Raw genomic sequence first — 228,935 nt, 5'->3', positions numbered from 1 at the left:
ACCCACCCGTTTTGGCATATTCAGGATGTGAGGCGACGATGTTCTCGAAAATACTGATCGCCAACAGGGGCGAAATCGCCTGCCGCATCATCCGCACCGCCAACCGCATGGGCATCCGCACCGTGGCGGTCTATTCGGATGCCGACCGAAACGCCATGCATGTGGCGCTGGCCGATGAGGCCATCGGCATCGGCCCCGCACCGGCGCGCGCCTCCTATCTCGATGCGGAAAAAATCATCGCGGCTGCAAAAACAACCGGCGCGGAGGCGATCCATCCGGGTTACGGCTTTCTCTCCGAAAATGCCGCGTTCGCCGAAGCCTGTGCCGCCGCCGACCTCATTTTCATCGGCCCACCGCCGCAGGCAATCCGCGCCATGGGCGGAAAAAGCGAGGCGAAGGCGCTGATGACGGAGGCGGGTGTTCCCGTCGTTCCAGGTTATCACGGTGACGAACAGTCCGAAAAACGGCTGGCAAGCGAGGCGGAGAAGATCGGTTATCCGGTGCTGCTCAAGGCCTCGGCCGGTGGCGGCGGCAAGGGCATGCGCGTTGTCAGGCAAAAGCGCGACTTCGCCGCGGAGCTTGCCGGCGCGAAACGCGAAGCGCTTGCCGCTTTCGGCAATGACCGCATGCTGATCGAAAAATACCTGGAACGGCCACGGCATGTTGAAGTGCAGGTCTTTGCCGATAGCCATGGCAAATGTGTTTCGCTGTTCGAACGTGACTGCTCGATCCAGCGCCGGCACCAGAAGGTCATAGAGGAAGCCCCCGCCCCCGGCCTACCCGATGCCTTGCGGCAACGCATGTATGATGCGGCAACCGCCGCCGCCCGCGCCATCGATTATCGCGGTGCGGGAACCGTGGAGTTTCTGCTCGACCCCTCCGGCGACTTCTATTTCATGGAAATGAACACCAGGCTTCAGGTCGAGCATCCGGTGACGGAATATATTACCGGCCTCGATCTGGTCGAATGGCAAATCCGCGTCGCCAACGGCGAGCCCCTACCGGAAAGGTGGGCCGGCCTTGGCATCAACGGCCATGCCATCGAGGCGCGGATTTATGCCGAAGACCCGGCGCATGATTTTCTGCCGTCGATTGGCACGGTCAGCCATCTCATTTTTCCCGATGAGGGCCCGCATCTCAGGATCGACAGCGGCATCCGCACCGGCGACGCCATCACCGTGCATTACGATCCGATGATCGCCAAGCTGATCGTCTGGGATCATGATCGCCCTTCTGCCGTGCGGCGGCTGCGGCTGGCGCTGGAAAAACTGGCGATCTGTGGCGTCACCAGCAATGTCGCCTTTCTGGCGCGGCTTGCGAGGCTCGAGAGTTTCGCGGCGGCCGATCTCGATACCGGCTTCATCGCCCGCAACGAGGCGGCACTATTCACCCCCGCAGCCATCGGCGGGAACGAGATCGCCGTCGCCGCGCTCGGCCTGCTTCTTTCACGACAGAAAATGGCCAAGACGAGTTCTCTGTCATCGGCCGACCCCCATAGCCCATGGAACAGCACCAGCGCTTTCCGCCTGAATGCACCGACGCGGGAAACCCTGAATTTCACTCTCGACCATCAGCCGCGCACAGTTGCCGTTACCCATGAGGAGGACGGGTTTTCAATGGAGATTGACGGCGGGACGATCCGCATCGGCGGCAATCTCGCGGAGAATGGCAAGCTGCGTGCGGTCATCGATGGCAGGAAGAAGCAGGACTATTTTTTCGCCGAAGACCGCGGCCATACGCTTTTTCTGGACGGCGAGCATTATCGCATCAGCCAACCGGACCCCGTCGATATAGCCGACGCCACCATCCACACCGGTGGTCTGGAGGCGCCCATGCCGGGCGTTATCCGTGCTTTGCTCAGCAAGAAAGGTGCGCTCGTCGAAGCCGGCGAGGCACTGGTTGTGATGGAGGCGATGAAAATGGAGCACACGATCCGTGCCCCGGCGAAAGGTATCGTCGCCGCCATCAACTGCGCCGAAGGCGATATGGTGGCAGCCGGTGCGGTGCTGGTGGATTTCGAGCCGGAGGGCGCGTGACATGAGCTGGCCTGAAACCGTCAAAATCGTCGAGGTGGGCGCGCGTGACGGCCTGCAGAACGAAAGCACCGAAGTTCCCGTCGCCATCAAGATCGAACTGATCGAGCGGCTCGCCGCAGCAGGCCTGCCGGCGGTCGAGGCTGGCGCTTTCGTTTCACCCAAGAGAGTTCCGCAGATGGCGGGTTCGACGGCGGTGTTTCAGGGTCTAAGACAGCGGCACGGCACAGCCTATCCGGCGCTCGTTCCAAATATGAAAGGGTTCGAGGCGGCCATTGAAGCCGGCGTGACGGAAATCGCCGTTTTCGTCTCCGCGTCCGAAGGCTTCAGCCAGCACAATATTGGCTGTTCGCGTTCGGAAAGCCTTGAGCGACTACACGATGTCGCGCAGGTAGCGACCAGCCAGAATATCCGCATGCGCGGTTACGTTTCCTGCATTGCCGGCTGCCCCTATGACGGCGCGGTTGCGCCCGATGAGGTGGTGGCGATGGCCGATGCGCTTGTCGCCATGGGGTGTTACGAAATTTCGCTCGGCGATACGATCGGCGTCGGCACAGCTGGCCAAATCCGCAACCTCATCGAACATGTATCGGCCCGCATCCCGCGTGAAAAAATCGCCATGCATTTCCATGACACCTATGGGCAGGGCGTGGCCAATGTGCTGGCCTCGCTTGAGGAAGGCATCGCCGTTTTCGACAGTTCAGTCGCCGGGCTGGGTGGCTGCCCCTTTGCGCCGGGGGCGAGCGGCAACGTCGCCACCGAAGATGTCGTTTATCTTCTGCAGGGACTTGGCATCAAAACCGGCATCGACCTGATGGCGGTGGCGAAGACCGGTGACTGGATCAGCCGGCATCTCGGCAGGCCTAACGCGGCCCGCGCCGGAAAAGCGCTGCTTGCCGCAAAACAGGAGGGTGACCTGCATGGCGGATGAGTTGTTACGCGAAACACGCAAGGATGTTCTGTGGCTGACGCTCAACCGGCCCGGGGTGCACAACGCCCTCAATGCCGCCATGACCGATGCGCTCACGGATGCCATCCGCGCTGCATCCGCTGACCGCAATCTGCGCGCCGTGGTGATAACGGCAGCGGGAGATCGCAGTTTCTGTTCCGGAGCAGATCTCAAGGAAAGCGCCGGTGGCATGTTCCTTTCGCGCGATGGAACAAACCCCATTGCCGATGTGATGCGCGCCATCGAGCGATGCGAAAAACCCGTCATTGCCCGCATCAACGGCCGGGTCCTGGCTGGCGGGCTAGGCCTCGTTGCCGCCTGCGATCTTGCCTATGCCGCCGATCATGCGGAATTTGGTCTGCCGGAAGTGCGGATCGGACTTTTCCCGGCCATGGTGGCGGCAAAGCTTCTGGCGAAAATGCCTTTGGGCGGGCTTCAGGAAATGGCTTATCTCGGCCAGCCGGTCAGCGCTGCGGAGGCAACACGCCTAGGCCTCGTCAATCGCACCGCGCCTGCGGCTGAACTCGATCGCTTGATCGAGGATGTTCTTGCAAAGCTGCGACAGAATGCGCCAGGCGCCATCGCAGCCGGAAAGGCAGCCTTGCTGGCGATGCGCGACATGCCGTCCGATCAGCGGCTGGCCTTTGCCGAAAGTACCATCGCCACCCTCAGCGGCAGCGATGAGGCGCGCGATGGGCGGCAGGCTTTTGCGGAAAAGCGGCCGCCTATATGGGCGGGAACATCCTGAACCGCAGCACTTTCACTGTAGTCGTCACCTCTTGAGGCGTTAATCGATATAATGCCCGCAGCCGCGTTGACCCCGTTCAGCAAATCGCGTTCTATCCAGCACCTTTCGCCGGATGGTGATCGGGCAGCCGGAGGAGACCCCATGCGCCTTGTAAAAACCGTCGCAGAATTGCGGGATGCGATTGCCGCCTTTCGCCGCGAGGGCAAGACTGTCGGCTTTGTGCCGACCATGGGTTTTCTCCATATCGGCCACCTCACCCTCGTTGCGCAAGCCAAGGCAGAAAACGACGTGACGGTGGTTTCCATCTTCGTCAACCCGCTGCAATTTGGTGCGAATGAGGATCTGGCGCGTTACCCGCGTGACCTCGCCCGCGACAGCGCGCTGCTGGAAGAGGCGGGCATCGATATTCTTTTCGCACCCGATGTAACGGAGATGTATCCGCGCCCGATGTCGACCGTCGTGGATGTGCCGGAACTGGGCAGCCAGCTGGAAGGCGCGGTGCGGCCGGGGCATTTTGCCGGCGTCACCACCGTCGTGACCAAGCTCTTTAACCTCGTCCAGCCGGATGCCGCCTATTTCGGCGAAAAGGACTATCAGCAGGTAACGCTGATCCGCCGCATGGTGGAAGACCTCGCCCAACCGGTGCGGGTCGTGCCGGTCGCGACTGTACGTGAAGCGGATGGTCTCGCCTGCTCCTCACGCAATGTCTATCTGACCCCCGAGCAACGCGCTGCCGCCGTGATCGTGCCGCGTGCGCTTGAAGAAGCTAACCGGCTTTATGACCAAGGCCTAGACGATCCGGCCGCCCTGGAAGCGGCGATAGAAAAATTTATCGCCTCTGAGCCACTGGCTTTGCCGGAGGTTGTTGCGGTGCGCGATCCCGATACGCTGGCGCCAGTTACCTCCGTGCAGGCGGGACCCGTGCTGGTGGCGCTGTTCGTGCGCTTCGGCAGCACGCGCCTCCTCGACAACCGCGTCATCGGCCGCGACAGAACTGAAAAAAGAGAGGCTGCCCAATGAGCACCCATGGAAAACTGAAGCGGCTGACGACAGCCTCCATCCGGCAGATGAAAGGCGAGGCGCGCATCGTCTGCCTCACCGCCTATACGACGCCGATTGCCCGCCTGCTCGATCCGCATTGCGACCTGCTGCTGGTCGGCGATTCACTCGGCATGGTGCTTTACGGCATGGACACGACGGTTGGCGTGACGCTGGATATGATGATCGCACACGGCCGCGCCGTCATGCGCGGCGTCAACCGAGCCTGCGTCATCGTCGATCTTCCCTTCGGCACCTATCAGGAATCGAAGGAACAGGCCTTCCGCAACGCCGTGCGGCTGATGCAGGAAACCGGCTGCGACGGCGTGAAGCTGGAAGGCGGCGAAGAAATGGCCGAGACAATCGCCTTTCTGGTGGCCCGCGGCATTCCTGTCTTTGGCCATGTCGGCCTGATGCCGCAGCTTGTCCACACCGCCGGTGGCTTCCGCTCGCTCGGCCATTCGGATGCGGAAACGCAAAAGATCTGGCGTGATGCGATTGCGGTCGATCAGGCGGGCGCCTTCGCCATCGTCGTGGAAGGCACAGTCGAGCCGCTTGCCCGCGAGCTGACCGAGAAACTTTCAGTCCCTACCATCGGCATCGGCGCATCACCGGCCTGCGACGGACAGGTGCTCGTCTCCGACGACATGCTTGGCCTGTTTTCCGATTTCAAACCGAAATTCGTCAAACGTTTTGCTGATCTTGGTGCGGCGGTTTCGGAAGCAACCGCTGCTTATGCCGACGAAGTTCGCTCGGGGGCATTTCCGGGGCCGGAGCATACGTTTCAGGTGCGCAAGCAACCCGTTAAGGGGGAGTAAGAAGCTTAGCCAGTATGCTGATGGCAAGCCTTGCCCTAAAACTCAACGTCATCCTCGGGCTTGACCCGAGGATCCATAACCTGACGCACCATGGATCCTCGGGTCAAGCCCGAGGATGACAGCGGAGAGGTGAGGCAATGCTGTTTGCTGTTAACCGCCTGCTCAGCCTGATCGCAGTCTTTGCGCATCCAGCAAATCGAACGACTACACAATACCACCGCTGCCACCAACCGAAGCCGGCCGTTCCGCCGCCACCCGCTTGCGATAACCGCTCGCCCGATAGGTCGCGATGGGGTCGATTGCACCCCCAGCCAATTGCCGGGCCTGCGCGAGAATGGGCTCTACATCGGTGCGATAAGCCCGTTTCAGCGTATCAGAAGCCAGCAGGGCATCATTTTCCTGCTGATAGCCGTCGAGAGCCACACGATCCACCAGCAATGCCTGAGCATAGGCGCGGCGGATTTCATTGGCGCTGGAGATCAGGCTTTCAATCGGGTCCGTCACATTATGCGACTGATCGATCATGTGGGCCGGATGGAAACCTTTCACGCCGCGATATTCCGCGTCCACCAGCTCGTTGAACACGAGGAACAGGCGATAAGGTTCTATTGAACCGGCATCCAGATCGTCATCGCCATATTTGCTGTCGTTGAAATGGAAACCGCCGAGCTTGCCGAACTGGATGAGCCGGGCGACGATCATTTCGATATTGGTGTTCGGCGCATGGTGGCCGAGGTCGACGAGGCAGAAGGCCTTTTCGCCGAGCGTATTGGCGATGAGGTAATTGGTACCCCAGTCCTGCACGACGGTGGAATAGAAGGCCGGCTCATACATCTTGTGTTCGGAAAAAATGCGCCAGTCTTCCGGCAGCGCCTTGTAGATATCGGCCATGCCGGCAAGATACCGCTCGAAACTTCTGGTGAAATTGCTCTGGCCGGGGAAATTGGAGCCGTCGCCCACCCACACCGTCAGCGCCTTGGAGCCGATGGCGTTGCCGATCTCAATGCACTCTATGTTGTGCTCGACGGCCTGCCGGCGAGTGGCGGCGTCCGTGTGGCTGAGGGAGCCGTATTTGTAGGAATGGCTCTGACCGGGCGCATCCGAAAACGTGTTGGAATTCATGGCGTCGAAGCCGAGACCCAGCGCATCGGCATGGGCCTTCAGCCGCTTCGGGTCTTCCTTGTCCCACGGAATATGCAGGGAGACGTTTGGTGTAGCCCGCGTCAGCTGGTTGATGACGGCGCAATCATCCAGCTTGTCGAAAATGCCGCGCGGCTCGCCCGTGCCGGGAAAACGGGCAAAGCGCGTGCCGCCCGTGCCAACGCCCCAGGAGGGCACGGCGACGAAAAACTCTGCCACCTTGGCCGTAACGGCATCGATATCGATGTTACGGCGCGCAAGCTGGTTGCCCAGCGCCTGATAGTCGTCTTTCTGTGCGCCGGCGCGCTTTTCGTTTTCAACCGCGATCACATCGGCGGCGATTTTCGTCTCGGTCATCTTTTCCTCCCGGGAATCGGTCCAGTGCATGCTTAGCTTATCGACCTCATCGCCGTCATACCGGCCTTGAGCCGGTCTCCAGTCAACGCGCGTCTGCGCGGCGGGATAAGTTCCTTCAGCCCAAGGACTTGGGCTGGCTGGATTCCGGCTCAAGGCCGGAATGACGGAAATAAGAACGCGCCAAACGCCTTATCGCGTAAAACTCTGCGCATTGCCGGCATCAACATTGATGATGTTGCCGGTGGACTTGGCGGAAGCGTCGGACGCCAGGAAATAGATCGCCTCAGCGATGTCTTCCGGGAAGACGTTGAGCTTCAGCATCGAGCGTTTGCGGTAATGTTCCTCCAGATCGGTCACCTCGATCTTGGATGAAGCCGCACGCTGCTCACGCCATTCACCATTCCAGATTTTCGAACCACGCAACACGGCATCGGGATTAACGGTGTTGACACGAATGCCCGCTTCCGCGCCTTCGAGCGCAAGGCAACGGGCGAGATGAATTTCCGCGGCCTTCGCCGTGCAATAGGCCGATGCGTTAGGTGAAGAGGCAAGGCCATTCTTGGAGGCGACGAACACGACGTTGCCGCCGAGATTCTGACGCCGCAGCAGCCGGAATGCTTCTCGCGAGACGAGGAAATAACCCGTGGCGAGAATGTCGATATTCTTGTTCCACATGGCTAGCGTCGTATCTTCCACGGGTGCGGAAGAGGCAATGCCGGCATTGGAAACGAGAATATCCACGCCGCCGAATTCCACGCTCGCTTGCGCAAAGGCCGAAATGACCGCGTCTTCCTGCGTCACATCTAGCTTGACGGTACGCACCGCGTCGGCGCTGTAACGCTTGACGAAATCGCCTTTGGCGGCTTCCAGCGCCGTCTCGTCAATATCGGCCAGAACCACGCAGGCACCCTCGCCCGCCAGCCGTTCCGCCGTTGCCCGGCCAATGCCGCCGGCGCCGCCGGTGACGAAGGCCACGCGTCCGGCAAGGCTTTTCGGCTTCGGCATGCGCTGCAGCTTTGCTTCTTCCAGCAGCCAATATTCGATATCAAAGGCTTCCTGCTCGGGAAGACCCTGATATTCTGACACGGTGGACGCGCCGCGCATGACATTGATGGCGTTGACATAAAATTCGCCGGCGATGCGGGCCGTGGCCTTGTCCTTGGCGAAGGACAACATGCCGACGCCAGGAATGAGGAAGATCACCGGGTTCGGATCGCGCATCTTGGGCGAATTGTCGTGGCGGCAAGCCTCGTAATAACGGCTGTAATCGGCGCGGTAAGCCTCAAGCGCTTTGTCCAGAGCCGCCGTCAGCGCATCTACATCTGGGTTCGCGGTATCGAGCTCAAGGATCAGCGGGCGGATTTTGGTGCGCAGGAAGTGATCAGGGCAGGATGTGCCGAGATTTCCGAGTGGCTTCAATTCCCTGGAGTTGACGAATTCGAGAACTGCATCCTGATCGTCAAAATGGCCAAGCTTGCGCTCCTCGCGGCCAATGCGGCCACGGATTTCCGGCATCAGCCGCGCGGCGATGGCGCGGCGTTCGGCAACCGGCAGGCTCTTGGCCACGGCACCGCCGAAGATCACCTTGCCTTCGGTCTTTCCCGCAAACCACTCGATCGCCTTGTTGATGATGGCGAGCGTCAGCTTATAGCAAGCCTTGGCGTCATTATCCCAGGTGAACAGACCGTGGCTTTCCAGCACCACGCCCTTGGCCTTGGGATTTGCCTTGACGAAAGCTTCGAGATCAAGCCCGAGCTGGAAACCCGGACGACGCCAGGGCAGCCATCCGATGTCATCGCCGAAGATCTGCTGCGTCAGCTCCTTCGAATTCTTCGAAGCGGCAATCGCGATGATCGCATCTGGATGCATGTGATCGACATGATCGTAAGGCACAAAACCGTGCAGCGGCGTATCGATGGAGGCGGCGCGCGGGTTGAGGTTGAAGGTGCAATGCGGCAGGAATCCGACCATGCGGTCCTCGTCTGTAACACCCTTATAAATGCCCTTCAGCGCTTCCAGCTTGTCGAGATAAAGCGTCGCAAAACCATCGAGCTTGATGGTGCCGACATCACCGCCGGAACCTTTGACCCACATGACGCGGACCTTTTCACCGGTCAGCGGATCGATTTCCAACACCTTCGCGGAGGTATTGCCGCCGCCGTAATTGGTGATGCGCTTGTCCGCACCCAGCAGATTGGAGCGATAAAGCAGCTTGCCGGGCTCATCGAGCGTCCTGGCGTAAGCATCGTCCCAACGGCTTTCGAGAAGGCGGGATGTTCCCGTCATGTCTTCCTCCCAATATCTGTCTGCATTCGCGGAGCCGATATCGGCCCGCCTCCTTTGATGGCAGGTATCGCGCATCCAAAAGCACAATGTCAATCAAAAACGATCATAAATTTTCATGTTGCAGCGCGATATTGATTAATTTGATCGTTTTTGATTGACAACGTAAAGAGATTGCGAATAATCACGGTCAGGAGGACCCCATGCACGAACGCGAACGCCATCGCATCATCTTGAGCGCCACACAGGAAAAAGCTGTCGTGACGGTGCAGGATATTGCTGAACTCACGGATGCATCGGAAGCGACGATCCGCCGGGATATCGCATCTTTGCACGTTCAGGGCAAGTTGCGGCGCGTGCGCGGCGGAGCGGAAGCGGTGCATCCGCCGCAGCTCGGCAATCTTGCCGCACGCCCTTTCCGTGTTTCCGAATCGGTCAATATTGACAAGAAACGCGCAATTGCGCGCAAGGCGGTCGACCTCTGCAATGATGGCGACGCGATCATCCTGAATGGCGGCACGACGACATTCCAGATGGTGCATTACATGGCGGCACGCCGCCTGCAGGTGATGACCAATTCCTTCGCGATTGCCGAGCATCTGGTCAAGCATTCCAAATGCAGTGTCAGCGTGCCGGGCGGCGCGATCTATCGCGACCAGAGCCTTATCCTGTCGCCTTTCGAGAACGACGCGATCCGCAATTTTTATGCGCGACGGATTTTTCTCGGCGCGCAGGGCGTGGGCGCGCTCGGCATCATGGAGTCCGACGCGCTGGTCATCCAGAGCGAACAGAAACTGATGCGGCAGGCGGAAGAACTGATCGTGATGGTCGATTCCTCGAAATTCAGAAAACGATCCAGCCTGATTTTATGCCCGCTCGAAAATGTCACGACCATCATCACCGATGACGGGATTTCGGACGAAGCGGCAAGGATGGTGGAAGATGCCGGCGTCGAATTGCTGATCGCCGGTGCGGTGGCAGCGGGAAAAACCGCCGGTCCGCCGGATGAGGAGAATTCTTCTTCAGTCGCTTGAGGAGCGCTGGAGGAAAAACAAGGTTCAAAACGGGAGGAAAAGGGACATGAAACTTACACGCAGAACATTGACCAGCGTTCTGGCACTCAGCGCGGCGCTCTCCGTCGCGGGGCTTGGCAGCGTTGCCCAAGCAGCAGACGTCAAGATCGCACTGGTGGTCAAGTCACTCGGCAACGGCTTTTTCGAAGCCGCCAACAAGGGCGCGCAGGAAGCCGCAAAGGATCTCGGCGGCGTCGAGATCATCTATACCGGTCCGACCAGCACCACGGCGGAAGGCCAGATCGAAGTCATCAATTCGCTGATCGCGCAGGGCGTCGATGCCATCGCCATTTCCGCCAACGACCCCGACGCCGTTGTTCCGGCGCTGAAAAAGGCGGCACAGCGCGGCATCAAGGTCATTTCCTGGGATTCCGGCGTGGCGCCCGAGGGCCGCATTCTTCAGCTTAATCCTTCTTCCAACGCGCTGATCGGCAAGATGTGCCTGCAGCTCGCCGCATCGCATCTGGAAGGTGGCAAGGGCGACTTCGCCATTCTTTCGGCCACCACCACCTCCACGAACCAGAATATCTGGATCGATGAGATGAAGAAACAGCTGAAGGATTTCCCCGGCCTCAACCTCGTCACGACGGTTTACGGTGACGACCTTGCCGACAAGAGCTACCGCGAAGCGCAGGGCCTGCTCTCCTCGCAGCCGAATGTGAAGGTCATCGTAGCGCCGACGACCGTTGGCGTTCTCGCTGCCTCTCAGGCCGTGAAGGATGCCGGCAAGATCGGTCAGGTCTTCGTGACCGGCCTTGGCCTGCCGTCGGAAATGGCCGGCGCGATCAAATCGGGCGCCACCAAGGAATTCGCCATCTGGAACCCGATCGACCTCGGTTACTCCGCCACCCAGATCGCCTATCGCCTTGTGAAGGGCGAAGCCGATGGCAAGCCGGGCTCGGAAATCGAAGCCGGCCGCATGGGCAAGATCAAGGTTGGCGAAAACAGCGAAGCGGCGATGGCTGATCCGTTCATCTATGACGCGAAGAATATCGATCAGTTCTCGAAGATTTTCTGATCTGAGAAGTGACGGCAGTGCGTGGAGGGCACCCCCCTCTGCCCTGCCGGACATCTCCCCCTCAAGGGGGGAGATCGATATGCGGCGGCCTCTCGGCCATCTCCAACGTTGCGAGTGAGCGAGCGTTTTCTTCTGGCCGATCTCCCTCCTTGTGGGGGAGATGCCCGGCAGGGCAGAGGGGGGTGGCCCCGATCACTTCACTCAAAACCGACCGGTAAGACCTGATAATGCGTGCTGAAACCCAAACCATCAACATGACAGAGGCTTCGAGCGCCACGCCCATTCTGGAAATGCGCGGCATCAGCCAGATATTCCCCGGCGTGAAAGCGCTGGATGGCGTCGATATTGCGCTTTATCCCGGCAAGGTCACCGCGCTGATCGGCGAGAATGGCGCGGGCAAATCCACGCTCGTCAAAATCCTCACCGGCATCTACCGCCCGAACGAAGGCGAAATCCTGCTGGATGGCAAGGCTGTGACCTTTCACGGTGCGCAAGATGCCATTGATGCCGGCGTCACCGCCATTCATCAGGAAACCGTGCTCTTCGACGAGCTCTCGGTCGGCGAAAATATCTTCCTCGGTCATGCGCCCAAAGGCCGTTTCGGCCTGATCGACTGGAAGACCATCAATGAGCGAGCCAGGGTTCTGCTGGAGCAACTGGAAAGCACCATCGATCCTACCATCCGGTTGAAAGATCTTTCGATCGCCCAGCGCCATCTGGTGGCCATCGCCCGTGCGTTGTCGGTCGAGGCGCGCATCGTGATCATGGACGAACCGACGGCTGCGCTTTCCCGCAAGGAGATCGATGATCTCTTCCGCATCGTCGAGAACCTCAAGCGGCAGGGCAAGGCGATCCTCTTCATCAGCCACAAGTTCGATGAAGTCTATGAAATCGCCGAGAATTACGCTGTGTTCCGCGACGGGAAAATGGTCGGAGCCGGCACACTCGCCACCACGCCGCAGGATGAGATCGTGCGCCTGATGGTCGGTCGCGACGTGACGAACGCCTTCCCCAAGCAGGCCGTCACGCTGGGACCAACGGTGTTGTCGGTTCGCGATTACTCGCACCAGACAGAATTCCGCGATATTTCGCTCGAGCTGCGCAAAGGCGAAATTCTCGGCCTTTACGGGCTGATCGGCGCGGGGCGCTCCGAACTCTGCCAGTCGCTGTTCGGCATCACCCGGCCGGCTTCGGGAGAGATAAAGCTGAACGGCCAGCCGCTCACCATTCGTTCGCCGGAAGACGCGATCCGCGCCGGCATCGTTTATGTACCGGAAGAGCGCGGCCGCCATGGGCTGGCGCTGGACATGCCAATCTACCAGAACATGTCGCTGCCCTCTCTCACGCGCACATCGCGCAAAGGGTTTCTCGCCGCCGCCAATGAATTCGCGCTGGCGCGCAAATATGCCGCGCGGCTGGACCTTCGCGCCGCCGCACTCTCCGTGCCTGTTGGCACGCTTTCGGGCGGCAACCAGCAGAAGGTGGTGATCGGCAAGTGGCTCGCCACCCAGCCCAAGGTCATCATTCTCGACGAGCCGACCAAGGGCATCGATATCGGCTCCAAGGCCGCCGTGCATGGCTTCATCAGCGAGCTTGCGGCGGAAGGGCTTTCCATCATCATGATTTCATCCGAACTTCCCGAAATCCTCGGCATGTCCGACCGTGCCATCGTCATGCGCGAAGGCCTGATGGCGGGCCAGTTCGAACGCGCCGATTTTTCTCCGGAAAAGCTGGTGCGCGCCGCCACCGGCAATGCCTGAGAGGGGCAACCACATGCAACGTCTACTCAAAAATCGCGAATGGCTGCTGGCGGGCATCATCATCGTCATGATCGCCGGTTTTGCGCTGCGCGCGCCCGGTTTCAGCCGGCCCGGCAATCTCGTCAATATCTTCAACGACACGTCCATCCTCATCATTCTGGCGCTTGGCCAGATGGCGGTCATTCTCACCAAATCCATCGATCTTTCGGTCGCCGCAAACCTCGCCTTTACCGGCATGGCCGTGGCGATGACCAATGCCGCCTTTCCGGGTATTCCCCTGCCGCTTCTCATCGCCATGGCGGTCGGCATCGGTGCGTTTCTCGGCTCGCTCAACGGCGTACTGGTCTGGTGGCTCGGCATTCCGCCCATCGTCGTCACGCTCGGTACGCTCACCATCTATCGCGGCATGGCCTTCGTGCTGTCGGGCGGCGGCTGGGTGAATGCGCACCAGCTTTCGCCGACCTTCCTCAATGTACCGCGCACCGTAATCCTCGGCATGCCGGTTCTTTCATGGGTGGCGATCCTCATCATCGCCGGGGCCTGGCTGGTGCTCAGCCGCACCTCCTTCGGCCGTTCGGCCTATGCATCGGGCGGTAATCCGAGTGCAGCCGTGTATGCGGGCATCGATGTCGGCCGCACGCGCTTCTTCGCCTTCGTGCTGTCAGGCGCTCTGGCCGGTCTCGCCAGCTATCTCTGGGTCTCGCGTTATGCCGTTGCCTATGTCGATATCGCCGCCGGTTTCGAACTGGACAGTGTAGCGGCCAATGTGATTGGCGGCATCTCGATTGCCGGTGGCATAGGCTCAGTGGCGGGCGCCGTGCTTGGCGCGCTGTTCCTCGGCGTCATCAAGAACGCGCTCCCGGTCATTGGCATCTCGCCCTTCGCGCAGATGGCGATATCAGGCGTGGTGATCGTGCTTGCCGTCGTCTTCAACGCCCGCGCCGAAGCTCGAAAAGGCCGCATCATCCTGCGCGACCGGGCGGCAGCCGATCAGGCCAAGGAGGCCGCAGCATGACCTCGCAACCGACACAGACACCGCGCATCATCCCCGACAAGCTCGGTACGCCGCTGCGCCGTGTCATGGCCAGCTGGGAAGTGCTGCTGCTTGGCGTTGCGATCCTGATCTTCATCGCCAATTCGCTCGCCTCACCCTATTTCCTCAATGCCTGGAACCTCTCCGACGCAACCTTCAACTTCACCGAAAAGGCGATCATCGCCTTTGCCATGGCGCTGCTGATCATTGCCGGTGAAATCGATCTATCCGTCGCCGCCATCATTGCGCTTGCCTCCACCGCCATGGGCGCGGCGGTGCAGATGGGCGTCGGCACGCCCGGCCTCGTCGCCATCGGCATCGGCACCGGGCTTTTGTGCGGGGCTTTCAACGGCTTTCTGGTCGCCGGGCTGAAGCTGCCGTCCATCGTCGTCACCATCGGCACGATGAGCCTGTTTCGCGGCATCTCCTATATGGTGCTGGGCGATCAGGCCTATGGCAAATATCCTGAAGATTTCGCCTATTTCGGCCAGGGTTACGTGATCTCCGTCATATCCTTCGAATTCGTGCTGTTCATCGTCATGGCCGTCCTCTTCGCCATTCTGCTGCACGCCACCAATTTCGGCCGGCAGGTCTATGTCATCGGCACCAATCCCTTCGCGGCCCGCTTCTCCGGCATTCCCGTCGAGCGGGTGAAGTTCATCCTCTTCCTGCTCACCGGCCTGATGAGCGGCATCGCCGCCGTCTGCCTCACCTCCCGTCTCGGCTCCACCCGCCCGTCGATCGCTCAGGGCTGGGAGCTTGAAGTGGTGACCATGGTGGTGCTGGGCGGCGTTTCCATTCTCGGCGGCTCGGGCACCATTGCCGGCGTCGTCATCGCCGCCTTCGTCATGGGCCTTGTCACCTTTGGTCTTGGCCTGCTGAATGTGCCTGGTATCGTCATGTCGATCTTCGTCGGCCTGTTGCTGATCGTCACCATCGCCATCCCCATCGTCGTTCGTCGCCTTAGAGCCATGAGAGGCTGAGCCATGCCGGAATTCGAAAAACACGCCTTCAAGATGAAGCTCCATGCTGGCAAGCAGGCCGAATACAAAAAACGCCATGACGAAATATGGCCGGAACTGGTGACGCTGCTGCATGAAGCCGGCGTGAGCGATTACTCCATCCATCTCGACCCGGAAACGAACATCCTGTTCGGCGTTCTCACGCGTCCCAAAAACCACGGCATGGCGGCATTGCCCGAGCATGCCGTGATGAAGAAATGGTGGGCGCATATGGCCGATATCATGGAGAGCAATCCCGATAATTCGCCTGTGGCGAAAGACCTGCTGACAGTATTCCATCTGCCATGAGCGATCCAATCATACCCGGCCGCATCGCGGTCATCGATATCGGCAAGACCAATGCCAAGGTCGTCATTATCGACACCAGCAGCGGCGAAGAGATTGCCAGCGACCGACGGACAAACCCTGTCCTTCGCGATGGCATTTATCCACATTACGATGTGGAAATGCTCTGGAGCTTCATTCTTGCCTCGCTTCGCCGATTTGGCCATGAGCCGGGTTTCGACGCGATTTCCATCACCACCCATGGTGCGGCAGCGGCCCTTCTCGATGAGAACGGCGATCTTGCCATGCCGGTGCTGGATTATGAGCACAGCTATCCCGCCGCTGTTCAGGAAGCCTATCTTGGCCTGAGGCCCGATTTTTCAGAAACCGGCTCGCCGCAGCTTCCCGTCGGGCTGAACCTTGGCGCACAAATCCATTTTCAGAAAACCGCGTTTCCGCAGGAGTTCGCCAGGGTACGCAGCATCGTCACCTATGCGCAATATTGGGCGGGGCGGCTGACCGGCGTTCACGCAACCGAAACGACGTCCCTCGGTTGCCACACTGACCTCTGGAACCCTCGGCGGAAAACCTTCTCCTCGCTGGTCGATCGTCTCGGCATCGGGCAATTAATGGCGCCGGTGCGTTCCGCTTTCGATGTGCTAGGGCCGGTTCGCAAGTCACTGGCACAGGAAAACGGTCTGTCTGCAGATGTGCCCGTCTATTGCGGTATCCACGATTCCAACGCATCGCTCCTGCCGCATCTGTTGCGCCGGCAGGGCGATTTTTCGGTCGTCTCGACCGGCACATGGGTGGTGAACTTCGCCATCGGCGGCACAGTGGATGCGCTGGACCCCGCCCGTGACACGCTGTTGAATGTCGATGCTCTCGGACGCCCCGTTCCGTCCTCCCGTTTTATGGGCGGCAGGGAATATGAAATGTTGACGCAGCAATTCGGGCCTGCGCCGGACGGCGAGATCGAGGCCATGCTTGGTGGTGTGCTGGCCAAGGGCATGATGCTGTTGCCCAGCGTCGTCGGTGGTTCCGGCCCCTTCCCCGGCAAAACGGCGCGCTGGATCAATGACGACAATGCCACGGTCGCGGAGCGGCACGCGGCGGCATCCCTTTATCTTGCGCTTATGACGGAGTTCAGTCTTTCGCTGATCGGGCGAAAAGGCCCGGTGCTGGTTGAAGGCCCATTTGCCAGCAATGCGCTTTATCTCAAGGCGCTGGCGGGTTTTGCCAATACGGAGGTGATCGCCGTCGGCGGCTCCACGGGCACCAGCGCGGGCGCCGCGCTCCTCACCGGCATCAGGCCGCTTGCCGGCCGGGAGCGTCATTTCGCTCCTGATAGCATTGCCGGGCTTGGTCCATATCGTAGCGACTGGCTCGCGCGTCTGGATTGACGCAAAATACGAAATGCGGCCTCGAATGAAGCTGCATTTCGTTTCGTCTTAAGATCAGCCCTTGATGAAGGCCAGAAGATCGGCGTTGAGCACATCGGCGTTGATGGTCAGCATGCCGTGCGAGAAGCCGGGATAGGTCTTCAACGTACCGTTTTTCAAGAGCTTTACCGATTTCAGCGCGGAGTCGGCAATCGGGACGATCTGGTCGTCTTCGCCGTGCAGCACCAGTGTCGGTACGCTGATCGCCTTCAGGTCTTCCGTCTGGTCGGTTTCCGAAAAAGCTTTGATGCCATCGTAATGGGCCTTTGCGCCACCCATCATGCCCTGCCGCCACCAGTTCTGGATCACGCCTTCCTGTGCGGTTGCACCATCACGGTTAAAACCGTAGAACGGGCCGGACGGCACATCGCGGAAGAACTGCGCGCGATTTGCGGCAAGCGCCGAGCGGAAGCCGTCAAAAACCTCCATCGGCAGGCCTTCGGGGTTTTCCGCGGTCTTGAGCATCAGAGGTGGCACGGCGGAAACGAGCACGGCCTTGGCAACGCGGCCGGCGGGTTCGCCATGTTTGGCAACATAACGGGCAACTTCGCCGCCGCCGGTGGAGTGGCCGATATGGACGGCATTCTTCAGATCGAGCGCCTCGGCGACGGCAAAGGCGTCGGCGGCGTAATGATCCATGTCGTGACCTTCGGCAACCTGGGCAGACCGGCCATGGCCACGGCGATCATGGGCGACGACGCGAAAACCCTTGGAAAGGAAGAACAGCATCTGCGCATCCCAGTCATCGGAAGAGAGCGGCCAGCCGTGATGAAACATGATGGGCTGGGCATCCTTCGGGCCCCAGTCCTTGTAGAAGATTTCGGTTCCGTCTGTCGTCTTTACAAAGCCCATGATCATTCTCCTTCGGTTGCGTTGGCATCTTCCGGTGCGGTGTCAGTTGTGCGCCGGTTTGATGGAGGGATGATGACGCAGGACAACGGTTGCGACAATTGCACCAATAATTGGCAATGAATTGCTATTTATGAAATTATCTTTTCGATCCGCCTGGCTGCACACGCATCGAACCGCTCCGCGCCCTCACTCTGCAGTGAGAACGAGAGGATAGGCAGACGGTTCCGTGAATTCAATCACCTACTGGGGCGACCCTCGTCTTCAATCCACCTCGGGATCGTATTCCCTCGGGCTGTCATCCCTGGAAAACAACACACAAGGCCCGCGGGAACCGCGCGGATCATAGGCATAGCCCTTGGCCGTCAGCGCCTGCATGATATCGCGAACCCCGGCGAGGCCATAAAGATGGTCATGCAGCTCGACGAATATCCTCTCCACGCCGGCAAGATCGGCCCTGCCAAGCAGGTCACGTTCAGCGCCTTCAATATCCATCACGAGGGCGGTAATGCCGTGGCCGGCAATAAATTCATCGATATTTTCGGAAGAGATTTCGATGCGCTGTTCATAAGGCCCCTGATTTTCGTCCATGGATGACATCCAGAGATCCTTGCGGACGTAGAAAGGATAGGTGCTCGGCGCATCGGCGGTGAGAAGCCCCTGCGAAAACACGACATTGCCGCGGCAATTGGCCTTGAGCACCCGCTCTGCCAGCGCCGCCGTCGAAGGATTGGCCTCGAAAGCCCACACCGAAACATCGTCAATGCCGGCAATGATGGAGGTGATGATGCCGATGCCGGACCCCAGTTCCAGCACGCGGTCGCCGGGCTTGATGGCTTTCAGGACGCTGCGGGCCTCTTTCGCCTCATAGCTGCCGTCGGTCAGCGCCTGCCAGATGACGGGCGATACCTCATCGGAAGAAAGAGGCAGGGCAACTCCATGCACGTCCAGTATTTCCATGTCTCAAGCCTTTTCGCAAAATCCGGTCGTTTCACCAGAACGATCTCGTATCGACCGGAATGCTCTACAGCATCGGTGCAGCAACCGGTATCGGTTTTAGCAGGAACCGATACATCCGGTTAAAATTTCGATACGCTTGCGGTGATGCGAAAAGGGGATTTCAGACGGAACTCCAGAACACCAGTTCCTTGGCTGGCAACGGCCTGCTGATCAGATAACCCTGTACCTGATCGCAACCCAGACGTCTGACGCACTCATATTGCTCTTCCGTCTCGATGCCTTCGGCAATCGTCGTCATCCGCAGACTACGGCCCACCCCGACCACAAATTCGACGATCGCCAGCGCATCACGGTCGCTGGTGATATCGCGCAGGAAGGACCGGTCGATCTTGATCTTGTCGAAGGGTACGCCACGCAAATTCGCAAGCGAGGAATAGCCTGTGCCAAAATCATCCATGGCGATCTTGATGCCGACATCCTTCAGCCGGGTCAGCGTATTGATCGTCTGGTCGCTCTTGTTCAGTAGAATCGATTCGGTGATCTCAAGCTCAAGCCGGCTCGGCTCCAGCCCGCTTTTTTCAAGGGCACCCATGACGTTCTGGATGAGGTTGGTGCTGTGAAACTGAACCGGTGACAGGTTTACCGCCACTTTCATGTCCTCGTCCCAGCCCATCGCCTCGCGGCAGGCGGTCTCCATCACCCATTTTCCGAGCGAATGGATAAGGCCGGTTCGTTCCGCAACGGGAATGAACACGCTGGGCGGCACATCCCCCCGCACGGGATGCTTCCAGCGCAGAAGTGCCTCGAAGCCGCAGAGCTTGCGTGTCTGCGTCGCCACCTGCGGCTGGTAATAGACTTCCATCTCATCGTTCTGCAGCGCCGTCTGCAGATCGGCCTCGAAGGATTTCTTTTCGGTCAGCTGCTTCTGCATACGGACCTTGAAAACACTCGCCCGGCCCGGACCGATGGCTTTCGCCTCATAAAGCGCCAGATCGGCGCGCTTGAACAATTCATCCGCATCGACTGTACCATGCGATATGGCGATGCCGATGCAGGTGCCGATTTTGACCTCCTGCACGCCAAGCTGGTAAGTGCGGCTGATCTGGTCGATGAGCTTGGAGGCAAGGCGGCGGGCCGTGTCCTCGTTAAGGTCATCGGAGACCACGGCAAATTCGTCGCCGCCCAGCCGGCATACCATGTCGTAATCGCCGCTGATGGCCGAAAGCCGCTGCGCCACGGCCTGAAGCAGCGCATCACCCGCATCGTGGCCGAGCGTATCGTTGACGTCCTTGAACCCGTCGAGATCAAGCAGAAGGATCGCCGTCGTTCCGGTACCGCCGAAGGATCGGCGCAATCTCTCGATCAATTCCTGGCGGAACAGGGACCGGTTGGGCAGTCCGGTCAGCGCGTCGTGATAGGCGTCATGTTCCAGCCGCACGTTTTTCGCCTGCAGCTCCAGCGTTGCGGCGCGCAGATCGTCCGTCAGGCCGCGCATGCTTTTCTGTGCACGATTCAGAAGGTCGTTCTGACGAAGCAGCAATATGACGAGCGCGATACCGCAGAGGATGAGGCCACCCGCCAACGCGGTATAGACGATGTGCAGCTTGCGCACATCCTCATGGGCCGTATCGATGAGATTGACGTCATAGGCCACTGATGACGAGGCCAGTGTCGTCATCGGCGCATCAAGCGCGCTCATCGCCGAAAGTAGATCCGGAACATCCGCCGGTTCCAGACTGTTAATCTGCTGTTCCAGGCGCGCCAGAACGGCATCAAGCTGGGTTACCAGATCTCGCCACTGCTGCTTTTCATGGATGAAGGCCCCCAGATTGCCCTGTTTCAAAAGCTCCAGGCGGCTGAGCATGATGTCCAGACGCAACTGCAATTCGTCCCGGTCAAGCTTGCCGGGGCTTAGCGCGAATACGGCAAGCTTGTTCTGAAGGCGAAGATATTCCGCCACGGTCTGGCTGACGGCCCACGAATCATTATAGCGGGCGAACTTCTGCAAAGCGGTTTGCCGCTCGGCAATGACGAAAGCGATATAGCCCGTTGCCAGGACGAAGCAACAGATGATCACCGCCACAAGTTTTCGCAAACGGCACCTTTATTCCACTATCAATTTGGCGACTTGCCACGCGGACCGCGAATAATAGGTCTGCTTCTGTAATTCCGGGTCGCTGTCATAGGGGTAAATGACGAACAACGGACCCTTTTCTCGAACTGTCATGTAGTTGCCATCCAGTTTGATCGCCAGAATAACGTTAAATTTCTTAAAATCCTCAACCGGTATCGTGCTGACATAATCATTGAGAGCGACCGCCGTGATGCTGGTGCCCGTCGCACCGACGACCTCCATCAATTTTTCCAGCGAAACACCATCGAAACGGACGCGACCATCGTGCCATGGCGTCGTCGTCTCCACCGTCACCATGCCAAGCGCCTCCAGCATGTCGCGATCGAACTGCGCAGCACCATCAGCATTCGTATTGGTGATCTTGCCGGATATGGTTAATATCGGCTTTCCTTGCGGTTTGGCAATTGTCCCCGCTTGGGCACAGGAAAGCCACACAAGCGACAAGAACGCGCTGAGAAGTACCCGGGCGAAACTCATACTTTTTCTCCATCGATAACGTTCAGGTCGAAGGTTTTCGCCAACCGCTGATGGTCAAGGGAACCGACGTCCGCAATATATATCAGGAAAGTATGTTATATCCTCACTGAGATTTTATCCGTATTTTCTCTAGGTTTTGAGTAAACCCTTTGGATAATTTTTCCGTCTTATTTGTACTTTTTTACGTTCCGCGCACTGTTATGACGCAGGCGAACCCCCACTCATGCCGCCACACCAAATTCCTCCGGCGGAACGAAGGCCAAATCGTGACGGGGGCTTTCCTGGCCACATACCGAAACATGTGATTCGCGCGAACCGGAGGTTGCGACCGGAAACCCGGCATCGACTTGCATGCTAAACATAAATGACAAAAGACAAGTTCCACGTCACAGAAAAATCATCGTCTTTGCCAGAGCCGACGGTTGAAACATACCGCGCGGAACTTAATATAAAGGCTGTCGTTTCCGTTTCCGGCAACTCCAGAATCCCCGCCGGAAATGTCCAGACACACGTTCCGCGCAGCGAAAGCCGCGATGCCGGATATCGTCCGGCCAGGAAAATTCTGTTCACGTCTCCGGGCCGGACGGCATCCGCCGTATTGGCCGCATCATGAAGGTAGCCCCTATGCACACCTATCCCGACATCAAACTTCTCATTGATGGCGAATGGCGAGACGCCGTTTCCGGCAAGACGATCGCCGTGTCCGATCCGGCAACCGACGAGATCATCGGCGCGATCGCCCATGCAGAGAAGGAAGACCTCGATCTGGCACTTGCCGCCGCTGACCGCGGATTCAAGGTGTGGCGCGACACCTCGCCCTTCGAGCGTTCGAAAATCATGCGCAAGGCCGCGGATATCCTGCGCGAGCGCAAGGACAAGATCGCCTATATGATGACGCGCGAGCAGGGCAAGCCGCTGGCGCAATCCGGTACCGAAATCATGGGCGCCGCCGATACCATCGACTGGTTCGCCGAAGAAGCACGCCGCACCTATGGCCAGGTCATTCCCGCGCGTGCGGCCGGCGTTTCGCAGCTTGCCATCAAGCTGCCGGTCGGTCCCGTTGCAGCGTTTACGCCGTGGAACTTCCCGATCAACCAGATCGTCCGCAAGCTTTCCGCAGCGCTCGCCACCGGCTGCTCCATCATCGTCAAGGCGCCGGAGGAAACCCCGGCATCGCCGGCGGAACTCATCCGCGCTTTCGTGGATGCCGGCGTACCGGCGGGCGTTATCGGTCTCGTTTACGGCGTCCCATCAGAGATTTCGGAATATCTGATCCCGCATCCGATCATCCGCAAGATTTCCTTCACCGGCTCCACTCCGATCGGCAAGCACCTCGCGGCGCTGGCCGGCAAGCACATGAAGCGCGCCACGATGGAACTCGGCGGCCATGCGCCGGTGATGATCTTCAACGACGCCGATATCGAAAAAGCGATTGAGGTGACTTCGCTTTCGAAGTTCCGCAATGCCGGACAGGTCTGCGTGGCCCCCACCCGCTTCCTCGTGCAGGACGGCGTTGCGGACCGTTTCCTTGAAGGTTTCGTGGAAGCCGCCAAGGCGGTCAAGGTCGGCAATGGTCTGGAAGACGGCGTCATCATGGGTCCGCTCGCCAATGAGCGGCGTATTCCGGCGCTGGAAGGCCTCATCAGCGACGCGGTTTCCCATGGCGGCGAATTGAAGACCGGCGGCCGCCGCATCGGTAACAAGGGCAATTTCTTCGAACCGACGGTTCTCGCCAACGTGCCGACCAGCGCCAAGATCATGAATGACGAGCCCTTCGGCCCGGTCGCAATCATCAACCGCTTCTCGAGCTTCGACGATGCAGTTGCCGAAGCCAACCGTCTGCCCTTTGGTCTTGCATCTTATGCCTTCACCGGTTCGGTCAAGACCGCACATGCGCTCGGCCACCAAGTTGAAGCCGGCATGCTGACCATCAACCATAATGGCTTGGCGCTTCCCGAAGTCCCCTTCGGCGGCATCAAGGATTCCGGTTACGGTACCGAAGGCGGCTCGGAAGCCGTTCAGGCCTATCTGGAAACCCGCTTCATCAGCCAGATGAGCTGATTTGCGCAAAAATCTCTTCTCCCCGCCGGGGAGAAGATGGCCTGAAGGGTCAGATGAGGGGGCAAGCTCTCCGCATATCTTTGCCGTTGTCCCCTCATCCCGCTGCCGCGACCTTCTCCCCCCGGGGAGAAGGCGAAAGTCGCGGTCGCTCGATAGATTCTCACCTCCGAGAGTTGCCATAGCTTGCCTCCAGCCTCATCCTGCCCTAAAAGAACAAAAAGTGAACTTTGAGGGCGATATGAGCGACACGGCGGCACCAGCGTTGAAGGAAATCTTCAACCGCGAAAAATTGCGGCATATTGCCGATCAGACCAAGGCCGTGCATCCGCCGTTTGATGTTTCCGCCTTCATGGCACTCGCAACGACAAATCTCGACGCGCTCGGCATCATGCAGCGCATGCGGCAGGTGGCGACCAGCCTGCATGCCACGCTGCCGGGCGACTATGCCCGCAACATCGAAATCCTGACCGCTGCTGCCCCCGGCATCGGCAATGGCTTTGCATCCATTTCGCTGCCGGAATATGTGGCGCTTTATGGTCTCGGCGATTTCGATCTTTCCATGCAGGCGCTGCAATATTTCACCCGCTTCGGCTCCTCGGAATTCGCCATCCGCCATTTTTTGCAAAAGGATATCGCCCGTACCCTTGCCGTGATGGAAACATGGTCGCGGCACGAGAACGAGCATGTACGGCGTCTGGCAAGCGAAGGCTGCAGGCCGCGCCTGCCCTGGTCGTTCCAGCTCAAGCCGCTGATCGACGACCCGTCGCCGGTAACCGCAATCCTGGATACAATGAAAGCCGATGAAGCGCTTTACGTACGCAAATCCGTTGCCAATCACCTGAACGACATCACCAAGGACAATCCCGCCTTCGTGCTGGCGCTGATCGACACATGGCCGAAAGACAATCCGCATACGCGCTGGATCACCCGGCAAGCCTTGCGTACGCTGATCAAGAAGGGCGATGCCGCCGCACTCTCCCATCTCGGCGCGCATGAGGAAGCGAAGATCGCGCTTGCAGCGTTTCAGGTCTCACCGGAAAAGATCGTCCTCGGCAATCACGTGCGGATTTCGGCCTCCTTCACCTCCACGGCAAAGAGCCCGCAGAAACTGGTGATCGATTACGCCGTGCATTACGTCAAGAAGAGCGGCGACGCCTCGGCGAAGGTCTTCAAGTGGAAGGAGATCGAACTTCAGCCGGGCGAGACATGCGCACTGTCAATCAGCCGCGCCATGCGCGACTTTACCACCCGCAAGCACTATGCCGGTGTCCACAAGGTCGATCTCATGGTCAATGGCAGGCTGGCAGCCGAGGCCTCTTTCGAGCTTCTGATCTAAGGCTGCCGAGGGTCACTCACGCCGCCGGGAAAATCTTTGCCCGGCGGATGATGATGGAGCCACGATCACCGGCGGCGACATCATTTTCCGGCGGCACGTCGAATTCCAGGAGATCACCGCCATCGGTGCTGGCGATCACCCGGCGCTCTCCCGCCCGGTCGAGAACGCGCGCCACCGAAGCCGGAATGCCCTCATGCAGGTCCTCCCATTCGAGATCGCCGGGACGGGCATAGATATCGACGGCACCATCTCCCTGTCCATAGGAGAAGGGCAGTTCATTGTCGCCGACATAGACCTTGCCGCCACGCGCCACGCCGGAAACCCGGTTGGCATCACCGAGAAAACGCATGACGAACGAACTATTTGGCTGGCGGCACACTTCTTTCGGCGTTCCCTGCTGCACGATCTCTCCCTGGTTGAGAATGACGACACGGTCAGCCAGATCGAGTGCCTCTTCCTGATCATGCGTCACGAAAATCGTGGTGATACCGAGCGCATCATGGATTTCGCGCAGCCAGCGGCGCAGATCACGGCGCACATTGGCGTCGAGCGCGCCGAATGGCTCATCCAGCAGAAGAACTTTCGGATCAACCGAAAGGGCGCGCGCCAATGCCACGCGTTGCCGCTGCCCGCCGGATATCTGCGCCGGAAAACGGTCACCCAGACCGTAGAGTTTGACGAGGTTCAAAAGTTCCGCGACACGGGCGTCAATCGCCGCCTTGTCACGCTTGACCTTTGATACCTTCATACCGAAGGCGATGTTCTCATGCAGCGTCATATGCGGGAAAAGCGCATAATGCTGGAACACGAAACCGACGCCGCGATCGCGCACCGGAATATTGGTGGCGTCCTCGTCCCCAAACAGGATGCGGCCGCCATCGCTATATTCGAGACCGGCAACCATGCGCAAAATCGTCGTCTTGCCGGAGCCGGAAGGCCCGAGCAGCGCCAGAAGCTCGCCGCTTTCGATATCGAGTGAGACATCACGCACGGCGCGGAAAGTATCGAAGGTCTTCACCACATTTTCGAGGCGGATTTTCATGGGAATCAGGTCTCCGTGGCGATGGCGGCATCGCCGTTGGTCTTTTTGCGCCCACGCCCGGCACCGCGCCGCTCCAGCGCCACTTTGGCAATGATGGTGACGACGGCAAGCAAAGCAAGGATCGACGCCGAGGCAAAGGCGCCGGCCGTCTGGTAATCGTGGTAGAGCAGCTCGATATGCAGCGGCAGCGTGTTGGTCTGGCCGCGAATATTGCCTGACACGACCGATACCGCGCCAAACTCACCCATCACGCGGGCGTTGCACAGAACAACACCATAAAGTAGCGCCCATTTGATATTCGGCAGCGTCACCGAAAAGAAGGTGCGCCAGCCGGATGCGCCAAGCGAAGTTGCCGCCTCTTCCAGATCACGGCCCTGCGCCTGCATCAGCGGGATCAGCTCGCGCGCTACGAAAGGTGCCGTGACGAACATCGAGGCGATGACGATGCCGGGCAGCGCGAACAGTATCTTGACGTCGTGCGCATCGAGGAACGGCCCGAACAGCCCCTGCAACCCGTAAACGAACAGATAGGCGACACCGGCGACGATCGGCGAGATGGAGAAGGGTATTTCGATCAGCACCAGCAGGAAACGCCGGCCGGGAAAATCGAACTTGGTGATCGCCCAGGCCGCCGCAACGCCAAAGGCCGTGTTGATGGGCACGGCGATCAACGCCGTCAGCACCGTCAGCATAATGGCGTGGCGGGTGTCGGGATGAGTGATGGTGGCGGAATAGACCTTCCAGCCCTGCGAAAACGCCTCGACGCCGATGATGATCAGCGGGGCGACAACCAGCAGAGCGCCGATGACCAGCACGAAGGCGATCAGGCTGCGGCGAACCCAGTTTGCATCTCCGACGCGTGGCGGCTTGCGGTGTTGGGAAAAGGCGCTCATGTCCTAGCTCCTTACCGTGTAACGCAATGCGCGCGTCTGCAGGTAATTGGTCACGGCCAGCATGACGAAAGCGGTGATGAGCAGTACGGAAGCGATGGCGGCTGCGGCCTGATAATCATATTCTTCCAACCGGATGAAGATCAGCAGAGCGGTGATTTCAGTCGAAAATGGCTGGTTGCCGGCAATGAAGATGATCGCTCCGAATTCGCCGAGGCTGCGGGCGAAGGAAAGCGACAGACCGGCCAGAAGAGCGGGCGTCAAAAGCGGCAGGATGACCTTGCGGAAGATTTCGAGATCCGAACCACCGAGCGACTGCGCCGCTTCTTCCAGCGCCGGATCGAGGTCTTCCAGCACCGGCTGCACGGTGCGGACGATGAAGGGCAGGCTGGTAAAGGCCATCGCCACCATGATGCCAACAGGCGTATAGGCCACCTTGATGCCGAGCGGTGCCAGCAGCGAACCGAACCAGCCATTGCCTGCAAACAGCGTCGTCAGCGCAATGCCGGCGACGGCGGTGGGCAGTGCAAAGGGCAGATCGACGATGGCATCAACGAAACGCCAGCCCGGAAAGCGGTAACGCGTCAGCACCCAGGCGAGCGCCAGCCCGAAAATGACATTGAACAGCGTGGCGGCCAGCGCGCAGAGCACGGTGACGCGATAACTGGCAACGGCACGCGGCGAAGAAATGATTGCCCAATATTCGGCCGGCCCAAGGCTTGCCGCCTTGAACACCAGTGCCGAGAGCGGCAGGAGCACGATGATCGCGACGTAAGTCAGGGTAACGCCAAGGGACAATCTCAGCCCCGGCAGAACATTCCGCTTCAAACCCCCGCCCCCATTTCATCATGAAGCGACCCGGCAGTTTCCCGCCGGGTCGTTTTCAAGTTCCGTTTCGTTGTGATTAGCGGCTGCCGTAAAGCGTATCAAGCGTCGCGCCGGATGCAAAATGCTCTTTCTGGATTTTATCCCAGCCGCCGAACACGTCATTGACGTTGACGAGGCGAATGGCCGGAAAGTCACCCTTGAATTCGCCGATGACTTTTTCATCATGCACGCGGTGGCCGAACTGCGCCGCAATGCGCTGGCCTTCTTCCGTATAGAGGAAATCAAGGTAGCTCTTGGCCAGTTCACGCGAACCGCGCTTGTCGACCACCTTGTCCACAACCGCCACCGGGAATTCGGCCAGCAGGCTGACGGAAGGCACGACGCCTTCAACCTTGTCCTTGCCATATTGCTTGGCAATGCCACGGGTCTCGGCTTCGAAGGTGATCAGTACGTCGCCGATTTCACGCTCCACGAAAGTGGTGGTCGCAGCACGGCCCCCGGTGTCGAAAACCGGCGTGTTGTCGAAGATTTTCTTGACGAATTCCTGAACCTTCTTCTCGTCGCCGTTGAACTTCTCCTTGGCGTAAGCCGTGGCGGCGAGATAGGTATAACGGGCGTTACCCGAGGTTTTCGGATTGGGGAAAACGACCTTCACGTCGTCGCGGGCAAGGTCGTCCCAATCCTTGATGCCCTTGGGATTGCCGGCCCGCACGAGGAAGGACGGGAAGGAATAGAACGGCGAAGCGTCGTTCGGGAAATCCTTCTGCCAGTCGGCGGAGACAAAACCCTGCTTCACCAGAAAGTCGACATCGGTCACCTGGTTGAAAGTGACGACATCAGCTTCCAGACCCTCAACGATGGCACGCGCCTGCTTGGAGGTGCCGGCATGCGACTGATCGACAGTGACGCCCGGATGCTGCTTGATGAAAGCCTCGTTCTCGGCTGCAAAAACCTCGCGAGCGACATCGTAAGATGCATTGAGAATGGTGGTCGGAGACTGCGCCTGCGCCGCACCTGCAAAAAGGGCGGCAATGGCAGTGCCGATAATGAGAAGACGTTTCATGAATACCCCCGGAAAATCGAATGGTGCTCAACATAGAGGGCGGAGGCAACTGCGGCGAGAAACAGTCGTGCTTTACCGGATCATGAACTGGAAATTTCACCCAAAGAACAAAATTTCCATAGGCGATAATTTCATATATGGCGACAAGGCGGATTTCTTTTGCGTCGAACTAAAGACGGTGCTCGGGAAACAGGTTGCCTGAATGATCAACAAGGTAGCGTGAAATATCCTCCTCGCGCACCTCCTCCAGCCGCGCCGGTCGCCAGCGCGGATTGCGGTTCTTGTCGACCAAGGCGGCACGCACGCCTTCGTAAAAATCATGCTGGCGCAATATCTCGGTGCCGGCGGCAAACTCCCGTTCCAGACACTCGATCAGGCTCGCACTTTCGCGGCCAAGGCGCAGAAGCTTCAGTGTCAATTTTAGGCTGGTGGGAGAACGTTTTTGCAGAACTTCAAGCGTTTCTCGCGAAAAGGCATCATCGCGCATCGAAAGCGCTGCGAAAATCTCCTCGACGGTATCGAAACGGAATGTCGCATCGATGACCTCCCGGTTTTTAGCCAGCACGCTTTCACCCGCTTCGATGGCATAGGCCGCTATCGCCGCCTCCACGCCTTCGACATCCGTCGTTTGCGACAGATCCTGCATCAGAGCTTCGAGACGGTCCGAAGGGAGGAAATAATCGGCAAACCCGGCATAGATCGCGTCGGCAGCGTTAACGGCGTTGCCGGTTAGCCCGAGCCACGTGCCGCATTCGCCTCGCGCCTTCGGCAAAAGCCAGGAGCCGCCAACATCCGGGAAATAACCGATACCCGTTTCCGGCATGGCAAGCCTTGTCCGCTCGGTGACGATGCGGTGGCTGCCATGAGCGGAAATACCGACACCACCTCCCATGACGATGCCATCCATCAACGCCACATAGGGTTTGCCAAAACGGGCGATCCGATAGTTGAGCGGGAATTCTTCGCGCCAGAAATCAAGCACCTGCGGGTCACCCGCCTTGCCGAGATCGTGAATGATGCGGACATCACCCCCGGCACAGAGCCCTTTTTCGCCCTCCCCCCTCAGCACGACGCAGGATATGCCGGGGTCGTCCTCGAAACGCTGCAGCGCCTGAAACAGGGCACGCACCATCGGCAATGTCAGGCTATTGATGGCTTTCGGACGGTTAAGGCTGATGATGCCGGCCCCGTGCCGTTTCTCGACGATGACCTGCACCTCCGCTTCGGTTCCCAGTTCCAATCTCGCCTCCTCCGCTGCCAGTTATCCACCCATCTTGGCGGCCCTCGCGCAATCACGCAACGTTGATCTTCTCGTATGGGAACGTCTTTCGCTTAAACCGCTTTCCCAAGCGTAAAATGCCTGAAATCCGCTTTCGCAATGCAGCATGTTTGCTTGACGCCCGGAAGATCATGGCATGTAATGGGTCCTGGAAATGCCGGCATTGGTTCCTGTCGAGCGTGTGCCGGACCAAGCGGAATGTCGCCTTCTCAAAGGCGCTGTAAACAGCAACGGGAGACGAGCATGCAGGTTTCGGAAAACGAGTGGATCAGCAAACGTGCCTATACACTCTGGGAAAAGGAAGGCCACCCCCACGGCCGCGATGCGGCACATTGGGAACAGGCAAAACATGAATTTTCACTTCTGAAGACATCGGAAGCAACAAAACCGGCGCAGCGCAAGAAGGCAGCTCCCAAAGCCGTCTCCGCTGAGGCCGCAGCACCGGATGCAGAAGCCCCGGCGAAACCCAAAGCCCGCGCTCGCAAGGCCGCCGCCGCGAAATAAAGACCTCCCACATAGTCATCTGAAGCAGCAAATGAAAAAGCCCGACGAAATCTCGCCGGGCTTTGTCTGTTTAGCGTGCGTCGCAGCCCGGATCGCCAATCCGGCAACCGCCCTGGAAGTTTTCCGAGCCAGGCGCGCGGCGCTGCTCGTCCCATTGGCGGCGTTCGGGGCGGCGCTGGCCCTCATCCTGATTTGCCTGACGGTCGCGGTTGCGGTCCCGGTTATCGTCTTCGGCGCGGGGGCGATTGTCCTCGCGGCGCGGTCTGTCGCCCTGATTTCTGTCACCCTGATTACGATCGCCCTGGTTCCAGTCGCCATAACGGCGCTCCCAGCGGCCATCATTCGGTCCGCCACCCTGGCGCGGATCACGTGATTCATCGCGGCGACCGTCGCGCCAGTCATCCCGGCGACCGTCACGCCAGTCGTCCCGGCGGCCATCACGCCACTCGTCGCGCGGACGCGGACGATCCCAGTCTGCGCGCGGCGGAGGTGCGACATTCCAGTAACCGCCGGAAGGACGACGCCAGCGATCACGCTCGCGGTAAAAATCGCGGTCGCGATAATAGCGGTCCCAGTACCGGCCGGCTTCGAAGGTGATGATCGGCACGCCGAGATCGCGGTAGTAGCGCGGCTCGACATAGACCCGGTTCTGCCGGTAGGTGGTTTGAATATAACGCCCGGCAACCCAGCCGCGACCGGCTACAAAGGAAACATCGCACCAGGGCGTATCGGACAGGCAGCCATGCACCGTGAGCGGTGCGCCGTTCGGGATCACGACGACGGCCGGGTAAGCCGTGCTCGGGCCGGAGCGCATATTCACGTTCGCTGTGGCAAAGCCGCGCGTCGCGGCTTCGGCAAGTGCCGGCGCAGCGAGCATGGCCACCAGCGCAATTGCGCCAAACAATTTTCTCTTCACTTCTTTCTCCTCAAGCAAAGGCCCGCTTTGCCCTTGTCGGCATCCATCTTTTTCGATGGACGAGTATGCGTTCCGCATACTGCCACGATCGGAAAATACGCGTCTCTCCATGAACGCAGCATGAAACAAATGAGGCGCCGTATCAGTTCCACCTGCGGCATTGCGCCCCCGACAAATTGCCAGCGGAATTGCCCGTCGGTCTTGACTTCGGGGGGCAATCATCCGACTTCAGTGCAACAGCAATATGGAGCAGAACCATGAGCGAAACCGCACAGACGACCGTCGACCAGAGCGAAGTGGATCGTTTCTCCGCGATGGCTGCCGAATGGTGGAGCCCGACGGGCAAGTTCCGCCCGCTGCACAAGTTCAATCCCGTGCGGCTGGAATATATCCGCAACCGCGTCTGCGAGAATTTCGGCCGCGACCCGAAGGCGCATCGCCCGCTGGAGGGGCTGCGCGTGCTGGATATCGGCTGCGGCGGCGGCCTGCTTTCCGAACCCGTAGCGCGCATGGGCGCCACCGTGGTGGGCGCAGATCCCTCGGAGAAGAATATCGGAATCGCCTCCACCCATGCGCGTGAAAGCGGCGTCACCGTCGATTACCGCGCCGTAACCGCCGAACAATTGCAGGAAGCGGGCGAAACCTTCGACGTCATCCTCAACATGGAGGTTGTGGAGCATGTGGCCAATGTCGATTTCTTCGTCACCACCTGCGCCAAAATGGTGCGCCCCGGCGGGCTGATGTTTGCCGCCACCATCAACCGCACGCTGAAGGCCCGGGCACTCGCCATCTTCGCCGCCGAAAACGTGCTGCGCTGGCTGCCGCGCGGCACCCACCAATATGAGAAGCTGGTTCGCCCGGAAGAGCTTGAGCGGCCGATGGTTGCAAGTGGCATGGATATCATCCACCGCACCGGCGTCTTCTACAACGTGCTGCAGGATCGCTGGAATCTCTCGCCGGATATGGACGTCAACTACATGATGCTGGCGAAACGGCCGGCATAAATCGGCATTCACACTGGGATAGCCTGCACCGCAGACAGCAGTTCCTTTTGCCCGGCAGCATTTCTTGCAGCGATCTTCCGGACCTCGGCCCGGTCGATTTCAATCGGAGTTCCGTTCGCCGCGAAAGGCCGCTTGAAATTGAACGCCTGTAGCGACGGGCCATGGTCGTGCAGATGTTCGAACCTTCTGACGGCATCTGTCCAGAGGGGATTATCTGCCGCATCCACCCACCATAGAACAAGCGGCGGCCATTTCTGCGGAGTATTCCAGTTGCGTCCATGCTTCAGGGCCTCCGCATGCACGCCGGAGTAGGAATACGCCATCAGCGATTCAAGATCGCGCCAGAGCGAAAAGGACGAAACACCGCTTGTCGCGCCGTTTTCCTGCAGGAAACGCGGGAAGACCTGCACGCCCCAGCTCGCGGGTCCGGGTTCGCCTTCGTAGCCGGACCGATCGATGAAACCTTCCGCGCGTTCGGCGGCCACGAAATTCAAAGGTTCGCGCCGGGCAAATCCGGCAACAGCAGGATCATCATAGGCGGCAATCTGTATTCCGAAATTATAGATTGCGACCCGCATAGAAAAACTCAGTTTATGTCGTCAGGTAACGACGGCAGCGGCGCGATTTCGATGCCCTCGTCCAGCAGGGCCTTGGCTTCCTGCACGGAGGCATTGCCGATGATGCCGCGCTCATCCGCCTCACCATAATGGATTTTGCGGGCCTCTTCAGGGAATTTATCGCCGACATCCTCCGCATTGGCGCGAATATTGGCTACGGCCTCGCGGATTTTCGCAATCGCTTCCTTTTTCGCCGTGTCCATGGCGAGTGTCTGGCGTTCATCCTTCTTGCGAGCGGTGGAGACCGACGGCGCCATCAGAAGTTTGGAGACCTGCACGGAATTACAGACCGGACAGGTCAGCAAGCCGCGCTGCAACTGATTATCGAAATCGTCGCTACCGGCAAACCAGCCTTCAAACTCATGGCCTTTCTCGCAGGCCAGCGCATAACGGATCACGCCGCCTCACCTCCGGCAGGTTTCAGGGGAATAACCGTATCCAGCCCGAACTCGCGGGCATTGCGCAGATTGGGAATTTTTCCGCGTGCGGCCGCCACCAGCGCCGTATCGATCTCGGCGAAGATGATCTCCTCCCCGCCGCCGCCGGCAATGGCCAGAACCTTGCCCCAGGGGTCGATGATGATGGAATGGCCGAAAGTCTCACGTCCATCCTCATGCACCCCGGCCTGTGCGGCGGCGATGACGAAAGCGCCGTTTTCAATGGCGCGGGCGCGCAGCAGAACTTCCCAGTGGGCTTCCCCCGTCTGGCGGGTGAAGGCGGCGGGCACCGTCAGAACTTCGGCACCGGCCAGCGCTTCCGCCCGGAAAAGCTGCGGGAAACGGACGTCATAGCAGATGGCGAAGCCGAATTTTGCCAAGGGGAGTTCGGCGACACGCGCCACTTCGCCGGGCTCGTAGGCAGCGCTTTCGCGCCAGCTTTCGCCATTGTCGAGATCGACATCGAACATGTGGATCTTGTCATAGCTGCAGACGCGCGAGCCATCCGGCGCGAAGAGAAACCCGCGATTGGCAATCTTGCCATCTGGCCTGGCAATCGCCGTCGAGCCAATATGGACATGGATACCGAGTTCGCGTGCCAGCCGTGCGGCAGTCGCAACGATGATATCGCCATCGTCATCGCGCAGCTGGGCGCGGAGCGCCTGCCTGTCTTTCTGGATCGCGCCGGTCATTTCCGGGGTCTGGACATAAACAGCGCCTTCCGCCGCAGCGGCACGCAGCAGCCGTTCCATATCGGCGGCGTTTTTCGCCGGATCAACGCCCGAGCGCATCTGGATGGCGGCAGCCTTGAAACTCATCACATCCTCCGTCGATCGGGCCGATCAGGCGGCCAGCATCGCGTCCAGTTTGCCAGCACGCTCCAGGGCGTGCAGATCATCGCAACCGCCCACAAGCTCGCCATTGATGAAGATTTGCGGAAAGGTCGTTCCGCCGGATTTCTCGATCATTTCCTGCCGGTATTCCGGGGTTGTGGTCGCGTTATATTCCGCATAGTCAACGCCCTTGCTGTCAAGCAGCGCCTTGGCGCGCGCGCAATAACCACAAAAATCCCGCGTATAGATCGTTACCGGTGCCATGTCTTTCAAAGCCTCGCAAACGTGCGATCAAACGCACGGTTTCCTCACGTTATCAAGGCTTCATATAGGCCCGGAAATGGCCATTGCAAAGGTCAAAACTGTCACATCCGCGGCACCTGCCTTGCGCAGGGCGCGGCTTGCCGCACCCACCGTCGCTCCGGTCGTATAGACGTCGTCCACCAGCACCACGCGCTTGCCATGAACATCGTTTTCCCGACCGGGCGCAAACGAGAAAGCGCCGCGCACATTATCCCGCCGGGCAAGAGCGGAGAGCCCTACCTGGCGCTCTGTCGGCTTCACGCGCAACAGCGTGCCGGCGAGCAGAGGTTTGCCGGCGACCCCCGCCAGATGCCGCGCCAGCTCGGCGGATTGATTAAAACGACGGCGCAGGAAACGGTGACGATGCAAGGGCACGGGCACAACACAATCGCAGGCATCCACCGTTCCGTCGCTTGCCCGCAGCATCCACAGCGCCATCAACCGGGCGAGATCGGTGCGGTCCTGATATTTCAGGCGATGCACCAGCTTTCGGGCAGTGCCTTCATGGCTGGCGACGGCGCGCAGGCGATCAAAGGGTGGCGGATCGGCAATGGCCTGCGCACTGACAACGCCTTCGCCGTGATCACGCGAAAAGGGGATACCCAAAACCTGGCAGAAAGGCCGTTCGATGAAGGCAACCTCCCGCCAGCAATCGGGACACAACGCCCCCTCGCCGCCCGTCATGCGATTGCAGCCAGCGCAGGTGGGCGGATAAACCATGCGGAAGGCCGCGCGCAACAGACCACGGGCAGCGGCCGGCACGGTGGCGGACTTCGACAGCAATCCCGAAAACAGATCGTCACCAGCACCCATGAGGTTGACTTTAGCGCCGAACGGGTGCCTTTGCGAGAGCGATATGGTCCGGCCAGATACCGGAAAACGATGCCCCAAGGGGCATGACAGCAAAGATACGGCCCGCCGATCCCGAAGGCGCTATTGGCCGAGCAGGCAAGACGATGGATATTCTCTTTGACCAGGCCCTGATCGAACAAAACCGCCGCCGGGCATGGAACCGGCGTGACGACAAGGCCCTGTTTCTTCTCGATATGGCAGCTGAAGAACTCGCCGACAGGCTGGCCATCGTCGAGCGCCAATTCGAGACCGCGATCGAACTGCATGGGGGAACCGGCATCACCGCGCAGCGCCTGGCTGAAACGGGCAAGGTGGAGGCAATCCGCCGTATCGAGACCGAGAGCTGTTTTGCGACGGATGGGAATATTCCGCAGGCAGCCTCAATGGAGCATCTGCCGCTTGAGGAAGCTTCCGCCAACCTCGTCGTTTCACCGCTTGCCCTGCATCTGACCAACGATACGCCCGGCGCGCTGATCCAGATCCGGCGAGCATTGAAGCCGGATGGCCTTTTTCTCGGCGCCATTCCCGGCAGCGGCACCTTGCATGAACTGCGCGACGTGCTGTTGACGGCGGAGGCGGAACTGACCGGTGGTGCCAGCCCGCGCGTCATTCCCTTCGCCGATGTCCGTGATGTCGGGGCGCTATTGCAACGCGCCGGTTTTGCGCTTCCGGTCACCGACTCGGAAACCTATACGGTGCGGTACGATTCGATTTTCCCGCTGATGCGCGACCTGCGCGCCATGGGCATGGCCAATCCCCTGGCAAGCCGCAGCCGGAAACCGCTCAACCGCGCGTTTTTCCTGCGGGCAGCGGAGCTTTACGCCGAACGTTATTCCGATCCGGACGGACGGATAAGGGCGACTTTTTCCATTATCTATGTTTCGGGCTGGGCGCCGCATGAGAGCCAGCAGAAACCGCTGAAGCCCGGCTCCGCCAAGGTGCGTCTGGCCGATGCGCTGAAGACAACCGAGGTGAAACTGTCCTGAGCGCTTGCCCCAGCACTTTCAACTGTTGGCGAAAGTATCGGCGATAAACTTGAAAACCGTGTTGATGTTGCTGCCGATGGTGCCGGCGCCAGCGATGAGTGCCGCGGAAATCACCCCGACGATCAGACCGTATTCGACTGCGGTAGCCCCGTCTTCGTTTTTGCAGAAATCGATAAAAGAACGCAGCACAGGATATTCCCCATCCGCCATCCGGTTTATCCCCCCGGCCGGCACTATGCTTTATTGAAATCGAATATATCTTAAGACGACCAGTGTGAGGAATCGGTTACCGATGATGGTAAACGATCAGCAACCGCTATCGTTGTTATAACCGGTCACGACGCAGGGCATTTCCGGCATCGGCTGGGTTATGCTGCGGCGGATGGAATAGGTCTTGCCCGTATCCGTCTTCTTGATCGAGCCGGTGCTGATCATGTCATAATTGTCGGGAAACTGTGCCACGCGGGTGGATGATTTTCCGGCAAGCATGGGGGTGATGATCAGGGAAAGCGCGATAACGGCCGTGCCGAAAAGCAGCGCTACATTTAGAACGCCGGTGCGACGGGATTTATCGGAATAAGAGTGACGACCTTCCACCGTCTTCCAGAAATCCTCGTTCATGACCAACCTCGTCTCGCGCAGTTTACCGCTTCTTTAGATTAACAATCTGCCAGAGGGTGCTGAACGATCTCTTAACGCAGCCCCGTTTTGGCACGGCAAAGCGGGCTTGCAAGGGCATTTTCACGAAGCTGTGACGGCATAGGGGGCAGGCGCCGCCTTAAAGCAGATCCTGCAGGAAAGGGATCAGCGGCTCATCGGCCGGCGGCATGGGGTAATCGCGCAGGGCCTGCGGCTTCACCCATTTGAGCGACTGCCCTTCCCGCCCGTGCGGGATGCCTTCATAACGACGGCACACATAGAGCGGCATCAGCAGGTGAAAGGTCTCATAAGTATGGCTGGCGAAGGTCAGCGGTGCAAGGCAGGCGACCTTGGTCTTGATACCCAACTCTTCGTCCAATTCGCGGACAAGTGTCTCTTCCGGCGTCTCGCCGTGCTCCACCTTGCCGCCTGGAAATTCCCACAGGCCGGCAAGAGACTTACCTTCCGGCCGCTGCGCCAGAAGGATGCGACCGTCCTGATCGAGAAGCGCGCAAGCAGCGACCAGCAGGATTTTTTTGCCCGCCTCACTCATTCTTCAGCACCCTTGTCCTCAGCACCCTTGTGCCAATAGCGGTAACGATAAGCCTCGGTGAAACCGAATTTTTCATAGAGCGCAATCGCGGCCGCGTTGGTGGAAACCACCTGCAACCATGCACTTTTTGCGCCGCTGATTCTCGCCCAGCGCAACGCCGAGGCTAAAATCTGCGTGCCGAGACCCTTTTGTCGTTGCGACTTGTCAACATCGAGGGAGATGATGCCGGCAAGATCGTTATCCTGAACGCAGATAACAGTGGCAAGCGGGCTGCCCTCAACTTCTTCGTTGATGAACAGGCCGAGTGTCGGCTTGATGGAACTGACGATCTCGGCAATCGCCGGACGCAGGGACGCATCGCCATCGCTGACCTTGAGGCTGGCTTCCACAAAACGGCCGATATCGTGGCTCGGCAGGCTGACTAGCGTCTCCGGAAGCTCCATTCCGGAAAGATCGGCCGTCATCACCTTGACTTCCTCGAACACGGACCAGCCGTCCTTGACCAGAAAGTCCTTCAGTTGCGGCGGCATCAGCGTCGTTTCGCGCACCACCAGCGGGCGGCCGAAATCCTCAAAACGCTTGCGCGCCTTCTCCAGCCGCACCGCGCTGTTGCCATAATCCGACGGATCGAGCGGCACCACGCAGTTGATACGCTTGGATGGATGTGAACCCGTCAGGCGGATTTGCCAGCTGCCGTCATAAATCACCGACGAGGCAGGCCATGCCCGGAAGCTGACGGCTTCCAGACGGCGAACCAGCGGCAGATTGACGGCCTTGTTGTCCTGCATTTTCTTCGGCTCCAACGGTCAGCTCCGGTAGTCGCCGTTGATCGCAACATATTCCTTGGTCAGATCGCAGGTCCAGACCGTGGCCGTACCCTCACCGAGACCGATATCCACCTTCACCGGAATGTCTTCCAGCCGCATCACGGCGGTGGTCTCCGCTTCCGAATAATCCGGGTCGCGCTCACCATTCACGGCCACGCGCACGCCGCCGAACCAGATGGCGAGGCGGTCACGATCAGCCATTTCGCCGGACTTGCCGACGGCCATGACGACACGGCCCCAATTGGCGTCTTCGCCGGCAACGGCGGTCTTCACCAGCGGCGAATTAGCGATGGAAAGGGCTATCTTCTTGGCAGCGGCATCGTTTTCCGCACCCGTGACGGTGACTTCCACCATCTTGCGCGCGCCTTCGCCATCGCGAACAACCTGCAACGCCAGATCCTTCAGGAGATCGTTCAGTGCGGCGCGGAAGGAGGACAGGCGCTCGTCATCGGCGCTCGTTACCTTCACCTGGCCGTCTTCGGCCGCCGCACCCGTGGCAAACAGCATCAGCGTGTCTGACGTGGATGTGTCGCTATCAACAGTCACGGAATTGAAGGTTGGGCCGACACCGGCGGAAAGCAGGGATTGCAGGACGGCAGGCTCAATATCGGCATCCGTCACCACAAAAGAGAGCATCGTCGCCATATCGGGGGCAATCATGCCCGCCCCCTTGGAAATACCATTGATCGTCACGATCACGCCGCCGATTTCGGCGGTGCGGGTCGCGACCTTGGGGTAGGTGTCGGTGGTCATGATCGCCTTGGCAGCTTCCTGCCAGAAATCGGCTTCCGCCCTGACATTCATGTCGCCGAGAACACCGGCAAATTTCGAGGCATCCAGCGGCTCGCCGATCACGCCCGTCGATGCCAGGAACACTTCACCCTCAGAGCAGCCGACGGCAGCGGCGGCGGATTTCGCCGTCAGCTCGGTCGCGGCCTTGCCCTTGACGCCGGTAAAGGCATTGGCATTGCCGGAATTGACCACCACGGCACGCGCTGCGCCGCCGCCGAGATTGGCGCGGCAGAAATCAACCGGAGCCGAGGGGCATTTCGATTTGGTGAAGACGCCCGCCACGCTTGCCGGCTTGTCGAACACCATCAGGAGAACGTCGGTGCGGTTCTTGTACTTGATGCCGGCGGCGGCCGTCGCCATGCGAACACCACGCAGCGCAGGCATGTCGGGATAGGATTTCGGAGCAAGCGGGGAAACGGCAACGGACATGGGAAGCGCCTGAAATTCTGGAAATGGGAGGTATGGAAGTGCCGGAGATGAAACAGGGCGGCCTCAAAGCCGCCCCGTAACATGGGTCTTTATTACTGCTGCGGCTGCTGAGCCTGCTGTTCCTTCGTGGCTTCGTCGTAGCCCTTCTTCAGCGTCTCATCCATGATTTCGATCTTCTGGTCAGCCTTTGCCTTCTCGATGAGGGCAACGTACTTGTCACGCATGACAAGCTGACGAACCTGCGGCTCGACCTGATCGAAAGCCGGCGGCGGGGCGATGCGCTTGTCTTCAAGCTTGATGACGTGGAAGCCGAACTGCGTCTTGACGGGGGTCTTGGTGTAAGCACCCTTTTCGAGGCCGAAAGCGGCTTCTTCGAATTCCGGCACCATGCGGCCCTTGCCGAACCAGCCGAGATCGCCACCGTCATCCTTGTTGGAATCGGTCGACTTCTCCTTGGCGAGGGCTGCGAAATCCTTGCCCGAATCAAGCTGCTTGATGATGTCCTTGGCTTCATCTTCGCTGGCGACCAGGATATGGGCAGCCTTGATTTCTTCTTCCTGCGGCAGAGCTGCCACTTCCTTGTCGTAGCGTGCCTTCACTTCGTCAGCGGTAACGGCATCGACCACATGCTTGCGGAAATAGGCATTGTGCAGCTCACGGTCCTGGATGAATTCCATGCGCTTCTTGAAATCCTCGGTCTTTTCCAGACCTTCTGCGCTGGCGTTCTTCACGAGAAGCTTGACGTCGATCGCGCCGGAAAGGGCTGCGACCTTCTTCTGCTCGTCGGGAAGCTGCGCGAGCTGCGGATCGAGGTTGCCCATGGCGAGGTCGAGTTCGGACTGGTGGATTTCCAGATCGCCGACCTTGGCGACAACCTTGTCTTCCTGTGCAAAAGCCGGAAGCTGGAGGCCGAGCGTGGCCACAATCACCGCAGCCGCAATTTTATTATAGCGCAACATTTTGAACCTTTCGGGGACAATGCCGGCTCCAGACATGGTTTCCGGCTCTGAAAAAACTTCCAAACACCGGATTGTGGCCATTCTGTAACGGGCAGAACCGTTGACATCATTTGCCCCCCCTCTTATCTGTCACGCAACCTCGCGTCCAGATACGTTGAAGGGCGAAGTCCGTCATTTGTTGCTGAAATCAGCGTGACGGAGAAAAGCGCCCGCGAAAACGGAATTTCAGAAAGGGCCAGTAAGATGGTCAGTCTCGGCGGAATAGCCCGCAAGTTGTTCGGTTCGGCAAATGAACGCCGCGTCCGCTCCTATAAAAGCAAGATCGCAGCCATCAATGCGCTGGAAGAGGCCACCAAGGCCTTGTCCGACGAAGCGCTGGCGGCAAAGACGGCGGAATTCCGCCAGCAGCTTGCCGATGGCAAGACGCTGGATGACCTGCTGATCCCGGCTTTCGCCGTCGCCCGAGAGGCGTCGCGCCGCGTTCTGCACATGCGCCCCTTCGACGTGCAGCTGACCGGCGGCATGATTCTTCATGGCGGCGCCATCGCCGAAATGAAGACCGGTGAAGGCAAAACGCTGGTGGCGACCCTTGCGGTCTACCTCAACGCGCTCGCCGGCAAGGGCGTGCATGTCGTTACCGTCAACGACTATCTCGCCAAGCGCGACGCCGCCACGATGAGCAGGCTCTACGGCTTCCTCGGGCTGACGACCGGCGTCATCGTGCACGGTCTGGACGACGACCAGCGCCGCGAGGCCTATGCCTGCGACATCACCTACGCGACGAATAACGAGCTCGGCTTCGATTATCTGCGCGATAACATGAAATACGACCGCGCCCAGATGGTGCAGCGCAGCCATAATTACGCGATCGTCGACGAAGTCGACTCGATCCTCGTCGATGAGGCGCGCACACCGCTCATCATCTCCGGCCCGCTGGACGACCGCTCCGATCTCTACAACACCATCGACGCCTTCATTCCGCTGCTGACACCTGAAGATTACGAAATCGACGAGAAGCAGCGTTCGGCCAACTTCTCCGAAGACGGCACCGAGAAGCTCGAAAACCTGCTGCGGCAGGCTGGCCTGCTGAAGGGCGAATCGCTTTATGACGTCGAGAACGTCGCCATCGTTCACCACATCAACAATGCGCTGAAGGCCCACAAGCTCTTCACCCGCGACAAGGACTACATCGTCCGTAACGATGAAATCGTCATCATCGACGAATTCACCGGCCGCATGATGCCGGGCCGCCGTTATTCCGAAGGTCAGCACCAGGCTCTGGAAGCCAAGGAAAAAGTGCAGATCCAGCCGGAAAACCAGACGCTTTCCTCCGTCACCTTCCAGAATTATTTCCGCATGTATGCAAAGCTCGCCGGCATGACCGGTACGGCTTCGACGGAAGCGGAGGAATTCGGCAATATCTACGGTCTCGATGTCATCGAAGTGCCGACCAACCTGCCGATCCAGCGTATCGACGAGGACGACGAGGTTTACCGCACCGGCGAGGAGAAATTCCTCGCGATCATCACCGAGATCAAGGCGGCGCATGAGCGCGGCCAGCCGGTTCTGGTGGGCACGACGTCGATCGAGAAATCCGAGCTTCTGGCCCATATGCTGCGTCAGTCCGGCTTTACCGATTTCCAGGTTCTGAACGCCCGTTACCACGAGCAGGAAGCCTATATCGTTTCGCAGGCCGGCGTTCCCGGCGCCGTCACCATCGCCACCAACATGGCCGGCCGTGGTACCGACATCCAGCTCGGCGGCAACGTCGACATGCGCCTTGAGCGCGAGCTGGAAGGCATGGAGCCCGGCCCTGAGCGTGACGCGAAGGAAGAGGCTATCCGCGCCGAAATCAAGGTGCTGAAGGAAAAGGCGCTGGCCGCCGGCGGTCTTTACGTCATCGCCACCGAGCGCCACGAAAGCCGCCGTATCGACAATCAGCTGCGCGGTCGTTCCGGCCGTCAGGGTGACCCGGGCCGCTCGAAATTCTATCTGTCGCTGCAGGATGACCTGATGCGCATCTTCGGCTCCGAGCGCATGGACTCGATGCTGCAGAAGCTCGGCCTGAAGGAAGGCGAGGCAATCGTCCATCCGTGGATCAACAAGGCGCTGGAACGCGCCCAGAAGAAGGTCGAAGCCCGCAACTTCGAGACCCGCAAGAACCTTCTGAAATATGACGACGTGCTGAACGACCAGCGCAAGGTGATCTTCGAGCAGCGCCTCGAGCTGATGGAAGCCGACAATATCGGCGAAACCGCAGCCGACATGCGCAACGAAGTCATCGAAACGCTCGTCACCAAGCATGTTCCGGAAAATGCCTATGCCGAACAGTGGGATATTGCCGGTCTGAAGGCTGGTATCGCCCAGTTCCTGAACCTCGACCTGCCGGTGGAGGAGTGGGCCAAGGAAGAAGGCATCGCCGAGGACGACATTCTTCAGCGCGTTACCGAGGCGGCCGACAAATACGCCACCGAGCGTGCGGAACGTTTCGGCCCTGAGATCATGACCTATGTGGAACGTTCGGTCATTCTCCAGACGATCGACCATCTGTGGCGCGAACATATCGTCAACCTCGACCACCTGCGCTCCGTCGTCGGTTTCCGCGGTTACGCCCAGCGTGATCCGTTGCAGGAATACAAGGCGGAAGCCTTCGAGCTGTTCCAGGCACTGCTTGCCAATCTGCGCGAAGGCGTCACCGCCCAGCTGATGCGCGTGGAACTTGTGCAGCAGGAACCGCAGCAGCCGGAACTGCCTGAGATGACCGCACATCATCTCGACCCCGTTACCGGCGAAGACGAGATGGCGCGTGGCGCACCCGTCGCTTTCGTACCGGCCGAGGAACGCGATCCGAACAATCCCGCCACCTGGGGCCGCATCGGGCGCAATGAAATGTGCCCCTGCGGCTCGGGCAAAAAATTCAAGCATTGCCACGGCGTCTACGAACAGGCGTAATTCAGGCCCGCTCACGATGATTATCGCCCGTAACCCCGTGTTACGGGCGATTTTCTTTGCGCCCGTTCATTGCTGTTGACGGATATCAGCGATTTCCAATATGGGAGCCTGACCATCTTCCAGAAAACGCTTTCATGAGCGCATCTGGCCCAGATGGAAGCGTCGGACGGGCTCACGATCTTTGTTTTTGCGCATTTTCCGGACGTACAACCGCTAAGCACTTTTGACGGAAATGCCCCATGGCCCCTCGCGATCTCGCCGCCTATATTTTTCTCGCGCTCGCATGGGGAATGTCTTTCCTGCTGCTTCTGCATGTCGTTGCGGCGTTCGGCTGGATCGGTGCCGTCACGCTTCGCTCGCTTGTCACTGCCGTCACCCTCTTTCTCATCGCGCGGGCCGCGCGCCGCAGGCTCGCATTTTCGGCCAGCTGGCGTGCCTTCACCGTGGTTGGCGCCACAACGGTTGCCGGGCAGCTGATCGGCCTTTCTTATGCGACACCGCTGGTGGGCACTGCCATGGCCGCCATTCTGGTGGCGACAATTCCGCTCTTTTCCATGCTCATCTCACAGATATGGGGGCTTGAGCGGCTGACGCGACAGGGTATTGCCGGCCTTGTCATCGGCTTTGCCGGCATCATCCTGCTCGTTGGTTTTCCCGCCGTTCCCGTCACAACCGGTTTCATCATCGGCTGCGCCGCCGCTGTCGCGGCCTGCATTTGCGCCGCCTATGGCAGCAATTATGCCAGCCGCTACCTGAAAGGCGTCGGCTCCTGGGAAATCACCATCGGCTCCTTTCTGGCGGGTGGCCTGATGACCCTGCCGCTTCTGCTGGCCGTGCCATTGCCCGGAACGCCGGCTCTCATCGACTACGTCTATCTTCTGATACAGGCGGTGGTCATGAGCGGCCTTACCTACATCACCTATTTCCGGCTGGTCTCCACCATCGGCGCGACGAAGACCATCAGCGTTGAATTTGCCGTAACCGTCGTGGCGGTTCTTATCGGCGCTCTGGTGCTGGACGAACCCCTGTCACTTCCCCAGCTTTTGGGCGCAGGCATCATCATTTTGGGCTGCGCGCTCGTGCTTGACCTTTTGCCCAAGAAAAAAGCGCCGCCCACGCCATCCGGCGCATGAAGGGTTTATTAGCGTTTTCCACTAATAGTCGTGGTGGCTACCGCTGATCACGCGTGATCGCGTTTGCGACGCGAGGGGAAAATGCAACCGGGCAAGTCAGATTATGAGCATTATTGGGATCCCTTGCGGGCTCTCCTCATGCTGCTCGGCATTCCCTACCATGCCTCCCTGCTCTACAGCCATGCCCTGCCCTGGGATATCAAGGATTTTGAAACCAGCCCGGTGCTGACGGCACTTGGCGCGGCGCTCGTCACCTTCCGCATGCCGGCGTTTTTTCTGGTGGCCGGTTATTTTTCCGCCATGGTCATCGGCAAGAAGGGCAAAGCGCCGTGGCTCAGGCAGCGTTTCCTGCGCCTTGGGCTGCCCTTCATCGTGGCCGTGCTGATACTGGGGCCGCTGCAACTTTTCCTGCTGCAACTGGCTGGTATCGCCAAGGGTACTATCTCCGCCGACCAGCTGATGCAGAGCCTGCCGGGTCTGCTGCGCCCGAGCGAACAATGGATCATGCATCTGTGGTTCCTGCCTGCCCTCATTGCCTATTCCGTCCTGCTTGCCGGCCTGTTGTTCCTCGCGGAACGCCCGCCACTGGCATATGCCGGAGACTGGTTCGCCAGGGCGCGAACACGTTATCCGGCGCTGTTTTTTTTAGCGCTTTGCGCCTTTCCCGTTTTGTGGGAGCTGGCGGTTTACCTTTCCGGCCTGCTTGCGGGGAAAACCGGAAATGGCCTGTTTATCCTCTATGAACGGGCCTCCGATCCCTATGCGCGTTATCTGCCGTTTTTTCTCATCGGGGCGCTGTTGAACCGAGACCGAGTTCTCTTTCACCGCTTCCGCCAGACGGGACCCCTCACCGGTATCATCGCCTTCGTCACCATCGCAAACGCGGTGACGCTGCGGCTGCAAAACCCCTTTTCCAGTTCAGCCATGCTCGTGCTGGTTTCGACGATTGCGGCGGTGGCGGCAAGCCGCCTGCTGATCGACCTCGCCTGCCGTTATTTCGACAGGCCAAGCCGGATTGCCGGACGGATGACGGATGCCTCTTTCACCATCTACCTGTTTCACCACCCGCTGATTTACGCTTTCGGCACGCTTTTCATCCTGATCTCGCTGCCGCCCATCCTCGAATTTACCATCATCGTCGCGGCGACGACCTTTACGGCCTATCTGCTGCACCAGGTGATACGCCGCAGTCCGCTGGCACTTTTTCTTCTCAACGGCACCCGCAAACCACGGGTGCCAAACGACATCGGGACAGGCGCCGCCGCCTCCCAAACCCTTCGTTAAGGATAAGGCGGTTACAATCCGGCTGCCTATTTAACTGGAAATGATGGCGTGTGGATCATGGCTATCCTCAACACGGCGGAAAAAGCCTTACCCGCAGGCCTGCGCGCGAAGCTCTCGCCGCTGGGAGCAAAAATCGCCGTCCTCGTTTCCGCAAGGGATGATGTCGCGCGCGCCCAGCGCATGGCGCTGGTTGCCTTTGCGGTGCGCATCGTCAGCGCCGGCATCGCCTTCATTTCCCAGATAATCCTCGCCCGCCTGATGGGCGAGTTCGAATATGGCCTCTTCGCCTTCGTCTGGGTTCTGGTGATCCTGTTCGGCAACCTGTCCTGTCTCGGTTTCCACACCACCGTCATCCGCTTCTTACCCGGCTACCGTCTGGAAGACGCTCATGACAAGATCATGGGGCTGACCTCGACAGCACGCATTTTCGCCATGCTGTCGGCCAGCACGCTGGCGCTTTGCGGCTTTGTTTTCCTGTATTTCTTCGGTGAGCGTATCGCCGGCTATTATCTCATTCCCGTTGCACTGGCACTTTTCACCCTGCCGATGGTGGCGCTTGGTGATGTGCTGAACGGCACTGCGCGCGCCAATGGCTGGGCAATATCAGCCCTCAGCCCCACCTATATCGTTCGCCCGGTGCTGATATTGCTGTTCATGCTGGTGGCGATCGGGCTTGGCGCGGAAAAAACCGCGACAACGGCGATGATCACCGCGCTTCTCGCCACCTATGTCACCACGCTGTTCCATTTCGCTTTCCTCAACCGACGGCTCAACCGGAATTTCCGCAGCGTCGCCCGCCGTATCCATTTCAGCCACTGGATGCGGTTTGCCTTTCCCGTGTTCCTGATCGACGGCATCGGCTTCCTGATGACCAATTCCGACGTGGTAATCGTCGGTCTCTATCTGCCGCCGGATCAGGTCGGCATTTATTTCGCGGCGGCGAAAACCATCGTGTTGATGCAATTCGTGTTTTTCTCCGTGCAGGCGGCGGCAGCGCCGCGTCTGGCCGCCCTGATTTCCGCCAATGACCGGCAGGCGCTTGCAGGTTTCGCCAGCCAGGCGGCACGCTGGGCCTTCTGGCCGTCGCTTGCCGTCGGCAGCGTCGTGCTTCTGGCCGGCCCATTCCTGCTGTCATTGTTCGGCCCCGGATTCGTCCAGGGTTATCAGCTGATGTTCTTCCTTTTTGCGGGCTTCCTCGCAAAAGCGCTGATCGGCCCGGGCGAGACCCTGCTGAATATGGCCGGCAAACAAAAATTGTGCGTTGCTCTTTATATTATTATCTTTGGTTGCAACATTGCACTCAACATGGCGCTCATTCCGGTCTATGGTCTGGCAGGGGCTGCGGCAGCGGTCGCAATAGCCATGTGTATAGAAGCTGTGCTATTGCATATTGCCATTCGCCGCACACTCGGGATCGTCCTTTTTGCCTTCAACGATCCCCGGGCGGGTCAAGACACTGGGAAGGCGGTGTAACGATAAGCATGTCCAGCGATCCAAAAAATCCGGATTTTCAGGATCCGCGCATCGCGGCGTTGATGGCGTCGGCGGAGCGTGACCGTCCCGTGGCAGACAGCAGCCGGCGCGTGGGACGCGACGGCCGTGAATTCTGCATCTATCCGGGCCAGCTCGGTTACGACATGCAGGAAGAACTCGATTTCCTGTCCAACCGGGTCATGGAGGCGAATGTCTTCTTCACCGGCCGCCTTCTGGCACCGGCCATGCCGCGTATCGAAGACAAGTCCGTGCGCTTCGCCCTCATTCGCGACGAGAACGGCGCCCGAAGCCGTATGCGCTTTCTGATGCCCTTTACCGTTGAAAAGCCGGGCTTTTCCATCGGACCTTCCATTCTGCGCGTCTGGGCCAATCCGTTCGGTCCGCTCGGCACGCCGCTGGTCGACACCGAGGGGGCTGCGGAAACGCTCGACAATCTTTTCGACGCGCTTTCCGACCGGGAAATGCGGCTGCCGAATGTGCTCGTGCTGCCGGATGTGCGGCTTGAAGGCCCATTCGCCCGCATGTTCAGGGCAATCGCTCTCAGCCGCAACCTGCCGGTGACGACGACGGGCAATTACCAGCGGCCGATGCTGGAAAGCCTTCTGGATGGCGAGGCCTATCTGCGCAGTTCGCTTGCGCCGCATCATCTGCGGGAAATGCGCCGCCAATGGCGTCAGCTCGAAAAACTTGGAGCCATCTCCTACACCGTGACCCGCCAGCCGAAGGACATACGTTATCGGATGGAGGAATTCCTGGCGCTGGAGGCAAGCGGCTGGAAAGGCCGCAAACGCACCGCGCTGGTGAATGACCGTTACCGCGCCGCCTTCGCCCGCGAAGCGATCACCAATCTGGCCGAAGCCGATGCCGTGCGTATCCACACCATCGATCTCAACGGCGCGGCGATCGCATCGATGATCGTCTTCATGACGGCCGGCGAGGCCTATACGTGGAAGACAGCCTTTGACGAGAATTATGCGCAGTTTTCGCCCGGCAAATTGCTGGTGCAGAAACTGACTGACTGGCATCTGGACGATGCCAATATTCTGCGCAGCGACAGCTGTGCGGTGCCTGATCATCCGATCATGAGCCGTTTCTGGCAGGAACGGCAGGAAATGGGCACATTGGTTGTCGGGTTGACGCATAACAGCGACCGGGATGTGCGGCAGGTTTCCACGCAGGTGGATATGTACCGCAACACCCGCAATCTCGCCCGCAGCCTGCGCCAGAAAATCCTGTCCTTCGGACGCAAGGGCAATTAATCGCGAAGGACGCCGGGGCGTCCTTCGGACTATTGTCGTGGCAAAACCTGCGTCAGCGTGACGCCGTCCTGATCATCTTGCACAATTGCGTCAGCGCCACATCATATCCGCCGCCCAGAATATCGGCACAACGGCGGGCGAGCCTGATCTGATCGGTTCGCGACATGTCGTTATAGGCCTGAATGGCATTGCGCATCGCGCCAGGTGACATCTTGCCCGGGTTGCCGGGATTGGACGGGTTGCCCGGGCTTCCAGGGTTTCCGGGATTCCCCGGAGTGCCGGTGGAACCCGAACCGCCAATACCGACGCCGACCCCAAGTCCAAGTCCGCTCGATCCGCCGACATTGGCCCCGACATTGGCATTGATACCGTTGGAGCCGCCAACCGAAGCGTCCACACCGGCGCTGACGCCGCTGGACCCACCGACGGATGCGTTGACATCCGCATTGACCCCGTTGCTACCGCCGACAGACGCATTGACATCCGCGCCCAAACCGCCGCCGCTTCTACCGCCAACGTCGGCACTGGCATTGACGCCATTGCTGCCGCCAACCGAGGCATCGACACCGAGCCCACCGCTGCCATTGTCACCGACACTGGCATTCACCCCGTTTTCGCCGCCGATCCCGATATCCAGCGCATGTGCGTTGACCGGCAAGATAAGGCAGGCAGACAGTAATAAATTGCGAGAAAGCGCCCTCATAATTTCCTCCCTATGAGTTCTGGCTATTCCCGCCCCGCGTGGAAACTCCACGCTGGCATCATAATTCAATTAGTAATTGCGTATATTCTAATTTGTTAGAGGTATCTAATATTACGTTAATGCTGCAACCGCAAGTGTATCGATACGGGACCCACGAACCTTCCCTTCCCTTCATTACCGGGCCAGAACAGACAGGCAATAGCCGCCACAAACACGCGCAAATAAAAAGGATAAATCAGCTTTGGGGTTGCACGCATGGCCTTGCCCGTGATAGACGCCGTGGCATTACCACCGTTGCCCCAATGGCGGAATTGGTAGACGCGCCGCACTCAAAATGCGGTTCCGCAAGGAGTGCTGGTTCGATCCCGGCTTGGGGTACCACTATCTAAAAACAACATTGATTTGCTTATATTTTGTGGGCTTGGTGCGCCCCTAACGAATTTCCCAACCGATTTCATCTCTTGAAACTTAATCTTCTAAATCCGAAAGCGAATTAGTTAAGAATCCGAATCAGATCCCGAAAGGTTTGGCACTGGTCAAATGTTCGATCAACAAGTCGTACAGCAGGAGAGCATGCTTTCCAGAAGGTGCCGTTCGGTGTTTTCATCTCGAAAGACGTTTTCATAGCTAGAAACCGATGCTGCCAACTAAGTTATCAGCCGCCAATTTTGCTCGAAACCAGCGGCCGAAACCCCGTGTCAATTAATATTTGCTCCTACGCGTGAGACGCCACTTTAGAATGGGTAGGAGTTTTCGATTTGCGTCTTATCTCATCTCGTTTGAGATGCTTTAGAACCGCTTTCGCGTAGGATCCTATGTCCACACCAACGCCGAACGCAATCTCCGCTCGCTTTCCATTCACCGCAATAGCCGCAGTAAACATAGCTTGCCCCGGTAATTGGGGTACTTGAACACTTAGCCCACCCTCGGCTACTACCGATTTCGAGCGGAGGAATTTCCCTTCCCAGTCGCCCAACCTAAATACCCGGCCGTAGACTTGTGCGAACCTTTCAAGCGCATCTCCCATGTCTGTTAGATGCATAAAGACTACGTCCTGCGGATACAGACGCCACCAATGGTCAGCGCGAAGTACATCTGCGTCGCGATGGCCGCACACTATGAGGAAATAGGGATCGATACCGTTTTCGGCTCCAAACCATTTACCAAATATAGATGCGTTACCACCAAAAGGTGGAACTGAATCAGCATTAAAATGCGTCTCCAAGGTGGGATGTTTAACTGTACTTACAACCCTACCCGCATCATCAATCCCCCACTTACCCATTCTGCGCTGAAAATCGAGATTCAAGACGACCTTGTAGGCGTCGCCGGGTAGAACTCCCCGCTCCGACAACCGAGCAAACGCCCTACCTTGATCGTCACTGGGAAGCTCTATTTCTTCATCGATCCAATCCGCGACTAGCTCGTTTATCGTCTCTTCATCATCACTCGCAATAATTTCACGAGCTTTTATCTTAAGACGCGCAATTAGCTGCGCGCGCTTCTCTTCTTCGCCATAAAAAGAAGGTGTTGCTGCAGGGTTGTCAGACGACATAAGTGCCAGAGACGCCCTAGCCAAAAAGCCAGCTGCCTGCCGCTCATCCATTCCAGCCAATTCTGCTAAAACCATTATCCTCGTCCCAACTTAGGAAGTTCGATGATGTCAACTTCAGAAAGATCAAGATCGGTTATTGTATATTCCATGCCATGACTTGCGCGCTTATTGCGAGGCACTTCCTTCAAACGTGTCGAAACCACGGGCCTCGGAATTATAAACAATACTGGACGCCAAATTTTAAAACTTGGTGACTTGCACACCGCGTGAATTTCAGCGTGATGAGCATCGGTAAGAGAACCATCTGAGTTCCATTGGGTTGCCAAACGCTTGAACGTTTTTCGATATCCCTTAATCCGCGCATCATGACTATCATCTGTCTCGCACGCTCTACTCAGTTGCTCGTATATGGTTTTAGGGTCCGAAGATGCAGCTATTAAGGCAGCGGGCGCACCAATCGCTTGATCGCTCGATGAGAAATATTCGCTGCACCAAGCGTACGTCTTATTGTTGCGATACGTTCGCGCCACCTCAACAGAAAAGTAAGGGTTCGCGGAATAAAGAAAATGGCCCGGCATTAATTTTACTATCAATTCGCGGTGATCGCGAATTCCCCCTAAGGTTTCTTGATTTCCGTGTGCTATCCTTATGCACAACTAAGCATTGTTTCGCTACCATTTTGTTTGCCACATCGCGTAGTTGGACACATTTTCTATAACGAAAATGATTGCATGCAGAGCCAACAGTCCAACCGCGGCTTAAGCCTTAATTTCGCTCGAAATCAGCAGCGCGGCTTGAGGCAGCATTCCCAAAATTGCATTGATTTTCTTCGCTTTATCCAAATCTTCCAAAAAGTCCTTTCGATTGCCTCACGGCCATCAGCCCACTCACGAAACTTTGCTCATCCACCCCCCGTTTATTACCGGGCTTTCATTTGCCAGAAGTAACGGACTGGATTAGACGAATCCCGTGACACACCGTTGATCGGCGACTTAATTTCGCCATCACGCCCGCCTTTTTGAAAGCCCGTCCGGGAATATCTGCTTCTTCGCGAAGTTTGAGGAAAACATCATGGCCAATGCGACCACCGCCGACAACAGCCGTACGCTCGCCGCTCTCGGCGTCACGGCGGGAATGATCTTCACCGTCGGCTCCGCCCTCGGTTTCCAGCATATTGGCGGTTACACGCCCTGCGCCCTGTGCCTGTTGCAGCGCGATCCCTATTATTACGCCATTCCGCTGGGCATATTGGCCGTTGCGACCAGCGTCTTCAAACTGCCGGTTCAGATCACGCGGCTGCTTCTCGCCCTCATCGGCGTGGCGATGCTGATCGGCGCCGGGCTTGGTGTTTATCATTCCGGTGTGGAATGGGGTTTCTGGGAAGGCCCGATCACCTGCGCCACCGGCGCGCCGTCCATCACCACCAATGCCGGCGACCTGCTGGGTGATCTGAACGCCATCAAGGCGCCTTCCTGCAATGATGCGGCACTTCGGGTGCTTGGCCTTTCTTTCGCGGGCTGGAACGTCATCGCAAGCATTGCACTTGCGGCCATCGCCTTTTTTGGCGCGAGCCGGAAAAGCCGGTAAACGGGAAAGCCGCGTAGCAGTCCTGAGGATCAGGGCTGCAGCTCGGTATCCCAGTAAAGATAGTCCATCCAGCTTTCGTGCAGATAGTTGGGCGGGAACAATCGCCCATTATTGTGCAAATCCTGAACCGTCGGCTGGAATGGCTTCTGCGCCGGGAACATGCCCGCCTGTTTGGGAAGCTTGCTGCCTTTTTTAAGATTGCAGGGAGAGCACGCCGCCACGACATTGTGCCACGTGGTTTCACCGCCATGCGCGCGGGGAATAACATGGTCGAAGGTCAATTCGTCCCGCGTGCCGCAATACTGGCATTCGAACTTGTCCCGAAGGAAAACGTTGAAGCGTGTAAAGGCGGGATTGCGGGTGGGCTGCACATAGGTCTTGAGGCTGACGACGCTCGGCAGCCGCATGGAAAAGCTGGGGGATGACACCGCGTGATCATATTCTGCGATGATGTTCACACGGTCTAGAAAGACAGCCTTGATCGCGTCCTGCCAGGACCACAACGACAAGGGATAATAACTCAATGGCCTATAGTCTGCGTTCAGAACGAGCGCCGGCAGGGCCTGTGGTGAAACTGCAATCGTCAAGGGCTTCTCCTGAGCGATTCGGCATCTGCACTTGTATATTAGGTCCGTTGTTACAGGATTGTGAAGCCTATAAATGCAGCGGAGAAGAGCTTAATTTTTCAGCGGGAAAAAGGCTCTTTTATGTTCCTGACGACCGGACGGCAGCAGCCCGACGGGTCGCCGCCTGACAGCCACTGAGCTAGTGATTCGCCGCTCTCGATCACAAAATCGGCCTCACGCTTCTTACGCCATTGGTGATATGATCATCGCGACCGAGAAAGTGGCGCACACATCCCGATCGGACACCTATCTGTCGCCCCATCAGCAGGAGGAGAGCGCATGGTCTCGCGCAGGCATCATCCATCGGCAGCGTTGCGGGCGGGACTGGCAACAGGCCTGTTTGTCCTTACGATAAGTCTGGCCGCATTGGCCCAAGCGCAGCAATATCAGAATTTCGAAGTCACGCCGAATGGTCGCGGTGGTGCGCATGGTACGATCGGCGGGCGCAATTTTGAAATCGAACGCAACTATGACCGACCGCCGGCAAACCACCGCTCTTCATCAGACATGCGGCGCGACTATGGAAGCTCCGTGCCGCAACAAACATGCCTCATAGACACCAAGGGCAGAACCCGCTGCAACTGAACGCCGCTGCGCCGATTTTCCGGTCGATTTCATCCGCCGGCAACAAAATTCGATTTCACTAAAAAGCAATCTATCGACTTAAAAGGCCTGCAAGAAAGGGCCGGTATGTTCAGGCACAGATAAAACAACTGTGCAGGGGCAGAGACATGGCGAAGAAAACAGGCCGTCTGGTAAAGACTTTGGCAGTTGCCGTCGGCATGGCGGCAAGCATCGCGACGACGGCTTCGGCCGTTCAGCTTGGTGGTCTCGCCAAAAACCCGGTCACAACGCGGCCCGGCCAGTTCATGTCAACGAGCCGTCCGACCATCGCCCCCATCGCCTTCGCAAAATTCTGCGACAATGCCGCCGACCAGTGCGTCCGGATTGGCGATCGTGACACGATCGAGCTGACGAAACAGAAGCGTACGGAACTGCAGCGCATCAATTCCGAGATCAACACGGCGATCGTCTATGTCGGCGAACTGGAGGGGCAAGATGAGTGGAAGCTCAATCCGGCAAGCGGTGACTGCGATGACTACGCCGTGACCAAGCGGCAACGCCTGCTGCGGGCCGGCTGGCCATCGGGTGCGCTTCGCATCGCCACAGCCCGCACCCCGGGCGGTGTCGGCCATGCGGTTCTCGTCGTCAGCACGACCCAGGGTGATCTGGTGCTGGACAACCGCACCAACGTCGTCAAGCCGTGGAAAGCGGTGGATCTGAAATGGATCAAGATTCAGTCACACGAAAACCCGCGCGTCTGGCTGAAGCTCTAGAACGTCTCCGACAATATCCGCGCGTCCCGTCTTTTCGCGAGACCGGACGCGTGCTCGACCGATGATTTAAGCTGTCATATCTTTCAAATGTGAAAGAGGGTATCCTGTCTCCTCATATCGAAGCGTCAACGACGGGAAAAACGCCGCCAACGCGGCCCTTCAACACAGCCTTTGCGGAGATCATGGCATCCAGACGGCCCGGCCCGAGGAGGCTGTGCCACCGCCACGGTCAACGCTCTTGACCTTGTACCGGAGAGACAGTATCGGCAGCTATGCCCAAGGTGCTCAACTGGATTCGCGGTCGTAAACAGCCAGCCCCCCGCGACGACCGGAGGCGCCGCCGGTTAGACCTTGGCGACAAGCCCGCCTCCTTTCCAATCTATGCCATTGGTGACGTGCACGGTTGCCTCGACCTGCTTTTGCAGGCGGAACGGAAAATCCTCGCGGATCTGGGTCCGGACCCCGCCCCCGCCCTGGTCGTTCTGGTTGGCGACTATGTTGATCGCGGACAGGATTCCTGCGGTGTCATCGACCATCTTCTCCAGCCGCCGCCGGCGCCACTGCGCCGTATCGCGCTCTGCGGCAATCACGAGCAGCTGTTCAGCGACTTTCTGGAAAATCCGCAGGACAACATGCACTGGCTGGATTTTGGCGGCCGCCAGACGCTTTTATCCTATGGCGTCGATATCGATTATTTCATGCACAAGGGCCGTTTGCGGCTTCAGCCTTTCAGGGACGCATTGATCGGTGCGATCCCGCACACCCATCGCCAGCTTTTATCCAGTCTGCCGGTCTATGCGCGCATCGGACCCTATATTTTTGTGCATGCCGGCTTCCGGCCGGGACTACAACTGGATGCGCAGACCGATGAGGACATGTTGTGGATCAGGGAACCGTTCCTGTCGCAGGGAGCCGGGCTGGACCTGCTTGTCATTCATGGTCACACGCCGGTCCCGGAACCACAGACGGGCCCGCAGCGGATCGGTATCGACACCGGCGCCTTTACGACGGGCAGGCTAACGATCCTGAAGCTTTCAGATGTTGGCCCGCAATTGGTTGTCTGACGGCGGGTCATCGGCAAACCATGCGTCAGCGGGCCTCAAAATCTCGTTTTTCGGACTTTCGAGCAATCAGTCCCGTTTGACGTCCAGAACATTGCCAAGTGCTGCCATTTGCCGGCGTTTCCATTCAACTGCATCAGTAAACGCCCTGTCTCCCAGTTCCCGTCGCTGCTGCTGGCTGGAGGCAAGCCACAGGACCGCATTGGCGAAAGCCTGATGGTCCCCATCATCCACGACGATCACGCCGTTGCGATAATGCTCCGAAAGGCCTCTCGCGCCCGTCTGGGTGCTCACCGTTGGAACACCGGCAGCCAAAGCGTCGAGCAGTTTTATGTTGATGCCGGTGCCAAGCGTAATCGGATTGATCGACACTGGCGCGCGCGAAAAAGCATCCTTCAAACTATCGACACGACCCAGCTTGAGAACACCTTCCGTGTCTTTGATCCTGTCGCATATGCTGCCTGCCAAAACCAGCCGGATACCCGGTCGAGCGGCCCTCACCAAAGGCAGGACATTCTGAAGGAAGCCGTTAAGGGAAATGGCATTGGCATCATTGCCGGAACCGAGAAACAGAAAGTCGTCAGACGTAAAGTCTTCCACTCGTTGATTGAGATCCAGAATATGGCTGACGGTCGTAACGGTCGGCGTTTCATTTCCGAGCAGCTGCCTGAATATCCGCTCTTCTTCTTCCTGTATGGAAAGGACGACATCGGCGCGACGAAAGGCCTTGCGTTCCGCCTTAGGTGGAACCGAGAACCAGTATCCATATTTGTTGGGGGTTTTAACGAACGCTCTGTGACGATCGGCAAAGGAGTCGTGCGTATCGAGAATGCGAAGCACATCCGCCGGCAGCCCCCTGAACGCCCGGGAGTGAAATGCATATTCCACGATGACCGCATCGATCCCCAGCCGACGCTGAACATCCCGTATCTGCCGACCTATTTCCGGATAATAAAATTCATCGAGGTAATTGTAGAACCCTCTGTCGCGGCCCAGTAGTCGGTAAATCTTCCGAACCGCCCGAAACAGGGTCAATCCAACTTCAAAAGCCGGGTCTTCGGCAAGCCGCTCTTTCAAACTGTCCCGCTTTCGGGACACAAAATGCAAATGGCCGGACCCGAATTCAACTTCATGAGCGGCGGGATCAAAATCGGCTATTATCGGAGTATCGATATAAACGAAATGCACATCGTGGCCGAGCGACCGCACGGCGCGGGTGAGTTGCAATATCCTGCTGCGATTGCCGGCATTGGCAGGTACGGCGGGAATGGCTGAGACGAAAGCGACCCTCATGTCGATGTCTCAGGGCTTGCCGGAGAATACGTCAAACAGCTGGAAGTTCTTTTGCGAAAGCGCAAGAACGTCAGGCAGCCTCCTCTTCACCTTTTCACGGACGTCATCCACCCGGTCGACAAAATCGATCAAGGCCCGCTTGATGCCGTCTTCGGTGTAAAAGGCAGCCGGTGAAAGGAGATCTTCCACCGGCAGATCAAAATGCTGATACAGCCCCTCGAACTTTCCCTGATAAGCGATACATATGACCGGGACACCTTTGCCGAGTGCGGCAATTGCAAGATGCATGCGGCCACTGACCAGGCCGTCGAGTTGTCCCGCAACCCCCTTCAGAAATGGCGCAGGCCATTCCCCATCCAGATACCGAACCCTGTCGCCAAGCGCTGCCGGCATAAGGCCGGCAATGGTCCTCAGACAAGCCTGATCGCCGAAGCCCTCGCGGTAATCATGCGGGATAAGCAGCCAGCATACCAGCCTGTCATCGGCAACGGATTGCAGTGCTTCCGCCCCGCGCCTGACCATTGTCTCAATCTGTAAGTGATCGGCATTTTTGAACAGCATGGGATGCAGGTTGAAACCCATCACCCGGTATCCTTCGGCACGTTTTCGCGCGATCCATGAACTTGTGTTCTCATCAGGCTCGGATGGGACGAGGCTGAACGCGGAATCGGCAACGAGTGCTGCATTGGTCTTTGCAAAGGATTTCAGCCGACCAAGAGAAACGGCATCACGCACATTGAGCGAAACTGCCGGGTGAAGAGAGCGATAGAACATGGCCAGCGCCGGATGCGGCTTGTCATTGAAACTGAAACCAAGGATCACGCTCCTGATCCCGGCGGCGGCAGCAAGGTCTGCGCTGGCAAGAAGTTTTGCACTCATCAGCGGTTGATAATATCCGTCCATGACGTCGGCCCCGACGACCACGACGCAATCATAATTGCGTGCCGAAAATTGCTGCGTCAAAGCCCGTATGAAGTCGGCCCTGCCGAAGATATCGACAGGGGAAAAACCGCGCTCAAGAACGGGACCAATACACTCTGATCCCTCGACAAGGATGTCCACTTCGACGTGCGGATTGCTGGAACGCGCCTGTTGCAGTGTAGCGGTGATCATTGCATCATCGCCGACAGAGCCCAGCACTGTCAGGGGATCACAGGCCACGATCAAAAGTCGTTTCAACCGACCGCCGCCCCCAACGGGCCTGGCCTTACGCTTTTGTTCCTGCAGATCGTTAAAGAACTGCCGAAGCGCAATATCCCTGTTGCGCCGCTCATTATACGCCACCAGTCTGTGACGCAGCGGGGTCGGCAACAGTCTTTTTATCAGCTTGCGCATTTGCCTTCCTTTCGAGAGACGATTTTGCTCATGACAAGCATGACGACTGGCCGTGCCTGATGTCTTGCGGTCAGGGCCATGAGCAGAAGATATGCAAGGGCGAATATGAACCCGAGGAGCGTTCCCGATATGAACTCCCCAGCCCCCAGGACTTTGACTTCAGGGCGCATCCACTGCACCAGCAGAAAGCAGAAGGCGCAGGAGGCAAAGCTGGGCAGAAGCAGAAGAAATATCTTCCGAAGCTGAACCCCAAGTTCGCGTGCGACATAAAAAAACGTGAACGGCGTGGAGGTCAGCTGTCCGAAAACATAAAGAATGACCATTGCCCCGATACTGTCCGCAGGGACCAGCAGGATGAGGAGAATGGTCGAAATCGCCTTCACGCTTCCGGCAATCAACACCCTGTCCGGTCTTCCCCGTGCGGAGAGAAAAGGTCCGTTCTGAAACTGGACGCATTGCAATGCACCGAGAAGAAGAAGCGGCTGCGCAACCTCGTCCGCCCCCTGCCAGCGGGCGCCGAACAATACGCTGCATATTTCCGGCGCCAATGCTGCCGAAAGCACGAAAATGGGTGTCGAAAAAATCGCCGATATCGTGATCGACTGCTTATATAATTCCGCCATGCGCTCTCGCTCATGCGATATGCGCGAAAGGACCGTCAACGAGACATCATAAAGTGCGGCCTGAAGCAATTGCATCAGAAGCTGATAGAGGCGGCTGCCGACAGTGTAGAGTCCGAAGAGAGCCACGCCATAATGTCCGAGGATCATGACATCGATCAGACGGGTGGAGCCGAAATCGACGATGCGCAGACCCAGAGCGGATGAACCGAACCGAAGCAGCTGGATAAAAGTGTCGGGCTTCAGCGTCGTCCCGGGAAGCCAATAGGGTTTTCGCCAGAGCCAGATCAACGTGACGATGGTTGCAACATAACCCTGAACGACGAGGCTCCAGACACCCAGCCCCGCGATCGCAAACATGATCGCTGCGCCACCGCCGAGAATGTTGGAGATGAAGGTCCTGATCGCCAGCGGCTTGAAGGCAAGCACCCGCCGATAATTCAATTCCTGAAACAGGGAAGCCGTGTTTAATGGCAGCAACAGGCAAACCGCAACGATGATCGGTGCGAGCCCTTCAACCTCGAACCAGCTTTCCAGCCTCGGAGACAGCAGCCAGACCGCAACCACAAACATCGTGGCGACGGCCACCGATACGTAAAATGGCAGGTTGATGTCACTCGGCTCAAGATTGCGTTTCTGTACGATGGCGTCGGCAAATCCAAATTCGGAGACCAGCTGGATCAGCATCAGAACCAGCCCTGCCGCTGCAACCATGCCGTAGTCGGTGGGACTGAGAAAACGGGCAAGAACAATGAAAAGAACCGAGGTAAAGAGCTTTCCACCCCAGTTTTGGACGATGGACCAAAAAATGCCTCTGATAGCGGCGCTGCCTATGGAACTTGATTCCGACATCAGTTGACCACCAGTTTCAAAGCCGGCCGCGACCAAACGACCTTTGTCACGATCAGAAACGATCAGAGCTCCATATGAGAAGACGGACTTACAGGTACTGTCTTCCGATATCCGGCTTCCACGAAGAGGATCGATCTGGCGGCGGACAATCCACAGCCCGCCGGCAATCCCTTTTCCCGGGAATTCGCAAGAACCCCAGTGTGGAGGTTTCAGGCTCTCTTGAATTGCCGTTTCCAGGTTTCGATTGCCTCCACCGGCAACTTTATCGGCGGCGGCTCACTGCCGGAAATCCAGTTCGACATGCTGTCGAAATCCTTGCGGTCCATGGTCGGCAGACCGGTATCCTTGGAAATTTCCGTAGCGCGATTATCGACTTTGACGATCAGGGCGCGGCGGAATTTCTGCATCGCGCGAATACCGCCATGCAGGCGCGTCCCGATAAAATCCACGTCCTCATTGTCAAGAAAATGGTTATAGGCTGCGAGGGTCGGATCGATGAACTTCAGCCCGGAAATATTCATGGAAGCCAGATAGGCCGCATCTTCGCGCTGCTGCGGCCAGAAATAGACGGTGTCGTAGCGATCCTTCAGAATTTCAATCATCTTTTTGTCCTCCTCCTGGCGGTTAAGGTAGAAGGTCAGCGTTGTGACGACGGAAGAGGCCTTGGAAGTGGGGATGGACCTGCAGTGGTCCGGATCAAGGCCCCACATCGTCGGGCAAGAGGTGTTCAGAACCTTCTTGCCCAGGGACCTGAGTTTTTCGGCGGTATAATTGTCGCGCACCGCATGCGTGAATTCATCCGACAGAATTTTTTTCAGAATCCAGCGCGAATAAGCGTTCGGCTGTTTCATGTAATTCATCCAGCCGCAGCCAAGCAGAACAGTCTCCCGGAAGGCGAATGCATCCCACGGCAGCAACTTCCACAAGACGCGGGCTTCCATGTTCGATGCGAGAATATTGGTGCCGGCAACAAAGGCAGCCTCGCTCTTGCGCAGCAGCGATTTCGAGACGTTCGTCATATATTCATGGGTCGCCACATGATAGGGATAAGCTTGGGGAACAACCTCAAGCAGCACCTCCTTGACGGCATCGAGAATGATCTGATCGCCGAGATTGTCCGAGGCTACGGTTGTATCGAGAATGGTAATCGTCTTCATTGGAACCTCGTCCTGAAATTAAGTCGTTCTGCAATTTCATTTTCGTGAAAAAAGCGCCCTGGCCTCTTTGAGCACCCCCCGTATGTCCCCGGGCATGGCGATAAAAAGCAGAGCCGGATAGATCACCGCCCCTGCCGAGACCAGCAGGCATAGTGTTACCGGTTTGGAGAAACGTTCCCCCATCATCCAGTAAAGACCGCTAACCAGAACAGCCATGCTGAAGGCCGCGATGAGCGGCGGCATGCAGGTGCGAAGCGTGCCGCCTATCGAAATGCCGGCGCTGTTTCGGACGCTGACCAAAGCGACCGGCCACGTCAGATAAGCCCGCACGACATGGGCGAGAGTAACCGCCACCAAGCCGAAAGGCGCAGCGGCAAGACCAAGCCCACAGCCGATAACAACCTGCAAAAACGACAGGTACAGGGTTTTTCCGCCCTGCCGGATGGCGGTCAGCAACGGCCACACGAATGAATTGGCGACAAACGGCAAAGCTGTCAGACACAATAATTGCGTGACCGGTGCGGCGGCAGCCCAGTTTTCGCCGAAAGCAACGGGAACCAGAACAGGCGCCGTGGCCGCAAGACCGAGGAAACATGGGAAAGCAATGATGCCCGACAGCCGGATGAAGCCGAAATAGGCATTTTCGAGGGATTTGTTCTCGGCATTGATGCGTGCATAACTCGTCAACGCCACCGATGTCAGGGGAATGACGGCCAGCTGACTGACGAGATCGATGCACCGCCATGACAACCGGATGTACCCCACGGCCGCGGTCGAGAGAAAAGTCGCGGCGATCAGCTCCTGCAGCCGGACATTGAGACCCATCAGGAAATTTGCCGCAAAGATGCGCGACCCGAAACTCCACTGATCCGCCACATAGGCTCTGACGAAACGCGGGCGCGGGATCCAGCCGCAGGCAATCCAGTTCATAACAGTCGTCACAACACTGGCGATCAGCCTTTGCACGACCATTGCCCATACGCCCCAACCATTCAGGGCCAGAGCGATTGCGATCACTCCGGCAAGAAAATTGGACAGGAGCGCACGCATGGCAAGCTTGCGAAACGCGAACTCACGCTGCAGGCGGGCTTCATGAATGGTGCCGGCGCCCATGATGAAAAGTACGGTGGAGAGCGCCATCAAGACCGGGCTGAGTTCTGCAATTCCAAACAGGTCCGCGAGGAAAGGCGCCGCCAGTGAAAGCAAAGCGCACAGCACGGCTCCCCACAGGAGTGAAAACCAGAAGGCCGTGTCGGCATAGTCTTCGTCCAGCTCCGGTCGCTGCAGCACCGCCTCCGGCAATCCACCGCGGGCGATGACGAGGATGATATCCACGAAAACCGTTGCGATGGCGACAAGCCCAAACTCGTCCGGCGTCAGCAGGCGCGCCAGAATGAGGAAGACGACGAAAGACAGAAAGACGTTGCCATAACCGCCGACCGCACTCCACAGGGCGCTCGTGACCGAGCGCCTTTCAAGACGGGGAGCGTTTTCGTCCAACTTCAACATCTGCAAAACCCGGCAACACGGGATAGCGCCCTGCCCGCGGCTGAAAGATCAGCGCGTGGCATCCGCAGGCCCGTCATGCGGCTGCAGCCTTGCTTTTCGCCAGCACGTCTTCATAGAGTTTCACATAATTTTCGCCGACCCGCCGTGAGGTGGATTCCTCGACGATGTTTCCGAAATCGGCCTCCGTCGGCAATTGCTCGCGCGAAAGCGTCAGCACCCGGCGAATGCGCGCGGCAAGGTCAGCGGCATTGCCCGGCTCGAACAGCCAATCGTGATTGGTCTCGCCGATGAGTTCCGGGATACCGCCCGAAGCCGCGCCGATGACCGGAACGCCCATCGCATAGGCCTCATAAATCGTGCGCGGCGAGGGTTCGGCCCAGAAAGAGGGAACGATCAGAACATCGATCTCTTCGAAAAATTCCTTCGGCTTCGCCCAGCCAATGAATTCGATCGGCAGATCGCCCGCCTGCTTCGTGAAGCGCTCGATGGAATCGTCCATTGCCTGGCCAGCGACCAGACAGCGCCAGTTGCCATGGCCGATTTCCCTGAAAGCGTCGACCATGTTGCCAACGCCTTTTTCCGTATTGATGCGGCCGATATAACCGAAGGTCAGCGGCTTGCCGCTCCGCTCGATCTGCCGGCGGGCGACCGGATCGCCCTCCGGAACCGTGCAGGAATAGAAGATGACACGGCGCAGGCTTTCCGGAATATGGTGGAAAAGTCCGTGATTGACATGCGTCTTGAGGATTTCCGTACCAACGCTTGCGACCGCACCAATATAACGCTGCGTGAATTTCTTGGTGAAATTCACCACCTGACAGCCCAGATGGATATGCGCGCAGGGCTTGCCGCCCTTGAACATGGCGGCATTGCCGCACAGCAGATCATATTCGCAAATCGTATGGACGATCGGAATGCCGCGCTTATGCGCCGCCCGCCAGACCAGCGTCGTCACATCCAGCAGCGAATGGGTGTTGAGAACATCTGGCCTGAAATCATCAAGAACGGCTTCAAACTGCTTCTCGACGTTGAAATTCCACTGCTGCCTGATCTTCTGCATACGCCGTTGCTGCGGCGTATGTTGAGGCCAGTCCTCAAGCCAGAAATCGTTATTGTGGAACATGCGGTAAACGCTGACGCCGTTGCGCACCGTTTTGGGCTCCGCCTGCCGTTCAATGCAGGCGGCGCCGACGGTATGCCCCATGGAGACGAGTTCCTCGGCAAGGTGCTCGACCGACCGTTCGCATCCGCCGACAATATGCGGCGGGTAAAGACTGCTCAAATGGAGAATTCGCATGCGGATACGCTCTATTTTCCTTAATCGAAAATTTATGACTTCCGCTCTGGCCTTGCCACGCTCCCGAATTGCCCGGAGCCAATGAGACATTTGTAAAAAACTACAAAAGCCGGAGTGGAACTAACATTTGAAAATATGAATAACCAAAAATTCACTTTCAAAAAGCACGGGAATTGACGGCATTTCAAGTGATTTTTTTCGCGGCGCGACAAAAGTCATCCCGTGTTGCGAAAAGAACCGGCCCCGTGCTACGTTATCTGCATACGAAATACCCCGACCAACGCGGTACTTTACACCGGGTGGAAGGGTGACTGCCTTATGTTTTATTATTTTTGGAAACATGGATTTGATGGCGTCTGAAAACGCCGCGAAGCTTTCAGGACATGCTGGCCGCAGCATAGTGAGAAACGCCTGCATTTAATCGGCGCCCTCCCGGCCATGCCTCGCTTTGCACTGTCGCCATGATTATCAGGAGACGCAGATGAACGGAAAACAGCCGATCACCATGGGCCGCCTAACACGGCGCAGCCTGCTCTCGGCAACACCTTTCGCATTGGCCGCCGCCACCGGCCGCTATCTCGCCTTCGCACAGACCCCGTCCGTTTTTTCCGCCGATACGGAAGCGTTTCTCGACAGTGTGGGCGTGTGCGGCCATTTCGCTCGCACGACGGGCATCTATCCGGAAGCCTTCGAGCGCATCCTGCCTGAACTAGAGACGCTGGGCGTGCGCCATCTGCGCGATGAGGGACTGATCACCGCAAGAGACAGCCGTAACAGCCCCGCCTTTCAACGCCTGCGCCAGATCGTGGCGGCCGGCCTTCGCCTTACCATCATCTGTTATGATGATCTCAATCCCTATGTTTCCACGCCGCTCGACAGGATCGCTGACTTCTACGACTGGTGTGACGGCGGCATCGCCCTCTTTGAGGGCAGCAATGAACCGGTGCTGACGAAGGATCCCGCGAACGCGCCAGGCATTTCGGCACGGCATCAGACGGCGCTGCACAAGATCATCCACTCGACACCCGATCTCAGCGGCGTTCCGCTTGCCGCGCCAAGCTATGTCCTGACGAACAGGGAGCTGGCGCTGGATCTGCAGGCGGTCTGCGATTACGGCAACATTCACCCCTATGCCGGGATGGAGCATCCCGAAACGACCGGGCCGGGAGCGCTTTCCAAGTCGCTTGCCGCCTCGGCGCATATCGCGCCCGACCGCCCGGTGCTCGCCACGGAAATCGGCTACCATACGTCATTGCAGCCGAAGACCTTCCATTTCCCCGTTACCGAGGGGATCAAGGCGCGTTACATGCCCCGCGCGCTTTTGTGGTGTTTCCTCAACGGCATCCGCCGGACCTATATCTATGAAATGGTTTCGAGCTTCGCGCAGGACGAGACAAACCCGGAATCATCATTCGGCCTGCTACGCCATGATCTCAGCCGCACGTCCGCTTATGAGGCTGTGCGCGCTCTTCTGTTGCTCTGCAAGACGGCGCGGCAAACCGTCCCGGTGGAAAGGCGCCTCGATTTTATCCAAAGCGATGCCGAAAGGGTGACGCTGCGGCTGGCAAGAGCCGACGGCGCGCTGCTTGCACCCGTGTGGCTCGGCATCCGGGGATGGCAATGGCCGGCCCGGATCGAAAATCCGCCCGCCGAACGGTTGGCAACCTTTTCGGTAACCGGGCCTCATAATCAGGTCATCGCCCACCGCTTCAACGACGACGGATCCGTGACCCAGCGGGTGATCACGCAGCAAGGCGGGCAATACCAGCTTTCCGTCAGCGACCAGCTCACCGTTCTGGAGGTTTTCTGAGGGTCGGCCGGCGAAATTTCGCAGTCGCGAAATTTTATATATCGTGCCAACCTTATGCGTGATAGCCTGCTTTGATAAATGACTTTATGTCCGCGCGAGCGGACGCAAATAATACAAAATATATTTTTTCTTTTTTTACAGATGATGATGATGACGCAAAAATTTAAGAATGCGCCTGCTGCAGGGACGCAACGTCTCGATGTCGTTCAGTTAATGCGTGCCGTGGCGGCAATCATGATTGTCGCGCTGCATGCGGGCGTGAATTGGGAGTTTTCGCTTCTCCCCATCCATACCTGGAGACTTGGCGCAGGTGTCGACCTGTTTTTTGTCATTTCCGGCTTCGTCATCGTTTATGCCTCCAGACCGTATTTTGCAGCCACGGGTGGAAGTGCGGCGTTCCTTTTGCGCCGACTTCTGCGTATTATTCCTCTGTATTGGTTCGCGCTGACGCTACGGCTTATCTTGCTGGCGGGAGGTGCTTTTCTTGGCGCAAAGACATTTCCGTCACTCCAGGCAATTCTGACTTCCTATTTTTTTATCCCTTATGACACTATTGGATATGGTGACGCCTATCCGTTTCCCATTCTCGATCTCGGCTGGACGCTGAACTACGAGATGTTTTTTTATATCGTCTTTGCAGCTTTCATCTTCCTGTCTCTAGAGCGCGCCGTCCTCGTGACATCGAGCATCATGTTCGGCGCTGTTCTGATCGGCCCAGCCCTGAACCTTCCCTTACCGTTCAGCTTCTGGTTCCAGCCGATCATTCTGGAGTTTGTCGCAGGAATGGTGCTCGCGACACTGTTTCTACGCGGAGTACGCATCCCCCCAATAGTCGGCGCCGCGATGGCTCTTGGTGGCCTTGCAGTCTGGAAGTTCCTGGAAGTCCAGATGTTCGGGCCTGCTTGCGGTCCCGGCTGCTATTCTTTTCCCCGACTACTCGTTTTTGGCGGCGGCGCCATTCTTCTGATGACGGCAGCAACAATGACGCGGGGCATCGCCCTGCCCCGCTTCGCGCAGCCGCTCGCTGCGCTGGGGGATTCCTCTTATGCGCTCTACCTGTTGCACCCTTTTATTTTTCTCGGCTTCAAGGTTGTTCTGAGTCCTTTCACGCTTCCCCCGGGCTGGAACAACATTGCCTATCTCGTCATCGTCATCAGCACCATCGCCATAGCCCATGCGTTTCACATATTTGTCGAAACACCCGCAAACACATGGCTTCGTAACCGCGTGATAACACCCCGACGAAAAGTCGCCGCATCCTGACACCGTGGCGATATCCGCAGACAGGCCGTTAAGTATAGGAGATGCTCCCGCTAGAAGCGCATTTTAACACTTGATCGTTTGCTTGGGCTGTGCGATTTAAAAGGAAATTTTAGGATGTTGGATGACCATGTTCGACATCAAATTACTTAAAGACGTATTTTAAAAATTTGGAGAGTTGTGATGTCCCGCCCTCGTAATGGCTCGACGCTCACTGGTGCAGTATTGATGGCCAGCATGGTTGCTTTTTCCGTATCGGCCAATGCTCAAAATGCCCAGAATGTTGAAACAGCACCGGTCGTTGCCCAGACGCCGACGACAGAAAGTGCACCTGCTGCTGCGCCCGTCAAGACCGCAGACGAAACCACCGCCGCATTTCTCGGTCGCGTCCATGGCGCCAATCCAGATATGGTTACGCTTTCCGCCGCGGAACTGTTCAAGCAGTCTCCAACGCCTGGAACGATTGGTGATCTGATTGCCGTCGCCTCCAGCACTGATGCCGCCGCTGCGGATCTGACCGGAAAGGTGATGAGCGGTTTTCCCGTCATCGCGGTTTCCACCAGCGCGGCGCAATTTTCCGAACAGCTTTCCGCACTGGTTCTGAGTGATTCCGGCCAGCTGCCCGCCATCGTCGCACTTGCTCAAAAAGTCGCGAACAAGGATTTCTCCGAAGTTGTCGGCGAAGGCTTGGCGCTTGCCTATTCCACGGCGATGCAGAGAGGCAACACGATACTCGCAGCCGCCATCCAGCTGCAGACCAAGGGCACAGGCGTGCCCTCCGATCTTCTGATCGCCTTTAGCGAAAACATCGAAGGAACGGCGGCCGGCCCGGCTGCACCTGCGGCCGCCGCTGCAGCCGCTTCGCCAATTGGCGGCGCCGGCTCCACGCCAGCCAGCGGCAACAGCATCGGTGGCTCGGCAGCCACGGGCGCCGAGGCAGGCATTGCACAGGCCGGCGGCGGAAGCGCACCCGTTGGTGGCGGCGGTACCGGCGGCGGCGGTGGAACGTCGACCATCTTTAACATCACGGTTTCGACCGGAAGCACCACGACGCCAATCAGTACAAGTCCCGTTTGAAATCGGCTTTGCCATCCCCGTCACGGGGATGGCCTTCGCCTGTCCCATGATGCAACCGAGACTTGGCGGGCATTATGCTCGCCGAAAAGAGCGAGGCTGACAGTTGTTGCAAAGGCACGATCCCGTGACGATGAGCGATTACGATAAAAACGCCTTTACGGCCGATTTTATCGATATCGAAGCGGTTCTGGCGGCGATCCGCCGGCAGTGGCGTATCGTCCTTGCGACCATCGCCATCGCCGGGACAATCGGGCTCGCTTATGCCGCAACGGCTGTTCCGATCTATTCGGCGAGCGCGACCCTGTTGATCGACCGTAACAACAGCCAGGTCGTCGAACAGCTTTCAACAATCGGCGGCGTCATAGAGGACGAGGCGTCGATCCTCAGCCAGGTCGAGGTTCTGCAATCGGAAACCATCGGGCTCGCCGTCGTCGACAGTCTCAATCTGACGGAAAACCAGGAATTCAGGGCGACCCGCGCATCACTTCTCAGCTCGATCGTGGGCACGATCCGTTCGCTGGTCAACGTTTCGCAGTGGTTCTCGCCGACAAAGGAAGCGGTCATCGATGACGAAACGCTGAAGAGAGCGCTGTCGGACCGACTGTTGCAGAGCCTGTCCGTCAAGCGCATCGGTCGCACCTACGCGCTGGAGCTGAGCTATAATTCAACATCACCGGCTCTCGCCGCACAGATCGTCAACGCCGTGGCGGCGGCCTATCTGGTCGATAAGCTCAACTCCAAATACGAGGCGACGAAGCGGGCCAGCGACTGGCTGTCCGATCGAATAGCCGAATTGCGTCAAAGGGCTCTCGATACCGATCTGGCCGTGCAGAAATTTCGCGCCGAACACAATCTCATCGAGACGGGTAATAATGGCCTGCTTTCCGACCAGCAGCTGGCGGAACTGAACAGCGCGCAAATTCTGGCGCAGTCCGAAACCGCCAAGGCGCGTGCACGATTCCAGCGTATCGAACACATTCTCGCCACCGACGATGTCGATGCCGTCGTCACCGATATTCTCGACAGTTCGGTCGCAAATGATCTGCGCAAGAAATACCTCGAATCCTCAAAAATAGAGGCCGAAATCGCCGGTCGGCTTGGCAGGAACCATGTTCAGGCCGTGCGTTTGCGCAATGAAATGCAGGAATACCGCCGGCTGATGTTCCAGGAAGTCAGCCGTATCGCGCAAAGTTACAAAAGCGATCTCGAGGTCTCTGAAGCACGGGAAAAAACCCTTGAGGCAAGCATTGCCAAAGCCACCAACGTCAGCAATTCGGCCAGCCAGACCCAGGTTCAGCTTCGCGAATTGCAGCGCGAGGCGGAAACCTACAAGAACATGTATCAAACCTTCCTGCAGCGTTATCAGGAAGCCATGCAGCAGCAATCCTTCCCCGTGACGGAAGCACGCGTGATCTCCAAGGCAATGCCGCCTAAAATTCCGAGCAAGCCGAACAAGCCGCTGCTTCTGGCGCTTTTCATGATCATGGGAGCAGCCGCTGGCGGTGGCATCGCCATGTTCCGCGAGTTTCGCGACCGCTTCTTCCGTACCGGAGAACAGGTTCGCGATGTTCTCGGGCTGGAGTTTCTGGGCAATACGCCGCTCATCCCGAACAAGCCGGTCGAGGAAGCCCTCTCCAAGGGGCAGGAGCACAACCCCGCCGCCACCCGTCCATCCAGTGTTGCCCGCTACGCCGTCGATCACCCGCTATCCTCCTTTGCCGAAACCCTGCGCAGCACACGGCTTGCGCTCGATCTCGGCATTCCCGCAAAAAGCGGCGCGCGGGTAGTGGGCATCGTATCTGCCCTGCCGAGCGAGGGAAAATCTACCATCTCCATCAATCTGGCACAGCTTCTGGCCGGGCAGGGCGCGCGGGTTTTGCTGCTGGATGCCGATATCCGCAATCCTGGCGCCACACGCGCTTTGGGTCGCCATGCCAGTGAAGGCCTGCTCGAAGTCCTGCTGGAAGGTCGCGATGTACGTGATGTGCTGCTGCGCGACGAAAAGACAGGGCTCGCTTTCCTGCCCACGGTCGTCAAACAACGGGTGCCACATTCTTCCGAACTCCTGACCTCGGCGCAGATGCACAAATTGCTAGCCGAGGCGAGCGGCGTGTTCGATTATATAATCGTCGATCTGCCACCGCTCGGTCCGGTGGTCGATGCACGGGCGATGGCCAGCCGGATTGACGGTTTCGTTTTCGTCACCGAATGGGGTAAAACTGCCCGCAGGGCAGTCCGCAATACCATCGAAAATGAAGTCCATATCCGCAAAAAATGCCTTGGTGTCATTCTCAACAAGGTGGATACGGAAAAGCTGAAGCTCTATCGGGCCTACGGTTCCAGCGAATATTATTATTCACGTTACACGCGCTATTACCATGACTGACAAGGATGGGATGACGCGCCTGCGTACAATCTTTGCGGTCGTGCCGGTCCTTGTCATTTCCATATTCGTTCTGGCTGTCACAGCCCAGGCATTTTCCGAAAGCCGGCGTTTCTCCGACATCGTCGCAATGGCGAGAATTGCCGACGACAAGAATGGCCTGGCACCCGATCTGCTTGCAAATACGGTCAGCCAGCTTCACCCCGTCATAGCAGAAAAAATTTGCCGTTCGGATATCGTCAAGGCCGGATTGCGACTGGTTTTGGCTGATCTTGATGCAAGTATCGGAAAGTTAGCGCCAGAGGCCACGGCGGCGCGTCTTGGCTTTGCCGAAACCTATATTCGTCATGCGCTCTCTTGCCTTCCCGCCAATGGCGATGTGTGGCTGCGCCTTGCCATGGTTCGTTCACTGCGCAACGCCTCGCCCCTGGAGACAGCCGTGCTGATGAATTTTTCCCAGCTTTACGGGCCGGCTGACGCCAATCTGATACGCGGACGCTTCGCCATGTGGCGACAATTTCCAAGCGAGACCCTGCCGCAGGCCGAGGCGGCGCGAGAGGCGGATACCGCTGTCGTCTGCGGCAAGGAAGGGGAAATCCTGCGCTGGACGCTGCGCGATGTCTGTCCACAGCAGCCTGCGGATAATGTGAAACGCTCCATGCCGCTGCGGTGACGTGAAAACGGGATCGCGCTTTGACATTCTGCACATCGCCACCACGAAGAATTCTTGCAAAGACGAAAACCCATGACACCCACCCTCGCCCCATCGGAAGCGCTGTCCTCCTCGCCGCCACGACCGGTCGCATTTCGCGATTATGTCCGGGTGGCTGCCACTGTCGCATTCTGGGCAATTTTCCTGCTTGCGCTTCTCAATCGTGGCGCAACGGAAATAGAGAGCCGCATCGTTGTCACGCTTGCGATTTATCTCCTGCTGGTGCCGGCCATCCTCACATTCGGGCCGCCACAGGGCGGTGCCGGCAAGGCGCTCGTGGCGACCTGCTTTTTGCTTGGGGCGCTGATCGTTCAGATAATGCTGCAGGCATCATCCCTGCCAGGCCTCGCCTCCCCCAATCCTGCATGGTCCGCCGCCACCATGTTCACGCAGATCGCACCTGCCGCCACGATCTCGCTCACTCCCGCAGATGATCGGCTCGGCCTGCTCAGCGCCGCCCTGCCCTTTGGCGCTTTTATGGCCGGCCTCGTGATTTTCGATACTGACGAGCGCGCGGCAAAAACGTTGCGGTGGTTCGCAATAGGCGGCGGCTGGCTTGCGTTATGGTCGATCGTGCAGTTCCTGCTTTTTCCGGATATGCTCGGCTTCATTCAAAAACGCTTCTATCTTGGCAGCCTGACCGGCCTTTTTGTTAACCGTAATACCGCCGCGACCCTGTTCGGCCTCATCCTGCTTGCGCTTTTTTCATTGTTTCACAAACGGCTGCTGGCTCCAGACTGGCACATGGTAAGGGCACTTGTCGCAAATCGCCTGACGGTGCCGGTCGACCAGAAACGCCTTATCCGCAAGGCGGCCTTCGCCGGCGTTCTCGCCGCCCTCTGCTTCATCGCATTGATGCTGACCGGATCGCGCGCCGGGATCATGTCCAGCTTCGTGGCGCTGCTTTTCCTTATCCTTCTGACTGTCTTCAACTCCCCTTCAAGGCCCAACAGCAGCGCAACTCCAAGGCGCCGGCGGCGCGGGTTCAAGCGCCGGGCAGCGATCATGCTCGCCATCGTTGCCGGCCTGTTTTCGCTTTTTGCCAATCGGGTGGCGCTTCGCATGGAGACGCGTCTGGAAGATGACATGCGCTTCTGCTACATGCCGGGCATCACCCGCGCCATAGCAGACAGCTGGCCCTGGGGATCCGGGCTTGCGAGCTTTGCGGAAACCTATGCGCCTTATCATCTGGCCCAATGCGGGGTGAACGCCGTCGTCACCCATGCCCATAATGTCTATGCCGAAGGCCTTCTGACGCTTGGCGCTGCATTCCCGTTTTACGCGGCCTTTTTCGTGCTTGCCCAATTGTTCATTTTTATCGTCGGGATGCGCAAACGCAAAAGCTATCGTTACGCTTCACATCTCGGTATTGCAGGTCTGCTGCTGGTCGGACTGCATTCGACGCTTGATTTTTCATTACAGATCCCCGGCTTCGCCATGGCTTATGCCATCTTCCTCGCCCCTATCGTCACACTTTGCCTCAATTCGCCGGGAACTGACCGGAATGGACGGCGGCGGCAGCGGCAGGACCCAGCCGATCTTTCAACGCCCGGGCCCGGGGGACATGACCATACGGCACAATTGGTATTTTAAAGCCATAGCAACTGACCTGCGCGTTCACATACTGGATGCCAAGTCACTGTAACGATTGTAGAACTGAAGACAGAGACGAGAATTTCAGCATGCGGATATTGCAGATAACGTCGCTATTTTCTCCAGACCGGGTGGGGGGCGCGGAAATTTTCGTGGAAGACCTGGCGCGCGGACTTTCGGAAAAGGGCCATACGGTTGCCGTAGCCGCCATTTCCCGGGAACAACAGGCCGTCGAGCAACGTGATGGTTTTTCCATTCATCGCCTCGGGCACACCACGCCGTTTTTTATTGGAGACTGGGAACGGCAACCGGGATGGAAGCGAAAATATTACAAGATCGCCGTACAGCTCGATCCGCGCCTCGTGCGTCGGCTTGCACATGTCATCGATGATTTTCGTCCAGATGTCGTCAACACCCATTCGCTGTCGGAATTGACCCCACTGATCTGGCCGATGATCCGCAGGCGAGGCATTCCGCTCGTCCATTCCCTGCATGATTTCACCAGCATGTGCACCAATGGCTCCCTGTTTCACGAGGGGCATATTTGCGACGGCAGCAGCAGGAAATGCCGTATTTTTTCCTATCTGCACCGGCGTTGCCAATGCGCCGTCGATGCCGTCGCGGGCGTCGGCCGCGACATTGTCGAGCGCCATGTACAGGCGGGCTTCTTCACCCATGTCCCGGAAGACCGCCGCACCGTGATCTGGAATGCCATCGCACCGCCGACCCAACAAAAAAAGCACAATCCACGCGCGCCTGGACAACCGCTTGTTTTCGGTTATCTCGGCCGCATCGAAGCCCCTAAAGGTGCGGACTTGCTGATAGATGCTCTGCGGCGGCTGCCGCCACAGGGTTGGCGGCTGGTCATGGCCGGTCGCGCGCCCGGCGGCGTCGAGTCTTATCAGCAAAAAACCATCGGTCTTCCCGTTGAGTTTCCCGGCTATGTCGAGGCGGACAGTTTTTTCGCTGAGATCGATTGCCTGATCGTACCGCCCTTGTGGCCGGAGGCTTTCGGGCGCACCGTTGCCGAAGCCATTCTGCGTGGGGTACCCGTCATCGGTGCCAACCTCGCAGGCGTCGCCGAACAGATCGGTCAGGACAGGCCGGAACGCCTGTTTGCTCCGGGCAACGCCAGTGAACTCGCCGCACGTATGGCGCAAGCCATGCGCGACCACAACGTCCCCGCAGAGTCTCCCGAAACCAGAGCGAGAATTTCGCAAGGAGTAGCGCCTGAGCGGGTGGTTGCGGCATATGAAACGCTCTATTCGGATCTTCGCGGCAACATCAGAGCATAAACAGCATGTTTCAGGCACACCTGATTGTTTTGTATATTCATATGGGTACTGCGGTGTTACGATAGCCCATGAATTTCTCGCGCCGTGTAATTATTGACAGCGATTTTATCCATTTGTTTACGAACTATTCCGGCTGCTAAAGCAAACACGCGTTAATAATATCATATTAATAAAATTTATTTTTATTCGAGTTAGATATGATTTACAATCTTCAAGTTCTACGTGCGATCGCAGCGATACTTGTATTTTTTTATCATAGTGAAATTTACTGGAAAGACGCTCTTCCTTCCACTTGGCTTTTCAGCCTCGGCCTAGCGGGTGTCGATATATTTTTTGTTTTGAGCGGATTCATCATGGCCGCTACAACGACTTCGCGAGATACTACAGCCACGTCATTTCTCAGCCACCGTATTTTTCGTATCGCTCCGCTCTACTGGATCATCACACTGGTTTTCACATTCCTGTTTTTTTCGGGCTTCAAGCCTGTGGGCGTGACGGAGTTAACACCAGAATATCTCATAAAATCTTTGCTCTTCATCCCCTTTTTGCGCGGCGGCGCGGCTGAGCCAATCGTAACCGTCGGCTGGACACTCAATTACGAAATTTTCTTTTATCTCGTTTTTTCGCTATGCCTTCTGATTCCAAGCATGAGAGCACGACATCCGGCGGTGATAACGCTCATCATGATCGCTCTTTTACCGAGTATCTTCGGATCGAATAACTTTTACGCGATTTATTATGGCAATCCGATCATGCTCGAATTCTGTTTTGGCATTGTCTGCTATCATTGCCTCACATGGGTGGAAAAGACATTCGTGCCAAATCGAATAACCCCTTTTGCCGCCGCTGCCTTTCTTATCATGTCGTTGCTATTCTTTTTCGCCCCGGCCTTCGGTCTGTTCGGAGCAGGAGCTACATTCCATTCCTCCACGTTTATCCGCCCATTCACTTGGGGCGTGGCTGGCTTCTTCGCCGTCTTGGCAGCCGTAACTCTGGAACGTTCGAAACATGTATGGAGACGTTTTGGCTTGGTCGAAATCGGCAATGCAAGCTATTCGATCTATCTTATCCATGGGTTGATGCTGCACGGCGCATCCAAGGTGGCCAAGATACTTTCATCCGATCCGTTAACCTTTGCGTTGGTAACGACTATCGGTGCACTTGTCCTATCAATTGCCGCAGGTCTTATCATGTTTCGGTATCTGGAAGCCCCCATCAACAAATTCCTGCGTGGATTCTTCACGCGTTTTCTAGCTAAACCAAGTCCCTCAACAGGCTAACACATGTTCGGATTCATCGTGGCAACACTGTGCTCTACCGTGATGGGGCACTCTCGACCCAAACAGCCAGATTTCTTATTTACCTCGACACCCGAACGAGACCTTCTCATGCCGTTTCATGAAAAAGTTGCGCATAGCTCTCCGCAGCGTTCGGCCATGAATATAGCGCGCGGTTTTCATAACCCGCCTCGCGAAGATTGCCCGCCAGATCCGGCTCCCGAAAAAGTCGCTCCAGTGCTGCGACAAGGCTGTCAACATCGGCAGGATCAAAAGTGAGGGCCCCCTTGCCAGCGATTTCAGGCGTGGCAGAGCGGTTGGAGCAAATGACCGGGCATCCCAGTTGCTGTGCCTCCAGCACCGGCAGGCAAAAACCTTCATAGGTCGAGGGCACACAAAGACAGGCAGCGTGGCGGTAAAGTTCGGCCAATTGCCGGTCATCTATGCCGGAAAGCCGGATCAGCCGTGCCTTCAATTCCGGGTCGCCCAGCACGCTGCCGATTTCCTCTGCATCGTCACGGCCGACATGAACGACATGCAGCGTCGGCATTGTCTTGCCCAGCCGCGCAAACGCCTTGCCCAGAAGGATGAAATTCTTGTTGGACGTCGCGTTTCCGACCGCCAGTATATAAGGCCCTAGCACTGGCCGCGCGCTGCCAGCAATCTCGGGATCGACTTTCAACGTGCTGTCGGAATGGATCGTCAGGCTTTTGCCGGCAGCGGCAGGATAAAAGTGGGCGAGGTCTCTTCGTGTTGCCTCGGATACACAGGTGATCCGGTCTGAACGAGCCATCATCAAGCGAAAGATGAAATCGGTCGTCAAGGTCGCCCGCCAACCGATCTGTTCGGGAATGGTCTTGAAATAAAGATCGTGAACAAGGGTAACCCGCCGTTTGCCGCCGAGAGGACTTCCAAATGGATCGGCATTGAACAGCACGTCGATATCGTGCCGACGGCAAAGTGCGGGCAGCGTAGCTGCCTGGCGTAGCACATCGAGAACCATGATACGCGGCCGCGGTGTCTCCAGCAGTTGCAAACGGCTGTCGCGCAGGTTTTCAGGCAGTTGCGCCCGCGTCCAGGGAGATCGCAAAATGTAGTCATCCTGCGTTTGATCCAATAGCCGTTCCAAGAGGCTGAAGGTCACACGGGCAACGCCGGACGGCTTGCCGCCATATTGGCTCGGCATGTTTACGAGAATGCGCATCCTGGCCTTTCCGCTTGCCTACACTGTCTATCCGGATCGATCACCAGCTCCGCCTCACACCACTTCCGATAGCAGCGCGGACACCGAACGGCAGGTCTCCTCCAGCGAAAATCGCCGGCTCACATCCTCCCGCCCCTTTTGCGCAAACCTTTCCGCCAGAGCCGGGTGCGAGAGGATGCAGCCGAGTGCGGCGGCAAGCGCCGGCGCGTCACCCGGCGGCACGAGAATTCCCGTTTCGCCATCCCTGATGATTTCAGTCACCCCGCCGCCGCGTGTGGCGACAACCGGCCGGCCACACATCATGGCTTCGACCACCACCCGGCCAAAAGGTTCAGCGACAATCGAAGTATGGGCAACAGCATCCATAGCCGCCATCAATTCCGGCACATCTGAACGGAAGCCGAGAAAACGGATCCGGCCATCAAGGCCAAGGCGGGATGCCTGCTCGCGGATGCGCGTCTCATAGGCTTCCTGTCCAAAAAGCGCTCCGCCAACGATGATGGCCTGGATACCATCCATCGCCGCAATCGCCTCCAGAAAGACATGCTGGCCTTTCCATTCGCTCAGCCTGCCAAACAACCCGACGATCGGCTGTGGACCAAGGCCGAGTTCCCCGCGCAGCCATGCGGCTCTTTCCGGGTCATATGCCACCGCCATTGCAGGATCAAAGCCGTTATAAACGATACGGACCTTCTCCGCCTCGCCGCCGGCTTCAACGAAGGCCCGGCCGGTTTCCTCGGAATTAACGGCCACCAGCCTTGCAAAATATCGGGCAAAGGCCAACGAAGCACGGCGATTGGCGGAACTGAAGGCGGGATCTGTGACGATATCGTGCAAAATCCAGACGAGCGGACGGCGGCTGAGTTTCGCCGCAAGCGCGCAGACAAAAAGCGCCTTTTGCGAATTGGCGCAGATGACATCGTAATGCCTTGCCTGCCGGCTCAACTGCCAGGCAACCGCCGCCACGTCGGCCGCGCCGCGCAACATAGCACCGAATGATGAATCGCGGCGGATCGACAACATTTTTTCCCCGGCCGACAACAGAACCGGAGGTCTGCCGGCCGCCGCCAGATCCTCGGCAGCACCACCGCCACTGAGGAAACAGGCACGCCAGGAATCTGGCCCAGCCTTGACGAGATCGGTGAGGAAAAGCTCGGCGCCACCCTTCTCTCCGGTATGGCTGACAAAAAGCGCGGATGTCATGCACTAACCTGCGACACGCACATACCCTGAAGGAGCCTTGGCCCGCAATGACGGGCATGACCAGGCACCCGGTAAAAAAGTTCGGCGCAGGCGACAATGGCAGGGATATCTTCCCGCGTCGATCTGGTATAAGAATGGCTACGTTTACTTGCGATTAAAAGAAAAGACATTCAAACCTTTATGCGGATTTATATTTTAGCCCGCGCGAAATAAAAAATAATAGTCAATTTAAATATTTTAGAAGAAATCGAAGAAAATTTCATGACGTTTAATTTTATCGCTGTTCAGCGTTCCACTCCTGGCACCTTTTCCCCGGATCTTGAGGTGGGGTTATCCTAGCGCCAGACCAGGAGAACGAACGATGACACCGCTCAAACGCAAGATATGCATATATATGCCGGCAACGGAAGAGGTGTCGGCATGATCGGCGTGACGCTCGGCATTATTCCAGGAAACAGGGCAGCCATCGTCCCCTCCCTAAACGCGCTTTCGCCTTTGCGCGCACGCCTGACCGCCGGCCAGAACGCCACGATCTTCGTGAACGGGGACAGCACCGCCTATGCCGACGGTGGACCATTCCAGCAGTTCGCCTCAATGCTTGGCGATCTTCACAATGCAAAGGTCGTATTGTACCGCTGGGCCGAATGGCAGACAAATGCCGCGACCGGACCAAAAGCTTACGCCGATCCGATCACGCTGCGCACCACCGGTGAGGGTCCAACGCTCACGGTCTATCTCGCGGCGCTGCCTGGCGGTATGGCAGGCTACATGCTTGCAGACCAGCGCGCGGCGGCGCTGAGGATTCCACGCCCCGATCTGTGCATTCTGCATCATGGTCACAATATGCAGAGCTTCGAGATGCCAAGGGGCATATTAAGTTCCGGACGATCTGCACTGCTGGGGCCACTCGGCATGACCGAATGGCAATGGCCCGGCACACCGCAACTCATCACCACCCAGAACCCCTGGCGCGACAGTACGGATTACGACAAGGTCTATCAGGCGATACTTGATGTGGCTCGATCCCACCCGCAGCTGACGCTGGTGGATACACATGCAGCATTTGTGGCAAAGGGTAAGGGCGCGACCCTTTACCGGGATAACATCCATCCGAACGAGGCCGGCTCACAGCTCATTGCCCGCACTCTGTTCGGTTCCTATCTGGCTTCGGCACCAGATAGCGGCTTTCAGACACCGTGCTGGCCGAAGCTCCCTGCTGCAAATCTCATCGCCAACGGAGATTTCACCGAGTGGTCAGGCTCTGCCCCGGCAGGCTGGAACCTGAGCGCGCCCGGCACCGTCGTCAAAAGCACCGACACCACTTTTTCCCCATCCTTTGCTTACAGTCTCGCCTTGCGCGCCAATGGCAGCCAGTCGGCCGCACTGTTTCATTATGTGCGGAATGCAGAGGCTGTAGCGATAATCGGCAAAACCATATCCTTTGCGATTCTCTACAAAAACAGCGCGGAGCAACGTCCGCCTTATATCACGCTGGTTACGAAAAGCGGCGGAGCGACAAGGACCATCAATTGTTCAGCCCTGCAATTTTCGAATGTAAGCACTTCTGTGAACAGCGGCTGGATGTGGGCAACGGCGAACGGAATCTCCATCGACCCCGATATCAGCCCGGATGGTTACTCATTTTATCTGCGGATGATGCCAGCCTTTGGCACCAGCCCACCCAGCTCCAACGAACCACTTTACATTCAGAGAGTAATCGCCGTCGAAGGTGCCATGCCCAAAGGCAATCTGAGCGGCTGAAAGACAGAGAAAATTCCGTCTTGCACGACGATGTCGTCAAGACCACTATCCGTTGCCATCATCGCCCTGCCTCGCAATGATGGTGCCCTAACAACAGGGCCGTCTCAGGTCCGCCAGTGAAAGATACAGGCCGCGAATGACCAGACGTGCAAATATGGTGTCATCGCATCCATCGCCATTACCGGCTTTTATCCTGGCGATGCCCCTTTATCCTTCAAGGACAGTAAGGGTTCCCGGTCACTTCCTGTCGATCTTTGTATTCTTCATCGGCTTCTTCATTCAATGCAATGTCCTGACCAGCAATCTCGGCCTGCGCTTTCTCAACATTACCGATATGCTGGTGCTGATGACCTTGCCCGTCATTGCCCTCCTCTACATTCGTTGCCTGACGCCTTCCATCTTTCTGTTTTACCTTGTCCCGCTCACTTTGCTTTTCGTGCTCTCAGCTGGCTTTGCCGATGATCGCGGCGAAGGGGAATTTTACACGACGGCGATGACCTATTTTTACGCCGTCTATTTTCTGTTTTTCGCCTATCTTCTGTTCAAGGAGAACCTTCTCGAACTCTTCTGCTGGGGCATGTTTGCGGGCTTCGTTGCAGTGACGATCCTGCTATTTCTGGACATCTTCATACATGACCAGCTGGCCTCCATCGGCCTGTCGTTCAAATTCGATGAAGCCGCCGTCCTGGAAGCCGCTGCAAAAGGTGAAATGGATCCGCTGCTCTTGCGTGTCGAGAAGGCTGGCGGAATTTGGCCGGTTGGCAACACAGCCGGCCCGGCCTTTGCCCTTGCCGGCGCGGCAGCCGCATATCTTGCGGAGCGCTACCGGCGTCCGGTTCTGTTCGCCGTGTTTCTGCTTGTCTATCTGGCAAGTTTCACGCTCACGCTCAACCGGTCGGGCGTGTTTGCCGTTCTCGCCATCGGGCTCTATTTCTATATCAGAAATTTCTCGATCAGGATGTTGCTCAGCACATATTTCGGTTTCGCTCTTTCCGCCCTTGTCCTCGCCTCGGTATTGCCATTGGGCGTATTCGATTTCGCAGAACAGGCATTTTCAAAACGTTTTTTGGAAGACAGCAACAGCAGCAACAATGTGCAGGAAAGGCTGGGGACGCTCATCGGCGGCTTTCAGGTGATGCTCAATCATCCTTTAGGCGTCGGTTTCACCGCACGGAGCCAGGAATTATCGGGAATATCGCATAGCGGCACACCGCATAACGGCTTTCTGGCCACCGCCTATGCATCTGGCATCGGCTTTTGTTTTCTTGGCGCGTTTGCGCTTGTTTATGCGATTTTCAGGAAACGGAAAATCGGCTTTTTTGCCTATTCGGCAATCGGAGTCATTATCGGCTATCAATTTGAAGAACTGAATTTCAATCCTGTCTTCATGGCCCATGTCGGCCTTGCTCTCGCATATGCTTTCATCGATCTGGACTTCAGGCTTTTTCTGAAAAATACGATGCTGCGCATCACAGGAATAGCCAATGAAGAAACCCGGGTGACAACACAGTCCACCTGAGGCCGCCGCGCGAAGCTTCACGCAACCGCGACGATCTCAATTTCCTTCCCACCCAAACTGACCAGATCACCGGCCGTCTTCCCCATCAAAACCCGCGCGACAGGGGAAACATAAGACATTGATCCCGCAGCAGGATCGGCCTCGTCTTCACCGACAATCCGGAATTGTTGCGTCCGTCCGTCATCGCGGCTGAAGGTTACCAGGCTGCCAAAGGCGACAATGCCATCCGCAGGCGGGTGCGGCATGAGTTGAGCGGTGCGGACACGCTCGGCGAAATACCTGATGTCGCGCAGGGGGCTGGCGGAAAGCCGCCGTCTTTCATTGATGTCATCAATAGCGTTGGCCACTTCGCAGGCTTCGCGCGCCGCATGCAGCTGCAGTTCCAGAGCTTTCAGTCCGGCTTCGGTCACCAGATTGGGATGCGGCGAAATCACCCGATCGGGCAGAACCGTTTCGGCTGCTGTTTCGGCACTGTCTTCCTTGGTAAAGGCTACGCTCAATTCTTGGCACTCCAATATCGTTGAGATGCCGCATGGGCCTCTCTCTCCAGTCCAGTTTTGCCATTGCTCCCCGTGACGGAGCAAGAGCGCAACATTCAGAAACCCGCATAGAGGGAACATACCCCTCATTTCTGGCTCTAACAGGAGGCTTTTTGCCCTGCTAGGTTGTCTTGCAGGAGGAGTGAGGACACCAACGCTAACGAACAGGAGACGGCAATGGCCCGGACAGTAGTGAATGCGCTTGGGGATACGCTCTATTATAGCGACAGTTCCACCGGATTTTTCTCAGCCACGGGTTCCGGCCCACTGCTCAACGGCACCAGTGGTAATGATTCCATGTGGGGTGACAGTTCCGTCAATGTGACGATGGCGGGCGGCACGGGCGATGATATCTATTATCTCTATTCCAGCATCAACCGCGCCGTAGAAAATGCCGGGGAAGGCATCGACACGATCGATACCTGGATGAGCTACACCCTGCCCGACAATTTTGAGAATCTCAGGGTGACGGGTGATGGCCGTTACGCTTTCGGGAACTCGCTCGATAACATCATCACCGGTGGATCAGGCAGCCAGACGATCGATGGCGGCGCCGGCAATGATGTGCTGATCGGCGGCGGCGGTGCCGACACCTTCGTCTTCACCAGTGGCAACGGCACCGATCTCATCATGGATTTCAGCGCCAATGATACGATCCGGCTCAACGGTTACGGCATCACATCCTTCGATCAACTCGTCAGTAATGCCACGCAACAGGGCAGCGATCTGTGGCTGAATTTTTCGAACGGCGAAGCCGTGGTTCTTGCCGGTACGACCATCGACGACCTTCAGGCCGACCAGTTCGAGCTCAGTCTCGACCGCTCATCCCTGACCCAGACCTTTGCCGATGAATTCGATGCGCTTTCACTGCGCAGCGGCGATCAGGGAACCTGGGATGCCAAATATTGGTGGGCTCCGGAAAAGGGAAGTTCGCTGACGACGAATGGCGAGGCTCAATGGTATATCAACCCTGCTTATGCCGGCACGTCGGAGGTCAACCCGTTCAGCATCGAAAACGGCGTACTGACCATCACCGCTACGGAAACGGCACAATCGGTCGCCGATGAGGTCGAGGGTTACGATTATACCTCCGGCATGCTGAACACCTATTCCTCCTTCAGCCAGACCTATGGATATTTCGAAATCCGCGCCGATATGCCGACCGACCGCGGCGCATGGCCGGCCTTCTGGCTTCTGCCGGAGGACGGATCATGGCCGCCGGAACTCGATGTCATCGAAATGCGCGGGCAAAATCCCAACACGCTCATCATGTCCACCCATTCCAACGCCACCGGTGAACAGACATCGGTCATCAACAATGTCAGCGTGCCGAGTACGGAGGGGTTTCACACCTATGGTGTGTTGTGGGATGCCGAACATATTACCTGGTATTTCGACGATGTCGCGGTGGCGCAGACGGATACGCCTGACGATATGCACGACCCCATGTATATGGTCGTCAATCTCGCCGTCGGCGGCATGGCGGGAACGCCCTCCGCCGATGATTTCAGCGATGGCTCGCAGATGATGATCGACTACATCAGGGCCTATTCGCTGTCCGACTGGGCCGCTTGATAAAACGCCGGCAGTCGCGTCCAGAACTGCCGGCGTTGCAGACATCAGCCTTTGCAGGCTGTGCCGTGTTCGAACGCCTTACTCAGCCGCAAGCTGTGTCCGGGCAGCATAAAGCGACATGAGGTGCCGCGCCGTTTCCAGGCTTGCCGGCTGCTCGGCGCGGTAACGACGGCCGATTTCCATCATCAGCACCGTCTCCGGCAGGAAGGTCAGTTCCGAAAAGATGCTCTCCCACTCGATATCGCCCCAGCCGAGCGGCATATGCAGATCGCCGATACCCAGCGCGGTATTTTCCTGTGTGAAATAGGCCTCGTAGAAGCCCTGCGGCCGGCCGAAGGAATCGTGCACATGCAGATGGCCGGCAACGGGCGCCATGGCACGAAGCTGCTCGCGGAAATCGAGACCACGATAGGTGGATTCGAGATAGGCATGGCTGAAATCGATCAACGCAACGACATTGTCGTGATCAACAGCCTTCACGGTCGCCGCCACCTCGGCCGGCGTCTGACGATACTGGCCGGGTTCGGTGGAGAAGATATTCTCAAGCGCGATACGCACGCCATAGGGTTTGCAGAATTCCGCAAGTTCGAACAGCGCTTCGCGCTCACGGGCATCGGCATCGGCACGCTCGGCAATCTGGTCGGCACGCAGCGCGCCACTATGCTGGACGAGGATGCCCGCGCCGATACGGTCGCAGAGGACAGCGAGCGCCTTGGCGGCATCGATCTGGTAACGGCAAGTCACAGGGTCCATGAAATTGGACGAAACCAGACCATGCACGGTGTAGCGGAAGTCGAACTCTTTCGCGAGCGCCACGAAACGGTCGGCACGCTCTTCGATGATGCGGCCACCGGCGATCATATCGAGGCTGGTCGCCGCAATTTCCACCGTGTCGCAGCCAATCTCGGCCAGTGCGCGCAGATCGCTTTCAAGCGTGGCCAGTTCGCCGTTGTCGGAGCCGGCGTTAAAGCCGGTACCAATCAGATTTGTCATGTCGTCATCTCCAGGGAGTAGATAAGGTTATGTTAGTTCAGGCAGCCGCGCGGCACGCCGCGCCGTATCGAACAAATCCGGGCGATCGATATTGACGTAGTCTACTCCGGCTAATGCGATCTCATTATGAAGGTTAACGTCGTCTCCGCCGTAATAAACCATGACTTCGAGACCGGCCTTGCGGCGTGCCGCGACAAGTCCGGGTTTGCGCATCTGCGCCGGCGTGTTCTCGATGATCGGGGCATGCTGCACCGCCGCCGCCAGCGAAGGCGACTTGGCGATATCAAGCGCCATCATCTTGCGAAACTCAGGCGCGGCGGCGGCCAGGCCCCGGCGCATATCTTCGGGAAAGGAGAAGAAGAACCTGTCGCGCAGGATGCCGCGATCTCGCACCAGCGTGACGATCATACAGCCGCAGGTCTTGCTGTCGGAAGTCGTCGCGACGAACCCCGTGGCCTTTGGCGCGGCGGCGATGATTCTGCACGGCATCGGTGAACTTGGCTGATAGCTTCACCGCGGTTGGCGGCTCAGCCGAGATTGTACACCATGAAATAAATCAGCCAGCAATGTGCAATCGCCAAAACCGCCCAGGCCCATTTTGCGGCCCTGATATCGGAATCGACGACGGTGTTGCTGATTTCGGCCACGCCATGGGCCTCTTCGCCCCGTCCGCCCCGCGCTGGAGATGACGTCTTGATGTCCGGCTCGCTGACGACATAAAGCCTGTCGTTGCGCATTGATACAGACGGCTCATCGTCGACGCTCTCCCCATTGGAAAGCGCGCCGTCGCCGGAAGCGTAATTCACCGCCAGAAGTTGCGATGACACCCGCCTGTTACGCATGTTACTTCGATTGGGCATCACAATTTTCCACATAATAAAAATAAAAATATTCACCTGTAATACCGGACAAAGCCGTGGCTCTGCCTGATGTGTCAGCGATATGCGCAGTTCACGCGCATCGACCGACCAGGTATTCCCCCATGCCTTTGCCTCCCCCTGAACGCAAAAGCGCCCCGGTAATCACCGTGCCGGGCCTGCCGGCAAATCACGCCTGACCGCGTAAGGCTTGGCCTCCCGCTGGATCAGGAAGACGGATTTTTCGACCGGCAGCGGCTCGGCCGTCCGATACCGCTGAAACCGCCTTGAATATTCGAACCGGATCAGCCTGCCTTCGAACTTTCCCGCCAGCACGCGATAGCCGTTGACGAATTCGTTGAGGATTTCCAGCTCTTCTCCCCACAGCCAGCCACCGTAAGAGGTACCCTCGTTCGAACGCAGCACGATCTCGAAAAAATGCCCGCCTGCCACCACCGGCATGCGAAAGAGGATATCGAGATTGTCTTCGTCCTCGTCCTCGCATTTTTCCGCCGACAGCCGGGCATGGGCAACTTTCGCATGAACGAGCGCGGAGACCGGATAGAACGGACGGCCCTTGAACCACATGAATTCGCTGACCGCATAACCGACATCGTCGGCACGCTGGTAAGGTTCAATACGCGGCTCGAACGCCATGTAGCTTCCGTTGAACGCTATCAATTTCGAAATTTCCCGATGCCTGCCCGCTGCATGTCCGCTGTTTTCCGCCCGTCTTTCATGCTTCTGTTTGCGACAATAGGCAGGCCGCGTCACACCAGCGTCAAATGGAACGCTATGATGACTTTCAATTTCCCGGACACGTTGTTAGATGATGATTCATGAGGGGACGAAAGTGGCTGGGAACGCTGAACTGATACCGATCAGGCTTTTTGGCACCCCGCGCTGTGACGCGGTGAGGGAAGCGTTTTTCCCGTCCAAGGGTTTTGCCCTGATAGCCGCCCTCATTCTTGCGCCCAACCAGTCGCTTTCCCGCCAGTCCGCCGCATCGCTCCTGTGGGAAAATGTCGAGCAGAAACGCGCACTCGGCAATTTACGACAGCTCATTCTGCGCCTTCAGAAGCTGCCCAATGAAGACGAGGCCATCCTTCTGACCGAAGGGAACGACCTGAAGGCCGGAAAGCTGGCACAGCGGACCGACCTTGCGATCTTCCTTGCCGGCGCGAGAACCGAAGACCCGATGCGGCGGTTGCAGGCCCTGCTTGAATTCGGCGGCGATCTGCTGGATGGGCTGGATGCCGGGCAGGATCATCTCTACCTCTGGCTGTTGTCGGAACGCCGCCGTCTCAAGGACCTGTTCTTTTCGAGCTACACGCAGCTGCTGGAGGAGCTGACCCGCTTTGGCCGCGCCAGCTCCAACGATATCGCGAGACTTGCCGAATGCGCGCGCAAGATCGAACCGGAGCGCGAGGAAACCTACCGCGCCGCCATGGCCGCCTATGCACGGGTCGGAAATATCAGCGCCTGCGAGGGCATGTTCGGGCTGTTGCTGGAGCAGCTGCGTCAGGAGGCACGCTCGCCGGAAGCCGAGACCGTGGCGCTGAGACGCCGGATACAGAGCCTCGCCTCAACGATAACCACCCCCGCCGAGCCGGACGAAGCCAGCCGACGAAAAGCCACCGCGAAACCACGCGTCGCCTTCGGCCTGCCCGCCCGGGTGGACGGGCTGCCGGCATCGCCGGTCATGCATGCCTTTATCGAGGATGTGGCCAACAGCCTGGTGCGCTACCGGACCTTCACCGTCCTTTCGCCGCACAGCACCTTTGCGCTCTCACGGGACCGGGCCGATGATGGTTATGCCATGTTGCGGGCGGATTACCGGATCATGTCGTCGGTTTTCGACGATACCGGCATGTCAGTGGCGCTGATCGAGGAAGCGACCGGCGAAATCGTTTGGTCGCTGGAAGTAGTCCTCTCCGAGCGGCACATCCACACCGCCTTTCGTCTGCTCTCCAAACAGGTGGCTGCGGCGCTTGCCCGGGAGATCGAGCGGCTGCAGGTGGAACCCGACCGGAACCACAGCGGCGAGGCCTACCGGCAATTGCTGGAGGGCCAGCAGCTCCTGCGCGGCAAATGCGACCTGCCGCTTCTGCGCCGAGCCCGTTCGATGTTCCGAAGAGCCGTCGATCTCGATCACAGCATGGCCGTCGCCCGCGCCCGGGTGGCGCAGAGCCTGCAGCTGGAATGGCTGATGCTGGGCGGCAACGACCCTCACTTGCTGCACCGCGCCAAGGCGGAGGCTGACGCTTCCGTTGAGATCGACCCCGCCCTCGGCGTCGGCCACTGGATGTGCGCCGTGGTGGCGCTCTACCAGCGGGATTTCGACATATCCGCCGAAAAATTCTTCGAGGCGGAGGCGCTTGCGCCCAACTCCGCCGATCTTCTGCTCCAGCATGCGGATGCACTTGCCCACTTTGGCGATGCCGAGACCGCCTGGGAGAAGTTCCAGCAGGCGATCGATCTCAACCCGCTCGCACCCGATATCTACTGGTGGGCAGGCGCCAGCATCGCCTTCAAGCGCGAGGATTACGGCGCGGCGGTGGAATTATGCGCGCGAATGAAAAATGACGAGCCGGCCCTGCGGGTGCTGACCGCAAGCCACGCGTTGCATGGCGATTTGGCCGCTGCCCGGGAAACCGGCGGCAGGCTTCAGGAAAACTATCCGGGTATGTCGGCGAGGGAGATCAGCAGCCTTTCTCCAGACCGTGACCCGATAGCGAATGAAAAATTCTATCACGCACTTCGATTAGCTGGGATCAAATAGGAGATTTTATGTCCTCGCATTTCTTCATTGTTGGAAAAAAGGGCTTCGGCGTTCTTTTCATTCGCACGACGCCGCTCAGGGTTGCGTCGGTATCTCATGAGACGATTGCGGCTTATGAAGCCAGCCACTCCGGCGTGGACGGCTATGCACGCGTCGCAGCAGCGGCAAAGGCCATGCTCGTCCGCCAGGACGGCCAGCCCGAGGCTGAGCTGGACCAGGTCCAGATCCAGGGCATCGAAGCCCTCGTCGCCGGTGGCGCCGTGGTTTCCGAAGCCGATTTCGCCTTTATCGGTGAAGTCACCGACGCCGGCTGGGATTTCAACCGCATGGTGCAGGCGCCGATCGGCGCGGCGCTGAAGGCTGTCGGTCCGGCGGGTTCGGTCACCGGCGAGCTGTTCGACGCCATTCTTGCCGACGACGCCAACTCTGCACCCTGATCGCGGTTCCGCAGCCTTGACCGGTGCCGGTGCTCCCATATCAGCGACAGCGGCTTCAAGGCATGCGGACGCATCGTTCTTCGATCCCGAACTGCTCCAGCAGTTCGGGATTACCCGTGTCGGTGACGTGACCGATCTCGATATTATCGGCATACCCGTCTGGTTTGCGGTGCGCCCCAATTCGCGCGGGCTCTCGGTTTCGCAAGGCAAGGGACTTGTTGCGGAACAGGCGCGGCTCTCGGCGATCATGGAAGCGGTCGAAGGTGCCGTCGCTGAAGATACCCGCAAACATGTCTCCGCCTTCGGCTCTCTCGAGCAGATGCGGGTGAAGGGCGTTCCTCTCATTCCTGTCGAAACCGTCGGCCGCGTTGATCCGGACAGGCTGGATCCGCGGCGCGAACGCGGCTGGGTGAAGGGAATATCCGTTCGCCAGCAGCAGGAGGTATTTGCTCCCTACGAACTCATCGGCATGGATTTTCGCGCGGATTTCCCTTGGGATCGGCAGGCTTTCCTCATGAGTTCGCAGGGTCTCGCGGCGGGGTTTCACCATGACCATGCGGTTCTCCACGCCTTGCTCGAGCTCGTCGAAAACGATGCCTGCTTTCTCGTCGATACTTTCGAAACCCGCACGATCGCGCCGGAGCCGGTCACGTTTCCGGCCGGCGTCGATACGGCGTTCGACAGCCTTGTTGACCGCCTTTCAGAGATTGACCTGACACCATCCTTCTTCGACATGACGAATACACTCGGCGTGCCGGTGGTGATGGCAAGCCTTCCCCGCTCCGTTAACGCGCTGGACGGCCCCGCAACCCGCAATGCGGCGGGCGCCGCCTGCCGTCCAGCAACCTATGACGCCGCCGTTGCGGCGCTGCTCGAAGCGATCCAGTCGCGACTGACGGATATCAGCGGCGCACGGGATGATCTCTCCCCGCTGCGTTACCAGCGGGACATGTTGAGTACGCCTGCATCAGCGCGGCAACCGGTGGAACGGACGCCGGTGCAGCTTGATCTTGTAACGGATGGCAGATCTTCGCCGCCCTGGCGCCAGCTTGCCGAGCGCCTTTTTACAGCTGGGATTGAGGACATTTATGTCTTCGCACTGGAATCGGGTGTCCCGGGCCTCAATGTCGTGCGGGTTCTGGCAAGCGGCCTTACCCCGACCAGCGGAGGCCTGCAGAACATATCGCCGCGGACGCTCGATCATTTCCTGAGCGCCGGAGGTCTTCGATGAAAACCGTGGTTTTTGCCGGCCCCTCCATCCATGGCGTCACTGGCGAAAAAATGTCAGGTCTCGATCTTCGCGGACCGGCCGCCTGCGGTGATATTTTCGATGCCGCGCAGCAGGGCGTCCGGACAATCGGTCTCATCGATGGCCTTTATGGGGACTGCGCCGCCGTCTGGCACAAGGAAATCCTGCATGCCCTGTCATCCGGCGTGACCATTCTCGGGGCCGCCAGCATGGGAGCGCTCAGGGCAACGGAATGCGCCGCCTTCGGCATGATCGGCATCGGGGAGATCTTCGCAGCCTATCGTGACGGACGACGGGTTTCGGACGCCGATGTCGCGGTCAGCCACGCGCCGGGTGAACTTGGCTATCGCCCGCTGACAATCGCGCTGGTCGACGCCGAGGCAACACTGGAAGCGTGCCGCGATAAAATCACACCGGAAGACCACGATACGCTGCTGCGCGTTGCCAGACACCTGCATTTTACCCGCAGAACATGGCGTACCATTGCCGCCGAAGCTGGGCTTGGTTCGGAAGTGGCAAATCTTCTGGCCAAGGAGGCCGTTTCCGTAAAAAGAAACGACGCGATCGAGCTTCTGGAGGTGCTCAATGCCGGGGATCTGCCGTCCCCGCCAGCACCATCATGGAAATTCCAGAACACGGTGTTTTTTCAGCAATTGGCGGCGCGGCGGATGACGGGAGAAAAGACGTCGTGACAATTTCCGCGTCGCCATCTTTCATAGCCGATTGTGGTGGACTGATTGATACGATCGCATTCGCGCTTCCGGCATCGTTTTTTACCGATGATCACGACAGGCATCGGGTCTCGCCACTCCTCGCCATCGGAAACCTGCTTTCGGCTCTGCCCCACGAAATGATGGCGACCATAGTCATTGACCGGGACTGCCTTCCATCGGCGCACGACTGGCTCGAAAAGCTGCCCCTCCGCTGCGCCGCCGAGTTGCTGCCGCTCGATGAAAACAGCAGCATTTCGCATCCGTGGATACAGGATATGGTCCATGTTCGGACCGATGGCAAAGGCACTGCGACCGAACTGGTTTCGGCACCGGGAAACGCCAGCGCCAGCGCGCTTGCCAAGCGTTTCGGGCTCGTCACCGCCGTTTCGGACGTGCTCTTGGATGGTGGCAACCAGCTGGTTGGCCCGGACTTTCGGCTGGTGGGCCATTCGAGCCTTAAGGACGGCAGCGGAACAGGAATCGACACCAACGCCGTAGAATGTTCGCAGCAGTGGCAGAAGGTTGAGGCTCTGGACGACAGAAAAGTCTACAGTTTTGGATACCGGCCGGAAGACCTTGCTGTTACGGAGGCCACGCTCGATCTTTCTCCGGCAAGACAAGCCCCCATAGCGGTGGCCTCCCGGAAAATGCACCAATGCGGTTTCCACGTTGACCAGTTCGTTTCGGTGACCGGTCTGACGCAGGATAACCGCCCACTGCTCCTGGTCGCCGATCCGGTGGCGCATGCGGGATGCAGTATCCGTGCGGCCACGGATCTGAAACGAAAACTCGACGCCTCGGTGCTTTCGCTGCTCCGGCAGGGCTTCGCGGTAAGGCGAAATCCCATTCCCGTTGCACCCACCATCGACAGCAACAAATGTATTCCGCGACTTTACAACAATGTCATTCTTGAAAATGTTGCGCGATCAGGCCAAAAACAGCCATTCGTCTGGCTGCCGCATTTTGGCGATGGGGAGGCGCTTGAGGAGTTTGACGAAGACAACAGGCAAATATGGGAGGGGCTCGGTTTCCATCCCATCGGCGTCGCCGGGTGGAGCCATCTTGCAAGCCGCAACGGGGCGTTGCGTTGCGCTACAAAGGTTATAAGCCGGGCTTCGTGACGTGTTCCGTAACCGTAAAACCGCGTTATTTTGTCAAGAAGAGTTCATATTACCCGTGGAAATTGTGTTGAATGTATACCTTCAACAATATTAATTGATAATTATCCGATTTAAGACCCTCAACATGGAGGAATTTATTATGCAGCCCAAACTCCCCAGCCCGATCGACGTGCATGTCGGCACACAGATCAGAATGCGGCGCAAGTCGCTCGGCATGAGCCAGAGCGCTCTGGCCGGCCGGCTCGGCATCACCTTTCAGCAGGTCCAGAAGTACGAAAAAGGCGCAAATCGCGTTGGTGCATCGCGTTTACAGGCCATCGCATCCGTTCTTGGCGTTGATGTCAGCTCGCTTTTCGCCAATGCCACGCCCGATGTCGGAAACGATAATCCGGCCATCGGCTCGATAAATGCCATGCAGTCCTTCGTCGCTTCGAATGAAGGATTTTCGCTCAATCAGGCCTTTTCGCGAATCAAGAGCGCCAGCATCCGCCGGAGCATTGTCGCCCTCGTGACATCGCTCGCAGCGACCGAAACGGCGGAAAATACGACGGCGCCGGAGAAGAAAAACGACGAGTAACGCAGGTGTGACGCTCGCGTGACGCTCGATATGGTCGAAAATGTATAACGCGGGATCAACGCGTTTTCATACTGTCGATTGTCGAGAGGGAAGCATGGCGGCGTCTACCACAGCAATACTTGAACAGGATAATGCAGACGAGATTCTGGCGCTTGGAAGGATGGTTTCATACCTTTGCCAGCGCTCGAAATCCATGGAACTGGGCATGTCGACCTATTTCCTGGAAATGGCATTGTTGTCGCTGGCCCAGGATATCAATCAGCACGGCCTGCCGCCTGTAGCCGCGGAGTTGAACTCCAGCGGTTTCGCATCGGCCGATCTGCATTGAGCAATTTCCGATCCGCAGCCGCATAGATGCGTAAGACGGAACGTTCCCGCACCCTCCTCCAGCCGGGAACGGCCTAAGCGCATCTTGCATCTGCCTGCACTCACATAACCCCTCCCAAGGGATTTCATCGCAAATGATGATCGAGGCCCGGTTTTCGCCGGGCCTCGCCTATTATCAGGACAGCCCGCGCCGAAGTTCGACAGTTCCGGCGACCATGTTGACAAGCGCTGGCCTCACCTCTTCCCATTTGTGGGTTTCAGGCCGCAATCCGGGCTGATCCAGACTTGCCGATCGTCAAGCCGCTGTCGCTCCAGCGGCAGAAGACCCACCATTTCGCCCATGGCCGACACGCGCGGCGAATGGCCTCACGACGCCACAGCGCCCGGCCCCGGCACCGCACCCGGCGGCACCTTGCCCAGAATGATCATGCCCAGAACCTCGTCTTTAGTGACATCCTCGGTCCGGGCATGGCCGACAACTTTGCCGTTCTTCATCACGAAAACCCGATCAGCGAGATCGAAGACATCGTGAATATCGTGGCTGATGAGGAAGATACCGATGCCCTGCCGTTTCAGTTCCTTGACGAGATCGCCCACCTGCGCCGTTTCCTGCGGCCCGAGTGCGGCCGTTGGTTCGTCCATGATGAGAATACGGGCATCGAACAGAATGGCGCGGGCAATGGCAACGGACTGCCGCTGGCCGCCTGACAGCGCCTTCACCGGCTCCTTGAACCGCCGGAAATTGGGGTTGAGACGCCCCATCACCTCGCGGGCCGAGGCTTCCATGGCGACATCATCAAGCGTGCCCCATTTCGTCTTCAGCTCGCGGCCGAGATAAAGATTGGCCGCCGCATCGACATTATCGGCCACGGCAAGCGTCTGGTAGATGGTCTCGATGCCGTATTTCTTGGCGTCGCGGGGATTACGGATATCCGCATCCTCGCCATTGATGAGGATATCGCCGCCATCACGCCGATATGCACCCGACAGGATTTTGATAAGCGTCGATTTGCCCGCGCCATTATGGCCGAGAAGGGCGACCACCTCACCGGGGAAAAGATCGACAGAGGCGTTTTCCACCGCATGGATGCCGCCGAAGGAAATGGAAATATTGCGCATTTCCACGAGGGGCGTGACTTGGTCCGTCATAGGAGTTCTCCTCGATTCTTACTTGGCGCGGGCGCGGTAAATGGTGTCGAGCCAGACGGCGACGACCAGAACCACACCAACGACGATGCGCTGGAAGGGCGTATCGATGCCCACCAGCACCATGCCGGATTGCAGCGATTGCATGACGAGCGCGCCAAGCATCGCGCCCGCTATGGTGCCGACACCGCCGGCAAGCGAGGTGCCGCCGATGACGGCCGCCGCGATGGTATAAAGCTCATCCAGTTCGCCCTGCGCATTGGTGGCGGCGTTGAGGCGGGCGGTCGAAATCGCCGCAGCGATGGCGCACAGAACGCCCATCAGCGTGAAGATTTTTACCGTCACCCAGCGGGTCTTGATGCCGGCGAGTTCGGCTGCTTCCGGGTTACCGCCAATGGCGAAGACATAACGTCCAAAGCGCAGCCGCGTGGCGATGAAGGTCATCACCGCACCGACCGCAAGCGCCATCAGCACCGGAACCGCAATGCCATGCGCAATGAACAACCCGCCTTCCGGCCAGGCGATGCCATTGGCGTCGGCATAGTTGCGGGCAATGTTGATCGGCCAGGGGTAGCTGTTCACCACGGCAACGAAACCGACGACGATGAGGCAGCCGAGCGCCACCAGAAAATATTCCGCCCAGACCGGCCGCAGCGGAAAACCGAAACGGCGGCGCTGATGGCGGGAATTGAGAATGGCCGCGACGATGGCAACGCAGGCAACGACAGCGGCGATCCAGCTCCATGTCGCACCAATCGAGCCATTGGTGCCGCCGCCCATCAGACGGAAGGTGGAATCCATCGGCGCAACGGTACGGCCACTGGTGATGAACCAGGTGCCACCGCGCCAGACAAGCAACCCGCCGAGCGTGACGATGAAGGATGGCACGTTCAGGAAAGCAATGATCGAGCCCTGCAACATGCCGATGGCGCCGCCGACGAGAATGCCGGTAAGAAGCGTGACGATCCATGTCGCCCAATGTTCGAAACCGAGTATCTGCGGCAGGATCTCCGCCTGCATGACACCCATGATCATGCCGGAAAAACCGAGGATCGACCCGACCGACAGATCGATATTGCGGGTGACGATGACAAGCACCATGCCGGTTGCCATGACAGCCACGGACGCGGTCTGCACTGAAAGGTTCCAGAGGTTTCGCGGTGTCAGGAATAGCCCGCCGGACAGGATATGAAATCCGATCCAGATCAGAAGAAGCGCGCCGACCATGCCGAGCAGCCTGGTATCCAGCTCCGTGGCACTGATGAAGCGCGTTATCGAGCCTGTCTTTTCCGTCTTTTGCGACGCTGTGGAATTGGATTGGGTCATATCGGCCATGAACTGCCGGTCCTCCTTACATCTGAAAGGCGCCACGCCACCGATGTGGCGCAGCGCCCAAAGCTGGACCCTTGGGTCTTAGTCGCAGGCCTTGACGGTTCCGGCCTTCACACCCTGGCAGGCCGTTTCCTTCTTGATCCAGCCGGCATCGATGACGACGTTCAGATTGTCCTTGGTAATCGCGATCGGCTTGAGGAAGACCGACTGCATCGCTACCTTTTTCGGACCACCATCAAAACTGGTGACGCCCTTGATTTCCGTCATCTTTTTGCCGCCGGCCAGTTCCAGTGCGATGCCGGCTGCTTCCTTGCCGAGTTCGCGGCTGTCTTTCCAGACCGATACCGTCTGCGTGCCGAGTGCTACGCGGTTGAGCGCAGCGAAGTCGGCATCCTGACCGGAAACGGGAACCGAACCGGCCATGCCCTGCGCAGCGAGAGCGGCAATGGCGCCACCGGCCGTGCCGTCATTCGAGGCGACGACCGCATCGACCTTGTTGTTGTTCTTGGTCAGGAACTGTTCCATGTTCTTCTGGGCATTTTCCGGCTTCCAGCCATCGGTATAGGCTTCGCCGACATTCTTGATCTTGCCGCCATCGATGGCTGCTTTAAGCACTTCCTGCTGGCCGGCAAAAAGGAAGTCCGCATTCGGATCGGAAGACGAACCCTTGATGAAGACGTAGTTACCTTCCGGCTTCACCTTGAACACCTCAGCAGCCTGAAGGCGGCCGACTTCCTTGTTGTCGAAGGTGATGTAGAAGGCGTTCTGATTTTCGATCAGGCGGTCATAACCAACGACCGGAATACCTTCGGCAACGGCCTTCTCCACCGCCGGGCCAATCGCGTCGCTATCCTGCGCCAGAATGATCAGCGCATTGGCGCCCTGCGAAATCAGCGATTCCACATCGGTCAGCTGCTTTGCGGCGGAAGACTGCGCATCGGCGGATATGTATTTCGCGCCGGCCTTGTCGAGTGCTGCCTTGATGGCCGCCTCATCCGTCTTCCAGCGTTCTTCCTGGAAATTCGACCAGGAAACGCCAACAACGAGATCAGCCGCGATGGCGGCAGTATGCAGGGAAACGAGTACGGCAGTACCCGCCAAAAGCTTGGCAAACGAATTCATGATGTCCTCCCGGTAAGGGCGAAGCCTGCACCTCCATGCAGGGATAACGCCCGGAAAAAAGCTGACGGTCTCTGTGATTTCACAATTTTCTCGACAGTCGAGAAAATTAATGTCAGAGATTCCCAATGCTGTCAACAACGGCTGCGGGCAGCAACCGGGTGCCTTGATCTTCTCCGTGGCATGCGCCATCAGACAGGATGAGCACGACAGGAAAAAGCCGTTCAGGGAGCAGGCCCCAGCCCATGTCCGCCATTGCAAGTACGGAACTGGTGCGCCAGAAAAACAGCCTGTCGGTTATGGCGGCCCTGCGCCTGCACGGCAGCCTTTCCCACACGGACATGTCCTCCTTCACCGGGCTCGCCTCGGCCACCGTCTCCGCCATCACCATGGAGCTTGAGCGCGCCGGCCTCATTCTACGCAAGGAACAGCTCGCCGCCACCGGTCGCGGGCGGCCGCGCATTCTCTTTGCGCCGCGCGGCGCATTCTGCCACGCCGCCATCGTCATCATCTCCTCCGACAGCGTGCAATATTCGCTGGTCGATTATGCCGGCAAGCTGGTGGATCGTTTCACCGAACAGAGGTTAACTGCCGAAAAAGGCACATTCGGCGCGGCAATACTCGCCGGCCTCGCACGGCTTGCAGACCGCTCGCGCATCGACCGCCACGATATTCTTCAGGTATCGATCAGCAGCAAGGGGCTGGTGGATGCGGCAGCGGCAACGCTCGTCTGGTCGCCGGTGCTCGGCAATGAAAGGATCGATTTCCGGCAATTGCTTTCCGCTGACGGCCGCAATCGCGTCACACTGAACAACGAAACCCTGCTTGCCGCAAAGGCCATCCGGATGCGCGAGCAGACGAAAGACGACCCGGCGCCGGAAGCACTCGTCACCCTGTCGCTGGGCCACAGCATCGGTCTTGGCATCGCCCGCTCCGCAGGCGATACAATCGAGGTCAGCGCCCCCAACTTCGGCCATATGCTGCATCTGGCCGATGGCGCCCTGTGCCGCTGCGGCACCAAAGGCTGCATCGAAGCCTATTCCGGGTTCTACGCCATCCTGCGCTCGGCTTTCGAAGCCCCGCCGCAGGCCGAACCGGCCAAATTCGTGCCGATTGCCGAAGTAGACAAGATCGCCGCTTCAGCCCGCGCCGGTGCCCGCATGGCACGTTTTGCCTTCCGCACCGCCGGTCTGGCACTCGGTAACGGTCTTTCACGCCTGTTCAGCCTGCATGGCCATATGCCGGTTTTCGTGACCGGCCCGGGCACCCGTTATTTCGATCTTCTGGAAAGCGGCCTGCATGATGGTCTTGCGCAATCCCAGGCGGTGCGTTTCGGCGGCATGCCCAAAATCAGCATCGCGCCAGACGAACCGGAGCTGGTATTCGAAGGACATATGGAACACGCGCTTTCCGCTGCCGACGACTATATATTGAGCGCCGATGGTCATGAGAAATTGGCGCGAAATGCGTGAAGCTGATTGGGAATTGCCAGAGGCTCAGGCCCGCTCCGCCACGGCTGCAGTTTCTTCCCCGGCGCCCGTCAAAAGCCGGACGAACTCATCCAGACCGGCCGCCTGATCCTTGCTGAGCAACAGGCCCTGCTTAGTACGCCGCCAGAGAATATCTTCTGCCGCGCAGGCCCATTCATGCTGCACCAGAAAGCGAACCTCGCATTCGTAAAGCGTGCCACCGAAATGGCAGCCGAGGCCGGATATATCGGTGGCCGGGCCGAGCAGATCTACCGCTTTGGTGCCGTAATTCCTGACGAGGCGTTCCGCATGGCGGCGCTCAAGAAAGGGATAAAGGTCAATCAGTCCCCTCACTTGATTTTCATATCTCTCCGCGCCGAAATCGCCACCCGGCAGGTGGGAGCCCGCCGTCCATGGCTTGCCCTTCTCGCCGATGACCGCGCCGATCTTTTCCAGCGCATGTTCGGCGAGCCGCCGATAGGTGGTCAGCTTGCCGCCGAAAATGTTGAGGAGCGGGGCTTCGCCGTCCCCCTCTTCCAACTTCAGCACGTAATCGCGGGTGGCCTCCTGTGCTTTCGAAGCACCGTCATCAAAAAGCGGCCGCACGCCGGAATAGGTCCAGACAATGTCTTCCGGCTTTACCGCGTCGCTGAAATAGTCGCTTGCGGCATTGCAGAGGTAGGAAATCTCTTCCTCCGAGATGCGCACCTTCGCCGGATCACCCTGATAATCGCGGTCCGTTGTGCCGATCAGCGTGAAATCCCGCTCATAGGGAATGGCGAAGATGATGCGGTTATCAGGGTTCTGGAAGAAATAGGCGCGCGGATCGGAAAACTTTCTGCGCACGATGATGTGGCTGCCCTGCACGAGCCGGACATTATGAACATCCTGGCGGCCGAAGACGCCTGAAAGCACCTTGTCCACCCAGGGGCCGGCGGCATTCACCAGCATGCACGCCTTGTGCGTGGCCGCTCGTCCGGTTTTTTCGTCCAGCGTTTCGATGAGCCAGAGGCCGCCTTCACGCCGCGCGGAGACGACCCGTGTGCGGTTCATGATCGTCGCGCCGCGATTTGCCGCATCGCGCGCATTAAGCACCACGAAACGGGCATCATCCACCCAGCCATCGGAATATTCGAAAGCCTTGGCGAAAGCCGGCTTCAGCGGTTTGCCCGCCGGGTCTCGTCTCAGATCGAGCGTGCGGGTCGCCGGCAGAAGTTTGCGGCCGCCGAGATTGTCATAAAGAAACAGGCCGAGCCGGACCATCCAGGCCGGGCGTACGCCGCCCTTCTGGATGGGCAGAACGAAGCGCATCGGCCAGATGACATGCGGCGCCATGGCCCAAAGGATTTCCCGCTCCATCAGGGCTTCGCGCACCAGACGGAATTCGTAATGTTCGAGATAACGCAGGCCGCCATGAATAAGCTTGGTGGCGGCAGAAGAGGTGCCGGAGGCAAAATCGCCCTTTTCCGCAAGCGCCACGGAGTAACCCCTGCCCACCGCATCGCGGGCAATGCCGCAGCCATTGATGCCGCCACCGATGACAAAAAGATCGAAAATATTCTCGCCGGACATAGAGCCTCCACGACAGCGCAGGGGATCGTATCCCCATCGTTGAAAGACAATTGCCATAAAAACGAAAACAAAACGAATGTCAAAAGAAAACAAACGAAACACGTTACGGCAAAGGCAGGCGGCGACTGCCCGCCGTCCACCACATGGCCAGCGTCTTAGGGCGTCTGTGTTTCAGCCATGTGTCGGCTAGAACATTTCCAGTAAAAGCGGAATCACTTTTACCTCTGGACAATGTGTCAAAACAAAAGGTTAGGACAGTTCTCGTGAACCGTTGGTCACGGGAACTGCCCCAACCTGCTCAAGCTCATAGAGCACGCCGCCCATGTCCTTCGGGTGCAGGAAAAGCACGGGATTGCCATGCGCGCCGATCTTCGGCTCGCCATCGCCCAGAATCCGGACGCCTTTTTTGACGAGATCGTCGCGGGCCACGACAATATCAGGCACTTCGAAGCAGAGATGATGGGTGCCGCCGCCCGGGTTCCTGTCGAGAAAAGCGGCAATCGGCGAGCTTTCTCCGAGCGGATGAAGAAGTTCGATCTTGGTGTTGTCAGCCTGAATGAACACCACCGTCACACCATGTTCGGGCAGGGATTGTGGTTCCGATACATCTGCGCCAAGCGCCCTGTAACGGGCAATGGCGGCATCGAGATCGGGCACCGCGATGGCGACGTGGTTCAATCTTCCAAACATGAGTGTTTTCCCTCACGCGTTGCGCCTGACGCCTTCCAGCAGGTCGAGAACCTTGTTGGCGGCGTCCATGACATTGGTGCCGGGTCCGAAGATTGCCGAGACCCCGTGGTCGAGCAGGAACTGATAATCCTGACGCGGAATGACGCCGCCGACGACGACGATGATGTCTTCCGCACCCTTGTGTTTCAGTGCCTCGACCAGCTGTGGCGCCAGAGTCTTGTGGCCGGCTGCGAGCGACGACATGCCAACCACATGCACCTTGTTCTGAACGGCAAGATCGGCCGCCTCATTGGGCGTCTGGAATAGCGGGCCGGCCAGGACATCAAAACCGATATCGCCGAAGGCGGAGGCGATGACCTTCGCGCCACGATCATGCCCGTCCTGCCCGAGCTTCGCGACCATGACGCGCGGTTTGGTGCCGATCCTTGCCGCAACGCCGGAAAGCCGGGCGGCGAGCGTGGCCAACTCCGGCTCGTCCTTATAGGCCTCACCGTAAATATCGCTCACCACCTCCGGCACGGCGGCGTGATCGCCGAAGGCTAGGCGCAGAGCATCGGAAATCTCGCCGACCGTGGCGCGGGCACGGGCGGCGGCGACTGCCGCTTCGAGAATATTGCCCTTGCCGCTGCGGGCAACTTCGGAAAGCGTGGCCAGCGCCTTGGAAACATCTCCACCATCCCGGCGACGTTTGGTGTCCTCAAGCCGGCGGATTTGTGCCGCACGCACGGCGGCGTTGTCGATATCAAGGACATCAATATCCTCTTCGGTCTCCAGCCGGTAGCGGTTGACCCCGACGATGACCTCTTCCCCTTTGTCGACCGCGGCCTGTCGGCGTGTCGCGGCCTCCTCGATCAGCCGTTTCGGCAGACCCTCCGTCACGGCCTTGGTCATGCCGCCAAGCGCCTCGACTTCCTCGATCAGCGCCCAGGCCTTTTGCGCCAGTTCGTCCGTCAGGCTTTCGACATAATAAGAACCGGCCAGCGGATCGACGACCTTGGTGACGCCGGTTTCATGCTGGAGGATAAGCTGGGTATTACGGGCGATACGGGCGGAAAATTCCGTCGGCAGGGCAATGGCTTCATCGAAGGAATTGGTGTGCAGCGACTGCGTACCACCAAGCACGGCGGACATGGCCTCGAAGGCAGTGCGGACAATGTTGTTATAGGGATCCTGCTCCTGCAGGGACACGCCTGACGTCTGGCAATGGGTGCGCAGCATCAGCGACGACGCCTTTTGCGGCTTGAACTCTTCCATGATGCGCGACCACAGGAAACGCGCGGCGCGCAGCTTGGCTGCTTCCATGAAGAAATTCATGCCGATGGCGAAAAAGAACGACAGGCGACCGGCGAAATCATCGACATTCAGCCCTTTCGCAAGCGCGGCCCGCACATATTCCCGCCCATCCGCCAGCGTGAAGGCGAGCTCCTGCACCAGCGTCGCGCCCGCCTCCTGCATGTGATAGCCGGAGATCGAGATGGAGTTGAATTTAGGCATCTCTTTCGCGGTATATTCGATGATATCGGCGATGATGCGCATCGAAGGTTCGGGCGGATATATATAGGTATTGCGGACCATGAACTCCTTGAGGATATCGTTCTGGATGGTGCCGGAAAGTTTTTCGCGGGAAACGCCCTGTTCTTCACCAGCGACGATGAAATTGGCAAGCACCGGAATAACCGCGCCATTCATGGTCATCGATACCGAGACTTTTTCGAGCGGAATGCCGTCGAACAGGATTTTCATATCCTCGACGCTGTCAATCGCCACGCCGGCCTTGCCGACATCGCCTTCCACCCGCGGATGGTCGCTATCGTAACCACGATGGGTGGCAAGATCGAAAGCCACGGAAACGCCCTGCTGGCCGGCAGCAAGCGCCTTGCGGTAAAAGGCATTTGAGGCCTCCGCCGTGGAGAAACCGGCATATTGGCGGATCGTCCATGGCCGCCCGGCATACATGGTGGCGCGCGGGCCGCGGGTGAAGGGCGCAAAGCCCGGCAGGCTTTCGAGATGGGACGTGTTTTGCAGGTCGTCGGCCGTATAAAGCGGCTTGACGTCAATGCCTTCAGGCGTGTGCCAGACGAGTGTTTCCGGTGACCGCTTCAGCTCCTTTTCGGCAAGCTGCAGCCAATCCCGCACCGTTTTTTCACCCGACATGCATCTCTCCCCTTCTGCATTTCATCTTAGCACTGTGGCGGGTGATCGTGACGAAAATCGAACGATCTGCCCGCAGGTCCGACCCCGTAAACCACTCCGGCCCACATGCGTTCCGGAAAAACGGCAGCGGCCATCACTCGAATTCGAGGATCACCTCATCCACAGCAAGGCTGTCGCCCGGCTTTGCCGAAACTTTCGAGACGCGGCCGCGTTTTTCCGCACGCAGGATGTTTTCCATCTTCATGGCCTCAACCGTCGCCAGCGCCTGACCAGCCTCCACCTCGTCGCCCTCGCTTACCGTGATGCCGGTGATGACGCCGGGCATGGGGCACAGCAGCAGTTTCGAGGTATCCGGCGGCAGTTTTTCCGGCATCAGCAACGCCAGTTCCGCCACGCGTGGGCTGCGCACGCGGGCGACAACATCCATGCCCCGCCAGCGAAGGCGGATCGCGGCCCCGGTAAGATCGATCTTGGCAGCGACTACCTCGCCCGCTACCGTGAACAGCCCGAGCCTCTGGCCGGGAAGCCAGCCGGTATCGACCGTCAACGCCGCACCGTCCTCAAAACGGATCGCCGTGCCATCTGCGCCAGTTTCAACGCCAACCCGGTGACGGGAAGCGCCAAACGACACGACCCAATCCTGACCGACAATGCGGCGATGATTGCCGATGGTGCCGGAAATTTCCACCGCGCGGTTCTGCAACCGCTGCTGAATAATGGCCGCAATGGCAGAAAGCTGACGCGCCGAAGCCTCATCAGGCTCGACGCCGGAAAAGCCTTCCGGAAATTCTTCTGCGATAAAGCCCGTCGTCAGGCGCCCGGCGCGAAAACGCTCATGCTGCATGACCGCCGACAGGAACGGAAGGTTGTGGCCGATACCCTCCACCTCGAAACGGTCCAACGCCTCTCCCATGGCGTCGATTGCCGTTTCGCGGTCCTTACCCCAGCTGCACAGCTTGGCGATCATCGGATCGTAGTACATCGATATCTCGCCGCCTTCGAAAACGCCGGTATCGTTGCGGATGACGGTGCCGTTTTCCAGCTCGCCTTCCTGCGGCGGGCGATAACGCGTCAGCCGACCGATGGAGGGCAGGAAGTTGCGATAGGGGTCTTCGGCATAAAGCCGGCTTTCAATCGCCCAGCCGTTCAGCTTCACATCCGCCTGCCCGAAGGACAGCTTTTCCCCGGACGCAACACGGATCATCTGCTCGACCAGATCAATGCCGGTGACGAGTTCCGTCACCGGATGCTCCACCTGCAGGCGGGTGTTCATTTCCAGAAAATAGAAATTGCGGTTGCCATCAACGATGAATTCCACCGTTCCGGCCGAATGGTAGCCGACGGCCCTTGCCAGCGCCACGGCCTCTTCGCCCATGGCTTTTCGTGTCGCGTCATCCAGAAACGGCGACGGCGCTTCCTCGATGACCTTCTGGTTGCGGCGCTGGATCGAGCATTCGCGCTCACCGAGATAAAGAATGTTGCCGTGCCGGTCGCCCAGCACCTGTATCTCGATATGGCGTGGCTGGGTGACGAATTTCTCGATGAAGATGCGGTCGTCGCCAAAAGAGGATTTCGCCTCGTTTTTCGAGGACTGGAAGCCCTCACGCGCCTCGGCGTCGTTAAAGGCGATGCGCATGCCCTTGCCACCACCGCCAGCAGAGGCCTTGATCATCACGGGATAACCGATCTGTGACGCGATCTTGACCGCCTCTTCGGCATCGCCGATCAGCCCCATATGGCCGGGAACGGTGGAAACACCCGCTTCCGCCGCGAGTTTTTTCGAGGTGATCTTGTCACCCATCGCCTTGATGGCGCCAACGGGCGGGCCGATAAAAATGACGCCCGCCTTCTCCAGCGCCTCGGCAAAGGCGGCATTTTCCGACAGGAACCCGTAACCCGGATGCACCGCATCCGCCCCGGTCTTGGCGATTGTCTCAAGGATTTTGTCGATGACGATATAGGACTGCGACGAAGGGGCCGGGCCGATATGAATGGCCTCATCAGCCATCTTTACATGCAGCGCATTGGCATCTGCATCAGAATAGACCGCGACGGTGGCGATGCCCATTTTCTTAGCCGTCTTGATCACCCGGCAGGCGATTTCGCCACGATTGGCGATGAGGATTTTCTTGATCATGCGGTTATTCTCCCCTCGCATCGTCATCATCGTCGCGGAATTTCTTTTCATAGGGCATCAGCAAAATCGCCGAGGCAGCGGCCGCCGCGCCGAACAGGGACGCGATGGGCACGACGACCAGCAGCACCGGCACGACAGGATTTGCGGCCCGGCCGATCCGCGCGCCCAAACCGCCAATATCGAGAAGGAACAGTGCCGCACCGACGCAGATACCGATCAAAACACCAACCGCCGCATTGAGCGCCATGAAGCGCAGCATCTGCCGATGATCTTGCTGCGCGGCCTCCGGTGTCAGCCTGGGTTTCAGGTTACGATTGCCGGATGTCTTACCGGAGCCAGGGTGACGCCGCTGCCGCAGCCAGCGATGCAGCCAATCCATATCGATCTGAAATATACCGACACCCATTTCGCCTCCCTCCTCCATTATCAAACTTCACCCCGTCACCTGTCGCTTTCCGCTGAGGAATCCGCAGACACGGTCAGATAGGAAAAGGGCACGGCATCCGTCAGCCAAACGCCGTTATCGGCCAGGTAGAAACGGCAACCATCCGCAAACATCTTGGTGGCATCGACAATCAGGACCACAGGCTTTCCATGCCGTTGTCCGACGGCAAGCGCCGTCGTCCGGTCAGCGGAAAGATGAACCTGTTGCCTTTCCCCCGGGCGCAATCCTTGCTGCAGGATGGAATCGAGAAAACGCGTCGCCGTACCGTGAAACAATTGCGGTGGCGGCTCGGCCGGCGGCTGGCCAAGATCGACCTTCACGGAATGCCCCTGCGCCGCCCGGATGCGGTGACCATCTTCTGACAGCGTGAAGCGCTTCTTGTCGCTTTCGGCGACAACCGCAAGCAAGCCTGCCTCATCGAGCGGCGTGCCACTCGCATTGGCTTTTGCCAGCAGGTCTGCGACATCCGCCCAACCCTGATGATCCAGAGTGAGGCCAATACTTTCAGGCGCATGGCGCAGAACATAACTCAGGAACTTGCTGGTTGCTGCCGACATCGAATTTCATTCCCCGCTGGTGGATGACAGCACATTCAAATTTCGAAAAAATTCTCGAAGGATTCCGGGAAGTTCTGGCGGGCGACGCGCTCGTCGATGACAAGCATCGCCTGGTAGGACAGCGGATCGAAATTTTTTTCCGCCGGAAGAACTTCGCGACCGAACAGCAGGTTGAGACGGGCAGCGTCGAGATTACCCCGCTCGAACGGTTCCGGACCGAAATGGTGCCAGAGCGAATGCAGGAAAGCGGCGTCGATGCGATGTTCCTTGGAATCGTCGCGCGCCCTGCGGGGTATCATCTTGATGGGCGTCACCCCTTTGGGGTTGGCGCGGCGGATGGTGAACTGGACGCCCGTGCTTGGCATGCCGGAGGGAAACCCCTTGTGTTTGGTCATTTCGGGCAGGTTCGCCATGTCTTTTCCTTCCAGAAGCATTTTCAGTAAAAGCGGGTTTGCTTTATGTCCTGACGATGCGCAAATTCAAATAATGGGAGCGCTTCCACGGTCCAATAAACCAGAAGCGCTCCAGTCTCTCGTTACTTGCCGATCTTGTCCTGCGTCTTCGTCTCGAAGTCGGAGGCATCGTGGCGTTCATGCAGTTGTTCGGACGGATCGCCCGAGGTCTTGTTGACGATCACGCCGCGTTTTACCGCCGGGCGTTCGCCGATTTCAAGCGTCCAGCGCATGAGGTTCTTGTAGCCATCGCCTTCAAGGAAAGCACCGGCATCACCATAGGCCTGACCGATCGCGATCTTGCCATACCATGGCCAGACAGCCATGTCGGCAATCGTGTATTCGTCACCGGCCAGATAACGATTTTCGGCGAGATGCCGGTCCAGCACGTCCAGCTGGCGTTTCACTTCCATGGCGTAGCGATCGATGGCGTATTTGATCTTCACCGGCGCATAAGCGTAGAAATGCCCGAAACCGCCGCCGAGGAAGGGAGCGGAGCCCATCTGCCAGAACAGCCAGTTCAGCGCCTGCGTGCGGGCATTGCCCTCTTTGGGCAGGAAAGCGCCGAATTTTTCCGCGAGATAAACGAGGATCGAACCGCTTTCGAAAACCCGCGTCGGCTCTGATGTCGAATGATCCATCAGCGCCGGGATCTTGGAATTCGGATTGACGCCAACAAAACCGGAACCGAACTGGTCGCCTTCGCCGATCTTGATCAGCCACGCATCATATTCGGCACCCTTGTGGCCAGCGGCCAGCAATTCTTCCAGCATGATGGAAACCTTCTGACCATTCGGCGTCGCCAGCGAATAAAGCTGCAGCGGATGTTTGCCGACCGGCAGTTCCTTTTCATGGGTGGGACCGGCAATCGGGCGATTGATATTGGCGAACTGACCGCCATTGCCCTTGTCCCAGGTCCAGACCTTGGGCACTTCATATCCGGCGGGGAAATTATCTGCAGAGGAATTTTCGGCCATAAAACTCTGTCCTTGTGCGTTTCGGGAGGGCATCCGAAGGTCCGGGCGCCTGAACATCATTATAGTAAGGTGGCCGAAGCATTTTTCCAGCCCCGCAGCGGCTCAGAGCGGAATGGTATCGTGTTTCTTCCAGCGGGTTTCGACACTCTTGTTGCGCAGCGAGGCAAACGCACGGGCGATGCGGCGGCGCGAGGAATGCGGCATGATCACCTCATCGATGAAACCGCGTTCCGCCGCCACGAACGGATTGGCGAAACGCTCCTCATATTCCCTAGTGCGCGCGGCAATCTTCTCGGGATCGGCAAGCTCGGAGCGATAGAGGATTTCCGCCGCACCCTTGGCGCCCATGACCGCGATTTCCGCCGTCGGCCAGGCGTAGTTCACATCTGCGCCAATGTGCTTTGAGGCCATCACGTCATAAGCGCCGCCATAGGCCTTGCGCGTAATCAGCGTCACCATCGGCACCGTGGCCTCCGAATAGGCGAAGAGAAGTTTCGCGCCGTGCTTGATGACACCGCCATATTCCTGCGCCGTACCCGGCAGGAAGCCCGGCACATCCACCAGCGTCAGCAGCGGAATGTTGAAGGCATCGCAGAAGCGTACGAAACGGGCGGCCTTGCGCGAACTGTCGATGTCGAGGCAGCCGGCCAGCACCATCGGCTGGTTGGCCACAACCCCCACCGTCTGGCCTTCGAGACGAATGAAGCCGGTGATGATGTTGCGAGCAAAGGCCTCCTGCAACTCAAAGAAATCGCCCTCGTCGGCCAGCGCGTGGATCAGTTCCTTCATGTCATAGGGCTTGTTGGAACTATCGGGGATCAGCGTATCCAGCCGTGCCTCTAGCCGCGCCGGATCGTCATGGAACGGACGCACCGGCGGCTTTTCGCGATTGTTGAGCGGCAGGAAATCGAACAGCAGCCGCACATGTTCCAGCGTTTCGATGTCGTTTTCGTAAGCGCCATCGGCGACAGAGGATTTTTTCGTATGGGTGGAGGCCCCGCCAAGTTCTTCGGCCGTGACGATTTCGTTCGTTACCGTCTTCACCACATCCGGCCCGGTGACGAACATGTAGGAGGTGTCGCGCACCATGAAGATGAAATCTGTCATGGCGGGCGAATAAACGGCACCACCGGCACATGGCCCCATGATGACGGAGATTTGCGGAACGACGCCGGAGGCGACGACATTGCGCTTGAAGACGTCGGCATAACCGCCAAGCGAGGCGACACCCTCCTGAATGCGCGCGCCGCCGCTGTCGTTGAGCCCAATCACCGGCGCGCCGTTCCTGACCGCCATATCCATGATCTTGCAGATTTTCTGGGCGTGGGTTTCCGAGAGCGAACCGCCAAGCACGGTGAAATCCTGGGAAAACACATAGACCTGCCGGCCATTGATGGTGCCCCAGCCGGTAACGACGCCATCGCCGGCGATCTTCTGCCCCGCCATGCCGAAATCCACCGCCCGGTGGGTGACATACATGTCGTATTCTTCGAAGGAACCTTCATCCAAAAGCACGTCGATACGCTCGCGCGCGGTCAGCTTGCCCTTGGCATGCTGCGCCTCGATGCGCTTGACGCCACCGCCGAGCCTGGCCTCTTCCCGCCGCGTTTCCAACTGCTCCAGAATGCCGGGCATGTTTCCTCCATGCGTTGTCATTACGATCCATAGCCCAGAAAATAGTCGTCCAGAAGCCTTGATCGTGCGCGTATGCGTGCCATAAATATTTGCAATATTAAATTTTGCAAAGTTGCAACATGGCGACGGAAAAACTCTTCATCGGCCGCAAGGTTCGCGGCCTTCGCGAAAATGCCCGCGCCACGCAGGCGCAGTTTGCCGAACGGCTGGGCATCTCCGCAAGTTACCTGAACCAGATCGAGAATAACCAGCGTCCGGTTTCGGCCAGTGTTCTGGTGACGCTGGTGGAGAAATTTCAGCTGGACATGGCAGAACTGGCGACCGGCGAAAACGACCGGCTGGTTTCCGCCGTGCGCGAGGCGCTGAAAGATCCGCTGTTCATGAATTACGAACCGGGGCTTCAGGAATTGAAGCTGATTGCCCAGAACGCTCCCGGTTTTGCCCATGCACTGCTGCGCGCCCATCAGGCTTACCGGCAGAACAGCGAACAGCTGGTGCAGCTGGACGACCGGCTGGGCCGCGGCACCGCGCAGGTGGAAAGAACCCCCTATGAGGAGGTGCGCGACTTCTTCCACTTCGTCGACAATTACGTCGCCGAAATCGACCTTCTGGCCGAGGAGCTGGCGCAGGAACTGGAGATAGAAGGCGGCGAGACCTACGGCATTCTGGCGGCGCATCTGCGCAGCCGTTACGGCATCCACATCACAAGAACCGAGGCAGGCGGCCTGATACGGCATTTCGATCCCGCCGGCAAAACGCTCGCCCTCAGCTCCTACATGGCAGCGCCGACCCGCAGCTTTCAGCTGGCATTGCAGATCGCCCAGCTTCACGCCGGCGCTTCGATAGACAGGCTGCTGGCCGGCGCCGGTTTCCGCAATGCCGAAGCCGCGGAAATCTGTCGTATCGGGCTGCACAATTATTTCGCCGCAGCCCTCATCCTGCCCTATGGCCGCTTTCACCGGGCGGCGCAGGAGCTGCGGCATGATCTCGAGCTTCTGGCCGTGCGTTTCGGCGCAAGCCTAGAACAGGTGGCGCATAGGCTCAGCACGCTGCAGCGGCCGGGCTTGAAGGGCGTGCCGATCTTCTTTGCCAAGATCGACCGGGCCGGCAACATCGCCAAACGCCACAGCGCCACACGACTGCAGTTTGCCCGTTTCGGCGCGGCCTGTCCGCTGTGGAACATCCATCAGGCTTTCGAAAGCTCCGACAGGATCGTACGGCAGCTGGCGGAAACGCCCGACGGCGTGCGCTATCTTTCCATTGCCACCCAGATCGAAAAGGCCGGTGCCGGTTTCAATACCGAGAGGCCGCGTTACGCCATCGCGCTCGGCTGCGAAATTTCCCATGCGCAGAATTTCGTTTATGCCGATACGCTCGATCTCGGCAATTCAGCCTCCTTCAAACCGATCGGCATTTCCTGTCGGGTCTGCGAAAGGGTGGATTGCGTGCAGCGCGCCGTACCGCCGCTGAAACGCAAACTGCAATTCGACCACCTATCGCGTGGAGCATTGCCCTACAGCATCGCAGATTTTTAGCCTCACGCAGCTCGCTTATGGCAGCGGCACCATCGCGCGACGCATGATATTGGCATAATAACCCCAGAAAAGCCGGGCGGCCACGGAGCGCCACGGCGACCAGAGTGTCGCCCGCTCCGCCAGCCATTTCGCTTCCGGCCTCACTTCCAGATCAAGCGCATGCGCCACTGCCGATCTCAGCGCCACATCCCCCACCGGAAAGATATCCGGATGTCCGCCGCAGAACATCAGATAGACCTCCGCCGTCCATGGGCCGATACCACGGAGCGCGACCAGCTCGGAAAGGGCAGTTCCCGGCTCCTTGCGCACTACGCCGTCCAGATCGACCTGCCCTTCCGTAACGGCACGCGCCAGCCCTTCCAGCGTCGTTGCCTTGGCACGGGAAAGGCCAAAGGTGGCGCGCAACTCCTCCGGTGCGGCGAGATAATTTTCCGCCGTAACCACGCCATCGGTGCCGGCAAGGATTCGCGCCCAGATGGCATTGGCGCTGGCGCGCGACACCATCTGCGAGACGATGATGTGGGCAAGGCCGGCAAAGCCGGGCTCATGAATGCGCAGCTCCAGCGGGCCGGCTTTTTCGATGACGAGGCTGAGCGCGGGATCGAGGCGGGCAAGATGCTCCAGCCCTTCGTTGATATCATCCATTCTGGTAATGATTTTCATCTTCGCATTCCGTATCCGTCCCACACGCAGCCGGCTGGCGGGGTGCTTTAAAACATGGCAGAAGAAACCATGCCTTCGCCTCTCCGTCAAAAACCGGTTTACCGATTTGCGCCCAGCCCCAACGGCCTGCTGCATCTCGGCCATGCGCTTTCCGCCTTCCTGAACCATGATATGGCGCGGGGCAATGGCGGCCGCTTTCTGCTGCGCATCGAAGATATCGACCAGAAGCGCTGCACACCGGAATTGGAGCAGGCGATCTATGACGATCTCGGCTGGCTGGAGCTAGCCTGGGAAAACCCTGTCCGGCGTCAATCGGATCATTTCGATGCGTATCGCGTGGCGCTGGACAGGCTGATCGACGCGGGCCTTGCCTATCCTGCCTTTCTGAGCCGTGGAGAAACCAAGGCGATCGTCAAAGCCTTCGAGGCCGATGGCGGGCTCTGGCCGCGCGATCCGGATGGCGCGCCGCTCTATCCATCGATGGACCGCGAAAGGCCCGAGGCGGAACGGACAAAACTCCTCGCCTCCGGTCAGCAACATGCCTGGCGGCTTGATATGGAAAAAGCGATCCGCGCCGCCGGCAGCCCCCTGTTCTGGCAGGAGAGCGGCGATGGCGAGACGGGGAAAATCGAGGCCCAGCCGACACTCTGGGGTGATGTGGTGCTGTCGCGTTCCGACGCGCCTTCGAGCTATCATCTTTCCGTTGTGGTGGATGATGCGCTGCAGGGCATAACCCATGTGGTGCGCGGCATGGATCTGTTCCATGCAACTGCCATTCACCGGCTGCTGCAACACCTGCTGGACCTGCCGCAGCCCATCTATCACCATCACCGGCTGATTTTGGGCGCGGACGGGCGCAAGCTTTCGAAAAGCGAAGGCAGCACCGGGCTTTCCGCCCTTCGCGCCGAAGGGGCGACGCCCTCAGATATCCGCCGGTTTGTCGGCCTCCTCTAGCGCCCGCTCGCGGCGAGCACCGTTGCCGCCGATATTACGGCGGATGATCTGCCGCACCTTGTATTTCATGAGTGCGGCATTGACCTCCGCACCCAGCATGAAGATGACGCCGACCATATAAAGAAAAACCAGCACCACCATGACAGAGGCGAGACCCGCATAGGTCGCGGCATAATTGGCGAAGGTGGAGAGGTAGTAGGCAAAGATTGCCGCACCGATGACCCAGAAGATCATCGTCAGCAAAATGCCGGGCCAGACGTCCCAGATGCGTCGCTTGCCGGCAGGAAGCCACAGATGCGCGGCCACCAGCCCCGCCGTCAGCACGACGATGGTGCCGTAAAGACCGAGGTTGGAAATGGTGTTCAGTACATCCGTCAGCCATGGAAACCGCTCTTCGGCGAAGGAGGTTGCGACCGGCACGGCGACGAGCACGATGCTGATGCCGGTAAAGACCACCACCGCAATCAGCACATAAAGCAGGCTGAGCAGGCGGGTAATGTACCACCAGCGTGTTTCGGTGACGCGATAGGCGCGGTTCAGCGAAATTCTCAGCGCCTCGACGCCATTGGAGGCAAAATAGGCGGCTGCCAGCACCGAGATCGTCAGCAGTCCGCCGCGTGGAATCGTCAGCACCTGTTGCACCTGCGCCGCAAGCGGCCCGGCAATCGCTTCCGGCCAGGTGTCGAAAATCAGATGCACCGCCGTTTCGGAAAACTGGTCAGCGCCCAGAAAACCGGCCAGAGCCGTGCCGAAGATCAGGAACGGGAAAAGCGCCAGAAGAATGGACAGCGCCATATGGCTCGCCATCGCCCAGCCGTCGTCCTCGGCGAAATGGGAATAGGCATCGAAGGCAACCTTGCCTGCCAGGCGCACTGCGGCAACCATGTCACCTCCATTCATCGGCATTTCATTTGTAACTTCGAGCCGAATATGGGAAATCAGCTTTGCTTTGTACAGCGCGCAAACCCGTCTTTCGGTTCCCGCCGGGGCACGAATTTTGCGCAATTCAATTTTCACGGGCCGGACCATCGGGCCAGAACACCATTCGGCTTTCCGGAGCGGCAGATGTCTGAAAAACCCGTCATCATCATCACCGGATGTTCCTCGGGCATCGGCGCTTATTGCGCCGGCGCACTCCAGCGGGACGGCTGGCGGGTCTTTGCCACCGTGCGCCGCATCGTCGACATGGCGGCGCTTGAAAACCAGGGTATCGAAACCCTGATCATGGACTACACCAAACCCGAGACCATTGCCGCGCTGGTGGATACCGTCGCAGCCCGGACCGGCGGCCGCATCGACGCCCTGTTCAACAACGGTGCCTATGGCCAGCCCGGTGCGGTGGAAGATCTGCCGGTGGAGGCGCTGCGGGCACAGTTCGAAACCAATGTCTTCGGCTGGCACGATCTCACACGACGGGTCATTCCCTTCATGCGCAAGCGTGGTTCAGGCCGTATCGTGTATTGCTCCTCCATTCTCGGCCTCGTACCCTATCGGTATCGTGGCGCCTACACCGCCTCGAAATTCGCGATCGAAGGGCTGGGCGTCACCCTGCGCATGGAACTTCAGGGCAGTGGCATCCATGTGAGCCTGATCGAACCCGGTCCAATCACCTCGAAATTCACCACGACGGCGCTTGCCCATGTCAGGGACAAGATCGATCTCGAAAATTCAGCCCATGCGGTGGAATATAAACGTCAGCTGGCGCGCATGGATGGCTCAGGCCCCGTCAACCGCCACAAGCTTGGCCCCGAGGCCGTTTATGCCGTGCTGAAACATGCGCTTACCGCCGCGAAACCAAAACCGCATTATCCCGTCACCGTTCCAGCCAAACAGGGTCTGTTGCTGAAACGGCTCTTGCCTGCCGGACTGTTCTATCGTCTGCTGCGCAGATTCGATTGAGGAGGAGTAACCCCTAAATGTCCGGCTTCACCAGTGTTCTGGCCCTTATCGTCATGGGCCTTGTCGTCATCGTGCTGATACGTGGCCTTTTCAACATGCTGAAGGGACAGGACGCCAACCGTTCCAACAAGCTGATGCAGCTTCGTCTGCTGTTACAGGCCATCGCCATTGCACTGATCATGCTGACACTCTGGCTCACCGGCGGCGGCCGCTGACATGGTGAAATTGAACAAGATCTACACGCGCACTGGCGACAAGGGCACGACGGCGCTGGTTTCCGGCCCGCGCCGCCTGAAGCACGATCTGCGCGTCGAGGCCTATGGCACGGTGGACGAGACCAATTCGGCCATAGGCATGGTGCGGCTGCATACGAGCGGGCTGGAAAAGCTTGATGCCATGCTGTTTCGCATCCAGAACGACCTCTTCGATCTCGGCGCCGACCTCGCCACGCCTGACAGCGGCGAGCCGCTGTCCTACGAACCGCTGCGCATCGTCGAAAGCCAGGTTACCCGGCTCGAAAACGAAATCGACGAACTCAACGCGACGCTCGAACCGCTGACATCTTTCGTGCTGCCGGGTGGCAGTGCCGCAGCGGCCAATCTGCATATGGCGCGCACGATCTGCCGCCGTGCGGAAAGGCTGATGGTGGCCCTTTCAGTCACGGAGAACGAGATCGTCAGCCCGGCGGCCATCAAATACGCCAACCGCCTGTCCGACTTCCTGTTCGTCGCAGCGCGTTTCGCCAATGATACGGGCAAGGCCGACATTTTATGGGTTCCCGGCAAGAACCGCTGAAAACCTGAGACAATCGCGCAACCAAAGGGCATTCGATGTTCATACCGCTGCACGACGCGAATTCCCTGAAACACATCCGGCTGCAATATGTCACGATCGGCCTGATCGTCGTCAATGTGCTGGTCTGGCTGTTTACCGGCGTGCTTGCCAGTGACACGGAGGCCAATGCCGCCGCACTTGGCCTCGGCTTCATTCCGGCAGTGGTGTTCGATTATGCCTATCTGGAGCCGGCCCTGCAGGTGGTGCCTGATGACCTGACTGTCGTCACCTATGCGTTCCTGCACCTCGATTTCTGGCATCTGGCCGGCAACATGCTGTTTCTCTGGGTCTTCGGCGACAATGTCGAGGACGCGCTTGGCCATTTCCGGTTCCTGATCTTCTATCTCGCCTGCGCCATCGCCGGTGCGCTGCTGCACGGTTTTGTCGGCCCCATGTCGGAAGGACCGCTGATCGGCGCGTCGGGTGCGGTTTCCGGTGTCGTCGCGGCGTATTTCCTGCTGCATCCGAAAGTGCGCGTCTGGGTGCTAGTCTTCATGCGTATTCCGCTGCCCCTGCCCGCCTTCATTCCGCTGGCGCTGTGGATTGGCCAGCAGTTCCTGATGCTGGCGCTCGGGCTGGAAGAAAATGTCTCCTGGGGCGCCCATGTGGGCGGCATATTGGCAGGCGCCGTCCTGGTGCTTTTCATGCGCAGGCCGGATGTTCCGCTGTTCGACCGCACCATTGTTCCGCCGAGGGCGGCGCAGTTCAAGAATCCGTCGCAAACGGCAGGGTTGTCGCAAATCGAACGGGGCTATGACGGGGGCGGATAAGCCCGTTCGGAAGAGATAAAGTATTTACGTTAACGTCAACGTAAGATATGCCTTACGTGCATGTGATAATGAACATTGCTCCGTTGTATTTGCGGGAAAAATGCTTATCCATGTCGCCAACCTGTTTTTGGAGGTCCGCGCGGTCTATTCACCAAGCGGACAGGAGTTTGAGGAAAGCCGCCGATGAAAATCCTTGTCCCCGTTAAACGAGTCGTCGATTACAACGTGAAGATCCGCGTGAAATCGGATGGTTCTGGCGTTGAGCTTGCCAATGTGAAGATGTCGATGAACCCGTTCGACGAAATCTCGGTGGAAGAGGCGCTTCGTCTGAAGGAAGCCGGCAAGGCCGAAGAGGTTGTGGTCGTTTCCATCGGCCCGGCCAAGGCGGAAGAAACGCTGCGCACGGCGCTTGCCATGGGTGCAGACCGCGCCGTCCTGATTGAGACCGACGAAACGGTAGAGCCGCTTGCCGTTGCCAAGCTTCTGAAGGGCGTGGCAGAGGCTGAACAGCCCGGTCTCGTCATCGTCGGCAAGCAGGCGATCGACGACGATTCGAACCAGACCGGCCAGATGCTCGCAGCGCTTCTCGGCTGGGGCCAGGGCACGTTTGCCTCGAAGGTCGAGCCTTCCGACGGCAAGGTTGCGGTCACCCGCGAAGTTGATGGCGGCCTGCAGACCGTTGAACTGAAGCTTCCCGCCGTTGTCACCACCGATCTTCGCCTGAACGAGCCGCGTTATGCCTCGCTGCCAAACATCATGAAGGCTAAGAAGAAGCCGCTCGATAAAAAGGCTCCGGCCGATTTCGGCGTCGATGTTTCGCCGCGCCTCAAGGTGCTGAAGACCGAGGAGCCGGCAGGCCGCAAGGCCGGCATCAAGGTCGGTTCGGTTGCCGAGCTGGTCGAAAAGCTCAAAGCCGACGGCGTCCTCTAAGGTTTAGGAAAAGGGAGATATTCTCATGGCCATTCTTCTTCTGGCAGAACACGACAACGCAACCCTTTCCGACCTGACGGCAAAGACGCTGACGGCAGCAACCCAGATCGGTGGCGATGTCCACGTGCTGGTCGCCGGCTCCGGCGCGAAGGGCGCTGCCGATGCGGCTGCGAAACTGTCCGGCGTTTCCAAGGTGCTCCTTGCCGACGACGCCTCCTATGCCAATTCGCTGGCAGAGCCGCTGGCGGCGCTGATCATCTCGCTCGCACCGTCCTATGATGTGATCCTCGCACCAGCCACCGCATCTGCCAAGAACGTATTGCCGCGTGTGGCAGCGCTTCTCGACGTCGCGCAGGTTTCGGAAATCATCGAGGTCGTCAGCCCGGATACCTTCAAGCGTCCGATCTATGCCGGCAACGCCATCCAGACCGTGCAGGCAACCGACGCCAAGAAGGTCATCACCGTGCGCCCGACCGCTTTTGCGGCAGCAGCGGAAGGCGGTTCGGCAGCGGTTGAAACCATCGGTGCTGCCGAAAACCCCGGCCTCTCCAGCTTCGTTTCCGACGCCCTGGCGTCGTCCGACCGTCCGGAACTGACATCTGCGAAGATCATCATCTCGGGTGGCCGCGCACTTGGCTCCTCGGAAAAGTTCAAGGAAGTCATTCTTCCCGTTGCCGACAAGCTGGGGGCCGCCGTCGGCGCAAGCCGCGCCGCAGTGGATGCCGGTTATGCACCCAACGACTGGCAGGTCGGCCAGACCGGCAAGGTGGTTGCGCCGCAGCTTTACATCGCCGCCGGCATTTCGGGCGCCATCCAGCATCTGGCCGGCATGAAGGACTCGAAGGTCATCGTCGCCATCAACAAGGACGAAGAGGCACCGATTTTCCAGGTTGCCGATTACGGCCTCGTCGCCGATCTGTTCGAGGCGCTTCCAGAATTGCAAAAGGCGCTTTGATTTTAACCAGCCAAGCAAGGCGGCGCGTTTTTTGAACGCGCCGCCTTCTCTTTTCCGGCGATATGCGTAACATCGCCGACAATGACGCAGACCAGCCACAGGAGAACAGCATATGACCGCCCCCTTTAAGAATATCGGTGTCATCGGAGCCGGTCAGATGGGGTGCGGCATCGCGCATGTTTCCGCCTTGGCAGGCTACAAGGTTCATATCTACGATCTCTCCAAGGATGGCATCGAAGCCGGCCTTGCCACGATCAATGGCAACCTTGCCCGCCAGGTCACCAACGGCAAGCTTTCCGACGACGCCCGCAAGCAGGCGCTGGCCCTGATCAGTGGATCGACGGATATAAACGATCTCGCACCGATGGATATCGTCATTGAGGCCGCGACCGAGAACGAGGAGATCAAGCGCAAGATTTATGCGCAGGTCTGCCCGGTCCTGAAGCCGGAAGCGCTGCTCGCCACGAATACCTCGTCGCTTTCCATCACCCGTCTTGCATCTGCGACCGACCGGCCCGAACAGTTCATGGGCATTCACTTCATGAACCCGGTGCCCGTCATGAAGCTCGTAGAACTGGTGCGCGGCATCGCCACCAACGAAAAGACCTTCGACGCGGCCAAGGATTATGTCCGCACACTGGAAAAGGCGATCACCGTCGCCGAGGATTTCCCGGCCTTCATCGTCAACCGCATCCTGCTGCCGATGATCAACGAGGCGATCTATACGCTTTATGAAGGCGTCGGTTCGGTGGAAGCCATCGACACCGCCATGCGGCTTGGCGCCAACCACCCGATGGGACCGCTGCAACTTGCCGACTTCATCGGTCTCGACACCTGTTTGTCGATCATGCAGGTGCTGCATGACGGGCTGGCCGACAGCAAATACCGCCCCTGCCCGCTGCTGGTAAAATATGTCGAGGCCGGCTGGCTCGGCCGCAAATCCGGCCGTGGTTTTTACGACTATCGCGGCGAGACGCCGGTTCCGACGCGCTGAGGCGTAAGGATCAGCTGCGGGAGGAAGCACCCTCCCGCGCGACCGGAAAAATTATCTGGCCTTCACCGCAGATACCAGCGCCTTGGCATCTTCGCTATCCCACGCCGCCGGACCATTCATCGCCGCGAGCAGACAGCCGTTTTCGTCGAGCAGCATGGTGGCTGGCAGGCCGAAGGCGAGGCCTTCCTTTTTCAGCGTGTTGAAAACGCCCATGGAACTGTCGCGGTAAAGCTTCAGCGCATCGATCTTGTATTCGTCCATGAAGGCTTTCGGCTTCTCGTCCGCGCCGATGTCGATATTGACGGTGACCACCTCGAAATAATTGCCGCCCTTTTCCTTCTCCAGCGCATTCAGCGCCGGCATTTCCTCCCGGCATGGTACACACCATGTGGCCCAGAGGTTGAGAAGGACAGCCTTGCCCTTGAGATCGGTGAGCGTCATATCCTGCGCTTCCGGCCCCTTGAAGGACAGCGGGACGACACGCGGTCTATCCGCGGCCGACATGGCGGCCACCTGGCCCTTCAGAAAGGGTTTCAGCGAGGCGATGCGGTTTGCGGCACCCTCACATAAACCGGCGTCAGCGACCGCTGCCCCTTGAACCGGGCTCTCAGACCCAATATGCCTGAACCAGACCGCGCCCGCGCCAAACACGACACCGGCAACGGCAGCAATTGCAACCAATCTGGCGGAAGGAAGCCTGAACGGCCTTTTTTCTGTCATCGAATACTCCAGGGCACTGCGAACATGGCTGACGGCACAGATCAGAAATCCTCCAACCAGATGTGGGGCGGGCGTTTTGCCTCCGGTCCATCAGCCATCATGGAAGAAATAAATGCCTCCATCGGCTTCGACAAGAAGCTTTATGCCCAGGACATCCGCGGCTCTATGGCGCATGCCACCATGCTGGCATCTAAAGGCATTATTTCGCCTGATGATAAAGACAAGATCATCGAGGGTCTGAACACGATCCTGTCAGAAATCGAAGCCGGCACCTTCGAATTTTCGCGCAAGCTCGAAGATATTCACATGAACATCGAAGCGCGCCTGGCGACCCTCATCGGCACGGCAGCCGGCCGCCTGCACACCGCACGTTCGCGCAACGACCAAGTGGCGCTCGATTTCCGCCTGTGGGTGAAGGAAGAACTGCAGAAGACGGAAGGCATGTTGACCGCGCTCATCGCCGCCTTCCTCGATCGCGCCGAAGAAAATGCCGATACGGTCATGCCGGGCTTCACCCATTTGCAGACGGCGCAGCCGGTGACCTTCGGCCATCATTGCATGGCTTATGTGGAAATGTTCGGCCGTGACCGCGCCCGCGTGCGCCATGCCATCGAACATCTGGACGAAAGCCCGATCGGCGCCGCAGCGCTTGCCGGCACCGGCTACCCGATCGACCGTCATATGACGGCGAAGGCGCTTGGTTTCCGCGAGCCGACCCGCAACTCCATCGATACCGTATCCGACCGCGATTTCGCGCTGGAATTCCTGTCGATCGCTTCCATCTGCGCCACGCATCTGTCGCGTCTCGCCGAAGAAATCGTCATCTGGTCGACGCCGCAATTCGGCTTCATCCGGCTGTCGGATGCCTTCTCGACTGGCTCGTCGATCATGCCGCAGAAGAAGAACCCCGACGCCGCCGAATTGGTGCGCGCCAAGACCGGCCGCATCAACGGTTCGCTGGTAGCGCTTCTGACGGTCATGAAGGGCCTGCCGCTTGCCTATTCCAAGGACATGCAGGAAGACAAGGAACAGGTTTTCGATGCCGCCGAGAGCCTGGAACTGGCGATTGCCGCCATGACCGGCATGATCCGCGACCTAGAAGTGCGCAAGGACCGCATGCGCGCTGCCGCCGGTTCGGGTTACTCCACCGCCACCGATCTTGCTGACTGGCTGGTGCGCGAAGCGGGCCTGCCCTTCCGCGATGCCCACCATGTGACCGGCAATGCCGTGGCGCTGGCGGAAAAGAAGGGCTGCGATCTTGCCGATCTGTCGCTGAAAGAGTTGCAGGCCATCCACCCTGATATCACCAAGGGTGTTTTCGACGTTCTTTCGGTGGAAGCATCGGTCGCCAGCCGCACCAGCTTCGGCGGCACGGCGCCTTCCGAAGTGAAGAAGCAGATCGCCTGGTGGCGTGGACGCAACTGATAAACCGATTTGACGTCGTCACCCCGGACTTGATCCGGGGTCCAGTGCGATCAAGTCTTTGATCGCAGAAGAGTCTTTTCACGTCGCAGACGCGCCGTGGCTGGATGCCGGATCAAGTCCGGCACGACGGAGGAGAGATTTTCTCGCTTTGCCCCAGTCTAAGGGTGCACAAGCGCCCTGTTTTTCGTTATCAGAGAGGCACATATTTCCTTTGGACAGGCTCATGCTTTCAAAAACCGCGCGTAAACTCATCGTTCCCATCGGCATGACACTCGCTGTCAGCCTTGTTCTCAGCGCCTGCGGGCGTAAGGGCGACATCGATCCGCCGAGCACGCCGGTCGAAATGCGCAACAAGCGCAATGCCGACGGAACGGAGACGAAGCCGGCAACGGCGGAACGCCCGTTCATCCTCGACAAGCTTCTCTGACGGGTAAAAAGCCGTGAACCATTTTGGCTATATCGACGGCGTACTGCACGCCGAAAACGTGCCCGTGCCCGAGATCGCCAAGGCGGTCGGCACGCCGTTCTATGTCTATTCGACCGCGACGCTGGAGCGCCACTACAAGGTGTTCTCAGGCGCGTTTGCCGATGTGGACGCCATGGTCTGTTATGCCATGAAGGCCAATTCCAACCAGGCGGTGCTGAAAACGCTGGCAAAGCTCGGCGCTGGTATCGACGTCGTTTCCGGCGGCGAATTGCGCCGCGCGCTCGCAGCCGGCGTGCCGGCAAGCCGCATCATGTTCTCCGGCGTCGGCAAGACGGTGGCGGAAATGGATTACGCGCTGGAAGCGGGCATCTACTGTTTCAACATCGAATCCGAGCCGGAACTGGAAGTCCTCAACCTGCGCGCGGTGAAAGTGGGCAAGCGGGCGCATGTCTCCTTCCGCATCAACCCGGATGTGGATGCGCGCACCCACGCGAAGATTTCCACCGGCAAGAAGGAAAACAAGTTCGGCATTTCCTATGAGCGGGCACGGGCGGTCTACGCCCATGCCGCCACTTTGCCCGGCATCGAAGTCACCGGCATCGACATGCATATCGGCAGCCAGATCACCGAATTGCAGCCCTTCGAGGATGCCTTCCGCTTGCTGCGCGAACTCGTGGAAGTGCTGCGCGGGGATGGCCATGCTATCAGCCACGTCGATATTGGCGGTGGTCTTGGCATTCCCTATCGCGAGGATAACAATCCGCCACCGCTGCCGGATGCCTATGCGCATATCGTCAAAAACGAGTTGAAAAGCCTCAACTGCAAGATCGTCACCGAGCCCGGACGCCTGATCGTCGGCAATGCCGGCATTCTGGTGACGGAAGTCATCTATGTAAAGGATGGCGGTGACAAGACCTTCGTCATCGTCGATGGCGCCATGAACGATCTCATCCGCCCCACGCTTTACGAGGCCTATCACGGCATCCGCCCGGTGGTGCAGCCGGCCGAGGACACGCCACGCATCAAGGCCGATATTGTCGGCCCGGTCTGTGAGACCGGCGATTATCTGGCGCTGGATCGCGAGATGGCGGCACCTCAACCGGGCGATCTGATCGCCGTCAGTTCCGCCGGCGCCTATGGTGCCGTACAGGCCGGCACCTATAATTCGCGCCTGCTGGTGCCGGAAGTGCTTGTCAAGGGTGACAAGTTCCACGTCATTCGTCCGCGTGGCACCTATGAGGAACTGATCGCGCTCGATTCCGTACCTGACTGGCTCGACTGACCGTCTTTCATGCGGCTGGTTGATCACAATTGAGCGAAGCTGCCTAAAAAATGGGGGTGAGGGCTGAGGCGCCCTCGTCTTCGCCACAAAGAATGTTATCCTTGCCCCAGTGATATAAACAGCTCGCCGTTCCGGGAATGGCGTTCGACGTGGCCAGAACCGGGAGAACGGATTGATGACCACAGCCGGAGAGGACAGGACAGGCAGAAAGCGCCCGACCGGCGCATTCGCGCAGCGGCCGGACCTTGCGCGCCGGGTTGCAGCCAAGCGCTTCTTCGCGAAAATTGTGCTGTTTTCCGAAAAAATGGCGCCGAAGACGTTGTGGCCGCTGTCCATCGCCGCCGTGTTTCTGGCGCTCGCCTGGTTCGGCCTTTACCGGCACATGCCGGATTTTCTGCGCCTCGGCATTGTTTTTGTCCTTGTTTTCGGTTTCATCGCCACACTCCTGCCAATCCTGCGGCTGAAATGGCCAACCGACAATGACGCCTCCCGCCTGCTTGAAGACCGCAACGGCATGGCGCACCAGCCGGTTGGCGTGCAGGAAGACGAACCGGCCTTCGATACGCCCTTTTCCCGCACGCTCTGGAAAGAACACCAGATCCGCATGGCCGAGCGCATTGCCGCGCTGAATGCCGGCCTGCCGAAACCCGATATCGCCCGTTATGACCGCCTGGCGCTGCGCGCCGTTCCGGCGCTGCTACTGGTCACCGCCTTCGGTTTTTCCTATTCGAACGGCGCGGGCACGGTTGCAGATGCATTCCGCAGCCGGCCGGCCGTTGGTCCGCTCAATCCCGATATCCGTCTCGATGCCTGGGTCACACCGCCCGCCTATACCGGCCGCGCGCCGATTTTCCTGACCGGACGTGATGCGAGCGGCCGCGACGCGGTTTCAGTGCCGCAATCCTCCAGGCTGACGATCCGCATGACCGGCGGCGATGGCGGTGAGGAAGTGACCTTCGAGCCGGAAATGGCCGGCGCATTGCAGAAGCTTGCACCCGAAGCTGCACGCGCCGACAGCGCCAGCGGCGATGTCGCGGTTCAGACGCCGGCACGCCCGACGGATCAACCCATTGCGCCGCGCACTTTTGCCATGGATGTCACCGAAAGCGGCATGATCAGTGCCAATGGCGAACAATGGGTGTTCAACGTCATTCCTGACCAGCCGCCCAGCATCGCCTTCGACAACATGCCGCGCCGCGCCGTCAACGGTGCGCTGGAAATCGGCTTCACCGCCAAGGACGATTATGGGCTGAAGGAAGCCCATGCCATCATCGAGCCACTCGGTGTAGCGGAAGGCGCGACGGCACTTTACCCACCGCCGGAATTCAAGCTGGACCTGCCGCGACAGAATAATCGCGAGATCAAGGGCCTGACCAGCCGCAACCTGACCGAACATCCGATGGCCGGCAAACGTGTACGCATCACGCTGGTGGCAACCGACGGTGCGGGCCAAACGGGCCGCAGCCCTGCGCATGAAATGGTGCTGCCGGGCCGCAATTTCTCCGAACCGCTGGCAGCTTCCATTGCCGAACAGCGGCAGATTTTCTCGCTTGATACACGCCAGATGCCGAAGGCAATCGCCTATAACGAGGCGGTGGGCCTGCGGCCGGAAGAGACCATTCCCAACACGACGCACTATCTGCTGCTGCAATCGGCGCAGACCCGCATGCGGCTTGCCTATAATGACGAAATGCTGAAGAACACCGCCGATTACCTCTGGGAAATCGCGCTCGGCATTGAGGATGGCGATCTTTCGCAGGCGGAAAAGCGTCTGCGCGATGCGCAGACCGCGCTTTCCGAGGCGCTGCAGCGCAATGCCTCGGATGAGGAAGTTGCCAAGCTGATGCAGGAGCTGCGCGAGGCCATGCAGCAATTCATGAGCGAGCTTGCGCAGCGCATGCAGAACGCGCCGCAGACCAACATGAATCAACAGGCGCAGAACGTATTGCGCCAGCGCGATCTGGAAAACATGATGAACCAGATCGAGAACCTTGCGCGCTCCGGCAATCGCGATGCGGCACAGGAAATGCTTTCGCAGCTGCAGCGCATGATGAACAATCTGCAGGCTGGCCGCCCCCAACGTCAGGGCCAGCAGGGGCAGCAGCAGAGCAGCAAGATGCGCCAGCAGATCGACAAGCTGGGCGAAATTCTCCAACAGCAGCAGAAGCTGATGGACGAGACCTTCAAGCTCGACCAGGCTCTTCGAGACCGCATGCAGCGCGGCGACCCCCAGCAGGGCGGCGAAGGCGAAGATGACCAGCAGATGGGCGAAAACGGCCAGCCGCCGCAGCAGGGCCAGCAAGGCCAGCAAGGCCAGCAAGGCGAACAGGGTCAAAATGGTCAGCAGGGTGGACAACAGCCGAGCGACCAGATGACCGCTGAACAGCTACGCGAGGCGCTGAAAAACCTGCGGGCGCAGCAGGATGCGCTCGGCAAGCAGCTCGGCGAGCTGCAGCAGGGTCTTCGCGATCTCGGCATGGAACCGGGCGAAAACTTCGGCAAGGCGCAGCAGGAAATGCAGGGCGCCGGTGAAGCGCTCGGCAAGGGCCAGGGCGAACAAGCCGTCGAAGGACAGGGCAATGCGCTAAACGCGCTGCGTCAGGGCGCACAGGACATGATGGGCCAGATCATGCAGGCCATGCGCCAGCAGGGCCAACAACCGGGCCAAGGGCAGGAAGGCATGGCCGGTCAGGGCGGCCAGAACGGCCGCGACCCGCTCGGCCGCCCACGCAGCACAACCGGCCCGGATTTCGGCGACCAGGTGAAGGTGCCTGACGAGATCGACGTGCAGCGCGCCCGCGAAATTCTCGAGGCCATCCGCGAAAAACTCGGCAACAACCCGCCGGGTGAGATCGAGCGGCGTTATCTGGAGCGGTTGCTGGATATTCGGTGAGGGTTGCGCACAGGTAATGGTGCGCCTCGTTACATCCTGTTTCAGAAGCTAAAGTTTCCGTCATGCCGGACTTGATCCGGCATCCAGTTGGCGCGCGTCTGCGCGGCGGAAAGAGTTCTATCAGCCCAAGGACTTGGGCTGGCTGGCAACTGTATTAATGCATGTTGTTTTAAGCTGCTTCGAATGTGGTTTTATCCCTGAGAATGGCATTTGCAATGACGAGCAGTTTGCGGGCGATGGCGATGATCATGACCTTGAACGGTTTGCCTTTGGCCTGCATGGCTTGAACCATGCGGGCGAAGGGCGACTTTAGCCGGTAGGCCACCAGCGCCGCCATATAGAGGGCATCGCGCACGCGCTTTCGTCCGGCGCGGATATGGCGCTGGCCGCGATGAATGCCGCTATCGGCATTGAAGGGGGCAAGGCCTGCAAGCGCCGCCATGCTGCCTGGCGAACTATCGCCCAGTTCCGGCATGTGGGCCATCAGGGTGAACGCCGTGATCTGGCCGATGCCGGGGATCGAGCGAAGTCTGGTGCTTTGCTCGTTCAGCGTCACATTTGTCCGTACAAGCAACTGGCACTGTTGTTCGATCGCGGCGATTTCCGTATCGAGCCAGCCGAGGTGGCGCGCGATGCTGTCGCGCTCCGACGGATCGGCCGTATGAAGGCGCGCACGTTCCTGCTGGCGCATGGCAACAAGCTGATCACGCCTTGTATGCAGGCTTTCCAGCTGCTGACGGACCGGGTCGGGTGGTGTCGTAACGGGTGGTGAAAGTGTTTCGCCCATGCGCGCCAAAAGTCGCGCATCGATGGTATCGGTTTTGGCAAGCTGGCCGGTGGCTCTTGCAAAGTCGCGGGCCCTGGCCGGATTGACCCGACAATAGGGCCGCCGCCACCTTTCGAGCGCCGAGCACAACAGCCGGTCATAACGTCCGGTCGCCTCCAGAACGACCTGCGCCTCGCGTCCATCAAGGGTGGCAAGCCATTCATCGATGGCGGTGCCGGTATTGGCGATGCGGACGGCTTTTTGTGTTGCGGCATCGAAAAGATCCAGATGTGCCTTTGAGACGTCGCATCCGATGTAAACAGGGTGTACCATGGCAAGCCTCATCCTGTGCTACGAGGTCCGCGCTCACGGCCTCCATCAACTGTTCAGGTTGGGATTATCAGAGCGGGCGGAGGTCCAAAAGCCAGCAGGCGGTCTCTAACGACCAGGATTCCGACGGCCTTCCGCCCGCACTCTACATAGCACAAATCCAATACACAGGATTCCGGCTCAAGGCCGGAATGACGGAGGTAGGGAGCTACGCTGAGCCAGGAGCTGACCAACAAAAAAGGCGGCCCATAGGCCGCCCTTCCAATCCCTGCAATCCTGTCGCTCAGGCCGCCAGCGCCCGCGCCACGGCTTTGCGAATATCCGGAAGCGCAAAGGGTTTGGACACCACATCCACGATCTTCGTCGCCAGATCATCGGCCCGTTCACGCTGCTCGGCATAACCCGTCATCAGCAAAATGCGCATGGCCGGGAAGCTCTCGGCGGCGCGGTGCGCCAGCTCGATGCCATCCATGACCGGCATGCGGATATCCGAAAGAAGAAGATCGAAACTGGTCTCCTGAAGCTTCTCCAGCCCCTGCTCGCCGTCAGCCGCCTCATGGGTCTCGTGACCGTCGAGACGCAGCGCGCGGGCAACGAAAGCCCGCAATGCATCCTCGTCTTCGGTAATCAGAATTTTCGCCATTAATCATTGCTCCTGGGCATCATTTCCAGCCATGAGCAACATCGCAGGCTCCTCTTTTCAAGAGGTAAACACCCAGGCCTTGGCTGGGTGAATGGTTAATGAGGCGTCTCCGCCCTGTGCCGTTCCGGCACGACAAATATGCTCAGGCGTCGCCTGTGACTACGCCGACGAAAGGCAGTTCTCGGAAAGCATAGGCAACATCCATACCGTAACCCACGACGAAATAGTCCGGACATTCGAAACCGACATAGTCGGCCTCCAGATCTTCCTTGCGCTTGACCTTCTTGTCGAGCAGCACGGCAATGGTGACGTTGCGCGCGCCGCGCTCATAAAGCAGTTCCTTGGCGAAACGCAGCGTGCGGCCGGATTCGAGAATATCATCGATGAGAAGGACATCGCGGTCCTTCACGTCGCTGTCGATGTCCTTGACGATCCTCACACCTTGCGAGACCGTGCCAGCACCATAGCTCGACAGCGTGATGAATTCGACTTCGGGAGCAAGACCACTGTCATGCAGCGCGCGGATAAGATCGGCTGCGAAAATAAACGATCCCTTGAGCACGGCAATGACCAGCAAATCCTTGGTCGGGCCACCGGCAATGTGCTTGGCCATATCGCGATTGCGCTCGGCGATCTGCTCGGCGGTGTAAAGCGGCTCGATGTTTTTTCCACGGACGACGGGCATTCTTTCTCCTGTGCTGCGCCTTGCCGATTTTACCTTTCAGTAAAAATACGAAGATCACGCGTTAGCACAGTCAACGTTCGGACGCACCCGCCTCGACGAAGGAAAGCTTGATCTCTGGCGTTTTTCCACCGGGATGGCGCAACTTTGCCGAAAAACCGTGGCTGAAACCTGGCTGCATCTCTCGGACAGGCGGTTCAATGACCATGCTCGCCACCAATTGCCCCTTGGCGGCAAAGAGATCGGCGCGAATGGCTGGCACCTCTTCCAGATTGCCGCCATTATTCTCCACGATGCCACTGATGAGCAGGATATCCATGCCGCCCGCCTCCTGCGGCGTAACCGTCACGTGAGAAATCGCGAGCGGGTTTGCCGCGGCGACGGCCTGCTTTTCCGGCACGACCACCGAAAGGCCACCGGAGCAGACGAAAACGAAAATGGCGAGCCCCGCAACCAGCGCTGAATAGGCATCCGCCGAGAGGCGCGACAATCTGCGATCCAGCCAGCCGATGAAGGCAAGGCCAAGCGTACCGATGGTGACGGGTGGTTTTGCCATCTGCCGGCGTGCCGCGCCGCGATTGTCGTTTCCGGGCTGACGCGCACGGTTTTCCTTGATGGTGACAAATTCCGCGTCTACCACGTCGTGTACCGGATTTGCCGTCCGCGCCGTGCGGCGCACCGGCGTTTCCGGCATCAGGAGGTCGAAATCGAATGCCGCTTGCCGGCGAGATGAACGGAACATAGCCATAGAATTCCTTGGATGAGGTTTTCCGGCCCGCAAAACTGGGCATTGCAACGAATCCTGCCAAGTTTTAAATTTAATTGGTTAATGCTTCGCAAAAACGGCTCGCGCAGGCCACCGGAACCGGGTTACACCGCGACATCCGGCCCCCAAGCGCCAGCGGTTTGCGAACCACCACGAAACGAAGAGACTGGAAGTCCGTTGATCCATTTCGAAAATGTCGGGTTGCGTTACGGCATGGGACCCGAGATCCTGAGGGACATGACCTTCGATATCCCCAAGGGTTCGTTCCAGTTTCTGACCGGCCCCTCGGGTGCGGGCAAGACCTCACTGCTGCGCATGCTTTTGATGTCGCTGCAGCCCACCCGCGGCAATATTCGCATGTTCAACCGTGATGTATCACGCATTCCGCGGAGCGAGCTGCCGATGCTGCGCCGCCGTGTCGGCATCGTCTTTCAGGATTTCCGGCTGCTGGATCATCTGACGACATATGAGAATGTCGCCCTGCCGCTGCGCGTGCGCGGCAAGGAAGAAAGTGCCTATCGCAACGATGTGATCGAGCTTCTGAAATGGGTTGGGCTTGGCGAGCGCATCAACGTGCTGCCGGCCATTCTGTCCGGCGGCGAAAAGCAGCGCGCCGCCATTGCCCGCGCCCTGATGGACCAGCCGGAAATATTGCTGGCCGACGAACCGACCGGTAACGTCGATCCGCCGATGGCCAAGCGCCTTCTCAACCTCTTCCTGGAGCTCAACCGGCTGGGCACGGCTGTTGTCATCGCCACCCATGATTTTGCGCTGATGGACCAGATCGACGCACGCCGGATGATCCTGACTGAAGGGCGGCTCGACATCTATGAATGAGATCACCCGCAAACAACTGACCCCGGAAGCGGCCCAGCCGAAGCGCCCGCCCATGCGCATCCGCCCGATGGCGCCCATTCTGCCACCGTCGAACATTCAGGGCAATGCGCTGATGGTGGTGATCGCCATCATGGCCTTTCTCGCCTGCCTGACGCTTGGCGCCGTCTCCATGGTGCGCGCCACCGCCGCCACCTGGCAGAGCCAGATTTCCCGTGAGATTACCATCCAGATCAAGCCCGAGGACGGGCTGGACATGAATGCGGCGCTCAACAAGGCGCGCAATCTGGCGCTCACCTTCGTCGGCACGCGGGATGGCACGATCCTTGACGATGCGGCGACATCACGCCTGCTGGAGCCATGGCTCGGGAGCGGTCTTGACCTTTCCGAACTGCCCATACCGCGCCTCGTCGTCATCACCATCGATGAAAACAATCCGCCTGATTTTCAGGCGATGCGGGACATGCTGAAGGCCGAGCTTCCGCAGGCATTTCTGGACGACCACCGCACATGGGTGGACAGGCTTGTCTCCATGGCCAGAACCACGGTCATGATCGGCCTCGGCGTTCTGATCCTTGTTTTCACCGCCATGGTATTGACGGTGGTGTTTGCGACACGCGGAGCGCTTTCCGGTAACCGGCATATCGTCGAGGTGCTGCATTTCGTCGGGGCGGAAAGCAGCTTTGTGGCACGGGAATTCCAGAAACACTTCCTGAAGATCAGCCTCAAAGGGGCGGCGGCGGGCGGCGCGCTCGCGGCCGCGGTCTTCCTTGTTGCCGGTTTCTGGCAATCCAGCACGGTCGCCACGCCGCAGAGCGATCAGGCAAGCGCGCTTTTTGGTTCGTTTTCCGTTGGTCTCGGCGGCTATATCGGCATCGCCACAACGATGATCGTCATAGCACTTCTCACCACCATCACGGCGCGCGTGACCGTCATCCGCACCATCGACGATATCGACCGCGTCCGCTCCGATCCGTCGAAGAGTGATGGCCTCACATCGTGACCTTGCCCCCGAAATCCCATGGCAAACTGAAACCGTCACAAGCCGGATGTAACCTGCGGACGGTGGACAAAAATGCCTGTTCCTTGCCTTAATCGGCGAGTATTCAGGAGGAATGTTTGTGAGTCGGATGGACCAGGATCAGACGACCACGCGACCGGCCAAAAAGGGCCTGTTGTCGCGGCGTGGTCCGCTGCGCCGTTTTATTCGCGGCTTTATCCTTCTTTGCGTTGTTCTTCTCGGCGTTTTTTTAGGCGGTTTCCTGTGGTTCGCCGATTCCGTCGCCTCCATGCGCCCGCCGGAGGGCACGAAGGGCGATGCCATCATTGTTCTGACCGGCGGCTATCAACGCATCGAACAGGCGGTCGGCCTGCTGCGTGATGGCGTGGGCAAACGTTTGCTGATTTCCGGCGTCAACCCGGCCACTACCCGCTCGCAGATCCGCAAGATGACGCAAGGCTCATCCGACATGTTTTCCTGCTGCGTGGACATGGGTTACAAAGCCATAGACACGATCGGCAATGCCAATGAAGCCGCAAGCTGGATACGCGATCACAACTATTCCTCGATCGTCGTCGTCACCAACAATTATCATATGCACCGCAGCCTGCATGAATTACGCAGCGCCAGTCCGCAGACGCAATTCATTGCCTATCCCGTCATCAGCGCTGATCTTGCCCGCACAAACTGGTTTGTGGAGCCGGATGTGGTCAGAACCATGCTCTATGAGTATCTAAAGTTCGTGGCGGCGGCAGGACGTGATCTCACCGGCTTCGGCAAGGGCGATGGCCTGCGCAAGGCCGCCGCTGACCATTCCACCCCGAAGGTGGCGGCTGCTTCTCCATGAGCGGCGAGAAACGCGCTTGCTGCGGGGCCTTGTTTTCGTGTAGGCGTCTGGCATCGGCATCCGGCATCGAGGCGTATCAACGCTTCGGAACGGCTGCGCCCCGGGAAGGCTGTTGATGCTCAAGCTGCGCTCTTTTCTTTTTAATACGCTGTTTTATCTCAACCTGATCGTCCGCATGATTGTGCTGACACCGATCTATTTCATTCTGCCGCGCAAGATCGCCTTCGAAATTCCCAAGAACTGGGCACGATCCAACCATTGGCTGATGAAAACCATCGTCGGCACCACCTTCGAGATCGAGGGGCTGGAGAACATTCCGGAAACCGGCTGCATCTTTGCGCCCAAGCATCAATCCTTCTGGGATACCTACGCACTGCTGCCCAATCTGCCGGACCCCGTCTACATTCTGAAACGGGAATTGATGTGGATTCCGCTGTTCGGCTGGTATGTGATGAAACAGCGCATGATCCCGGTCAACCGCGCCGCGCGTGGCAAGGTCATGCTGAAGGTGATGGAGCGGGCGAGAGAAGAAATGGCGGCGGGCCGCGAGCTCATCATCTACCCCGAAGGCACGCGCCGCCCGCCCGGTGCCGAGCCCGAATACCGTTACGGTATCGCCCGGCTGTATCGGGATCTGCAGGTGCCGGTCATTCCCGTCGCCATGCATCCCGGCCTCTTCTGGCCGCGCCGTTCGACCATGCGTTATCCCGGCCATTTCAAGGTGCGTATCCTGCCGGCCATCGAGCCGGGGTTGGACCCCGACGTGTTTTTCAAGCGGCTGATCGACGTCACGGAAAAGGCGAGCGACGAGTTGTTGCTGGAAACCGTGCGCAACAACCCGCATTTGCCGCTGCCGCCAACCGCCATCAAGCGCATCGCCGAGCTTCAGGGCACGGAAACAACCCCCGCCGGCTGAGCCGCAAGCGCGCCGACATTGGCGGCGATACTCTCCAGCAGAGAGTCGCGAATGCCCATATCCTGTAGATGCTGCACGGTATTAAAAACGTAATCCGTGTTCGGGCCGGACCGACCCGAGGCAGTCGCGACAATGGTGGCCGCTTCGGCCACAGCAAGACCGCCGATGTACTGCTCATGCGCGGGGTCGGCCACATAGGTCACGGCACTGCCGCGCCTGCCATCGGCAAATGCGATGGCAACCACCCGCTCCTTGTAGACATTCGTCACCAGTTCTCGCTCGCGCAGATAAGCCATGACGGGATCATGATCCCTGCCTCGCACGCGAAATGCGACACCGAGGCAGGAGCCGCCGCGTTCCAGACCCAGCACGAGACCGGGCTTTTCCGTGGTACCTCTATAAAAATTGGAACTGATGCAGAGCGAGCGCCGATAACCATGCAGCCGCGCCTGCTGCTTCTCCTCAAAGGCAAAGCCCGGGTTCCACATCAACGAACCGTAGCCAAAGACCCAAAAATCGTCCATATCCCAAGCCAAATCAAAATTCCCTGAAGTCTGTTCATCGGAGATCAATATGGCAGCGTCAAGCCAATCCGGCACGGCCAAAAAATTCCTCTGGCTCGCCATCGCCGTCGCGGTGGTCATCGGACTTTATACAGCCGGGTGGTTTTATGCCGCCGACAGGCTGAAGCAGACGGTACTGAACGTCATTGCTCCATCACAGGCGAGGAATGTCAGCGGCGAATGCGGCGATATCGCCTTCCGCGGTTATCCTTTCCGCATCGGCCTCTTCTGCTCAAAGGTGACCGTGGACGACAGCGGGAACGGCGTTTCAGCGTCTTTCGGCGAACTTCGTTCGGCGGCGCAGGTCTATAATCCCGGCCACATCGTCTGGGAACTCGATTCGCCAGCGGAAATCCGCTCCGCCCATGGCCTGAGCGTTTCAGCCTCCTGGCAGAACATGCAGTCGAGCATCGTTACCAAACTGAAGGGCATCGACCGCAGCTCGCTCGTCATCGACGGGCTGAAGGCGCAGGCGGTTTCCTCCGTCACCGGCCAGACGATCGACTTCGATGCCGTCAAGACGGAGGTGCACGTGCGCCAGAACGGCGCCGATCTTGACGGCGCGATCACCCTCACCGACTCGGCCACCGTCATCAAGGACTGGCCGCAGGTTCTTCCCCGCCTCGATGCCATCGTCGATGTGACGCTCACCGGCAAGGCGGGCATGGTGGACGGCAGCGATACGTCAGGCCTCTACGGCACGAGCGGCGAGCTTCGCCGGCTGGCGGCCGATATTGGCGACGGCCGCACCATGCGCATCAGCGGTCCCTTCTCCTTTGACAATGAGGGCTATCTCTCCGGTCAGTTCAAGCTGGAAATCGAAAAGCTCGGCGCCTGGTCGGACAATGCCAAACAGGCGTTTCCGCAGCTGCAATCCACCATCGATACGGCCCGCAAGCTGCTCGGCGCGCTTGCCGGCGGCGGAGACAGGGCATCCGTCGATCTCGTGGTGGATCGCGGCCGCGCCACTGTCAGCGGCTTCATTCCGCTGGGGAAGATTCCGCCGATCTAAGAGAGAGATTTTGTAAAAAATACCTCAGCGGCATCCTGAAATTTTGAAAGATTCAGGATGCCGGCTTCTTTGTATCCATTACGACGATGCCACGTCTGAGGTTCCTGCTCGTCCTGCTGGCTGGACGTCATCACCAGTGAGGCACCCTGCTCACGCATCAGGGTCTCCCAAAAAGCTGTAAGCGATGCGCCAACGCCATGCCCGCGAAACTCGGGAACGACGCGGATCATGTCCATGTAGGGAATCTTACCCCAGAACATCGAGAACCGCAGAAAACCGACCAGAATCGTATCTTCTTTCGCGACGAGATATTCGCGGTGTCCGACGCAGCGCCGCAACCAATCCTCATCGATCCATTGGTCTTCCCGCAGCAGCCATTCGATATCGTCATCCGTCGCAGCCGATATCAATATCATGCCAGCGTCCTACTTCTTCTGATCCAGTGCGTGACGCCCGAAGTCAGGCGTATCGACGTCCTGACCGGCCTCGATGATGGAGCGGCGGATGGAGCGTGTGCGGGAAAACAGTTCGAACAGCTTGTCGCCCTCCCCCCAGCGGATCGCCCTTTGCAGCGACGCAAGGTCTTCCGAGAACCGTGCCAGCATTTCAAGGATGGCATCCTTGTTGTGCAGGCAGACATCGCGCCACATGGTCGGATCGGAGGCGGCGAGACGGGTGAAGTCGCGGAAACCGGAAGCGGAATATTTGATGACTTCCGATTCGGTCACTGTCTCCAGATCGTCCGCCGTGCCAACGATATTGTAGGCGATGATATGCGGCAGATGCGAGACGATCGCCAGAACCTTGTCGTGATGTTCGGCATCCATTTCATCGACGCGCGAGCCGAGCGCCCGCCAGAAATCCTTCAGCCTTTCCAGCGCCCCGGCATCCGTGCCCGGCAGCGGCGTGAAAATGCACCAGCGCTCGCGGAAGAGGCCGGCAAAACCGGCATCCGGACCGGATTTTTCCGTGCCCGCCAGCGGATGGCCGGGAATGAAATGCACATTTTCAGGCATATGCGGTGCCATCTGCGCGATAACAGAGGCCTTGGTGGAGCCGACATCGGTGACGATGGCGCCTAGCTTCAGATGCGGCGCGATCTGCTGCGCCACGCTTTCCGACGCACCAACCGGCACCGAAACGATGACGAGATCGGCATCCTTCACCGCGTCTGCCGCCGAAACGGTGTAATCCGTGCCGAGCGCCAGTTCTTCCGCCCGTTTCAGCGTGTCTTCGCTGCGGGTGGAAATCGTCACGTGGCGGGCAAGCCCCAGCTCTTTGATATCACGGGCAATCGACGAGCCGATCAGGCCGATGCCGATCAGCGCGATGCGTTCAAACATGATCTCGCCCATCACGCCTGCCCCATGAACTCGGTAAGTGTGGCGATAACGCCGAGATTGGCCTCTTCCGAGCCGACAGTCATTCTCAGCGCATTCGGGAAGCCGTAACCACGCACTGCACGCAGAATATAACCACGGCGGCTGAGGAATTCGTCCGCATCGGTTGCACGCTTGCCGTCCTGATCCGGGAAATGGATGAGGATGAAATTAGTGACTGAAGGCGTGACGGTGAGGCCGAGCCCGGTAAAGGTCGTGACCAGCTTTTCCATCCACAGCGCATTATGCGCCACAGCCTTTTCAACAAAGGCCTGATCACGGATTGCAGCGGCACCGGCAGCAATCGCCGGCGCGCTCATGTTGAACGGGCCGCGAACGCGGTTCAGTGCATCGATGACGGCGGCCGGACCATACATCCAGCCAACGCGCAGGGCGGCCAGACCGTAAACCTTGGAGAAGGTGCGCGTCATGACGACGTTGCGGTTGCCGGAGACCAGCTCCAGCCCGGCTTCGTAATCATTCTTGCGCACATATTCGGCGTAAGCCGCATCCAGCACCAGAACGACATGCTTCGGCAGGCCGGCCTGCAGCCGGCGGATTTCCGCAACCGGGACATAGGTGCCGGTAGGGTTACCCGGATTGGCGACGAAAACCATCTTCGTCTTCGGCGTCACGGCGGCGAGGATCGCGTCCACGTCGACTGCGCAATCCTTTTCCTTCACCGTCACCGGGGTCGCACCCGCGCCCATGATCTGGATCTTGTAGACGAGGAAACCGTGTTCGGTGATGATCGCCTCATCGCCTGCACCGAGATAAACGTGGCAAAGCAGGCCGAGAAGCTCGTCCGAACCATTGCCGCACAGGATGTTTGCAATGTTGAGACCATGCACATCGGCAATCGCCTGGCGCAGCGCGATCGCCTGGCCGTCCGGATAGATTTCCAGATGGCTGGCGGCGGTGCCGAAAGCTTCGATCGCCTTCGGGCTCGGCCCAAGCGGTGTTTCATTGGAGGAAAGCTTATAAACCTTCGCGACGCCGTCCACATGTTCCTTGCCGGGAACATAAGCGGCGATATCCAGAATACCCGGACGCGGAACAGGTTGGTTAAGCTCTGCACTCATTTGATCGACCTTTGGAAAAACGCCGGAGAACCCGGCAAAAGCAATGCCGGAGGCATTAGACCGGAATGGCCGCTTTGTCGAGGGTCAGCGCGGCTTTCCTTGGCTTGCGGCAGTGCGGGTGGTGGGCACCCCCTGCGGCGCGAGAACCGGCACGAAAACCCGGCGCGAGGCGCGCTGGGTGACCGGCAGCCCCTGATAGAGACGCTTTTGCGCTTCCACCACGATGACACCGGAAAACAGCGGCCAAAGCCTGCGACCGGTATGTTCGAGGTAACGACGGAATTTCAGCACCGGGCGGCTCGTGGTGGGCGGAAAGAACAGCGCCTCGGCGGTGGCGCCCGGGGTGAAATTGGTTTCACGCAAAAGCGCCGTCAGCTGCCCGCGCGAATAGGGTCGGCCGGAACCAAAAGGCGTATGTTCCATGCGCGCCCAGACGCCACGTCGGTTCGGCACCACAATCACCAGACGGCCGCCCGGCGCCAGTACTCGCCACATTTCCTTTAAACTCTCACGCGGATTTTCAGCAAATTCAAGCGCATGCACCATCAGGACCCGGTCTATCGACGAATCGGGCAGCGGCAATTCCTCGTCAAACACCAGCGCGGTGGAGGAAAGCTCGCCCGCCGGCCAGTTCACCGCCCCCTGCCCCGCCGGCATGAAGGCGAAGGTGCGCTCCGTATCATGGCGGAACCGCTCCAGAAACGGCACGGCATAACCGAGGCCAACCAGCCGTTCCTCCGGCAAGGGTGGCCACAGCGTCGAAAGCGCCATGGTGATCGCCTGCTCGGCCGAGCGGCCAAGCGGAGAATGATAGAATTCGCGCAGATCGACGATATCGGTATTCATGGGCGAGAATGTAGCATCAGGCGGTTGGACTTCAAGGCGTCTGCCCCTACATTGGAAGTCAGTTGGGAAAGTCAGGCGGGCGAATGCGCCGGTTTTGGCCGGCAAATGGAGAGGATACGATGAAACCTTTGGAAATAGACGTCTTTCTTTGCCGCAGCGATAATTTCGGAGTGCTCCTGCACGATCCCGAAAGCGGGGCGACGGCGGCCATCGACGCGCCGGAAGAAGGGCCGATTCTTCGCGCTCTCGACGGCCACGGCTGGAAACTGACCCATATCTTCACCACCCACCACCATCAGGACCATGTGGAAGCCAATCTGGCGCTGAAGGACAAGTTCCGCTGCGAGGTATACGGCCCCTATGACGAGGCGATTGCGATACCGGGTCTCGATCGCTCTCAGGCCGATGGTGATGAGTTCGAATTTGCCGGACGCCGCGTTCAGGTCATCGCCACACCCGGCCACACGGCGGGACATATCTGTTATTATCTGCCGGATGACGGCCTGCTGTTTGCCGCCGATACGCTGTTTGCCATGGGTTGCGGCCGCCTGTTCGAACGCCCGGCGGCGGATATGTGGCACTCCTTCCAGAAGCTGATGGCCCTGCCGGATGAGACGCGCGTCTATTTCGGCCACGAATATACGCTTTCAAATGCCCGTTTTGCGCTGACCGTCGACCCTGACAATGCCGTGTTGAGCGAACGCGCAGCACGTGTCGAGACGGCGCGGAAAGCCAATGAGTTCACCATTCCCACCACCATCGGGCTCGAAAAGCAGACCAATCCCTATATGCGCGTGGCGGATGCCGGCATTCGTAGACATCTCGGTCTTGAAGGGGCCACCGATGCCGACGTCTTTGCGGAAATCCGCACACGCAAGGATAATTTCTGATGGCCGCCGATCTGTCTGCGGAAGCGATCATTCGCGAATTGGGGCTGGAACCGCATCCGGAAGGTGGTTTTTACCACCAGACTTTTCGCGACAGGGCGGGTGGCGAGCGTGGCCATTCGACGGCAATTTATTATCTGCTGGAAAAGGGCGTGCGCTCGCACTGGCATCGGGTCACCGACGCGGTGGAGGTCTGGCACTATTATGCCGGCGCGCCGATAACCCTGCATCTTTCGCAGGACGGCCGGGAGGTGCAGACCTTCACGCTCGGCCCGGCCATTCTCGAAGGCGAGCGCCCGCAGGTGATCGTGCCGGCCAATTGCTGGCAATCGGCGGAAAGTCTCGGCGATTTCACCCTTGTCGGCTGCACCGTCTCACCGGGTTTCGCTTTTACGAGCTTCGTCATGGCCGAACCCGGCTGGTCGCCTGGGGATGGGCCGTAATTTTCAGGGCAATGCCTGTGTAATGAGCGGATTCCACTTGTTGCTTCTCCCCGTGGGGGAGAAGTCCGCGGCAGCGGGATGAGGGGGCTGGCTCTCCGCATATTGCTGGCGTTGCCCCCTCATCCGACCCTTCGGGCCACCTTCTCCCCGGCGGGGAGAAGAAACATGGGGTGCCGCCGAGCATCACCTGCCCTGCTATAAATCCCGGTCAGCCGCCGTATTTCGTAGCCGTAATATAGACCTGACCCACCCGCGTCGGAATGATCGCATAGACAGGCGCATAAACATCCATATTGTTCGACTTGGCGAACCAGATCTCCATCGAGATGGATTTCAGATATTCGATATCCTTGCGCCCCTGCCGGTAGCCCGACTTCGGCACGTAACGCGCCTTGCAGACGATGGCATCACCGTTAAAACCGTTGGTCTTGAACGGCTTGGTGCCGCTGGAGCTCAAAACGAGGTCGAGTCGCGATTCGCCGTCATAGATCGGCAGGCGCGTCGGGCAGATGCGGCCGCCTGAGGGAATGATCAGACCGGAAATCGGATCGAGAACCGAGCGCAGGTCGCGGTCCTTCACGTCAACCCAGTTGTCCGGCCGGGCTTTCGGCTCAGGTTTCACCGTCGTCGAGGTGACATTGCCGTTGCGGTAGACAACGTCATAGGTGCGTACCCGCTTGCCGTCCTTGTAGACCAGCGAATATTCGTTCGCCTGCAGCCGGTGGCCACGCTTGGCGCCGGAAACCGTTGTCTTGCCGGAAATGTCCTTGAGGATGCTGGCAAGGCCGGCGGCACTGAAGGAACCGGAGATCGAATAATTCGGTCCATCCATGCGAGTCGAAAAACTTGCCCGTGCAATCGGCAAAATGCCCAGATTGATGCTGTATTCGCTAGTGTGGCGTGCTTCGGCGGCGAGCGAGGGGGAGACGCCCGCAAACGCCATCGTCACGGCCATGAAAATGCTTTTTCCTCTGGCAATCATTTCGATATCACCTTAAAAGAGGCGCGGAAGCGGCCTTATCGGGCGATGATATACGCTGACTTGTGGCAATAAAAAAGCGGACGACGGTTGAAAACGCCGGAATTTCCTTTCATTTGATCGCGAGCGGCTTGACTGTTAAGTCTCGTCTGACTATAGAACCGCAACTTTCCAATCATGGCCAGTTGGATTGCCACCCCGGTTTTGCCGGTGGCGAGCCAGTGGTGAAACAGACGAAACGAAATAGGTGTACCCATGTCCCGTGTATGCGAATTGACCGGCAAGGGCGTCCAGACGGGCAACAACGTCAGCCACGCCAACAACAAGACCAAGCGCCGGTTCCTTCCGAACCTCTGCCAGGTCACGTTGATCTCCGATGCTCTCGGCCAGCGCTTCCGCCTGCGTGTTTCCGCAGCAGCTCTGCGCTCCGTTGAACACCGTGGCGGCCTCGATGCTTTCCTTCTGAAGTCCGGCGAAAACGAACTGAGCATGCGCGCTCGTCTCCTGCGCCGCCAGATCGCCAAGAAGACGGCCGAAGCTGCTTAATAGCGGTTTCGACATCATCGATATTCAGAGGGCTTGAATGGCTTTTGCCGCTCAAGCCTTTTGTTTTATTTCAGTTCAGCTCCAACTGGTGGCATCACCCAGGATAAAAAAATGCTGACCCTGCGCTATACGCTGATCTACATTCTCCTGATGACACTGGTGGTCGTCGCCTCCAATATTCTGGTTCAGTATCCGCTTTCCGGATCGCTGTTCGGCGTCAATCTCGGCGATCTGTTGACCTGGGGTGCCTTTACCTATCCGGTCGCCTTCCTCGTCACCGATCTGACAAACCGCCAGTTTGGGCCCTCCATCGCACGCCGCGTCGTGCTTGCCGGCTTTGTCGTCGGCGTTACGCTGTCGTTCTGGACATCCATCCCGCGTATCGCTGTCGCCTCCGGCACCGCCTATCTCATCGGCCAGCTGCTCGATATTTCGGTCTTCAACCGCCTGCGCCGCCAGCGCTGGTGGCATGCGCCACTTGCCGGCTCGATGCTGGGTTCCGTGCTGGATACGGCGCTGTTCTTCTCCATCGCTTTTGCTGCAAGCTTCGCCTTCATCGGCCCCAACGATGCCTTCGCCATCGAAAACGCGCCCATACTTGGCGTACTTACCCTTGAGGCGCCACGCTGGGTCTCCTGGGCGCTGGGCGATCTTTCGGTGAAAATTCTCGTCGGCCTCGTCATGCTGCTGCCTTACGGCGCGCTGATGAATACGCTGAAGCCGATGCCGGGCGCGGTCAAACCGAGCTGACATTATCCGACAGCCGCGTTTGAAGCTGTGCAAGGCGTGGATCAAATCACGCTTGCAAACCCACGGGCGACGTTGCAATCTGCCGTCCGTGGCAAGGCTCGGAGGCGGATCGGCATGCAGATCAAGGATGTTATCGACATTGTGGATGCGACCAGCGCCACGCTTTCAGGCTCAAGCTTTGACGATGTCAATCTGTCGGGAACGGCCTTCAACAATGTCAATCTGGCCGGCACACGCTTCAACGACATCAATTTTTCCGGTGCCTCGTTTACGGACAGCAACATGTCCGGCTGGTCGATCGATGACGTCAATTTTACCGGACTGAAGCTGAGCAACACGAACCTGTCCGGCGCGCAGATAACGGCATGCCGAATGACCGGCATGAAGATCGACGGCATTCCGGTCGAGGATCTCCTCGCTGCCTACAAGGCGGTACAGGAAAAGGCCTGATATTCACTCCACCAGCTTGAATTCCAGCATCAGGTTGCGCTGGAGGAACGAGTGGTTGTCGTCAGACACGATGATGAGGCGTGTCGAGCCATCCGGCCCCTTCACCACATCCATGCCTTCCATATTGTCGATCTGGTAGGCCATGCCCGCTTCCATGAGGATTTCGCCATCCACGACGGCACCCGGCCGGATATCCGCCCCGCGGATGCGGCGGATGCGCATGCCGACGCCTTCGGCGAAATTGAAGCGCCGTTCAAGAAGCAGCAGATCGCCGTTCGGCAGGAAAGCGCCATCAGTCACATCGAATGACGGATGATGGGTGACAGCGAATGTACCCTTCAGCGGGCCTTCCAATATGGCTGCAAGCAGATTGCCGTCCGCATCGATACTCTTTTCGGCCACCACGACCAGAGCGCCGGCGAGCGGCGAACTGGCCGGCGAAACCGCCAGGGCCTCCATGCCGCCATTATGGCGCAGTTCATTATTGGGGATGAGATGTGGCAGGCGGCTGAGTGGCTTTGCTGTTGCAAAACCCGGATCCGGATAGATATCGATCCTGTGCCGCTGCTCGTAGCTGACGAACACCTGGCCGTCGCGCAGCGCCAGCCCTTCCGCATCCATTTCCATCTTGCGCGGCGGTTCGCGGCCACTCATGTCCAGCATGGGGGTGATGCGGACATCGGCAAGCCCCGATAGCGCGCCGGCAGCACCACGCGTAATCCTGCCCGTCAGCCAGTGGCCGGTATCCAGCACCGCGATAAATTCCTCACCATCGGGGCGGAAGCGGATGGAGGATATCGCCCCGAACAGCTTTTCCGGGGCGCTCATCACCATGCCGCCGATAAATTCCAGCTTGCCGAACCGTTTTGCGCTGGTGCCGACCTCGAAACCCGACAGCAGGCGAACGCTCACCGGTACATCGATGGTCGATGCGCCGATGGGAATGGGAAACAGCGAAGCCGCCGCAAGCACAGCAGCGACCGCCAGAGACTTGCAGGAAAAGGCTACCCGGGCCCGCTTATCCGGCACGGCGGACCCTGCGGGACGAACCGGAGGCGCTGCTCGTATCTTCGAAGAGAGCAGCAAGCTGCTCGGTCATCGCGCCGGCAAGCTCATCCGCATCAACGATGGTCACGGCGCGGCGGTAATAACGGGTCACGTCATGGCCGATACCGATTGCCAGCAGTTCCACCGGCGAGCGGGTCTCGATCTGCTCAATGACCGCGCGCAGGTGCCGTTCCAGATAGTTGCCCGGATTAACCGACAGGGTCGAATCATCCACCGGCGCGCCGTCGGAGATCATCATCATGATCTTGCGCTGCTCGGGGCGGCCGATCAGGCGGTTATGCGCCCACATCAGCGCTTCACCGTCGATATTTTCCTTCAGAAGTCCTTCGCGCATCATCAGGCCGAGATTGCGCCGGGCGCGCCGCCACGGGGCATCCGCCGACTTGTAGATGATGTGGCGCAGATCATTGAGGCGACCCGGCGAAGCGGGCTTGCCATTGGCGAGCCACTGTTCGCGCGATTGTCCACCCTTCCACGCCTTGGTGGTGAAGCCGAGAATTTCCACCTTCACACCCGAACGTTCCAGCGTGCGCGCCAGAATGTCGGCGCAGGTGGCAGCAACCGTGATCGGACGGCCGCGCATCGAGCCGGAATTGTCGATGACCAGCGAAACCACGGTATCGCGGAACTTGGTGTCGCGTTCCTTCTTGAAGGAGAGCGGCTGCATGGGATCGATGATGAGCCTGACGAGGCGGGCCGGATCGAGATAACCCTCTTCCAGATCGAAATCCCAGGAGCGGTTCTGCTGCGCCATCAGGCGGCGCTGCAGACGGTTCGCCAGGCGTCCGACCGCACCCTGAAGATGCGCGAGCTGCTTGTCGAGAAAGGCGCGCAGCCGGTCAAGCTCGGCCTCGTCACACAGTTCCTCGGCCCGGATTTCCTCGTCGAATTCCTCGGTGAAGATGCGGTAATCGACTTTCTCGTTGAAATCGTCGAAGGGGCTGTTGGGGCGGCGGGTCTCGCCGGGCGTTTCGGAGTCCTCGTCGAGATCGTCGGACATTTCTTCGTCCGACATCTCGGCGCCGTCCATCTCGCCTTCTTCCATTTCCTCCTGCGAGGCCTCGTTTTCATCGGCGGGCGTCGCATCGGAGCCGGCCTCTTCCTCGACCTGCTCTTCCTCGGTCTCGTTGGTGCGCGGCTGGTCCTCGTTGGATTCCGCTTCCTGGCTTTCCGGCTCGTTATCCTCGTCGCCGAAATCTTCCGCCATCTGCATGGAGGTCAACATCTTGCGCACCAGCCGCGAGAACGCCTTCTGGTCGGTAATGACGCGGGAAAGGTCGTTGAGGTCGCCTGCGGCCTTGTCTTCGATGAAGTCGCGCCAGAGATCGAGAACCTTGCCGGCACTCGCTGGCGGCTTTTCGCCGGTCAGTTTCTCACGCACCAGAAGCGCTACAGCCTCGGCGAGCGGTGCGTCATCCTTATTGTTGATGCCGGAGAAATTGGCCTTGGCGTATTTTTCCGTATTCATGGCCTTGATATTGGAGGCCATGCCCGGCATGCGCAGCGCGCCGATGGATTCCACCCGCGCCTGTTCGACGGCATCGAAAACCAGCTGCGCTTCGGCGCCATGCGGCGACATCATCGCATGCGTGTCCGCATCGTGGCAGGCGAGACGCAGCGCCATGGAATCGCCGAGACCACGCGTGATGGCGATCTCCTGCGCCGTGGGTTTCTTGGAAATTTCCGGCAGGCGCATGCGCTCACCGGCAAGGCCCGGCCGCTCATTGGCGAAGACGACCTCGACCTCGGCATCACCGGCAACGGATCGCACGCATCCGGCAATCGCCTGACGCAACGGCTCCGTATCGACCGCCGTACCCGGTTTCGCTCTGGAATTGTCGCCGCGCCCTGCCATTGTCTTTCCTGTCAGTTGCCGACGCCTGCGGCCCACCCATCAGAGGATGCGCGGCCGCCGGCGTCTTCAAGTCATCGGTGATCTTCTCCGGAAAACCGGGGATGATCAGGCGCTGAGAACGATGTTCGCGGCGCTTTCTTTGAGCTCAACGCCAAAGGCACGCTGATACTGCTCGGCTACCAGGGTACGCTCAAGCTCATCACACTTGTTGAGGAAGGTCACACGGAAGGCAAAGGCGAGATCGCCGAAGATTTCCGCATTTTCCGCCCAGGTGATGACGGTACGCGGGCTCATCACCGTGGAAAGGTCGCCATTAACGAAGGCCGAACGGGTGAGATCCGCCACGCGCACCATCTTGGACACGGTTTCGCGACCCTTCGGATTGTCGAGGCTCTTCACCTTGGCGGCAATGATGTTCACTTCCTGCTCATGCGGCAGGTAGTTCAGCGTGGTGACGATGGACCAGCGGTCCATCTGCGCCTGGTTGATCTGCTGCGTGCCGTGGTAGAGGCCAGTCGTATCACCAAGGCCGACCGTGTTGGCGGTCGCGAAAATGCGGAAGGCGGGGTGAGGACGGATGACGCGGCTCTGGTCGAGCAGAGTCAGGCGGCCGGAGGATTCCAGTACGCGCTGGATGACGAACATCACGTCCGGGCGGCCGGCATCATATTCATCGAAGACCAGCGCGACATTGTGCTGGTAGGCCCAGGGCAGAATGCCGTCCTTGAATTCGGTAACCTGCTTGCCGTCCTTCAGGACGATGGCGTCCTTGCCGACGAGGTCGATACGGCTGACATGGCTGTCGAGGTTGACGCGCACGCAGGGCCAGTTGAGGCGGGCAGCCACCTGCTCGATATGGGTGGACTTGCCGGTGCCGTGGAAACCGGAAACCATGACACGTCGGTTGTGAGCAAAACCGGCTAGGATCGCGAGGGTCGTATCGCGGTCGAAAAGATAGTCGGGATCGAGGTCCGGCACATAGGCGTCGCCCTGGGAATAGGCGGGAACCCGCAGATCCGTATCAATGCCGAAAACCTCCCGCACGGACACAGTCGTGTCGGGCAGGTTGGAAATATCAAGGTCGATTTTGCTCATCACGTCTCCAAGGCGGGCGGCAGCCACCCGGCCACATCATCAATCAGGCGGTAAACACGTAAGTTGGCTTAGCAGAAACCTGACTGCTTTAACAATTGATATGCTTGAACAACAGCCCGAAAACGTTCTTCCGAACCACGATCGCCACCATTAGCATCAGGATGGTGCTTTTTGACAAGCTCCTTATAGCGCCTTTTTATCTCTTCCTGCTTCGCACTGGCAGAAAGACCGAGCGTATCGAAGGCTTTCGCCTCCAGCGTCTTCAGCTTGCGGTCCTGCTGCATGCGCTGTCCACCGGCCTTTGCGCCACCCGCAAAACCGCCGGCGAAGCCGAAGGGATCGCGAATGCGGGCATTGCCGCTCGCGGTGCCGGATCGAAGTGTGGAATGCAAAGGGCTGTCGCGCGCCGTCTTGTTGACACCCACCGTCCAGGTCGGACGGTGACCGGTGATCGCCTCCTTCTGGTAACGGGCGATCTCGCCGTCTGAGAGGCCGGAGAAGTAATTATAGCCCTTGTTGTATTCCTTCACATGCTCAAAACAGAACAGGAAGAATTGCCCCTCGGCATTGCGGCCGACAGGTGCGCGGTGAACGCCCGGTTTATCGCATCCGTCCCACTGGCAGGTAGGAGCCTGAACTTCAGGTTCCCGCTCCCTTTTCCGGCGCGTGCGGATGCGGTCGAAATATTTCGAATCCAGTTTCATGATGCCCTGATTATGGAGTGCGAAAAGCCGCACAACAAGAATTGACAAAGCGGAATGTTGCTGGCTTTTAGGTAACCCCCTTCAAGACCAGCCAACAGGAATGGAGCCCTTCGCATGTCCCTGCGAGAACGTATAGAAACGAAGCTCCGTGAGAGCTTTTCACCAGAGCGCCTGAAAGTCGTCGATGAAAGCCAGATGCATGCGGGCCACCAGCCGGATATAACCGGCACGGGCGAGACACATATGCGTGTTCAGATAGTGTCGGAAAGCTTCTCCGGCAAGTCTCGCGTCGAACGCCACCGGGCGATCAATGCCGTTTTGAAGCCCGAGCTCGACGCGGGCCTGCATGCGCTCGCGATCGAGGTGGCGGCGCCGGGGGAAGCCGTGCGGTTTTAGCCTCAACTGCGCAGCATTACGTTCGTGTTTCCGACATAAGAACTTGATTGATCTAAAGATCTTTTCCGACTGACACTTAACCACAGGGATACGGTCCCGTACGAGAGAGTGATGCCCCATTTCTACGTTGTAACTGATTGCGAATTCGACGGCCCTATTCCTGGAAAGCACTCAATGTTGTCATTCGGTTCTGTCGCAGTCTCAGAAACCGGTGAAATTCTCGGCGATTTCGAGGCCGTTCTGGAACGGCTGGAAAATGCGGAGAGCGACCCCGGAACAATGGAGTTCTGGCGCAAACATCCAATGGCCTGGAAAGCAGCGACGGAAAACGCTCAGCCTGCCGCAGTCGCTATTCAAAGTTTCGTGGCGTGGATAAAATCCTTTGATGCTGAGCCGATATTCGCAGCCCATCCAGTGTCTCTCGACGGTCTGTGGTTAGATTATTACCTGAAGCGGTTTACAGGTCAGCCGCTTTTTGAAGGCCCATGGGTTTCCAACCGCCTTTTCAAATATGCTCCCCTTTGCATCATGTCCATGGTCGCGGGAAAAACCGGTCGCGATTACTGGAGCTGCGAGGTTCAGCACTATCCTGCAGAATGGCTGGGCACCATTGAGCACACCCATCGTGCAATCGACGATGCACGCGGTTATGCAAACCTTCTGAGTTTCATGCTCAACAAAGGATGAGCTTTCCACGCTGTGGTTTTACAAATGGAGAGGGTTAGCTTCGGGTTTGAGCTGCCCCTCACCCCGGGTGCTTCTCCGACAGGAACGACTGCACCTCCGACGACGCCACATCATCAGCCACGAAAGACTGGCCGATGCCGTGGGTGAGGATGAAGGTGAGCTTGCCGCCCTTGACCTTCTTGTCCTGCGCGATTGCCGTCATCAGCGTCTCGACCGGCGGCAGTTCACCGGGAATGTCCTTCATCGCTGTGGGCAGTCCAACCGCCTTCAGGTGCGCCTCGACACGGGCCGCATCGTCAGGGCTTGCGAGGTTGAGACGGGCGGAGAACTGGTGCGCCAGCACCATGCCGATCGCCACACCCTCACCGTGCACCAGCCGCTTGCTGTCGTAATTGGTCGCCGCCTCCAGCGCGTGGCCGAATGTGTGGCCGAGGTTCAAAAGGGCGCGCACGCCGTTTTCCTTCTCGTCGGCCACAACAACATCGGCTTTGGCCTGGCAGCTGGTGGCAATCGCCTCTATGCGGGCGGGACCGCCGGTGCGAATTTCATCCCAGTTCTTTTCGAGCCAGAAGAAGAAATCCGGCTTATCGATCAGGCCATATTTAACCACTTCAGCATAACCGGCGCGGAATTCGCGCGGGCTCAGCGTATCCAGCACCGCCGTATCCGCCAGCACCAGATCAGGCTGGTGAAAAACGCCGATGAGGTTCTTGCCGTGGCGGCTGTTGATGCCGGTCTTGCCGCCAACCGAGGAATCAACCTGCGCCAGAAGCGAGGTCGGTATCTGCACAAAGCGCACACCACGGCGCACGATGCCGGCTGCAAAACCCGCGAGATCACCGATCACGCCGCCACCGAGTGCGATGACCGCATCGTTGCGTTCCACGCGCGCGGAGAGAACCGCATCGCAGACAGTGACCAGATGTTCGAAGCTCTTGGTCTTTTCGCCCGCCGGCAGGGTCAGCGACACCGCCTCGATACCGTCAGTCTGCAGGCCGTCCATCAAGCCTTCGAGATAAAGCGGCGCAACATGTTCATCGGTGATGATCGCCGCACGCCGGCCCTTCAGACGCGCCGAAATCTCACCGCCCGCCCTGCCGATCAGCCCCGGCCCGATCAGAATATCATAGGCGCGCTCACCGAGCGGCACATGGACAAGGCGTTCGTCGGCGTGGATTTCGGAAGGCGTCATGGTGGTCAGTCTTTCTGTTCGATGCCGGCGATGGCGGCCAGCACTTCAGTCACGATGATTTCCTTGCGGACGTCACGGGATTCGATGGTGAGATCCGCTCCGGCATAGATCGGGTAACGTTTCTCCATCAGCGCCGCCAGCGTGGCCTTGGGGTTTTCGGTCTTGAGAAGCGGACGATGATCGCGCTTGTTGACCCTTTCCCACAAAACCTCAAGATCGGCCTTCAACCACAGCGAAATGCTGCCGCGCGTGATGTGACGCCGGGTATTGTCGTTGATGAAAGCGCCACCGCCGGTGGAGATGACCTTGGGACCGCCGCGCAAAAGCCGCTTGATGACCCGTGTTTCCAGCGCCCGGAACTCTTCCTCGCCATAGGTGGCGAAAAGTTCCGATATCGTCATGCGCGAAACGCGCTCGATTTCCACATCCGTATCGATGAACTGGACCTTGAGCTGCTGGGCAACCATGCGACCTATCGCAGACTTTCCAGCCCCCATCAGCCCGACAAAGACGATGTTGCGCCTCCCGAGCTTTGCCCGTGCTTGCTCCCCGAGTGTTGCCGGGACGGATAAATTCGTTTCATTCATAAATTTGAAAGCCCGTTTGGCATGGATATCTGCAAATGTTTACGAAGCGTCAAGCCAAATTGCTGACTGAATGGCGTTGAATCACAATCATCGCCGCATGCGGCACGGGGCGAAAGCCGGCTTTTTGATCTTGCCGCCGCTTTCGCCGCACCGCATATAAGTTCGACCGCCACCTTCACGGAGCCGCCATGCCCACCCTCTTCCGCTTCACGATGATATTGGCGACCATCGCGGGGCTGATCTATGGCGGCATGGTGCTGCTTGTCATGGTCGTGAAACCACGCGACCGCGAGGTGACCGTGCGCATTCCTTCCGAACGCCTGAACCCACCGGCGGCAGAACCGGCAAGGCGCACTCCATGAACGCACTAACGGGAGGGCGCGACGGCGCACGGCTTGAAAGTTTTCTGGAAATGATGAGCGCCGAGCGCGGCGCTGCCGCCAACACGCTTTCCTCTTACGAACATGACCTTTCGGATCTGCGTGAATTTCTGGCCGGCCGAGGTCAGTCCTTGGCCGAGGCGGCCACGCCAGACCTGTCCGCTTATCTTACCCATCTTTCCACCCAGGGCTTTGCCGCCACCTCGCAGGCGCGACGCTTGTCATCGATGCGGCAGTTCTATCGTTTCCTCTATTCGGAAGGACTGCGCAGCGACGATCCGACCGGCATAATCGACGCCCCTAAAAAGGGTCTCAGCCTGCCGAAGACGATGAGCGTTGCCGATGTGACGAAACTTCTCCGCATCGCGGCTGAGGAAGCAGCCACCGCCGGTCCCGGCCAGCTTGCCCGCATTCGCATGCATCTGCTGCTTGAACTGCTTTATGCCACCGGCATGCGCGTCAGCGAGCTCGTCTCCCTGCCCGTCAAGGTGCTGCGCCAGGAGGGCCGCTTCCTGATGATCCGGGGCAAGGGCAACAAGGACCGCATGGTGCTTCTGTCCCGCGCCGCGATCGAAGCCATGGAAAAATACGACGCCGCCAGAAAGGCGCTCGCGCCGGAGAAGGTCAAGGCGCAAAAAAAAGCCGAAGCACCGGAAAGCCCATGGCTGTTTCCTTCGAGCAGCAAGGAAGGTCATCTGCCAAGGCAGGTCTTCGCCCGCGACCTCAAAGATATTGCCATTCGCGCCGGCCTTACCCCTTCGGCGGTATCACCGCATGTCCTGCGTCATGCCTTTGCCAGCCACCTCCTGCAGAACGGTGCAGACCTGCGCGCCGTGCAGGAGCTTCTCGGCCATTCCGACATTTCCACGACACAAATCTATACGCATGTGCTGGAAGAACGCTTGCAAGAACTGGTACAAACACATCACCCCCTTGCCAAACAGGGCAAAAACCTTGATTAGAGCGACCGGAACCGCCGGATAATCCGGTCAAACCTTGCGCAAAACGATCGGAAACGGATCTCATGCACAATTATCTCGACTTCGAAAAACCTATCTCGGACCTTGAAGGCAAGATCATCGAGCTGAAGAAGCTTGCCGATGAAGACGAGAGCATAGACACCTCGGAGGAGATCAACCGTCTGGAATCGCGCGTCAACGACGCGATGCAGGACATCTATTCCAAGCTGAACGCCTGGCAGAAAACGCAGGTCGCGCGTCACCCGCAGCGTCCGCATTTCGTCGATTACGCCAAGGCGCTGTTCACCGATTTCACACCGCTTGCCGGCGACCGCAAATTTTCCGAAGACGCCGCCATTCAGGCGGGCCTTGCCCGCTTCAACGGCCAGCCCGTCGCCGTCATCGGCCAGGAAAAGGGTAACGACACCAAAAGCCGCCTGAAGCATAATTTCGGCAGTGCGCGTCCGGAAGGTTACCGCAAGGCGATCCGCGTGCTCGAACTGGCTGACCGTTTCTCGCTGCCGGTCGTCACCCTCATCGATACCGCAGGCGCCTATCCCGGCGTTGGCGCCGAAGAACGCGGCCAGGCAGAGGCCATCGCCCGCTCGACGGAAATGTGCCTTAACGTCAAGGTGCCGATCGTTTCCGTCGTCATCGGCGAAGGCGGTTCGGGCGGCGCGATCGCCATCGCCACCGGCAACCGCGTCTACATGCTCGAACATTCGATCTATTCGGTGATTTCACCGGAAGGTGCTGCCTCCATTCTCTGGCGTGATTCGACCCGCGCCAAGGAAGCCGCAACCAACATGAAGATCACGTCCGAAGACTTAAAGTCGCTCGGCGTTATCGACGGCATCATCCCCGAACCGATCGGCGGGGCGCATCGCGCTCCGGAGACCGTGATCAACGCGACAGGTGACGTGATCGCCAAGGCTCTGGCCGATCTTTCACAGCGTTCGGGTACGCAGCTGCGTGCCGAGCGCCGCCAGAAGTTCCTGGATATCGGCCGAAACCTTTAAAGCATTTCCAGTAAAAGTGCGTAGCGGTTTTACGTCCGGAAAATGCGTACAAAGAGAGAGTTAGATTTTTTGGCGGTTCGAAGAAACGCCAAAATGATCAAACTCCCGGCCTCATTTTCCTTGAATTTCGCCCCAACTCGGCCATAGTCCGGTCACATCAACAGATGTATCGGCGGCCGCGGGGGCGGATCCGATTTGAGTTAAGAAGATGTAAACGGTTAATACCGTATTTAAAATACACGCGGGACGGTGTAGAACTTCGCCGCCCGTGCCATCGTCTTTCGGATCAGATCATGCGTTTGACACATTTTGCCCTGCTCGCCTGCACCGCGCTCGTTCTTACCGGTTGCAACGATACGCTCGAAACCGTCGAACGCGACGTTTCCCACGTCAAGAACAAGGTCGATTACCCGTTGTCTCCGTCCATTCTGGCCGAGATCGACAAAAGGGGCATGGATCGCACTTCGCCGATCATGATCCGCATCTTCAAGGAAGAAGGTGCGCTGGAAATCTGGAAGGCCAGGCGCGACAACCGTTTCGAGAAGATCGCCGGCTACGAGATTTGCGCATGGTCCGGCAAACTCGGCCCGAAGGTGAAGGAAGGTGACCGGCAAGCGCCGGAAGGTTTCTACAACCTGACACCCGCGCATCTCAATCCGAACTCGAAATATTATCTCGCCATCAATACCGGCTTCCCGAACCGTTACGATGCCGCCAATGGCCGCAACGGCACCAACCTGATGATCCATGGCGCCTGTTCATCGTCAGGCTGTTATTCGATGACGGATGCGCAGATTCTTGAAATCTACGGTTTCGCGCGCGACGCCTTCAAGGGCGGCCAGAAGACCGTGCAGCTGCAGGCCTTTCCCTTCCGCATGACAGCGGAAAACATGGCCCGCCACCGCCAGAGCGAACATCTCGAATTCTGGAAGATGCTGAAGGTCGGTTACGACAATTTCGAAGTCACCAAGCGCCCGCCGGAGGTGAATGTCTGCGAGAAGAAATATGTCTTCAACCAGCAGACGGCAGGCGGCAGCTTCAACGCCTCCGCGCAGTGCCCGGGCATGAGCACGCCGCCCGCACTGGTCAGCGCGCTTTCAAGTTACGAAAAGACCTATGATCTCGCCTATGAAAAGGCGATGAAGAAATATGACGGCATGGCCTGGTATGACCCGAGCGAGGCGGAGCGCAAGGCGCTGGTCGCCGAAAAGCGCAAGGGACGCGAACCCGCCTATGCCCCGACCGGCTCGGCACTGAAGGCCGGCAAGCTGATGAAGGAAACGGAATTTGCCGCGCTGATGGAGAAGAAGGCGCAGCAGGTGACGTCGTCCTCCCCGGCAACCGCAGCCACCGCCTCATCCCTGCGTGGCCCACGCACCTCGACGCCTCAGCCAACCGCCCCACAGTCGAACCCGGCGCCTGCCGCCCCGACCATGGTTGCCACAGCCACCCCCGCGCCTTCGGCCAACGGCCAGAGCGGTGCGGCCGCACAGGGCATCCCGGTTCCGGCCCTCAACCCGCTTGCCTATTCTGCACCGGCACCGGAAGCGCCGGAGAAGAAGCCCTTCTGGAAGTTCTGGGCCAAGGAATGAGCGCCACGGCCGAAGTGATTTACGATTTGAGGGGGCTTAAATGCCCCCTTCCGGTTTTAAGAAGCCGCAAGAAGCTTGCTGCGCTGAAAGCGGGCGATGTTTTGACGGTTGAGACGACCGATCCGCTGGCTGTCATCGATATTGCGCATATGTGCAATGAGGATGGGCATAGTCTGGTTGAGACCGTGGCAGTTGGTAACGGGCATCGGTTTCGGATTGTGAAGGGGGCGTAGAGTGCTCACTGCGGAGGTTACCCCCCTCTGTCCTGCCGGACATCTCCCCCTCAAGGGTGGAGATCGACGAGCGGCTTGCTCCCAATATTTTTACCTGTGGCTAAGACCGCAATGACCAACGTTGCGAAGGAATGAACGACTGCCTCACCTGATCTCCGGCAGGACAGAGGGGGGTGCCGGCTGCCGCAGACTTTCGCCACTCACCTCAAAACCGCATCCCCGAAATCGCCAGCGGATTATCCGTCATCGCCTGCCTGTCCGGACGGTCGATGCCTGGGGCGCCGGTAAATGCGGCAAAGAGGTCCTGCACGAAAGCCTCCGGCAAGTCCTTCGTGATCAGCACCATGCGCGTACGCTGATCAGACGGGTCAGGCCAGGCCGCAAGGCGCTCGGGCCTGTGGAAAATGTTCTGCACCCCATGCAGCACCAGCGGCCGGTCCGGATTGTCCGAGAGCTTGACGACGGCCTTCATGCGCAACAGCTTTTCACCATGCGCCGAGCGCAGCAGATCCACAAACATATCGATCGCCATCGGCTCGATCGGCTTGTCATGAATGATCGAGAAGGAACGGATCGACGCATCGTGCCGGTTCACATCGTGATGGTGATGGCCATGGTCGCCACGGTGGTGGTGGTGCCCATGGTCGTGGTCGTGGTCGTGATGATCATGGGCCGCCTCTTCGCCCAGCCAGCGGCCAACATCGGCATTTTTGCTGCCGGCATCATAAAGACCATTGTCGAGAAGCGCCGAGGCACTCCAGTCGGGCTTGTCGCCATCCTCGATCGTTGCGCGCGGGTTGAGCGTCTGCAGGCGCGCCGTCAGTGCAGCAATTGTGGAAACGTCGGCGAGCGCTCGCTTGGTCATCACCAACCGGTCGGCAACGGCCGCCTGCTTCACGGCTTCTTCGTGATTGTCGAGCGTGGAGAGGCCGTTCACGGCATCCACCACCGTAATCATGCCGTTGAGCACGAAATTCTGCGCGATCACCGGATTACCCATGATCGATTGCATGACCGGGGCAGGATCGGCAAGGCCGGTGGTCTCGATCACCACCCGCTTCACCGGCTTCAGTTTGCCGGTCTGGATACCATCCATCAGCTCCGCCAGCGTATCCACCAGTTCCCCGCGCACCGTGCAGCAGAGGCAACCTTCCGCCAGTTCGATGATGCCTTCGCCGGCGCTTTCAACCAGCATATGATCAATGCTGACATCACCAAATTCATTGATGATGATCGCCGCGTCACTCATCTCGGGGTCCTTGAGGAGCCGGTTGAGCAGCGTCGATTTTCCGGCGCCGAGAAATCCGGTGATGATGGAGACCGGTATACGCTCGCGAGACATGCCTTGCCTGTATGTTGAGGGCCGCTCCGGCAGATCGTTGAACGATGTTCGAGCCGGAACCGCGCGATAAAACAGAAATCGCCCAAGGCCTGAAGCCATGGGCGAGACTGTAATATCATAACAGATCAGAGCTGCGAATAGCCAATCCGCTGGCACAGTCGCCCTTCATCACTGAAGAGCGATCAAGCCAATCAGAATGTCGGGCGTGGGATCGGGATCGGCACGTTGGCCAGTTCGCCCTTGGCCGCAGCTCCCTTGGTCGTGTTGACAGCCACGGTCTCGCTGCCCGGGATAAGACCGGCGAAGGAATATTCCGGCGGGCGGGTCATCTCCGTCACATAGGGCGAATGGATGACCATGCGGCCGGCTTCATCGCGGCCCTCGCTACGCACCTTTGCAGCCTTCGGATTGCAGATTTCGGCGCTGACATCGTTTACATCGCCTGTATCGCCATAGGGCGCCAGCGAAGCAAGCGAAACGCCCTGCCCGGAAGGCGCCGTCAGCCCCATCTGCAGCAGGTCCGCAGACTGGTCGGTTCGTCCGGCAAGGCTGTCCGCGCCCAGCACCACGGTGATGACGGAGCGGCCATTGCGCACGGCAGACGACACCTGGTTAAAACCGGAGGCACAGATGAAGCCGGTCTTCATGCCGTCAGCGCCATCAAAGCGGCCCACCAGCATATTGAAGTTGGCATAATTCTTCTTGCCGGTGGTGACGCCTTCCAGCGAGAAATAGTGGGCGTATTCCGGGAATTCACGCTTGATGATCAGCGCCAGCAGCGCCAGATCGCGCGCGGTCGTATATTGCCCCTTGCCGGGCAGGCCGTTGGCATTCACGTAATGGGTGGAGCTCATGCCCAGCCGCTGCGCCTGCGCATTCATCTGCGCCACAAAATTATCGGAGGTGCCACCGATCGTCTCGGCAATCGCCACGGCAATATCATTGGCGGATTTGATCAGCAGCAGCTTCAGCGCGCTGTCCATCGTCAGCTTCTGGCCGGGCTTGAAATACATTTTCGAGGCCGGCTGGTCGGCGGCCTTCTTGCTCATCACCACTTCCGTCTGCGGGCTGAGCTTGCCGGCCTTCATCTGCGAAAAAGCGATATAGGCGGTCATCAGCTTGGTCAGCGACGCCGGATACCACTTGCGGAAGGCTTCCTGATGGGAAATCACCTTGCCGGTTTTGACATCCACCACCATTTTCGGATTGGCATTGGCCACGGGTGCTGCGGCGACGAGGCCTGCGGTCATGATGGCAACGGCTGCGGAGAGCCGCCGGGCGGCGTTTGGCGATTTAACTGTCTGTGGCAAGGCTTGTCCTCGAATTCCCGTCTTCGGTCGGGGAATGGCAATATTCACCATATATGTCCTAGCAATGGCAAAGTACATTGATTACGTCAATTATGCGGCGCACTATCCACCATGGAGGATGGCTTTTACCACACGCCGCACCGATGAACCCAGGAATGAACGAATGCCGATTTTGAACAGAGCCGCCGAACTTCAACAGGAAGTCAGCGAATGGCGGCGTCACCTGCACGAAAATCCCGAGATTTTGTATGATGTCGACAACACCGCGGCCTTCGTTGCGGACAAGCTGAAATCTTTTGGCGTTGACGAAATCGTGACCGGTCTTGGCCGCACGGGTGTGGTCGGCATCATCAGGGGCAATCTTGCCGGTGAACGCACCATCGGCTTTCGCGCGGATATGGACGCCTTGCCCATTCTCGAGGAAACCGGCAAGCCTTGGGCATCGAAAACAGCAGGCGCGATGCATGCATGCGGCCATGACGGCCATACCGCCATGCTGCTCGGCGCATCGAAATATCTCACCGAGACCCGCAACTTCGCCGGCTCCATCGCCGTCATCTTCCAGCCCGCCGAAGAAGGTGGCGCTGGCGCACTCGCCATGGTCGAGGACGGCTTGATGGAGCGTTTCGGCATTAACGAGGTCTATGGCATGCACAACATGCCGGGCATTCCTCTCGGTGCCTTCGCCATCCGCAAGGGCGGCATCATGGCGGCACCGGACAAGTTCTCCATCACCGTCAAGGGCCGGGGCGGCCATGCGGCACAGCCGCACCGCACCATCGATCCGATCACCATCGGTGCACAGATCGTCGGCAACCTGCAGATGATCGCCTCGCGCAATGCCGATCCGATCCGTTCGGTCGTCGTGTCCGTCACCCGTTTCCACGCCGGCTCCAGCCACAACATCATCCCCAACGAGGCGCTGATTGCCGGCACGGTGCGCAGCCTCGACGAAACGGTGCGCGATCTCGCGCAGGACCGCATCAAGCAGATGGCAGAAGGCATAGCCCTTGCCAATGGTGCCGAAGCCGAAGTCGTCTATGAGCGTTATTGCCCGGTGACCTTCAACCACGCCGCCGAGACCGACCACGCCATCCGCGTCGCCCGCGATGTGGCGGGCGACCACAATGTCGATCCCGATGTCGATCCCTCCATGGCCGGCGAAGATTTTTCCTTCATGCTGAAGGAAAGGCCGGGCGCCTTCATCTTCCTCGGCAATGGCGATTCGGCCGGGCTTCATAATCCCGGCTACGATTTTAACGACGACGCCATCGCCTACGGCATTTCCTACTGGGTGAAGCTGGCTGAACAGCGTCTCACGAGCTGATTGCCGGCGAGCGCAAAGAAAGCCGAGGAACAGATCAACCGCGATGAAGAACGCGGTTGATCCGCAGGCATCGTCAGGTTAAAGAGCAATTCAGTGTCCACGTAGCTCAGCAGGATAGAGCACAGGATTCCTAGTTGATAATTGGGGGCTGCGGTCCGAAAGGCTGTAGTCGATCTGCTCAAATTCGGGGAACGCTTAGCTGGACTTCCAGCATGCCAATCCCGAGCCAAGCTTCAGGCGAAAGCCTGTTGAAGGTGTAGAGACTGGTAGGGCAGCGCCTAAAGGCCGCAAGGTCCATGGTGAAGGGACAGTCCAGACCACGAACGCCCTGCCTATTTTCGGCGGGACGGCGGCGAAAGTCGAAGTGGTATGAATCCTGGGGTCGGAGGTTCGAATCCTCTCGTGGACACCATTTTTTCCTGTTTTGTCCGCCGTTAAGATACAGACCCTGCTCTGCAATCAGAACGGTCAAAACCTCTCGGACCGACATGGCCTGTCCGAAAGGTCGATTTCCGGCACGGCCTGCCGCGCGTTTTACACCGCCACCGGCGTGATCCAGCGCGGATCGGCGCTTTCGGCACTGTCCACAACCGCTTCCACAAAGGCCACACCCTTCAGCCCGTCATAGGCAAGCGGAATGTTGCGGCCAATCGCACCCGTCTCACGGCCCGCTTTGCGGGCACGGATGGCTTCCGCGAAACCGGCATAGAGGTTGGCGAAGGCCTCCAAATATCCCTCCGGGTGGCCGGGCGGAGTGCGGGTTCGAACCTTCGCATCTTCGGAAAGATCGTCCGCGCCCCGCTTGATGGTCTGCACACGCCCGTTAAGCGGCGTATAGACGAGTTCGTTCGGCTGTTCCTGAAACCATTGCAACGAACCGGTCGCGCCGAAAACCCGCAAACGCACGCCGTTGGAATTGCCGAGCGCCACCTGCGAAGACCAGAGGAGCCCCCGCGCGCCGCCCTCATAACGCATCATCACATGGGCATTGTCATCCAGCGCCCGCCCCGCCACGAAAGTGGCGAGATCGGCGGTGAGCGACTGCAGTTTCAGCCCGGTCACGAAGCCAGCCAGATGATAGGCATGGGTGCCGATATCGCCGATGGAGCCGCCGCGGCCATTCTTCTTCGGGTCGGTGCGCCATGCCGCCTGGGCATTGCCCTGCTGTTCGATGGCCGTTGCCATCCATTCCAGCGGATATTCCACCTGCACGGTGCGAACCTCGCCGATCTCACCCGCCGCGACGCGCGCACGCGCTTCATGCACCATCGGATAGCCGGAATAGGTGTAGGTCACCCCAACGAAGCGGCCGCTTTCCCGCGACAGTTTTTCCAGCGCAATGGCGTCTTCCAGCGTCGCGGTCAGCGGTTTTTCGCAGATCACGTCGAAACCTGCCTCGATCAGCGCCTTCGCGATCGGATAGTGGGTGAAATTCGGTGTGCAGATTGCAACCGCATCGACACGATCCTCGCGGGCAGCCTCGCCGGTAATCAGCTCCTGATAGCTGCCATAACTGCGGGCCGGGTCAAGCCCTTCATTGATCGCAAAGGCGCGGCCCCTTTCGGGATCGACATCAAAGGCCCCGGCCACAAGCACCCATTTGCCGTCAAGGCGTGCTGCAAGACGGTGGATATTGCCGATATAGGCTCCCTGACCGCCACCGATCATGCCCAGACGAAGTGGTCTTTCGATAGTCATTGTTCCTCCAGCCCCAGCATGGTGCGGTTGGCATTGCGGTTCGCGCCGGATTTGACGAAATCGTCAAAGGCGCGGTCCGAAACACGGATGATGTGATCGGCGATGAAACGCGCACCTTCCGACGCGCCGTCTTCCGGGTTCTTGACGAAACATTCCCACTCCAGCACCGCCCAGCCATCAAAGCCGTAGGTCGTCAGCTTGGTGAAGATCGCCCCGAAATCAACCTGCCCGTCGCCGGGGCTGCGGAAGCGCCCGGCCCTTTTTGACCATGGCTGATAACCGCCATAGGCGCCCGATTTTCCGTCTGGACGAAACTCGGCATCCTTGACGTGGAAGGTTTTTATCCGCTCATGGTAATGGTCGATGAAGGCGAGATAATCCATTCCCTGCAGAACGAGATGCGAGGGATCATACATCAGGTTCGCCCGGGGATGTTCCTTGACCTTGTCGAGAAACATCTCCCAGCTGTGGCCGTCATGCAGGTCTTCGCTCGGATGGATTTCATAGCAGACATCCACGCCATGGGCGTCGAAATCATCAAGAATCGGCGTCCAGCGGCGGGCAAGCTCGTCAAAGCCTTCCTCCACCAGCCCTTCCGGCCATTGCGGATAGGGATAAAGATACGGCCATAAAAGCGCCCCGGGGAAGGTCACATGGCGGTCGATGCCGAGGCGCTTTGAGGCGCGGGCGGCAAAGCGCAGTTGTTCCTCGGCCCATGCCCGACGCTTTGCGGGATTGCCGCGCACATGTTCCGGCGCAAAACTGTCCATGATCGCATCATGGGCGGGGTGCACCGCCACAAGCTGCCCGGTGATGTGGGAGGCAAGTTCGGTGATCTCCAGCCCATGCTCGCCGAGCATGCCCTTCAGATCATCACAATAGGCATCGCTTTCCGCAGCCTGTTTCATGTCGATCAGACGCGTATCCCAGGTGGGAATCTGCACGCCCTTGAAGCCCTTGGCCGCGGCCCACGCCGCCAACGAGGCAAGCGAATTATAGGGCGCCTCATCGGCCGCGAACTGCGCCAGAAAGACACCCGGCCCCTTGATGGTCCGCATCATCTTATTCCTCCAGCTTTTTCGCCGGCACAGGCGCGTCGTCGTAACCGCCATAGACCGACTGATCGAAGGGGATCACCGCGCCCGTCATCATGCCGCTGTCGTCGGAGGACATCCAAAGGATGGCGCGGGCCACTTCGAGCGGATCGAGGATGCGCCCGAACGGCTTGGCCGCCGCCGCACGGTCGATGAAATCGGGATCACCGGTCTCGGAAAGGACAAGCTTGCGCTCGTGATCGGAATTCATCCAGCCGATATCGAGCTGGTTCACATGGATACGGTGGCGCATCAGCGAAAAGCCGGCATGGCGGGTGACGGTGGCAAGCGCGCCCTTGGACGCCGCATAGGGCGCAAGGAAAGGCTGGCCTGTCAGACCCGACATCGACCCGACATTAACGACACGACCCTCGATCCCCTCGCGGATCATCACCTTTGCCGCATCCTGAATGAGAAAGAATGGCGCACGCGTATTGACCGCGAACATCCGGTCGAAAAGCTCGGGCGTCGTGTTGAGCATGTTGCCGCGATCCGTCAGGCCCGCCGCGTTAACGAGGATATCGACCCGACCGAAGCGTTTGTCCGTCGCCGGAATGATGCTGCGGACATCATCGATATCGCCGAGATCGGCCGCCACCATCTCAACCGGCACGCCTGATTTCTGCGTGATGGCATCCGCGACCGCCTGTCCCTTTTCGATGCCGCGTCCGACAATGACGATTCCCGCCACGCCCGCCTGCGCAAACACCTGCGCAACCGCTGCACCCAGACCCTGGGTTCCGCCGGTAATAACGGCGATCTTTCCTTCAATACGGTTCATTTCACGACCTCATATCCAGCGGCGTCCATCACGCGCAGCAATTCCCTGTGCCCCTTGCGGGCCATGTCCAGCGGCGGGTTCCTGATCGGGTCCTGCTCCGCCTCAACCACGAACCAGCCCTCGTAACCTCTCGACGCCAATGCCTTGACGATCGCCCCGAAATCCAGGCTGCCATCGCCCGGCACGGTAAAGGCGCCCTTGATGACGGCATCGAGGAAACTCTCCCGGCTCCTGTCCAGCCCATCGACAACCTCACGCCGGATATCCTTGGTGTGGACATGGGTAACGCGTGCATGGTGGTTTTCGATGACACGCATGACATCGCCGCCCGCAAAGGCCATGTGCCCGGCATCAAACAGCAGGGGAACGGAGGAGTGCTTCATGAAGAGATCAAGTTCCGGCTCGGTCTCCACCACGGCCGCCATATGGTGATGGTAAGAAATCGGCATGCCCTTCGCCGCGCACCAGTCGGCAAAGTCGGACATCTTGCGGCCATAGGCCGCCATGCCGGCCTCGTCGAGCCGGGGCTTCGTGGCAAGCGGAGCGGAGCGCACGCCCTGAATGGAGCGCGCCGTTTCACCATAAACAATGCAGGGCGCACCGGCGGCGATGAAGAATTCCATCTGCTGCGCGATGCGGTCTTTCTCGGCCTCGATGTCACCATCCAGCAGCAGGCCGGAAAACCAGCCGCCGCACACCGATATGCCGTAACGGTCGAGGATCGGCCCGAGCTCCGCCATATCCATCGGAAACCGGCGCCCGGTCTCCATTCCGGTAAAGCCGGCTTCGCTTGCCTGCCTCAGGCATTCCTGAAGGCTCACATCATCGGAAAGCTCGGCAAGATCGTCATTCCACCAGGCGATCGGCGCGATACCAAGTCTTGCTTTCATCTCAGACCCCCACTCGCTGCGCCTTGCGGATGTTTTCCTGCGCGGCGCGGGCGGCACGCACGGTCTCGAAACTGGAGACGGAGGGAACACCGACATCCCAGTCGGCATCGCCCGGCACCCATTTCCAGGCATCGGAAACGATGGAGATGACAGTCACGCCATCATTGCCCTGCGCCCAGATCATCGCGTCTTCAAGATCGGCAAGGCTTTCGGCCCTGCGTGCATGAGCGCCCATGGCTTCCGCATGTTTGACGAAATCGACATGCAGCGGATTTTCCCTGTCCCTGACGCGGCAATCTGCCAGCAGATTGTTGAAGCCGGGAACGCCCTTGGCCTGCTGCAAACGGTTGATGACGGCATAGCCGCCATTATCGCAGACCACCACGATCATCCGGTGCCCGGTAAGCGCGGCTGAATAGATATCCGAGTTCATCATCATGTAGGTGCCGTCCCCCAGCATGACGATTGGAACGCCGCCGGTACCGCCCGGCCCTTCCTGCGCCATGGAGCAGCCCCAGCCGGCAGCGATTTCATAACCCATGCAGGAAAATCCGAATTCGCAATCGAACGTATTCGGGTTCTTGACCCGCCAGCCCTTGGTCACTTCACCCGGCGTTCCACCCGCCGCCGCAATCAGCGTATCTTCGGGCCGCGCAACCCGGCTCAGCACGCCAACCACCTGCGCATAGGACGGAACCGGCGCATTGGTGATGCGCTGGTGTTCGTCGAGCAGATTATCCCATTCGGCAAACAGCGTTTTGGCCCGCTGCATGTGGGTGGCATCGGCCTTGTAGGCTCCGAGCGCGTGGTCTAGATCGTCGATTGTCTCGAGCGCATCGCCGACCACGGAAAGCGCCCGGTGTTTCACCGCATCAAAGCGGGCGGCGTTGACGGAAATGAACTGCGCATCGCGGGAGAAAGCCGTCCAGGAACCCGTGGTGAAATCCTGAAGCCGGGTACCGATCGCCAGCACGACATCCGCATCCTTGGCCAGCGCATTCGCCGAGGTTGATCCGACGATGCCGATCGGCCCGGCATGGACCGGATGGTGATGGGTGAGCGCGCCCTTGCCGGCGATGGTTTCGACCACGGGAATGCCGCGCTTTGCAGCGAAATCGGCAAGGCGCTCTTCCGCCAGCGAATAACGCACGCCACCGCCGGAAATGATGAGCGGACGTTTCGCCTGCGCCAGCAGCCGGGCGGCAGTCGCCACAGCGTCACGGTCAGGACGCGGTCGCGGAATTTTCCAGACCTTCGGTTCAAAAAAGACCGCCGGATAATCAAAAGCGATTTCCTGCGTATCCTGCGCAAGACCGATGAAAACCGGGCCGCAATCGGCCGGATCGAGCATGGTGGCGACCGCCTGCGGCAGCGATTGCAGCAATTGTTCCGGCAGCACGATCCTGTCCCAGTAACGCACCACGGATTTGAACGCGTCATTAACGGTGAGTGTCGGATCGCCGAAATGCTCGACCTGCTGCAGAACCGGGTCCGGCAGGCGGCTTGCGAAGGTATCGCCCGCAATGAGGAGAACGGGCAGCCGGTTGGCCATGGCGACGCCGGCGGCCGTCACCATGTTCAGCGCCCCCGGCCCGATCGAAGTCGCAGCGACCATGATCTGCCTGCGCCTCTTTGCCTTGGCAAAGCCGATTGCGGCAAGCGCCATGGATTGTTCATTCTGCCCGCGCCAGGTCGGCAACTGGTCCTGCACCGTCTCCAGAGCTTCGGAAAGGCATGTGACATTGCCGTGCCCGAAAATGGCGAACACGCCCGCGAACAGGGGAACGCGCTCTCCGTCGATCTCGGTAAACTGGTTGCACAGGTAACGTACTAGCGCCTGGGCCATGGTCAGGCGTAAGGTCTTCGCGGTCATCTCGCCTCCTCCTGCGGATGGTTGTTGATATGTTTTTGGAATACATATTGACAAATTCTGTACTTTGCAATGATTATTGCCAAATACCTCGGGAGGAAAATTTCAATGCTGAGAATTGCAGTGCTTGGCGTGGGCCGTATCGGCCGCATGCATGCGGAAAACATCGTCGCTCATCCACGCGCGACATTGGCTGGTATCTTTGATGTATACGAGCCCTCGGCGAAAGAAATTGCCGAAAAGCTTGATGTGACACGATTTGAATCGGCCGAGGCGGTTTTTGCCTCGCCTGAGGTCGACGCCGTGCTGATCGCGACCTCAACGCCCACCCATGCGGATCTGCTGGAAAAGGCAGTTGCCGCCGGAAAACCGGTGCTTTGCGAAAAGCCCATCGATCTCTCCCTCGACCGCGTCAACGCCTGTGCAACAAAAATTGCCGGCAGCGGCGTGCCGATCATGCTCGGCTTCGTCCGGCGTTTTGACAGCGGACACCGCGCCGTGCGTGAGGCCGTCGAAAACGGAACGATAGGCGATCTGCATCAGGTCGTCATCACCTCGCGCGACCCCGGCATGGCGCCCGCCGCCTATATCGAAATGTCGGGCGGCATTTTCCGCGACATGACGATCCATGATTTCGACATGGCCCGCTTCATTCTGAGTGAAGAGATCAGCCAAGTCTCCGCCACCGGTTCGCGGCTGGTCGACCCGGCGCTGATGGAAAAATGCAGCGACTACGACACCGTGACCGTGGTGCTGAAAACCGCTTCGGGCAAACAATGCACGATCAGCAATTCGCGGCGCGCGGTTTATGGCTACGATCAGCGGGTGGAAGCCTTCGGAAGTGCCGGCATGGCGATTTCCGAAAACCGGACGCTCAATCACCTGCGCCTCCACACCGAAACCGGCACCGACCGGGCAGCACCGCTGATGAACTTCTTCATCGACCGTTATGCCGATGCTTTCGCAGCGGAAATCAGCGCCTTCGTCGATGCGGTGGAACAGGGCAAGGCACCGGAGGTCGGCTTCGAAGACGGCCGGCTGGCATTGCTTCTGGCCGAAGCGGCGATCCGCTCTGTCGCCGAGGGGCGCACCGTCAACACAAGCGAGATCGGGTAAACCATGTACGCGAATTTTGGACTTTTCATAGAAGGACGCTGGCTTGCCGGTGCCGCAACCGGCGAGGTTGTCTCTCCAGTCACCGGCGCTGCGCTCGGCAAGGTGACGCTTGCCAACGCCGATCAAACCCGCGATGCGATCGACGCGGCCGCTGTCGCCCTTCCGAAACTGCGCGCCATGGGCGGCTTCGCACGCGCCGAGGCGCTACACCGGGCCGCCGACGAAATGCTGCGCCGTGCTGACGAAGGCGCAACGATGATCTCGCTGGAGACCGGCAAACCGATTGCCCAGGCGGGTCGCGAATGGACGCTTTCCTGCGACCAGTTCCGCTGGTTCGCCGAAGAAGCACGCCGCATTTATGGCCGCATCGTCGACAGCCGGGTGCCCGGCGGACGATTTGAGGTGACCCGCGAAGCAGTCGGCATCATCGGCGCTTTCACCGCCTGGAATTTTCCGGCCGCCCTTCCGGCCCGCAAGCTTGCCCCGGCGCTCGCCGCCGGATGCCCCGTCGTGCTGCGCCCCTCATCCCAGACGCCCGGTGTCGCCATGGTCATGGTCGACTGCCTGAGGGCCGCCGGCTTTCCCGATGGCGCCGTTAACCTTGTTGTCGGCTCGACCGCCGATACCTATGGCCCGATCATGGCGGACAAGCGCGTGCGCAAGGTGTCGCTGACCGGCTCCACCCGGGTCGGCCAGCAAATGATCCGCGATGCGGCAGAGACCGTGAAGAAAGTGTCCATGGAACTGGGCGGCAACGCGCCTCTCATCGTCTATGACGACGCGGATCTCGACAATGTCCTCGACCTTACCGTGCCGACCAAATTCGCCAATTGCGGCCAGGTCTGCGTCACGCCGGATCGCATATTCGTTCACGAAAGCCTGCACGACGCCTTTGTCGATGGTTTCGTGGCCCGCGCGGCGAAGATCAAGCTTGGCGACGGGCTTGATACCGATACAGGAATGGGTCCGCTCATCAATGCCGGTCGCCTTGAGGACATCGAGGCGGTGGTCGCCGACGCCGTGCGCGCCGGTGCAAAAATCGCCCATGGCGGCAAACGCCCCCCACACCTGAACCACGGTTTCTTTTTCGAGCCCACCGTGCTGACCGGCGTGACAGACACGATGAAGGTTTTTGCCGAAGAAAATTTCGGTCCGATTGCCGCAATCACCCGCTTCAGCACCGAGGACGAGGTTCTGGAGCGGGCCAACGCCTCCGACATGGGCCTTTCCGCCTATGCCTTCACCCGTTCTCCGGACAGGGCACGGCGAACGGTAGCGGCACTGAAATCCGGCATGGTCGGCATCAACAGCTTCGCGCTCGCCGCATCCGAAGCGCCTTTCGGCGGCACGAACCATTCCGGCATGGGGCGTGAGGGTGGTATCGAGGGGATAAGCGATTATCTCGAAACCAAACTCGCCCAGATCGTCTTTTAGAGCATTTCCAGTAAAAGTGCGCAGCGGTTTTACGTCCGGAAAATGCGGAAAAACAAAGGGCTAGAGCACATCCGACGATTCCGTTTACGTGCTCTAGCGACAGACAACCTTGCAGGAGAATCCCATGCGGAAAAACAAGTTGAAGGAAATCTGGGCGGAGGGACGTCCGGTGCTGCATGGCTGGCTGTCCATTGCCAGCCCGTTCAGCGCCGAAATCATGGCGGCGCAGGATTACGACGCCATCTCCATCGACATCCAGCACGGCGCGGTCGACTACAAGGACGTGCTCGGCATGTTCCAGGCCATGCGCGCTTCCGACAAGGTGCTGATGGCGCGGGTGCCCTGGCTCGACCCGGCGTGGATATCCAAGGTTCTGGATGCCGGGGCTTATGGCATCATCTGCCCGATGATCAACAACCGGGCGCAGGCCGAGCAATTCGTTCGTTACATGCGCTACCCGCCGCTCGGGGAGCGCAGTTTCGGCCCCACCCGCGCCGTTTACGCCGCCGGCGGCAATTATGCCGCAGAAGCCAATGACGAAATCCTCGCCTTTGCGATGATCGAAACGGCAGAGGCGATGGACAATCTCGAAGAAATCGCCTCCACCCCCGGCCTCGACGGGATTTATGTCGGTCCCGCCGATCTCAGTTTCTCGCTTTCTAAAGGGCAACTGACACCTGCCTTTGACCGCGAGGAGCCCGAGGTCATCGACGCCATCAAGCGCATCCTCGATGCCTGCCACCGCAACGGCATCAAGGCGGCCCTCCATTGCGGCACAGCGGATTACGCGGCACGCGCGGTGGAATGGGGTTTCGACATGACCACCGTATCAGGCGATTCCCGCCTGCTGGCCGCTGCAGCGACGGAATCGACCGCGACCTGGCGCAGGCTGGTGGAAAAGACCGCCAAAAAAACCGATGGCAAAGGGGGGTATTGAATGCCGAACCTTCTCGTGGCCGGGAAACTTCATCCTTCCGGCGAGGCCATGCTCCGTGACCTGCCGGCCCTCGGCTTCTCCGTCCGCTATATCGAAGACGTTTCCGAAGCCTCCTACGCTCCCTTCATCGAAGAAGCGGATGCCATCGTCATTCGCACACAGCCACTTTCGGCAGCCACCATTGCCAGGGCCGGACGGCTGAAAGTGGTGTCCCGCCATGGGGTGGGTTACGATAGCGTCGATCTAGCCGAACTCAACCGGCGCAACATCGCGCTCACCATCGTCGGCGATGTCAATTCCGTCTCCGTCGCCGAACATGCGATGATGCTGCTGCTGGCGGCGGCAAAGCGAGCCATACTCGCCGACCGCGCGGTTCGCGAACCGGGGCAGTGGAGCTGGCGCAACAGGCTGGAGCAGCAGGAAATATCCGGCAAGAACCTTCTCATCCTCGGTTATGGCCGGATCGGGCGGCATCTCGCCAGAATGGCTTCGGGTTTCGGCATGCATATCCGCGCCTACGACCCCTACCTGCTGCAATCGGGATGGCCCGAAGGGCCGACAAGACCCGTATCGCTGGAAGAGGGCCTGCCCTGGGCCGACTATATTTCCGTACATATTCCCAAAGGGCCAAGCCCGGCAATCGGGGCCACCGAAATCGCTCTGATGAAACCCGGTGTCGTCCTGTCAAACACGGCCCGTGGCGGTGTCGTTTGTGAAAAGGCACTCAGCGAAGCGCTCGCCTCGGGTCATGTCGGTGCGGCCGGGCTTGATGTCTTCGACGACGAGCCGCCGGAAAGCTCCTCCCCGCTGCTGTCGCAGTTCAACACCGTCCTGTCGCCGCATATTGCCGGGCTTACGACGGAATGCGGGGAGAGGATGGCCATCGCTTCCATCCAGAACGCCGTCAATTATCTGAAAGGGACGATCGATCCCGGCCTCATCGTCAATCCGGAATTTGCCCATGTCTGAAAAACCCGTTCTACGCGTCGGCCTCATCGGCACCGGCTTCATGGGCAAAGCCCATGTCTTCGGTTTCGCCTCTGCCCATAAGGTCTTCGACCTCCCCTACCGGATCGAACTGCACACCGTTGCCGACATCACCGAAGATGCGGCTGCACGGGCAGCTGCGGATTTCGGCTTTGCCCATTCCACGGCGGACTGGCGCAGCATCATTACCGATCCGGATATCGACCTCGTCGACATCACCGCGCCGAACGCCCTGCACAAGGAAATGGCGCTTGCCGCGATTGCCGCCGGCAAACACGTCTATTGTGAAAAACCGCTGGCGCCGCTTGCTGCGGATGCCGGCGAGATGGCGGCAGCCGCGGCTGCGCGTGGCGTCAAAACACAAGTGGGCTTCAACTATCTCTGCAATCCCATGCTGCGGCTGGCGCGGGAAATGGTGGCGGCAGGCGAACTCGGCAAGATACGCGGTTATCGTGGTCTGCATGCCGAAGACTATATGGCCGACGCCGCAGGCACCTTCACCTTCCGCCACGATCCGGCCGGCGGCGGTGCGCTTGCCGATATCGGCTCGCACGCGCTTGCCACAGCCGAATTCCTGCTTGGTCCGATAACCGAAGTGATGGGGGATTGCGTGACGCTGATTGCCGAGCGGCCGGATGGCAAGGGCGGCACACGCAAGGTGGAAGTGGACGATGTGGGGCGCGCCTTCCTGCGTTTCGCCAATGGTGCGCAGGGCTCGGTCGAAGGCAACTGGATCGCCACCGGCCGCAAGATGCAGCATGATTTCGAGATCTACGGCGAAAAGGGTGCGCTTTACTTCACGCAGGAGCGGTTCAACGAACTGCATTTCTATTCCGCCGCCGACCCGGCCGGCCGCCGTGGCTTCCGCAAAATAGAGGCCTCTCCTGACCACGCGCCGTATGGCCGCTTCTGCGTCGCGCCCGGCCATCAGCTCGGCTTCAACGACCTGAAAGCCATCGAAATCGAGGGTTATCTCCGGGCGATCGCGGGACAGGCACCAGAGCCTTTCGGCTTCGCTGCCGGCCTGCGCATCCAGCGGCTGGTCGAGACGATCCAGCGCTCGTCATCCACCCGGCAATGGCTGGATGTCGCTGCCTGAAATCCCGGATTGAGCAGCGGGCTGCGGACCTTCATGCCTCTTGGAAAACCGCAATAAATATTGCAAGATCATGTCATGAAGCAACAACCGCAGCCCGTCGACCCTCCGAAAGATTACGAAGAACTGATCCGCCTCATCCATGATCGTCATGATCAGATGAGCAAGACCTATCAGCGGATTTCCGTTTATCTGACGCAGAACCCCAATGAAGTCGCCGTGCATTCGGTCAATACCATTGCCGAACGGCACAACATCCACGCCTCCAGCTTCGTGCGGTTTGCGCAGTCGCTCGGCTACAAGGGTTTCAAGGAACTCCAGGCGCTGTTCCAGAAACGGCTGGCGACGGCAGCTCCGGGTTTCGAGGCACGCGTGCGCGCGCTCGACGATGAATTGCAAAGCCGCGAGGATCGTTCGGAATACGGTTTCCTTCACGATCTTGTCGTCAGGGATATCGCCTCGCTACAGGATCTGCTCGAACGCATCAGCGCCGAGCAGCTCGGCACCGCCGCCGATCTGATCGAGGCCGCCGGTACAGTCTATCTCGTCGGCCAGCTGCGCTCCGCACCGGTGGCGGAGCTGCTGCGTTACATTCTCACCATGCTCGGCAAGCAATGTATCCTTCTCGATCCCGGCGGCGGGCTCGCCACCCATATGGCGCGAACGATGAAGACCGGTGACGTGCTGATCGCGGTGTCGTTCCGATTTTACGCGACGGAAGTGGTGAATATCGTCGAGGAGGCGGAAAGGATCGGTGTGCCGACCGTGGCGATTTCCGACAGTACCCTGTCGCCGCTGGCAAAATCGGCAAAGGTCCTGTTTTCGGTCCCCGAGCATGATTACAGCTTTTCCCGGTCTCTGGCCGCGCCGATGTGCCTTGCGCAGGCTCTGGCCGTCGCCGTTGCCGCCCGTGTTCAGAAGAACGAGACCGCGCCGCGCATTCCGACGGTGACCGGCCTCTAGACACCCACACTCAAAGCCCTGTCACGCCGTCCCAGATCAGCTTCACCGCCACCAGCGCCACGGACACATAGGTCAGCGGATAAAAGATCGAGGCGCGCATGTGGCGCACCGTCCAGGCGCCAAGCCATGTGGAGACGATAGCCAGCGGCACCATCAGGGCGGCGCGGCCGAGATTTTGCGCGCCGAAACCGCCAAGAGCCGCATAGGGCACGAGCTTCAGCACATTGGTAATGGCAAAGAACATCACATTGGTGCCGGTGAAAACCTTCGGGTCCATACGAAGCGGCAGCAAATAGACCTGCAGTGGCGGCGCGCCGGCATGGGCGACGAAACTGGTGTAACCCGCAAGCAGGCTCCAGAACCGCCCCGCCATCGGCCGCTCCTTCGCAACCGTCACCAGGACGCCCCTTGAAAGCACGACGCGCAGCACGAACACGGCCGAGACAAGGCCGACGATCAGGCGCACCACGGCATCCGAGGTGATCTCGGCGGTCATCCATCCAAGCCCGATGCCGAGAACGGCTGCCGGCAGAAGCTGGCGCATGATCCGCCAGTCGACCCATTTGCGCCAGGCGGCCACGCCGACCATGTCCATGACCACCAGAATGGGCAGCAGGATCGCGGCTGCCGTGACCGGTGACATCACCAGCGCCATCAGCGGTACGCCAAGCAGGCTCATGCCGCCGAGCCCGCCCTTGGAAAGCCCGACCAGCACGACGGCAAGCACGGTGACGCCCAGTTCCAGAGGAGAGTTGAAAAGGTTCAAGTGCATCTCCTCGGCATTGCCGCCGGCACCCCTGCCGGGGCACCGCGCGCATGGATATCAGCCCTTCCTGAGCCGGGCTTTTTGACGGTAGACATCAGCAACGACCGCGCTGACGATGATCAGTCCCTTGACGATCTCCTGATAGTAAGCATCCACACGCAGAAATGTGAAGCCCGACATCATCAGACCGAGGATCACCGTGCCGATAACGGTGCCGAAAATGCGTCCCCGCCCGCCGGAAAGGGATGTGCCGCCGATGACCGCCGCAGCGATGGCGTCGAGTTCATACATCATGCCCATGCCGGCCTGCGCCGTTTCCGCACGGGCAGCGGTGACGATGCCGGCGAGGCCCGCGAGCAGGCCGGCAATGGCATAGACCTTGACCAGATGCAGTTGGACATTAATACCGGACACCCGGGCCGCCTGCATGTTCGCGCCGATCGCATAGGTGAACTTGCCATAACGCGTATAACGCAGGGCAATGTGGAAGGTAACGGCGACGAGCAGGAAGATGACGACAGGCCATGCGCCCGAGCCGATCGACGCGAAGCTCTCGGTCGGGAAGGAGATCGGTTGCCCCTTCGTATACCACTTGGCGATGCCGCGTGCGGTCACCATCATGCCGAGTGTGGCGATGAAGGGCGGTATTCCCGTCACCGCGATGAGCATGCCGTTAACGATGCCGGCGATCAGGCCAAGACCGAGGCCGACGGCCAGCGGCACCACCACGGGCATATCGGTGAGCGCCGGATAGATCGCCCGGGCGAAATCGCTGCTTTGCGCAAAACTCATGGCGATCATGGCCGTCATCGCCACCACCGAGCCCGAACTGAGGTCAATGCCGCCGGTGATGATGACCTGAGTGACCCCGACGGCGATGATGCCGACGACGGAGACCTGCAGGATCATGATCGTCAGGCGCTGCGGGCTGCCGAGAAAGCTCTGCCCCTGCACGAACCAGCCGAGCAACTCAAATACAAGTGCGACGCCGATCAGCACGGTCAGAATATTCAGTTCCTGCGGCAGCTTGCGCCTTTTCCGTTCGACCGGTTCGGTCTGTACGCTATCCATGATTTTTCCTCCCCGGCATTGCCGCCGTCGCAGCCTCAGCGGGCCGCCAGTTCCATGATTTTGACTTGGTCCGCTTCGGCGCGATCGAGAATCCCGGTCATATGCCCCTCATGCATCACGACAATCCGGTCGGACATGCCGAGAACCTCCGGCAGTTCCGACGAGATCATGATGACGGCGACACCTTCCTTCGCCAGGCTGGAAATCAGGCGATGGATTTCCGCCTTGGCGCCGACATCGATGCCGCGCGTCGGCTCGTCGAGAATGAGGATTGCCGGTTTCGTCAGAAGCCAGCGGGCGATCAGCACCTTCTGCTGGTTGCCGCCGGACAGGTTTTCGATCCGCTCGTCGAGATCGGGCGTCTTGATGCGCAGTGCCTTCTTCATGTCGTTGCACAGCACCGTCAAACCGCGCTCATCGACACAACCCATCGCCGCATGGCCATTCTGGAGGGCCGCGATCTGCATGTTTTCGAGGATCGAAAGCGGCAGAAAACAGCCGGTTGCCTTGCGGTCTTCCGTCAGCAGCGCCATGCCCCTGCGCATCGCATCCGCCGGCGAATGGATCGTGACCGGGGCGCCGTTGATGCGGATGGTCCCTTCGCTCGCCGGCACCACCCCGAAAATCGCTTCGGCGACGTTGGAACGGCCGGATCCCACCAGCCCCGCCACGCCGAGGATTTCACCACGATGCAGATCGAAGGAAATACCGCGGAAAACACCGGACAAGCCGAGATCACGGACCTCGAGAACCACGTCGCCGATCGATGCCACCTGCTTGGGAAACATGTTGGTGATCTCGCGTCCGACCATCATTTTTATGATGTCGTCGCGCGTGACATCGGTGCTCGCATGGGTTCCGACATATCGCCCGTCCCGAAACACCGAAAACTCGTCGGCGATCTCGAACAGCTCGTTCATCTTGTGGGTGATGTAGACGATGCCGATATTGCGTGACCGCAGGTCGCGGATGATATCGAAGAGATGCGCGACCTCGGACTCCGTCAGGGCCGATGTCGGCTCATCCATGATGAGCACGCTGGACTGGTAACTGACGGCCTTGGCGATTTCGACCATCTGCCGCTGCGCCACCGTCAGCGTGCTGACCTCCGCCGCCGGATCGATATTGATCTTCAGCTGGTTAAACAGCGCCTGCGTCTCCGCCAGCATTTTCGCATGGTCTATGAGGCCGAGGCGGTTTTTCGGCTCGCGGCGGATCCAGATGTTCTCCGCCACGCTCATCCAGTCCATCAGCGCCAGTTCCTGATGGATCATGGCGATGCCGCGCTCCAGCGCATCGCGGGGACTTTTGAGGCGGACGTCTTCTCCCCGCAGCCTGACAGTACCGGCATCCGGGCTGTAGATACCGGCGATGATCTTCATGAGCGTCGACTTGCCAGCGCCATTTTCGCCCATCAGCGCGTGCACGGAACCGGGGCGCAGCCGAAACTGCACATCATCCAGCGCAACGACACCCGGAAATTCCTTGCGCACCCCCTCGATTTCGAGAAGGTAGGGGCCGGCGGCCTGCTTGAAGCGTTCGATCGCCTCTAAGGTGGTTGTGGAAATCATATCTCACCCGTCCTTTATCCGGCCGGTGGCCGGGCCGTGATTTGCTGTGCCGGCGACCGAGGCAATGCCCGGTCGCCGGTCACAAATCAGTTGTTGGACTTGTATTGAGCAACATTGGCGGGGGTGACGAGTTCAAAGGGCACATCAACCTTGTGCTCGAATTTTTCGCCGCGTGCGATTTTAAGGACGGTATCGAGAGACCCTTCGCCTTGCCCCTTGGCGGACTGATAGACGGTGACGTCAAGGTCGCCCGCTTCCATCGCCGCCAGCGCATCCTGCGTTGCATCAACACCGGCGACGATGACATCCTTCATGCCGACACCGGATGATTTCAACGCCTGGATCGCGCCGAGCGCCATCTCGTCATTGTTTCCAAGGACGATGGTCGGCTTCATTCCGGATGTGATCCAGTTCGTCATCAGGTCCATGGCGGGGGTGCGCATCCAGTTCGCGGTCTGCGCATCCAGCACCTTGATGTCCTTGCAGGCATCGCTTTTGAGGACACGTTCAGCCGCCGCGGTGCGGCCGCGCTGGCCGGTGGTGCCGAGTTGCCCCATGAGAATGACCGCATCGCCCTTGCCGCTAGCAAGCTTGCAAACCTCTGTTGCCTGCAATTCGCCGGCCTGCTCCTCATTGGAACCGACCCATGCCTGCTTTTCCGGGAATTTTTCCATATTGGCCGGCAGCATGTTCACGAAGACCAGTGGAATACCCGCCTGATCAGCGATCTTCGACATCGCCCTGCCGGAATCCGCATCCACCAGCATGGTGATGATGCCATCAACGCCGGCCGCCACGAAGTTTTCGATCTGCGACTGCTGGCGGGCGATATCGCCCTGCGCATCCTCCATCTGGACTTCGACGCCGAGGTCCTTGGCATGGCGCTGAATGTTGTGACGCAATACGGTGAGATAATTGTCGTCAAAGAGCGACATTGCCACGCCGATCTTCTCGGCATGGGCAGCGTTTGCCATCAGGGCGCAGAATGCGGTTGTGATTACGATTTTTTTGATCACGAGATTTTTTCCTCCTCTTTTCCCCGCACGTGACGAATGTGTGCGATCACCCAAACCGGCGGCTCCCGGCCGTCTCCAGGCATGGCTTCGCCGGTGACGGATGCAGCAGCAAAATCCGCCTCAAGCGAAGTCATGTCCTGTCGATCAGTCGAAACGGCAGCACTGTTTGCGCGCAGCTTTAGTGCTGCGCCCGTCTCTCCCATGCGCCCGGGTATTTTCCGGGCGCAGTTTCAACATAGCGGGATGGAACGGGATTCGCAACAAAAATTGCAGAATTTATATACGGCAATAAAATTTCCAAAATCTCACTCGTGGGCCACCGACCACCATACCCCGGAAGATGATTGGGGAGAGCGCCGGGCCCGGATGCCGCGGCTTCGCCGACCGCACCGCACGACTGGAGCATTGCCGCATTTCCGGAGGGAAACCCGGGAGCCACTTTTCCTGGATATGCTCCATATCGTTTTTGGGGAACGGCAGTTGAAAGCGGCACCGTCAGGCCGCAAAACTCACTCGACGAAAATCCGCACGCTCGAGGCGCGGCCATCGGCATCGATCACCGTGAGGGTGGAAAACCCTTGCCCCTCGGGTCGCCACTCGCTGTTGCGGCGATGGGAAGCGTCGGGCAGAGGCATGCCATTCGCGAGCCAACGGAAGGGAGCGCGCCCGCCTTGCAGCTTCAGCACCAGCGGTGAAATGCCCGACTGGCCGGAAAGCTCCACCCTTGCTCCTTCCGGCGGATAAACGATGCGCGGGGCGCTTTCGCGTCTCGAGGCCGAAAGCAGGCCGCTTGCGGTCAGGGTGAAACGCCGCTGGTTGGCGGGAAGGTCGGTGACGGCAACACGCGCGACACCGGAGGGTGCGCCCGGCATCGGCGTGATTGCCACACCGGATTTTGCGAAGGCCTCGAACAGGATCGGGGCCGCTGTCACGTAACCGGCAATACCCGGCACCGCGCCATTATCAGCCCGACCGGCCCAGACGCCGATCACGTGCCGCCCGTCATAACCCACAGACCAGGCATCACGATAACCGTAACTCGTGCCTGTCTTGTAGGCGATGCCGCGCTGTTTCATACCGAGCGGCGGCAGAACGCCGGAAAGTATGTCAGAGACATTCCAGATTGCAGCATCGGAAAACAGCCGGTCACCGGCAAGGCGCTCAGGGACTGAGCGGACGCCGTCGCCCAACCGCACGGGATCACCGCTGCCGGCAAGCCCGGCATAAAGCTGCACCAGATCAACCAGCGAGATACCCGCCCCGCCAAGCGCAATAGCAAGTCCGGGCGCCTCGCTTGACGGCAGCACCAGCCGGACGCCCGCCCGCCGGAACCGCACCATCAGCGCCGATGGGCTGACCGCATCCAGCAGCTTGACGGCGGGTACGTTGAGCGACAATTGCAACGCCTGCCGGATGCTGACATCGCCCTGATAATGCATATCGAAATTGCGCGGTCGATAACCGGAAAAATCGGCAGGGCGATCCTCGATGATGGTTTCCTGCCCGACAAGACCGTCTTCAAAGGCAAGGCCATAGATGAACGGCTTGAGGGTGGAACCCGGCGAGCGCACCGCCCGGCTCATCTCGACGAAACCACGCCTCGCCGTATCGAGATAATCCGCCGAGCCGACCTCCGCGAGAATATCACCGGTCTGCGCGTCGGCCATGACGATCGCGACGGAAACCTTGTCGCCCAGCTTTTCCGCCGCATGGCGGGCAACCCCCTCGAGCTCCCGCTGGATCGGCAGTTTCAGCGTCGAGCGCGCCTCTGTGATATTCGCAAATTTCGCCCGCGCGGCGACGGCCATATGCGGCGCATAAGCCGGCAGGTCGCGCCGGCTGGCGGGCACGGCGGAAAGAGACGCCCGCTCCGCTTCCCCTTCCCCCACCACGCGTTCGACGGCAAGCCGTTGCAGCACCCGCTCGCGCGCCTGCCTTGCCGCTTCCGGAAAACGGTCCGGACGACGTTTCTCCGGCAGCTGCGGCAGCGCCACCAGCAGGGCCGCCTCCGCCGTATCGAGCCGGCCTGGTTCCTTGCCGAACCACGCGAGGCTGGCGGCCCTGACGCCTTCGAGATTGCCGCCATAGGGCGCGATATTCAGATAGAGATCGAGGATATCAGCCTTGTCGAGCCGTCTTTCGATCTGGAGCGCCCGCATGGCCTGCAGCAATTTTGCCGAGAATGAGCGGTCGGCACGCGGCTCGATCAACCGCGCCACCTGCATGGAAAGAGTCGAGGCGCCTGAGACGATCCGGCCGTTGCTGGCCAGTTGCCAGGCGGAGCGCATAAGGGCCCATGGGTCGACCCCGTGATGATCGTAGAACCGCTGATCCTCATAAGCGACCAGCATACGCAGGAACTGCGGATCGACCTCGGCTGCAGTCGTTTTCAGCCGCCAGCGGCCATCCGCTGTCGCAAAGGCGCGCAACAGCTTGCCGTCGCGGTCCAGCACCTCGAAGGATCGTTGCTGCGCAGCCTCCAGCGGCGGCGGATAGGCCTTGTCCAGTGCATCAAGACCGAAGGCCGCGCCGCCGAGAAGCAGCGCGGCTGACACGATGCCGACGATGATCGCCTTCCGTCGCCTCATGGGTTTGCCGAGCGCACCTCCATGCGGCCGGTTGCCGTGCGGGCGGCAAATTGCGGCCGGTACATATCTTCAACCGAGGCTGCCGGATGGTCATAGGTGCCCGGAGTAACGGCGCGGACGACATAGGCAAGCGTGATCTCCGAACTGTCGCCGGCCGAGCGGTCGAAGGCCGCCACGAAGCGGTCGTAGCGGAATTCGGTATGGGCCGCTTCCGTTTCCGGCAACCAGTCGAAATTCGAAAGCGCTGCCGAATTGACGAGGCTCGGATTGTCGATTTCGAAACCGGAGGGCAAGAGATCCGTCACGAGAATGCGCGACTGCCAGTTATTTTGCGGCACGACGTTCAGCACCGCGACATAACGCTCGTTTTGCGTGACCTCGCTCGGGTTCACCTCCTCGCCATCCATGGAATAATAGGTGCGGGTGATGGTGAAGCCTTCGCCGCCCGCCGCAAGCGGTTGGGCCGGCGGCGCCACGGTGGTGACAACAGCCGTGACCGGATCGGCCGAGGCATTGGCGATCTTCAAGGGAGCGGCCAGCAATTCATCGCCGCTCATCCGCTTGCCGAAACCGCCGGTCTGCAGATCACCGTTCACGTCGAGGCGGATATCCTTGTCCTCGCCTTTGACGGCACGGGCGGCCAGCAGCATCCAGGCCTGTTCCTGCGTGCTGGTATAGGGCTTCTTTTCCCATTCCTTGGCCACCGCACCGGCAAGCTGCGGCACGACGGCCGGAACCGGACGGCTTTCGGCCGCAAGCGCCAGCGTCGCAGCGCCGTCACGCAGCGCAGAGCCATAATCTGCCCGAGCCAAGCTGACATTGGTGGCACGGCTTGCCATATCGAGCGAAGCGCCGAACACACTCTTTGAACGGGCCTGATCGCCATAAAGCGAAAGGGCGGCGGCAACCTGCGCCTTGGCAAGCGGCGTCGGGAAATCGGCAAGCGCCGTATCGGCGTAATAACGCAGATCGTTGATCGCCGCCTTGCGGTTGCGTGCCAGCACATAAAGCGAATAGGCAATCTCGTTACCGCGATCCTTGACGTTGCTGTCATAGGAAAGACCGTTCTGCAGATTGTTCAGCGCCTGCACCATGGCCGCTTCGGGAACATCGTAACTCTGCTCGCGGGCGCGGGTCAGGAAGTCGCTGATATAGGCATCGAGCCACAGATCGCCATAACCCGGCGACCAGAGGCCAAAACTGCCGGAACTGGACTGGAAGGACAGCACCCGGTAGATCGCCTCCTGCACCCGCTTGCGGGTATCGGGGTCTTCGGCCATGCCGCTATCCTTCGTCAGCTCCGAAAGGTAGAGCAACGGCAAAGCACGGCTCGTCGTCTGCTCGGCGCAGCCGTAAGGATATTTGTCCAGCATCATCACCAGCGCCGGAATATCAAAGGCGGGCGAGCGCGTGACGTTGACGGCGACGGAGGAGCCGAGCAGCATGCTGTCGGCCAGAAGATCGCCGTTGATCGTCAGGCTGCTGTTCGGCGCGATCTTGATTTCGCGCCGCGTTGTGACGGGCAGAACGGCCGGGCGCACCGGAACATTCAGAACCTGCTCCAGCGAGACACCCGCAGCATTGGAAACCTTGATGGTGATTGCGCCATTGCCGGGCTGTTCGCCCGTCAGCGGAACGGTCAGCGACGACTTGCCGCCCTTTTGCAGCGCCAAGGTCTGCGACATCTCGCCCTGATCAACCGTCAAGGCCGTGTTGCTTGTGACATCCAGCCGGTAATCGCCGGCCTCGCCATCGGTATTGGCGATATCGAGCCGCAACTGCGAGACATCGCCGGGCGCGAGGAATTTCGGCGCGCTGGCCGTGACCACGACGGGATCGCGGATGACAGCATCGGAAACCGCATGGCCAACACCCGTTTTCGTCCAGGCCACCGCCATGATGCGCGCTGTGCCGTTGAACTGCGGAATATCGAAGCTCACCGTCGCCTTGCCGTCACCGTCGAGTTCGACCGGACCGGCAAAGAAGGCCACCAGCTTTTCGGTGGGCGGGCTGCCCTGAAGGGCGGCGCCTGCGCCATCACCACCGGTGCGCAACCGGCCGGTGGTACCAAGCGAACCGTCAATCAGGCGGCCATAGAGGTCACGGATTTCCAGCCCCAGCCGGCGCTGGCCGAAATACCATTCATCCGGCTTCGGCGGCTCATAGCGGGTGAGGTTCAGGATGCCGACATCCACGGCCGCAACGATGGCATAGGCCTTTTCGCCGACACCAGCGCCCGCAACCGTGATCGGAATTTCAAGCGGCTGGCGCGGCAGCGTCTTCTGCGGCGCGCCGAGGGTGACGGCCAGCTTGCGCTCGGCCGGATCGACGGCAAGCCATTTGATGCCGATGGCGCGCATCGGCATGCGGCTTTCCTGCGCATCGCCGGGCCGGAACAGCGTGGCCGTGACGTAAGCCCCCGCACCCCATTCCTCGGTGACCGGAATGTCGATTTCGCCGCCATCCGCGCCGATCTCGGCATTCTGAACGGAAATCAGCTTCTCTGAACCGGACGTAATCATCAGCTCGCCGGCAAAACGCGAGGAAACCTTGAGCTTCGCCGTATCGCCGATCTTGTAGCTCTGTTTGTCGAGAGCGATTTCCAGCGCATCCGGCGTTTCCGTCGAGCTTGCCTCAACATAGAAACCGGCATCGAATTCAACGCTGGAAACAGGTGCGCCATTGCCGGCACCCTCCACTTCCAGCCGGTAGCGGCCCCAGGTGACCGGCACGGAAATCTCGCCGCCATTGGCATCGACGGACAAGCTGCCGGCTTCCTGCTGCTTGGTATATTCCACCGGCTCGTAACGCCAGGAATTGCCCTGACGATACCATTGATAGTTACGCTCGACCTTGATGAGCTTCCAGTTGAGGCCGCTCATCGCCTGTTTTACGCCATCGGCATCAACGCCGATGATGTGGAAACGGCCGACGGAATTCTGGGCGAGGTCGCCCGAAAATTGCGGCTTGATGCCGATGACAGAGGCTTCCGCCTTGATAGGCAGCGTCAGCGAGCGCTCCACGGCACGTCCACCCGCCTCCTGCATGCGCACGGTGATGTTGGCGGAAAGCAGCTGCGTGGTGGAGGGCAGGTCGGTGAGATCGACATTGAAGCTCGCCTTGCCCTCTTCGTCCAGAACCGGCAGATCGGCAAGCGTGGTGCGGTTTTCCTCTTCGCTTTCCTCATCGGCCAGACCAAAGAAATAACCTTCGAAATCGGCGCTGGTGCGCGTCGGCTTGATCGCGACCTCGCCTTCCAGCGTCAGGCCGGCAGCGGGCGCGCCATAGAGATAACGGCCATCGACGTCGATTGCCGTTTCCGCAGCCGGGTCGATCTGTTTTGCCTTGCTGGAAAGATCGAACTCGGTGCGATCAGGCACGAAATCATCGACGAGGAAGCTCTTTTCGCTGATGGCAGCCGTCTTCGGGTCGGTATGGATGCGCATCGTCCAGGTGCCGCGCATGGCATTTGCCTGCAACGGCAGATCGACCGCATGGCCGCCCAGCGCCATGCCGTCGCTGACGAAACGCCGGTCCTCGACACCGTCAGGGCGCGAGAAGATGAAAGTGAGCGGAAGATCCTCGATTGCCTTGCCGTCGACGTCGCGGGCAAGCGCTGCGGCGTGCACGGTCTCGCCGGCGCGGTAAATGCCGCGTTCGGTCCAGCTGAACACATCGATCGCGCCGGGTGCCGCACGTCCCGTCACGCCACGATCCGAGAGGTCGAAGCCGGCGCGGGTCATGTCGAGGAACACGTAGTCCTTGTCGCCGTTGCGTGCGGTGAGGATTGCGGGCGCCTGCGCAGCGGTGCCGCGCATCAGGCCGGCGGAAAACACCGCGCGGCCGTCCGCATCGGTCTTAGCCGTGCCAAGCACCTCATTGTTTTTGGCAAGCAGCTGCAAATCCACGTCGGCGAGCGGCTTGGCGCTGCCAAGGGCGCGGACGAAGACATTGAGCCCATCGGTTCCGGCATAGGTGGTGATACCGGTATCGGATACGAGGAACCATTGCGTGGCGCGGGAATCCCATGTTTCCGGCGCGGTGCCGGGCGGCACGGCAGTCAGCACATAGATGCCGGGTTTCCGCTCCGGCAAAGCTTCATCCACCGGGAAGCTCGTCACCACATCCTTGTTGAGATCCGGCTGGATATCGACCGCGCCCTGCCAGACGAGTTCGCCGATTTCGTTTTCGATGCGGTCGGCGTTGTAACCGTCCATCTGCGTCAGAAACTGCGAGTTGGAAAGAAGCGAGGTGATGTTGCGATCACCGACGCGATAGAGCTTCAGATCGGCCTTGTCGGCATTAACGGAGACGATCGGAATGCCGCGGCGCGCAGTACCCGGCAGTACGAAATTTTCACCCGTGAAGCGCACGCTGGCGGCGCGGTCACGCACGTAAATATCGAGATTGACCTGCTTTTCCAGAGGCTCTTCCACCGAAGACGGCAGGCCGGCGCGCAGCGCTATCTTGTAGCGCTGGCCATGGGTCAGGCCTTCCACGCAGATCTCGCTGCCCTTCGCTTCGATGGCCTTGGGGGCTGCCCCATCCAGCGTGATGAAGGAGGAATAATCGACGCCGTTCTTCACCAGCGGTTCGGAAAACTGCACGCAGGCGCGCGGGCTGACGCTATCGGTATCCACGGTGTTGTTGATGACGCGGAAACCCTGACGCGTGCGCAGATCGGCATAGGCCGCCTTTGTCTGTGCGTTGTCGGTGAGCGCAAGGCTGTCCTTATAGGAATTGAGTGCCGCGCGATAATTCTGGGTTCGCTCAAAAGCCTTCGCCAGCCGGTTCAGGGCCTCGGTGCGGGCGCTGACCGTGCGGCTCAGCTGATAGGCGTTGATGGCGGCAGACGCCGCCTGCCCGGCAATCGAATAATTATCCGTGACCTGCGCCGCCTTTTCCGACAATTCCGCCCAGAGTGCGCCATCATCAGGCGTGATGGCTAGAGCCTGCTTATAGGTCGTGACCGCATCGGCAACATTGCCAGCGGCTGCCTGTTGCCGCGCCGTCTGCACAAGGGCTTCCAACCCCTGTTCGTCACCGTCACTGGCAGCAAGGCCGGATTTCAGTCGGCGGGCTTCCTGCTGCAGGCTGTCCGTCACGAAGGAAAGGCGTTGCGGCGCACCGATATCGGCTTCCGTCGCCACTTCCACGATCTTGCCGGCAACTGCACCGGGGAAAGCGTTCAGCTGGTTGAAATCCGATTTGAGGAAGCACCATTTCACCTTGGGATTGTAGGTAAAGGCCTTGCAGGCAGCGTCGCCGACGCAAATCTCGCCGCATTGTTCCAGCGAGACATTCTGCTCCGTCCGAAGATCGAAGCCGAAATAATCGCCGTTTTGCGTGGTTACCACTTTCCGCGAAGGTTCGGCCGCCGTGGCCGGGAGAAAAATCAGGGCGGTAGAGACCGCAACCAACGAAATCCGGACGAGCGCGCGCAACGACATCAGTATTCTCCCGCAACAGACATGTCGGGCGGGACTCTGGTCAAATCCACGCATGGTTGTCAACGCATCTTCGTCAATTCGCAACAGGAGGATGCGTGGAGGCCAGCAGACGGGGAGGCTAGTCTTCTATTTTACGCGCTTCGGAAATCAGCATGATCGGCACGCCGTCGCGGATCGGGTAAGCGAGCCTTGCGCTTTCGGAGATGAGCTCGTTGTGGGTCCGGTCATAAGAAAGACGTCCCTTGGTCAAAGGGCAGACCAGCAGCTCGAGGAGCTTCGGATCGACATTGCTCATTCTGTCGTCCATGGAGCGATCCTATTGCAGCACGGTGCCGCCCTCGCCCGACCCCTGGGCAAGAACGATCTCGGTGATGGCAATCAATGTTTCGGCCCGTGTCTTCAGGTCGGGAGCTTCAAGCAGCGCCTGTTTTTCGGCAGGACCAAAGGGAGACATCATGGACAGGGAATTGACGAGGACACGATTGCCCGCCCTTTCCACGCTTTCCCAATCAGCCTCCAGCTGGTTTGCGTCCAGAAATGCGCGGAATACCCGGAGCAGATTTTCGCGATCCACCGCTTCCTCGTCATATTCGCCGGAAAGATCGGCAATGAAGGGTGCGTGACGGAAGCTGCGATAGGGCTTGCCCGCCTCCACCTCTTCCAGCAAGCGGAAACGGCAGACACCGGTGAGAGAGATGACGTAACGGCCATCCCCGGTTTCGGAAAAGGAGGTAATGCGGCCGAGACATCCGACCGCGCTCAAAGGCCCACCTTCAATCCCCGCCTCAATGACGTTCAGGGCCGGCTGCACCATGCCGATGACACGGTGGCCAGCCAGTGCCATGTCGATCATGGCGAGATATCTCGGCTCGAAAATATTGAGTGGAAGATGGCCTTCCGGTAGCAGCAGGGCACCCGGCAAGGGAAATACCGGCACGGTGTCCGGCAGATCGTCGTTCTTCACATATCTCGCATTTCCGACATGCATGGGATCAAGCCCCCTGTTCACCGCTGCCCGGCCGGCGGATAAACCGCCGCGGCCGGGATATACCCGCATTACGAAAACAATATTGCCGAAAGCTTCCGGCGGCCGGCGACGGTTGCCGGGTCCTTGAAGCCCCAGGCCTCGAAAAACTCCAGAAGCTGGCGGCGCGCACCGTCATCATCAAAGGTCCGGTCCTTGCGCATGACATAGAGCAGATGGTCTGCCGCTTCATCGCGCCGCCCTTGAGCGTTCAGCACCTTGGCGAGCTTCACCCGCGCCTCGTGATGATCGGGATTGAGCGCCAGATCGCTTTCCAGCGCCACCGGATCTCCGATCTTTCGGGCTTCCTCATATTGCGCGATCTTTTTCAGAACGAGCTGAATGCCCGCATCTTCGTTGAGCTCCGCAGGCAGGGAGGAGAGCAGTTCGCTAGCCCGCTCATACTGACCGGCAGCAATCATGCATTCGGCGATACCAGCAATCGCCGCGGGGTTTTCCGGATCGGCCTGCATGACGGCGCCGAACAGCTGTGCCGCGCCGTTAAAATCGCCATCCGTCAGAAGCTGTTTCGCCTCGGTCAGAGCCGCCTCGATTTCGGCTTTGGGATCACCCACATCCGGGCCGGCAATCTTGTCGATGAACTGCTTGATCTGGCTTTCCGGCACCGCGCCCATGAAGCCATCCACCGGCCGGCCATCGGCAAAAGCGACGATGGCGGGGATGGACTGGATGCCGAGCTGGCCCGGAATGGACGGGTGATCGTCAATGTTCAGCTTCACAAGCTTCACACGGCCATTCGCCTCGTTGATGACCTTTTCGAGCACCGGCGTCAGCTGCTTGCACGGGCCGCACCATGGCGCCCAGAAATCCACCAGAACCGGCTGGCGGCGCGATTCCTCAAGAACATCCTTGGAGAAAGCAGCCGTCGTTGTGTCCTTGATGTGGCCGGAGGCCGCACCATTCAGCTCGCCGTTGTGATGCGCGCTTGCAGACATCTGCCCGCCATAGGAACCGCCGTAAGGATTATTGGTGTCGCTCATGCCGGTCTCCCGCAATTTCTGTCGCATGTCTCAGTTGAAGCAAAGATCGTATCTCACTCGCTGACTTTCAAGACAAGCGGCGCATGTCCGGTCGCCTCAAGAAAGCGGATAAGATCCTTCGACGCGATCGTCGTCGTCTGGTCGTTGGAAAGCGGATGGCCATTGACCAGTTCGTTTTCCAGAAGATCACTGTCGAGCACGAAGGTGACCTGCCTGCCAGTGTCGTTGATCGCCCCGAACACCGTCACCGATCCCGGCACGACGCCCAGATATTCAAGCATTTTTTCCGGCCTGCCAAAGGACACGCGGCTTGCAGCACCTATCGTCTTGTGAACGCTTTTGAGATCGACGACGGCATTTTCTTCGACAGTCAGAACAAAATATTGATCTTTCTTGTCCTTCACGAAAAGGTTTTTCGTATGGCCGCCGGGAATGAGATCGCGCAGCGACTGGGATTCGGCAACGGTAAACACCGGTTCGTGCTGTTTCGTGGTATGAGAAATGCCGAGCCCATCCAGAAACTGGAAGAGCTCCGTTGCCGTCCTGGGAGAATTCTCCGCCATATTCCGCCGCCCGCCTCTGCCGATTCCAATATCATTGCATTCCTGATTAAGGGGGCAACCGGCGCTTGGCAACGCCGGAAAAAACGCAGAGATGAAAAACCGCCAATCATTTCCGTCGCTTGTCGCATTTTTCAAAGAAATTTTGGCGTTTTTGTCATTTCCCTGTTGCATTCCAAAAACGATTGAGCGATATAGCGCCCGTCGCCGCAACGTGGTGACCCACGGTTCAGCGACTACCCCGGACCGATGGATTTGAGCGGGTGTAGCTCAGGGGTAGAGCACAACCTTGCCAAGGTTGGGGTCGAGGGTTCAAATCCCTTCGCCCGCTCCAAATTTTCCCAGAGACGTAATCTCCCAACTGAATACCGAATTTCAGACCAGCCGGATTGTGCTGGGTTATGCGGTTGGGCGCTCAAGAGTTCGTCATCGTCTCTTTTCAGAACCGCAATGAAATTATCGGACGAATGGAACTTCCGCCGGAAATGGCCGTTTCAGATGCGAGGCTCCTAACCTCGGTTCCCCTCTGAATTGCCCGCCATGAGCGGGCATTTTTTTGGCATCTGTCGCCAAAAAATAAATCTTCCCGTCCGGAACATCGCCCGTATGGAGGGCGTTTCCCTGTGTTGATCAACACCGGGGGAAACACCCATGTCCGCAATTTCGAAAACTCTTTTGATTGCAGCACTCGCTGCCGTGACGATGCCGGCCGCCTCATTCGCGGCAGACATGGTCGTTTATGGTCAGCATCAGCCTTCACGGCACAGGGACCACTATCAGTCACACAGGGCTGAGAACACCTATTCGAATCGCACCGAAATGCGCTGCTCCGAGAACATCGTCTCTTATCAGGCGCCTTACCAGCGGCACACGGAGCTGGTCACACTGTGCCATCCGCCACTAAATTGGCGAACGGAGCCGTCCACGGCAACAATATGGTCGCCATGATCTTGCCATAATTCATTTGATGTGCTTTTGTGCAGCCGCCCTTGTGGGAGGGGGTAGAGGTCGAGACCCGCTGGCTGCATTTTGGCAGCAGGCGGGTTTCCCTTTTTTTGGCGACCGCTATGGGCCAATACGCTGCTGTAGGCACTTTCCGGCCTTGGGCAGACGGCAAAAAACAGGCGCACAAGGCGCTTATTTAATTTTGTACTTTGGATGAAAGTGGTAGCGGGAGAGGGACTTGAACCCCCGACACGCGGATTATGATTCCGCTGCTCTAACCACCTGAGCTACCCCGCCACAGGGGAAACGTGACAGTCATGTGACTGGCCGCTCCATCAGGATGAGCGGCTTATAAGGTGCCGCTCCCCAAAGTGTCAAGCGCAAGATGCGCAAAAAATTCGCTTTCCACCTCGCGGCAAAAAGCGAACTGTTTCAGGCCGCAACCGGCTTTTCCAGAAGTGCCTTCAGCGAAGCCTCGGCTTCCACCGAGCGTTCCGAACGTTCGATGAAACCGCCACCGTAAACGCGGGCATCCGCGCCCGGCGCTGAATAGAGCACGCAGGCCTGGCCCGGGGCGACGCCGGCTTCGCCGGTCATCAGATCCACATAGATGCCATTTTCGTCGGCATGCAGCACCGCTTCGGTTGGTGGGCGCGTGGAGCGCACTTTGGCGAAGCAAGCAAAACCCTGCCCGGCGTCGACAGCCAGTTCGCCGTCACCCAGCCAGTTCATGTCACGCAGATAGACGCGGCGGGTTTCCAGCGCCTCACGCGGGCCGACAATGACACGGCGGCCACGCGCATCGAGATGCACGACGTAGAGGGGCTCCCCGGTGGCAACACCGATGCCACGACGCTGGCCGATCGTATAATGCACGATGCCATCATGGCGGCCGAGCACACGGCCATCCAGATGCACGATATCGCCCGCCAGAGCCGCATTCGGCTTCAGCTTGTTGATGATATCGGTATATTTGCCCTGCGGCACGAAACAGATGTCCTGGCTGTCGGCCTTCTTGGCGACGACGAGCCCCATATCTTCCGCCAGCGCCCTCGTTTCGGCCTTGGAGAGGCCACCCAGCGGAAAGCGCAGATAGTCGATCTGCTCCTGTGTGGTGGCGAACAGGAACCAGCTCTGGTCGCGGTCGCTATCGATCGGGCGATAAAGCGCTCGGCGGCCCGGCTGGCCAGACACGGGATTGGGGCGTGAGCGGATATAATGGCCGGTTGCCAGCGCATCGGCGCCCAGTTCCTGCGCGGTGGCGAGCAGATCGGCAAATTTTACCGTCTGGTTGCAGGCAACGCAGGGGATCGGCGTTTCACCCATCGCATAGGCTTCGGCAAAAGGATTGATGACGGTTTCACGGAACCGCGCTTCGTAATCCAGCACATAATGCGGAATACCGAGCGTTTCGCAGACCCTGCGCGCATCATCAATATCCTGCCCCGCGCAACAGGAACCGGCGCGGTGCACGGCAGCACCATGGTCATAGAGCTGGAGCGTAATGCCAAGGACATCATAGCCCTCGCGCTTGAGGATACCGGCCACAACCGAAGAATCGACGCCACCGGACATGGCGACAACGATCCGGGTATCTTCCGGCCTCTTGTCAAAATCGAGCGTATTCACGTTTTTTCCCATCGTCAGTCATAACGGGGGTAAAGGCCCCGCCGCCTGTCGGTCATCCGCCGCGTGGGCATCAGCCGGAAAAACCGGACTGTCCTGCCCCGCCATCCTGCGGATTTAAGGGCTGCATATAGAAAGGAATGGCCGCGCACGCAAGTACGGGGCGGAAAACCGCCCCGTAAAGCCCTCAGACACCGGAAATAGTGGTGGTGTTAAGCGCCAGCCGTTTTCTGGCCGCTGCTGCCGATCCACTTGTCGCGCTCCCGCCACAGAGCCGGCAACGCCAGCAGTCCGATGGCCGTGAAGGCAATCAGCGTCTTGCTGACCTGCGACAGTTCCGCCGTGCGGCCATCAAGATAATAGACGCCGTAGACGATCGCCACGTGCCAGACATAGACCTGCAGCGAATGGCGGCCGAGCAATTGCAGGAACTTCAGCGACAGCACCCAGATCACGCCTTCGGCAATGGAACGCACGAGCGGGTTGTGATGCTTCGGACCGGCAATCACCAGCCAGGTCAGGCCGACGCCGACGGCGAGGAAGTTGATGAGATAGACGGGGCCGAAATCGGCGCGGATTTCCATGGTGGAGAACTTGCCCATCATGAATTCCGGCATCAGGCCCCATGCCGTGGCGATGCGCAGCGGCAGGAAGAACAGGCAGATCAGCAGCGCGGCCTTTGGCAGCCACGTATGCTGCGGCGAGAAGATCGCCTTCCACGGAATACGGTTCTGCGCCGTCATCGCGCCCATCACCAGTGCCGAATAGAACACCAGCTGCCAGCCCAGCAGGTTGAAGCTGACGCGGATGCCCTGCTCATCCGCACCCTTGACGAGTTCGTTGAGCGGCGTCGTGACGATCTGCTGCAGGCCAAGCTGGCCAGCCATCCAGACCAGCAGGGAGCCGGCCATGACATAAGCCCACTTGCCATCAAGGCAGAGCTTAACAAGGATCGGCGCAAACAGCATGTAGACGATGTACTGCGGCAAGATATCCATGAAGGTCGGCTGGAAGAGGAATGTCGCAATGGCAGCGAGACGCAGCGGATCGTCGAAGGTCGTCATGCCGAGCCAGTTGTACCAGATGTAAGGCGCATGCGGGATGACCATGCGGAAGAACAGCACGGCAATGACAAGGCCCATCGCGTAGCGATAAAGCTCCATCGCCCGGTTCCAGATCATCTGCTTGCCGGCGTCATAACCATATTTCATCATCTTGCGGGCATAGACCATGCCGATCAGGAGACCAGACAGGAACACGAAGCCCTGCGCGTCCTCGACAAAGGCAAACTGCCGGTGATTGATTTCCACCAGCCAGAAGCCGCCGGCAAACACCAGATGGTTGATCAGCATGAAAACGAGGAAGTAACCACGCATCCCGTCGATCAGGTCAAAGCGTTTCATCTCGATAGCTCTCCGTTCTCTCACAGGGCCTGCGTTGCCCGGCCACCCACCCCGGCGTGCGGGAGGCGGGCCGGGGATTGGATTGTCAACGCTGTTTTGCGGCTGAGGTTCCCTTTCCAAAGCGGTTTAGAACCGGCGCGAAAAGTCACATTGACGTGTATGCCCCGTGGTAGGACGCGCGGACTGAATGCCGGATGAATGAAAAAAGGCGATTCCGTGGAAGCACCGAGCCATGCGCAGACAAGATGCCTTGGCAGTGAGCACGCAAACCCTTGCATGGCAGGGCGAGAGGCGAAGTCTGGATTTGAGAGTGCGGCAGATATCACCCGTTAGATTTATCAGCCGTTTTTTTCGTGCCCCTGCCCTGCCCCCATCTGCGCCCGGGCCCCACCCGAATCAACGCCGAAATCGGCGATATCGCTGATCCTGACAAACGAAAGCCCGGAGGTTGGTAACCTCCGGGCTGTTCAGTCTAGAAATGAAACTCGCTATCGCCTCAGGCCGCGGCCTGAATGGCGGCGACCTGCCAGTTGTCGTTGCCGCCACGGCGCACGAAGGTCCACATTTCCACCGCTTCGGAAGGCTTGTGCTCATCACCCTCGATAACCTTGCCCGAGGTGCGATCGCGCATGATGTCGATGGCGGAGTAGCGCATGGCCACCGTCGCATAGTCCTGGCCCTCTTCGTGCCAGGCTTCGGCAACATCGCCCTGCAGCAGCGTCACGTCACGGACGTCGTTTTTCACACCGCTCGTGGCATTGTCGCTCAGTTCTTCGGCGAGATAGGACATGGCTTCCGGGGTCGTCAGCTTGCGCAACGTGCCGTAATCCTCTGCAGCATAGGCGGACTGGACGTCTTCCAGCATTTTCTGGAAGGTTTCGAGGTCGCCCTGGGTGATGCCGATCTCGTCACCTTCGGAAACGGCGTTCTCGTGCGCCACCGGCTTGGCCGCTGCCGTAGTGGCCGCTGCCGCACCACCCGCAGCGCCGGCGAGAGCGCCGATCTTCGGGATTTTGAACGAAGATGCGGAAGGACCTGCCTGCGAGCCACCATTAAAGGACGAACCGGAATGATCCGTGCGCTGCGAGCCGCCGGCTGCACCATAAGCGGGCTGGCCCTGACGACGCGATGCGAAGAAACGCATGGCGAGCATCACCAGACCACCGATAAGCAGTACCTGCATCAGCATGCCGAAGAAACCGGCCATGCCGCCAAAACCGCCGCCCATCAGCATGCCGAACAGGCCGCCCATCAACAGGCCGCCCATAAGACCACCCATCATGCCGCCAAACAGGCCACGGCTCTGCTGCGGGGCCGCCTGCGCACCGGGGCGCGCCGGCTGGGCAGCATTGGGCGCCGCCTGGTTGGTATTGGGGGTCATGCTGCGATTAATCGGCGCGGTCTGGCCCGGCGCAGTGGTGGTCGCAGGTGGTGCGGAGTATGTCCGCGTACCACGGCTGCCGAAACCACCGCCGGCACGGCGTGCCTCGGCCATATCAACCGCCACGAAAGACACCGCGATACCAAGTGCGGCGACTGCGAACAAACCCTTGAAGCGCCGAAAGGCAGCAAACATCACTATCTCCTGTTGGCCGCCCTCCCATGAGCAGCATCTCAGCAGGCGATATAGCAACTCATGATCATCATTTTTAGAGCACTTGGCTTAAATTTTTTGTGATATGCAACCAATGCGATAGTCGCCCGTATTTTGCGACGAAACAGACACTGGAAAAACGAAAAACCCGGCACAGGGTCTCCCCTGAACCGGGCCTTATTGTCCCCTTGGGAGGAACGATAAGATCAGTCGACGTTGAAAGTCAGCGGCTTGACCTGGCGGATCGCCGGATTGGCGCGCAGCTTGTCCAGCACCGTTTCGGAAACCGGACCATCGACATAAAGCAGCGCGATGGCGTCACCGGCTTCCTTTTCACGGCCGAGCTGGAAGTTGGCGATGTTGACGCCAGCCTCGCCGAGCGTGGTGCCCATGAAGCCGATCATGCCGGGAACGTCGGTGTTGGTGATGTAGATCATGTGCGATCCGACATCGGCATCCATGTTGATGTTCTTGATCTGGATGAAGCGCGGCTTGCCATCCGAAAACACCGTGCCGGCAACCGAGCGGATCTGGTTTTCCGTCTTGACCGTCAGCTTGATATAACCGTCGTAAACGCCGGTCTTGTCGCGCTTGACTTCGGAAAGGATGATGCCCTTTTCCTTGATCATGACAGGGGCGGAAACCATGTTCACATCCGCCACCTGGCTGCGGATCAGGCCGGCCAGCAATGCACTGGTCAATGCCTTGGTGTTCATGTTGGCGGTTGCGCCATCATAGAGGATTTCGATTTCCTTGGTGGCGCTTTCCTGCACCTGACCGACAAAGGAGCCGAGAACATCCGCCAGACGGATGAAGGGCTTCAGGCGCGGCGCCTCATCAGCCGTGATCGACGGCATGTTGATGGCGTTGGAAACGGCACCCTTTACGAGATAATCCGACATCTGCTCGGCAACCTGCAGGGCGACATTTTCCTGTGCTTCCGTGGTCGAAGCGCCGAGATGCGGCGTGCAGACGACGTTTGGCAGGCCGAAAAGCGGGCTTTCAGTGGCTGGTTCGACTTCGAACACGTCGAAACCGGCACCGGCGACATGGCCGGACTTGATGGCTTCGGCAAGCGCTGCCTCATCAACCAGACCGCCACGGGCGCAGTTGACGATACGAACGCCCTTCTTGGTCTTGGCAAGGTTTTCAGCGTTGAGGATGCCGCGTGTCTTGTCGGTCATCGGCACATGCAGGGTGATGAAGTCGGCCTGCGCCAGCAGCTCGTCCAGCTCGACCTTGGTGACGCCCATTTCCTGCGCGCGCTCCGGCGAGAGGAAGGGGTCGTAGGCCAGAACATGCATCTTCAAGCCCAGGGCCCGTGAGCAGACGATGCCACCGATATTGCCGGCACCGATAACACCGAGCGTCTTGCCGGTGATTTCGACACCCATGAATTTCGATTTTTCCCACTTGCCGGCCTGCGTGGAGCTATCGGCTGCCGGAAGCTGGCGCGCGACTGCGAACATCAGCGCAATCGCATGTTCGGCAGTGGTGATGGAGTTGCCGAACGGCGTGTTCATGACGATGATACCGCGGCGCGAGGCTGCCGGAATATCAACATTGTCGACGCCGATGCCGGCGCGGCCGATGACCTTGAGGTTGGTCGCAGCCTCGATCAGCTTTTCGGTCGCCTTGGTGGCGGAACGGATGGCGAGACCATCGTAATTGCCGATGATTTCGGCAAGCTTGTCCTTGTCCTTGCCGAGCTTCGGCTGGAAATCGACTTCGACGCCACGATCACGGAAAATCTGGACGGCGGTTTCCGACAGTTCGTCGGATACGAGTACGCGAGGTGCCATGGTTTACGGGCTCCTTGGAGGAAACGATTGAGATGTGCGAATGGAGAATGCGCGGCCCTGCATCTGCGCAGGGCCGGTATCAAAAATCAGGCGGCAGCCTTGGAAAGTGCTGCCTTCTGCGTCTGGTAGGCCCAGGCGAGCCAGGGCATGACGGCTTCCATATCCGCCGTCTCGATGGTGGCGCCGGCCCAGATGCGCAGACCGGACGGTGCGTCACGGTAAGCGCCGATATCGAGCGCGACATTTTCCTTCTCGAGCAGGGCGACGATGCCCTTGGCGAAATCCGCCTGTGCGGCCGTATCCAGCGCCTGTACTTCGGGATCGACGATCTTCAGGCAGACGGAGGTGTTGGAGCGGGTTTCCGGCTTGACGGCCAGGTTGGCGATCCAGTTATTCTTCTCGATGAAGTCGTAGATGACCTTGGCATTGGCATCGGCACGGCCGATCAGCGCCTTCAGGCCACCGAGGTTCTTCGCCCACAGCAACGCATCAATATAGTCTTCAACGCAGAGCATGGACGGCGTGTTGATGGTTTCGCCGGTGAAGATGCCTTCGATCAGCTTGCCGCCGGAGACCATGCGGAAGATTTTCGGCAGTGGCCATGCCGGCGAATAGCTCAGCAGGCGCTCAACAGCACGGGGCGAAAGGATGATGACGCCGTGGCCGCCTTCACCGCCCAGAACCTTCTGCCAGGAGAAGGTGACGACGTCGAGTTTCGTAAAGTCCATGTCCTGTGCGAAGGCCGCCGAGGTGGCGTCGCAAATCGTCAGGCCCTTGCGGTCAGCAGGAATGAAATCGGCATTGGGAACGCGGACGCCCGATGTCGTGCCGTTCCAAGTGAAAACCACGTCACGGTCGAAATCGACTTCGGTAAGGTTCGGCAGCAGGCCATAATCGGCCTCGAACTTGCGTACATCCTTAAGCTTCAGCTGCTTGACGACGTCGGTGACCCAGCCTGCGCCGAAGCTTTCCCAGGCGAGCATATCGACGCCACGTTCGCCGAGCAGCGACCAGAGCGCCATTTCAACAGCGCCGGTGTCGGATGCAGGAACGATGCCGATGCGATAGTCGGCGGGAACGTTTAGAATTTCACGGGTGAGATCGATGGCCTGCTTCAGCTTGGCTTTGCCAACCTTGGCGCGATGCGAGCGACCGAGCGGTGCATCGGAGAGAGCATCTAGCGACCAACCGGGACGCTTCGAGCAGGGACCAGAAGAGAAATGCGTATTGCCCGGACGGAGGTCCGGCTTCACTATATCTGTCATTTGACTACCCTTTCAGATAGGCGCCTCTCGTTAGGGAGAGGTGTCCTGCCGTCGTTGCTATTCCTGTCATCGACCTCAGTCAAGCGGAATATGTCGCTACGCATGGAAATTTTAGTCCATATGCGCCACGCAGCGCGTCAGATGCCGCCAAAAACAAAACCGCCCGCACCCGAAGGATGCGGACGGTTTGAAACTAGCAGTCTGGCGTGACGTTTATTTATAAACGGCAGGCTGCAGCGGAATATCGGCAGGCGGCATGTATTGTGCCGTATCGCAACCGTTGAAGACATAACGGCCGCCAACACGCACTTCATGCGAATAGAGACCCTTGTCACGGCCCGGACCGCCGCCGTTTTCATAACCGAACATGTCGCCCTTGTTGATATGGCGGAAACGGTAACCAATATCGGCCTTCAGGTTACAGGTGACGTCGATCGACGCACCTGCCATCAGAGCGTAAGCGAAGCGCCACTTGCCCTTGCCGCCGTGCTCGGTGGTTGGGTCGCAGCCGAGGCCATTAACGCTGCACGATGTGTTGCGCAGCTTGTCCCACTTGACGTAAGAGCCACCGATACCACCACCGACATAAGGGGTGACACGGCCATAAGTGCCGAGATCGACATAGGCATTGGCCATCAGCGTATAGGCTCTCAGCGAGCTCAGATCAGCCGAAACACAGCGACCGGAAACGGAGCCGCAGAAACCACTTGTGGAGCCGCGGAAATCCGATTTGCCCATATAGTCGAAGGTTACGTCGCTGCGGAAATAGTTGTTGAACTGGTAACCGACACCGGCGCCAACGACATAGCTGTCCTTGATATCAGCCGTATCAAAATCCTGCAGATAACCGCCGGGGCCGCCCTGATAATAATGGGCGCCGCGCAGTTTGTTGAAAGAATAACCGACGTCGCCGCGCAGATACCAGCCGCTAGACTGGGTGATCTGAACTTCAGGCGCTTCGACATAGGCGGGGGCTGGTTCGGCTTGGTAAAGGTCCGCGCCGACGGCGCTTGTGCCGGTCAGCAGAACGGCCAGAAATCCGGCCAGGGCGTTTTTCATGACTTCCACTCCAGAAGAGGCACGTGCGTTGCGGCAGCTGCCAGTGAACTGTTCAGTTCTGGAGAGTGGCGTAAAATGGTTAAGTCCCGATTAACCACGATCATTCACTATATTTATTAGCAAATACTCAAAAAAAAGCCGGCTGGGAGGCCGGCTTTTGTCTTTCGTTACTGTCGCGATAACTCACGCGGCCGAGCGGGCGCTGGAGATGACGCCGACCAGATCGTTGACGATCTTTTCCACCTTCGCACTGTCGTCACCCTCCGCCATGACGCGGATCAGCGGCTCGGTGCCGGAAGGACGGATGACGAGGCGGCCATTATTGGCCAGCGCACTTTCCGCATCGGCGATCGCCTGCAGCACGACTGGATTTTCCAGCGGCTTGCCGCCAGAAATGCGCACATTTTTCAAAAGCTGCGGCACCGGCTCGAACTTGCGGCATACTTCACTGACCGTGCGGCCGGAGCGCTTGACCTTGGCGAGAACCTGCAATGCCGCGACAAGACCATCACCGGTCGTGCCGTAATCCGACAATACGATATGGCCGGACTGCTCACCACCAACGTTGAAATTGTGGTTGCGCATATGCTCGACCACATAACGGTCGCCGACCTTGGTGCGGGCAAGGGTGAGGCCCTTGTCGCCGAGGAACCGTTCCAGGCCAAGGTTGGACATGACGGTTGCGACAATGCCGCCGCCGCGCAGCGTGTTATCGTCGGCCCAGCTATCGGCGATGACGGCCATCAGCTGGTCGCCGTCAACGATCTCACCGCGTTCATCGACGATGATGACACGGTCCGCATCGCCATCGAGCGCGATGCCGATATCGGCCCGCACCTCATGCACCTTCTTCTGCAGGGCTTCCGGATGCGTGGAGCCGCATTCGAGGTTGATATTGATGCCATTCGGCTCGTTGCCGATGGTGACCACTTCAGCGCCGAGTTCCCAGAGGGCGGCGGGAGCCACCTTGTAAGCTGCGCCATTGGCGCAGTCGATGGCGATCCGCAGGCCACTCAGCGTCACATCGCGCGGTAGGGTGCGTTTGACGAATTCGATATAGCGGTAAATATCGCCATCCACGCGCTTGGCGCGGCCGATTTCGCTCGGCTTCGCCAGCTGTGCGTAGATATCCTTGTCGAGAAGATCTTCAATCTCCAGCTCCAGCTCGTCGGAAAGCTTGTATCCGTCAGGTCCGAAAAGCTTGATGCCATTGTCAGAGAAGGGATTATGCGATGCCGAGATCATTACCCCGATATCAGCGCGCAGCGACCGGGTGAGCATGGCGACGGCAGGCGTCGGAATAGGTCCGAGCAGGAAGACATCAAGACCGGCTGCGGTGAAACCGGCAACCAGTGCGTTTTCCAGCATGTAACCGGAAAGGCGGGTATCCTTGCCGATGACGACGCGATGGCGATGATGGCCACGCCGGAAGATCGTGCCGACCGCAATGCCCACACGCATCGCCAGATCCGGCGTCATGGGGAAGACGTTCGATTGTCCGCGGATACCATCGGTTCCGAAATAACGGCGTGCCATTTGAACTCCAAATCTTTCGAGCACTCCGGCAAAGGTGAAAACAGCCGGAAGCGTTTTTGGCTAGATGCCACAAACCACGATAAACAGCACGTAAATTACCGCGAAAATGGCTTATATCTTGTTACCAAACTGAAAAGGCCACCCGGATAAACGGATGGCCTTTTACAATAGCTTGGCTGATACAGGCGATCAGTGCGGCTGCGGCTCCATGCCGCCTTCAGCCTCGCCGTCGCCCTTGGCTTCGCCGTCACCCTTCACTTCACTGGGGCCGTCCTTCTTGGCGCCGGCTTTCGGCACTGCCGAGCCACGGCTGCCCGGAGAATCGTCGCCCAGATCGCGCGCGGGCTTCTCGCCCCTCAGCAATGCCTTGATCTCGTCACCCGTCAGGGTCTCATATTCGAGAAGACCCTCGGCAATCGCGACAAAGCCATCGTGGTTGTCGGTCAGGATACGCCGTGCCTCGGTGTAGGCCTCGTCGATCAGGCGGCGAACTTCAGTGTCGATCGTCTGTGCCGTTGCCTCGGAGACGTTCTTCGACTGCGAGACGGAATGGCCAAGGAACACTTCCTGCTGGTTTTCACCATAAGCCACCTGGCCGAGAGCATCGGAGAAGCCCCATTGCGTCACCATGGCGCGGGCAAGCTTGGTGGCCTGCTCGATATCCGAAGAAGCGCCTGACGTGATGTTCTCCTTGCCGAAGGTCAGCTCCTCGGCAACGCGGCCACCCATCATGATGACGAGGCGCGACACCATCCACTTGTAACTCATGGAATAGCGGTCGCCTTCCGGCAGCTGCATCACCATGCCGAGCGCCCGGCCGCGCGGAATGATCGTCGCCTTGTGCAACGGATCGGCCACGGCAACCTTCAGCGCGGTGATCGCGTGACCGGCCTCATGATAGGCGGTCAGCTTCTTTTCGGCCTCGGTCATGGCGGAGGAGCGGCGTTCCGCACCCATCATGATCTTGTCCTTGGCGTCCTCGAATTCCTGCATGGTGACCACGCGCTTGTTGCGGCGGGCGGCCATGAGGGCGGCTTCGTTGACGAGGTTCATCAGATCTGCGCCGGAAAAGCCGGGTGTGCCACGGGCCAGAACCTTGAGATCAACATTCGGCGCCAGAGGCACGTTGCGGATATGCACCTTGAGGATGCGCTCGCGGCCAACAATATCCGGGTTCGGCACAACGACCTGACGGTCGAAACGGCCGGGACGCAGAAGTGCGGGGTCAAGAACGTCGGGACGGTTGGTGGCGGCGATGAGAATGATGCCCTCATTCGCCTCGAAACCGTCCATCTCGACCAGCAGCTGGTTCAGCGTCTGTTCGCGTTCGTCGTTACCGCCGCCGAGACCGGCGCCACGATGGCGACCGACGGCGTCGATTTCGTCGATGAAGATGATGCAGGGTGCGTTCTTCTTGGCCTGCTCAAACATGTCACGCACGCGGCTTGCGCCGACGCCGACGAACATTTCCACGAAGTCCGAACCGGAAATCGTGAAGAACGGCACATTGGCTTCGCCAGCGACAGAACGCGCCAGAAGCGTCTTACCGGTGCCCGGAGGGCCGACCAGCAGCACACCGCGCGGGATTTTACCGCCGAGGCGCTGAAACTTCTGCGGATCACGCAGAAACTCAACGATTTCCTCAAGGTCCTGCTTGGCCTCGTCCACGCCGGCAACATCGTCAAACGTCACGCGGCCATGAGCTTCCGTCAGCAACTTCGCCTTGGACTTGCCAAAGCCCATCGCGCCGCGCGAGCCACCCTGCATCTGCCGCATGAAAAACAGCCAGACGCCGAGAATGAGGAACATCGGCAGAAGCGTGCCGAGATAGCTCAGAAAACCGGAAGAGCCGTCGCTTTCGGGACGCGCCACGATGGTGACGTTCTTGCTCTGCAAGCGCTCCATCAGGCTGTCATCGATGACGGGGGAATAGGTCTGAAAGGCCGTGCCATTTTCGGTATAGGTTCCGAGAACCCGGTTACCGGTGACGGTCACGTCGCGAACTCGCCCGGAATCCACGTCGCGAAGAAACTGGGAATACGGAATTTCCCGCGAACCCGTTTGCGTCGGCGACGTCTGGAACATGCTGAACAACGCGATCAGCAAGAGGGCGATCACGGCCCACAAGGCGAAATTTCTGAAATTTGGGTTCATCGAACTCCCCGAACTCACACGGACATATCTGCTGCCCGCTATTATGTGCCCCTAACATAAGGACGACATCTGCCGTTGCCAAGGCGAACGGCGTTATCTGATGCGTTTTGGTGTAAAAAGTATTCCAAGGCAATTCACGAAAAAGAGGCCCGATTTAAACCGGGGGCTGTGGATATGCCGGGCGACCGAATAAAATTGCGATTGCATTCGCCAACTCAAGGTCGAAACGCGGCAGGAAAAGATCAAATGGTGCAAGCCGTGTCGTAATCTCGACGCCTCCCGCAATGGAGGCCGATCCGGCTGCGGCGATTTGCGGCAGGCCCGCCATCGCCGATTTTGCCACCCCGGGCGGCACCGACGGAAAAAGCCTGGCCGCTTCCAGAGCATCACCCACCCTGCCTGCCGCAACGCGGATCGGAAATGTGGACCCGTTCCTCACTGAAAAACGATCGTCCCACAGTCCCTCTTCGGAAGCCTCGAGACGAAGCTCCGGCAGGTTTCGCTGCTCACGGAAAATATAAAGCCCATTTCGTCGACGATCGAGCAGGACGCGACCGACCGTCATCCGACCGTTTTCACCGGTTTTGAGAAATTGCAGAACCCGCGCCATGCTGCTCGCAGCCGGGAAATAGGCCCTTCCGCCAAGCGCGGCGATGAGCGCCGCCAGCCCGTGCCGGAATTCGGGGTGATCGACCACCTTGCTGTCCACCGGCAATCTGGCGATTGCGGCCTGAAATATCTGCGCGTGCCTACGCAGGAAATCGGCGCTTTTTTCAGAAAGCGCCTGCCTTTTGGCGGCGGCCTCCGCATCAGGCTGCACCGGAAAATCGGGAAGCGTCTGCCGCACGCGCACGCGCTCATATTTTGTGTTCTCGTTGCTCGGATCATCAAACCAGCCACGCGAGCGGGATGACACGTAGTCGCGGATTGCCTGCCTCTCACATTTCAGGAACGGCCGCATGATCCAATAGCGCCCATCGTATAACACCGCGTCCGCCATGCCGGAGAGGCCGAGATTGTCAGCCCCCGCGCTGCGGGCGGCACGCATCGCCACGGTTTCCCGTTGGTCGCCGATCGTATGCCCGGTCACGACAAGATCAGCGCCGACCTCCTGGGCAACCCCGGCGATCAGGCGGTAGCGGGCAAGACGGGATGCTTCGGAGATGCCGGCCGCCGGCTTGACGCCGCCCCATTGGCGCGTGGCATGAAAGATATTCAGTTCAGCACAAAGCGCGGCAACCTTGCGGGCCTCATCGGCGGATTCCGCTCTCAGCGCATGGTCGACCGTAATGGCGGAAATCCGCAATCCGTCGCGATCCGCCTCCGTCATTACCTGATGTAATGCCAGCAACAGGCCGGTGGAATCACTGCCGCCGGAGATTGCGACGAGGATATGGGCGGGTTTGCGGAGGCTTTCGATGAAAGACCTCGCCGCCGCAAGCGGCGCAGCTGTGTTGTCGCTTAGAATGCGGGCATCAACCGGCATGGAAAGACCGCCACCATGGCAGGAAAAAGATCAGCAGCTCAGCCGCTTCTGTTCGCTTGCAACCTTGTTCAGTACGGTCTTCGACGCACTGGGGTAACGCTTCGGCACCTCGCGTAGCGTAGCGCAGGCGGTTTCGGTATTGTCGAGAGCTGCAAGCGACATGCCAAGCTTCATCAACATTTCCGGAGCCTTGGGAGATTTGCCATAGGCCTGATGACCATTGAGGAAGGTTTTTGCCGCCTCGTTGAACTTGCCCTGCGAATATTGCGCCTCGCCCAGCCAGAAGCTTGCATCCGCTGCCTTGGTGCCTTTGGGATAGCCCTGCAGGTACTGCTGGAACCCCTGCTCCGCCAGCCTGTAATCGCCAGAAAGAACATGGCCGTAAGCGGCCTGATAAATATCGCTTTCGCTGGTCAGCGCCGCCGTGTTGACGGGATCGGTCGTCTTGCGCGGCGTATTGCCGGTGGTCACACCGGGAAGACTGCCGGAAGAATTGTTGGCGCCCTGATTGAGCGTCCCACCGATCGGCATTCCCTTGGAATCAAGCTCGATCGAGCCGAGCGTCGTCTCTCCCGGTGCACCTGTCGGTGCATTGGGTGGAGCAGACGACGAAACGGAAGCGCCACCCTCGGGTGGCGTTTCGATGATCGTTGCAACGTCGTCGGTCGGCGGCGTGCCCGGGCTGACCGGACTGGCTTCCGCCTTCTTTTTCGGCGCCGTAGGACTTGCGCCCTTGCCGCCGGCATTACCACTTTCCAGTTCCTGGAAGCGGAATTCATTGTCTTCCTGCGCCTTGCGGATCGTTTCCTGCATCTGCAGAAGCTGGAAGCTCATTTCCTCGATACGGCCGTTGAGCTGCCGGATCTGCTCTTCAAGCTGCTGAACCCGATAGGCTTCGTTGGCCTGAACCCGGATGACCGGGGCCTGCTGAGAGTTGATCGTGCCGAAGCTACCCCCCGCACCGAACAGCGGACCCGAAACGGCGATGCCGCTCAGGCCGGTGCAGGCTGCAAGCCCCAGCATTCCCGCCACGACAAGTTTCTTCATCTCATTCGTCCTGCCTTAACTGATTTGCACCGGAATGGCGCAAGCCGGATTTTTTCCATATCAACCAAAAAAGCAACTTAACTTCGGCCAAACTATGAAAAAAACGAAAGGCGGCCCGAAGACCGCCTTCCATTCAAGATCACAATAACGTCAGGCAATCACATGCCCGCGCCACCAAGAACTGTCACGGCGCGGCGGTTCTGCGACCAGCACGAGATGTCGTCACAAACGGCGACCGGACGTTCCTTGCCGTAGGAGATCGTCTTCATGCGGTTTGCCGGAACGCCCTGGGAGGCCAGGAAGTCACGGGTCGAAGCCGCACGACGGGCGCCGAGCGCCAGGTTGTATTCACGCGTACCGCGTTCGTCGGCATGGCCTTCGACGGTGATGGCGTAGTTCGGGTAACGGGCAAGCCACTGGGCCTGGCGCTGCAGGGTCTGCTGCGCATCGGCGCGGATCGAGGTCGAGTCCGTATCGAAGAAGATGCGGTCGCCGACATTGACCGTGAAGTCCTGCTGGGAGCCCGGCGTTGCGGAACCTGCGCCACCAAGACCGAGTTCACCGGCATTGTTCGGCATGTTCTTCTTCGCGCAGCCTGCAAGGGCAAGTGCGAGCGTCATGGCGATAACAGCCGGGTTACGGGCCAGTTTCTGCATCGGGCTGAGTGCCGAAATGTGTGTACGGCTCATCGCCGGTCTCTCCTTGGAAATTTCAATAACGTTGCCAGACACTAACTGATCGCGGTTAATAGCCGGCAAACGCTTATGGTTAACAGAAAGGAAATGTCCCACTTTTTTGCTCCCTCACAACACTTTGCGGCAAGAAAGAGGCATTTTCCCGTGTGGCATGCGTAAAACATGACGGCGCCGGAGTTACCGGCGCCGTCATGGCAGTTAATATCAGTCCAGAAGCGGCGACCATGCCGGGTCCGAAGCAAAGGTTGGCGTCTTGATGAGCTGTTCATTGTAGCCCGTCAGGTCGATCGAGTAGAGCTGCGGGCCGCCGGCACCGGCGTTCTGGCGGAAGAACATCAGCACGCGGCCATTCGGTGCCCAGGTGGGACCTTCATTGTGGAAGCCGCTGGTCAGAATGCGCTCACCCGAACCGTCGGTCTTCATCACGCCGATCGAGAACTTGCCGCCCGACTGCTTGGTGAAGGCGATCAGATCGCCGCGCGGCGACCAAACCGGGGTGGAATAAGAGCCGTCGCCGAAAGAAAGACGCTGCTGGCCGGAACCATCGGCATTCATCACGTAAATCTGCTGGCGGCCGCCACGGTCGCTTTCAAAGGCGACGCGCTGGCCATCCGGCGAAAATGACGGCGCCGTATCGATCGCCGACGTGTTCGTCAGGCGGGTCGTGGTGCGCGAACGCAGATCCATGGTGTAGATATTAGCGTTGCCATCCTGCTGAAGGCTCATGATGACCTTCTGTCCGTCAGGCGAGAAGCGCGGCGAGAACGTCATGCCGGGGAAATTGCCGACCACTTCGCGCTGTCCGGTTTCCAGCTGCAGCAGGTAAACGCGCGGCTGCTGGCCTTCGAAGGACATGTAGGTCACTTCCTGACGGTTCGGCGAGAAACGCGGCGTCAGAACGATGTCGTTCGAATTGGTAAGGTTGCGGACGTTGAAACCATCCTGGTCCATGATCGACAACTGGCGCTTGCGAGCTGTCTTCGGGCCGCTTTCAGAGACAAAGACAACGCGGGTGTCGAAATAACCCTTTTCGCCGGTGATGCGCTCATAGATCGCATCCGCGATGATGTGGGCGACGCGACGCCAGTTTTCCGGCTGGGTGAAGAATTGCTGGCCGGTCATCTGCTGGCCTGCAAAAGTATCCCACAGGCGGAACTCGGCGCGCAGGCGACCATCGCTTTCGCGCGTCACACGGCCAGTCACGAGCGCCTGTGCGTTGATGACCTTCCAGTCTTCGAAACGGGGCTGCTGATCCGGACTGGTAATCTTTTCGATGAAGGCGCTCTTGTTGACCGGCGCGAAAAGGCCGGAACGCTGCAGATCGGCGGCGATGACCGCCGAGACCTGTGCGCCGATACCGTCGCTCGACATGAAGTCGGTGATGGCGATGGGCAGCGGCTCGACGTTACCCTTGTTGATGTTGATTTCCACCCGCGCAAAAGCCGGTGCGGAGAAAACCGACATGAGGGCCGCGACAGCGAGCACCAGCCGGATCGGCGAAAATATCTTCATGTTGCCAGGCCTTTCAGCATTCATAGCAATTCACTGGGATCGAAGTTCACAACGACTTCGTTCCATGCGTCATATTTGTCGGCAGGAAGGTTCGTGAACGGAGCAGAACGCATGATGGCGCGATAGGCTCCGCCGGAAAGAGCACGGCGCGTTCCTTCGGAACCGCCCGTCGCCTCGATCTCGGGCCGACCGATGATGGTTCCATCACGGTCGAGCTTCATGGTGACCCGAACGCGAACGTCCGAGGCATCCGCCATGCCGGGAATGATCTGCCAGTTCTTCTGGATCGCGCCACGCAGCGCATCCATTTCCGTCTGGCTGAGCGTAGAGCCGCCCGTTGTTTTCTTGCCGCCAAGCGAAGCGGTTTGTGTCGATCGCTTCGCCCCGCCACCGGAGGGCGCCTGCTTGTTCAAAAGCGCGGCGATATCGTCGGCGTTGAAATCGCTTTCCTTGGACGAAGCGGATTTCGCCGTCTCCTGCTTCTTCTCGCCCGGCTTCTTGTCAGAAGGTTTGTCGGTGGATTTTGCCTGATCGGGCTTGGTCTCGGCCGGCTTTTCAGCAGGCTTCTGCTCTGCAGGCTTGGTTTCTGCCTGCTTCGGCTCTTCCGGCTTCGGCGGTTCGGGGCGGGAGTTCGGGCGCGGCACGTTCTGCGGCACGGGGATTTCGGCCGGCTCCTGCGTGGCCGGCGGCGGTTCTTCCGCCTTGGTTTCCTGCGGCGGCGGTTCCGTCTTCGGCTGCGGCGCTATTTCCGGTTTGGTCTGCGGCAAGGCGGCCATTTCCTGCGGCTTGGGAGCCGAGGTTTCTTCCTTGACGATTTCCTTTACTTCATTCGCCTTGGTATCGACGACCGGCTGCGGCTTTTCCTGCTTTGGCGGGGCAGCGGCGCTGATATTGTCATTGGGTTTTGTCGTCGGCGTCGGCGGCGCCTCTATATCGGCGGTGTTATTACCGATATTCTGGGCGTTTTCGATGATGTCAGGGCGTGTGGTTGGAACAGGAGCCGATTTTTCGGCCTTCGGAGCGTTCTTGTCGCCCTGCTGGATCTGGGTCAATTCCTCGATAGGCACCAGTTCCACCGGCAAGGCCTCGGCCTGCGACACGTCGAGCGGTTCCGGCGAGCCCAGGGAAACCAGGGCGAAAGCCAGAAGCGACGCATGCACGATCGCGGATGTGGTTATGCTGCCCTTCATCGTTTTACGTCAATTGTCCTGTTTCTGCTGGGTCACAAGGCCGATATTCTTGAAGCCCGCCGCCTGGATACGCGCCATCACATCGGCGACGACGCCGTATGCGGCAACGGAATCCGCGCGGACGAAGATACGTTCGTTATAACCTGTCGTGGCGATTGCCTGCAGCTTGTCGGCCACCTCGGCCGCCTGGATTTCGGTTTCCTGCAAATGGATCTGGCCATTGGCATTGACGGAAATCGTGATCGGCTGCGTGTCCGAATTCAGCGCATTGGCGGATGTCTGCGGCAGATCGATAGGCACGCCGACCGTCATCATCGGTGCCGCCACCATGAAGATGATAAGCAGCACAAGCATGACGTCGACCAGCGGCGTCACGTTGATCTCGCTGATCGCGCCGCCTTTGCGGCGTCCGCCGCGCCCACCCCGGCGTCCACCGGAACCGCCGCCGCCGCCTGCTGACATACCCATAGTTTTTACTCCATTTTGCCTTGCGGCAAATCACTGCACAGCATGCAAGTTGCGGGGCCGCTTATTGGGCGGCCTGCCGTGTCTGAAGTTTTTCATCGATCTGGCGCGACAGGATCGCGGAGAACTCGTCTGCGAAACCTTCCATGCGAGCGGAAAGCTTGTGCGCATCAGCCGTGAACTTGTTATAGGCGATAACCGCGGGAATAGCCGCGACAAGGCCGATGGCCGTTGCCAGAAGCGCTTCGGCGATACCGGGCGCCACAACCGCAAGGTTGGTCGACTTCGAACCGGCAATCGCCTGGAACGAGGTCATGATACCCACAACCGTACCGAAGAGGCCGATAAAGGGACCGGCCGAACCGATGGTGGCCAGCGAACCGAGGCGGGCCTCATATTGTTCGCCTTCACGCGCAATCGTCACGTCCATTGCCCGGTCGATGCGCATCTGCAGACCGATGGGAGAACGCGCGCCGCGCTCGAATGATTTTTTCCATTCCCGCATGGCAGAAACGAAAATAGCCGCAAGACCGCCATTCTGGCGTTCCGCCAGCGTGCGATAAAGCTCCTCAAGCGACTGGCCCGACCAGAACACCTGTTCGAACTGGTCGAACTGGCGCTTTGCCTTGCCGAAGCTCACATATTTGTCAAAGACGATCGCCCACGTCCAGACCGAGGCGGCGATAAGTCCGATCATCACGAGCTTCACGATGAGGCCCGCCTGCATAAACAGTGCCCAGAGACTTACATCGTGTGTCGCCGCTGCCAAACCTGCCTGTTCCATAAATATCCAATCCCCGAATCCAAACGCCCGGTACGGGACCGGGCGATTCAAACGCGTGTTAACGCTCGAAGTCATGCGGCCGCAGCCGTTAACCCCTTTGCCATACCCCGATACTTGCCAGTAAGCCTTACTTGCCAATAAATTTGGTGAAAGGAAGGCGTGCGCCGCACAAATGCCAGTTGCTAAAGTAAGACACCATTATGGTTAAAGGAGTGTTACAACCGAGGCACGCCGGGTGGATTTACTGAACCGGGCCGCCAATTACTTCAGGAATTTTTCCGCCACCGTCTCCGGAAGACGCCTTGGCCGGCCGTTGGCATTGATGACGGCGATGATGACCTTGGCGGCGACCAGCAGGGTTTCACCACGCCGTATTTCCTGATTGAGCACCATTTTTGCGCCACCAGCCTTTTCGGTCACAGTGGTGATTGTCAGCACATCATCCATCCGCGCCGGGGTCTTGAAATCGATCTCCATGCGATGAACGACGAAGACAAGGCCCTCCTCGTCAGCGGTCAAAAGCGCGCTCTGCTCGCAGCCGAGGCAACGCAGGTAATCGGTGCGGCCGCGCTCGAGAAAATGCAGGTAGCGCGCGTGATACACGAGGCCGGAAAAATCCGTATCCTCATAATAGACGCGTTGTGTCAGGCGGTGCCCATGTTCGATGAGTTCGCCGGAAAGCGAAACCACAAGCTCGCTCATAATGTCTCCTTGGTAAGTGCGTCCGCATCGATGCCACCTTCGCGGACGATGAGATGCTCATGGCGCGGCGGCAGCACCTCAATGCGGTCTGCAATAAAACGAGGCCTGAGATCGTGCTCCAGCAAAGTGGAGGATTGCGCGCGCAACCAGCGGAGCTCTACTTCGACACCGTCCAGCACCCGGTGAACGATATCGCTTTCATGAAAGGGAAACGCATTGCGAAGCGACACCAGATAATAAAACGCCAGCTCATGCGCGGCATAATCGCCGTAAGCAAAAAAATTCTCGGCGGACCATAAAAGGCGTTCGACCGAACAGTCTCGCTCAAGTTCCTCGCCGATTTCGCGGATTATGGTTTCTTCGGAGCTTTCGCCGATTTCCGCCCGTCCGCCCGGCAGGGCCCAGTAACTGTCCATTGTGCCGCGCTGAACGAGAACATGGCCGTTCTGGAAGATCAACGCCGCCACGCGCATGCTGAAAAGCTGCGGCTTGCGGTCCAGCCGGATCATATGGCGTTCGGGGGCAAAAGTCATTTATCGTCCAGATCGCCGTCATGCCAGACGAGGTGTCTTGTGGTCTGCGGCAGGTGTTCTATTTCGTCGGCGATGAAATAGGGCGGAATATCCAGTTCCGTCAACGCCTCACGCGTTGCCGCGACCCAGCGGAACTCCAGTTCGTTGTCACCATCCTGAACCCGGTGGATGATATCGGTCGGATGAAAGGCCAGCGTCTCCGGCAGGTCCATCAGGTAATAAAAACCGAGTTCGTGCCAGTCCTTGCCTTCATAATGGAAGAAGTTTTCGACCGCCCAGAGAAGCCGCCCCACCTTGGCCTCGACACCAAGCTCCTCCACCATTTCACGCGCCAGCGTTTCCTCGGAGCGTTCGCCCATTTCGGCGCGACCGCCCGGAAAGGTCCAGAATTTTTCATGCGACGCCCGGTGCACCAGCACATGCCCATCACGAAACGCCAGACCCGCAACGCGCATCTGGAAGATGCGCTTCGGCTTGAATTTCATGCGGATGCGAGTGTCCTGGCTTTTGTTATCATGCGTCATCATGCTGGCCTGTGGGCTGGAAACATCAAATCATCTTCCGCCCACCCTAACGCATCCATCTCTTCTTTTCTCGCCTTTGCATCATCCCCCACAATGAATTCATCCAGTTGCGGCGGCTTTATCGCCGTGCCGGACAGCATGGCATGCGCCTGCCCGCGATGATGTGTCTGGTGCTGGAAGAGATGGGAGAGGACATCGTCGCAACGATCCTGCTGGATACGCGCGCCACGATGGATATTGACCGTGGCCGCGAGGCCGTCTTCATCCAAACCGTCGACAAAGGCGATCAGTACCTCGTCAAGTTCCGTCTGGGCGGTGTGCAGTTCCGCCATGGTTGAGAAGGGCTCCTCTTCGGCAAAGGCGGTCAGACCGAGCGTTCCACCCTGCAGGGCATCGATATAGAAGCGGTCGACGGTGTAGATGTGGTTCAGCGTCGCCCTGAAAGTGGGGAAAAAACTGACGCGCGGAGCGATGAAAGCTTCCTGCGAAAGCCGCAGACAGGCCTCGTGCAGTCGAAAATTGGCCAGCCGGTTGTTGCGAGCGAGTTTGCGGAAAATCCGCAGCGGATCGTAAGGCATTAGCGTCCCTCCGTGACCGCCGGATGGCGGCGTTGTTCAATCGGCCCGCTCAAGCTCCGATCGGCTTTTCAGAACCTTTGCGCCGTCTTCCTGTTCGATCAGAAAAGCGGGCTCGTCCTTGCTCGCCGTCCGCTTGATCCTGGAGCCGGCGATTGTGCGCTCAACATCATCCGTGAAGGTCTCGACAATCTTACCTTCACCGGTTCCGTTACCCCAGTTCCAGCGAACTTTCGTTCCCTTGCGAAATGCCGACATGATCATCTCCTTACCAAAGATGGTCAAATGCCAGCGTGCCGGGGCTTGTTCCCTCAATCGTCTTCCAGCGTCAGCCGGAACTGCGCGGCCTCGAGATCCTTTGGTGGCTGCATGCCGAGATGTTTCCAGGCGGTTGCGGTTAAAATGCGCCCGCGTGGCGTGCGCTGGATGAAACCCTGCTGGATCATGTAGGGTTCGATAATGTCCTCAATGGCATCGCGTGGCTCCGAGAGGCCCGCGGCGATGGTTTCGATGCCGACCGGGCCGCCGCCGAAATTGACGGCAATCATGGTGAGATAACGCATATCCAGCTGGTCGAGGCCCATATTGTCGACTAGGAGCCGCGTCAAAGCCTCGTCGGCAATCTCGCGGGTAACGGCTTCGGCCCGCGCCACTTCAGCGAAATCGCGCACGCGGCGCAAAAGCCGACCGGCAATGCGCGGCGTGCCCCGCGCGCGCCTTGCGATTTCCCGTGCACCGCCATCGGTCATATTGAGCCCCATCAGCCGCGCCCCGCGCCGGACGATCAGTTCCAGCTCATCGACCGTGTAGAAGGCCAGCCGGACGGGAATGCCGAAACGGTCGCGAAGCGGTGTCGTCAGCAGGCCGAGGCGGGTCGTGGCGGCAACGAGGGTGAATTTGGAGAGGTCGATCTTCACCGAGCGCGCCGCCGGCCCCTCGCCGATGATGAGATCGAGCTGGAAATCCTCCATGGCGGGGTAGAGGATTTCTTCCACCGCTGGGTTGAGGCGGTGAATTTCGTCGATGAAGAGGACATCGCGCTCCTCGAGATTGGTGAGAAGTGCGGCAAGATCACCCGCCTTGGCAATGACCGGCCCTGACGTGGATTTGAAGTTGACGCCAAGCTCCTTGGCCATGATCTGCGCCAGCGTCGTCTTGCCGAGACCGGGAGGGCCGACGAACAGCACGTGATCCAGCGCCTCGCCCCGGTTCTTGGCGGCCTCGATAAACACCTTGAGATTGGCGCGGGCCTCTGCCTGGCCGGTAAAATCGTCCAGCGACTGCGGGCGTAGCGTGGTGTCGATATCCTCACCGCGCTTTTCCGGGGTAATCAGTCTCTCCGCATCGCTCATTCAGGGCATTCCATTGTTATAGCCGAATTCATCAGGTAACCGTCGCCGCTATATCATGAGTATCGCAACAAGGCGCTTCACGAAATTCAGGATAGGCCCGGGCTCCACGCCCGCTTGCCAAGCCAGTCTTACCGCGAAAGTTCCTTCAGCCCCAGCCGGATCAGCTTGGCGCTATCGCCACCCTCACCGCCATTCTTCAGTGCGGCGGCAACCGCATTGGCGGCCTGATCACGCGAATAGCCGAGATTGGTGAGCGCAGAGACCGCATCGGCAACCGGCGCGGAGGCAACGCCTTCCCCAAGTTCCTGCTTGAGCCCGATGGACGCCGAAGCATCCCCAGCGAAAGCGGGCGCCTTGTTGCGAAGTTCCGTCACGAGGCGAACCGCCACTTTCGGCCCCACGCCGGGCGCACGCGAAATCATTACCTTGTCCTGAAGTGCTATGGCATTGGCGAGCTCGGAAGGCGACAGGGTGGACAAGACGGCCAGCGCCACTTTTGAGCCCACTCCCTGCACACTCTGCAGCAGGTTGAACCATTCCCGCTCCAGTGCGGAGAGGAATCCGAACAGCTTAAGCTGGTCCTCGCGCACATATGTCTCGATGAACAGCACCACCGCCTCTCCGACGGAGCCGATTTTCGACAGTGTCCGCGCCGAACAATAGGCGACGTAACAAACGCCATGCACATCCACCAGCACGTAATCCGCGCCGATTTCCTCGATGCTGCCCTTCAATTTTCCGATCATGATGCCGCCCGCTCAATGAGACCTATATTCAACCGGCCGCCAGGAGCCGCCGCATCCTGTCACCGCCGCGATTATGGGCGTGGCAGATGGCGATGGCGAGCGCGTCCGCCGCATCGTTACCCTTGAATTCGGCCTTCGGCATCAGGATTTTCAGCATCATGTGAATTTGCTGCTTTTCGCCGTGCCCGACGCCGATAACCGCTTTCTTGACCGCATTCGGCGCATATTCGAAGACCGGCAATCCTGCCCGTGCCGGAACCAGCATGGCAATGCCGCGCGCCTGACCGAGTTTCAGCGTGGCCACCGCATCCTTGTTCACGAAGGTCTGCTCCACCGCCGCCTCATCGGGCTGATGGCTGTGCACGATGTCCGCCAGCCCGTCATGCAACTGGCAGAGCCGGGAGGCAAGGTCCATGTCGCCATCCGACGTTACCGTGCCGGAAGCGACAAACCGCAGGCTGTTGCCGAGGGTGTCGATCACACCCCAGCCGGTGCGCCGCAGTCCGGGGTCGATGCCGATGATTCGAATCGTCTTTTGCATGAGTTACCTTATCTTTCCGGCTGCGACCCTGCCAGCGATAAGTGAACAAAACGACAACATTGATCAAATTTGCAACACAGCATTTACCTCTGCTTAAACCGCGTACCGCATTGTTCCCCCACAAAACCAAAAAAAGGGGAGCTGCGGACATGATGATCCGCAGCACAATATTTTCGCCATATCAGCCGTCCGATGGCGCCATTCATGCATGGCGCGGGAACTGATCCGGCATTGGGGGCTGCTTCGGCCATGCTGAACCGTTTTCATTCCATATCCACCAAAGTGCTGGTGATTTTTCTGGCGCTGATGGCGATATCCACCGGGGCTCTGACACTTCTCGGTTATCAAAGCAGCAGTGGCGTTCTCGAAGAACAGGCGTCGAAATCGATGGAGAGCATTCTCGTCTTCCGCGGCGACATGCTCCAGGAACGCCTTGAACAGCTGCAGACGCAGGCGGACTCCATCGCCAAGATAGAAGCGCTGCAAATGGCTGTTGTTTCCATGCGCAGCGGCTGGGCGACCGTACAGAAGAATTCCGGTGACGCAAAGGCGGAACTGCAGCGCGTTTTCGTCAAGGAAAATCCATTCGGCGAAAAGGAAAAGCTGATCAAGCCGGAAAGCCCGAGCGGCTTTTATTATTCGACCCATGAAAAGACCCAGACGGATATCGGCGGATATCTGCAGGGAACGCCGTTCAGCGACGTCCTTTTCATCGATCCGGCCGGCACGGTCTATTACTCTTATCTGAAGGGAACGGCCTTTGCGGAAACCGTGACCGGCGGCGTCTGGACGGAAAGTGGTCTTGGCGCGGCATTTGCGCGCGGTGCCGCGAATGCCGAGAAAGCCGTCAACGACATTGCGCAGACCAGTTTTTCCGGCCTGCGCATAGACACGGCAACAAAAGAGGCCGGTATTTATTTCGGCGTCCCGGTCGTCAAATTCGGTGCCTTCAAGGGCATCGTCCTCTTCCGTGTCAAGGAAGACGTGTTCGGCCAGATACTCGCAAAGGGCATCGCGGCCGGCAGTTCTGAACAATCGGCAATCATTTCGACGGACGGCAAAGTTCTGGGCGTACAGGGCGAAAAGCTCATCGGTCTCGACCCGGCAATCTACGGTTTCCATGGACAGGCGCTGAACGCCGCCGGCATGACGATTGCCAAGATCGACCGCCCGGATGGCGAGGCCAATGCCTATGCCCGCCCCTTCTCCTTTGCAGGTGAAAAATATCTCGCCGTCGAAAGCATGTTGCGCAGCGAACTGAATGCAGGTTCCATCTCGATTGCCGGCACACTTGCCGTGATCGGCCTTTGCGTTCTGGCCGCCATGTGTGCGGCAACGGCCTTTTTCGCACGGCGCCTGTTCGCCCCGCTGGAAAAGCTCGCCGGGCTGACTGGCGAAGTGGCGGCAGGTCGTCTCGATACGGAGATCGGCAATCAGGACCGGAAGGACGAGATCGGCCGCATGGCGCGGGCGCTCGGCAGTTTCCGTGAAAAGCTTATTCTGCAGCGGGAGATGGAAGAGACCGCATCGCGCACCCGGGAGGAAGCCGAAACCGCCCGCCGCGCGCATCTCGCCGAGCGCGAAGCCGAGGCCGGAACCCTGCAGATGGTCGTGCAGTCTCTGGACGAAGGTTTGGACCGGCTGGCGAATGGCAATCTTGCCTATCGTATCGACACCGTATTCCCCGAGGATCTCGAAAGCCTGCGCCACAACTTCAATACGGCGCTTGCCCGGCTCAGCGAGACCATGCAGGCCATCGGCGGCAATTCCACCGCCGTTCGGGGCGGTTCCGAAGAAATGCGGGTGGGTGCCGACCAGCTGGCGGAGCGCACCGAGCGACAGGCAGCCTCCATTACCGAAACTGCAAGCGCCATCAAGGCCATCACCGAGGCCGTCCGCGATCAGATCGAACGTGCCGAACAGGCAACGCGGATCGCCCATGACGCGAGCACGGAGGCGACGGCATCCAGCCGCGTGATGGAGCAGACCATCGCCGCCATGGAGGCGATCCAGACCTCATCGCGCCAGATCAACCAGATCATTGGCGTCATCGATGAAATCGCTTTCCAGACCAACCTTCTTGCTTTGAATGCGGGTGTGGAAGCCGCCCGCGCTGGCGACGCTGGCAGGGGGTTTGCGGTTGTGGCGCAGGAAGTGCGTGAACTGGCCCAACGTTCGGCCGCCGCCGCCAAGGAAATCTCCAGCCTGCTGAAACGCTCCACCGACGAGGTTTCCGCAGGTGTTGTCTTAGTCGAAAAGGCGGGCGCATCACTCACCGGCATCGGCAAACATGTGCAGACCATCAGTTCCCGCATCGAGGAGATCATGGAATCGACCCGCGAGGAAGCGCAAACGCTTGCGGAAATCAATGGCACCGTCACCAGCCTCGACACAATGACACAGCAAAATGCCGCCATGGTGGAGGAAACAACGGCCGCCATTCATAACCTCGCCTCCGAAGCGGGCGAGATGGACGGCAGGCTCGGACAATTTGTGCTGGCCACTGACAGGCAAGCAGCGGCACACGGCAAAACCCCTCAATTCCGGCGGGCTGGCTGAATATGGGGGCCTCTTCGGAGGCCCCAATTTTTTTGAACCATCCATCAATTCTATGCGACTTCTATGGTAAATCGGGACACGCGCCTTACATCCGCAGCAAAGATTTGAATTTACGCAGGAGCGTCGGATGATCCCCTTTTCCATTCTCGACCTTTCGCCCATCGGCGAAGGCGAGAGCGTCAGCGCGGCGCTTGAAAATTCCCGCCGCATGGCAATCAAGGCCGAAGACCACGGCTATAACCGCATCTGGCTGGCGGAACACCATGGCATGCCGGGCATTGCCAGTGCTGCGACATCCCTCGTCATCGCCCATGTGGGGGCGGCCACGAAACATATCCGTGTCGGCTCCGGCGGCATCATGCTGCCCAACCATTCCCCGCTCGTCATTGCCGAACAGTTCGGCACGCTAGCGGCGCTGCTGCCCGGCCGGGTCGATCTCGGTCTTGGCCGCGCGCCCGGAACCGACATGCGCACGGCACGGGCGCTGCGCCGCAATCTCGATGCCGGTGCGGAAAACTTCCCGCAGGACATAATCGAGTTGCAGCGTTACCTCGGCCCGCCGCAGCAGGATCAGGCGATCCTTGCCGTGCCGGGCATGAATTCCAACGTGCCGCTCTGGCTGCTCGGCTCCAGCACCTATAGCGCGCATCTCGCCGCGGCACTTGGCCTGCCCTATTCCTTCGCATCGCATTTTGCCCCCGACATGCTGATGGAGGCGATCCATATCTATCGCGAGCGCTTCCAGCCCTCGGAGGTGCTGGACAAGCCATATGTGATGGTGGGTGTGATGGGTGTCGGCGCCGAGACGGATGAGGAGGCACAGCATCTCTTCACCTCGTCACAGCAGCAATTCGTCAATCTGCGCCGCAATGTCCGCACCCCGTTCCCGAAGCCGGTGCAAAGCATGGACGATTACTGGAACGAGATGGAACGCTTCTCGGTGGAACACACTTTGCGTTTCGCCGCAGTCGGCTCGCCGGAAACGATCGAGCGCCATCTCGGTGGTTTCCTTGCCGAAACGCAGGCAGACGAACTGATCGTATCGATGCCGATCCATGACATCGAAAAACGGCTGCGTTCCGTGGAAATTTTCGCCGATGTGCGGAGTTCCATCAGGAAGGCCGCCTGAATAAAAAAGCCCCGGAGCGATATCGCTGCCGGGGCTTTTCTTTAAGAACATGAAACGTCAGGCGGAAAGCTTGGCGAGAATTTCTTCGGAAACCTCGAAGTTGGAATAGACGCTCTGCACGTCGTCATCGTCTTCGAGATTGTCGATGAGCTTCATCAGCGACTGCGCCTTTTCTTCATCCACCGGCACCGTGTTCTGCGGCTTCCAGATGGCTTTGACGCTTTCGGCCTCGCCAAGCACGCCTTCCAGCGCCTTGGAAACCTCGTTCATCGCTTCGAAACCGCAGATGATGGTGTGGCCGTCTTCGGAGGATTCGACATCGTCAGCGCCCGCTTCGATGGCCGCTTCCATGACCTTGTCGGCATCGCCCACTTCCGCCTTATAGGTGATTTCGCCAACGCGGTCGAAGGAGAAGGAGACCGAGCCGGTTTCACCGAGTGCGCCACCAGCCTTGGTGAAGATGGAGCGTACGTTGGAGGCGGTGCGGTTGCGGTTGTCGGTCAGGGCCTCGACGACGACGGCGACGCCACCCGGGCCGTAACCCTCGTAACGGACTTCGTCGTAGTTTTCACTGTCAGCACCGGAAGCTTTCTTGATCGCGCGCTCGATATTGTCCTTCGGCATGGACTGGGCCTTGGCATTCTGGATTGCCAGACGCAGGCGCGCGTTCATGTTCGGGTCGGGCATGCCCGCCTTTGCCGCAACGGTGATTTCACGCGCAAGCTTGGAAAACATTTTGGACCGTACGGAGTCCTGCTTGCCCTTGCGGTGCATGATGTTCTTGAACTGTGAATGACCAGCCATGGAAAACCTGATTGTCTTAATTTGGAGATTGCGGGCCTTATAAGTGCGATACGCCCGCCGTTCAACCCCGCACGCGCTTTCTCTTCCGTGAACAATAGAAGGAACTGATTTATCCGCTTCTCGTTTTGATCATGAACGCGGCAGATGAGGGCATGGATTTCTCTCCGTCGCAGCAAAACAGACCGGAAGGAGAAAACATATGGTCAGCCTGACTGAAGCAAGAGAAGCCCCGGCCCGCCAGCTCTGGGACGAGATCAATTCCGTCCATGCCGGCATGCTCGGTCTGGAAGGACTGCACAACCACATGCAGCCCATGGCGCCTCATGCTGACCCGAAAACCAACACCATCTGGTTTTTCTCCAAAAAAGACACCGATCTCGTAAAATCGCTGAAGTCAGGCTCGCGTGCGCATTTCTGCCTCGTCGGCAAGGACCATGATTATCACGCCTGCCTCTCCGGCATTCTGGAAGCGCGTGACGACAGGGCGAAGATCGACGAATACTGGAATTCCGTCACCGCCGCCTGGTTCGAACATGGCAAGGCCGACCCGCTGCTGACGATGCTGGCGCTTCACGTCGATGATGCCGATATCTGGGCGTCAACCGACAGTACGCTGAAATTCGGCTGGGAAATCGCCAAGGCCAACATGTCGGATGACAAGACACCTGACGTCGGCGTCCGCCAGCACCTCACATTCGCCTGATACCTTTACCTGGTTCTAGCTCCTGATTTTCCGGGCTCCCCCGGCCTTCCTCGCCCACCGCCTGCTACATGCCTTTCGGCACCAGTATCTGCGGTTGGCGGGGAAGGTTTCTCATTGAAACGCGGATCACCGGATCGGCGGCATAAGCAATCTGGAAACTTTCTCCGAACATCGTCAGAAACTGTTCGAGCGGCGGCCCGGTGCGGTGCATCGGCAGGATAAGCGCGGAGCGCAGGCGTTTCACCACCCGGCTCATGCTGTCGGCCCCCATGGTCAGGCCGCCATCCACCGGCACCATCAACACATCCAGACGGCCTATTTCGGCATAATGCGTGTCCGTCAATTCGTGATGTAGGTGGCCGAGATGGCCTATACACAGTCCTGCAATTTCGAAAATGAAGATGGAATTGCCGTTCTCCTGGAAGGATTCGTAGTCACCCCAGCGGTTGCGGATATCGGTCGCGACATTCCGGATATAGACATCTCCCACCAGAACCCTGTGTTCGACCTTTTCTCCCGGCGTATCACTCCATCCATGCAGCACGTGTTGAATGGCCGGATCCGGGTTCAGGGTGAAATGGGTCGAATGCGCCCTATTCATCGTCACCACCGTCGGGGTGACGGGCGGGCGATAGACGCCATTATAGTCGGTGGCGATCGTTACCCCACCGGGGCTTTCGATGAGATAGGTGGAATGGCCGATGAAACTGATCTTCACCTCTTCCCGGGAAGCGGCCTGGGCAAGCTGAACGCCGGGTGGATTGAAACTGGCGAACATCACACCGGGAATATTGCGGGCAATCGCCTGGCACTGGCTGACGGGCGGGCGACTTTCCGTCTGGGCGAAGGTCGCTCCCGCGCCGGTGAGCAATCCCGTTATTGCAAGCATTAGCACACGCAGCATCATGCTACTCCCCTGAACTTGCGAAGGGCAGAGGATGAGACAGGTTTTGCAAGCCGTCCAGTTGCAAGAGCGGCTAGAATGCTCACAATCTCGTCATTGTGAGCATTGCCGCCGAAGGAAGGTTAGGCCCAGAAAGACGGTAGGGTTTCGGCAAGCCGCGGTCCGATGCGCAGCGGCGCAATCTTTTCAGCCAGTCCGGTGCGATCGGAAATCTCGACACCGACGCCGCAGATGGTCGCAGGCCCGCTTGCCGCCTCGAAGCGCCCCTTCGGCATCTTGGAGATGAAGCGGTTGATCGGCTCTTCCTTCTCCATGCCGAGCGAGCTGTCATAATCACCACACATGCCGGCATCCGACATATAGGCGGTGCCGCCATTGAGGATTTGCGCATCCGCCGTCGGAACATGCGTATGGGTGCCGACAACGAAGCTTGCACGGCCGTCAACGAAATGGCCAAAGCACTGTTTTTCGCTGGTCGCCTCGGCATGAAAATCGAAAATGATGGCGTCGGCCTGCTCTTTCAGCGGGCAGGCGGCAAGAATAGCCTCGGCCGACTTGAAGGGGTCATCAAGTTCCGGATGCATGAACACCCGGCCCATAATGTTGGCGACGAGGATACGTGCGCCGTTACGGGCGTAAAAAATGCCTGAGCCCTTGCCAGGCGTACCATCGGGATAATTGGCGGGCCGCAGGAACTGGTCGTGGCGCTCGCAGAAGGAAACCGCCTCCTTCTGGTCCCAGACATGGTTGCCTGTCGTTACCACATCAGCGCCGGCATTGATGGTCTCGAGATAGATATCCTCGGTGATGCCGAAACCGCCGGCGGCGTTTTCACCATTGACGATGACGAAATCGAGCTTCAGATCGGAAATCAGTCCCGGCAACCTGTCCCAGACCGCCGTGCGTCCGGTCTTGCCCACCATATCTCCGAGAAAAAGAAGTCTCATTCACCGCCCCGTTTTGCGTATGTTCTTTGGATTGCGTCCCTCTAGCGGGTAATCCGTGTTTTAAAAAGTGCTAAAACGCCTTTTGCCCCTGATCGGGCATCGACCGCCGTTCGGAAAACCAGCGCAGGCCGCTCTCCGTCAGAATTGCATTAAGCGGCACGTCATGCGGCTCCGCCGGCACCGACGGTACTTCCTGACAATCAAAGGCGACACCGATGAGAACGGGGCTCCGACCCTTGCCATGCAATCGTGCAATGGCGCGGTCATAGTGGCCCGCGCCATAACCGATACGCTGACCCTGCCCGTCGAAAACGGACAGCGGCACGAGCAGAATATCCGGATCGAGAACATCCGCATCGACCCCCGGCCCGGTCGTGCCGAAGCCGGTCTTCACCAGTGCGGTATCCGCGTCGAAGGCACGGAAAACGATGGTTTCGCGGTCCAGCACGACGGGAAGCAAAAGACGCGCGCCCCTTGTCCGCAGCGCCTCCATCAGCCGCCGGATATCGGCCTCGGAACGGATCGGCATGAAGCCGGAAATGATCGCGCCCGGCACAAACGAGATGGCGGATGCGCCATGGGCGGTCAGCGCTTGGCTCTTTTCCTGCCGCTCGGCCTGCGTCAGCGCATCACGCGCGGCAAGCCTTTCGCCACGCAGTCTTGCTTTCTCGGCAATGTCGCCAGACATCAGGCGGCCCGGCTCACGAGCACCTTATCGATACGATGGCCGTCGAGGTCGATGACTTCGAAACGCCAGCCGTTGCGGGTGATGTGCTCGCCCAGTTCCGGCAGACGACGGAACTCATCCAGCACCAGACCGGCAACGGTCTCGAACTCGGCGTCCTCGTCGATCTGGAACCCCATGCGGTAAGCGAATTCATCGGCCGGCATCCAGCCGGCGACGAGGAACGAACCGTCCTCGCGCTCGACCATTGCCGGCTCCTCGTCGTTATCTTCCTGGAACGCGCCGGTGATGGCCTCCAGAACATCGCCGGAGCTGACGATACCTTCGAAATGGCCGTATTCGTCATAGACCAGCACCATATGCACGGTCGAACGGCGCAATGACTGGATGACATCCACCGCGCTCGTCAGGTCCGAGACGACAGGAACTTCGCGCAGGAGCTCCCGCACATCCAGCTCCTTGCCGGAGGCCAGCGCATCAAAGGCGTCCTTGGCGAAAAGCACGCCGAGAATTTCATCGGAAGCGCCGTTGCGCACCGGCAGGCGCGAACGCTGGGTGCCGCGAAGCTGCTCGCGGATTTCTTCCGCGCTGTCTTCGATATCGACCACTTCCACGTCACGGCGCGGCGTCATCAGGCCACGCGCATTGCGGTCGGCAAGACGCATGACGCTGGTGATCATCGCCGATTCCTCGGTTTCGATCACGCCCGCGCTATGGGCCTCGGCCAGAACCGTGCGGATTTCGTCGTCGGTCACCGAGGCGTTGGACTCGCCACTATGACCGAGAAGGGCGAGGACGGCCTTGCCCGACTTGTCGAGCAGCCATACCAGCGGCGCGCCAACCCGCGACAGCATCACCATGGTTGGCGCGACGCGGGCGGCAACCTTTTCGGGATCGCGCAGCGCGATCTGCTTGGGCACCAGCTCGCCGACGATCAGCGACAGATAGGTAATGGCGACAACCACTGAACCGACACCGATCGCATCGGCGGCACGATCGGGAACACCCTGTTCCAGAAGCCATGCGGTGAACCGGGCGCCGAGTGTGGCGCCGGAAAACGCACCGGACAGAACGCCGACCAGCGTGATGCCGATCTGCACCGTGGAAAGGAAGCGTCCGGGATTTTCGGAAAGGCCGAGCGCCATGGTGGCGCCTCTGCTGCCCTGCGCGGCAAGCACCTTGAGCCTCGCCGGTCTGGAGGAGACAACGGCAAGCTCGGACATGGCAAGCACACCGTTCAATACGGTGAGCAGGACCACGATCATAATTTCAGTAAACAAGTTTAGCTCTTTGGGCTGTTGAACGGCACGTCGCGGTTTTGGCCGCAGCGCCCTTTTTATAAAAGGGCATGACAGACATACCAATCCGGATAATAGGGAATTGTTCCGCCATTGCAATGACGGCACTATAAAAAAGCCGTTCCCGGCAGTAGTTAAAAATAACTGTCGACGATAAAATAATCAGGTGAAGAACCGGGGTTGACCCGAAACTTCAAGCGCGATCCACGGCGACCGATGGAGATTTACGATCCTGGGTGCCTACAAAAGTAGGTGGGCACCGTGTGTCCAGCCCCACGGGACTGGCCAGGGACAGCTCCCTTTGGATCGAGTATGGCCCCAGGGATTGTGGTTCCTGTCGGGAAGCGCAGAACGCATCCAAGATATAGGACGGATCGGGGAAAACCGCCAGAGGGGCGGTGCGAAATTTTGCCGCCTCAGAACTCTTCAGCCAATCAATGCGCCGCGGGCTTCGGCCGGGCCAGCAGTTTGTCGGTTATTCCGTTGAGGCGATCGGCCAGATCGCCGATGGCAAGCGCCACCATCTCGTCCGATTTCGCCTTGTGCTCGGCCATGCCGTCGCGGTTGCGGGAAAGGGAGGTGACTTCGCCTTCCAGCTTCTCGAGCTTGCGGTTGATTTCGGAAAGCTCGTCCATCACCATGATGCCGGCCATGACGGTGAGCCTGAGATCGCCGATTTCACCGAACTGGCTCTTGAGGTGCCCGACATAACGGTCAAAACGCGTGGCAAGGTCGGTGAGGTGATCTTCCTGCCCCGCCTCGCATGCCATGCGATAGGCCTTGCCGTCGATCATAACAGTGACTTGCGCCATGAAACCGCTCCTATCGATCCAGCACCGCGCGGATCGTTTCCATCGCCGTCACCAGACGGCGGGAAACCTCGCGGTTGACTTCTTCAAGACGGTTGGCGCGAAACTCGGCCTGATCCAACTCCTGCGCCAGTCTGGCGCGGTCGACATGGACCCGTTTGACCTCATTATCGATCTCGCCCGTCTCCCTTTGCCGCTCGATACGCATATCGATGACATTTTCGAGATTTGTGATGGCAGCATTCAGCTCCGTCAGCGCAGATTGTACGGTCTTCTCAGCCGACATCGTTTTTTCCAACTCGCACGCCACCGGGCGAATCGTCCGGTTTCAGGCCTTTTCAACAATCATGAGGTTATTACCCGATTTATCATCCCGTCAATCAAACCAGTGCATTGAGGCGTTTTGCTCTGTGGATGAACGAAGAGATGTCGGCCCATATCGCACGAATTTTGTCAGGACACCCGGTTTTCTAAACGATTTTTTCTCCCGCAGCGAACCGCAAACGCCCGTGGATTTATTGACTTGCCGGCCTCACCTGCTATGGATCAACCCGCTTTTTGGATAGTTGCGTAAAACTATCTCCTTTCACCCGGAAACAGACGGAAAAGCCATGATTTCTCGCGACAAACACAACCGGATGGCAAATGCGATCCGCTTTCTTGCCATGGATGCAGTGGAGAAGGCCAATTCAGGCCATCCCGGTCTGCCGATGGGCGCAGCTGATGTCGCCACCGTTCTCTTCACCCGTTACCTGAAATTCGATCCCAAGGCACCGCTTTGGGCGGATCGTGACCGCTTCGTGCTGTCGGCGGGCCATGGTTCGATGCTTCTTTATTCGCTGCTCTATTTGACGGGCTACGAGGACATGACGATCGACGAGATCAAGCGCTTCCGTCAGTTCGGTTCCAAGACCGCCGGCCACCCCGAATATGGCCATGCGACCGGCATCGAAACCACCACCGGCCCGCTCGGCCAGGGCATCGCCAACGCCGTCGGCATGGCGATCGCTGAGCGCAAGCTGGAAGAGGAATTCGGTTCCGACCTGCAGAGCCACTTCACCTATGTGCTGTGCGGCGACGGCTGCCTCATGGAAGGCATCAGCCACGAAGCCATCGCGCTTGCCGGCCACCTGAAGCTCAACAAGCTCGTTCTGTTCTGGGATGACAACAACATCACCATCGACGGTGAAGTTGGCCTTTCCGACAGCACCGACCAGATTGCCCGCTTCCAGGCCGTTCACTGGAACACCATCCGCGTTGATGGCCATGATCCGGACGCGATTGCCGCCGCCATCGAAGCGGCGCAGAAATCCGACCGCCCGACCTTCATCGCCTGCAAGACCGTCATCGGTTTCGGCGCGCCCAACAAGCAGGGCACCCACAAGGTGCACGGCAACCCGCTCGGCGCCGAAGAAATTGCCGCTGCGCGCAAGAGCCTCAACTGGGAAGCCGAAGCTTTCGTCATTCCGGAAGACGTGCTCGATGCATGGCGCCTCGCGGGCCTGCGCTCCACCAAGACCCGCCAGGACTGGGAAGCCCGCCTCGAAGCCGCTGAAGCTGGCAAGAAGGCCGAATTCAAGCGTCGTTTCGCCGGCGACCTGCCCGGCAATTTCGACAGCTCCATCGATGCCTTCAAGAAGAAGATCATCGAAAACAACCCGACGGTTGCCACCCGCAAGGCCTCGGAAGACGCGCTCGAAGTCATCAACGGCATCCTGCCGGAAATGGTGGGCGGTTCGGCTGACCTGACGCCGTCCAACAACACCAAGACCAGCCAGATGAAGTCCATCACGCCGAGCGACTTCTCCGGCCGTTACCTGCATTACGGCATCCGCGAGCACGGCATGGCGGCAGCGATGAACGGTATTGCGCTGCATGGCGGTCTCATTCCCTATGCCGGCGGCTTCCTCATCTTCTCCGACTATTGCCGTCCGTCGATCCGTCTTGCTGCGCTCATGGGCATCCGCGTCGTCCACGTTCTGACGCATGATTCCATCGGCGTCGGCGAAGACGGCCCGACCCACCAGCCGGTCGAGCAGATCGCCGCCCTTCGCGCCATTCCGAACCTTCTCGTCTTCCGTCCCGCAGATGAAACCGAGACGGCGGAATGCTGGCAGCTGGCTCTCGAGCAGAAGCATCGTCCGTCTGCTCTGGCGCTTACCCGCCAGAATCTTGCGCCTTCGCGCAAGGAATATGAAGAAAAGAACCTCTCCGCTTATGGCGCTTACGAGCTCGTATCGGCAAGCGACGCGAAGGTTTCGATCTTCGCCTCCGGTTCGGAAGTCGAAGTGGCGCTGAAAGCCGCTGCAACGCTGAAGGACAACGGCATTTCGGCCCGCGTCGTCTCCGTTCCCTGCTTCGAACTCTTCAAGGAACAGCCGGAAACCTATCGCAATGCCATCATCGGCAAGGCCCCGGTGAAAATCGCGGTGGAAGCCGCCATCCGCCAGGGCTGGGATTATTTCATCGGCTCCGACGGTGCTTTCGTTGGCATGCATTCCTTCGGTGCGTCCGCACCGGCGAAGGATCTCTTCAAGCACTTCGGCATCACGGCGGAAGCCGTTGTCGCCGCAGTCGAGGCAAAACTCGCGTGAGGGCCCCAAGCCCTCACCATTCAAGCAAAGACCAAGCCCATATCTTGATCGGGAGACTGTAAATGACTGTAAAAGTTGCCATTAACGGCTTCGGCCGCATCGGCCGCAATGTTCTGCGCGCCATCGTCGAATCCGGCCGCACCGATATCGAAGTCGTTGCCATCAACGACCTCGGCCCGGTTGAAACCAACGCGCACCTGCTGCGCTACGATTCGATCCACGGCAAGTTCCCGGCTGACGTGAAGGTCGAAGGCGACACCATCATCGTTGGTGGCGGCAAGCCGATCAAGGTAACGGCTGTTCGCGATCCGGCAACGCTGCCGCACAAGGAACTGGGCGTCGATATCGCGCTCGAATGCACGGGCATCTTCACCGCCCGCGACAAGGCGGCTGCCCACCTGACCGCCGGCGCAAAGCGCGTCATCGTGTCTGCTCCGGCTGATGGCGCTGATCTCACCGTCGTTTTCGGCGTCAATGACGACCAGCTGACCAAGGACCATCTGGTCATTTCCAACGCATCCTGCACCACCAACTGCCTCGTGCCGGTTGTGAAGGTTCTCGATGACGTCGTTGGCATCGACCATGGCTTCATGACCACGATCCACTCCTACACGGGCGACCAGCCGACGCTGGACACCATGCACAAGGATCTGTACCGCGCCCGCGCCGCAGCCCTGTCCATGATCCCGACATCGACCGGTGCAGCCAAGGCCGTTGGCCTCGTTCTGCCGCACCTCAAGGGCAAGCTGGACGGCACGTCCATCCGCGTTCCGACCCCGAACGTTTCGGTTGTCGACTTCAAGTTCATCGCCAAGCGCGACACGACGGTTGAAGAAGTCAATGAAGCGATCAAGTCCGCTTCCAACGGCAAGCTGAAGGGCATTCTCGGCTATACCGAAGAGCCGCTGGTTTCCCGCGACTTCAACCATGACAGCCATTCGTCGATCTTCGCGATCGACCAGACCAAGGTCATGGAAGGCCGGTTCGTGCGCGTTCTGTCCTGGTACGACAATGAGTGGGGCTTCTCCAACCGCATGTCGGACACGGCCGTCGCCTTCGCGAAGACCATCTGAGCATAAATCGCTCCATCAAAAGACGGGCAGGAGCAATCCTGCCGGTTTTTGTTTGCCGAAAAAAAGCCGGCGGGATTGAGGGATCCCGCCGGCGCCGATCCTGAAGCAAGGCGGGGACGCTTCGGATCGAAAACGGTCGCCGGCCGAAAAACTGGCCGTTCCCCAATACGACGGATGAGACAATCGCATCCGTCATCTTTTATTGTTGATGATGACCGGGCCACGGTCGCCGGCATTGCTCCAGATCGTATCGAAAGTCTGCTGCCGCAGTTCGCTTTGCTGCATGGAAAGCTTCATCATGCAGTCTGCGAAATCACGCGAACCTTCAGGGTAACCAAATACCCGACAGCGTTCGCGTTGCGCGGCCATGTTTTCAGCTGTCTGCTCGGTGCTGGAGCAACCCGAAACAATCGAGCCTGCTGCCAGTAATATAATGATGGATATTCGTTTCATCCGATCGCTCCGGTAATGATGAAAAGCAATTCGGAGGTGACAACTAGCGCGGCTGGATTATCGCTATATTACGTGAAAACACGGCTGACGAATCTATTTCGGCAATCTGCCTGTTCATCCCAAGCAAAAGCTCCAGACGCAGAACAGACGTTGCTTCAAGCAGCGCACCTTCGCCCGCTCGCCGAAAAAATTCCCATTTCCTGCCTTTGTCTGGTCCATTTTGAGACCGACAAGAAACACAGGGACAACGGTCGTGCGCAATGCACTTCGGCCCTGCCGTATCATTCGATACACCCCGCCTTGCGTCGCCTTTCAACGCCAACAACTCAAGCGCTGACAGACCGCAACCCGTGGCGCATTGGCTGCAGACGCGCAGAGCATTCATTGCGGCGGCCAACGCGGTTTGAATGAGGCGGTGGACGTGGAATCATTTTATCTTCTGTTGCTGGTGGCAACTGTTCTGGTTCTCGTCGCAGCCTTTTCCAGCCTCATCGCCTTCCGGTTCGGTGCGCCGCTGCTGCTGCTCTTTCTGATGATCGGCCTTGCCGCGGGCGTGGATGGCCTCGGCATCGAATTCACCAACAATCCGCTCGCCTATATGCTCGGCTCGCTTGTGCTTGCCGTCATCCTTTTCGATTCCGGTTTTGGCACGTCGATACAATCCTTCCGGCTTTCGGCAGCACCCGCCGTCGCACTCGCCACAGTCGGCGTCATCCTTACTTCCGTGTTTTTCGCCGGAGCGGCCGCCCTGCTGCTCGGGCTTTCCTGGCTGGAGGGACTGTTGCTCGGCGCCATCGTCGCCTCCACGGATGCGGCGGCCGTATTCTTCCTGCTGCGCATCGGTGGCATTCACATCCGCGATCAGGTGCGCTCAACGCTGGAAGTGGAGTCCGGCACCAACGATCCCATGGCCATATTTCTGACCGTCGCTCTGGTCGAAATCATTGCCAAGGGTCAGGGGCTGGCAGGCATAGACAGCGGTTTCCTGCTGCTGTTCATCGAAGAAATGGGCCTTGGGGTGATTTTCGGCCTGCTCGGCGGCCTCATGATAGCTACCGTGGTCAATCGCTTCGCAGCCGACCGCGGGTTGGCACCAATCTTCGTGCTGGCGCTGGCGCTGCTGGTCTTTTCCTTCACCGGCGCAATCGGCGGCAGCGGATTTCTCGCCGTCTATGTGGCGGGCATCGTTGCCGGCAACCGCAGGATTTTCGCCAAGGAGACCATACGACGTTTCCATGAAGGGCTGACCTGGCTTGCGCAGATCATCATGTTCCTGATGCTCGGCCTTCTCGCCACGCCGTCGCAATTTCCGGCAATCGCCATCCCGGCCGTGCTGCTGGCACTTTTCCTGATCTTCGTCGCCCGCCCGCTCGCAGTGTGGCTCAGCCTCATGCCCTTCAGCTATACCCAGCAGGAAACATCCTTCGTGGCATGGGTCGGCCTGCGCGGCGCGGTTTCCATCCTCCTTGCCATCATGCCCATTCTTGGCGGTCTGGATGATGCGCAGATCTATTTCAACGCCGCCTTTATCATCGTTCTGGTATCGCTCCTGGTGCAGGGCTGGACAATCAAGCCGGTGGCAACAAGGCTCGGGCTGATCGTGCCGCCGCGCATGGGCGACGTCGACAAGCTGGAAGTCGACCTTCCCGGCACCGCCAATCACGAACTGATCTCCTACCGTGTCGCCAAGGGCAGCGCCATCATGCAGGGCGAGCGCATTCCACGCTGGGCGATGCCTTCGCTGGTGGTGCGCGACGGCAAGTCTATCCGTTACCAATATGCCGGCCGGCTGCGGGAAAACGACCTCGTCTATCTTTTCATTGCACCCGGTTATTCGCGGCTGATCGATCGGCTGTTCGCCAGCGCCCTGCCGGTTGCCGATGACGATGCCGATTTCTTCGGCACCTTCCTTATCTCCCCCGCCCGACCGGCCAAGGAGCTGGACGCGGCCTATGGTCCTGGCCTTATTTCTCAGGCCGAACAGGCGATGAGCATTGCCGAATTGATCGAGGCGCGCCTTTCCGGAAAAGCTGATTATGCCGACCGCGTCCGCCTCGGCTCGATTGTCCTCATCGTCCGGACGCTGGACGAACATGAGGCCATCACCGGCATCGGTATCTCACTGGAACCAGTCGAGCCGGCCACCAGCCTGCCGATTTTCATCAGCTTCGGCGAGATCATCCGCCGGGTGCGCGACCACCTGGCGCAACGGCGTCAATCGCGCGCCGGCAACGCCATCGAAGACACTGCCGCACCTTCGAACGCCGTGAGAGAAAATGAGGGCTAACCGGCTTGCGTCGGCAATCAGGCATAGTATGGTCCGTGCCGAACTCGCAACAAATCAGGATCGACCCATGCCCGCTTTCAAGACCATCGACGACCTTAACGACATTGCCGGAAAGCGCGTTCTCGTCCGCGTTGATCTCAACGTGCCGGTTGCGGATGGCAAAGTAACGGACGCCACCCGTATCGAGCGGGTTGCACCGACCATTCTGGAACTGTCCGGCAAGGGCGCGAAAGTCATCCTGCTTGCCCATTTCGGCCGGCCGAAGGGCGAACCGGTGGCCGACATGTCGCTGTCGCAGATCGTCCCGACCGTCGAGGAAGTGCTGGATCACGCCGTTTCCTTCGCGACCGATTGCATTGGCGCGCCGGCAGCGGACGCGGTCGCGAAGATGAACGATGGCGATATCCTGCTTCTGGAAAATACCCGCTTCCACAAGGGCGAAGAAAAGAACGATCCGGCATTCGTCGAGGCACTGGCTGCCAATGGCGATATCTATGTGAATGACGCCTTCTCCGCCGCTCACCGCGCCCATGCCTCGACCGAGGGCCTGGCGCGCCACCTGCCCGCCTATGCCGGCCGCACCATGCAGGCCGAGCTTGAGGCGCTGGAAAAGGGCCTTGGCCAGCCGGTCCGTCCGGTGGTCGCCATCGTCGGCGGCGCCAAGGTGTCGAGCAAGATCGATCTCCTGATGAACCTCGTCAAGAAAGTCGATGCGCTCGTCATCGGCGGTGGCATGGCCAACACCTTCCTTGCCGCCCGCGGTGCGCAGGTTGGCAAATCGCTGTGCGAACACGATCTGGCGGAAACCGCAAAACAGATCATGATCGAGGCCGCGACATCCGGCTGTGCGATCGTCCTGCCGGAAGATGGCGTGGTGGCCCGCGAATTCAAGGCCGGTGCTGCAAACGAAATCGTCGATATCAACGCCATCCCCGCTGACGCCATGGTTCTCGATGTCGGGCCAAAATCGGTTGAAAGCATCAAGGCCTGGATTTCCCGCGCGGAAACACTCGTCTGGAATGGCCCGCTCGGCGCCTTTGAAATCGAGCCTTTCGATGCGGCGACCGTTGCAGCGGCGAAACACGCCGCCGAATGCACGAAATCGGGCAAACTCGTTTCCGTCGCCGGCGGCGGCGATACGGTCGCGGCGCTCAACCATGCCGGTGTTTCCGACGATTTCACCTATATCTCGACGGCAGGCGGCGCCTTCCTTGAATGGATGGAAGGCAAGGAATTGCCCGGCGTTGCCATCCTGACCGCTGCCAAGTAAACTCATTTCACTTGCCTGACACGAGGCCGGACAAGCCCTGCTTGCCCGGCCTTGTTTTTTGGTAAGTGCACATGGGAGGAAAAGTTTCAAACGATTGAAATCATTTCAATCGTTTCAATGAGTTAGCGTGCCATTTCCCTGCCCTGGAACTTCTGTTATCGGGAATTTATTGTGCCTTGGGAGAATAGCAAATGACCGAACGTCTCGAAGACATTGCAATCAAAATGGTCGCCGACGGCAAGGGCCTGCTCGCCGCCGACGAATCCACAGGAACGATCAAAAAGCGTTTCGACAGCATTAATCTGGAGTCCACCGAGACCGCCCGCCGCGACTATCGCGAGATGCTGTTCCGCTCCGACGACGCCATGAAGAAATACATCTCCGGCGTCATCCTTTACGAAGAAACCCTGTTCCAGAAGGCTGCCGATGGCACGCCTTTTGTTGACATCATCAAGGCCGCCGGCAGCCTGCCGGGCATCAAGGTGGATATCGGTGCAAAGCCGATGGCTTACCACCCGCATGAATTCATCACCGAAGGCCTCGACGGTCTTTACGAGCGTCTGCGCAAGTACCACGAGGCCGGCGCCCGTTTCGCCAAGTGGCGTGGCGTCATCACCATCGGTGAGCAGCGTCCGAGCTGGGGTTCGATCAAGGCTAACTCCCAGTCGCTCGCCCGTTACGCCGCTCTCTGCCAGCAGGCGGATATCGTGCCGATCGTGGAGCCTGAAGTGCTGATGGACGGCGAACCCGGCACGCACGACATCGATCGCTGTGCGGAAGTCACGCAATGGGTCCTCCAGACCGTGTTCGCGGATCTGTTCGACGCCCGCGTCAACCTTGAAGGCATGATCCTCAAGCCGAACATGATCATCGACGGCAAGAAGGCCCGCAAGGCTTCGGTCGAGGAAGTAGCGGAAAAGACCGTAAAGGTTCTGAAGGCCACCGTGCCCTCCGCCGTTCCGGGCATCGCCTTCCTTTCCGGCGGCCAGTCCTCCGAAGAAGCGACCGCGCATCTCTCCGCCATGAATTCCGGTTACGACCTGCCCTGGTCGCTGACCTATTCGTATGGCCGCGCGCTCCAGGACACCGCACTCAAGACATGGGGCGGCAAGCAGGAGAATGTCGCTGCCGGCCAGCGCGCCTTCACGCACCGCGCCGCCATGAACAGCCTTGCCGCCAAGGGCAACTGGAAGCTGGAACTCGAAAAGGCCGCATAAGGCGCTTCGACAGGCAGTCAAAACAATCAAAGCCGCCCCCGATGGGCGGCTTTTTCTTTACGGGCGCAGCAGAAGCGTCGCCGACCAGATGACAAAGGCGGCCACCGCTATCTTCCAGCAATCGCCTCTTTTCTTAAGGCCCGGCAGACCCAAAGGCCGGATGATCTGGACCACCATCGCCAGCAGTAAAAAAAGCCCGATCGCCTTTGTCATTTATTGAGCCTTTTCTTTATTTCTGCATCGTCACAGGCTGGACATTTTTACCGTTCACCAGAAGAGTGCAACTCATTCGGGTAATCCCGTTCTATGGCCTGTCCGACCGTCCGTCCGAACGCATGAGAGTGTCTTCATGAGCAGAAATCTTCTACCCGTATTCGCTCTTTTATCCAGCACTCTGTTTCTTTTTCTCGGGAACGGCCTTCAGGGCCTCGTGCTGCCGGTTCGCGGTTCGGCGGAAGGTTACTCCAATGAAATCCTGGGCTTTCTCGGCACCTCCTGGGCGGCCGGCTTCGTCATCGGCTGTTTCGTGGCGCCCGCCATCGTTCGCCGTGCAGGCCATGTGAGGGCCTTCGGCTCCTTCGTCGCGCTGATCTGCCTGACGGTGCTGATGACCGGCCTGATCGTCGATGATGTCTGGTGGATTGCCCTGCGCGCACTTACCGGCTTCTGCACCGCCGGCACCTCGATGATCATCGAAAGCTGGCTTAACGAGCGCGCCACCAATGAGAGCCGCGGCATGATCTTTTCGCTCTATATCGCCATTACGCTGCTCGGCGTCGTGGCAGGGCAGATGATCGTGCCGATGGGCGATATCAGCAATACCTCGCTGTTCATGATCTGCGGCATCATCTATTGCATCGCCATTCTGCCAGCCACGCTTTCCAAGGCGGCAAGCCCCCAACCCTTGCAGAAGGTCAGTCTGGATTTACCGGCGCTCTACCGCAATTCACCGGTCTCTTTCGTCGGCATTCTGATGATCGGCATCGCCAACGGCGCTTATGGTACGCTTGGCGCTGTTTTCGGCGCACGGGCCGGCCTTGACCCGACCATGATCGCCATCATGGTCTCCGTCACCATTTTCGTTGGCGCGCTGGCGCAGTTTCCGGCGGGTCGCCTCTCGGACCGGATAGACCGCCGTTACGTCCTTGCCGGGTTGGCCGGGCTCGGCGCGGTCGCGGGCCTTGCCGTCGCGGCGGTGCAACCACATGATGTCTATGTACTGATTGCCATGATCGCCGTTTATGGTGCCGCTGCCAACGCGCTCTATCCCATTGCCGTGGCCCACGCCAACGACTATGCCGCCTCGGAAGACTTCGTGAAGGTCTCCGGCGGGTTGCTGCTTCTTTACGGCATCGGCACCATTATCGGCCCGACACTCGGCGGCGCGGTCATGACCTATTCCGGTCCCTATGCGCTGTTTCTGGTCACGGCCGTGGCCCACGTGCTGATCACAGC

Annotated in this window: 213 protein-coding genes, 3 tRNA genes, 1 other RNA gene and 1 pseudogene (2 of these 218 only partly in view); 94 read left to right on the top strand and 124 right to left on the bottom strand. The window is 59.2% G+C overall.

Annotated features, from left to right (window positions below; translation table 11 throughout):
* The 6 genes from QSV77_RS16035 to panB form a co-directional block, all read left to right on the top strand.
* Nucleotides 1-31, top strand: partial view of a carboxyl transferase domain-containing protein gene (locus tag QSV77_RS16035; protein WP_302734238.1) — the final stretch only. Its footprint begins 1,571 nt before the window's first position; the window shows 31 of its 1,602 coding nt (coding positions 1,572-1,602); its start codon lies off the left edge, out of view; the stop codon is at nt 29-31.
* A gap of 7 nt (nt 32-38) precedes the next feature.
* A complete protein-coding gene (locus QSV77_RS16030) occupies nt 39-2,036 on the top strand; it encodes an acetyl/propionyl/methylcrotonyl-CoA carboxylase subunit alpha (protein WP_302734237.1) in 1,998 nt (665 codons plus the stop codon).
* A gap of 1 nt (nt 2,037) precedes the next feature.
* Nucleotides 2,038-2,964 carry a hydroxymethylglutaryl-CoA lyase gene (locus QSV77_RS16025; protein WP_302734236.1) on the top strand — a complete coding sequence of 309 codons (927 nt, stop codon included), beginning with the start codon at nt 2,038-2,040 and terminating at the stop codon, nt 2,962-2,964.
* Entirely contained in the window at nt 2,954-3,730 is a 777-nt protein-coding gene (locus tag QSV77_RS16020) for an enoyl-CoA hydratase-related protein (protein ID WP_302734235.1), read from the top strand. The genes QSV77_RS16025 and QSV77_RS16020 overlap by 11 nt, the downstream gene beginning before the upstream one ends.
* 141 nt (nt 3,731-3,871) lie before the next feature.
* Nucleotides 3,872-4,750, top strand: a complete 879-nt coding sequence (panC, locus tag QSV77_RS16015; protein ID WP_302734234.1) for a pantoate--beta-alanine ligase — start codon at nt 3,872-3,874, stop codon at nt 4,748-4,750.
* Nucleotides 4,747-5,586, top strand: coding sequence for a 3-methyl-2-oxobutanoate hydroxymethyltransferase (gene panB, locus QSV77_RS16010; RefSeq protein ID WP_302734233.1), 840 nt, complete (start codon nt 4,747-4,749; stop codon nt 5,584-5,586). Before panC ends, panB begins: the two co-directional genes overlap by 4 nt.
* Nucleotides 5,587-5,790: 204 nt before the next feature.
* Here panB and rhaI read toward each other — a convergent pair whose 3' ends face one another.
* Nucleotides 5,791-7,083, bottom strand: a complete 1,293-nt coding sequence (gene rhaI / locus QSV77_RS16005) for an L-rhamnose catabolism isomerase (protein WP_302734232.1) — start codon at nt 7,081-7,083, stop codon at nt 5,791-5,793.
* A gap of 189 nt (nt 7,084-7,272) precedes the next feature.
* Entirely contained in the window at nt 7,273-9,369 is a 2,097-nt protein-coding gene (locus QSV77_RS16000; protein ID WP_302734231.1) for a bifunctional rhamnulose-1-phosphate aldolase/short-chain dehydrogenase, read from the bottom strand.
* A gap of 200 nt (nt 9,370-9,569) precedes the next feature.
* Between QSV77_RS16000 and QSV77_RS15995 the strand changes: the two genes are divergently transcribed.
* The 7 genes from QSV77_RS15995 (at nt 9,570) to QSV77_RS15965 (ending at nt 16,939) form a co-directional block, all read left to right on the top strand.
* Complete coding sequence (locus QSV77_RS15995) at nt 9,570-10,400, top strand: DeoR/GlpR family DNA-binding transcription regulator (protein ID WP_065118076.1); 831 nt, start codon at nt 9,570-9,572, stop codon at nt 10,398-10,400.
* 46 nt (nt 10,401-10,446) lie between these two features.
* Nucleotides 10,447-11,457 (top strand): rhamnose ABC transporter substrate-binding protein, encoded by a 1,011-nt coding sequence (gene rhaS / locus QSV77_RS15990; protein ID WP_065118075.1) that lies wholly within the window; start codon nt 10,447-10,449, stop codon nt 11,455-11,457.
* Nucleotides 11,458-11,684: 227 nt separating this feature from the next.
* Nucleotides 11,685-13,217: a sugar ABC transporter ATP-binding protein gene (locus QSV77_RS15985; RefSeq protein ID WP_302734228.1), complete on the top strand. Its 1,533-nt coding sequence runs from the start codon at nt 11,685-11,687 to the stop codon at nt 13,215-13,217.
* Nucleotides 13,218-13,230: 13 nt separating this feature from the next.
* Nucleotides 13,231-14,232, top strand: a complete 1,002-nt coding sequence (locus tag QSV77_RS15980) for an ABC transporter permease (protein ID WP_080820961.1) — start codon at nt 13,231-13,233, stop codon at nt 14,230-14,232.
* On the top strand, nt 14,229-15,233 hold the full coding sequence (locus QSV77_RS15975; protein WP_302734226.1) for an ABC transporter permease: 1,005 nt from the start codon (nt 14,229-14,231) through the stop codon (nt 15,231-15,233). The genes QSV77_RS15980 and QSV77_RS15975 overlap by 4 nt, the downstream gene beginning before the upstream one ends.
* A gap of 3 nt (nt 15,234-15,236) precedes the next feature.
* Nucleotides 15,237-15,560 (top strand): L-rhamnose mutarotase, encoded by a 324-nt coding sequence (rhaM, locus tag QSV77_RS15970; protein WP_302734225.1) that lies wholly within the window; start codon nt 15,237-15,239, stop codon nt 15,558-15,560.
* Complete coding sequence (locus QSV77_RS15965) at nt 15,557-16,939, top strand: FGGY-family carbohydrate kinase (RefSeq protein WP_302734224.1); 1,383 nt, start codon at nt 15,557-15,559, stop codon at nt 16,937-16,939. The genes rhaM and QSV77_RS15965 overlap by 4 nt, the downstream gene beginning before the upstream one ends.
* Nucleotides 16,940-16,993: 54 nt before the next feature.
* Here the strand turns inward: QSV77_RS15965 and QSV77_RS15960 are convergent, their stop codons facing one another.
* The 4 genes from QSV77_RS15960 to QSV77_RS15945 all read right to left on the bottom strand — a co-directional run bounded on the left by QSV77_RS15960 (nt 16,994) and on the right by QSV77_RS15945 (nt 21,398).
* Nucleotides 16,994-17,830, bottom strand: a complete 837-nt coding sequence (locus QSV77_RS15960) for an alpha/beta fold hydrolase (protein ID WP_271361663.1) — start codon at nt 17,828-17,830, stop codon at nt 16,994-16,996.
* A gap of 261 nt (nt 17,831-18,091) precedes the next feature.
* Entirely contained in the window at nt 18,092-18,787 is a 696-nt protein-coding gene (locus tag QSV77_RS15955) for an FkbM family methyltransferase (RefSeq protein ID WP_302734223.1), read from the bottom strand.
* A gap of 160 nt (nt 18,788-18,947) precedes the next feature.
* Nucleotides 18,948-20,882, bottom strand: coding sequence for a bifunctional diguanylate cyclase/phosphodiesterase (locus tag QSV77_RS15950; protein ID WP_269699153.1), 1,935 nt, complete (start codon nt 20,880-20,882; stop codon nt 18,948-18,950).
* Between the two features lie 9 nt (nt 20,883-20,891).
* A complete protein-coding gene (locus tag QSV77_RS15945) occupies nt 20,892-21,398 on the bottom strand; it encodes an oxidoreductase (RefSeq protein ID WP_142841410.1) in 507 nt (168 codons plus the stop codon).
* Nucleotides 21,399-22,022: 624 nt separating this feature from the next.
* Here QSV77_RS15945 and QSV77_RS15940 point away from each other — a divergent pair.
* Nucleotides 22,023-23,459 (top strand): NAD-dependent succinate-semialdehyde dehydrogenase, encoded by a 1,437-nt coding sequence (locus QSV77_RS15940; RefSeq protein WP_269699152.1) that lies wholly within the window; start codon nt 22,023-22,025, stop codon nt 23,457-23,459.
* A gap of 238 nt (nt 23,460-23,697) precedes the next feature.
* Entirely contained in the window at nt 23,698-24,795 is a 1,098-nt protein-coding gene (locus QSV77_RS15935) for a DNA alkylation repair protein (RefSeq protein ID WP_302734222.1), read from the top strand.
* Between the two features lie 16 nt (nt 24,796-24,811).
* Here QSV77_RS15935 and QSV77_RS15930 read toward each other — a convergent pair whose 3' ends face one another.
* The 5 genes from QSV77_RS15930 to QSV77_RS15910 form a co-directional block, all read right to left on the bottom strand.
* On the bottom strand, nt 24,812-25,837 hold the full coding sequence (locus QSV77_RS15930; RefSeq protein ID WP_302734221.1) for a sulfate/molybdate ABC transporter ATP-binding protein: 1,026 nt from the start codon (nt 25,835-25,837) through the stop codon (nt 24,812-24,814).
* A 5-nt stretch (nt 25,838-25,842) separates the two neighbouring features.
* Nucleotides 25,843-26,730: a sulfate ABC transporter permease subunit CysW gene (cysW, locus tag QSV77_RS15925; RefSeq protein WP_302734220.1), complete on the bottom strand. Its 888-nt coding sequence runs from the start codon at nt 26,728-26,730 to the stop codon at nt 25,843-25,845.
* Nucleotides 26,731-26,733: 3 nt separating this feature from the next.
* Nucleotides 26,734-27,555 (bottom strand): sulfate ABC transporter permease subunit CysT, encoded by an 822-nt coding sequence (gene cysT, locus QSV77_RS15920; RefSeq protein WP_302734218.1) that lies wholly within the window; start codon nt 27,553-27,555, stop codon nt 26,734-26,736.
* Nucleotides 27,556-27,631: 76 nt separating this feature from the next.
* Nucleotides 27,632-28,618 (bottom strand): thiosulfate ABC transporter substrate-binding protein CysP, encoded by a 987-nt coding sequence (cysP, locus tag QSV77_RS15915; protein WP_302734217.1) that lies wholly within the window; start codon nt 28,616-28,618, stop codon nt 27,632-27,634.
* 169 nt (nt 28,619-28,787) lie between these two features.
* A complete protein-coding gene (locus QSV77_RS15910) occupies nt 28,788-29,858 on the bottom strand; it encodes an enoyl-CoA hydratase/isomerase family protein (protein WP_302734216.1) in 1,071 nt (356 codons plus the stop codon).
* Nucleotides 29,859-30,140: 282 nt separating this feature from the next.
* Between QSV77_RS15910 and QSV77_RS15905 the strand changes: the two genes are divergently transcribed.
* Nucleotides 30,141-30,401, top strand: a complete 261-nt coding sequence (locus QSV77_RS15905) for a DUF2934 domain-containing protein (protein ID WP_302734215.1) — start codon at nt 30,141-30,143, stop codon at nt 30,399-30,401.
* Nucleotides 30,402-30,471: 70 nt separating this feature from the next.
* Here QSV77_RS15905 and QSV77_RS15900 read toward each other — a convergent pair whose 3' ends face one another.
* Nucleotides 30,472-31,317, bottom strand: a complete 846-nt coding sequence (locus QSV77_RS15900; RefSeq protein WP_271361670.1) for an SH3 domain-containing protein — start codon at nt 31,315-31,317, stop codon at nt 30,472-30,474.
* 257 nt (nt 31,318-31,574) lie between these two features.
* Between QSV77_RS15900 and ubiG the strand changes: the two genes are divergently transcribed.
* Nucleotides 31,575-32,321: a bifunctional 2-polyprenyl-6-hydroxyphenol methylase/3-demethylubiquinol 3-O-methyltransferase UbiG gene (gene ubiG / locus QSV77_RS15895; protein WP_142841419.1), complete on the top strand. Its 747-nt coding sequence runs from the start codon at nt 31,575-31,577 to the stop codon at nt 32,319-32,321.
* 8 nt (nt 32,322-32,329) lie between these two features.
* On the opposite strand, the gene QSV77_RS15890 is transcribed toward ubiG, so the two are convergent.
* The 5 genes from QSV77_RS15890 to QSV77_RS15870 are packed head-to-tail and all read right to left on the bottom strand — an operon-like array spanning nt 32,330 to nt 35,324.
* Nucleotides 32,330-32,899 (bottom strand): DUF3291 domain-containing protein, encoded by a 570-nt coding sequence (locus QSV77_RS15890; RefSeq protein WP_302734214.1) that lies wholly within the window; start codon nt 32,897-32,899, stop codon nt 32,330-32,332.
* Nucleotides 32,900-32,907: 8 nt separating this feature from the next.
* The gene (locus QSV77_RS15885; RefSeq protein ID WP_142841421.1) at nt 32,908-33,336 is read right to left on the bottom strand and encodes a DUF1178 family protein; all 429 of its coding nucleotides are present in this window, start codon (nt 33,334-33,336) and stop codon (nt 32,908-32,910) included.
* A complete protein-coding gene (locus QSV77_RS15880) occupies nt 33,333-34,193 on the bottom strand; it encodes a carbon-nitrogen hydrolase family protein (protein ID WP_302734213.1) in 861 nt (286 codons plus the stop codon). Before QSV77_RS15880 ends, QSV77_RS15885 begins: the two co-directional genes overlap by 4 nt.
* Before the next feature lie 24 nt (nt 34,194-34,217).
* Nucleotides 34,218-34,472: a glutaredoxin 3 gene (gene grxC / locus QSV77_RS15875; protein WP_046801873.1), complete on the bottom strand. Its 255-nt coding sequence runs from the start codon at nt 34,470-34,472 to the stop codon at nt 34,218-34,220.
* Nucleotides 34,473-34,532: 60 nt separating this feature from the next.
* Nucleotides 34,533-35,324, bottom strand: a complete 792-nt coding sequence (locus tag QSV77_RS15870; RefSeq protein ID WP_302734212.1) for a ComF family protein — start codon at nt 35,322-35,324, stop codon at nt 34,533-34,535.
* 143 nt (nt 35,325-35,467) lie between these two features.
* On the opposite strand from QSV77_RS15870, the gene QSV77_RS15865 reads away from it, so the two are divergent.
* Complete coding sequence (locus tag QSV77_RS15865; RefSeq protein ID WP_052819071.1) at nt 35,468-36,349, top strand: methyltransferase domain-containing protein; 882 nt, start codon at nt 35,468-35,470, stop codon at nt 36,347-36,349.
* Between the two features lie 18 nt (nt 36,350-36,367).
* Here the strand turns inward: QSV77_RS15865 and QSV77_RS15860 are convergent, their stop codons facing one another.
* From QSV77_RS15860 to QSV77_RS15835, 6 genes are all read right to left on the bottom strand, one after another.
* On the bottom strand, nt 36,368-36,559 hold the full coding sequence (locus QSV77_RS15860) for a Flp family type IVb pilin (protein ID WP_271361676.1): 192 nt from the start codon (nt 36,557-36,559) through the stop codon (nt 36,368-36,370).
* 96 nt (nt 36,560-36,655) lie between these two features.
* Nucleotides 36,656-36,970, bottom strand: a complete 315-nt coding sequence (locus QSV77_RS15855; protein ID WP_142841425.1) for a hypothetical protein — start codon at nt 36,968-36,970, stop codon at nt 36,656-36,658.
* Nucleotides 36,971-37,127: 157 nt separating this feature from the next.
* Nucleotides 37,128-37,541, bottom strand: coding sequence for an 8-oxo-dGTP diphosphatase MutT (mutT, locus tag QSV77_RS15850; RefSeq protein ID WP_271361677.1), 414 nt, complete (start codon nt 37,539-37,541; stop codon nt 37,128-37,130).
* Nucleotides 37,538-38,329, bottom strand: coding sequence for an N-acetyltransferase (locus QSV77_RS15845; RefSeq protein ID WP_302734211.1), 792 nt, complete (start codon nt 38,327-38,329; stop codon nt 37,538-37,540). The genes mutT and QSV77_RS15845 overlap by 4 nt, the downstream gene beginning before the upstream one ends.
* Before the next feature lie 18 nt (nt 38,330-38,347).
* Nucleotides 38,348-39,589 carry a bifunctional glutamate N-acetyltransferase/amino-acid acetyltransferase ArgJ gene (argJ, locus tag QSV77_RS15840; protein WP_302734210.1) on the bottom strand — a complete coding sequence of 414 codons (1,242 nt, stop codon included), beginning with the start codon at nt 39,587-39,589 and terminating at the stop codon, nt 38,348-38,350.
* A 92-nt stretch (nt 39,590-39,681) separates the two neighbouring features.
* Complete coding sequence (locus tag QSV77_RS15835) at nt 39,682-40,548, bottom strand: peptidylprolyl isomerase (protein ID WP_302734209.1); 867 nt, start codon at nt 40,546-40,548, stop codon at nt 39,682-39,684.
* Nucleotides 40,549-40,791: 243 nt separating this feature from the next.
* On the opposite strand from QSV77_RS15835, the gene secA reads away from it, so the two are divergent.
* The 5 genes from secA (at nt 40,792) to QSV77_RS15810 (ending at nt 48,670) form a co-directional block, all read left to right on the top strand.
* Nucleotides 40,792-43,500 (top strand): preprotein translocase subunit SecA, encoded by a 2,709-nt coding sequence (gene secA, locus QSV77_RS15830; protein WP_302734208.1) that lies wholly within the window; start codon nt 40,792-40,794, stop codon nt 43,498-43,500.
* A 239-nt stretch (nt 43,501-43,739) separates the two neighbouring features.
* Nucleotides 43,740-44,633 carry a DMT family transporter gene (locus QSV77_RS15825; RefSeq protein WP_269699137.1) on the top strand — a complete coding sequence of 298 codons (894 nt, stop codon included), beginning with the start codon at nt 43,740-43,742 and terminating at the stop codon, nt 44,631-44,633.
* An 81-nt stretch (nt 44,634-44,714) separates the two neighbouring features.
* Entirely contained in the window at nt 44,715-45,917 is a 1,203-nt protein-coding gene (locus tag QSV77_RS15820) for an acyltransferase family protein (RefSeq protein ID WP_302734207.1), read from the top strand.
* Between the two features lie 57 nt (nt 45,918-45,974).
* Nucleotides 45,975-47,390 (top strand): Wzx-type polysaccharide biosynthesis protein UppV, encoded by a 1,416-nt coding sequence (gene uppV / locus QSV77_RS15815; protein WP_302734206.1) that lies wholly within the window; start codon nt 45,975-45,977, stop codon nt 47,388-47,390.
* An 8-nt stretch (nt 47,391-47,398) separates the two neighbouring features.
* The gene (locus QSV77_RS15810; RefSeq protein ID WP_142841433.1) at nt 47,399-48,670 is read left to right on the top strand and encodes a GNAT family N-acetyltransferase; all 1,272 of its coding nucleotides are present in this window, start codon (nt 47,399-47,401) and stop codon (nt 48,668-48,670) included.
* Between the two features lie 52 nt (nt 48,671-48,722).
* Here the strand turns inward: QSV77_RS15810 and uppQ are convergent, their stop codons facing one another.
* The gene (uppQ, locus tag QSV77_RS15805; protein WP_302734205.1) at nt 48,723-49,373 is read right to left on the bottom strand and encodes a polysaccharide biosynthesis GNAT family N-acetyltransferase UppQ; all 651 of its coding nucleotides are present in this window, start codon (nt 49,371-49,373) and stop codon (nt 48,723-48,725) included.
* A gap of 296 nt (nt 49,374-49,669) precedes the next feature.
* On the opposite strand from uppQ, the gene QSV77_RS15800 reads away from it, so the two are divergent.
* Nucleotides 49,670-49,754 (top strand) — tRNA-Leu (locus tag QSV77_RS15800).
* Between the two features lie 334 nt (nt 49,755-50,088).
* Here the strand turns inward: QSV77_RS15800 and QSV77_RS15795 are convergent.
* Complete coding sequence (locus QSV77_RS15795) at nt 50,089-51,003, bottom strand: hypothetical protein (RefSeq protein ID WP_302734204.1); 915 nt, start codon at nt 51,001-51,003, stop codon at nt 50,089-50,091.
* Between the two features lie 996 nt (nt 51,004-51,999).
* On the opposite strand from QSV77_RS15795, the gene QSV77_RS15790 reads away from it, so the two are divergent.
* Nucleotides 52,000-52,515, top strand: coding sequence for a disulfide bond formation protein B (locus QSV77_RS15790; RefSeq protein ID WP_302734203.1), 516 nt, complete (start codon nt 52,000-52,002; stop codon nt 52,513-52,515).
* Nucleotides 52,516-52,544: 29 nt separating this feature from the next.
* On the opposite strand, the gene QSV77_RS15785 is transcribed toward QSV77_RS15790, so the two are convergent.
* A complete protein-coding gene (locus QSV77_RS15785; RefSeq protein WP_003585610.1) occupies nt 52,545-53,102 on the bottom strand; it encodes an HNH endonuclease in 558 nt (185 codons plus the stop codon).
* 318 nt (nt 53,103-53,420) lie between these two features.
* Between QSV77_RS15785 and QSV77_RS15780 the strand changes: the two genes are divergently transcribed.
* The 3 genes from QSV77_RS15780 (at nt 53,421) to QSV77_RS15770 (ending at nt 55,542) form a co-directional block, all read left to right on the top strand.
* Nucleotides 53,421-53,726, top strand: a complete 306-nt coding sequence (locus QSV77_RS15780) for a hypothetical protein (protein WP_302734201.1) — start codon at nt 53,421-53,423, stop codon at nt 53,724-53,726.
* A 146-nt stretch (nt 53,727-53,872) separates the two neighbouring features.
* Entirely contained in the window at nt 53,873-54,478 is a 606-nt protein-coding gene (locus QSV77_RS15775) for a transglutaminase-like cysteine peptidase (protein ID WP_269699132.1), read from the top strand.
* A gap of 272 nt (nt 54,479-54,750) precedes the next feature.
* Nucleotides 54,751-55,542, top strand: coding sequence for a metallophosphoesterase family protein (locus QSV77_RS15770; protein ID WP_269699131.1), 792 nt, complete (start codon nt 54,751-54,753; stop codon nt 55,540-55,542).
* Nucleotides 55,543-55,608: 66 nt separating this feature from the next.
* Here the strand turns inward: QSV77_RS15770 and QSV77_RS15765 are convergent, their stop codons facing one another.
* The 7 genes from QSV77_RS15765 to QSV77_RS15735 all read right to left on the bottom strand — a co-directional run bounded on the left by QSV77_RS15765 (nt 55,609) and on the right by QSV77_RS15735 (nt 64,019).
* Complete coding sequence (locus QSV77_RS15765; protein WP_302734200.1) at nt 55,609-56,832, bottom strand: glycosyltransferase family 4 protein; 1,224 nt, start codon at nt 56,830-56,832, stop codon at nt 55,609-55,611.
* Between the two features lie 9 nt (nt 56,833-56,841).
* Nucleotides 56,842-58,167: a polysaccharide pyruvyl transferase family protein gene (locus QSV77_RS15760; protein WP_368045859.1), complete on the bottom strand. Its 1,326-nt coding sequence runs from the start codon at nt 58,165-58,167 to the stop codon at nt 56,842-56,844.
* Nucleotides 58,155-59,639 (bottom strand): lipopolysaccharide biosynthesis protein, encoded by a 1,485-nt coding sequence (locus QSV77_RS15755; RefSeq protein WP_302734198.1) that lies wholly within the window; start codon nt 59,637-59,639, stop codon nt 58,155-58,157. Before QSV77_RS15755 ends, QSV77_RS15760 begins: the two co-directional genes overlap by 13 nt.
* Nucleotides 59,640-59,848: 209 nt before the next feature.
* The gene (locus QSV77_RS15750; RefSeq protein ID WP_302734197.1) at nt 59,849-60,796 is read right to left on the bottom strand and encodes a polysaccharide pyruvyl transferase family protein; all 948 of its coding nucleotides are present in this window, start codon (nt 60,794-60,796) and stop codon (nt 59,849-59,851) included.
* A 36-nt stretch (nt 60,797-60,832) separates the two neighbouring features.
* Nucleotides 60,833-62,305 carry a lipopolysaccharide biosynthesis protein gene (locus QSV77_RS15745; protein ID WP_302734196.1) on the bottom strand — a complete coding sequence of 491 codons (1,473 nt, stop codon included), beginning with the start codon at nt 62,303-62,305 and terminating at the stop codon, nt 60,833-60,835.
* Between the two features lie 73 nt (nt 62,306-62,378).
* Nucleotides 62,379-63,602, bottom strand: a complete 1,224-nt coding sequence (locus QSV77_RS15740; RefSeq protein WP_302734195.1) for a glycosyltransferase family 4 protein — start codon at nt 63,600-63,602, stop codon at nt 62,379-62,381.
* A 120-nt stretch (nt 63,603-63,722) separates the two neighbouring features.
* Entirely contained in the window at nt 63,723-64,019 is a 297-nt protein-coding gene (locus QSV77_RS15735; protein WP_302734194.1) for a hypothetical protein, read from the bottom strand.
* Between the two features lie 64 nt (nt 64,020-64,083).
* On the opposite strand from QSV77_RS15735, the gene QSV77_RS15730 reads away from it, so the two are divergent.
* The 8 genes from QSV77_RS15730 (at nt 64,084) to QSV77_RS15695 (ending at nt 75,012) form a co-directional block, all read left to right on the top strand.
* Nucleotides 64,084-65,412, top strand: coding sequence for a hypothetical protein (locus tag QSV77_RS15730; protein WP_302734193.1), 1,329 nt, complete (start codon nt 64,084-64,086; stop codon nt 65,410-65,412).
* A 150-nt stretch (nt 65,413-65,562) separates the two neighbouring features.
* A complete protein-coding gene (locus QSV77_RS15725) occupies nt 65,563-66,675 on the top strand; it encodes an acyltransferase (protein WP_302734192.1) in 1,113 nt (370 codons plus the stop codon).
* Between the two features lie 180 nt (nt 66,676-66,855).
* Nucleotides 66,856-67,749 (top strand): hypothetical protein, encoded by an 894-nt coding sequence (locus QSV77_RS15720; RefSeq protein WP_302734191.1) that lies wholly within the window; start codon nt 66,856-66,858, stop codon nt 67,747-67,749.
* Between the two features lie 130 nt (nt 67,750-67,879).
* Entirely contained in the window at nt 67,880-70,135 is a 2,256-nt protein-coding gene (locus QSV77_RS15715) for a polysaccharide biosynthesis tyrosine autokinase (protein WP_302734189.1), read from the top strand.
* Nucleotides 70,128-70,805, top strand: a complete 678-nt coding sequence (locus QSV77_RS15710; protein ID WP_302734187.1) for a hypothetical protein — start codon at nt 70,128-70,130, stop codon at nt 70,803-70,805. Before QSV77_RS15715 ends, QSV77_RS15710 begins: the two co-directional genes overlap by 8 nt.
* 72 nt (nt 70,806-70,877) lie before the next feature.
* Nucleotides 70,878-72,437, top strand: a complete 1,560-nt coding sequence (locus QSV77_RS15705) for an O-antigen ligase (protein WP_302734186.1) — start codon at nt 70,878-70,880, stop codon at nt 72,435-72,437.
* Between the two features lie 89 nt (nt 72,438-72,526).
* Complete coding sequence (locus QSV77_RS15700; RefSeq protein ID WP_302734185.1) at nt 72,527-73,732, top strand: glycosyltransferase family 4 protein; 1,206 nt, start codon at nt 72,527-72,529, stop codon at nt 73,730-73,732.
* 197 nt (nt 73,733-73,929) lie between these two features.
* Nucleotides 73,930-75,012, top strand: a complete 1,083-nt coding sequence (locus QSV77_RS15695) for an acyltransferase (protein ID WP_302734184.1) — start codon at nt 73,930-73,932, stop codon at nt 75,010-75,012.
* A gap of 106 nt (nt 75,013-75,118) precedes the next feature.
* Here QSV77_RS15695 and QSV77_RS15690 read toward each other — a convergent pair whose 3' ends face one another.
* Complete coding sequence (locus QSV77_RS15690; protein WP_302734183.1) at nt 75,119-76,213, bottom strand: glycosyltransferase family 1 protein; 1,095 nt, start codon at nt 76,211-76,213, stop codon at nt 75,119-75,121.
* 54 nt (nt 76,214-76,267) lie between these two features.
* The gene (locus QSV77_RS15685) at nt 76,268-77,416 is read right to left on the bottom strand and encodes a glycosyltransferase family 4 protein (protein ID WP_302734181.1); all 1,149 of its coding nucleotides are present in this window, start codon (nt 77,414-77,416) and stop codon (nt 76,268-76,270) included.
* 420 nt (nt 77,417-77,836) lie between these two features.
* On the opposite strand from QSV77_RS15685, the gene QSV77_RS15680 reads away from it, so the two are divergent.
* Together QSV77_RS15680 and QSV77_RS15675 are read left to right on the top strand one after the other, a co-directional pair.
* Nucleotides 77,837-79,177, top strand: a complete 1,341-nt coding sequence (locus tag QSV77_RS15680; protein WP_302734180.1) for an SGNH/GDSL hydrolase family protein — start codon at nt 77,837-77,839, stop codon at nt 79,175-79,177.
* Between the two features lie 136 nt (nt 79,178-79,313).
* Nucleotides 79,314-80,696 (top strand): O-antigen ligase, encoded by a 1,383-nt coding sequence (locus QSV77_RS15675; protein WP_302734179.1) that lies wholly within the window; start codon nt 79,314-79,316, stop codon nt 80,694-80,696.
* A 17-nt stretch (nt 80,697-80,713) separates the two neighbouring features.
* Here the strand turns inward: QSV77_RS15675 and greA are convergent, their stop codons facing one another.
* Complete coding sequence (gene greA, locus QSV77_RS15670; RefSeq protein ID WP_302734177.1) at nt 80,714-81,196, bottom strand: transcription elongation factor GreA; 483 nt, start codon at nt 81,194-81,196, stop codon at nt 80,714-80,716.
* A gap of 216 nt (nt 81,197-81,412) precedes the next feature.
* Here greA and QSV77_RS15665 point away from each other — a divergent pair, with 216 nt between their 5' ends.
* A complete protein-coding gene (locus QSV77_RS15665; RefSeq protein ID WP_302734176.1) occupies nt 81,413-82,810 on the top strand; it encodes a family 16 glycosylhydrolase in 1,398 nt (465 codons plus the stop codon).
* Nucleotides 82,811-82,888: 78 nt separating this feature from the next.
* Here QSV77_RS15665 and QSV77_RS15660 read toward each other — a convergent pair whose 3' ends face one another.
* From QSV77_RS15660 to QSV77_RS15645, 4 genes are all read right to left on the bottom strand, one after another.
* Complete coding sequence (locus QSV77_RS15660; RefSeq protein WP_302734175.1) at nt 82,889-83,803, bottom strand: TIM barrel protein; 915 nt, start codon at nt 83,801-83,803, stop codon at nt 82,889-82,891.
* A gap of 27 nt (nt 83,804-83,830) precedes the next feature.
* Nucleotides 83,831-84,211 carry a hypothetical protein gene (locus QSV77_RS15655; protein WP_302734174.1) on the bottom strand — a complete coding sequence of 127 codons (381 nt, stop codon included), beginning with the start codon at nt 84,209-84,211 and terminating at the stop codon, nt 83,831-83,833.
* A 119-nt stretch (nt 84,212-84,330) separates the two neighbouring features.
* Nucleotides 84,331-84,663 (bottom strand): hypothetical protein, encoded by a 333-nt coding sequence (locus tag QSV77_RS15650; RefSeq protein ID WP_302734173.1) that lies wholly within the window; start codon nt 84,661-84,663, stop codon nt 84,331-84,333.
* Nucleotides 84,664-84,825: 162 nt separating this feature from the next.
* Nucleotides 84,826-85,317, bottom strand: coding sequence for a hypothetical protein (locus tag QSV77_RS15645; RefSeq protein ID WP_142841457.1), 492 nt, complete (start codon nt 85,315-85,317; stop codon nt 84,826-84,828).
* A gap of 172 nt (nt 85,318-85,489) precedes the next feature.
* Here QSV77_RS15645 and QSV77_RS15640 point away from each other — a divergent pair, with 172 nt between their 5' ends.
* The 7 genes from QSV77_RS15640 (at nt 85,490) to QSV77_RS15610 (ending at nt 91,867) form a co-directional block, all read left to right on the top strand.
* Nucleotides 85,490-87,442 (top strand): BTAD domain-containing putative transcriptional regulator, encoded by a 1,953-nt coding sequence (locus QSV77_RS15640; protein WP_302734172.1) that lies wholly within the window; start codon nt 85,490-85,492, stop codon nt 87,440-87,442.
* Nucleotides 87,443-87,450: 8 nt separating this feature from the next.
* Entirely contained in the window at nt 87,451-87,879 is a 429-nt protein-coding gene (locus QSV77_RS15635; protein WP_302734171.1) for a hypothetical protein, read from the top strand.
* 37 nt (nt 87,880-87,916) lie between these two features.
* Nucleotides 87,917-89,110: a YcaO-like family protein gene (locus QSV77_RS15630; protein ID WP_302735258.1), complete on the top strand. Its 1,194-nt coding sequence runs from the start codon at nt 87,917-87,919 to the stop codon at nt 89,108-89,110.
* A complete protein-coding gene (locus tag QSV77_RS15625; RefSeq protein WP_302734169.1) occupies nt 89,107-89,820 on the top strand; it encodes a TfuA-like protein in 714 nt (237 codons plus the stop codon). The genes QSV77_RS15630 and QSV77_RS15625 overlap by 4 nt, the downstream gene beginning before the upstream one ends.
* Nucleotides 89,748-90,962, top strand: a complete 1,215-nt coding sequence (locus QSV77_RS15620; RefSeq protein WP_302734168.1) for a hypothetical protein — start codon at nt 89,748-89,750, stop codon at nt 90,960-90,962. Before QSV77_RS15625 ends, QSV77_RS15620 begins: the two co-directional genes overlap by 73 nt.
* 139 nt (nt 90,963-91,101) lie before the next feature.
* Nucleotides 91,102-91,539: a helix-turn-helix domain-containing protein gene (locus tag QSV77_RS15615; protein WP_046799801.1), complete on the top strand. Its 438-nt coding sequence runs from the start codon at nt 91,102-91,104 to the stop codon at nt 91,537-91,539.
* 94 nt (nt 91,540-91,633) lie between these two features.
* Nucleotides 91,634-91,867 carry a hypothetical protein gene (locus QSV77_RS15610; RefSeq protein ID WP_269699106.1) on the top strand — a complete coding sequence of 78 codons (234 nt, stop codon included), beginning with the start codon at nt 91,634-91,636 and terminating at the stop codon, nt 91,865-91,867.
* A gap of 174 nt (nt 91,868-92,041) precedes the next feature.
* On the opposite strand, the pseudogene QSV77_RS15605 reads toward QSV77_RS15610, so the two are convergent.
* The 4 genes and pseudogenes from QSV77_RS15605 to xylF form a co-directional block, all read right to left on the bottom strand.
* Nucleotides 92,042-92,229, bottom strand: a pseudogene (locus QSV77_RS15605) (hypothetical protein); the annotation flags it as partial.
* Nucleotides 92,230-92,232: 3 nt separating this feature from the next.
* Nucleotides 92,233-93,015: an ATP-binding cassette domain-containing protein gene (locus tag QSV77_RS15600; RefSeq protein ID WP_142841463.1), complete on the bottom strand. Its 783-nt coding sequence runs from the start codon at nt 93,013-93,015 to the stop codon at nt 92,233-92,235.
* A gap of 18 nt (nt 93,016-93,033) precedes the next feature.
* Nucleotides 93,034-94,347 carry a sugar ABC transporter permease gene (locus QSV77_RS15595; protein ID WP_269699104.1) on the bottom strand — a complete coding sequence of 438 codons (1,314 nt, stop codon included), beginning with the start codon at nt 94,345-94,347 and terminating at the stop codon, nt 93,034-93,036.
* Between the two features lie 78 nt (nt 94,348-94,425).
* A complete protein-coding gene (xylF, locus tag QSV77_RS15590) occupies nt 94,426-95,466 on the bottom strand; it encodes a D-xylose ABC transporter substrate-binding protein (RefSeq protein WP_046799806.1) in 1,041 nt (346 codons plus the stop codon).
* Nucleotides 95,467-95,708: 242 nt separating this feature from the next.
* Between xylF and QSV77_RS15585 the strand changes: the two genes are divergently transcribed.
* Nucleotides 95,709-96,935 (top strand): ROK family transcriptional regulator, encoded by a 1,227-nt coding sequence (locus QSV77_RS15585; protein WP_302734165.1) that lies wholly within the window; start codon nt 95,709-95,711, stop codon nt 96,933-96,935.
* A gap of 24 nt (nt 96,936-96,959) precedes the next feature.
* Here QSV77_RS15585 and QSV77_RS15580 read toward each other — a convergent pair whose 3' ends face one another.
* The 9 genes from QSV77_RS15580 to QSV77_RS15540 form a co-directional block, all read right to left on the bottom strand.
* A complete protein-coding gene (locus QSV77_RS15580; RefSeq protein ID WP_302734164.1) occupies nt 96,960-98,504 on the bottom strand; it encodes a glycerol-3-phosphate dehydrogenase in 1,545 nt (514 codons plus the stop codon).
* Between the two features lie 249 nt (nt 98,505-98,753).
* A complete protein-coding gene (mce, locus tag QSV77_RS15575) occupies nt 98,754-99,194 on the bottom strand; it encodes a methylmalonyl-CoA epimerase (RefSeq protein WP_302734163.1) in 441 nt (146 codons plus the stop codon).
* Between the two features lie 12 nt (nt 99,195-99,206).
* Nucleotides 99,207-101,348, bottom strand: a complete 2,142-nt coding sequence (scpA, locus tag QSV77_RS15570; protein ID WP_302734161.1) for a methylmalonyl-CoA mutase — start codon at nt 101,346-101,348, stop codon at nt 99,207-99,209.
* Nucleotides 101,349-101,481: 133 nt separating this feature from the next.
* Nucleotides 101,482-103,485, bottom strand: coding sequence for an acetyl/propionyl/methylcrotonyl-CoA carboxylase subunit alpha (locus QSV77_RS15565; protein WP_302734160.1), 2,004 nt, complete (start codon nt 103,483-103,485; stop codon nt 101,482-101,484).
* Nucleotides 103,486-103,489: 4 nt separating this feature from the next.
* Nucleotides 103,490-103,891, bottom strand: a complete 402-nt coding sequence (locus tag QSV77_RS15560) for a hypothetical protein (RefSeq protein WP_193559523.1) — start codon at nt 103,889-103,891, stop codon at nt 103,490-103,492.
* A gap of 35 nt (nt 103,892-103,926) precedes the next feature.
* The gene (locus QSV77_RS15555; protein WP_302734159.1) at nt 103,927-104,487 is read right to left on the bottom strand and encodes an RNA 2'-phosphotransferase; all 561 of its coding nucleotides are present in this window, start codon (nt 104,485-104,487) and stop codon (nt 103,927-103,929) included.
* A 35-nt stretch (nt 104,488-104,522) separates the two neighbouring features.
* Nucleotides 104,523-104,900 carry a hypothetical protein gene (locus QSV77_RS15550; RefSeq protein WP_046799812.1) on the bottom strand — a complete coding sequence of 126 codons (378 nt, stop codon included), beginning with the start codon at nt 104,898-104,900 and terminating at the stop codon, nt 104,523-104,525.
* A gap of 122 nt (nt 104,901-105,022) precedes the next feature.
* Nucleotides 105,023-105,916 (bottom strand): glutathione-dependent disulfide-bond oxidoreductase, encoded by an 894-nt coding sequence (yghU, locus tag QSV77_RS15545; RefSeq protein WP_302734158.1) that lies wholly within the window; start codon nt 105,914-105,916, stop codon nt 105,023-105,025.
* 102 nt (nt 105,917-106,018) lie between these two features.
* On the bottom strand, nt 106,019-107,551 hold the full coding sequence (locus QSV77_RS15540) for an acyl-CoA carboxylase subunit beta (protein WP_022562997.1): 1,533 nt from the start codon (nt 107,549-107,551) through the stop codon (nt 106,019-106,021).
* Nucleotides 107,552-107,670: 119 nt separating this feature from the next.
* Between QSV77_RS15540 and QSV77_RS15535 the strand changes: the two genes are divergently transcribed.
* Nucleotides 107,671-109,086 (top strand): XRE family transcriptional regulator, encoded by a 1,416-nt coding sequence (locus QSV77_RS15535; RefSeq protein WP_302734156.1) that lies wholly within the window; start codon nt 107,671-107,673, stop codon nt 109,084-109,086.
* Nucleotides 109,087-109,101: 15 nt separating this feature from the next.
* Here QSV77_RS15535 and QSV77_RS15530 read toward each other — a convergent pair whose 3' ends face one another.
* Complete coding sequence (locus QSV77_RS15530; RefSeq protein WP_142841476.1) at nt 109,102-109,749, bottom strand: DNA-3-methyladenine glycosylase; 648 nt, start codon at nt 109,747-109,749, stop codon at nt 109,102-109,104.
* Between the two features lie 54 nt (nt 109,750-109,803).
* On the opposite strand from QSV77_RS15530, the gene gluQRS reads away from it, so the two are divergent.
* Nucleotides 109,804-110,703: a tRNA glutamyl-Q(34) synthetase GluQRS gene (gluQRS, locus tag QSV77_RS15525; RefSeq protein WP_302734155.1), complete on the top strand. Its 900-nt coding sequence runs from the start codon at nt 109,804-109,806 to the stop codon at nt 110,701-110,703.
* Here gluQRS and QSV77_RS15520 read toward each other — a convergent pair.
* On the bottom strand, nt 110,671-111,588 hold the full coding sequence (locus tag QSV77_RS15520; RefSeq protein WP_142841478.1) for a YihY/virulence factor BrkB family protein: 918 nt from the start codon (nt 111,586-111,588) through the stop codon (nt 110,671-110,673). The genes gluQRS and QSV77_RS15520 overlap by 33 nt on opposite strands.
* Nucleotides 111,589-111,768: 180 nt before the next feature.
* On the opposite strand from QSV77_RS15520, the gene QSV77_RS15515 reads away from it, so the two are divergent.
* From QSV77_RS15515 to QSV77_RS15485, 7 genes are all read left to right on the top strand, one after another.
* The gene (locus tag QSV77_RS15515) at nt 111,769-112,602 is read left to right on the top strand and encodes an SDR family oxidoreductase (protein WP_302734154.1); all 834 of its coding nucleotides are present in this window, start codon (nt 111,769-111,771) and stop codon (nt 112,600-112,602) included.
* A gap of 17 nt (nt 112,603-112,619) precedes the next feature.
* The gene (locus QSV77_RS15510; RefSeq protein WP_142856156.1) at nt 112,620-112,817 is read left to right on the top strand and encodes a twin transmembrane helix small protein; all 198 of its coding nucleotides are present in this window, start codon (nt 112,620-112,622) and stop codon (nt 112,815-112,817) included.
* Between the two features lies 1 nt (nt 112,818).
* Nucleotides 112,819-113,397 carry a cob(I)yrinic acid a,c-diamide adenosyltransferase gene (locus QSV77_RS15505; protein ID WP_142841480.1) on the top strand — a complete coding sequence of 193 codons (579 nt, stop codon included), beginning with the start codon at nt 112,819-112,821 and terminating at the stop codon, nt 113,395-113,397.
* Nucleotides 113,398-113,432: 35 nt separating this feature from the next.
* Entirely contained in the window at nt 113,433-114,206 is a 774-nt protein-coding gene (locus QSV77_RS15500; protein ID WP_302734153.1) for a rhomboid family intramembrane serine protease, read from the top strand.
* Between the two features lie 183 nt (nt 114,207-114,389).
* Nucleotides 114,390-115,136: an electron transfer flavoprotein subunit beta/FixA family protein gene (locus QSV77_RS15495; RefSeq protein WP_302734152.1), complete on the top strand. Its 747-nt coding sequence runs from the start codon at nt 114,390-114,392 to the stop codon at nt 115,134-115,136.
* Nucleotides 115,137-115,161: 25 nt separating this feature from the next.
* Nucleotides 115,162-116,091 carry an electron transfer flavoprotein subunit alpha/FixB family protein gene (locus QSV77_RS15490; RefSeq protein ID WP_142841482.1) on the top strand — a complete coding sequence of 310 codons (930 nt, stop codon included), beginning with the start codon at nt 115,162-115,164 and terminating at the stop codon, nt 116,089-116,091.
* Nucleotides 116,092-116,203: 112 nt separating this feature from the next.
* On the top strand, nt 116,204-117,085 hold the full coding sequence (locus tag QSV77_RS15485) for a 3-hydroxybutyryl-CoA dehydrogenase (protein WP_142841483.1): 882 nt from the start codon (nt 116,204-116,206) through the stop codon (nt 117,083-117,085).
* 51 nt (nt 117,086-117,136) lie between these two features.
* Here the strand turns inward: QSV77_RS15485 and QSV77_RS15480 are convergent, their stop codons facing one another.
* The gene (locus tag QSV77_RS15480) at nt 117,137-117,805 is read right to left on the bottom strand and encodes a TlpA disulfide reductase family protein (protein WP_302734151.1); all 669 of its coding nucleotides are present in this window, start codon (nt 117,803-117,805) and stop codon (nt 117,137-117,139) included.
* A 24-nt stretch (nt 117,806-117,829) separates the two neighbouring features.
* Here QSV77_RS15480 and argH point away from each other — a divergent pair, with 24 nt between their 5' ends.
* From argH to QSV77_RS15460, 4 genes are all read left to right on the top strand, one after another.
* Nucleotides 117,830-119,230, top strand: a complete 1,401-nt coding sequence (gene argH, locus QSV77_RS15475) for an argininosuccinate lyase (RefSeq protein WP_302734150.1) — start codon at nt 117,830-117,832, stop codon at nt 119,228-119,230.
* 223 nt (nt 119,231-119,453) lie between these two features.
* Nucleotides 119,454-119,657: a lipoprotein gene (locus QSV77_RS15470; RefSeq protein WP_003497438.1), complete on the top strand. Its 204-nt coding sequence runs from the start codon at nt 119,454-119,456 to the stop codon at nt 119,655-119,657.
* 13 nt (nt 119,658-119,670) lie between these two features.
* Nucleotides 119,671-120,939 carry a diaminopimelate decarboxylase gene (gene lysA / locus QSV77_RS15465; protein ID WP_302734149.1) on the top strand — a complete coding sequence of 423 codons (1,269 nt, stop codon included), beginning with the start codon at nt 119,671-119,673 and terminating at the stop codon, nt 120,937-120,939.
* Between the two features lie 175 nt (nt 120,940-121,114).
* Nucleotides 121,115-123,832, top strand: coding sequence for a TIGR02302 family protein (locus QSV77_RS15460; RefSeq protein ID WP_302734148.1), 2,718 nt, complete (start codon nt 121,115-121,117; stop codon nt 123,830-123,832).
* A 169-nt stretch (nt 123,833-124,001) separates the two neighbouring features.
* Here QSV77_RS15460 and QSV77_RS15455 read toward each other — a convergent pair whose 3' ends face one another.
* The 4 genes from QSV77_RS15455 to QSV77_RS15440 all read right to left on the bottom strand — a co-directional run bounded on the left by QSV77_RS15455 (nt 124,002) and on the right by QSV77_RS15440 (nt 126,995).
* Nucleotides 124,002-124,931, bottom strand: coding sequence for an IS110 family transposase (locus tag QSV77_RS15455; RefSeq protein WP_302732404.1), 930 nt, complete (start codon nt 124,929-124,931; stop codon nt 124,002-124,004).
* A 280-nt stretch (nt 124,932-125,211) separates the two neighbouring features.
* Nucleotides 125,212-125,571 (bottom strand): response regulator, encoded by a 360-nt coding sequence (locus QSV77_RS15450; protein ID WP_006310388.1) that lies wholly within the window; start codon nt 125,569-125,571, stop codon nt 125,212-125,214.
* Nucleotides 125,572-125,713: 142 nt separating this feature from the next.
* Nucleotides 125,714-126,256 carry a hypoxanthine phosphoribosyltransferase gene (gene hpt / locus QSV77_RS15445; RefSeq protein ID WP_003497442.1) on the bottom strand — a complete coding sequence of 181 codons (543 nt, stop codon included), beginning with the start codon at nt 126,254-126,256 and terminating at the stop codon, nt 125,714-125,716.
* 70 nt (nt 126,257-126,326) lie between these two features.
* Nucleotides 126,327-126,995: a hypothetical protein gene (locus QSV77_RS15440; RefSeq protein ID WP_302734147.1), complete on the bottom strand. Its 669-nt coding sequence runs from the start codon at nt 126,993-126,995 to the stop codon at nt 126,327-126,329.
* Nucleotides 126,996-127,196: 201 nt separating this feature from the next.
* Between QSV77_RS15440 and ftsE the strand changes: the two genes are divergently transcribed.
* The 4 genes from ftsE (at nt 127,197) to QSV77_RS15420 (ending at nt 130,616) form a co-directional block, all read left to right on the top strand.
* Nucleotides 127,197-127,856 carry a cell division ATP-binding protein FtsE gene (gene ftsE / locus QSV77_RS15435; protein WP_046799830.1) on the top strand — a complete coding sequence of 220 codons (660 nt, stop codon included), beginning with the start codon at nt 127,197-127,199 and terminating at the stop codon, nt 127,854-127,856.
* Nucleotides 127,849-128,856, top strand: a complete 1,008-nt coding sequence (locus QSV77_RS15430) for an ABC transporter permease (protein ID WP_142841489.1) — start codon at nt 127,849-127,851, stop codon at nt 128,854-128,856. The genes ftsE and QSV77_RS15430 overlap by 8 nt, the downstream gene beginning before the upstream one ends.
* A 127-nt stretch (nt 128,857-128,983) precedes the next feature.
* Nucleotides 128,984-129,700: a YdcF family protein gene (locus tag QSV77_RS15425; protein WP_161991357.1), complete on the top strand. Its 717-nt coding sequence runs from the start codon at nt 128,984-128,986 to the stop codon at nt 129,698-129,700.
* A gap of 115 nt (nt 129,701-129,815) precedes the next feature.
* Nucleotides 129,816-130,616 carry a 1-acyl-sn-glycerol-3-phosphate acyltransferase gene (locus QSV77_RS15420; protein ID WP_142841491.1) on the top strand — a complete coding sequence of 267 codons (801 nt, stop codon included), beginning with the start codon at nt 129,816-129,818 and terminating at the stop codon, nt 130,614-130,616.
* Here QSV77_RS15420 and QSV77_RS15415 read toward each other — a convergent pair.
* Entirely contained in the window at nt 130,586-131,140 is a 555-nt protein-coding gene (locus tag QSV77_RS15415; protein WP_142841492.1) for a gamma-glutamylcyclotransferase, read from the bottom strand. The genes QSV77_RS15420 and QSV77_RS15415 overlap by 31 nt on opposite strands.
* A 49-nt stretch (nt 131,141-131,189) precedes the next feature.
* On the opposite strand from QSV77_RS15415, the gene QSV77_RS15410 reads away from it, so the two are divergent.
* Nucleotides 131,190-132,191: a DUF2125 domain-containing protein gene (locus QSV77_RS15410; protein ID WP_302734146.1), complete on the top strand. Its 1,002-nt coding sequence runs from the start codon at nt 131,190-131,192 to the stop codon at nt 132,189-132,191.
* Here QSV77_RS15410 and QSV77_RS15405 read toward each other — a convergent pair.
* The 4 genes from QSV77_RS15405 to QSV77_RS15390 all read right to left on the bottom strand — a co-directional run bounded on the left by QSV77_RS15405 (nt 132,188) and on the right by QSV77_RS15390 (nt 135,498).
* Complete coding sequence (locus tag QSV77_RS15405; RefSeq protein ID WP_302734145.1) at nt 132,188-132,607, bottom strand: GNAT family N-acetyltransferase; 420 nt, start codon at nt 132,605-132,607, stop codon at nt 132,188-132,190. The two genes, QSV77_RS15410 and QSV77_RS15405, sit on opposite strands and share 4 nt — an antisense overlap.
* A gap of 9 nt (nt 132,608-132,616) precedes the next feature.
* Complete coding sequence (locus QSV77_RS15400; RefSeq protein WP_302734144.1) at nt 132,617-133,546, bottom strand: prephenate/arogenate dehydrogenase family protein; 930 nt, start codon at nt 133,544-133,546, stop codon at nt 132,617-132,619.
* On the bottom strand, nt 133,546-134,652 hold the full coding sequence (hisC, locus tag QSV77_RS15395; RefSeq protein WP_135855556.1) for a histidinol-phosphate transaminase: 1,107 nt from the start codon (nt 134,650-134,652) through the stop codon (nt 133,546-133,548). The genes QSV77_RS15400 and hisC overlap by 1 nt, the downstream gene beginning before the upstream one ends.
* A gap of 84 nt (nt 134,653-134,736) precedes the next feature.
* Nucleotides 134,737-135,498, bottom strand: a complete 762-nt coding sequence (locus tag QSV77_RS15390) for a class I SAM-dependent methyltransferase (protein WP_302734143.1) — start codon at nt 135,496-135,498, stop codon at nt 134,737-134,739.
* 119 nt (nt 135,499-135,617) lie between these two features.
* On the opposite strand from QSV77_RS15390, the gene gloB reads away from it, so the two are divergent.
* Both gloB and QSV77_RS15380 read left to right on the top strand, forming a co-directional pair.
* The gene (gene gloB, locus QSV77_RS15385) at nt 135,618-136,388 is read left to right on the top strand and encodes a hydroxyacylglutathione hydrolase (protein WP_302734142.1); all 771 of its coding nucleotides are present in this window, start codon (nt 135,618-135,620) and stop codon (nt 136,386-136,388) included.
* Nucleotides 136,388-136,828 (top strand): cupin domain-containing protein, encoded by a 441-nt coding sequence (locus QSV77_RS15380; RefSeq protein WP_302734141.1) that lies wholly within the window; start codon nt 136,388-136,390, stop codon nt 136,826-136,828. Before gloB ends, QSV77_RS15380 begins: the two co-directional genes overlap by 1 nt.
* A 208-nt stretch (nt 136,829-137,036) precedes the next feature.
* Here QSV77_RS15380 and QSV77_RS15375 read toward each other — a convergent pair whose 3' ends face one another.
* Entirely contained in the window at nt 137,037-137,810 is a 774-nt protein-coding gene (locus QSV77_RS15375; protein ID WP_046799841.1) for a DUF3108 domain-containing protein, read from the bottom strand.
* Between the two features lie 252 nt (nt 137,811-138,062).
* Here QSV77_RS15375 and rpmB point away from each other — a divergent pair, with 252 nt between their 5' ends.
* The 3 genes from rpmB to QSV77_RS15360 all read left to right on the top strand — a co-directional run bounded on the left by rpmB (nt 138,063) and on the right by QSV77_RS15360 (nt 139,553).
* The gene (rpmB, locus tag QSV77_RS15370; RefSeq protein WP_003509888.1) at nt 138,063-138,353 is read left to right on the top strand and encodes a 50S ribosomal protein L28; all 291 of its coding nucleotides are present in this window, start codon (nt 138,063-138,065) and stop codon (nt 138,351-138,353) included.
* Nucleotides 138,354-138,464: 111 nt separating this feature from the next.
* The gene (locus QSV77_RS15365) at nt 138,465-139,103 is read left to right on the top strand and encodes a queuosine precursor transporter (protein ID WP_302734139.1); all 639 of its coding nucleotides are present in this window, start codon (nt 138,465-138,467) and stop codon (nt 139,101-139,103) included.
* 114 nt (nt 139,104-139,217) lie between these two features.
* Nucleotides 139,218-139,553, top strand: coding sequence for a pentapeptide repeat-containing protein (locus QSV77_RS15360; protein ID WP_142841499.1), 336 nt, complete (start codon nt 139,218-139,220; stop codon nt 139,551-139,553).
* A gap of 3 nt (nt 139,554-139,556) precedes the next feature.
* Here the strand turns inward: QSV77_RS15360 and QSV77_RS15355 are convergent, their stop codons facing one another.
* The 4 genes from QSV77_RS15355 to QSV77_RS15340 all read right to left on the bottom strand — a co-directional run bounded on the left by QSV77_RS15355 (nt 139,557) and on the right by QSV77_RS15340 (nt 144,275).
* A complete protein-coding gene (locus tag QSV77_RS15355) occupies nt 139,557-140,582 on the bottom strand; it encodes an esterase-like activity of phytase family protein (protein ID WP_302734135.1) in 1,026 nt (341 codons plus the stop codon).
* The gene (gene cobT, locus QSV77_RS15350) at nt 140,572-142,476 is read right to left on the bottom strand and encodes a cobaltochelatase subunit CobT (RefSeq protein ID WP_142841501.1); all 1,905 of its coding nucleotides are present in this window, start codon (nt 142,474-142,476) and stop codon (nt 140,572-140,574) included. The genes QSV77_RS15355 and cobT overlap by 11 nt, the downstream gene beginning before the upstream one ends.
* 105 nt (nt 142,477-142,581) lie before the next feature.
* On the bottom strand, nt 142,582-143,571 hold the full coding sequence (gene cobS, locus QSV77_RS15345; RefSeq protein ID WP_003509875.1) for a cobaltochelatase subunit CobS: 990 nt from the start codon (nt 143,569-143,571) through the stop codon (nt 142,582-142,584).
* A gap of 68 nt (nt 143,572-143,639) precedes the next feature.
* Nucleotides 143,640-144,275, bottom strand: a complete 636-nt coding sequence (locus QSV77_RS15340) for a J domain-containing protein (RefSeq protein WP_142841502.1) — start codon at nt 144,273-144,275, stop codon at nt 143,640-143,642.
* A gap of 114 nt (nt 144,276-144,389) precedes the next feature.
* On the opposite strand from QSV77_RS15340, the gene QSV77_RS15335 reads away from it, so the two are divergent.
* Nucleotides 144,390-144,671 (top strand): BolA family transcriptional regulator, encoded by a 282-nt coding sequence (locus tag QSV77_RS15335; protein ID WP_052819513.1) that lies wholly within the window; start codon nt 144,390-144,392, stop codon nt 144,669-144,671.
* A gap of 111 nt (nt 144,672-144,782) precedes the next feature.
* The gene (locus tag QSV77_RS15330) at nt 144,783-145,358 is read left to right on the top strand and encodes an exonuclease domain-containing protein (protein WP_302734130.1); all 576 of its coding nucleotides are present in this window, start codon (nt 144,783-144,785) and stop codon (nt 145,356-145,358) included.
* Nucleotides 145,359-145,416: 58 nt separating this feature from the next.
* Here the strand turns inward: QSV77_RS15330 and aroB are convergent, their stop codons facing one another.
* Complete coding sequence (gene aroB, locus QSV77_RS15325) at nt 145,417-146,550, bottom strand: 3-dehydroquinate synthase (RefSeq protein WP_302734129.1); 1,134 nt, start codon at nt 146,548-146,550, stop codon at nt 145,417-145,419.
* A gap of 5 nt (nt 146,551-146,555) precedes the next feature.
* Nucleotides 146,556-147,137 (bottom strand): shikimate kinase, encoded by a 582-nt coding sequence (locus tag QSV77_RS15320; RefSeq protein WP_046799848.1) that lies wholly within the window; start codon nt 147,135-147,137, stop codon nt 146,556-146,558.
* A 188-nt stretch (nt 147,138-147,325) separates the two neighbouring features.
* On the opposite strand from QSV77_RS15320, the gene QSV77_RS15315 reads away from it, so the two are divergent.
* The 5 genes from QSV77_RS15315 (at nt 147,326) to QSV77_RS15295 (ending at nt 151,320) form a co-directional block, all read left to right on the top strand.
* Nucleotides 147,326-147,499, top strand: a complete 174-nt coding sequence (locus QSV77_RS15315) for a hypothetical protein (protein ID WP_052819510.1) — start codon at nt 147,326-147,328, stop codon at nt 147,497-147,499.
* Nucleotides 147,496-148,479, top strand: a complete 984-nt coding sequence (gene xerD, locus QSV77_RS15310; RefSeq protein ID WP_302734128.1) for a site-specific tyrosine recombinase XerD — start codon at nt 147,496-147,498, stop codon at nt 148,477-148,479. Before QSV77_RS15315 ends, xerD begins: the two co-directional genes overlap by 4 nt.
* 62 nt (nt 148,480-148,541) lie before the next feature.
* Nucleotides 148,542-149,495, top strand: coding sequence for an acetyl-CoA carboxylase carboxyltransferase subunit alpha (locus tag QSV77_RS15305; RefSeq protein ID WP_302734127.1), 954 nt, complete (start codon nt 148,542-148,544; stop codon nt 149,493-149,495).
* Between the two features lie 293 nt (nt 149,496-149,788).
* On the top strand, nt 149,789-151,087 hold the full coding sequence (locus QSV77_RS15300) for a L,D-transpeptidase family protein (protein ID WP_302734126.1): 1,299 nt from the start codon (nt 149,789-149,791) through the stop codon (nt 151,085-151,087).
* A complete protein-coding gene (locus tag QSV77_RS15295; protein ID WP_302734125.1) occupies nt 151,084-151,320 on the top strand; it encodes a sulfurtransferase TusA family protein in 237 nt (78 codons plus the stop codon). Before QSV77_RS15300 ends, QSV77_RS15295 begins: the two co-directional genes overlap by 4 nt.
* Nucleotides 151,321-151,525: 205 nt before the next feature.
* Here the strand turns inward: QSV77_RS15295 and QSV77_RS15290 are convergent, their stop codons facing one another.
* A complete protein-coding gene (locus tag QSV77_RS15290) occupies nt 151,526-152,662 on the bottom strand; it encodes a GTP-binding protein (RefSeq protein ID WP_302734123.1) in 1,137 nt (378 codons plus the stop codon).
* Nucleotides 152,663-152,853: 191 nt separating this feature from the next.
* Entirely contained in the window at nt 152,854-153,912 is a 1,059-nt protein-coding gene (locus QSV77_RS15285; RefSeq protein ID WP_302735257.1) for a D-alanyl-D-alanine carboxypeptidase family protein, read from the bottom strand.
* 223 nt (nt 153,913-154,135) lie between these two features.
* Between QSV77_RS15285 and QSV77_RS15280 the strand changes: the two genes are divergently transcribed.
* Nucleotides 154,136-155,299 (top strand): M20 aminoacylase family protein, encoded by a 1,164-nt coding sequence (locus QSV77_RS15280; protein ID WP_302734122.1) that lies wholly within the window; start codon nt 154,136-154,138, stop codon nt 155,297-155,299.
* Between the two features lie 534 nt (nt 155,300-155,833).
* On the opposite strand, the gene QSV77_RS15275 is transcribed toward QSV77_RS15280, so the two are convergent.
* Genes QSV77_RS15275 through iolD form a run of 5 tightly spaced genes read right to left on the bottom strand, consistent with a single transcriptional unit; the run spans nt 155,834 to nt 161,635 of the window.
* The gene (locus QSV77_RS15275; RefSeq protein WP_302734121.1) at nt 155,834-156,997 is read right to left on the bottom strand and encodes a Gfo/Idh/MocA family protein; all 1,164 of its coding nucleotides are present in this window, start codon (nt 156,995-156,997) and stop codon (nt 155,834-155,836) included.
* The gene (locus QSV77_RS15270; RefSeq protein WP_302735256.1) at nt 156,994-158,055 is read right to left on the bottom strand and encodes a sugar phosphate isomerase/epimerase; all 1,062 of its coding nucleotides are present in this window, start codon (nt 158,053-158,055) and stop codon (nt 156,994-156,996) included. Before QSV77_RS15270 ends, QSV77_RS15275 begins: the two co-directional genes overlap by 4 nt.
* Before the next feature lie 4 nt (nt 158,056-158,059).
* Nucleotides 158,060-158,872 (bottom strand): SDR family oxidoreductase, encoded by an 813-nt coding sequence (locus QSV77_RS15265; RefSeq protein WP_302734120.1) that lies wholly within the window; start codon nt 158,870-158,872, stop codon nt 158,060-158,062.
* The gene (gene iolE, locus QSV77_RS15260; RefSeq protein ID WP_302734119.1) at nt 158,869-159,762 is read right to left on the bottom strand and encodes a myo-inosose-2 dehydratase; all 894 of its coding nucleotides are present in this window, start codon (nt 159,760-159,762) and stop codon (nt 158,869-158,871) included. The genes QSV77_RS15265 and iolE overlap by 4 nt, the downstream gene beginning before the upstream one ends.
* 1 nt (nt 159,763) lies before the next feature.
* Entirely contained in the window at nt 159,764-161,635 is a 1,872-nt protein-coding gene (gene iolD, locus QSV77_RS15255; protein WP_302734118.1) for a 3D-(3,5/4)-trihydroxycyclohexane-1,2-dione acylhydrolase (decyclizing), read from the bottom strand.
* 105 nt (nt 161,636-161,740) lie between these two features.
* Between iolD and iolG the strand changes: the two genes are divergently transcribed.
* The 6 genes from iolG (at nt 161,741) to QSV77_RS15225 (ending at nt 168,165) form a co-directional block, all read left to right on the top strand.
* Nucleotides 161,741-162,748, top strand: coding sequence for an inositol 2-dehydrogenase (gene iolG, locus QSV77_RS15250; RefSeq protein ID WP_302734117.1), 1,008 nt, complete (start codon nt 161,741-161,743; stop codon nt 162,746-162,748).
* A 3-nt stretch (nt 162,749-162,751) separates the two neighbouring features.
* Entirely contained in the window at nt 162,752-164,182 is a 1,431-nt protein-coding gene (locus QSV77_RS15245) for an NAD-dependent succinate-semialdehyde dehydrogenase (protein WP_302734115.1), read from the top strand.
* 124 nt (nt 164,183-164,306) lie between these two features.
* Complete coding sequence (locus tag QSV77_RS15240) at nt 164,307-165,119, top strand: HpcH/HpaI aldolase/citrate lyase family protein (protein WP_127755588.1); 813 nt, start codon at nt 164,307-164,309, stop codon at nt 165,117-165,119.
* Nucleotides 165,120-166,088 carry a hydroxyacid dehydrogenase gene (locus QSV77_RS15235; protein ID WP_302734114.1) on the top strand — a complete coding sequence of 323 codons (969 nt, stop codon included), beginning with the start codon at nt 165,120-165,122 and terminating at the stop codon, nt 166,086-166,088.
* Complete coding sequence (locus QSV77_RS15230) at nt 166,081-167,205, top strand: Gfo/Idh/MocA family protein (RefSeq protein WP_302734113.1); 1,125 nt, start codon at nt 166,081-166,083, stop codon at nt 167,203-167,205. The genes QSV77_RS15235 and QSV77_RS15230 overlap by 8 nt, the downstream gene beginning before the upstream one ends.
* A 75-nt stretch (nt 167,206-167,280) precedes the next feature.
* Nucleotides 167,281-168,165 carry a MurR/RpiR family transcriptional regulator gene (locus tag QSV77_RS15225; protein ID WP_110758040.1) on the top strand — a complete coding sequence of 295 codons (885 nt, stop codon included), beginning with the start codon at nt 167,281-167,283 and terminating at the stop codon, nt 168,163-168,165.
* Between the two features lie 10 nt (nt 168,166-168,175).
* Here QSV77_RS15225 and QSV77_RS15220 read toward each other — a convergent pair whose 3' ends face one another.
* From QSV77_RS15220 to QSV77_RS15170, 11 genes are all read right to left on the bottom strand, one after another.
* A complete protein-coding gene (locus QSV77_RS15220) occupies nt 168,176-168,931 on the bottom strand; it encodes a sulfite exporter TauE/SafE family protein (RefSeq protein ID WP_237681410.1) in 756 nt (251 codons plus the stop codon).
* A gap of 57 nt (nt 168,932-168,988) precedes the next feature.
* Nucleotides 168,989-170,002 carry an ABC transporter permease gene (locus QSV77_RS15215; protein ID WP_046799878.1) on the bottom strand — a complete coding sequence of 338 codons (1,014 nt, stop codon included), beginning with the start codon at nt 170,000-170,002 and terminating at the stop codon, nt 168,989-168,991.
* A 35-nt stretch (nt 170,003-170,037) separates the two neighbouring features.
* The gene (locus QSV77_RS15210; RefSeq protein WP_302734112.1) at nt 170,038-171,573 is read right to left on the bottom strand and encodes a sugar ABC transporter ATP-binding protein; all 1,536 of its coding nucleotides are present in this window, start codon (nt 171,571-171,573) and stop codon (nt 170,038-170,040) included.
* A gap of 86 nt (nt 171,574-171,659) precedes the next feature.
* A complete protein-coding gene (locus QSV77_RS15205) occupies nt 171,660-172,586 on the bottom strand; it encodes a substrate-binding domain-containing protein (protein WP_161991693.1) in 927 nt (308 codons plus the stop codon).
* The gene (locus tag QSV77_RS15200; RefSeq protein WP_302734111.1) at nt 172,586-172,792 is read right to left on the bottom strand and encodes a hypothetical protein; all 207 of its coding nucleotides are present in this window, start codon (nt 172,790-172,792) and stop codon (nt 172,586-172,588) included. The genes QSV77_RS15205 and QSV77_RS15200 overlap by 1 nt, the downstream gene beginning before the upstream one ends.
* Nucleotides 172,793-173,098: 306 nt before the next feature.
* On the bottom strand, nt 173,099-175,177 hold the full coding sequence (gene pbpC / locus QSV77_RS15195) for a penicillin-binding protein 1C (protein ID WP_302734110.1): 2,079 nt from the start codon (nt 175,175-175,177) through the stop codon (nt 173,099-173,101).
* A complete protein-coding gene (locus QSV77_RS15190) occupies nt 175,174-180,627 on the bottom strand; it encodes an alpha-2-macroglobulin family protein (RefSeq protein WP_302734109.1) in 5,454 nt (1,817 codons plus the stop codon). The genes pbpC and QSV77_RS15190 overlap by 4 nt, the downstream gene beginning before the upstream one ends.
* Nucleotides 180,628-180,745: 118 nt before the next feature.
* Nucleotides 180,746-180,934, bottom strand: a complete 189-nt coding sequence (locus tag QSV77_RS15185) for a Trm112 family protein (protein ID WP_006310303.1) — start codon at nt 180,932-180,934, stop codon at nt 180,746-180,748.
* Between the two features lie 9 nt (nt 180,935-180,943).
* A complete protein-coding gene (locus QSV77_RS15180; protein ID WP_302734108.1) occupies nt 180,944-181,615 on the bottom strand; it encodes an LON peptidase substrate-binding domain-containing protein in 672 nt (223 codons plus the stop codon).
* 68 nt (nt 181,616-181,683) lie between these two features.
* Nucleotides 181,684-182,652, bottom strand: a complete 969-nt coding sequence (gene trxA, locus QSV77_RS15175) for a thioredoxin (RefSeq protein ID WP_302734107.1) — start codon at nt 182,650-182,652, stop codon at nt 181,684-181,686.
* Between the two features lie 53 nt (nt 182,653-182,705).
* Entirely contained in the window at nt 182,706-183,215 is a 510-nt protein-coding gene (locus QSV77_RS15170; protein WP_225338763.1) for a prolyl-tRNA synthetase associated domain-containing protein, read from the bottom strand.
* 256 nt (nt 183,216-183,471) lie between these two features.
* Here QSV77_RS15170 and QSV77_RS15165 point away from each other — a divergent pair.
* Nucleotides 183,472-183,546: transfer RNA gene (locus QSV77_RS15165), tRNA-Gly, on the top strand.
* An 831-nt stretch (nt 183,547-184,377) separates the two neighbouring features.
* Here QSV77_RS15165 and QSV77_RS15160 read toward each other — a convergent pair.
* The 24 genes from QSV77_RS15160 to ruvC all read right to left on the bottom strand — a co-directional run bounded on the left by QSV77_RS15160 (nt 184,378) and on the right by ruvC (nt 208,748).
* Nucleotides 184,378-184,454 (bottom strand) — tRNA-Met (locus QSV77_RS15160).
* Between the two features lie 135 nt (nt 184,455-184,589).
* Nucleotides 184,590-185,786, bottom strand: coding sequence for a tRNA 2-thiouridine(34) synthase MnmA (mnmA, locus tag QSV77_RS15155; protein ID WP_142841524.1), 1,197 nt, complete (start codon nt 185,784-185,786; stop codon nt 184,590-184,592).
* 209 nt (nt 185,787-185,995) lie between these two features.
* Complete coding sequence (locus QSV77_RS15150) at nt 185,996-187,186, bottom strand: OpgC family protein (protein WP_142841525.1); 1,191 nt, start codon at nt 187,184-187,186, stop codon at nt 185,996-185,998.
* 496 nt (nt 187,187-187,682) lie between these two features.
* A complete protein-coding gene (locus QSV77_RS15145) occupies nt 187,683-188,762 on the bottom strand; it encodes a Tim44 domain-containing protein (protein WP_302734105.1) in 1,080 nt (359 codons plus the stop codon).
* Between the two features lie 224 nt (nt 188,763-188,986).
* Complete coding sequence (serA, locus tag QSV77_RS15140) at nt 188,987-190,582, bottom strand: phosphoglycerate dehydrogenase (RefSeq protein ID WP_271361795.1); 1,596 nt, start codon at nt 190,580-190,582, stop codon at nt 188,987-188,989.
* 86 nt (nt 190,583-190,668) lie between these two features.
* Nucleotides 190,669-191,847, bottom strand: a complete 1,179-nt coding sequence (locus tag QSV77_RS15135; protein ID WP_302734104.1) for a phosphoserine transaminase — start codon at nt 191,845-191,847, stop codon at nt 190,669-190,671.
* A 213-nt stretch (nt 191,848-192,060) separates the two neighbouring features.
* On the bottom strand, nt 192,061-192,906 hold the full coding sequence (locus QSV77_RS15130; protein ID WP_302734103.1) for an outer membrane protein: 846 nt from the start codon (nt 192,904-192,906) through the stop codon (nt 192,061-192,063).
* A gap of 183 nt (nt 192,907-193,089) precedes the next feature.
* Entirely contained in the window at nt 193,090-194,442 is a 1,353-nt protein-coding gene (gene glmM / locus QSV77_RS15125; protein ID WP_046799890.1) for a phosphoglucosamine mutase, read from the bottom strand.
* Nucleotides 194,443-194,631: 189 nt separating this feature from the next.
* Nucleotides 194,632-196,596, bottom strand: a complete 1,965-nt coding sequence (gene ftsH / locus QSV77_RS15120; RefSeq protein ID WP_046799891.1) for an ATP-dependent zinc metalloprotease FtsH — start codon at nt 196,594-196,596, stop codon at nt 194,632-194,634.
* 154 nt (nt 196,597-196,750) lie between these two features.
* Nucleotides 196,751-198,082 carry a tRNA lysidine(34) synthetase TilS gene (gene tilS / locus QSV77_RS15115; RefSeq protein WP_302734101.1) on the bottom strand — a complete coding sequence of 444 codons (1,332 nt, stop codon included), beginning with the start codon at nt 198,080-198,082 and terminating at the stop codon, nt 196,751-196,753.
* Nucleotides 198,083-198,112: 30 nt separating this feature from the next.
* Nucleotides 198,113-199,129, bottom strand: a complete 1,017-nt coding sequence (ybgF, locus tag QSV77_RS15110) for a tol-pal system protein YbgF (RefSeq protein ID WP_302734100.1) — start codon at nt 199,127-199,129, stop codon at nt 198,113-198,115.
* 158 nt (nt 199,130-199,287) lie between these two features.
* The gene (gene pal / locus QSV77_RS15105; RefSeq protein WP_046799894.1) at nt 199,288-199,818 is read right to left on the bottom strand and encodes a peptidoglycan-associated lipoprotein Pal; all 531 of its coding nucleotides are present in this window, start codon (nt 199,816-199,818) and stop codon (nt 199,288-199,290) included.
* A 210-nt stretch (nt 199,819-200,028) separates the two neighbouring features.
* Complete coding sequence (gene tolB, locus QSV77_RS15100; protein WP_052819686.1) at nt 200,029-201,336, bottom strand: Tol-Pal system beta propeller repeat protein TolB; 1,308 nt, start codon at nt 201,334-201,336, stop codon at nt 200,029-200,031.
* A gap of 20 nt (nt 201,337-201,356) precedes the next feature.
* Nucleotides 201,357-202,526: a hypothetical protein gene (locus QSV77_RS15095; RefSeq protein WP_269699027.1), complete on the bottom strand. Its 1,170-nt coding sequence runs from the start codon at nt 202,524-202,526 to the stop codon at nt 201,357-201,359.
* A 9-nt stretch (nt 202,527-202,535) separates the two neighbouring features.
* Nucleotides 202,536-202,994, bottom strand: a complete 459-nt coding sequence (tolR, locus tag QSV77_RS15090) for a protein TolR (RefSeq protein ID WP_302734099.1) — start codon at nt 202,992-202,994, stop codon at nt 202,536-202,538.
* Nucleotides 202,995-203,055: 61 nt separating this feature from the next.
* The gene (gene tolQ / locus QSV77_RS15085) at nt 203,056-203,775 is read right to left on the bottom strand and encodes a protein TolQ (protein WP_003497570.1); all 720 of its coding nucleotides are present in this window, start codon (nt 203,773-203,775) and stop codon (nt 203,056-203,058) included.
* A gap of 261 nt (nt 203,776-204,036) precedes the next feature.
* Nucleotides 204,037-204,477: a tol-pal system-associated acyl-CoA thioesterase gene (ybgC, locus tag QSV77_RS15080; RefSeq protein WP_045019133.1), complete on the bottom strand. Its 441-nt coding sequence runs from the start codon at nt 204,475-204,477 to the stop codon at nt 204,037-204,039.
* The gene (locus QSV77_RS15075) at nt 204,474-205,010 is read right to left on the bottom strand and encodes an NUDIX hydrolase (RefSeq protein WP_302734098.1); all 537 of its coding nucleotides are present in this window, start codon (nt 205,008-205,010) and stop codon (nt 204,474-204,476) included. Before QSV77_RS15075 ends, ybgC begins: the two co-directional genes overlap by 4 nt.
* A complete protein-coding gene (locus tag QSV77_RS15070) occupies nt 205,007-205,534 on the bottom strand; it encodes an NUDIX hydrolase (protein WP_110758342.1) in 528 nt (175 codons plus the stop codon). Before QSV77_RS15070 ends, QSV77_RS15075 begins: the two co-directional genes overlap by 4 nt.
* On the bottom strand, nt 205,534-206,112 hold the full coding sequence (locus QSV77_RS15065) for a DinB family protein (RefSeq protein ID WP_302734097.1): 579 nt from the start codon (nt 206,110-206,112) through the stop codon (nt 205,534-205,536). The genes QSV77_RS15070 and QSV77_RS15065 overlap by 1 nt, the downstream gene beginning before the upstream one ends.
* Nucleotides 206,113-206,148: 36 nt before the next feature.
* Complete coding sequence (locus QSV77_RS15060) at nt 206,149-206,367, bottom strand: DUF2945 domain-containing protein (RefSeq protein WP_302734096.1); 219 nt, start codon at nt 206,365-206,367, stop codon at nt 206,149-206,151.
* A gap of 53 nt (nt 206,368-206,420) precedes the next feature.
* Nucleotides 206,421-207,461, bottom strand: coding sequence for a Holliday junction branch migration DNA helicase RuvB (gene ruvB, locus QSV77_RS15055; protein WP_065117401.1), 1,041 nt, complete (start codon nt 207,459-207,461; stop codon nt 206,421-206,423).
* 128 nt (nt 207,462-207,589) lie between these two features.
* Nucleotides 207,590-208,207 (bottom strand): Holliday junction branch migration protein RuvA, encoded by a 618-nt coding sequence (gene ruvA, locus QSV77_RS15050; RefSeq protein ID WP_046799902.1) that lies wholly within the window; start codon nt 208,205-208,207, stop codon nt 207,590-207,592.
* A 28-nt stretch (nt 208,208-208,235) separates the two neighbouring features.
* Entirely contained in the window at nt 208,236-208,748 is a 513-nt protein-coding gene (gene ruvC, locus QSV77_RS15045) for a crossover junction endodeoxyribonuclease RuvC (RefSeq protein WP_003523217.1), read from the bottom strand.
* 249 nt (nt 208,749-208,997) lie between these two features.
* Between ruvC and QSV77_RS15040 the strand changes: the two genes are divergently transcribed.
* The gene (locus QSV77_RS15040; RefSeq protein WP_302734095.1) at nt 208,998-211,307 is read left to right on the top strand and encodes a methyl-accepting chemotaxis protein; all 2,310 of its coding nucleotides are present in this window, start codon (nt 208,998-209,000) and stop codon (nt 211,305-211,307) included.
* A gap of 127 nt (nt 211,308-211,434) precedes the next feature.
* Nucleotides 211,435-212,436 carry an LLM class flavin-dependent oxidoreductase gene (locus tag QSV77_RS15035; RefSeq protein WP_302734094.1) on the top strand — a complete coding sequence of 334 codons (1,002 nt, stop codon included), beginning with the start codon at nt 211,435-211,437 and terminating at the stop codon, nt 212,434-212,436.
* A gap of 57 nt (nt 212,437-212,493) precedes the next feature.
* Here QSV77_RS15035 and QSV77_RS15030 read toward each other — a convergent pair whose 3' ends face one another.
* Nucleotides 212,494-213,240: a YebC/PmpR family DNA-binding transcriptional regulator gene (locus tag QSV77_RS15030; RefSeq protein WP_003497595.1), complete on the bottom strand. Its 747-nt coding sequence runs from the start codon at nt 213,238-213,240 to the stop codon at nt 212,494-212,496.
* 199 nt (nt 213,241-213,439) lie between these two features.
* Between QSV77_RS15030 and QSV77_RS15025 the strand changes: the two genes are divergently transcribed.
* Nucleotides 213,440-213,943 (top strand): pyridoxamine 5'-phosphate oxidase family protein, encoded by a 504-nt coding sequence (locus tag QSV77_RS15025; protein WP_142841537.1) that lies wholly within the window; start codon nt 213,440-213,442, stop codon nt 213,941-213,943.
* Nucleotides 213,944-214,007: 64 nt separating this feature from the next.
* Here the strand turns inward: QSV77_RS15025 and QSV77_RS15020 are convergent, their stop codons facing one another.
* The 7 genes from QSV77_RS15020 to QSV77_RS14990 form a co-directional block, all read right to left on the bottom strand.
* Nucleotides 214,008-214,850 carry an MBL fold metallo-hydrolase gene (locus QSV77_RS15020; protein WP_302734093.1) on the bottom strand — a complete coding sequence of 281 codons (843 nt, stop codon included), beginning with the start codon at nt 214,848-214,850 and terminating at the stop codon, nt 214,008-214,010.
* A gap of 119 nt (nt 214,851-214,969) precedes the next feature.
* Nucleotides 214,970-215,794, bottom strand: a complete 825-nt coding sequence (locus tag QSV77_RS15015; protein ID WP_142841539.1) for a TIGR00282 family metallophosphoesterase — start codon at nt 215,792-215,794, stop codon at nt 214,970-214,972.
* 70 nt (nt 215,795-215,864) lie between these two features.
* Nucleotides 215,865-216,482 carry a 5-formyltetrahydrofolate cyclo-ligase gene (locus QSV77_RS15010; protein WP_302734092.1) on the bottom strand — a complete coding sequence of 206 codons (618 nt, stop codon included), beginning with the start codon at nt 216,480-216,482 and terminating at the stop codon, nt 215,865-215,867.
* Nucleotides 216,482-217,744, bottom strand: a complete 1,263-nt coding sequence (locus QSV77_RS15005; RefSeq protein WP_046799910.1) for a hemolysin family protein — start codon at nt 217,742-217,744, stop codon at nt 216,482-216,484. The genes QSV77_RS15010 and QSV77_RS15005 overlap by 1 nt, the downstream gene beginning before the upstream one ends.
* A 230-nt stretch (nt 217,745-217,974) precedes the next feature.
* A non-coding RNA gene (gene ssrS / locus QSV77_RS15000) (6S RNA) lies at nt 217,975-218,133 on the bottom strand.
* A 78-nt stretch (nt 218,134-218,211) separates the two neighbouring features.
* On the bottom strand, nt 218,212-218,589 hold the full coding sequence (locus tag QSV77_RS14995; RefSeq protein ID WP_046799911.1) for a cell division protein ZapA: 378 nt from the start codon (nt 218,587-218,589) through the stop codon (nt 218,212-218,214).
* Nucleotides 218,590-218,599: 10 nt separating this feature from the next.
* Nucleotides 218,600-218,872: a DUF4164 domain-containing protein gene (locus QSV77_RS14990; RefSeq protein ID WP_302734090.1), complete on the bottom strand. Its 273-nt coding sequence runs from the start codon at nt 218,870-218,872 to the stop codon at nt 218,600-218,602.
* A gap of 325 nt (nt 218,873-219,197) precedes the next feature.
* On the opposite strand from QSV77_RS14990, the gene tkt reads away from it, so the two are divergent.
* Nucleotides 219,198-221,180: a transketolase gene (gene tkt / locus QSV77_RS14985; protein ID WP_052819449.1), complete on the top strand. Its 1,983-nt coding sequence runs from the start codon at nt 219,198-219,200 to the stop codon at nt 221,178-221,180.
* Between the two features lie 62 nt (nt 221,181-221,242).
* On the top strand, nt 221,243-222,253 hold the full coding sequence (gap, locus tag QSV77_RS14980; RefSeq protein ID WP_269699015.1) for a type I glyceraldehyde-3-phosphate dehydrogenase: 1,011 nt from the start codon (nt 221,243-221,245) through the stop codon (nt 222,251-222,253).
* Nucleotides 222,254-222,445: 192 nt separating this feature from the next.
* Here gap and QSV77_RS14975 read toward each other — a convergent pair whose 3' ends face one another.
* Nucleotides 222,446-222,706 (bottom strand): hypothetical protein, encoded by a 261-nt coding sequence (locus tag QSV77_RS14975; protein WP_269699014.1) that lies wholly within the window; start codon nt 222,704-222,706, stop codon nt 222,446-222,448.
* 421 nt (nt 222,707-223,127) lie between these two features.
* On the opposite strand from QSV77_RS14975, the gene QSV77_RS14970 reads away from it, so the two are divergent.
* The 3 genes from QSV77_RS14970 (at nt 223,128) to QSV77_RS14960 (ending at nt 227,480) form a co-directional block, all read left to right on the top strand.
* Nucleotides 223,128-224,993: a potassium/proton antiporter gene (locus QSV77_RS14970; RefSeq protein WP_302734089.1), complete on the top strand. Its 1,866-nt coding sequence runs from the start codon at nt 223,128-223,130 to the stop codon at nt 224,991-224,993.
* Between the two features lie 67 nt (nt 224,994-225,060).
* Entirely contained in the window at nt 225,061-226,263 is a 1,203-nt protein-coding gene (pgk, locus tag QSV77_RS14965; RefSeq protein WP_302734088.1) for a phosphoglycerate kinase, read from the top strand.
* Between the two features lie 191 nt (nt 226,264-226,454).
* Nucleotides 226,455-227,480: a class I fructose-bisphosphate aldolase gene (locus QSV77_RS14960; protein ID WP_142841549.1), complete on the top strand. Its 1,026-nt coding sequence runs from the start codon at nt 226,455-226,457 to the stop codon at nt 227,478-227,480.
* 57 nt (nt 227,481-227,537) lie between these two features.
* Here QSV77_RS14960 and QSV77_RS14955 read toward each other — a convergent pair whose 3' ends face one another.
* Nucleotides 227,538-227,693, bottom strand: a complete 156-nt coding sequence (locus QSV77_RS14955; RefSeq protein WP_003497629.1) for a hypothetical protein — start codon at nt 227,691-227,693, stop codon at nt 227,538-227,540.
* 136 nt (nt 227,694-227,829) lie between these two features.
* On the opposite strand from QSV77_RS14955, the gene QSV77_RS14950 reads away from it, so the two are divergent.
* On the top strand, nt 227,830-228,935 hold the 5' portion of the coding sequence (locus tag QSV77_RS14950; RefSeq protein ID WP_142841550.1) for an MFS transporter. The gene runs 184 nt beyond the window's last position; the window shows 1,106 of its 1,290 coding nt (coding positions 1-1,106); its start codon is at nt 227,830-227,832; its stop codon lies off the right edge, out of view.

Source organism: Agrobacterium sp. V1 (assembly GCF_030518355.1).
Taxonomy (GTDB): domain Bacteria; phylum Pseudomonadota; class Alphaproteobacteria; order Rhizobiales; family Rhizobiaceae; genus Agrobacterium; species Agrobacterium cucumeris.
Note: the sequence above shows the minus strand (reverse complement) of the source record. Positions and strands in the feature narration are given on the sequence as shown.

What these genes read in the sequence shown, in the direction of transcription:
- QSV77_RS16030 (WP_302734237.1), top strand. Translation starts at nt 39, where the DNA reads ATGTTCTCGAAAATACTGATCGCCAACAGGGGCGAAATCGCCTGCCGC.
- QSV77_RS16025 (WP_302734236.1), top strand. Translation starts at nt 2,038, where the DNA reads ATGAGCTGGCCTGAAACCGTCAAAATCGTCGAGGTGGGCGCGCGTGAC.
- QSV77_RS16020 (WP_302734235.1), top strand. Translation starts at nt 2,954, where the DNA reads ATGGCGGATGAGTTGTTACGCGAAACACGCAAGGATGTTCTGTGGCTG.
- panC (WP_302734234.1), top strand. Translation starts at nt 3,872, where the DNA reads ATGCGCCTTGTAAAAACCGTCGCAGAATTGCGGGATGCGATTGCCGCC.
- panB (WP_302734233.1), top strand. Translation starts at nt 4,747, where the DNA reads ATGAGCACCCATGGAAAACTGAAGCGGCTGACGACAGCCTCCATCCGG.
- rhaI (WP_302734232.1), bottom strand. Translation starts at nt 7,083, where the DNA reads ATGACCGAGACGAAAATCGCCGCCGATGTGATCGCGGTTGAAAACGAA.
- QSV77_RS16000 (WP_302734231.1), bottom strand. Translation starts at nt 9,369, where the DNA reads ATGACGGGAACATCCCGCCTTCTCGAAAGCCGTTGGGACGATGCTTAC.
- QSV77_RS15995 (WP_065118076.1), top strand. Translation starts at nt 9,570, where the DNA reads ATGCACGAACGCGAACGCCATCGCATCATCTTGAGCGCCACACAGGAA.
- rhaS (WP_065118075.1), top strand. Translation starts at nt 10,447, where the DNA reads ATGAAACTTACACGCAGAACATTGACCAGCGTTCTGGCACTCAGCGCG.
- QSV77_RS15985 (WP_302734228.1), top strand. Translation starts at nt 11,685, where the DNA reads ATGCGTGCTGAAACCCAAACCATCAACATGACAGAGGCTTCGAGCGCC.
- QSV77_RS15980 (WP_080820961.1), top strand. Translation starts at nt 13,231, where the DNA reads ATGCAACGTCTACTCAAAAATCGCGAATGGCTGCTGGCGGGCATCATC.
- QSV77_RS15975 (WP_302734226.1), top strand. Translation starts at nt 14,229, where the DNA reads ATGACCTCGCAACCGACACAGACACCGCGCATCATCCCCGACAAGCTC.
- rhaM (WP_302734225.1), top strand. Translation starts at nt 15,237, where the DNA reads ATGCCGGAATTCGAAAAACACGCCTTCAAGATGAAGCTCCATGCTGGC.
- QSV77_RS15965 (WP_302734224.1), top strand. Translation starts at nt 15,557, where the DNA reads ATGAGCGATCCAATCATACCCGGCCGCATCGCGGTCATCGATATCGGC.
- QSV77_RS15960 (WP_271361663.1), bottom strand. Translation starts at nt 17,830, where the DNA reads ATGGGCTTTGTAAAGACGACAGACGGAACCGAAATCTTCTACAAGGAC.
- QSV77_RS15955 (WP_302734223.1), bottom strand. Translation starts at nt 18,787, where the DNA reads ATGGAAATACTGGACGTGCATGGAGTTGCCCTGCCTCTTTCTTCCGAT.
- QSV77_RS15945 (WP_142841410.1), bottom strand. Translation starts at nt 21,398, where the DNA reads ATGAGTTTCGCCCGGGTACTTCTCAGCGCGTTCTTGTCGCTTGTGTGG.
- QSV77_RS15940 (WP_269699152.1), top strand. Translation starts at nt 22,023, where the DNA reads ATGCACACCTATCCCGACATCAAACTTCTCATTGATGGCGAATGGCGA.
- QSV77_RS15935 (WP_302734222.1), top strand. Translation starts at nt 23,698, where the DNA reads ATGAGCGACACGGCGGCACCAGCGTTGAAGGAAATCTTCAACCGCGAA.
- QSV77_RS15930 (WP_302734221.1), bottom strand. Translation starts at nt 25,837, where the DNA reads ATGAAAATCCGCCTCGAAAATGTGGTGAAGACCTTCGATACTTTCCGC.
- cysW (WP_302734220.1), bottom strand. Translation starts at nt 26,730, where the DNA reads ATGAGCGCCTTTTCCCAACACCGCAAGCCGCCACGCGTCGGAGATGCA.
- cysP (WP_302734217.1), bottom strand. Translation starts at nt 28,618, where the DNA reads ATGAAACGTCTTCTCATTATCGGCACTGCCATTGCCGCCCTTTTTGCA.
- QSV77_RS15905 (WP_302734215.1), top strand. Translation starts at nt 30,141, where the DNA reads ATGCAGGTTTCGGAAAACGAGTGGATCAGCAAACGTGCCTATACACTC.
- ubiG (WP_142841419.1), top strand. Translation starts at nt 31,575, where the DNA reads ATGAGCGAAACCGCACAGACGACCGTCGACCAGAGCGAAGTGGATCGT.
- QSV77_RS15890 (WP_302734214.1), bottom strand. Translation starts at nt 32,899, where the DNA reads ATGCGGGTCGCAATCTATAATTTCGGAATACAGATTGCCGCCTATGAT.
- QSV77_RS15880 (WP_302734213.1), bottom strand. Translation starts at nt 34,193, where the DNA reads ATGAGTTTCAAGGCTGCCGCCATCCAGATGCGCTCGGGCGTTGATCCG.
- grxC (WP_046801873.1), bottom strand. Translation starts at nt 34,472, where the DNA reads ATGGCACCGGTAACGATCTATACGCGGGATTTTTGTGGTTATTGCGCG.
- QSV77_RS15870 (WP_302734212.1), bottom strand. Translation starts at nt 35,324, where the DNA reads ATGGGTGCTGGTGACGATCTGTTTTCGGGATTGCTGTCGAAGTCCGCC.
- QSV77_RS15865 (WP_052819071.1), top strand. Translation starts at nt 35,468, where the DNA reads ATGGATATTCTCTTTGACCAGGCCCTGATCGAACAAAACCGCCGCCGG.
- QSV77_RS15860 (WP_271361676.1), bottom strand. Translation starts at nt 36,559, where the DNA reads ATGGCGGATGGGGAATATCCTGTGCTGCGTTCTTTTATCGATTTCTGC.
- QSV77_RS15855 (WP_142841425.1), bottom strand. Translation starts at nt 36,970, where the DNA reads ATGAACGAGGATTTCTGGAAGACGGTGGAAGGTCGTCACTCTTATTCC.
- mutT (WP_271361677.1), bottom strand. Translation starts at nt 37,541, where the DNA reads ATGAGTGAGGCGGGCAAAAAAATCCTGCTGGTCGCTGCTTGCGCGCTT.
- QSV77_RS15845 (WP_302734211.1), bottom strand. Translation starts at nt 38,329, where the DNA reads ATGCAGGACAACAAGGCCGTCAATCTGCCGCTGGTTCGCCGTCTGGAA.
- argJ (WP_302734210.1), bottom strand. Translation starts at nt 39,589, where the DNA reads ATGTCCGTTGCCGTTTCCCCGCTTGCTCCGAAATCCTATCCCGACATG.
- QSV77_RS15835 (WP_302734209.1), bottom strand. Translation starts at nt 40,548, where the DNA reads ATGTTGCGCTATAATAAAATTGCGGCTGCGGTGATTGTGGCCACGCTC.
- secA (WP_302734208.1), top strand. Translation starts at nt 40,792, where the DNA reads ATGGTCAGTCTCGGCGGAATAGCCCGCAAGTTGTTCGGTTCGGCAAAT.
- QSV77_RS15825 (WP_269699137.1), top strand. Translation starts at nt 43,740, where the DNA reads ATGGCCCCTCGCGATCTCGCCGCCTATATTTTTCTCGCGCTCGCATGG.
- QSV77_RS15820 (WP_302734207.1), top strand. Translation starts at nt 44,715, where the DNA reads ATGCAACCGGGCAAGTCAGATTATGAGCATTATTGGGATCCCTTGCGG.
- uppV (WP_302734206.1), top strand. Translation starts at nt 45,975, where the DNA reads ATGGCTATCCTCAACACGGCGGAAAAAGCCTTACCCGCAGGCCTGCGC.
- QSV77_RS15810 (WP_142841433.1), top strand. Translation starts at nt 47,399, where the DNA reads ATGTCCAGCGATCCAAAAAATCCGGATTTTCAGGATCCGCGCATCGCG.
- uppQ (WP_302734205.1), bottom strand. Translation starts at nt 49,373, where the DNA reads ATGAGGGCGCTTTCTCGCAATTTATTACTGTCTGCCTGCCTTATCTTG.
- QSV77_RS15795 (WP_302734204.1), bottom strand. Translation starts at nt 51,003, where the DNA reads ATGGTTTTAGCAGAATTGGCTGGAATGGATGAGCGGCAGGCAGCTGGC.
- QSV77_RS15790 (WP_302734203.1), top strand. Translation starts at nt 52,000, where the DNA reads ATGGCCAATGCGACCACCGCCGACAACAGCCGTACGCTCGCCGCTCTC.
- QSV77_RS15780 (WP_302734201.1), top strand. Translation starts at nt 53,421, where the DNA reads ATGGTCTCGCGCAGGCATCATCCATCGGCAGCGTTGCGGGCGGGACTG.
- QSV77_RS15775 (WP_269699132.1), top strand. Translation starts at nt 53,873, where the DNA reads ATGGCGAAGAAAACAGGCCGTCTGGTAAAGACTTTGGCAGTTGCCGTC.
- QSV77_RS15770 (WP_269699131.1), top strand. Translation starts at nt 54,751, where the DNA reads ATGCCCAAGGTGCTCAACTGGATTCGCGGTCGTAAACAGCCAGCCCCC.
- QSV77_RS15765 (WP_302734200.1), bottom strand. Translation starts at nt 56,832, where the DNA reads ATGAGGGTCGCTTTCGTCTCAGCCATTCCCGCCGTACCTGCCAATGCC.
- QSV77_RS15760 (WP_368045859.1), bottom strand. Translation starts at nt 58,167, where the DNA reads ATGCGCAAGCTGATAAAAAGACTGTTGCCGACCCCGCTGCGTCACAGA.
- QSV77_RS15755 (WP_302734198.1), bottom strand. Translation starts at nt 59,639, where the DNA reads ATGTCGGAATCAAGTTCCATAGGCAGCGCCGCTATCAGAGGCATTTTT.
- QSV77_RS15750 (WP_302734197.1), bottom strand. Translation starts at nt 60,796, where the DNA reads ATGAAGACGATTACCATTCTCGATACAACCGTAGCCTCGGACAATCTC.
- QSV77_RS15745 (WP_302734196.1), bottom strand. Translation starts at nt 62,305, where the DNA reads ATGTTGAAGTTGGACGAAAACGCTCCCCGTCTTGAAAGGCGCTCGGTC.
- QSV77_RS15740 (WP_302734195.1), bottom strand. Translation starts at nt 63,602, where the DNA reads ATGCGAATTCTCCATTTGAGCAGTCTTTACCCGCCGCATATTGTCGGC.
- QSV77_RS15735 (WP_302734194.1), bottom strand. Translation starts at nt 64,019, where the DNA reads ATGCAGGCGTTTCTCACTATGCTGCGGCCAGCATGTCCTGAAAGCTTC.
- QSV77_RS15730 (WP_302734193.1), top strand. Translation starts at nt 64,084, where the DNA reads ATGAACGGAAAACAGCCGATCACCATGGGCCGCCTAACACGGCGCAGC.
- QSV77_RS15725 (WP_302734192.1), top strand. Translation starts at nt 65,563, where the DNA reads ATGACGCAAAAATTTAAGAATGCGCCTGCTGCAGGGACGCAACGTCTC.
- QSV77_RS15720 (WP_302734191.1), top strand. Translation starts at nt 66,856, where the DNA reads ATGTCCCGCCCTCGTAATGGCTCGACGCTCACTGGTGCAGTATTGATG.
- QSV77_RS15715 (WP_302734189.1), top strand. Translation starts at nt 67,880, where the DNA reads ATGAGCGATTACGATAAAAACGCCTTTACGGCCGATTTTATCGATATC.
- QSV77_RS15710 (WP_302734187.1), top strand. Translation starts at nt 70,128, where the DNA reads ATGACTGACAAGGATGGGATGACGCGCCTGCGTACAATCTTTGCGGTC.
- QSV77_RS15705 (WP_302734186.1), top strand. Translation starts at nt 70,878, where the DNA reads ATGACACCCACCCTCGCCCCATCGGAAGCGCTGTCCTCCTCGCCGCCA.
- QSV77_RS15700 (WP_302734185.1), top strand. Translation starts at nt 72,527, where the DNA reads ATGCGGATATTGCAGATAACGTCGCTATTTTCTCCAGACCGGGTGGGG.
- QSV77_RS15695 (WP_302734184.1), top strand. Translation starts at nt 73,930, where the DNA reads ATGATTTACAATCTTCAAGTTCTACGTGCGATCGCAGCGATACTTGTA.
- QSV77_RS15690 (WP_302734183.1), bottom strand. Translation starts at nt 76,213, where the DNA reads ATGCGCATTCTCGTAAACATGCCGAGCCAATATGGCGGCAAGCCGTCC.
- QSV77_RS15685 (WP_302734181.1), bottom strand. Translation starts at nt 77,416, where the DNA reads ATGACATCCGCGCTTTTTGTCAGCCATACCGGAGAGAAGGGTGGCGCC.
- QSV77_RS15680 (WP_302734180.1), top strand. Translation starts at nt 77,837, where the DNA reads ATGATCGGCGTGACGCTCGGCATTATTCCAGGAAACAGGGCAGCCATC.
- QSV77_RS15675 (WP_302734179.1), top strand. Translation starts at nt 79,314, where the DNA reads ATGACCAGACGTGCAAATATGGTGTCATCGCATCCATCGCCATTACCG.
- QSV77_RS15665 (WP_302734176.1), top strand. Translation starts at nt 81,413, where the DNA reads ATGGCCCGGACAGTAGTGAATGCGCTTGGGGATACGCTCTATTATAGC.
- QSV77_RS15660 (WP_302734175.1), bottom strand. Translation starts at nt 83,803, where the DNA reads ATGACAAATCTGATTGGTACCGGCTTTAACGCCGGCTCCGACAACGGC.
- QSV77_RS15655 (WP_302734174.1), bottom strand. Translation starts at nt 84,211, where the DNA reads ATGATCGTCACGCTGGTGCGAGATCGCGGCATCCTGCGCGACAGGTTC.
- QSV77_RS15650 (WP_302734173.1), bottom strand. Translation starts at nt 84,663, where the DNA reads ATGCCCAATCGAAGTAACATGCGTAACAGGCGGGTGTCATCGCAACTT.
- QSV77_RS15645 (WP_142841457.1), bottom strand. Translation starts at nt 85,317, where the DNA reads ATGGCGTTCGAGCCGCGTATTGAACCTTACCAGCGTGCCGACGATGTC.
- QSV77_RS15640 (WP_302734172.1), top strand. Translation starts at nt 85,490, where the DNA reads ATGATGATTCATGAGGGGACGAAAGTGGCTGGGAACGCTGAACTGATA.
- QSV77_RS15635 (WP_302734171.1), top strand. Translation starts at nt 87,451, where the DNA reads ATGTCCTCGCATTTCTTCATTGTTGGAAAAAAGGGCTTCGGCGTTCTT.
- QSV77_RS15625 (WP_302734169.1), top strand. Translation starts at nt 89,107, where the DNA reads ATGAAAACCGTGGTTTTTGCCGGCCCCTCCATCCATGGCGTCACTGGC.
- QSV77_RS15620 (WP_302734168.1), top strand. Translation starts at nt 89,748, where the DNA reads ATGGAAATTCCAGAACACGGTGTTTTTTCAGCAATTGGCGGCGCGGCG.
- QSV77_RS15615 (WP_046799801.1), top strand. Translation starts at nt 91,102, where the DNA reads ATGCAGCCCAAACTCCCCAGCCCGATCGACGTGCATGTCGGCACACAG.
- QSV77_RS15610 (WP_269699106.1), top strand. Translation starts at nt 91,634, where the DNA reads ATGGCGGCGTCTACCACAGCAATACTTGAACAGGATAATGCAGACGAG.
- QSV77_RS15600 (WP_142841463.1), bottom strand. Translation starts at nt 93,015, where the DNA reads ATGACGGACCAAGTCACGCCCCTCGTGGAAATGCGCAATATTTCCATT.
- QSV77_RS15595 (WP_269699104.1), bottom strand. Translation starts at nt 94,347, where the DNA reads ATGGCCGATATGACCCAATCCAATTCCACAGCGTCGCAAAAGACGGAA.
- xylF (WP_046799806.1), bottom strand. Translation starts at nt 95,466, where the DNA reads ATGAATTCGTTTGCCAAGCTTTTGGCGGGTACTGCCGTACTCGTTTCC.
- QSV77_RS15585 (WP_302734165.1), top strand. Translation starts at nt 95,709, where the DNA reads ATGTCCGCCATTGCAAGTACGGAACTGGTGCGCCAGAAAAACAGCCTG.
- QSV77_RS15580 (WP_302734164.1), bottom strand. Translation starts at nt 98,504, where the DNA reads ATGTCCGGCGAGAATATTTTCGATCTTTTTGTCATCGGTGGCGGCATC.
- mce (WP_302734163.1), bottom strand. Translation starts at nt 99,194, where the DNA reads ATGTTTGGAAGATTGAACCACGTCGCCATCGCGGTGCCCGATCTCGAT.
- scpA (WP_302734161.1), bottom strand. Translation starts at nt 101,348, where the DNA reads ATGTCGGGTGAAAAAACGGTGCGGGATTGGCTGCAGCTTGCCGAAAAG.
- QSV77_RS15565 (WP_302734160.1), bottom strand. Translation starts at nt 103,485, where the DNA reads ATGATCAAGAAAATCCTCATCGCCAATCGTGGCGAAATCGCCTGCCGG.
- QSV77_RS15560 (WP_193559523.1), bottom strand. Translation starts at nt 103,891, where the DNA reads ATGGGTGTCGGTATATTTCAGATCGATATGGATTGGCTGCATCGCTGG.
- QSV77_RS15555 (WP_302734159.1), bottom strand. Translation starts at nt 104,487, where the DNA reads ATGTCGGCAGCAACCAGCAAGTTCCTGAGTTATGTTCTGCGCCATGCG.
- QSV77_RS15550 (WP_046799812.1), bottom strand. Translation starts at nt 104,900, where the DNA reads ATGGCGAACCTGCCCGAAATGACCAAACACAAGGGGTTTCCCTCCGGC.
- yghU (WP_302734158.1), bottom strand. Translation starts at nt 105,916, where the DNA reads ATGGCCGAAAATTCCTCTGCAGATAATTTCCCCGCCGGATATGAAGTG.
- QSV77_RS15540 (WP_022562997.1), bottom strand. Translation starts at nt 107,551, where the DNA reads ATGCCCGGCATTCTGGAGCAGTTGGAAACGCGGCGGGAAGAGGCCAGG.
- QSV77_RS15535 (WP_302734156.1), top strand. Translation starts at nt 107,671, where the DNA reads ATGGCGACGGAAAAACTCTTCATCGGCCGCAAGGTTCGCGGCCTTCGC.
- QSV77_RS15530 (WP_142841476.1), bottom strand. Translation starts at nt 109,749, where the DNA reads ATGAAAATCATTACCAGAATGGATGATATCAACGAAGGGCTGGAGCAT.
- gluQRS (WP_302734155.1), top strand. Translation starts at nt 109,804, where the DNA reads ATGGCAGAAGAAACCATGCCTTCGCCTCTCCGTCAAAAACCGGTTTAC.
- QSV77_RS15520 (WP_142841478.1), bottom strand. Translation starts at nt 111,588, where the DNA reads ATGGTTGCCGCAGTGCGCCTGGCAGGCAAGGTTGCCTTCGATGCCTAT.
- QSV77_RS15515 (WP_302734154.1), top strand. Translation starts at nt 111,769, where the DNA reads ATGTCTGAAAAACCCGTCATCATCATCACCGGATGTTCCTCGGGCATC.
- QSV77_RS15510 (WP_142856156.1), top strand. Translation starts at nt 112,620, where the DNA reads ATGTCCGGCTTCACCAGTGTTCTGGCCCTTATCGTCATGGGCCTTGTC.
- QSV77_RS15505 (WP_142841480.1), top strand. Translation starts at nt 112,819, where the DNA reads ATGGTGAAATTGAACAAGATCTACACGCGCACTGGCGACAAGGGCACG.
- QSV77_RS15500 (WP_302734153.1), top strand. Translation starts at nt 113,433, where the DNA reads ATGTTCATACCGCTGCACGACGCGAATTCCCTGAAACACATCCGGCTG.
- QSV77_RS15495 (WP_302734152.1), top strand. Translation starts at nt 114,390, where the DNA reads ATGAAAATCCTTGTCCCCGTTAAACGAGTCGTCGATTACAACGTGAAG.
- QSV77_RS15490 (WP_142841482.1), top strand. Translation starts at nt 115,162, where the DNA reads ATGGCCATTCTTCTTCTGGCAGAACACGACAACGCAACCCTTTCCGAC.
- QSV77_RS15485 (WP_142841483.1), top strand. Translation starts at nt 116,204, where the DNA reads ATGACCGCCCCCTTTAAGAATATCGGTGTCATCGGAGCCGGTCAGATG.
- QSV77_RS15480 (WP_302734151.1), bottom strand. Translation starts at nt 117,805, where the DNA reads ATGACAGAAAAAAGGCCGTTCAGGCTTCCTTCCGCCAGATTGGTTGCA.
- argH (WP_302734150.1), top strand. Translation starts at nt 117,830, where the DNA reads ATGGCTGACGGCACAGATCAGAAATCCTCCAACCAGATGTGGGGCGGG.
- QSV77_RS15470 (WP_003497438.1), top strand. Translation starts at nt 119,454, where the DNA reads ATGCTTTCAAAAACCGCGCGTAAACTCATCGTTCCCATCGGCATGACA.
- QSV77_RS15460 (WP_302734148.1), top strand. Translation starts at nt 121,115, where the DNA reads ATGACCACAGCCGGAGAGGACAGGACAGGCAGAAAGCGCCCGACCGGC.
- QSV77_RS15455 (WP_302732404.1), bottom strand. Translation starts at nt 124,931, where the DNA reads ATGGTACACCCTGTTTACATCGGATGCGACGTCTCAAAGGCACATCTG.
- QSV77_RS15450 (WP_006310388.1), bottom strand. Translation starts at nt 125,571, where the DNA reads ATGGCGAAAATTCTGATTACCGAAGACGAGGATGCATTGCGGGCTTTC.
- hpt (WP_003497442.1), bottom strand. Translation starts at nt 126,256, where the DNA reads ATGCCCGTCGTCCGTGGAAAAAACATCGAGCCGCTTTACACCGCCGAG.
- QSV77_RS15440 (WP_302734147.1), bottom strand. Translation starts at nt 126,995, where the DNA reads ATGTTCCGTTCATCTCGCCGGCAAGCGGCATTCGATTTCGACCTCCTG.
- QSV77_RS15430 (WP_142841489.1), top strand. Translation starts at nt 127,849, where the DNA reads ATGAATGAGATCACCCGCAAACAACTGACCCCGGAAGCGGCCCAGCCG.
- QSV77_RS15425 (WP_161991357.1), top strand. Translation starts at nt 128,984, where the DNA reads ATGGACCAGGATCAGACGACCACGCGACCGGCCAAAAAGGGCCTGTTG.
- QSV77_RS15420 (WP_142841491.1), top strand. Translation starts at nt 129,816, where the DNA reads ATGCTCAAGCTGCGCTCTTTTCTTTTTAATACGCTGTTTTATCTCAAC.
- QSV77_RS15415 (WP_142841492.1), bottom strand. Translation starts at nt 131,140, where the DNA reads ATGGACGATTTTTGGGTCTTTGGCTACGGTTCGTTGATGTGGAACCCG.
- QSV77_RS15410 (WP_302734146.1), top strand. Translation starts at nt 131,190, where the DNA reads ATGGCAGCGTCAAGCCAATCCGGCACGGCCAAAAAATTCCTCTGGCTC.
- QSV77_RS15405 (WP_302734145.1), bottom strand. Translation starts at nt 132,607, where the DNA reads ATGATATTGATATCGGCTGCGACGGATGACGATATCGAATGGCTGCTG.
- QSV77_RS15400 (WP_302734144.1), bottom strand. Translation starts at nt 133,546, where the DNA reads ATGGGCGAGATCATGTTTGAACGCATCGCGCTGATCGGCATCGGCCTG.
- hisC (WP_135855556.1), bottom strand. Translation starts at nt 134,652, where the DNA reads ATGAGTGCAGAGCTTAACCAACCTGTTCCGCGTCCGGGTATTCTGGAT.
- QSV77_RS15390 (WP_302734143.1), bottom strand. Translation starts at nt 135,498, where the DNA reads ATGAATACCGATATCGTCGATCTGCGCGAATTCTATCATTCTCCGCTT.
- gloB (WP_302734142.1), top strand. Translation starts at nt 135,618, where the DNA reads ATGAAACCTTTGGAAATAGACGTCTTTCTTTGCCGCAGCGATAATTTC.
- QSV77_RS15380 (WP_302734141.1), top strand. Translation starts at nt 136,388, where the DNA reads ATGGCCGCCGATCTGTCTGCGGAAGCGATCATTCGCGAATTGGGGCTG.
- QSV77_RS15375 (WP_046799841.1), bottom strand. Translation starts at nt 137,810, where the DNA reads ATGATTGCCAGAGGAAAAAGCATTTTCATGGCCGTGACGATGGCGTTT.
- rpmB (WP_003509888.1), top strand. Translation starts at nt 138,063, where the DNA reads ATGTCCCGTGTATGCGAATTGACCGGCAAGGGCGTCCAGACGGGCAAC.
- QSV77_RS15365 (WP_302734139.1), top strand. Translation starts at nt 138,465, where the DNA reads ATGCTGACCCTGCGCTATACGCTGATCTACATTCTCCTGATGACACTG.
- QSV77_RS15360 (WP_142841499.1), top strand. Translation starts at nt 139,218, where the DNA reads ATGCAGATCAAGGATGTTATCGACATTGTGGATGCGACCAGCGCCACG.
- cobT (WP_142841501.1), bottom strand. Translation starts at nt 142,476, where the DNA reads ATGGCAGGGCGCGGCGACAATTCCAGAGCGAAACCGGGTACGGCGGTC.
- cobS (WP_003509875.1), bottom strand. Translation starts at nt 143,571, where the DNA reads ATGAGCAAAATCGACCTTGATATTTCCAACCTGCCCGACACGACTGTG.
- QSV77_RS15340 (WP_142841502.1), bottom strand. Translation starts at nt 144,275, where the DNA reads ATGAAACTGGATTCGAAATATTTCGACCGCATCCGCACGCGCCGGAAA.
- QSV77_RS15335 (WP_052819513.1), top strand. Translation starts at nt 144,390, where the DNA reads ATGTCCCTGCGAGAACGTATAGAAACGAAGCTCCGTGAGAGCTTTTCA.
- QSV77_RS15330 (WP_302734130.1), top strand. Translation starts at nt 144,783, where the DNA reads ATGCCCCATTTCTACGTTGTAACTGATTGCGAATTCGACGGCCCTATT.
- aroB (WP_302734129.1), bottom strand. Translation starts at nt 146,550, where the DNA reads ATGACGCCTTCCGAAATCCACGCCGACGAACGCCTTGTCCATGTGCCG.
- QSV77_RS15320 (WP_046799848.1), bottom strand. Translation starts at nt 147,137, where the DNA reads ATGAATGAAACGAATTTATCCGTCCCGGCAACACTCGGGGAGCAAGCA.
- QSV77_RS15315 (WP_052819510.1), top strand. Translation starts at nt 147,326, where the DNA reads ATGCCCACCCTCTTCCGCTTCACGATGATATTGGCGACCATCGCGGGG.
- xerD (WP_302734128.1), top strand. Translation starts at nt 147,496, where the DNA reads ATGAACGCACTAACGGGAGGGCGCGACGGCGCACGGCTTGAAAGTTTT.
- QSV77_RS15305 (WP_302734127.1), top strand. Translation starts at nt 148,542, where the DNA reads ATGCACAATTATCTCGACTTCGAAAAACCTATCTCGGACCTTGAAGGC.
- QSV77_RS15300 (WP_302734126.1), top strand. Translation starts at nt 149,789, where the DNA reads ATGCGTTTGACACATTTTGCCCTGCTCGCCTGCACCGCGCTCGTTCTT.
- QSV77_RS15295 (WP_302734125.1), top strand. Translation starts at nt 151,084, where the DNA reads ATGAGCGCCACGGCCGAAGTGATTTACGATTTGAGGGGGCTTAAATGC.
- QSV77_RS15290 (WP_302734123.1), bottom strand. Translation starts at nt 152,662, where the DNA reads ATGTCTCGCGAGCGTATACCGGTCTCCATCATCACCGGATTTCTCGGC.
- QSV77_RS15285 (WP_302735257.1), bottom strand. Translation starts at nt 153,912, where the DNA reads ATGACCGCAGGCCTCGTCGCCGCAGCACCCGTGGCCAATGCCAATCCG.
- QSV77_RS15280 (WP_302734122.1), top strand. Translation starts at nt 154,136, where the DNA reads ATGCCGATTTTGAACAGAGCCGCCGAACTTCAACAGGAAGTCAGCGAA.
- QSV77_RS15275 (WP_302734121.1), bottom strand. Translation starts at nt 156,997, where the DNA reads ATGACTATCGAAAGACCACTTCGTCTGGGCATGATCGGTGGCGGTCAG.
- QSV77_RS15270 (WP_302735256.1), bottom strand. Translation starts at nt 158,055, where the DNA reads ATGCGGACCATCAAGGGGCCGGGTGTCTTTCTGGCGCAGTTCGCGGCC.
- QSV77_RS15265 (WP_302734120.1), bottom strand. Translation starts at nt 158,872, where the DNA reads ATGAACCGTATTGAAGGAAAGATCGCCGTTATTACCGGCGGAACCCAG.
- iolE (WP_302734119.1), bottom strand. Translation starts at nt 159,762, where the DNA reads ATGAAAGCAAGACTTGGTATCGCGCCGATCGCCTGGTGGAATGACGAT.
- iolD (WP_302734118.1), bottom strand. Translation starts at nt 161,635, where the DNA reads ATGACCGCGAAGACCTTACGCCTGACCATGGCCCAGGCGCTAGTACGT.
- iolG (WP_302734117.1), top strand. Translation starts at nt 161,741, where the DNA reads ATGCTGAGAATTGCAGTGCTTGGCGTGGGCCGTATCGGCCGCATGCAT.
- QSV77_RS15245 (WP_302734115.1), top strand. Translation starts at nt 162,752, where the DNA reads ATGTACGCGAATTTTGGACTTTTCATAGAAGGACGCTGGCTTGCCGGT.
- QSV77_RS15240 (WP_127755588.1), top strand. Translation starts at nt 164,307, where the DNA reads ATGCGGAAAAACAAGTTGAAGGAAATCTGGGCGGAGGGACGTCCGGTG.
- QSV77_RS15235 (WP_302734114.1), top strand. Translation starts at nt 165,120, where the DNA reads ATGCCGAACCTTCTCGTGGCCGGGAAACTTCATCCTTCCGGCGAGGCC.
- QSV77_RS15230 (WP_302734113.1), top strand. Translation starts at nt 166,081, where the DNA reads ATGTCTGAAAAACCCGTTCTACGCGTCGGCCTCATCGGCACCGGCTTC.
- QSV77_RS15225 (WP_110758040.1), top strand. Translation starts at nt 167,281, where the DNA reads ATGAAGCAACAACCGCAGCCCGTCGACCCTCCGAAAGATTACGAAGAA.
- QSV77_RS15215 (WP_046799878.1), bottom strand. Translation starts at nt 170,002, where the DNA reads ATGGATAGCGTACAGACCGAACCGGTCGAACGGAAAAGGCGCAAGCTG.
- QSV77_RS15210 (WP_302734112.1), bottom strand. Translation starts at nt 171,573, where the DNA reads ATGATTTCCACAACCACCTTAGAGGCGATCGAACGCTTCAAGCAGGCC.
- QSV77_RS15200 (WP_302734111.1), bottom strand. Translation starts at nt 172,792, where the DNA reads ATGGGAGAGACGGGCGCAGCACTAAAGCTGCGCGCAAACAGTGCTGCC.
- pbpC (WP_302734110.1), bottom strand. Translation starts at nt 175,177, where the DNA reads ATGAGGCGACGGAAGGCGATCATCGTCGGCATCGTGTCAGCCGCGCTG.
- QSV77_RS15190 (WP_302734109.1), bottom strand. Translation starts at nt 180,627, where the DNA reads ATGTCGTTGCGCGCGCTCGTCCGGATTTCGTTGGTTGCGGTCTCTACC.
- QSV77_RS15185 (WP_006310303.1), bottom strand. Translation starts at nt 180,934, where the DNA reads ATGGACGACAGAATGAGCAATGTCGATCCGAAGCTCCTCGAGCTGCTG.
- QSV77_RS15180 (WP_302734108.1), bottom strand. Translation starts at nt 181,615, where the DNA reads ATGCATGTCGGAAATGCGAGATATGTGAAGAACGACGATCTGCCGGAC.
- trxA (WP_302734107.1), bottom strand. Translation starts at nt 182,652, where the DNA reads ATGAGCGACACCAATAATCCTTACGGCGGTTCCTATGGCGGGCAGATG.
- QSV77_RS15170 (WP_225338763.1), bottom strand. Translation starts at nt 183,215, where the DNA reads ATGGCGGAGAATTCTCCCAGGACGGCAACGGAGCTCTTCCAGTTTCTG.
- QSV77_RS15150 (WP_142841525.1), bottom strand. Translation starts at nt 187,186, where the DNA reads ATGAAACGCTTTGACCTGATCGACGGGATGCGTGGTTACTTCCTCGTT.
- QSV77_RS15145 (WP_302734105.1), bottom strand. Translation starts at nt 188,762, where the DNA reads ATGTTTGCTGCCTTTCGGCGCTTCAAGGGTTTGTTCGCAGTCGCCGCA.
- serA (WP_271361795.1), bottom strand. Translation starts at nt 190,582, where the DNA reads ATGGCACCTCGCGTACTCGTATCCGACGAACTGTCGGAAACCGCCGTC.
- QSV77_RS15135 (WP_302734104.1), bottom strand. Translation starts at nt 191,847, where the DNA reads ATGACAGATATAGTGAAGCCGGACCTCCGTCCGGGCAATACGCATTTC.
- QSV77_RS15130 (WP_302734103.1), bottom strand. Translation starts at nt 192,906, where the DNA reads ATGAAAAACGCCCTGGCCGGATTTCTGGCCGTTCTGCTGACCGGCACA.
- glmM (WP_046799890.1), bottom strand. Translation starts at nt 194,442, where the DNA reads ATGGCACGCCGTTATTTCGGAACCGATGGTATCCGCGGACAATCGAAC.
- ftsH (WP_046799891.1), bottom strand. Translation starts at nt 196,596, where the DNA reads ATGAACCCAAATTTCAGAAATTTCGCCTTGTGGGCCGTGATCGCCCTC.
- tilS (WP_302734101.1), bottom strand. Translation starts at nt 198,082, where the DNA reads ATGCCGGTTGATGCCCGCATTCTAAGCGACAACACAGCTGCGCCGCTT.
- ybgF (WP_302734100.1), bottom strand. Translation starts at nt 199,129, where the DNA reads ATGAAGAAACTTGTCGTGGCGGGAATGCTGGGGCTTGCAGCCTGCACC.
- pal (WP_046799894.1), bottom strand. Translation starts at nt 199,818, where the DNA reads ATGAGCCGTACACACATTTCGGCACTCAGCCCGATGCAGAAACTGGCC.
- tolB (WP_052819686.1), bottom strand. Translation starts at nt 201,336, where the DNA reads ATGAAGATATTTTCGCCGATCCGGCTGGTGCTCGCTGTCGCGGCCCTC.
- QSV77_RS15095 (WP_269699027.1), bottom strand. Translation starts at nt 202,526, where the DNA reads ATGAAGGGCAGCATAACCACATCCGCGATCGTGCATGCGTCGCTTCTG.
- tolR (WP_302734099.1), bottom strand. Translation starts at nt 202,994, where the DNA reads ATGGGTATGTCAGCAGGCGGCGGCGGCGGTTCCGGTGGACGCCGGGGT.
- tolQ (WP_003497570.1), bottom strand. Translation starts at nt 203,775, where the DNA reads ATGGAACAGGCAGGTTTGGCAGCGGCGACACACGATGTAAGTCTCTGG.
- ybgC (WP_045019133.1), bottom strand. Translation starts at nt 204,477, where the DNA reads ATGAGCGAGCTTGTGGTTTCGCTTTCCGGCGAACTCATCGAACATGGG.
- QSV77_RS15075 (WP_302734098.1), bottom strand. Translation starts at nt 205,010, where the DNA reads ATGACTTTTGCCCCCGAACGCCATATGATCCGGCTGGACCGCAAGCCG.
- QSV77_RS15070 (WP_110758342.1), bottom strand. Translation starts at nt 205,534, where the DNA reads ATGACGCATGATAACAAAAGCCAGGACACTCGCATCCGCATGAAATTC.
- QSV77_RS15065 (WP_302734097.1), bottom strand. Translation starts at nt 206,112, where the DNA reads ATGCCTTACGATCCGCTGCGGATTTTCCGCAAACTCGCTCGCAACAAC.
- QSV77_RS15060 (WP_302734096.1), bottom strand. Translation starts at nt 206,367, where the DNA reads ATGTCGGCATTTCGCAAGGGAACGAAAGTTCGCTGGAACTGGGGTAAC.
- ruvB (WP_065117401.1), bottom strand. Translation starts at nt 207,461, where the DNA reads ATGAGCGATGCGGAGAGACTGATTACCCCGGAAAAGCGCGGTGAGGAT.
- ruvA (WP_046799902.1), bottom strand. Translation starts at nt 208,207, where the DNA reads ATGATCGGAAAATTGAAGGGCAGCATCGAGGAAATCGGCGCGGATTAC.
- ruvC (WP_003523217.1), bottom strand. Translation starts at nt 208,748, where the DNA reads ATGCAAAAGACGATTCGAATCATCGGCATCGACCCCGGACTGCGGCGC.
- QSV77_RS15040 (WP_302734095.1), top strand. Translation starts at nt 208,998, where the DNA reads ATGCTGAACCGTTTTCATTCCATATCCACCAAAGTGCTGGTGATTTTT.
- QSV77_RS15035 (WP_302734094.1), top strand. Translation starts at nt 211,435, where the DNA reads ATGATCCCCTTTTCCATTCTCGACCTTTCGCCCATCGGCGAAGGCGAG.
- QSV77_RS15030 (WP_003497595.1), bottom strand. Translation starts at nt 213,240, where the DNA reads ATGGCTGGTCATTCACAGTTCAAGAACATCATGCACCGCAAGGGCAAG.
- QSV77_RS15025 (WP_142841537.1), top strand. Translation starts at nt 213,440, where the DNA reads ATGGTCAGCCTGACTGAAGCAAGAGAAGCCCCGGCCCGCCAGCTCTGG.
- QSV77_RS15020 (WP_302734093.1), bottom strand. Translation starts at nt 214,850, where the DNA reads ATGATGCTGCGTGTGCTAATGCTTGCAATAACGGGATTGCTCACCGGC.
- QSV77_RS15015 (WP_142841539.1), bottom strand. Translation starts at nt 215,794, where the DNA reads ATGAGACTTCTTTTTCTCGGAGATATGGTGGGCAAGACCGGACGCACG.
- QSV77_RS15010 (WP_302734092.1), bottom strand. Translation starts at nt 216,482, where the DNA reads ATGTCTGGCGACATTGCCGAGAAAGCAAGACTGCGTGGCGAAAGGCTT.
- QSV77_RS15005 (WP_046799910.1), bottom strand. Translation starts at nt 217,744, where the DNA reads ATGATCGTGGTCCTGCTCACCGTATTGAACGGTGTGCTTGCCATGTCC.
- QSV77_RS14995 (WP_046799911.1), bottom strand. Translation starts at nt 218,589, where the DNA reads ATGGCGCAAGTCACTGTTATGATCGACGGCAAGGCCTATCGCATGGCA.
- QSV77_RS14990 (WP_302734090.1), bottom strand. Translation starts at nt 218,872, where the DNA reads ATGTCGGCTGAGAAGACCGTACAATCTGCGCTGACGGAGCTGAATGCT.
- tkt (WP_052819449.1), top strand. Translation starts at nt 219,198, where the DNA reads ATGATTTCTCGCGACAAACACAACCGGATGGCAAATGCGATCCGCTTT.
- gap (WP_269699015.1), top strand. Translation starts at nt 221,243, where the DNA reads ATGACTGTAAAAGTTGCCATTAACGGCTTCGGCCGCATCGGCCGCAAT.
- QSV77_RS14975 (WP_269699014.1), bottom strand. Translation starts at nt 222,706, where the DNA reads ATGAAACGAATATCCATCATTATATTACTGGCAGCAGGCTCGATTGTT.
- pgk (WP_302734088.1), top strand. Translation starts at nt 225,061, where the DNA reads ATGCCCGCTTTCAAGACCATCGACGACCTTAACGACATTGCCGGAAAG.
- QSV77_RS14960 (WP_142841549.1), top strand. Translation starts at nt 226,455, where the DNA reads ATGACCGAACGTCTCGAAGACATTGCAATCAAAATGGTCGCCGACGGC.
- QSV77_RS14955 (WP_003497629.1), bottom strand. Translation starts at nt 227,693, where the DNA reads ATGACAAAGGCGATCGGGCTTTTTTTACTGCTGGCGATGGTGGTCCAG.